The following is a 230,686-nucleotide window of genomic DNA, read 5'->3' on the forward strand; positions in this document are numbered from 1 at the left end:
AAGCGGATATCCGCTTATATCTCCCCAAATCTTTTTAAAATCAAAATAAAATCCCAAAAGTAAAATCTGCAAAATCAGTAAAATCAGCGTAATCCTGAGAAAGACAAAATCCGCTCTAAACCTTGCATTCGTAAACAATAGAGCTGCACCGGTCCACGGTTTTCAGGCCTTTGCGATAGGAGCGGAAGCCATGGAAGAAGCCCTGCAGGAGCCGGCTTTTGCCGGTTTTGTATTTTTCGCTGAGCAGGCTTACGTAGAAGCCGTCGAATACCATCGGGTGTTTTTTGGCCAGTTTGATATGATGCTGTGCAAGTAGTTTTTCCATGGAGCCCGGCGAGAAATGATAGAGATGCCGGGGCACATCGTAGGCGGCCCAGTATTCTCTATAATAGTCGGCGTCGGAGGAGGTGTAGTTGGGAACGGCGATCAGCAGCGCGCCTCCGGGTTTCAGCAGGGTGCGGATGTGATCCAGGTAGCCGTGCAGGTCGTGTACGTGTTCCAGTACATGCCACATGGTAATGGCATCAAATTGCTGCGCAGGTAAAGCATACAGCTGTTCAATGGGCAGTGCCTCCACTTTGTAAATTTCTTTGGCGTTGCGGCGTGCATTTTCATCGGGTTCGAGGCCGGTGACAGTCCAGCCGCCGGTTTGCATATAATGCAGGAATGCCCCGGTGCCGCTGCCTATATCCAGCAGGGTGCCTGTTTTTATACCGCAGGCATTGCGCACCCAGTTTTGTTTGGAGCGCAGCGTAATTTTCCTGACACTGTGATATAAACGGTTAATGAGTCCCTGCTTTGTTTCAGAGTGGGAAATATATTCCTGCGACTGATAGTAGCGGCCTATGTGGGCGCTATCGGGCACCTTTTGTGTAAAGCGGCCGCCACAGCCTCCGCAATGGAAGATGTTGAATGTTTCTTTCGATACGGTGTAATCTTTGGCGGTAAGCGCTTCATGTATCTGTGACGAACCACAAAGCGGACAGTTGTTGTAATAGATTAAACTCATTGGACTATTGAATACGCTTATATAATTATTTATACTCTCCCCAAACTTCCCGCAGTACATCTGCAATTTCTCCGAGGGTACATAAGTGTTCCACTGCGGTTACTACAAGGGGCATCAGGTTTTCATCGGTGCCGGCAGCCAGCCGGATCTGTGCCAGCGCGTTTTGCACGGCTGCATTATCGCGGCGTTCCCGTAAGGATTTCAGGCGTTCCGACTGTAAGGTACGGATGCTGTCGTCGATGCGGAATACTTCCGGTGTTACCTGGTCTGATGCTGTAAATTTATTGACACCGATGATTATTTTCTCATTATTTTCAATTTCCTGCTGGTACCTGTATGCGCTCTTTGCTATTTCATCCTGGATGAAACCCTGTTCTATGGCGCTTACAGCCCCACCCATCGCATCAATTTTATGAATCAGTTCCCAGGCTTTGGCTTCTACTTCGTTGGTAAGTGCTTCCACATAAAAAGAACCTGCCAGCGGATCTACGGTATCTGCCACGCCGCTTTCGTAGCCAACGATCTGTTGGGTGCGGAGCGCGATGCGTGCCGCTGCTTCGGTGGGTAACGACAAGGCCTCGTCGTAGCCGTTGGTGTGCAGCGACTGTGTACCGCCCATTGTAGCGGCCAGCGTTTGAATGGCTACACGTACAATATTATTCTGTGGCTGTTGTGCGGTGAGGGTGCTGCCGCCTGTTTGCGTATGGAACCGCAGCATCTGTGCTTTCGGATCGGTAGCGCCCAGCGATTGGGTGATATGCGCCCACATGCGGCGTGCTGCGCGGAATTTGGCTACTTCTTCAAAGAGATGATTATGTGCATTAAAAAAGAAAGACAACCGCTTGGCAAATACATTGATATCCAGTCCTGTGTCCAGTGCTGCTTTCAGATAGGCCTTCCCGTTAGCCAGCGTGAAAGCCAGTTCCTGCACAGCGTTGGCGCCGGCTTCCCGGATATGATAACCGGAAATAGAAATGGTATTCCACTTGGGCACTTCTTTGCTGCAATAGGCAAAAATATCGGTAATGAGCCGCATGGAGGGCTTTGGCGGATAAATGAAAGTGCCCCTGGCAGCGTATTCTTTCAGGATATCGTTCTGGATGGTGCCGGAAATCTTTTTCAGGTCGGCGCCCTGCCGCTTGGCGAGCGCGATATAAAAAGCCAGCAGGATAAACCCGGTGGCGTTGATGGTCATAGAGGTGGAGATCTGCTCCAGTGAAATATCTTTGAACAGTATTTCCATATCTTCCAGGGAATCTATGGCTACGCCTACTTTTCCCACTTCACCTTCCGACATCGGATGATCCGAATCGTAACCAATTTGTGTAGGCAGGTCGAAAGCCACGCTCAGTCCCATAACGCCCTGTCCCAGCAGGTAGTGATACCTTTTATTCGATTCTTCCGCCGTGCTGAAGCCCGCGTATTGCCGCATGGTCCACAGTTTATCGCGGTACATGGTGGCGTGTATGCCACGGGTGTAAGGAAAATCGCCGGGCTGCTCGTCCATAGGCACCGGCTGTGTGTATACCGGTGCTATTACAATGCCTGAATCGGTTTGAATGGTTTTTTCCATAGTATCTAAAACTAGCGTTGCAATGTTACATAATTATTATGGTACTTCGCCGCTGAGAAAAATATTGATATTTTGTGTGAAAGTTTGGCAGGATACTATGATCATTTACTGTTTATTAGGCGCAACGATCGCGCTGGCGTTGTATAGTTTATATCTTGTCTGGAAAGCAGGAAGCCGCCGGCTGGCAGCCACCTACAGCTATTTGCTGCTGGGGCTTTCGCTGGGCTGGTTCCTGTATTTATATGGTACCTGGGTGTACCTTTCTATTTATGCCAAGTATGTTTTTGGCGGACTTTTATTGCTGAACATGGCCGCTTATGCAGTGCGTAAGCACGATCATGCGGCTAAACCTACGCCGCGGTGGAAACAGGTCAGCAATGGCATTCTTACCTTTATTTTTGTCGTAATGTCTGTGCTGTACTTTACCGGTACTACCGGTAAACCAGCGCGGGTAGCGCTGGCATTTCCGTTTAAGCCGGGTAAATACTTTGTGTTGCAGGGCGGTAAAGGGTTACCTACCAACGTGTTCCACTTTAGTCTGCGGGGGGCTGTTTATGCGATGGATATCGTGAAACTGAACAACTATGGCGGGCGCGCAGGGAAAATATTTTCCCGTAAGCTGGAAGACTATGTGATTTTCGGCGACACGGTATATGCGCCTTGCGACGGGCTGGTGATGAGGGCGTACAGCAATAACCCGGATAATATACCACCTGCCATGAACCGCGGGCCTAAAAACACCAACCAGGTATTACTGGAAACGCCCGGGTATTACGTGTTTATGGCGCACCTGAAAATGGGAAGCGTGGTGGTACGGGAAGGGCAGTATGTAAAGCGGGGCGACCCGCTTGGCTGCGTCGGCAATTCAGGCTTTAGCTCAGAACCTCACCTGCATATCCAGGTGCATGCTAAAAAGGCCGGCATTCCCTGGTACCAGGGAATGCCGTTGTATATCTTATTTAATGGAAAAAGTTACCTGTTGAATGAGGTGATTAACGCGAAGTGATTACCGCATCAATCTTTTTGCTTCCGCATTAATGATCTGGGAAGTGAGTTCGGCAGGAGATTCGCCGGCCTGTAAAAATACCTCCAATATCTGTTTGTTCAGTTCCATAGCGGGTGCATCCGGAGGCAGTTGCACGGCTACCTGGTTGATCACGGAGATGGTTTGTTCCTTTAATGTTTTCACCGCTTCCCATGTCATGGCCGACACATAGATCTGCTGGGTAACGTTATGTTCGTATTCTGCCTTGATTTGCTGTACCATCGCGATCTGCATATCCACGGCGGTTAAGCCCGGCTGATAAGTGCGTCCTATCAGGCTTTGCGGCGTGATGCGGTCTACATAAAGCGCCATTCTCTCGTAGGCCTGCAGCTGTAAGGGAAGCACGGCAGCATTTACCGGCTGTTCTTTGCTGTCGGTTGTGGTATCTGCTGTTTTATTCTTCTTAAAAAGATCTCTTACCGTTGGGTATACGATTGTCACTGCTCCAACTGCGAGTGCGATGTATAATAGTGTATTCAAGTCAAGACTGCCCATCATATTACTTTATGTGCACAAATATATATAAAGATATTTATATATTGTAGGATACCGGTTTAAAATAAAAAGGATTACCGGGAGATGTGTACTTTATAACATCCGCCGGTAATCATATTCATCACAAAGATGATCGTTTTGTTAAGCGAGTTTCCCCAGCCAGGTTTTCATTCTTTCCACTCCTTTCTCCAGTTTGTCCATGCCGGTGGCATAAGACAGGCGGATGCAGTTGGGTTGCTGGAAAGCGCCACCGGTAACAGTAGACACGTGGGCTTTATGCAGGAGGTACATGCAAAGGTCGTCTGCGTTTTTAATGTGCGCGTCTTCAAATGATTTGTTGAAGAATGCGCTTACATCCGGGAACATATAAAATGCGCCTTCCGGGTCATTTACCTTTAAACCGGGGATGGTTTTCAGGGCTTCATGAATGTAGGCGCGGCGTTTTTTGAATTCAGCAACCATTTCCACGGCGGTGGTCAGTTCGCCGGTGAGGGCTGTGATGGCGGCGCGCTGGGTGATAGAGCAGGTGGCCGACGTGAACTGGCTCTGGATCTTATCACAGGCTTTGGCAATATCCAGCGGTGCGGCGAGGTAGCCCAAACGCCAGCCGGTCATGGCAAAGCCTTTACTCAGGCCGTTGATGATGACCGTGCGGTTGATCAGATCTCCGAACTGCGCAATGCTTTCATGTTTGCCTTCGTAGTTGATGTATTCATATATTTCATCGGAGATGATGAAGATCTGCGGGTGTTTGGCGAATACGGCAGCCAGTCCTTCCAGTTCTTTTTTGGAATATACGGAACCGGTAGGATTACAGGGAGAGGAGAACATGAACAGCTTTGTTTTTGGTGTGATAGCTGCTTCGAGTTGCTCCGGTGTAATTTTATAATTGCTTTCGATACTGCAGGGAACAAATACCACTTCACCCTGGCAGAGGCTCACCTGTTCTGAATAGGTAACCCAGTAAGGGGTGGGGATGATCACTTCATCGCCGGGGTTTACAATGCTGAGCACTGCATTGGCCAGGCATTGCTTGGCGCCTGTGGATACTACAATTTGCTCCGGCGTATAGTCAAGACCGTTATCTCTCTTTAATTTGTGTACTACTGCCTGTCTTACGTCTGCATAGCCAGCCACGGGTGTATAGTGTGTAAACCCTTCATCAATTGCTTTTTTGGCGGCTTCGCGGATGTGTGCCGGGGTGTCAAAGTCCGGTTCTCCGATGCTGAGGTCCACAATATCTATCCCCTGGGCTTTCAACTCGCGGCCGAGTTTAGCCATTTTAATTGTTTGCGGCTCCGAAATCCGTGACAGCCTGTCTGCTAGTTGATTCATATCATTACATTGAATTGACCGGAACAAACGTACAGAAAAAAACCAGATAATACATGGAAAGATCATTCCCGGCTGCTGTACAAACGCAGAACGGGCCGGATAACCGGCCCGTTCTGCGTTTTATGTTACTGCTTTTTACAGCAATGTAATATTGTTAGTATAAACTGAACATAGCGTTGGTAACCAGTTTGTCGGTACCGGTGCTGCCTTTAACGCCTACGATGTAAATGGTATAGAAGTTACCTGCGTTGAAACTGCCGACACGAAGATCAGTGCTGCTTGCCGTGGCAAGTACGGTACCAGTGCCAGCTTCCTTGATGGTGATGGCATTGTTTACACTGAAGCTGTTGAACAGTTTGAAAGCGCTGGCAGAAGATACATCGCCGTTAAAGTAAACGCGGTTGCTGTCGATTTTTTCAGTACCGATGAATACATCTACCGGGCCTGCGTTTGCGCTCAGGTTCAGGAAACGGATACCGATTTTATCGCGGCTGTAGTTGGATTGATCTGTTTTGATAATAGCAGATCTCATGGGGCTTTTATCCCAGATCAGGTAAGTATAGTACTGTGTGGAGTCGAAATTGTAAGTAGTGGTGACCAGCAAGCTGTCGCCTCCTTTCTTCTTCAGGTCAAATTTGTGCAGGCCTCCGTAAACGGCGTACCGGGCGTAGAAATTATAAGTGAAATCAGTTTCTGTTACTTTCTGATCATTATCGAAGAAAGTACCTGCGATCATACTGGTGGAACTGTTCAGAATTGAAATCTGTGCCTGTGGTCTTGGTGGTGTGTAATTGTTATCGTTCTTCAGGCAGGAAGATAATCCGATGATTCCTGTCAACAGGGCCACAACTGCCCATACGCGATTTTTCTTGGTTAGCATTTTGCTCTCAGTTTTTAAATTGTGTTATTGATCGGTTGTTTTTTTATCGTTTGGTTCAAAACGGGACAGGTCCGGTAAAATGCTCTTTTTACGTTGGACTTCCGATTCATAAATTATTTCTCCCAGTGCTTTGAGAAAAGGTTTGCCTGTTTTTTCAAAAGCCGGTTGATCATCTCCCAATACACCAGTGGTATTTACAAAAACACTGGCAGACAGCAGAAATTCTGTTTTACTGGTAAAATCAACAATATATGCTGTATCGCTCAGAAATCCGTATGCCCATCCTGGTTTGTTGAAAATCCTGATGTGTTCAGGTATCCGGCTGTTCCGGTCACCTCCAAAAAGCAAAAACCTGGTATATGCCTGATAGTATTGTTCCGGATCATACACCGGATCTGTTGATTCTTCCGGGTGCTGGGACATACATCTGTACAAAAAAAGGTAATCTTTCCCTGTTAAACGGAAACGTTGACGATTTGTTACAGCTTCCGGAAAAATTATGCTGCGCAGGATATTATGCAGGTCGGAGAGGGGCAGTTTATTCCGGTGAGAGAAGTTCATGGGTTGGTGCTCGAGGTGGTCGAGGTGATTGTACCAGGCGTTCCCGGCAAAGTCTTCCCGCGGGGAAAACTCCAGGCTGCTGCAGCATGCGGGTTGCTGGTAAAGGATCCTGTTCCCTTCGCGGAAGCTGACGGCGTTGGTATGCCGGTTGGCTTCCTCGTAGAGGGGAAGTCCCACCCGGTGGCGGATCTGGGCCTGGGAATATCCCATTTCCCATAACCGGCGGTTAAAAGGTTCCTGCCCTATAAACTCGTAAAGGCGGTTATAGGCGTCGTTGTCGCTGATAAGGAATATTTTTTTTATATAATGGGCTACAGACGGGAGGCCGGAAGCCGCGGAATGGTCGTGGCGCACGCCGGTATTCACATCCGGGAGCGGCGCTGTAAAAAAAGGCGTATTGCGATCGAGGCCGGGGACCTGCAGATCGTTCAGCTTTTCCAGTGCCAGTGCCACTGCCGGCAGTTTTACCGTGGAGGCGGGATAGAAGTAGGTATCCGGCGACACACCATAATAATAGTCTGTGAAGTGAGGCCGCTGCTGCCCGTCCCGGTCTATGCGGGTAAAAATCACCTGTAAACGGTAAGTGGAAGGATCGCTGAACACAGCGCCTAACCGGCTTTTTTGACTTTTCAGCAAAGCTTCCAGAAAATTATCTGTTGCCGGATAATGTTGGGTTTGCATATATTTGTCGTTGTTATGGATTGTAAAGCAAAGGAATATATTTAAAAAGACCAGAATCCGGGAGCTGCAGATTTAAAAAAAGTGTGCCAACCAACCTGCAAAGGCAAGCGCATATTGATTTTGCGTGTCTTTTAACAAGGACTTTAATATATCGATTTAAATTCTATCTTTGCAACTCTTAAAATTTTTTTTTATAAACCCGAAACAAACAGTATGCAACTTAAAGGACTGGTAAGATTTTTTGCCATCGCACTGATCCTTATCTCTTTGTACCAATTGTCCTTCACGTTTTTGGTGCGGAACTATGAGAAGAAGATAGAGCAGCAGGCCGAGAACGATGTGGCCAAGCAATACCCTACACCTGAAAAGAAATATCCAGGCAGTTCGGAACTGCAGGGCTTCTACTCAGATACCCTCAAAGGGTTTATTAAACAGAGGAGACAAGAGATTGTGGACAGTACCAGCAGCACAAAAATTGCAGGCTTTCCATGGAATGTCACCTATACCAAGGCCAAAGAGAAAGAACTGAATCTCGGTCTGGACCTGGTAGGTGGTATGAACGTAGTACTGGAAGTAAGCGTGGAAGATGTTATCCGCGCATTATCCGGTCAATCCAAGGATGCTGCTTTTAACAAAGCGCTGGAAAGGGCAAATGAGCTGAAGAAAACTAACCAGGCCGATTTTGTTACTTTATTCGGACAAGCATACGCCGAGGTAGCACCACAGGGTAAACTGGCTTCTATTTTTGCAAATGCCTACCAGAAGGACATCACCTTCAATTCCTCCAATCGGCAGGTGCTGGACATGATCCGCAAGGAATCACGTGTTGCCATTAAGAATACCTATATCGTACTGCAAAAACGTATTGATAAATTTGGTGTGGCACAACCTAATATCAGCCTGGATGAAAATAAAGGACTGATCTCCGTGGAACTCGCCGGTGTTGATAACGCCGCCCGTGTACACAAATACCTGCAGGCAACTGCCAACCTGGAATTCAGGGAAGTATACAAGAACTCTCCGGAGTTTATCCAGAATGTATTATCCCCGGTGAACGATGCTGTAAGAAATGCTAAGGCCGCAGTTACCGCTGCTCCTGCCGCTACACCGGATTCAGCTGCTGCTGCTACCACCGCTGCTGCGAAGGATACCGGTAAAGATGCCAGCCTGACAGATTATCTGTCTAAAAAAGATACCAGCAAAAATGCCAGCAAAGAACTGCAGCTGAAAGAACAACAGGCGCAGAACCCGCTGTTCATGGTATTATTCCCTAACGTAGACCCACAATCCGGCTCAGTTTATCCGGGTCCGTCTATTGGAAGGATTTTACCAAAAGATACCGCTACTTTCAACCGTTACATGGAACTGCCGGCTGTAAAGTCGATCCTGCCGAAAGACCTGGTATTTGCGTTTGGTGCTGAAAATAAAGAAGATAAACACGGACCTTTAGCGGTATATGCGCTGAAAGTGAACCCGGCCAGCCCTGAACCCCGTGTTGGTGGCGCAAGCATCGTTGATGCCCGTCAGGACATGGACCAGAACAACCAGCCGGAAATCAGCATGACCATGGATAATGAAGGCGCCCACCAGTGGAAAAAACTGACCGGTGAACTGGCTCCTACCAATCCAAAAGATCCCGCTACCTTTAATTATGTAGCAGTAGTGCTCGATAACATCGTTTACTCTGCTCCTTCTATACAGGGTGAAATTGCCGGTGGCCGTTCCTCTATCAGTGGTAGCTTTACCATTGAAGAAGCGAATGACCTCGCCAACATCCTGAAATCCGGTAAGATGCCGGCTCCTGCACAAATTGTACAGGAACAGATCGTAGGACCAACCCTAGGCGCTGAATCTATTGCCGCCGGTGCGAAGTCCTTTATGATCTCCTTCGGAATCATCTTCGTACTCATGCTGGTGTACTACAACTCAGCCGGCTGGGTAGCTAACATTGCACTGGTACTGAACCTGCTGTTTACCTTTGGTATCCTGGCTTCTATGGGTGCTACGTTAACAATGGCCGGTATTGCCGGTATGGTACTCACCATCGGTATGGCGGTAGATACCAACGTAATCATCTTTGAAAGGATCAAGGACGAGCTGACGCATGGTAAATCTTACCACGATGCCGTGGCGGAGGGCTACAAACGCTCTTATGCACCTGTACTCGATGGTCACGTTACCTCCTTGCTCACCGCCTTCATCCTGTTCTACTTCGGTTTAGGTCCGGTACTGGGCTTCGCCACCACACAGATCATAGGATTGTTCCTGTCCCTGTTCTGCGGTATCCTGGTTTCCCGTATGGTAACTGATTTCTGGATGAAGAGAAAAAGACATTTTGAATACTTCACACCTATTTCCCGTAAGGTATTCAAACATGCCGCTTTTGATTTCGTAGGCAAACGTAAATATGCTTATATCATCTCCGCCTTTGTAATGGTGGCAGGTGTTTCTTCCTTCTTCCATGGCTTCGACCACGGTATCGATTTCTCCGGCGGCCGCAGCTATACTGTTCGCTTTGAGCACCCGATGAACCGCGAAGAAGTGGCAGATGTGCTGAAGAAAGAATTTGACTCAGAAGTATTCGTTAAAACTATCGGCAGCACCAACCAGCTGAGCATCACTACTGCTTACAAAATTGAGCAGCAGAGCCTGGCGGTGGATAAAGAAGTGGCTGATAAGTTATATAATGGCCTGAAGAAGTTCTATGACGCTTCCGTAACGCCTGACGTATTTACCTCCCGTTACATTGTAGGTTCGCAAACAGTATCGCCTACCATTTCCGATGACCTGCGTGCAGGTGCGGTGAAGGCAACGATCCTGTCTATTGTGGTGATCTTCCTGTACATCCTGTTACGTTTCAGCAAGTGGCAGTACTCTATCGGTACTATCTTCTCTTTGCTGCACGACGTACTGGTTACGCTGGCAGTATTCTCCTGGTGCAGATCCTTTGTACCGTTTACACTGGAAATTGACCAGCATTTTATTGCTGCGATCCTGACGGTGATTGGTTTCTCCATGAACGATACCGTGATTGTGTTTGATCGTATCCGTGAGTACTTCAGGACCGGCGCTCATGGCCGCGACAGGGATACCGTGATCAATAAAGCGATCAACGATACCCTGAGCCGTACCATTATGACGTCGCTGACCGTATTCCTGACCATCCTGATCCTGTTTGTATTTGGTGGTGAAGTTACCCGTGGTTTCGCTTTCGCGATGCTGATTGGTGTGATCACCGGTACTTACTCTTCTATCTTCGTTGCGGCACCGGTACTGGTTGACTTCGACAAGAAGAATCAGCTGGCTAACGAAGGTGAGTCAGTGGAAGTGGTGGCCAAGAAAACGGCTCCTGCTGCCAAATAACTAAGATCTAACTGAAATAATGTTTGATAAATAAAAACCTCCTGGCTTGCCAGGAGGTTTTTTTATGCAGTATCTTTTTGGGAGATATTTATCAGCTGGCCGGCTGCCTGAATACAAACCCGGCGGCTTCGCTTCCCTGCTGGTAGTCTATTTCCATGCCCATGAGGTACATGCCATGTGCTTTTTTCATGATCACAGGGATGCCGGATATCTCAAAGAGGTCGTCGTCTTCCATGCGGGCATCGAAGCCGAGCATATAGGCAACACCGGAACAACCTCCGCCTTTTACGCCTACCCGCAGGTAGGGGGCTTCTGTATTCCCCTGTAACAATTGTTTCACTACTTCAGCAGCACTGGCCGTAAGTTGAATGGGAGACCTGTTCACGTTATCCATTATCCGTATTTTTTTCAAAGTTAGAGAAAACCAGGGGCGGTTTTGCCTGCTGGTATACCCGAGGTAAGTGGTGGGTGTAGTTAACGCAAAAACGCTTTAAACACGGCCTAAACCGTGGTCATGTACAGCTTTGAGGTGGACTTGAAGCGCAATTACTTTGCTGTGGCCAGTTCCAGGAACTTTTTATGGAGGTCGAGTACCTGCGGAATCACCATATGCTGCTCATCGTTATAGATCACGTGGTCGCTGAGGCGCATTTTAATGGTTTCGTCAATTTGCTTGTACATACGTGCCAGTACTTCATTGCGGGTTACGTTGTCGCGTTTCATGACGCGGTGTACGCGCAGTGGCTGGGGGGCGAAAACGGCGATTACCTGATCGAGGTGGTGGAAGGATTCTGTTTCAAAGAGGAGAGCGGCCTCTTTCAGTACGTAGGGAGTGTGTTGTTGTTGGGCCCAGTTGTCGGAATCCCGTATGGTGGCCGGGTGTACGAGGGAGTTGAGGAGAGCGAGTTTGTCTTTGTCGTTGAAAACGATATTTCCGAGGAGTTTGCGGTTTAAGGCGCCGTGGGCATCGTACATTTCTTCGCCGAAGTGGTGTTTTACCTGTGCAGCCAGTTCGGGGTCGCGGACCATAATATCTTTGGCCCGGTCGTCCGCGTAGTATACGGGAACGCCCAATAATTCGAATATTCTACTAACGGTGCTTTTGCCGGAGCCAATGCCTCCGGTGATTCCAATCTTTAACATAGCCCCCAATTTATAAAAAAATACGAATTACCCATATGAATTACGGAGTTACGGGCAGATGCCGTGGAATAGATCCGCGAAAATCATCTGCCTGTAACTCCGTAAACAGTAATTACTCTGATTCGTAATGCTTATTTAGTTTCAGCTGCTTTTTGCTGAGCAGTGGTGTATTCCATGCTGATAGCAGAGCGTTCGATAGTGAAGCTGGTGCCTGGGCTAACTTCCATCAGAACGGTGTTGTTGTCGTTCATTTTCTTCACTTTACCGTGGATACCGGCGATAGTGACGATTTTATCACCTTCTTTCAGGTTATCGATAAATTGTTTCTGCAGTTTTGCTTTTTTAGTTTGAGGCCTAATCATGAAAAGCCACATAACGACAATCATACCGCCAAAAAACAGGAAAGAAACCCAGGAGTTACCACCGCCTTGGGCACCGCCCTGAGGCGCCATTAATAAAATGTTCAGGATGTTCATCTCTATAATTGATTTAATAGTTTAGTCGGACTATTTGGTAATGATATTGCATTGGATCTTAGGTCCTACCACATAACCGTCTTTATTGTTGATTTTAACAGAAATTTCTTTCTCGGTATAGCCTGATTTTCCGTGGCTGTCGAAAATAACCTTCATGTAACCGGACTGACCGGGTTTGATGGGTTCTTTTGGCCATTCCGGTACGGTACAACCGCAGCTGGAGATGGCATCTTCGATGAGCAGCGGGCTGGTGCCTGTATTGGTGAATTTAAAGGAGTACTCTACTTTTTCACCTGCTACAATTTCTCCAAAGTTATGCACCTTTTCTTCAAAGGTGAGTGCGGAGGATTGACCAGTTTCGATTTTTTGTCCGTTACCGGCTGCCTCAGCAGCGGTATTATTTTTTGCACTATTGTTACAAGCCGCCATCAGCAGGCTTCCACAGGCGAGTAAACAGAACAGTTTTTTCATGGCATTGCTATTTTACGGTAAAAATAACTTTTCCCACTTACTTTTTCGGACGGTCCTGTTTCTGTACCAGCTGTTCTTTTTCCAGGTCTTTCAGAATGTTATCCAGGATACCGTTGATAAACTGGCCGCTCTGAGGTGTGCTATAGGCTTTCGCCAGGTCTATATATTCGTTGATAGTTACTTTGGTAGGAATGGTGGGGAAGTAGAGAAACTCGCATACACCCATTTCCATCAGTAACATATCTACTGCAGCGATACGTTCAGAATCCCAGTTTTGTAATTTGGGCTTGATCAGTTCGAGGCAGTATTCCTTTTTGTCGATTACTGTGAGCAGAAGTTCCTTTGCATAATCCAGTTTTTCTTTACTGATCAGCTGCAGGAAATTGAAGAGATGCGGCTTATTGAAATAATTATTGATCAGAATGCCCATCATTTCTTCGTCGTCGCCCCAGTGGAGGAAGGTATCTTCCATGTGTTGAAGGAACGGCTCGCTTTTCGCCAGTATTTCTTTATAGATGAATTCCAGTATTTCCTTTTCACCGGCTTTAGTGCGGCTACCTTCCGCCGCGTAGGCTTTGTAGGTATCTGTGGCTACCAATTGATTATAAAGCTTTCTGAGCAGATCATCATCTGTTTGCAGCTTCATTTTCCATTGGTCCAGGTTTACCTGGAAGCCTTTGTCGCTGGTTATCTGGTAAATAAACTCATTTCCTGCAATTTTGGTGTTCACCTGCAGGTCCTCGGCAGAGGGTAAGTGTTTGGAAGCACGGGCGTGCGCATCAATTTCGGCGTATTGTGCTACCTGTACCACTGAGTTAAGTAAGTAGGTAAAGATCTGACAGGTTTGGTCCAGCTTTTCGTTTAAAAGTCTGGTGGCCGTGCCTGGCTTAATACTGCTTTGCTCCATCGTTTCCAGGGCATAAAGTGTTTGCATTACTTTTACCCGGATATTTCTTCTACTGATCATCTTATAAAAAAGAACTGGTATAAGGGCGCAAAAGTAGAGAAAAATTTCCATATTCGAAGCGGAGTTTGTCGCGGAGCTTGCCGCGGAGGTTGTCTTTCTCACTGATTCCCCTGATTATACTGATTAATTGTTTTTTTGATTTTTTTTAATGATTTTTAGAAAGATGTATTTATGCGCCTTATTATTCCTGGAAAAATACCCTGGTTGGTTAATAATAAATCAAGAGAATCAGGGCAAAAGACAATCTTCGCAAAAAAATAATATCCTTTTAATCAGCATAATCAGGGGAATCAGTGAGAAAGACAAAATCCGCGAAATCCGCCTAGCTGTCATTTTTTCGGGTTGTTTGTCATGATTTGTCAGTATGGAAGCAAGTCGATACCTTCGTGACCTGTAAATTTGACCCGAAAACCGCCTTGGCACAATTCTCGTGGACGGAAGGAACAATCACAAACATCTTTTTTAAATAAAAACTACTATGGCTAAACAATTAAGTATTAAACCTTTAGCTGACAGGGTAATCGTGAAACCTGCAGCAGCAGAAGAGAAGACAGCTGGTGGTATCATTATCCCCGATACTGCAAAAGAAAAACCTGTGAGAGGCACCGTGGTGGCTGCCGGTCCTGGTAAAAAAGATGAACCGATCACTGTAAAGGTAGGTGATACTGTACTCTATGGTAAATACTCTGGTCAGGAACTCCCTATCGAAGGCGAAGATTACTTAATCATGCGTGAATCTGATATCCTGGCGATCGTTTAAGAGCTGTCTGCGATATGAATTAATTCCTAAAAGAAAAATCTCAAAGTATTATGGCAAAACAAATTTTCTTCAATATAGACGCCCGCAACAAGATGAAGAAAGGCGTTGACACCCTGGCTGATGCTGTTAAAGTAACCCTGGGCCCTAAAGGCCGTAACGTAGTGATCGAGAAAAAATTCGGCGCTCCGGGTGTAACTAAAGATGGTGTTACCGTTGCAAAAGAAATTGAACTCGAAGACGCAATCGAAAATATGGGTGCGCAGATGGTGAAGGAAGTAGCTTCCAAAACTGCTGACCTGGCAGGTGATGGTACTACTACTGCTACCGTTCTGGCACAGGCTATCATCGGCGACGGTTTGAAAAACGTAGCTGCCGGTGCTAACCCAATGGATCTGAAACGTGGTATCGACAAAGCTGTGAAAGCGGTTGTTGAAAACCTGAAAAAACAGTCCGAAAAAGTTGGTAACGATACACAGAAGATCGAGCAGGTTGCTTCCATCTCTGCCAACAACGACAGCGAAATTGGTAAACTGATTGCCCAGGCAATGCAGAAAGTAACCAAAGACGGTGTTATCACTGTAGAAGAAGCAAAAGGTACCGACACTACTGTTGAAGTAGTAGAAGGTATGCAGTTCGACCGTGGTTACCTGTCTCCTTACTTCATTACCAACAGCGAAAAAATGCAGGCTGAACTGGCTAACCCTTATATCCTGATCTACGATAAAAAGATCAGCACTATGAAGGATATCCTGCACATCCTGGAAAAAGTTGCTCAGCAGGGCGCTCCGCTGGTAATCATTTCCGAAGATCTGGAAGGTGAAGCACTGGCTACCCTGGTGGTAAACAAACTGCGTGGTACCCTGAAAGTTGCTGCTGTTAAAGCTCCTGGCTTTGGCGACAGAAGAAAGGATATGCTGCAGGATATCGCTACCCTCACCGGTGGTATCGTTATCAGCGAAGAACAAGGTTACAAACTGGAAAATGCTGACCTGACTTACCTCGGTAAAGCAGAATCTATCACTATCGATAAAGACAATACTACTGTTGTAGGTGGTAAAGGCGAAAAAGAAGCGATCCAGTCCCGTATCGGACAGATCAAAGCGCAGATCGAAGTAACTACTTCTGACTACGACCGCGAAAAATTACAGGAACGCCTGGCTAAATTAAGTGGTGGTGTGGCTGTACTGTACGTTGGTGCTGCTACTGAAGTAGAAATGAAAGAAAAGAAAGATCGCGTAGACGACGCATTACACGCTACCCGCGCTGCCGTTGAAGAAGGTATCGTTCCTGGTGGTGGTGTTGCTTACATCCGCGCTATCGAAGCCCTGGATTCACTGAAAGGTGCTAACAACGACGAGCAGACCGGTATTGCCATCGTTAAACGTGCTATCGAAGAACCATTACGTCAGATCACTGCCAACGCAGGTATCGAAGGTTCTATCGTAGTACAGAAAGTGAAAGAAGGTAAAGCTGATTTCGGTTTCAACGCCCGTACAGAAGTTTTCGAAAACTTACTGGCTGCCGGTGTTATCGATCCAACTAAAGTTACCCGTATTGCACTGGAAAACGCTGCGTCTATCGCTTCTATGTTGCTGACTACCGAATGTGTAATCGCAGACAAACCGGAACCTAAATCTGCTGCTCCTGCTATGGGCGGTGGTGGCCACGGTATGGGCATGGACTACTAATATCAAGAATAATCATAAAAACTCCTGCAGGCAAGGTCTTGCAGGAGTTTTTTTATGCGGATCACCTTTCCGCTGTAACTTTATCATAAGATTTCCGTTTAATAACGAGATAGTAAACAGCAGCGGATGAATACAGTTGTAAAAATAATTTGCGCAAGCCTGCTTTTGATACTGGGCGCCTGTTCAAAGAACAGCAGCTCGGAGGAACTCAGGATGGGTGGAGTCACAGAAAATGCCATCCAGCAGTACCTGCACGAGCATAATGAAACCGCGATCCGGGACGTTTCGGGACTTTATTACCGGGTAGACGCTCCGGGAGACAGTACCCATTTCGTGAAAGCAACCTCCATCCCCACCGTTATTTATACCAATTATTTAATTACGGGCGAAGTAGTAGGTACCTCCGTAGGGCCCACCGATTTCGATCACAGGATGCTTAAAAACCACATTCCTGGCTGGCAGATAGGATTGCAGAAGATTTCACAGGGAGGAAAGATCAGGTTGTATATCCCATCCGCCCTCGCCTATGGCTCTGTGGGCGTTAACGGTGTTATCCCGCCCAACGCCATCCTTATTTCTGACCTGGAACTGGTAAGTATCCGGTAGATGTATTATCTTATACCAATTGTATTTTCACCTTTTAATTATACTAAAACTGAAACCGTAACTGTATGAAGAAAGTTTTTCTGTTGGGAGGATTATTCCTGTTAGTGCTTGCCGCCTGTTCAAAAAAAGATGATGCACCTGCCTATAACGCTATTGCACAATATGATGCTGACTCCGCAAAAATTGTAGCGTATATCGCCGCCAATAATCTCACCAATGTGCAACATGATCCCCGTGGCCTTTTTTACCAGATTATAACAAAAGGAACCGGCGATTCTGTTAATGCCGCTGCAAATGTATGGGTATCCTACAAAGGCCAGTTGCTGGATAAAACGGTTTTTGACAGCAGCGACAGCGCCAGGTTTGACCTTGATAAAGTGATCACCGGATGGACGATCGGTATTCCTAAAATCCGGAAGGGTGGAGAAATCAACCTGATTATTCCTTCTATTTATGCTTACGGCCCGACTGCCTATTCTAAAATCCCGGCGAATTCAGTACTGGTATTCAACGTGAAGCTGAAAGATTATGTGAATAAATAATGGAGAAAGAAATAACGTGAAGCGGTACCGGTTCTGCCGGTACCGCTTTTGCATTTGTATTATTCCCCCGCTTTCCGTTAATTTTACAGATAAATAAAAAATTAGTGGCACACGAATGTATTTCCGTATTTGACATTTTTAAGATAGGCGTTGGCCCTTCCAGTTCCCATACTTTAGGCCCGTGGCGCGCAGCATTGCGTTTCCTGGATCAGTTGGAGCAGGCTGGCAAACTGGCGGCCGTTAATAAAGTACAGGTATTATTATATGGCTCTCTTGCCAAAACAGGTCACGGGCATGGCACCGACATTGCGGTACAGCTGGGCCTCTGCGGGGATGATCCGGTAACTTTTGACGTGAACCAGATCAATCCTAAAATGGATGATATCCGCCGCAGCCGCCGGATGAAGATAGCGGGTAAGTATGAAATAGATTTTGATCCCGTTGAAGATATTGACTTCCTCTTTGAAGAATCCCTGCCGTTTCACCCCAATGCCCTTACTTTCCTGGTTACCCTGATGGATGGTGAACAGCTGGCTTCCACCTGGTATTCCATTGGTGGCGGTTTTGTAGTGCAGGAGGGGGATGCAGGCGGTGGCGCCCAGCAGGTGGATCTGCCCTTCCCGATAGATACTGCCCGCCAGCTGCTGCAGTGGTGCATTAAAACCGGGTACAGCATTTCTGAACTGGTGATGGAAAATGAACACGCCTGGCGTTCGGAAGAACAAACCCGGCAAGGGCTGTTGAACATCTGGCGCGTGATGCAGGAATGTACCTTCCGTGGTTGTCATACCGGTGGGGAGTTACCCGGCGGACTGAAAGTTGGCCGCCGTGCGGCAGTACTCAACAAAAAATTATTAAAGGGCCGTACCTATACTGACTATGCCTCCTGGATTGACGCCATCCGGGCGGGTGGAGAGCATTTCAGCTATACGCTCGACTGGGTTAGCTGTTTTGCGCTGGCCGTAAACGAAGAAAATGCATCGTTCGGAAGAGTAGTAACGGCGCCTACCAATGGCGCTGCAGGCGTTATTCCGGCAGTTTTACAATATTTCATTGCTTTCTGTGATGGTTTCCAGGAAGAAAAGATCCAGCAGTTCCTGCTTACGGCTTCTGAAATAGGCAGCATCTTTAAAAAGCGCTCCACCATTTCGGCAGCCATGGGCGGATGCCAGGCAGAGATAGGTGTATCTTCTGCCATGGCGGCGGCAGCGCTTACCGAGTGTATGGGAGGTTCCCAGCGCCAGGTACTGATGGCGGCGGAGATAGCGATGGAACATCACCTGGGCCTCACCTGCGATCCTATTGGCGGATTGGTACAGATACCTTGTATAGAACGGAATACAATGGGCGCCATCAAAGCAATTACGGCATCTCAACTGGCGCTGCAAAGCAATCCTGAGCTGGCAAAGGTTTCCCTTGACGCGGTAGTAAAAACCATGTGGGAAACAGCACAGGATATGAATTCAAAATATAAGGAAACTTCCGACGGAGGACTGGCTGTAAATATTCCTATCAGCCTGCCGGAGTGTTAAAAGATACCAGGTAACGAATTACAGATTTAAAAGCAGATTACGGCGAATATCGGTTATAATATAAGGAAAGAACCATATTTTCGTTTATACGTTATCATCATCTGCTTAGATCCGTAATTCGTTATTTTTTATGCGTGTTATCCTTGCCATTACTCTTCTTTCCTTTTCCCTTTCTTTATCGGCGCAGCAATTCGGAGGTAATCCGCCTTCGCTGAAATGGCAACAGATCAACACAGATACGGTGCGGGTGATTTTCCCTCATGGTATGACCGGGCAGGGTGAGCGGGTCGCCAACCTGGTTCACTATCTTAACCGTTATACCCGGTCTTCTATTGGCAGTCTTCAAAAAAAAGTAAGTATTGTATTGCAGAATCAAACGCTGCAATCTAACGGATATGTACAACTCGGCCCTTTTCGCTCTGAATTTTACCTGACACCACCTCCTAACTCGCTCGACCTGGGCTCTCTTAACTGGGTAGACCAGCTGGCTGTGCACGAGTACCGGCACGTATTGCAGAACATGAACTTCCGGCAGGGGGTATCCAAAGTGTTTTCTATTCTTGGCGGGCAGCTGGGGCAAGCAGCGGTAACCAATATCGCAGTACCCAACTGGTTCTGGGAAGGTGATGCCGTGGTAATGGAAACTGCGTTAACGCCGCAGGGCAGGGGACGGCTCCCGGGTTTCTTTGACGGCTTCCGTGGCCTTTCGCTGGCGGGTAAACATTACGCCTATATGAAAATCCGTAATGGTTCCTATGTAGATTATGTACCGGATCATTACCCGCTGGGATATATGATGACCAGTTATGGCCGGGAGCATTACGGACACACGTTCTGGAGAGACGTTACCAGTGACGCCGTTCGTTTCCGCGGTGTGTTTTACCCATTGTCGCACAGCCTGAAGAAGAGAACAGGTATGAATGTAACCGGCTTTTATAATGCCGTGCTGAAAGAATACCAGCCGCTCTGGAATAATTATGCCGCCCGGCCGGATACCACGCCGGCGCAGCCTTTGCTGCCGGTTGCCAAACCAGTTACCAACTATAACTATGTATACAGTGCAGGTAATAATGAATGGGTGATATTAAAGAATGCCTGGAATAAAGTGCCCGGTATTTACCGGTTGAATGCTTCCGGTGAAGAACGTTTGCTGGTGCGTCCCGGTATTTTATACGATGACTTTTTCAGTTACCGCAATGGCCGCGTGGTATGGGCTGCTGCCCGTTTCGATGCGCGGTGGGGCTGGAAGGATTTTTCCGTGATCCGGGTGTGGGATAACGCTACCGGGCATACGAAAACTGTTTCTCCGAAGGGGAAATTCTTCTCCCCGGATATCAGTGAAAATGGAGAAAAGGTAATAGCAGTGGCTACCACCACTGAAATGAAATACAGCCTGCAGTTGATCAATGCGCGTACAGCATTGGTGGAGAAGCAGTTGCCCAACCCGGAAAACTGGTATTATACCTATCCGCGTTTTGCTGCCGGTGAACAGGCTGTGATCAGTGCGGTAAGAAATAATAAGGGAGAGATGGCGTTGGTTGAGCAGTCGCTCGCTACGGGCGAAAGCACCATGCTTACGCCTTTCAGTTATACTGTAATGGGTATACCGGTTGTGAGCGGGGATACGGTTTATTTCACCAGTGGCCTGAAAGATGTGAACAACGTATATGCGATTACGTTGGCAGATAGAAAAACGTATGAAGTCACCGACAGGGGGAACAGTGCGCTGCATATGGCAGTAGATCCGGCAGGCGACAGTCTCGTTTTCAGTGAATTCACCGTGAAAGGATACAAGCTGTATCACGCTGCGTTGAACAAAGCCGCCTGGGAACCCGCCGACGTAAGTAAAGACGGGCGCAGCGCCTGGCTGCAGCCTCATTTTAAAGAAGGTGGTAATATCCTGGAGCTGGCGCCGCATGATTCCCTGCCGGTGAAGAAGTATCCGCAGTTCACCCGTCCATTTAACTTCCACAGCTGGGTACCATCTTTTAATGACCCGGATTACAGTATTTCACTGATCGGTGAAAATATATTGAGCACTACGTCTACCAGTATCGGCTATACGTACAACCGGAATGAGGGCAGCTCGGATTTCGCGGCAGGCTTTACTTTCGGGGGCTGGTTCCCGGTATTATCAGTAGGAGCCGACTATACCATTAACCGTAATGGACTGGATCAGAACCGGCAGCGGGTATACTGGAATGAGGCCACTGCGCATGTGGGCTTCAGTATCCCGTTGAACCTGTCGTCGGGACTTTACAGCCGCAGTGTATCTTTCGGTAGTAATTACAATATCCGTCACCGTTACCTGGACAGCAAGTACAAGGGAAACGATCTGCAGTTCCTGACCAACACCATCATCTTTAACAACCAGCGGATCAAGGCAGTACAAAACATTTACACACATTTCGGGCAGTATCTCGCGGTGCAGTATAACAGTTCTGTGTCGGGCTTGTATGCCGAACAGCTGTATGCGCGGCTGGATCAGTATTTGCCGGGATTATGGCAGAATCATAACCTGGTATTGCAGGCCGCTTATCAGCAACGCGATAATGCGTTCAATTATACTTTCACGGATAATTTCGTATATGCGAGAGGGTATAATACGCCGTCGTATACGCATATTTATAAGCTGGGAGCAAACTATCATCTGCCATTGGTATATCCCGACTGGGGCTTTGCGCAGATCCTGTATTTCAACCGTATCCGGGCTAATTTGTTTTACGATTACAGCATGGCTAATTTTTCCCGTAACAATGTGGATATCAATACCCGTTATACTTCCGCCGGTACCGAGTTATTCTTTGACACGCGCATAGGTAATGCACTGCCTTTTACGTTTGGCGTGCGTTTCAGTCACCTGTTTGACCAGGACCCCGTAGACAATGCGCGGAACCGGTTTGATTTTATTATACCGATCCAGCAGTTGTTTAATTATTAAGAAGATGGATTATTTAACGTTGATCTGAAGGGAAGGAGCTTTGTAGAATTTTTCTTCTGCATATTTGATGATGATGTCGTCGAAGTACAAGACATCACCGGTTTGCAGGGTTTCCTTCAGGTTTTTGCTCCACGCGGCGGGGAGGGAAGCTGCTTTGAAATTATCTCCTGTAAAATCTTTGTATATAGCGGGTTGCCCGGTAGTATCGTTCAGATAAGGCTCATGTTTTTCAAAAGTAAAAGCAAATGAGAGCACCGGGTATTTGATATTCTTTTCGTCCCGCACAATTAACGCGGAGTCCAGTAATTTAATGACTTCACTTTTTGGTAGCGTGTCGCTCAGGTAGATGCCCCAGCTGCTGCGGAGTTTCATGGGTCTTTTGCTGGTTACGGCAGTCGCCGGTTTTTTTGCGGATTGTGCAATGACCGGTGTAACAGCAGTGGCTAATAAGAAACTAAGTAACAGATGTTTTTGCATGATAGTACCGGGATATAAAAAAATCGCCCGGTATAGTAACGACCGGGCGATCCTAAAAATTATAAGGACTTTAAACTTTCCTCTATGACTGCAATTTTTGCTTCGGCATCTGCTTTCTTCTGACGTTCTGCGTCTACGGCTTCTGCTTTTGCGTTTTGTACGAAGCGCTCATTGCTGAGTTTCTTTTCAACAGATACCAGGAATCCTTTCAGGTATTCGAGGTCTTTTGTGAGCGCTGCTTTTTGTGCGGTGGTATCCAGTGCAGTTTCTGTACCGAGGTAGAATTTATCTTTCTGGATCACGAGGGTAATGCAGCCTGGCACGGGTTCCTGTACATAGTGAATGGCTTTTGCGTTCACCTGTTTGGCGAGCATGCCTTCAATTTGTTTGAATGCGTTATCGTGTTTGGTTTCTATGTGCAGTACGATCGGATCTTTTGGTTTTATCTGATGTTTGTTACGTGCATCGCGGATGCTGCTGATCACTTCTTTTGCCAGCGAACCTTCCAGCAGGGTAGCGTGTACCGGTGCCTGTGGGGTGATAAACTGTTTTATCATCAGGGAATCATCCGCTGCACGTGCCGTGAGTTGCTGGTATATTTCTTCTGTAATAAAAGGCATATACGGGTGCAGCAGTTGCATCAGTTGTTCGAAGAAGTAAACTGTTTTATGGTAGATGGAAGCAGGGATCGGTTGTTCGAAACCCGGTTTTGCCCATTCGAGGTACCAGCTGCAGAAATCGTCCCATACCAGGCTGTAGATGGCTTTGAGGCCTTCGCTGAGGCGGAAGTCCTTATGCAGGGCGGCTACTTCCAGTTGTACTTCATTCAGCCTGCTTTCAAACCATTTCACGGCGAAGTTATCTGCTGCGGCGTTGGTGGCGCTGTCATCTTCCTGGCGTTGTTCCCACATTTTCACCAGTTTAAGGGCATTCCATATTTTATTACAGAAGTTACGGCCCTGTTCACAGCTGGAGTCATCGTACAGGAGATCGTTACCAGCGGGTGAAGAAATCATGATACCAAAGCGAACGGCATCGGCGCCAAAGGCATGGATGAGTTCCAGCAGATCGGGGGAGTTGCCCAGTTGCTTACTCATTTTACGGCCTTGTTTGTCGCGTACCATTCCGGTGAAGTATACGTCGCTGAAGGGTTTCACTTCTTTGAACTCCAGTCCGGCCATGATCATACGGGCTACCCAGAAGAAGATGATATCCTGTCCGGTTACCAATACCGAAGTAGGGTAATAGTAATTGATATCCTCGTTATCCGGTTGGGAGATGCCGTTGAATACTTCCATGGGCCAGAGCCAGGAGCTGAACCAGGTATCCAGGCAATCCTGGTCCTGTGTGAGTTCGGCTGCTTTGACGGTGATACTGCGGGCGGCAAACTGCTGCACTGCTTCAGCAGCGGTGGCGGCTACCTCAAAGGAACCGTCCGGCGCGTACCAGGCAGGGATTTGCTGTCCCCACCAGAGTTGGCGGGAGATGCACCAGTCCTTAACATTTTCCATCCAGTATTTGTAAGTCGCCAGGAACCGGTCGCCGGGATGGATTTTTACATCACCGTTCACTACCGCGTCCAGGGCGGGTTTGGCCATTTCTGCCATTTTCACAAACCACTGGGTGGAGATGCGGGGTTCCACTACCGTATCGGGGTTACGCTGACTGTAACCGAGGCGGGTGGTATATTCCTGCTCTTTTACGAGCAGGCCTTCTTCTGCGAGGGCGGCTACTACTTTTTTACGGGCAACGAAGCGGTCTTCTCCTACAAAAACAACGGCGGCGGCGCTGAGTGTGCCATCGTCGTTGAGGGTATCAATGATTTCGAGGTTATGTTTCAGGCCCAGGTTATAATCGTTGATATCGTGTGCGGGCGTTACTTTCAGGGCGCCGGTACCGAATTCTTTATCTACGTAGGTATCAAATATTACCGGAACACGACGGTTGACCAGTGGTACGGTAGCAAAGTGACCTTTCAGGTGGGCGTATCTTTCATCTTCCGGGTTTACGCAGATGGCGGTATCGCCCATGATGGTTTCCGGGCGCTGTGTGGCGATGGTGATATATTCGCCGGTTGGCGTGCCGGTGGCGTCCGTGATGGCGTATTTCACATGATAGAGCTTACCCTGGAGGTCTTTGTATTCAACTTCCTCGTCGCTCAGTGCTGTTTTAGCTTTTGGATCCCAGTTGATCATGCGGGCGCCGCGATAGATCACTCCTTTTTTATAGAGGTCAATGAAAACGGTGATCACTGCTTTGTAGTAGTGGTCGTCCATTGTAAAGGTTACGCGATCCCAGTCGCAGCTGCAGCCGAGTTTTTTTATCTGGTGGTAGATGATATCTCCATATTTATCTTTCCATTCGAATGCATATTTGAGAAATTCTTCGCGGGTGAGCTGGGATTTTTCGATGCCTTTCTCCTGTTTGAGCATATTTACCACTTTTGCTTCCGTGGCGATGGAGGCGTGGTCGGAGCCTGGAACCCAGCAGGCGTTGAAGCCGCTCATACGAGCCCGGCGTACCAGGATATCCTGTACGGTTTCGTTGAGGGTATGGCCAAGATGGAGGACCCCAGTGACGTTTGGAGGGGGGATGACGACAGTAAAGGGTTGGCGGCCATCCGGTTTAGAGCGGAAGTAGCCTTTATCCATCCATTGTTGGTACCATTTTTCTTCAACCGTTGCAGGCAGGTAATTTTTCGAAAGTTCCATGCTATTCATAATATAAGGTTGCAAAAATAACGGAGATTAAGGAGAGATGGAAATTTAAAGGGCAGTAATAGTTGCCCTTTCCGTTATGCCATCTCTGCGATGATTTCGCAGGTTTGTGCAATCATTTCCGGTGTAACATCGAGGTGGGTGACTATTCTTACCTGCGTTGGTGAGATGGCCATTACGAGGATACCCTGTTTTTTGAGGTAATCGGCGAAGAGCTGCGGAGTCCAGTCGCCTGTTACTTCAAAGATGAGGATATTGGTTTCCACGGGGAGCATGTGGCCGGTGAAGGATTTTTCCAGCAGGGCCTGCGCCAGTTGTTTGGCGTGGTGGTGGTCTTCTGCCAGCCGGGCGATATTATTTTCCATGGCATAGATGCCGGTAGCTGCCATAAATCCGGCTTGCCGGAGGCCGCCGCCGAGTTTTTTGCGGATACGCCTGGCGGCTTTGATAAATGTTTCGCTGCCGAGCAGTACGGAGCCCATGGGGCATCCCATTCCTTTATTAAGACAAACGGAAATGCTGTCGAATAGTTGACCGTATGTTTTTGGGTCCTGGCCGGTGGCCACGAGTGCGTTGAAGAGGCGGGCGCCGTCGAGGTGCAGTGCGAGGCCATGTTTTTTACACACGTCGCCTATTTTCACCATCTCTTCCCAGTCGTAGCAGCATCCGCCGCCGCGGTTGGAGGTGTTTTCGAGGCAAACGAGGCTGGTGCGGGCTTTATGCACATCGTCGGGGTTGATGGCTGCTTCCACCTGGGTAGCGCGGATCATGCCACGGTCGCCGATGAGGGCATGTACCTGGGCGCCGGAGTTGAAGGCGATGCCGCCTCCTTCATAAATATATACGTGAGCAAGATTACTGCAAACCACTTCATCCCCGGGCAACGTATGTACTTTAATGGCGACCTGGTTACTCATAGTGCCGGAAGGGCAGTACAAGGCTGCCGGTTTGCCAAAATATTCTGCCATCATGGCTTCCAGTTTGTTGATGCTGGGATCTTCACCGAAAACGTCATCACCGGTTTCTGCCTGCAGCATAGCCTGTAACATGCCAGGGCCGGGACGTGTAAAAGTGTCGCTTCTAAAGTCAATCATTTTATTGAAAAATTTGCAACGGCTTAACGAATAAATTAGTTAAGATGTTAATTTAAATATGATTCTTTATCAATTGTTAAAATTTGTATAAACCAACGCTGTACAGGGACTAAAGCACTATAAAATTCCGTTATAAAACTGTACTTTGTTATATGGCTGGCAAATATAAGAAGGATTTGGTAGAGTGGTTGGTTAGCACGATCTTTGCAGACTTATTTTGAAACAAAACAATAAAGCGCGGGAAACTTTGTAAGTTAATAATTTTAAAAGTTTCGAACAAAAAATTTCTTTCGCTGTTATTTATTTATAAACCAATACAATTTTTCATATGAGGCAACTTAAAATTGCCACCCAGATCACCAATCGTGATTCGCAGGCGGTAGAAAAGTACCTGCAGGAAATCTCGAAGATCCCTTTGTTAACACCTGAGGAAGAGACCGTTTTGGCGCAACGCATTAAAATGGGCGATCAAAAGGCTCTTGAAAGATTGACTACAGGAAACTTACGTTTCGTTGTTTCTGTTGCGAAGCAGTATCAGCACCAGGGCCTTAGCCTGAGTGACCTGATTAATGAAGGTAATCTCGGCTTGATCAAGGCGGCACAACGTTTCGATGAAACGAAAGGTTTCAAATTCATCTCTTATGCAGTATGGTGGATTCGCCAATCCATTCTGCAGGCGCTGGCTGAACAGGGTCGTCTTGTTCGTCTTCCGCAAAACAAAATTGGCACCTATAATAAAGCTAACAAAGCTTACATGGCATTTGAGCAGGAAAACGAGCGTGAGCCTTCTACCGAGGAGCTCGCAGAAATCCTGGAGATGTCTGAATCAGAAATTAACAATATCTTCCAAAGCAACACCCGTCACATGTCTCTGGATGCACCCGTGCACGAAGCAGAAGACGTAGCAATGGGCGACCTGCTGGAAGGTGGAGATATTACTGATGACGACGTGATGAGAGATTCACTCCGCGAGGAAATACGCCGGGTATTAAAATCCCTGAGCCCACGCGAAGCTGAAATTGTGAATGCTTATTTTGGTCTGGATGGTGAAAATGGCGCAACAATCGAACAAATCGGTCAGAAATACGATCTGACTAAAGAAAGAATCAGGCAGATTAAAGAACGTGCTATCAAAAGGCTGCAGAAAGCCCGCTATAGTGGCGCCCTGAAATCATACCTGGGATAAAATACCTTTATTCATTAGTTAGTTAACATTAACGAAAGGATAAATCTACTAATCCTCTTTATTCTATAAGAACACCGGCCTTGTAAATACATGGCCGGTGTTCTTATTTAGTGAACACCCCTTATTTTTGCACTCATGCGTATGCCGCTTTTCTTACTCCTGGTTATACTGATCTTTGCCGCCTGCGAGAAAGATATCAGCGTTAACCTGCCACAACAGGAACCACAACTGGTGGTGGAAGGCAGATTTGAAAGCGGCTCCTACCCGTTGGTAATTCTCACACACAGCCTTAACTATTTTTCACAGATAGATCCGGCAGTATTAACGAATGCATTTGTTCATAACGCCACTGTCACCGTTTCCAATGGCAGCAAAACCATGACACTAAAGGAGCGGACAATAGATACCGGCAACATGAAGTTCTTTGTATACCTGCCGGATCTTACGCAGCCTGCAAACAACTTCACCGGAAATGTGCCGGGCACCTATACTTTACGTATTAACGCTGACAATAAGGCATATGAATCTGTGACAACTATACCGCAGCGCGGCATGAAACTGGACTCGGTCTGGTGGACATTAGTGACGGTGGACGACTCCACGAAAGCCCGCCTTTGGGTGAAGATCACGGATGCTCCTGCGTTTGGGAACTATGCAAGGTACTTTACCAGGCGAAACAGTGAGCCCTATTTACCCGGACTGAATTCTGTGCTGGATGACCAGCTGGTGAACGGCACAACATTTGAAATTCCTGTGGACGCCGGCGTTAATAAGAACCTGGATCCTGATGACAGGCCCGATGAGTTCTTTGAACCGGGGGATACTGTTACCCTGAAGTTTTGTAATATTGACAAAGCAACCTGGGATTTCTGGCGAACGCTTGATTTTGCCTATAGCAGTAATGGCAATCCATTTTCATCGCCCACGAAGATACTTGGAAATGTACCCGGCGCATTAGGCTACTGGGGCGGGTATACAGTAACCTATAAAACAATTATTATTAGCAGGTAATTATACATACAGCAAACAAAATGGAAAACAAGCAACAAGAGCATGTACACTTATTGATCATCGGTTCCGGCCCTGCCGGTTATACCGCTGCAATTTATGCTGCAAGAGCCAACCTTAAACCAGTATTATACCAGGGCATTCAGCCCGGCGGACAATTAACCATCACCACTGAAGTTGAAAACTATCCTGGTTATCCGGAAGGTATTCAAGGACCCGAAATGATGGTGGATTTTGAAAAACAGGCAGCCCGCATGGGTGCCGACATCCGTTATGGTTTGGCTACTTCCGTGGATTTCAGTAAACAACCTTATAAAGTAACGATCGACGAAGAGAAGGAAATCACTGCCGATGCGATCATTATCGCCACCGGCGCCTCTGCCAAATGGCTGGGGCTTCCTTCCGAGCAACGTTTGAACGGCAGCGGCGTAAGCGCCTGCGCTGTTTGCGACGGATTCTTCTTCCGTGGTAAAGAAGTGGCTATTGTAGGCGCCGGTGATACCGCTGCTGAAGAAGCGCTTTATCTTTCTAAAATGTGCAGTACAGTGCATATGCTGGTGCGCCGTCATGAAATGCGCGCTTCCAAAGTAATGCAGGACCGCGTACTGAAAACTTCCAATATCATTGTATACTGGAATTCTGAAACAGACGAAGTACTGGGAGATAAGAAAGTAGAAGGACTGCGCATCCTGAATAACAAAACCGGCGAAAAGAAAGAAATACCGGTAAGCGCATTCTTCGTAGCTATTGGTCACCAGCCAAACTCCGGTATCTTCAAAGACTACCTGACACTGGACGACCAGGAATATATTGTTACAGAACCAGGCACCAGCCGTACCAGCGTGGAAGGGGTGTTTGCCTGCGGTGATGTACAGGATAAAATTTACCGCCAGGCGGTAACTGCCGCCGGCAGCGGATGTATGGCCGCCCTGGATGCAGAAAGATATTTATCAGCAAAAGAACACCACCAATAATAAACAGGATAATGAATAATGGATTTACAGGGAGAACATTCCTGTAAATCCGTTATTTGTTGTCCGTAATTTCCGCTTATGCTTACCATCGCCCTCGAACAGGCTACTTTCTACGCTTACCACGGCTTGTACCCGGAAGAAACCATCATCGGTAATCATTTTGTACTGGATGTGGCAGTTCGTATACCCGGCACCGTGCCCGTAGATGATTTGTCTGAAACGGTTAACTACCAGGGCATCTATGAAATAGCAAAGGCCGTGATGGCCGTTCCACGGCCATTACTGGAAGAAGTGGTGTATGAATTAACCGATGCACTCAAGCAGCGGTATCCCGGTATCCAGCACAGCACCGTTACCCTCCGCAAAATGAATCCGCCCATGGGCGCTACTGTCCGCAACTCCCTGGTTTCCCTGGAGAAGGATTACTAGTTACTATTTTTTGGGATATATATGATGTTTCCGTAAATTTATAGCTATAAGTCAATCAACAAATTCTTACGCTGTAAAAACCTGTCCTATGTTGAAACGGATCATGGCAGTTTGCTTTTTATTATCAGCGGTACTGTTTGTACAGGCCCAGAGTGTCAGTGAAATGGTAGAAGAAGCCAGGCAGCTGGAGAAACAGATGAAAGAAAGCGAAGCATTTGAAAAAGATAAGGACATCCTCAAAATACAACCGTCGGAACTGGACGCATTGAACCAGGCCAGCCAGTTATGTTCCCGCATTGGCAACCGGCAGAAAAGCAAAGACGATAAGATCAGTTATTTTAATCTCGCTAAAAGCTATGCCGAGCAAGCGCTTAAGGTAAATCCCAATAGTCCCGAATCCAATTTATCGATGGCTATTGCAATGGGACGTATGGCGCTGATCTCCGGTGCAAAAGATAAAGTAGCCGCCTCCAAAGAAGTAAAGAAATATGCGGAACTGTCGGTTAAGTTTAACCCTTCACTGGCGCAGGGCTATCACGTTTTAGGTAAATGGAATTATGAAGTAGCCAACCTGAATGCCTTTGAAAGAGGCGCAGCAAAAATGCTTTTTGGCGGATTGCCGGATGGCTCACTGGCCAACGCCATTAGCAACTATGAAAAGTGCCGGCAGCTGGACCCCGCTTTTATCCTCAACTATTATGAACTGGCCCGCGCCTATAAAGCAGATGACCAGCAGGAAAAAGCCATTGAAGTGCTGAAGAAAGCGCTGACCCTGCGCAATATCACCCAGGATGATGCCGGGATCAAAGCGGATTGCAGGAAAATGCTGGATGATTTGCAGTAAGCGAAGGTTGTCTTTCCCAGGATTAACGGTGATTTTATTGATTTCGTTGATTGATGTTGTTATGATTTTTAGATTATAGAAGCGACTTTTAGATTTCTTTTCCTTTCCATTTGCCACTGCGCAGATACCAGTAACTTATTCCGAAGATAATGATCCAGTAAATAAAGTCTGCTCCCCAGGCCCAGTGCAGCTCGCTGCGCATTCTTTCAATTACAATATTGCAGTACACCAGGTAGCCGATAACGGCGATAATTTCCGTTACGAGATTAATTCTTGTATTGCCGGTACCCACCACGCCGCTCATTACCACCGCTGCTATCGCCATCAGGATGGTGCTTAGCGTGATAATCCGGATGGAAGGGATGGCCATGGTGATCAGGTCGGCGCTATTGGTATAAATGTGCAGCAACGTATAGGGGAAGAGGTTAACCACCACGCACATGGCAATAGCGCATCCTGCGCTGAGCGCCACAATTTTCCGGATGATGGGGAAAACCTGTTCCGGCCGTCCCTGCCCAATGATGTTGCTTACCATTGTATTACAGGCCGCCGCCAGCGCCCAGGTGAAGATGCCAAAGAAGCCAAAAATACTGCGGAGCATATTGGATACAGCGAGCGGGCGTTCGCCCAGGTGCTCGATGAAAATAAAGAATACGAACCATCCGCCAATGCTGAAAAGGAACTGCACAATCAGTGGTGCGGATACATTGAGGATGTTGCGGACAATGCTCCAGTTGAGCCGCAAATAGCTGAACAGGCTGTATTGCAGGTGATAACGCTTCCCGAAGAGGATGCTGAAAGCGACCCCGCAACCGGTAACTTCCGCAATCACGGAGGCCGTGGCGGCGCCGTTGAGCCCCATCGCCGGGAATCCCAGTTTACCGAAGATGAGCGTATAATCGAAGAAAATGTTCATCATTTCCTGGAAAAGCGAGGTAACCGCCAGCACCCTCGAGTGGCCGCTGCCGATATAAAATGCATTGGCCATATTCAGCAGCATGAGAAAAGGAAGGCCCCATATACGGATACGGATAAACGAAACGGCTGCAGCGATGATATGGTGATCGTGCAGGCTTTTGGAAAAGAACCAGGGCGCCGCCAGGAGGGTGAGTAAAATAGCGATTCCAGAGAAAAAGAGTCCAACCTGTATGCCATTGGAGAACAGTTGCCCGATGCCGGAAAACTGCTGCTGGCCCGCTCTGCGGGCAATGAGTACCTGCATGCCGTTGTTAAGGCCATAGGCAATCATGTACATCACCAGGTAGTAGATACCGGCGATCCCGTTGGCCGCCAGTTCAAATTCGCCCAGGCGCCCTACGAAGGCGGTATTAGTGATGTGATTAATCTGCGGAATAATGAGCGCCAGGCAGATGGGTCCTGCTATTTTGATAATTTGCCGGGTGGTGACTTCCAGTTGCATGGATCTTTAGCCGATTATGGGTATAGCAACAAAGATATGGCTATCTGTTGATCATCTCCCTTATATAAAACAACAAAACGCCCTCACCAATTAACTAAAAAGAGTATTATTGTAATTCATTTGAAAGGTTAAATATGCCCGTGGCTTATAACATCCATCCTGCATTTACAGTAGACGATGAAATCCTGCTGGAAACTGATCTCACTGCCTGTAATTTACTGGTACTGGTAGGAAGCGGAACATTCAGCTATGTAGTGTTTGATCCGGTTGCAAAGAAATTCCTGGCGTTGAAGTCCTATCATTTTACCCCCCGGAAGCTGGCCCTGGCCGATCTGGAGATGATAGAACAGGTGTTTGATACCGACAAACTGTTGTTTACTGCCTTTAAATCTATTTTGCTGGCTTTTAATACCGGCGGAGGTGTGCTGGTACCGCATACGTACTATTCGCCCTCGCTGAAGAAGGATTTTCTGCACCTGGGCGCGCCGGAGAAAATACAGGAAGCCATCCTGTCGGATTTGCTGCCGGCCCTGCCAATGGTAAATGTTTACAGCGTGGATAAAGACCTGCTTGGGTTTTTACGCAAGGAGTTTTCTACAGACCTGGTGATACATGCCCATTCGGCCCTGTTGCAATCTTACCCGACGGACCTGGATTTCCAGGCAAAGGACGGCGTGGCTTTTATCGAGGTGGATCAGCACCGCTTTACGATGACTGTTTATGCCGGCGGTAAGCTCCTGATTCAACAGGAAAGCGATTACCAAACCGGGTTGGATGTGGTGTATAGTCTGGTGAACGTGCTTCGTCAGCTGGAGCTGAATGAGCAGCTGGTGAAAGTAAAGCTGGGAGGAGTGGTGGCTACGGATGCCGGCGTATACCAGGAGATGTATAAGTTTATACCACACCTGGAATGGATACAACGAATCCCGGGTTTCAGTTACATTACAAAAATGCAGGAAATCCCGGGCTATTATTTTCATAACTTATATGCGTTAGCGTTATGCGTATAATCGGAGGAACGAGTGGGGGACGAAAGATACAACCGCCTGCAAAAATGCCGCATACCCGGCCAACTACAGATATTGCAAAAGGCGGATTGTTTAATATTATCGAAAACAACCTGGATATTCCATCTTTAAAAACACTGGATATTTTTGGCGGCACCGGCAGTATCAGCTTTGAGCTGGCTTCCAGGGGAGCCACTGATATGACTGTGGTGGAGAAAGACCCGGCAATGGCTGCTTTTATCAGTAAAACAGCTTTGTCGTTGGGGATTGAAAACCTGAAAACGGTAAAAATGGACGTTTTCAAATACCTGCAGCAATGCACGGAGAAATTTGATTTCATTTTTGCTGATCCGCCGTATATGATGGCAACACTGGATCAGTTACCGGGACTGATATTTGAAAAGGAGTTACTGAACCCGGAAGGCTGGCTGGTGGTGGAACATACCCAGCATAAGAAGTTCCAGGATTATTCCTGGTACCGTTCTGAAAGGAACTATGGCGCAACGGTGTTCTCCATTTTTATTAACCGGGAGGAATTAAAACGCTGACCGTTTATCTATCAATCAATCGCACCCTTATGAGAACTTGTTTATTCCCAGGTACATTTGACCCTATAACGCTGGGACATACGGACGTCATTAACCGTGGGCTTGATCTGTTTGACCGCCTCGTGATCGGGATCGGGGTAAACAGCAGTAAAACCCCTATGTTTGCACTGGAAGAGCGGATGAGCTGGATCAGGGAGATCTATAAAGATGATCCGCGGGTGGAAGTGGCTTCGTATTCGGGACTCACCATCGACTTCTGTAAGCAACTGGACGCCCGTTTTATTTTGCGCGGTATCCGTTACGTAAGTGATTTTGAATATGAAAAGGCGATCGCTGATGTAAACCGTACTGTGGCGCCGGGTATTGAAACGATCTTTTTAACGACTGTTCCGCAGTACTCCAGTATTGCATCTACCCTGGTGAGGGATATTTATAAATACGGTGGAGATGTGTCGCCTTTTCTGCCGGCCGCTGTGCTGGAAGGCATCAAACGCACGAAGAAATAATTTTATAAAGCAGATAATATGAAAACGATCTGGCATAATACTAAGATCTCACTGGACCAGTTGAACGAGATGGGTGGCACTACCATGGCTACCTGTTTAGGGATGGAGTTTACGGAAATAGGTCCGGATTATCTTAAAATGATGATGCCGGTAGATCACAGAACCATACAACCCTATGGGTTACTGCATGGCGGCGCATCTGCGGCGCTGGCAGAAACGGTAGGCAGTATGGCGTCCGGATTGATCATAGACCCGGAGAAGCAGATCTGTGTGGGCATGGAAATCAATGCCAACCATATAAGAGGAGTGAAAGAAGGTTATGTGCATGCCTGCGCCCGGCCCTTGCATATCGGGAGCACCAGCCATGTATGGGACATCCGTATTACCGACGATCATCACAAGCTGGTATGCGTAAGCCGCCTTACGGTGGCGATACTGGCAAAAAGATAGTTCCGCTTAACCGGGATGCGGAACTAAACGTTATCAGATATTCGCAGCCCTGAATACTTCCCTGATATTTTCGTAGGAGTATTTCAGGTATTTTTCCACGTTGCCAGGTTTGATCCATTGCAGGTCCTGGATGTCTTCTTCTATTTGTGGTACCGTTAATTCTGTGCCGGTAAACAACATCCGGTACCAGTAGGTATGTTTTAATACTTTTTTATTTTTCATGGGATAGTAGTGAAACGTTTCTGTGATTTTATGTTCCAGTGAAACGTTGTGCAGGCCGGTTTCTTCCGCTACTTCCCGTAGCGCGCAGGTTTCGAGGTCTTCCCCCGGGTCCTGTTTGCCTTTAGGCAGGTCCCATTTGCCGCGGCGGAACATCATGAGCACTTCACCGTCGGGATTGGTGATTAATCCCCCGGCAGCTACGAGGGTAGTAAAATGCAGCGATACTTTCTTGAAAAGTTGTTTTACATCCGGTGCAATAAACACTGCTGCGTCTTTTTTCCCATCTTCCAGTTTCTGCAATACATTTTCCATCTTTTTTGTATCCGGGTTATCGTATACTTTGGCGCCGTTAAAGTGGGCCGGGATGGTAGTGGTATCGGCACTCAGCAGGAGTGGACGCTCGTTGAGATAGATCGTAATATTTGCTTGCATGCCGCAAATGTAATTATCAATTATGAAATACAAATTGAGAATTTAGGAAGATGGAAACCTATTCCCGGCGCTCTCTGCAAATTCGTTTATTGTAATTCGTAAATTGAATAAAATGATAGTACTTTTGGCGGTTGTATGAATAAAGTAAGCGAAAAACAAGTTGCAGAAAAGTTACTGCAGGTGCAGGCCGTGAAGTTAAGCCCTGCACAGCCTTTTACATGGGCTTCCGGCTGGAAATCGCCGATCTATTGCGATAACAGGAAGATCTTATCTTTCCCTTATGTGCGTGACTATATTAAATCAGAGTTGTGCAACCTGGTGTTTGAAACCTTCCCTGATGCAGCCGTGATTGCGGGAGTGGCTACTGCTGGTATTCCACATGGCGCGCTGGTAGCGGATCAGCTGAAGCTGCCGTTTATTTATGTAAGATCCAAGCCGAAAGAGCATGGTATGGGGAACCAGATTGAAGGGGTATTGCAACCCGGACAGCCGGTGGTGGTGATTGAAGACCTGATTTCTACGGGCAAAAGCAGCCTGGAAGCCGTGCAGGCCATTCGTGCAGCTGGTGGGGAAGTGATCGGGATGGTATCTATCTTCAACTATGGTTTTGATATAGCAGTGAAAGCTTTTGAAGCAGCGGGTGTGCCGTTTTATTCATTGAGCAATTATTCCGCTATGATTGCCCTGGCCGAGGAAAAAGGCATTGTATCTGCTGACGAAATAGCTACGCTGCAGGCCTGGAGAAGTGCGCCGGACCAGTGGGGTAAGTAGCTGAAAATTGTATATCACTTATTTTGTATATTCGGGTATTAATATTACAACTATGCGTATCCTAAAATTAGTAGTGTTGTTCCTGTTTGCCGGCGTTGGCGTGGCAATGGCACAGCAAAAGCAGAAAGCTGTGGAAACAGCGAAGATCAGCACGCCAACCGTGCAGTGTGAGTCGTGCAAAAACCGTATTGAGCGGTATATGTCACATGAAGAGGGCGTACAATCCGTAAAAGTGGATTTCAAAAAACATATTACAACGGTGAAGTACTATACCGACCGTACCAACATTGAGAATATCAAAACGGGTATTGCCAATGCGGGGTATGATGCTGATAACGTAACAGCGAACCCGGAATCTTACGCCAAATTGCCTACCTGCTGCAAGAAGCCGGAAGATGGCGGTGGTATGGACCCGAAAAAACATTAATCAACCTGTTTCAGCCTTTGGTGTCCGGCGATTGCCGGTTTACTGAAGGCTGAGTTGTTTTTTGGCGTGGGCTTTCTGTCAGCCGTATCCGCGTTACCCTGAAATGCTCCATCCTTTAAAGCTTACCGTTATTCCGATACTGTTTAATCCGCTGAAGCATCATTTTTCTGCATTCCAGCAAACGCTTTCCAATCTGATCCTGCTGAAATAAATATGCGCCTGCTTTCCCTGGGAGGTTCACAGCTTACGGCTGTTTCCGCTCAGAAGCACTGCTGAAAACGGGCATATTCTGGAAATTATTGCCTTATTGGAACCCCGTTTATAGCCGGGTTAAAAGAAATTCAGCGCTTGTTTGGTTTCGCATTTTATCGGGAAAGGAAGAAAAATACCCGCCTTGCCTACTTTACAATTTCCGGTGGCTTTGATGGTTACTTCTTTATTGGCGAAAGCGCTTAATGCATTTTTGAATACGTTGGCCATGTTCACTTCCAATTTCACGGGGAAGTAAAAAGTGTCCCTTGCCGGAATAGAAATGGTGGTATCCTGGAGGGAGTGACCTACCTGGGTGTCATCAAAAAACAGGTCGAAGTTGGCATCTTTTAGCTGGAGGCGATAGTTGTTCGGATTGTAATATGCCAGGGTCATCCGTACAATACTTTTGGACATACCTAGCTCATCCATACTGATACCGGCTACTCTCACAAATTGAATATCCTTGTTTTTTTCGCAGGAGCTTGCTACTCCCCAGATCAGAAAAACAGCGGCTAATAATCGGAACACTTTCATCAGTTGACCAGGTATTTTAGTTTATGTAAACCTACTGCAAAGCTTTTAGTTATCAAAAAATCGGGTGGGATTTGGGAAACTTTTAACGGGGTAGGTTTTAAAAACGGGGGAGGCTGCTTAGATAATTAATGCATAAAACACATATAAATAAAAGGTTGTTTTAAAGAAATATGCTATCTTCGTGATCCTTCCTGAGTTCGCTAAAATTGAACAAAAAAGCCACTAATTTCTTTAGTATTTTTGCGTTTCGGTAATCATTTGCTGAAAGTAGGTTGTGCTAATTTATTTAGCATATGATTAATAATTCTATGAATTGTTTATCATTTACTTAAAGTTAATTGTTAAGTATTTAGGTATAAGTGATTGTCAGGTGAAACGAACGGAATTCCAACACCTGCATACAAAATTTTGACATTATGACAGAGAATGCAAAAGAGAAGGTATTGTTAATTGAATCTCAATATTTTCCGCCAATTGATTCATATAAGACTTTAATAAAGCATGACATATTAAAGATTGAGAAATATGAGCACTATCAAAAGCTCAGTTACAGGAACCGTTGTTATGTTGCCGGGCCAAATGGCCGGATGATTTTAAGTGTGCCGTTGGCGCGGGGGAAGAATCAGCGGACCGTGATGAAGGACGTAAGGATCAGTAATGAGGAGAAATGGCAGGGTTTGCATTGGAAAACGCTGGTGTCTGCTTACAGGCGGTCGCCCTGGTTTGAATATTACGAGGCGGACCTGCAGGTTTTATTTGAAAAGCCTTTTCAATTTTTAATGGATTGGAACCTGGCATGTTTTGAATGGGTGAATAGCAAGCTCGGCATTGAGGTGCCCATTACCTATACCGAAAGTTATGAAAAGGAAGTGCCCGGTGTAACGGATGCGCGCGAAAGCATACTGCCGGGCCCGGTTACAGAAAGCGAGCCCGGCTATACACAGGTGTTCCAGGAGCGTACCGGCTTCATACCCGGACTGAGTATCCTGGACCTTCTTTTTTGTGAGGGAAAGCAATCATTGAAGATTCTGAAAAAGGGCTGAATGGAATAGCAAATAATATTATTTAACTTGTTGGCTTGTAATTGTTTGTATATTTGCCCGGGTATTTGGGCTTTTCCGAGGAATACCTCCCGAAAAAAATTAAGGTGGCAATCAACAAAATCTTTAGATTTGCAACCTATTTTGCTGGGGTTCGAACTGACGTAGGTGTGTAAACCAGGAGTTTCCCAGTGAGGGAAAAAAGGATTGTTATCCTGTTATTTTTTTCTATTACTAATTCCTAAAATTCATTTGCAGTACTAAATGAACAACACCTACACAGACCTGGTAAAACAGACCTTTGAATTTCCCCAGGAGGGCTTTGAAGTAAAAGATAACTACCTGGAATTTAATGGTTTGGATATAAAGGCATTGATAGACAAATATGGAACACCCTTTAAACTGACCTTCCTGCCTAAAATCGGGATGCAGATTAATAAGGCGAAGAAAATGTTCCATGACGCCATTAAGAAGAACAGGTACGAAGGTGAGTATTTTTACTGCTATTGTACTAAAAGTTCGCATTTCTCCTTTATTATGGAGGAGACCCTGAAGCATGGGGTACATATTGAAACTTCTTTTGCATATGATATTGATATCGTCAATAAATTATATGAGCGCAAGAAGATAAATAAGGAGACCTATGTGATTTGTAATGGTTTTAAGACCAAAGCATATACCAGGGCCATAGCGCGACTGATCAACAGCGGGTTTAAAAATGTGCTGCCAATCCTGGATAATAAGGAAGAGCTGGAAGATTATAAGCGGAATATCAGGAGTAAGGATAAGGTGAAACTGGGATTGAGGGTAGCAGCAGAAGAGGAGCCAAGTTTCGACTTTTATACCTCCCGGCTGGGCATTCCTCCGCGTGATATCCTTGAATATTATGTAGATAAAATAAAAGGTAATGAGAAGTTTGAGCTGAAAATGCTGCACTTCTTCATGAATAAAGGGATTAAAGACGATATTTATTACTGGAGCCAGTTTAACCGTGTAATAAATCTCTATTGCCAGCTGAAGAAGATCTGCCCTGAACTGGACAGTATCAATATTGGAGGCGGATTCCCGATCAAGCACTCTTTGGGCTTCGATTATGATTACAACTATATCGTAAACGAGATTGTGGCCAACATTAAGAGTATGTGTAAAAAGAATAAGGTGCCTGTACCGAATATTTACACAGAGTTTGGTTCCTTTACCGTAGGCGAAAGCGGCGCGGTAATCTATAGTGTGATAGGTGAAAAAATGCAGAATGACAGGGAATCCTGGTACATGATCGATAGTTCTTTCATTACTACGTTACCTGATACATGGGGCATTGGAGAAAAGTTCCTGATGTTACCTATTAATAAATGGGACCAGGAATACCAGGAGGTGCATCTCGGTGGACTTACCTGTGACGGCTACGATTTTTATACATCTGAAGAACATATTAACGCCGTATTCCTGCCAAAGCAACAGGCATCCGGAGAGCCGCTGTACATTGGATTTTTCCATACCGGGGCCTACCAGGACCAGCTGAGCGGATACGGAGGCATCAAGCATTGTCTTATTCCTTCACCCAAACATGTGATTGTAGGATATGACAAGAACGGGCAGTTGAAAGATTGGTTATATGCCAAGGAGCAAACCGCCCAGAGCATGCTGAAGATTTTGGGTTATTAAAAAAATGGGTTAGTAATCCTACTGAAAGCCCCCCGATTATTCGGGGGGCTTATTTTTTTCATTTTTTTTCTCTCAGTTTGATAAAAAAAGGCTTTCATTTTACTGAAAGCCCTATCATGGCATAGGTTAGATGATATTCATCCGGCATAAGGAAAATAGGAGATGAATATTTGATCTTACAAAGATAGCGTTATCGGCAGGTATCAGTAAGCCCTAAAAGTTGTAATTTTTTCTAATCTGTTTTTACCCCGAATACAGTAAGAATGATGAATTTATTATCATAATGTTCGAAAACGCTGCAAACGGTAATATTTACATATTAGTATAGCAGGAATAATATTAATATGGAAGCATTCTTTTATAACACAGATGTGTAGGTATCATTTCGCCTGAGAATCATTGAGGTAGTCGACAGCGGAGCCGCAATGTTTTTCAATTTCTTCAAAACAACTTTCCAGTAACTCTGTTTCCCCCTTCAAAACGGCTGTTTTCCCTGAGGCCGAAAATCCTTTTACCAGTAAAAACTGCTTGGTCAGGTGTTGATTGATCAGCGATAAATGTTGTTTTTGCTTTTCGGCGGTTCTCATTTGTTCCATGGAAATCAGGTTGCGGTAGTATTGCCCCAGTGCCCTGATGAAGAACAATACATACATGCCTACCGTAAACGGGTTAGCCAGGTATTGGAAAGCGGATGAATAACCAGGTGAAACGAATATCATCACGTTATTGATCTTGATCCAGGCAACGGCTATCAGGTAGGTGCAAAGGATCAGGCTCCAGATGAGGGCGGTGAACAGGTTAACGGTAATATAGCAAACGAGGATACTCATTACCCATATCAGCGTGTATTTGGGGCCGAGGTCCTGGTTGTTCAGCAGGGACGAAAAAATAGGAAGGATGAGTGTGGATAAAGAGGCAAACAGGCCGACTGTTTTAGCGCTTATTCCTTTTTTCAGCAGTAAAAGGCAAACGGCCAGATCGAGAATGATCACAGGAATGATGATGATATTTACCGTATTCTGGCTGAGCATATTTACAAAGAGGAAGCTCAGGAGCAGCATAATATAGAAGAAAGCATAATCAAAGATCAGTTTGATCTTCGCTTGTTCGTATGAATTTTCTGTATGAAGAAGCATGCTGCCTATCACTGCTTTTTCAGTGTTCAGGTAAATGCTTTTTATGAGTAACCAGCCTTTCGGGAAGAGCTTTGCCATGAGTGCTTGCTTAGAGAGGCAAATTATTGCATAATAAACAATAGCAGATTCAACGTTCGTGTGAATTATACACAAAAAAGGGACGCCTTTACAGGCATCCCTTTTAAACCCTCATGTTACTACAGCGGGCCTCCTTTTTACAGGAAGCCCTGCTTCCCTTATTCCACTACTATTTCTTTAGGGGCATCCTGTTTGTTTTCCTTTTTGCCCAAGGTTACTTTCAGGACTCCGTTATCATATTTCGCATTAATCTTACCTGCATCTACCAGTTCGCTGATGGTGAAGGAGCGTTTGAAAGATTTGAAGGTGAACTCACGGCGTACCTGTTTGTCGCCTTCATTCTTTGTTTCTGCTTTCTTTTCTGCGCTGATGGTAATTGCTTTATCATCTGCACTGATTTTGAAATCTTCTTTGGAGAAACCGGGAGCTACTACGTCGAGCAGGAAGGCTTCCGGCGTTTCCACGATGTTTACCGGAGGATGCGTGGTAAAGTAATCGTTGGTCAGAAAATCATCTTTTACATACTTATTTAATCCTCCATTGAGAATGTCTTCTACTAATCCACCAAATGATTTGGGAAGCGGGCTGTGGTTAAATTTAATGTGTGTCATAGTTCCTATAAATTTTTTTAGTGTGAAATCAATTTTTATTGTTTGATAGCTGGTACAGATCAAATGGGATACCATGCCATAAAAACTGCTATTTTGTTAGTAAAAAGGTTACAGATTATGACACTATGTCATTATGATTGTATGTTCTGTGTCAAAAAGTCTATATTGCTATCCATTTTTTTACTTTCTGGGTACATATAACTAACTTTGTAAAAAATATAAACAGAAAAAACTCTTATTATATGTATCCAGCGGAACTAGTAATGCCCATGAAGGCGGAATTAACAGATAACGGATTTGAAGAATTGCTGACACCAGAGAGCGTGGATAATACTTTACAGAAAGAAGGAACTACCCTGGTGGTAATCAATTCTGTATGTGGTTGCTCTGCAGGTACCGCCCGTCCGGGTGTATTGCTGGCAGTAGCGCACAGCGAAAAGAAGCCAGACAGGCTGACTACCAGCTTTGCAGGTTTTGATGGTGAAGCGGTAAGACAAATCCGTTCGCACCTGATGCCTTATCCTCCTTCTTCCCCGGCGATAGCGCTGTTTAAAAATGGTGAGTTGGTGCACTTTATTGAGCGCCACATGATCGAAGGCCGTTCTGCGCAAATGATTGCTGCGAACCTCGCTGACGCATTTGAACAGTATTGCTAAATATTCGATTTTTTCTAAATTCCAATTTAGAAATTCGAAATTGCATCGTACTTTGGTGGTTTGATTTTCCTTTTGATTAAATTCGGCTTTGTTCATAGGAAGATTCAGATCACCAATTTTTTTACGGCTATGTATCCTAATTTATATTACGCGTTCAGAGATCTGCTTGGCTTAGAGATTCCGTTTTTAAAGATTTTCCAGACGTTTGGTTTTTTTGTGGCAATAGCCTTTCTGGCCGGCGCCTATATCTTAACACGTGAACTGAAACGCTATGAAGCACTCGGGTTGCTGAAAGGTATTCCTGAAAAAGTAGTAACCGGGCTTCCGGCTTCGCAGGGTGAATTGATTGGAAATGCCGTAGTAGGATTTATTATAGGATACAAGATCCTGGGGATCTTTTTTCAGTGGGACACCGCTTCACAGGATTTACAGTCGTTTGTATTTTCGGGACAAGGCAGTCTTTTTGCCGGTATCCTGGTAGCCGCAGCCATGGCGGGATATAAATATTACACCAAAAAGAAACAGGCACTCCCTAAGCCAAAAGAAGAAACGGTGCTGGTGATGCCACACCACCGCGTACCGGATATTATTGTAATGGCGGCTATTGCCGGATTACTCGGCGCTAAAATATTTCACAATCTTGAAAACTGGAACGACTTTGTGCAGGACCCCATCGGGGCGCTGTTGTCTTTCAGCGGACTTACCTTTTACGGCGGCCTGATTGTAGCTGCGATTGTGATCATCAGTTATGCCCGTAAAAAACAATTCAATATCCGTGCGTTAATCGACAGCGCTGCACCTGCGTTGATGCTGGCCTATGCTATCGGGAGAATGGGTTGTCATTTTTCCGGAGATGGCGACTGGGGTATTTACAACAGCGCTTATGGAGTGGATACCAATACCGGTCATGCTGTAAAAATGGCGCCCGCCACATTCCAGGACATTGTTCAGAAAAATGCAGGTTTCTTTCAGCAGCAATATTCATCAGTAGAAAAAATACCGCATGCTGCTTTTGAAAAACCGGCGGCACTGGGCTTTTTACCGGATTGGTTGTTTGCCTACGGTTACCCGCACAACGTTATTAAAGAAGGAGTACAGATCGCTGGTTGTGATGGTCCTTATTGTAAAGTATTACCTATTGCCGTATATCCCACACCGTTATATGAAATTATTGTTTGCCTGGTTTTGTTCGGCATCCTCTGGGCGATCCGCAAAAGAATAAAGATCCCGGGTGTAATTTTCGGCATCTACCTGATATTAAATGGGGTGGAAAGATTTTTTATAGAGAAGATCAGGGTAGATACGAGATATGATATTTTTGGCTTTCATCCCACCCAGGCAGAAATCATTTCCACGCTCCTGGTAATTGGTGGTATTATACTGATTGGCATCTATCGTAAAAATAATACTGCTGCAAATAAGCTTTCCTGATTATAGTATATGCAACGTCACTCTTCATTAGTGCCCTTGTCGCACGAGCACAAGCGCCTTTTATTTGTATGCCGCTACCTGAAAAAAGATGCCGCGCCGTACGAGGGTTTCCCATTGGAAACACAGGCAAGATTTGAGTATATCATAAAAATATTCCAGGAGCTGATGGTACCGCATATTCAAAAGGAAGAATATCTTTTTGAGAAATGTGCAGGCCAGCATGAAGCGATTGACAAAATGATCCGGGAGTTGCAGGAAGAACACCTGATCATTTCCCGTATGTATAGCACTCTCACAGACAGCAAGGATATGGATGCCGCAATGGATGTGCTGGCGTGCAGCCTGGAAGCGCATATCCGCAGGGAAGAGCGGGAATTCTTTGAGCTGCTGCAATTGGAACTTCCACATATCCTCGATAACCTCAAACTGGAAAATCCATAAATGTATTTAACGTGTTATTGCCAGGTTTTGATTTAAATATTAATTTTTCACTGGAGTTATAGCAACATTATGTATCTGTAATATTGCCTCAATAATTATCTGTATATCTTATAGCAATTTATCCTTGTTTGTTAGGCTGGTAAATTTTACCCGGGCTATTCAATTAGAGTTATGCGTGCGTTTTTTTACAGTGTAGTTGTGTTTAGTTGCTTAACTGTCAGCCTCAATGTCCTTGGCCTATCCAGGGAAGACAGTCTTAGCAGGTACGACAAGCTGGATTCTTCTGAAATGGTGGCTGCTTCCTTTTATTATAAAGCAGGTGAACAATCGTTAGGTGAGGGTACAATATTAAATGTACCGGAAGGGTACCGCCTGCTCGATGGTGCGCAGAGCCGTGTGCTGGTGGAGCATTTATGGGGCAACCCGGAAAATCCGAATACACTGGGCGTGCTGTTGCCGGCGAGGATGGGACCTATGGATAAAGATTTCCATGGTTTTGTGATTTCTTTTGAGCCTTCGGGTTATATGGAGGAATCAGCGATCCGGCAGATTGATTACACGAAATTGCTGACGGAGATGAAAGAGGAGTTGAAAAATGATAACCTGCTACGCAGCGGCAAAGGGGTGGGGCAGATCTCCGGTATGGACTGGGCCTTTACTCCTTATTACAATAAAAACAATCATTCCCTGCATTGGGCCCGCGTTTTACATTTTGGTAAAAATGAGCCTTCCATGCTGAATTACGAGTTAAGATTATTAGGAAGAAAGGGGGCACTCTGTTTTACGGCTATCGGTAAAGTAACGGAACTGGAGCAGATTAAGCAGCAATTAGCCATTGTAGCTGCTGCTGCGCGTTTTGCTCCGGGAAACGGTTACGCCGATTATAATCCGCGTACAGATCAGTCTTCCCGTTGGGTGCCTGCCTCCGAATCCGTAGCTGGCAGAATGCTATCGATTGATAATCTTTTACTCGGAATCAGAAGTACGCTTTCCATGTTGCTGGTAATACTTTGTATGGTATTGTTTGTTTATGGTATGAACTATTATCACCACCGCCGCAAGTCCGGTTACCGGAAAATCATGAAGGTGGATGAGCGTCTGAATTGAGAAGGGGACCATGCCGTTTTTCCATCTCCCTAACATATAACTATTTACTGTTAACCCTGGTTACAAGGCCATGGCCTTATTCCCTGTTTGTAAAAAACAGCCACCGTCCTTATATAATACCGGTCATCCTCCATTAACACCGCTATTTTAAATAGCTGTAACCTATCTGCAACTTTCCTTTGCGCCAGTCGTCTTTTTAATCGTTCTCTGTTTTTTTACCATTCGTCACTGTCTATATGCCGTTTGTGTAATGCTATGTACTGTGTAATACATAATACCTACTTTTACATCGTAGTAGTTAATCTACTGTAGTGGTTTAACTACTGTAGTATACAAACCAAGGAACTAAAAGAAATCTAAATCGTCAACGTTTAAACTCTAAATCACCTCATATGAAAGCAAGTTTTAAAGCTATAACATTAACAATGAGTATGTTAGTGACTGCTTTGACCTCGTTTGCGCAGAATGCCCCCAAAGTAGCCGGACAAGTAATCCAGGCAGGTAACCAGCCTGTAGCGTTCGCTACTGTAACCTTATTAAAAGCAAAAGACTCCTCTTTGGTGAAAGGAGCCATTGCAGATATAGATGGTAAATATGAATTTGAGCAGGTAAAACAGGGTAAATACCTGGTTGCCGCGGTTTCAGTTGGCATGACCAAACGTTACAGCCCCGCTTTTGAAGTAGCCGCCAGCTCCATAAAAGCGCCGGCTGTAACACTGGAAGCCGCCTCCAAAACCTTAAAGGGTGTAGACGTAACTGCCCGCCGGCCATTTGTAGAGCAGAAAGCTGATAAGATGATAGTGAATGTGGAAAGCAGCATCACTGCATCGGGTGGTTCTGCTATGGAAGTTTTGGAAAAATCGCCTACAGTAACCGTAGACAAGGACGGTAATATTTCCATGAAAGGCAAGAGCGGTGTACAAATCATGATAGATGGCAAACCAACCAATATGACTTCCCAGGATGTTGCCGAGCTGCTGAAAAGCATGCCAGCCACCAATGTAGATCAGATTGAGCTGATCGCTAATCCTTCCGCCAAATATGACGCAGCCGGCAACGCGGGAATCATTAACCTTAAACTGAAGAAGAACACCAGCTATGGTACGAATGGTAATATAACCGTGGGTGGTGGCTATGGCTTCTGGCCCCGCTGGAACGGCGCACTAAACCTTAACCACCGCAACGAAAAATTCAATATATATGGTTCCGGTAATTACAGTCACCGTGAACAACAGCAGGACCTGGGTTTATACCGCTCCCTCACAGAAAATAACCAGCTGAGTGTGTACGACCAGGTAAACAACATGCACACAAAATCCAATTACAAAGCCGGTAAAATAGGAGCAGATTACTTTATCAGTAAAGGACATACAATTGGTGTAATGGCAGATTTATCCGGCGGCGACCGCAAAATTCCCAGCTATGCCACCACCCGTATTGGTAATGGCAGACAGGTGGACTCTATCCTGAAAACCAATACCAACGACGCTAAAACCTGGACCCGGAATGCCTTCAATTTAAACTACCGCGGCATCCTGGATACTACCGGTAAGGAATTGAATATTGACCTGGATTACGCAAAAAACAAAGATGCGCAGCATGCTACTATATATGCGGTATCCCGCGATGGGGCTGAAAAAGGTTTCCTGGGCAGCGATACTTCCCGGAACAATCAGCCTTCCAGCATCGACATCAAAACTGCAAAAATTGATTACATACATCCGCTGAAGAACCAGGCAAAATTTGAAGCCGGCGTAAAGGTGAGCTTTGTGAAAACCGATAATGATGCGCGTTTCGACTCCCTGAGAATGGGCAACTGGGTGCTGGATGAAAACCGTTCCAACCACTTTATCTATAAGGAAAATGTAAACGCGGCGTATATCAATTTCAACAAACAATTTAAGAAAGTGAATGTGCAGGTAGGATTACGCGGTGAGCAAACGCATATCACGGGTACATCAGTGTCGATGAAGAACCAGCAGCAGATGGAAGTGAAGAACGATTCTACTTACTTTAACCTGTTTCCCAGCATGGCATTGACATATAAACTGAATAAGGATAATACGCTAGGACTGACCTATAGCCGCCGTATCCAGCGTCCGAGCTATGAGGATCTGAATCCGTTTGAATTTTACCTGGACAGGTATACAAAGGAGTCTGGTAATCCTAACCTGAAGCCACAGTATTCCAACAACTTTGAGATCACGCATACCTTTAAGGATTTCCTGATCACCTCCGTAGGATACGCGCATACAAAGGACCTGATGACCCAGATACTGGAATCTGATGTGGATAAGGCGACCGGGGATACTTCCATTCTGCGGTACAAATACCTGAACGTGGCTAAGGCCGACAACTTTAACCTGAACGTAACGGTACCGATGCCCATTACCAAGTGGTGGATGAGCCTTACCACGGTGTCAGTATCTTATGCGATGTTTGAAACCGTGGTAAATGATCACCAGGTGAAACTGTCGTCTGCCGGGTTCTTCGGACGCACGCAGCAAACATTCACGCTGAGCAAGGACTTGTCTGCAGAAGCAGTGTTCTTTTACGTATCTCCGCAGGTGACCGAAGATGGCCTGTTCAAGATGAAATCTATGTGCTCCCTGGATCTGGGTGTTTCCCAGAAAGTACTGAAAGGAAAAGGATCTGTGAAACTCAATGTAACGGATGTGTTTAAAACTAATTATTTCCGCGGGGACTTTGATAATGCGGGCAGATATACTGCTGTTTCCAGCAAATGGGATGCGCAGCAGTTTCGCCTGACCTTCAACTACCGTTTTGGGAATACTAATGTAAAAGCAGCCCGCAGCCGTCAAACCGGACTGGAAGCGGAACAAAATCGTGTAAAACAGGGCGGCAACTAGGCCAGCCTGTTTGGGAAGATGGTTTTTTAGGTATATAAGGATGGAAAAACGTGGCCCTTTACCGGGCTGCGTTTTCCTTACCAATTTCTCCGGTATACAGATGTGCCGGTTTCATCACAGGAAACGGCAGTTTGGTATAATTTGACATAGAAGAGAGGGTGTTTGCAATAATTTTGAAGAAATTTTTTACCGGATATCACTTTCATCCATTCTCTATAAATAATTAATAATTAATCAGATAACAAATTTTTGCTGGTAATTAAACGGACAAAGTCTCACCAAACCGGAAATTTCCCCGTCAGCATCATGCAACCTTTTTTACAATTACTGTCTTTATAATGAAAGCATCAGCCACTAACTTGAATCAGACGCCACTCGCAGCATATATAGTAGAACGCTGCAAAAAAGGAGATGTCCGTGCATTTCGTGAATTGTACGAAGCCTATTCGGCTGCGATGTACAACATTTGCCTGCGTATGACCAATAATGTGAGTGATGCGGAAGACACTTTGCAGGAGGCTTTTATCCAGGTGCATAAAAGCATTCATAAGCTGGAGCGTGAGGCCAGTATCAGTGCCTGGATCAAGCGGATTGTGGTAAATCATTGTTTGAATACACTGCGTAAAAAGAAGGTGTATTTTGAAGACGTGGATGAAGTGGAAGTATTGACTGAAGAGGGGATTGATGAGGCCCAGTTTACCTGGACCGTAGCCGCAGTAAAGTCTGCCATTCATAGTTTACCACAGGGTTACCGTACCGTATTGAATCTCTATCTTTTTGAAGAGTATTCGCACCGGGAAATAGCAGAGATGCTGGGTATCACCGAATCCACTGTGAAAACGCAGTATATGCGTGCAAAGGAGAAAGTAAGACAAATTGTAAAACAGCAAAATGTAACTCGTTAATGCCAGACAATTTTGAAGGTTTTATCCGCCAGCACCGGGACGAATTTGAGGAACAGGGCCCTTCACCGAGGGTTTGGAGCGCACTGGAGCAGGAGCTGACGGGCAGGCGCAAAGGAAAGGTGATTTCCCTTTTACAGAAAAACTGGTTTAAAGCAGCCGTGATCGCAGTTTTGCTGGCCAATGCCGGCGCGCTGTTTTACTTCACCAAAAACCGTCAGCCGCAGCAGCAGGAACTTGCCGTGTTAGCGCCTGACATCCAGGAAGCGGGCGTTTACTATACGTCGCGCATAAACGAAAAACTGCAGTTGATTGATGCCTATCCCGATTCAGCGCTGGGGCTGGATAGCGCTGCCCGTAAGGAACTGGAACTTCGCAACGATACTTATAAAGCACTGGAGAAAGAATTAAAAAATAATCCGGGCAATGAAAGAATCCGCGCTGCTATGGTCCGCTATTACCAGCTGAAGCTGGATCTGTTGGATAAAATTTTGGAAGAGTTGCACAATAAACATGTAGCTCCCGGTCAAACAAAAAAACATTATGAAGCTGAAATTTAAATGCTTGTTATTCCTGCTGCTGCCATTACTGGCGCAGGCCCACAATGGAGCTACGGCTTATAAAAGAACTATTGTAAAGGAGTTTACTGTAAATGATAACGCCACGTTGAACCTTTCCAATAAGTACGGCAAAATCATTTTTCACACATCGAACAAAAATGAAATCAAAGCCACCATCACTGTTACCGGTTTCGGTAAGAATGATGAACAGGCCAAAGCCATTGCAGAAATGGTGGAAGTGAACACCAACCAGAGTAATAACGGCGTGTCGCTGAACACTTATTACAGCCCGTCGAAAAACAATTCCGGTTGGTTTTCATGGGGAGGGAAAATGGATTCCAAAGACTACGTGAATATTGACTACGATATTTATATTCCGCAAAGCCTGCAGAATTTACTGGTGAAGAACCAGTTTGGCGATGTGATTGCGGATAAATTTAGTTTTCCTGTGACGCTGGAAATGAACTATTGCACCTTTGATATCCGCGAGGCGCAGGACCTTCTCTTCAAAATAAATTATTGTGATAAGGGCAAGGTGGGCAAAGCGGGTAATGTAACGGTGAAGGGGAATTATTCTGCCCTCCGGGGCGGGCAACTGGAATCACTGAATGCCAATTCCAATTACAGTGAGTATGTGTTTAGCCGGGTGGGCAACCTGAAAATTTCTTCCAACTACGATGATTATAAAATAGATGCAGTGGGTACAGTGTCTGGCCGGGGTACTTATTCAGATGTGCGGTTAAAGGAACTGCAGCAGTCTATTGATTTGAACATGACGTATGGGGATGTGAAGATAGAGAAAGTGGGCAGTGGATTCAAGCAGGCAGATTTTCAACTCACCTATTCAGATCTGGATATCCGTTTTGGAGCGAGGCAGCCATTGTCGATAGAAGCAAACCTGGTAAACGGGGATCTGGATACCGGCGGGCTGGAGCTGAAGAATGTAGTGTCCAATAAAACGAATTCGACCCTGCGTTATTCTGCACATGCGGGGGGAGGAAATGATTCATCTCCCTATATAAAAATACGCGGTGTAAACACCGATGTAAACCTGGGTACATATTAAACAGATCAGAACGCCATTCTAAAATCTTTTTAAAATAATACTACACTATGAAACGAATTGCTGCTTACTTCCTGGTTGCTTTGCCATTGTTGCTTACTGCCAGTGTACTTGTTTCCTTTTCGCATCAGAGCGATCAAAGAATAACGGGAAACGGGAATGTGAAAGAAGAATCCCGGAATGCGTCTGCGTTTACAGATATCAGCACTTCCGGTGTGTATAAGGTGATTATAGAACAGGGAAATACCCACAGTATCCGGGTAGAGGCAGAAGATAACCTGCTGCCTTATATCCAGACAGATATCGCCGGCGACGAGTTAACGATCCATACCAAGAAGGGGTATAACATTCAGCCTACCAAAGAAATCAAAGTATACATCACGCTGCAGAAGGTAGATAAGTTGTCGGCCAGCGGCGCCGGTGGTTTTACGAGCAAGGGAAAGCTTACCAGCGACCGCATCCAGCTGAGGTTCAGTGGCGCGGCTGGTGCTGATCTGGACATCCGTACCCATGAACTGAAGGTAGGTGTTTCCGGGGCCAGTAATATTGTCCTGAAGGGCAATACAGACAAGGCTGATTATGGTATTTCAGGTTCCGCTGATATTTCAGCGCTGGATCTGGCTACTGATGATGCAAAGATTGGTATTTCCGGTACCGGTAAGGCAGATGTATTTGTGCAGAAGAAACTGGAGATAGGTATTTCCGGGATGGGAAAGGTAAAATATAAAGGAGAACCGAATGTTACCCAGTCTGTATCCGGAATGGGTAAGATCAGCAAGATATAATAACAAGTTAGATTTAGAGTATATAACGAGCAGGTAGTTCTCTACCTGCTTTTTCTTTTTTATATTTGTTGTTCGAATATAAAATTTTAAGTTATGCCATCCTTTGATATTGTTAGCAAAGTAGATTTACAGACACTGGATAATGCTATTAACACGGTGAAGAAAGAGATCACCAACAGGTTTGATTTCAAGGGTTCACATGTGGAGATTGAGCTGAATAAGAAAGAACTGGTGCTGAATATAGAGGTAGAAAGCGATATGAAGCTGGGCCAGGTACTGGATGTGCTGGTAAGCAGGACCATGCGCCAGGGGCTGGACGCCAGTATTTACGACCTGAGCAAGGAGCCTTACCAGAGCGGGAAGGTATTTAAGAAAGAAATACCTGTACGTAATGGTATTAAGCAGGAAGATGCCAAGAAGATAGTGAAGATGATCAAGGATGCTGGTTTAAAGGTGCAGGCAGCCATTATGGATGATATTATACGGGTAACAGGGAAGAAGATTGATGACTTACAGGAGGTTATACAAAAGGCGAAGGAATCCAACCTGGGTATACCTTTGCAGTATATTAACATGAAATCCTGATTTTTTTACGAATAATCTTTGGGTGTTAAAGAAAATTAGTTAACTTTGCACCCTGTATTTACAATAATTTTGATATGAAACAGGGAATCCATCCAGAAAGTTACAGATTTGTGATATTTAAAGATATGTCAAACGGCGAGAGCTTTTTAAGCCGCTCTACCGCTCCTTCCAAAGAAACTGCAAAGTGGGAAGATGGTAATGAGTATCCGTTGATTAAGTTGGAAATTTCCAATACTTCTCACCCTTTTTATACTGGTAAGAATGTGTTGGTGGATACTGCAGGACGTATTGACAAATTCAACAAACGCTACGCTAAGAAAGCATAGTTTCTAAGTAAAATATTTTTTTAGAAGAATCCCATCGGCTTATCGATGGGATTTTCTATTTTAGCCCCCTATGGAGCGTAACTATATTCTTTTTGACACGCCCGTACGTGAACTGTTATACCCCTTTACGCATACAAGACCCATTGCAGCCTGCAGAGTAGGGATACTCACTATACAGGAGAAGTGGGAGCACTGGCTGGGTACGGGTACTAGTCATTTCACCGTACCGCATCTGCAGGACAAATTCTCCCTGTTGTACAAAGACAACCAAACCGTTAACATCTTACTGAGTGGACATATACTGCCGGACGCCGGGCTGGTAGCTGCTATTCTTGAGTTACAACCGGAAGAGGAGTTGTATAAAGACAACCAGTTACTGGCTAAAGTGGTACAAGGGGATGGCGCTTCTTTGCTGGCTCCGGGCGCCAGGAAAAATTATCCGGGGGAAGTAATGGGAATTTATAAGCCTTGGGATATCTTTGCGCTCAACGATAAAGCAATCAGGGCAGATTATCAGCTGCTTACAGCAGGCAGGAAATCTGTTATCTTATCACACACCAATCAACAGATCAATCATACGGACATTTTCGTGGAACCAGGCGCGAAGGTAGAGTACAGTATACTGAACGCTGCTACCGGCCCGATTTATATAGGGAAGGATGCGGAAGTGATGGAAGGCTGTATGATCAGGGGGCCCTTTGCAATGGGAGAGGGAGCTGTATTGAAAATGGGGAGTAAAATATATGGCGCTACAACATTAGGCCCGTATTGTACAGGTGGGGGTGAGATCAAGAACAGTGTGATGTTTGGTTATTCCAACAAAGGCCATGACGGTTACCTGGGCGATGCGGTGATAGGGGAATGGTGTAACCTGGGAGCCAATACTTCCGGTTCCAACCTGAAGAATAATGTGTCTGAGGTGAAAGTATGGATGGAGACGCAGGGTGAGGCGGTATCTGCAGGTATAAAATGTGGATTGCTGATGGGAGATTACAGCAGGTGCGGTATTAATACCATGCTGAATACCGGTACTGTGATCGGGGTGTCGTGCAACGTGTTTGGCGGGCATTTTCCGCCCAAATTTGTGGGTTCATTCAGTTGGGGGGACCAGGGCGCCTACCGTTTGGCGGAGGCTGTGAAGGATGCCGGTAACTGGATGGCTTTGAAGGGGAAGGAGCTTACGGAAAAGGATAAGCAGGTATTGGAAGCATTATATGCACAAATAAATCAGAAAGACCTTAAAACTTAATATCACAGTATGAGAAAGAAAATTGTTGCAGGTAACTGGAAAATGAACCTTACGCTGGCACAGGGTGAGCAGCTGATCAACGATATCCTGCAGGCAGGACTGAAGCTGAAAGAGGGACAGGAAGTAATTGTGGCTACCCCGTTTCCTTATTTGCAGAAAGCGAAATCGTTACTGAAAAGCTATCCTGGTTTTTATGTGGCGGCACAGAACTGTTACAGTGAAAAATCCGGTGCTTATACCGGTGAGGTATCTGCGGAAATGCTGCAATCAATAGGTGTTGATTATGTTATTCTGGGTCACTCTGAAAGAAGGGAATATTTCCAGGAAAGCAATGCTATGCTGGCTAAGAAGATAGACCAGGTGCTGGCTAACGGTTTAAAGCCTATTTTCTGCTGTGGCGAACCGCTGGAAATAAGACAGGCAGAAACGCAGAATGCCTATGTGGCCAAGCAGCTGGAAGAAAGTTTGTTTCATCTTACAGAGGAGCAGCTGAAGAATGTGGTGATTGCTTACGAGCCTATCTGGGCCATCGGTACCGGTTTAACAGCCAGTTCTGGACAGGCGCAGGACATGCATGCTTTTATCCGTTCGCAGATTGCTAATAAATTTGGCCGTGAGGCAGCCTTGCATACTTCTATTTTATATGGTGGTAGCGCGAAGCCGGGAAATGCGGCAGAACTGTTTGCCAGCCCGGATGTAGACGGTGGTTTGATTGGCGGCGCTTCCCTGGTGGCAGCCGACTTTGTGGCGATTATTGAAAAGTTATCTTAAGTAATTGAGAAATACGCAGTTATAAAGGCTGCGTATTTTTTTAGTAAATAATGCTAAAAATATTAGTATTTCTGAAAAAAGGTTGTATATTCGTATTGTCATTCTAACAGGGAGAATTAAAATATCAGGTTATGAATACGAATTATGAAATTTCGGAAGAGGTATTTGATTATTTAGTGGTAGTGAATCCGGATGCATTGGTTGCGAAAGATGTGACCCGTATCCGTCAGTTTGTAGCAACTGAGTTAAGCGATACGATGATGTCTGCCGCACCGGTTCATGTGGCCTTGTTCAGGTCTGCTTTTCCTGAACGTTTCCAGGACGACTTTGTCGATATGCTGGAAGAGGTAGCGCGTAAACAGGCTGGTTTTGCCATCTATACGGCAAAGATTGATGCCCTGAGGCATGCGGACGGGCACAACAGTGTTTTCATTAATGTCGCTAACCCCAAGCCATTGATCGATTTGCACCGCAGTATTATGCAAACTTTTGAGTTGAAGCCACAAACATTCAAGCCGCATATTATGCTGGCGAGAGGCTTGCAGGATGCGGAGGTAAATATGATTATGCCATTGCTGGCGCAGCAGATTTTTGTACGTAGCTTTAACTGTCATTGTTTTAGCCTGCTGAAAAGGCCAGCGTCCGGTGGTAAGTATGAGCGGGTGAAAGACTTTGTCTTTGGAGATATTGAGCACATGGTAGGTTCATTGTTTAATTATGCTGCTGCGTAAGTAGTACACTATAATCTGATGCAGGAATTACCGGATGGTAGATTTGCAGGATTGGTGAAGATGTTACGGATAAAATAATTTGTTATCCCCTATATCAATTTTCATCAATGTTTGTTACCCTCAAGTTAACCATCCTTTCGTACTGTTGCTATTGCAGTTTTTCGCCTGCTGTCACAGGTTGGCTGTGGAATTGCGGTAGTTATTTGATCCGTAGGCACACATTTTCATAGGTTGCTGCGTATCCATAAATCCGGTAAATCCTGGTTCAGATAGTTGTTTGTATAACCAATTCTTCTTTTTCTGGTATGCCCTGAAGGTCCCTGCCTGTAATTAGTTTTCCGGTTGTTTGTATCTTTGACGAATATTTAGTATGTTTTGAGTGGGAGCTGTATTCATGTGATATAACCCCATCCGAAGAAGACCATTACAGGGTAAATCGTTATAAATTTATGGCAACCAGAACAGTTGTACACAAAGAAATTATTGTGAAGGGCCGTGTGCAGGGAGTAGGATTCAGAGCTAATGCAAAGCGTGTAGCCGATTCAATGCATATACACGGGCAAGTTAAAAATCTGCTGGACGGAAGTGTGTGGATACTGGCAGAGGGAACGGCGGAAGAAATGGAAGACTTTATTGCATGGTGCAGGTCTGGGCCTGCTATGGCTGCAGTGAAGGAACTGGAAATCACCGATGGTGATGTACAACATATCAAAGGGTTTACTATCCTTTATTCATAAATCCCTGGTCCGGTAACAGCAGGTGCTTCGTTACCTATGCCAATCAATCGCAGATAAAGCTATCCGTGACCGGCAGACAACAGGCGCAAAGAAATTTTACGGGGCAACGCAACTGAATACAACCGTGAAAATTTCTTTGCGCTTTTGTCATGCATATTTAGTTGGTACTGGTGTATTTCTTTTGGAAAGATTTATCCAGTGCGGCTTTTGGAACAACGATGGTGATGGTATTTACAGCGAAGTAAGCCTCGGATACATTTACATAGCCACCAAACGGACTGGAGTTTTTACCCCATGAATTTTTTACCAGGAAGAACGTTTTACCCTTTGGCGATTTTTCGATCCCCGTAATGTGCATCAGGTGATCATCCTGTGTAATCAGCTCTTCATATAGCTTTTGACGTGAGTCCTGTGTATAAGCGGGTTCAGTCATATCAGGATCGATACTATCTTTTTTCAGCGTGATTTCCGGTGAGGTGAGCAGCGCAAAGCCTTTGCTACTGGCGAACCCGCGGTTACTTACATCTGCATCCCATAACACGGTGTAGCCTTTTTGAAGGGCAGCCTCGGTAATACCGGTCAGTTCTTTTACGGGCACATTATAATAGGCGCCATTGGAGAAGTTGTCTGGTACTTCAATGATGAAAGGTTTGTAAAAAGGATGGTGTGTAAAGGAAGTCAGGAAAACATAGTCGTCTTCATTAAATTTTACCACTTCCTTCGCAAAGCTTTGCGGGGTATATGTTTTACCATTATAGTCAAAGGTGGCCGGCGGCGCTCCCATATACTGATCGAGGATACCGGTGAATTGTGATATCCAGTTATCCGGCACAGGGGATACTTTGATGATACTGTCGAGGTATTTTTTCATGGCTACCACCATTTCTGAGTGGTTGTGAACGGTGGCATTGCCTTTTAACCCGCTGTAAACGCTTTCCGGTTCTATGCCGTAAGCGGCAATGGAATGGATTACATCGTGGGCCAGGCCGCCTTCATCGAAACGGGCGAAGCCCTGTCGGCGCACATAGTTTTTGGCTTTTTCGATATAAATATTGCGGGCGGTAAACATTTCAGAGAGATCCAGTTCAGGCAGTCCTTTGCGTAAACACTCCGATTCTACCATGGAAGTAGAGGAGAATGACCAGCAGGTGCCAGTCATGCCCTGATTTTTAACCGGGGTGGCTGCATTGATTTTACCATTTTCCAGATTGCTGATTACAACGCCCTTTTCCTGTGCACCCGCTGCGAAGGCGGTGAACAGGGCAAGGGTTAAACAAAATGCTTTCATATACGATCTCATTAAATTATTAACCTAAAGATAAGTGAACCCGTATAATAAAAAATACCATTACCGTATGAACGGTAATGGTACGGATGCAATCTGCAATAGAATGGCAGTAAATCAGTTTTGTATATCGGAATGATATGAGTTTGCAGAACCTTTTATGGTAAGCCGTTTTGTTTGCAGGTATTTCTGGTATTTGGCGGCCACATTGTCGGGTTGTTTAACATCATTGATGAATAGCCCGTTTTCATTTTTTTCAATCTTGTAGCCTTTTTGGGCATCGAGCAGCTTGTCAGCCTCCATTTGGGAGATCATTTCTTTATAAAAGGCGGCTCTTTTTTCTCCTTCCTTCGCTCTTTTTTCTCCTTCCTTCGCTCTTTCTGCACCTTCTTTTGCTCTTCTTTCACCTTCTCTGGCTCTTTCAGCGCCTTCTTTCGCTCTCATTTCCCCTTCCAGGGTTCTTTTGGCATTTTCTCTGTCACGGGCGATATTTTCCCGCACCCTGGCAGCATTAGCGAGCGCTTCTGCCCTGTTTCTGCGGACTTCTTCCAGAGAGGAGGTAGCATTTTGTGTTGCCAGGCTGGCTGCTTTAAGACCAGCCTTTGTTTCCTTGCTTATCTTATCATAAAATTCCTTTGTGTTTACGCTGGCGTATGCAGCTTGCAGATTTTTGTTGAGTGCTGCAAAATCAATGCTGTTCAGGGCTTCAGCGGCTTCTTTCTGGGCCGCGCTGATTTTGCTCCAATCGATATTTTTCAGGGCTTTTACGCTTTCTTCCTGGGCTTTACGGGCTTCAGCAGATACTTCGTCCCATTTGATATTTTTGGTGGCTTCGGCTATATCTGCCTGTACTTTTTTCATATCCACCTGGTTCAGCTGCTGCATGGCCTGCTGGACGCTTTTTTGCGCTTCTTTAATTTGCTGGCGCACTTCGTCTTTGTTGAACTGGTAGTCGAATTTATAATTGTAATTAAATGCCTGCGCTTTGTTGGTTGTTGCAGTGTGTTTATTATTCTTATTTACGTTTACCTGTGTATTTACATTGGTGGAAACGTTGCTCTGGTCTGTTACCTGGATATCTGAAACATCTACCGACAGATCGCCTTTTAATGGCGCCAGTGGTGCTACCGGTGGTAGTGGCGCCGGCACAGGAGCAGTTACTGGTTCAGGGGCAGGAGCAGGTGTTGGTGGTGGGGGCGCCGGCAGAACGGTGTCGGTGGTAGCAGATTCCAGTTGTTCACGGAATTTGCGGGTCGTTTCATCCGGTTCAAGGGCAGCCAGTTTTTTCTGCGGGGTGCTGTCTTTTACGGTCTTTACTTTTGCCGGTTGTTGCTGGTCGTTCTGATCTTTTCCTTTAGCAGGGTTGAGCCATGCGATGGATATAAGACCGGTAGCGATGATGAGTACGGCTAAAAATTTCTGGCTATAATTAAGATGTTTAGTTTTCATTTCCATGATGCGTTTAATGCGGTGAAACAGATGTTGTTTACTGTCTGCAGCAGCCATGGTAAGCCGGTTGGCGGTAAGGCGGTATTCCTCCAACGCTACCAGTGCGTGCGCATATTGCAGTGGTTGGGCGGTGCTGGCTATTACCAGGTCATCGCAGCAATGTTCCCTTTCCATACGGATGATTTTTGAAATCAGCCATACAAAAGGATTAAAGAAGAGAATTGTTTCAACAATTGATTGGAAGATATTCAACAGATAATCATTGCGTTTGATATGGGCCAGTTCGTGCAGCAGCACTGCTTCCAGCTGGGCTTCCGTTAGGTTATTCACCATTGCCACCGGTAAGAGGATGAGGGGCTTTATAAATCCCAGCATCACAGGCACCTGTACATGCCTGGAGATAAGCAGTTTCACCTTACGGGGAATCTGCAATCTTGCAGCGAGTTTATCCAGGTGTTTATCCCATGCGTCGCCCATTGGCTCTATGCGGGTTGTGCGGATTTTACGGAGTTGAAACAGATCGGACAGCAGTTTAATGATCATGCCGGTCATGCCCGCAATATATAGTGTTACCACGAAAGGAAAACAAAGCTCAAGGTTGGGAAACAGCCATATCAGCGGGTCCTGGCTCGGATACACGGCGGTAAGATGAACCGGCTCCTGTAAGGTAAGGGTGCCACTGAAGTGTTGTACTGCTTCTCTTGCTTCCTGCAGCCGTTGTACATGCATATACAGCGTTGCGAGAAACCAGGTAAAAATGCCCGAGAGGGAGAGCAGCGACAGGTTGTATTTTATCCGTGCGCCGGCCTGGGGCCAGAGTTTTAATACTATCCGTAAACATGCGTAAATGAAGAACGCCTGCCACATGGAATGAAGGATTGTCCAACCCAGGGCGCGTACAAAGTCGCCCGTAATAGGTAATACATTCATAGTACTAGATTTACCTGTTTTCCTTTTGTTGTTTTTCTATTGTAGTAAGATATTGCCGGATCTTTTCCAGTTCTTCTCCAGACGACTGATGGTGGCCGAGGGCCTGCATTACCAGTTGTGAAGCGGAACCGCCAAAAACGGTATCTATCATTTTGTCCAGTAATTGTTGCTGTGTTTTCTGCTGTGAAATGGCGGCAGTGTATACATGAGTTTTGCTGCTGGTATCGCGCTGCAACAGCTCTTTTTCATGCATAATCTGCATCAGTTTGAGGGTAGTGGTGTAGCCGGCATCTTTCGTTTGAGATAAGATCTCATGTATCTCACGAACGGTGCTGGGGCCTTTTTCCCAAAGAACGCCCAAAATTTCCAATTCACTTTCTGTAGGCCGGATCTGTTTCAAAGCAATGATTTATGGATGATGATGATTGTTGTACGAATATCTTCGTAAACAAATGTACGATAGTTTTCGTAATTGCAAAATATCGGGCGGAATTTTTTTTCGCGGAGGTTGTCGCGGAGGTTGTCTTTTTCGCTGATTACGCTGATTATACTGATTTTAAGGATTTGATCACTTTTTGATTTTAAAGGATTTGGGAAGAGATCAGCGAATATATCCGCTTTTATCTCCCTAAATCCTTTAAAAAATCCTAAAAGCAAAATCAAGCAAATCAGTATAATCAGCGTAATCAGCGAAAAAGACAACCTCCGCTCAGGTCTCCCCACGTCGCAGCTGCCGCGTGGTTTTCCGGCTGCCATCCGCGCTCCAGCCAGGTGCGTCAAAAATATAATGCACTGCTTCGCGTAAGGAGTGGGCATACCGCACATCCCGCCAGATATCCAGCCATTCATGGGTGGCAATACGGAAGGGATTATAGGTGTGTATATTTTTGGTGAGGCCATATACCGGTCGCCGCTTTTCCGGGGTGAAGGTACCAAACATGCGATCCCAGATAATGAGGATGCCTGCATGGTTCCGGTCCAGGTAATCGACGTCGGAGCCATGATGCACGCGGTGATGAGAGGGGGTATTGAATATATACTCTATAGGCGCCGGTAATTTATGGATCACCTCTGTATGAATCCAGAACTGGTAGATCAGGCTGATCGCCTGCATACTCATTATCATTACCGGATGGAACCCAAGGAGCGGCATCCAGAGCCAGAAAGTAAAGGTGCCGGTTAAGTTGCCGGTCCATGTTTGGCGCACGGCCGTGGCGAGGTTGTATTTTTCAGACGAATGATGGATGACATGTGAGGCCCAGAAAAAACGGATATTATGACTGCTCCGATGAAACCAGTAGTAACTGAAATCATCTGCAAAAAAACATAATACCCATGCCCACCAGGTAAAGCCCAGGGTAAACAGCCGGAACTGGTAAAGAAAAAGATAGATGCCGAAAATAACGGCTTTGGTGAAGATCCCGATGAACACATTACCGAGGCCCATCGCAATGCTGCTGAGCGCATCTTTCGGTTCGTACATGTTCTTTTTGTCGATCGCTGTGAAAATGATTTCCAGCAGTATCAGCAGCACAAATCCGGGAATGGCATATGTTATCAGGTCGGGAGGCATATGTGGTAACTTTCTGTTACGGAAGTTAACGAATTTTTGCGGGGCTTCCCGGTAACTAAAGCAAAAATGCAGCGGAGAAAAAGCTTCCCCGCTGCATTATAATATTTAAAAAACAGGCACTATTTAAATGTTCTCTCTGCGCGGCTTACAGCAGATGTACCAAACCAGCCCAGGATCCTCGTTTTACCGGAAGGGGTGGTGTTATGTACATTGCTTTTTACGTTTTCCAATACTTTGGCAAACAATCCGCCGGAATTTACCTGGTTATTTACCTGGGTAAGGAAATCGTAGCTGGGGTGGGTAAGGGAAAGCATTCTTACAATGGCCTTTTCATTTGCCTGGAAAGGTTTATCGTAATCTGTAATACCTTCTCTTATCGGTAAAATGAAAGTGTTGCCATCGGAAACGCCTTCATCATAGGAACCATCAATGGAGAAGTTATCTTCCAGGCGCTTCAGTGTATCATTGCGGTAAGAGCGGATCCAGTAATAGTCTGTTGCACCAGACAGGTCCCTGGCGTGGAACTTGGCATAGTAGCCTTCTTTGCCGCTGATAGATTCTTCTTTTGTTTTGAATTCATAAGAGATGGAATCTACCGTGGTAACTCTTTTGATACTGTCGAACGCTTCAAATATTTCACCTTTCAGCTCCACATGCAGCTTGTATCCATGGCCTATAATGCCGATAGCTTTGGTAGAGGCATCGTAGGTGTATTTGTTGTCTTTGAACAGGAATGGATAAGACTCGCCGCTGGTCAGGTCAAACAGGGTGATCTTTGCATCGTCGATGATGGGCGCCGGGCTGTTATCTGTATAAGGTACCGACATGGTGAACTTAATGGTTTGTATACCGGTTTCATTGGTAATCCACGCATCCAGTACCGGATAGGATTTTCCTTTCGCAATGTCCAGGTCGATCTTGTCTTCGCAGGCCGTAAAACCCGCAGCAACAGCAAACAATATGAGGAATAATGACTTTTTCATCTGATCTTGAATTTTGGACAATTAGAACTTGAAGTTATATGTGATACCAGGAATGATAGAGCCTATGATAGACATGCGTACTGCTTCCCGTTTGGTAGGATCATCGTCGTTTTGCTTAAAGTAAATGGTGTAAGCATTTCTGCGGGCATATACATTATACAGTGAGAACACCCATTCTCCTTTCCAGCGTTTCAGCTGTTTGCCTTTCAGTGTCATAGACAAATCCAGTCTGTGATACGCTGGCAGGCGGTAGTTATTGCGTTTCTCTGTACTGTTGTAAGGAATGTCCCAGTCCTGGAATTCCAACCTGTTGTCGGCGAAGGTGCCTGGTGTGCCGGAGGCGAACACCCAGTTGGCCGACAGGGAAGTACGTTTGGTGAAAGTATGCGTTAACACCAGGTTTAGGTTGTGGGTGCGGTCGTAGCGGTTCAGGAACCATTCATCCATACTGATGCCGATGGTTTTCCTTTCTGTGCGTGACAGGGTGTAGCTTACCCAACCGGTAGTTTTGCCGATATCTTTTTTCACGTAAAGTTCCAGTCCGTATGCGCGTCCCTGTGAAGGCAACAGATCTGCTTCGATGAGCGGGTTCAGCTGCAGGTTAGCATTGTCGATATAATCCAGCTGGTTGTCTGTTGTCTTATAAAACACTTCGGCAGACAGTTCGTAGGCGTCATTAGGCGCATTGTAGAAGTAGCCCGCAGTGTACTGGTCAGACACCATTGGTTTAATATTGTTGGTGCTGGGCGTCCAGATATCCAGGGGAGTAGGGGATGCGGTATTAGACAGTTGGTGCATGAACTGTGTAGTTCTGCTATAGGCCAGCTTCACAGCGTGTTGGTCTGTGAACGCGTACCGGGCGCTGATCCTGGGTTCAAAGTAATAGTAGCCTTTGATCCGGTCATTGGCGTCGAAGTCTTTGCTGCTGATCAATCTTTTGCGTATGCCAGGTGTTGTATCTGCAAAATAATAAGCAGTTCCTTTACCGATGAATTGATAGGCTGATAAGCGGCCACCGTACTGGATACCAAATTTCTTTGTGGGTTTAAACTCGTGATCCAGGTATACGGCTGATTCCAGTGCGTGCTGATCGTTGATTTGTTTAACGTGTTGCAGTGCACCTTCTGTGCTGGTACCTGTGCCTGGTTTAAAGGTATAATAGATCCCCTGTACCCCGAAGTGCAGGCTGTTAGCGGCATTGATGTAGTAGGTAAAGGAAGGTTTTACGCCGTAGTTAATGATGTTGGATGTCCAGTCGTAACCCTGTGATTCTTCCCCGTTTGCTTTCTTTGAGTCGTTGCTGAACTTCAGGCTATAATCATACTTACTATAATAAGTAGTAAAGTTCATGAACAGGCGGTTGGTGAATACATGGTTCCATCTTACGGTGGCGGTACTGTTGCCCCAGTTCATGTTGATGTCTTTTCCAAAACCAAAAACGTCCCTGCCGAAATAACCGCTTACAAACAGGGAGTTATTTTTATTGAACTTGTAGTTGGCTTTAGCGGTGAGATCGTAGAAATTGAGCTTGGTATCTTTCATATCACCTTTTACAAAAGGTTTCATCAGGATATCTATATAAGATCTTCTGGCAGCCACTATAAAGGAAGATTTATCCTTTACCAGCGGGCCTTCTACCGACAAACGGCTGAAAATGTTACCAATACCGCCGTTTACGTTGAAGTCCTGGTTGTTACCGTCTTTCATACGGATATCCAGTACAGAAGAGGTTCTGCCACCGTATTCAGCGGGAAAACCGCCTTTGATCAGGTTGAGACTTTTAACGGCGTCGGGGTTGAATACAGAGAAGAAGCCGAGCATGTGGGTGGAGTTGTATACAGGTGCTTCATCCAGGAGAATGAGGTTTTCGTCGCTGTTACCACCGCGTACGTTAAAGCCGGAAGCGCCTTCACCCACGGTGTTCACACCGGGGAGGGTTTGAATGGCCCGCAGCACATCTACCTCACCCATGAAGGTGGGCATCTTTTTCATTTGCTGTATATCCAGTTTATTGATGCTGGTATTCAGGGTATTGACGGTCCTTTCCTGTTTCTGGCCGTTAACGGTAACTACGTTCAGCTGGCTGCTGGTGGCTTCCATGCTTACGTCGAGCGTTACGTTCTTTTTCAGGTTAACAGTTGTTTTATAGGTACCGTAGCCCATGTAGGAGAACTGCAGTTCATGTTCTCCGGCCGGAAGCGTGAGGGAGTAAAATCCGTATTGGTTGCTCACCGTACCCAGACTGGTGCCGCTTTTACCAATAGAGATGCCTACCAGGCTTTCCCCGTTCTTCTTATCTTTTACATAGCCGCTCACGGTATATCGTTGCTGCTGTGCGGTTGTTGATTGTCCTGCGAGGATTAAAATGAGCAGAGACAGCAACATGGTTACCTTAGTTTTCATAAAAGTCAGATGCAGTTTTATATAATGTCTGTTGCATTTTTGTAGCATGCATATAAGACGTCGCAAAAATATGATACCCCTACGGCGATAAATTATTTTTTTAAATCATAATTGTGTTACAACATGATTTAACGAAAAAAGGAAGGCCCCGGCCTTCCTTTTTCAATAAAATACGAAGCCCTGTCAGTCCAGGATGGCACAGTTAAACCCGAGCCGGGTTACAAAATCTATAATTGTTTGTTCTGCTAGTGATTGAGGGCTTACAATACGTAATACTTTGTCACAGTCTTCCAGGTCTACGCTACAGGCATTTACGGTAAATTGTGCTGAAATGGCGTCAATAACATTGTTTCTATCCTGAACAGTTGTAATATTGGTACGGAATATTCCCAACATAGATGATAATTTTTTTTGATTCGGAATATTTTTATGCAAATTTGCTACTGTTATCCCATATAGCTGTTACACGAGACGGATTATCAATTATACGAAACGGATTTTTTTATGGGCGTAGTTATTACAGATGATGCCAACCAGGTATTGCTAGTGGAAGAAATTCCTTACGATTACCATAAGATCCGTTCCAGGGGAATGATTGAAGAAACCCAGGAACTGCATAAGGATTTTGGCTCCGCAACTGTGCACGAATATAATTTCGAGGGCACCAGTATTGCCTGTTGCAAGGCGGAGGTGTATGAAAATATCCATGTTTCTTCAGATTTTATGGAGCCCCGTGTCATGATGTTATTCATGGAGCAGGGAGACATTACTACTACCCTTGGGGGGATTTCGGACAATTTCAGGTTTTCCACACAGGAACATAATCTCATGTTTAGTCCCGAGCAACTGGAGACTGTGGGCGTAAAGAAGCAGCGGGACATTCTCTTTTTGGGTATGAGCTTTACGCCGGCGCGGTTCCTGGAGTTGGCGGAAAACAATGGGCGCGTGCTGGATCAGCTGGCCAATAATGTGGCAGGGAATAAATCCGTGACGCTGGCCGATAAGTATAATCCCCGGATTACCCCGCGTATGCGTATGGCGATGGAGGAAGTGCGGCAGTGCAAATTCCAGGGAGGCTTGAAAAAGCTGTTCTTGCAGTCGAAAGCCATGGAGCTGCTTGCCCTGCAATGTGAGCAGATGGAAGTGGCGCAATCGTCCGGTACGCCTTTGCGTAATAAAATCACTCCACAGGATGTAGAGAAGCTGTATTATGCGAGGGACCTGGTATTGCAGCATATCCAGGAGCCGTTGAGCCTGGAGGAGTTATCGCGCAAAGCAGGGTTGAATGAGTTTAAGTTGAAATCAGGCTTTAAAGCCATTTTTGATAATACGGTATTTGGTTATTTGAACGACCACCGCCTGGAGCTGGCCAGGAAGCTGATATTGGGCGGAGATTTGCCCATGGCGCTCATCGCAGAGCAGGCCGGATATTCGTCTCCCCAGCACTTCAGTACTGCTTTCCGTAAGAAATTCGGGGTGAGTCCCGGGAAAGTCAGGGGTTAAATAAAAAAGGACAGGAGCAACCAACGGTTGCTCCTGTCCTTTTTTATTTAATACGCCAGTGTAAAGCGTTGTTTGATATGTTTTGGTTGTTCCAGTTCATCCAGTAAGGCTACTGCGTAGTCGGCTGAAGAAATTTTACTCTCTCCTTTGTCGTTGAACACTACCTGGTTGGTACCCAAACGGAATTTACCGGTACGTTCACCTGGTTCTATCATCATAGCCGGGCTTATTACGGTCCAGTCGAGGTCTGTGGACTGTTTAATCACATTGAATGCGTCGCGGGTGGCAGTGGCGCCGCCTTTCCACTCTGCGGGGAATTCGGGGGTATCCAGCAATTGTATGCCAGGGGCTATTTCCAGGCTGCCTGCACCACTAACAGCGATCAGTCTTTTGATACCGGATTTTTTGGTAGCATTAATAATGGCATTGATAGCCTTTATGTAAGTAGCGGAGTCGTGGGCGCTGTAAGCGCTGATCACAGCTTCATTGCCGGCCAGCAGCGGAGTGATTTCTGCTTCGTTGGTGGCGTCTCCTTTCTTTACAGTAAGATGTGCGTTGGTAACGGTTATCTTTTCCGGGTGACGAACGATGGCCGTTACTTCATGTCCTCTGTTCAGCGCTTCATTTAAAATGGCTGATCCTATAAATCCGGATGCTCCGATGATGGCAACTTTCATGATGTTAATTTTTTTGTAGTGACTAAATAATACAGCCTGCCCGTGCTGATTGTTCTAATTGTTAGAAAAAATATTACAGTTTAGAGGATAAAAAAACAGATCCTCTGATCTGTAATAAAAATAATTACAGTACAAAGATAGGGAAGATATTTTAATTACCAAGCGGATTTTGTCTTTCTCAGGATTACGCTGATTATACTGATTCAGGGGATTTGATCACGTTGGATTTTAAAGGATTTGGGGAGATGTAAGCGGATTTTGTCCTTCTCAGGATTACGCTGATTTTACTGATTTAGGCGATTTGATCATGTTGGATTTTAAAGGATTTGGGGAGATGTAAGCGGATTTTGTCTTTCTCAGGATTAGGCTGATTTTACTGATTTCTTTGATTTTATTTTCAGATAATTTTATAAATAATTTAGGGAGATACAAGCGAAAAATATCCGCTTACATCTCCCCAAATCCTTTATAAAATCCAAAAAGTAAAATCCTTTAAATCAGTAAAATCAGCGTAATCCTGAGAAAGACAACCTCCGCTATCTCTTTTCCAAGAGGTAGGCCGTTGCCTTACTGCTCACCTTTTTGGCCGCCGGCTGTACGGTTTCTGTTTTAACAGTAGGGGGAACCGGTGGCTGCTTGGTATGAAACATTTCGGCCAGCGTGGGCGCAATCACCAATGATACAATAGACATCAGTTTGATGAGGATGTTCATACTTGGGCCGGAAGTATCTTTGAACGGATCACCTACGGTATCACCGGTTACGGATGCTTTATGTGGCTCAGACTTTTTGTAATAGGTTTCGCCATTGATTTCAACGCCTTTCTCGAAAGATTTTTTTGCATTGTCCCAGGCGCCACCGGCGTTGTTCTGGAAAATTCCCATCAGCACGCCGCTAACTGTAGCGCCGGCGAGGAATCCGCCCAATACTTCCGGACCGGCTATAAAGCCTACCAGTAAAGGTGAAATCAGAGCGATCGCGCCAGGCAGCATCATTTCACGGATGGATGCCTGCGTGGAAATAGCCACACATTTATCGTATTCCGGTTTGCCGGTACCTTCCATGATGCCGGGGATTTCGCGGAACTGGCGGCGTACTTCTTCTACCATCGCCATAGCTGCACGACCTACCGCCGCAATAGCCAGGGAGGAGAAGATGAACGGGATCATCCCACCCACAAACAAACCTGCCAATACATTCGCTTTATAAATGTCGATACCCTGGATACCGGCTACACCAACAAAGGCTGCAAACAGCGCCAGTGCGGTTAAGGCAGCAGAGGCGATGGCAAAACCCTTACCGGTAGCGGCGGTGGTGTTACCTACTGCATCGAGGATATCTGTTTTTTCTCTTACTTCTTTTGGAAGCTCGCTCATTTCAGCAATACCACCGGCATTATCGGCAATAGGGCCGAAAGCGTCGATAGCCAGCTGCATGGCGGTGGTAGCCATCATACCGGCTGCGGCAATGGCCACACCGTATAATCCCGCCAGGTGGAAGGAACCGGCAATACCGGCAGCCAGCACCAGGATGGGCAGGGTAGTGGATTCCATGCCAACAGACAAACCACCGATAATATTGGTGGCGGCGCCGGTAGCAGATTGACGGATAATTGATTTTACCGGACGTTTACCCATCGCGGTATAATATTCTGTGATGATGCTGATCAGTGTACCTACGGCCAGTCCTACCATGATGGCGCCAAATACCTGTCCGCGGGTGAATTCATGACCGCGTAAGGTCATGGCACTTTCCGGAAGGATCCAGTTTACCAGGAAGTAGGAAACAATGGCTGTTAATATAATAGAACCCCAGTTTCCCATGTTCAGCGCTTTTTGCACCACGCCGGTATTCAGGCCGGAGCCTTCGCCGATGCGTACAAACAGGGTACCGATCATGGAGAAAATGATACCTGCACCGGCTATGATCATTGGCAGCAGGATAGGAGCGATGCCGCCGAATGCATCATGGGAAACGGTTTCAGAACCCAGTACCATGGTGGCTAATACGGTGGCTACATAAGAACCGAACAGGTCGGCGCCCATACCGGCTACGTCGCCTACGTTGTCGCCTACGTTATCCGCAATGGTGGCGGGGTTCCGGGGATCGTCTTCCGGGATGCCGGCTTCCACTTTACCTACCAGGTCGGCGCCCACATCGGCTGCTTTGGTGTAAATACCGCCACCCACACGGGCAAACAGGGCAATACTTTCTGCGCCTAATGAAAAACCAGTGAGCACTTCAATGGTTTTGATCATTTCAGCAGTATTCGCTTCCGCCCCGAAATATGATTTCAGTATAATAAATAAGGAGCCCAATCCGAGAACAGCCAAACCGGCAACACCCATTCCCATTACCGAACCGCCGGTAAAAGACACCTGCAGCGCTTTAGCAAGACTGGTACGTGCCGCATGCGCAGTGCGCACATTGGCTTTGGTGGCTATCTTCATACCTATGAACCCTGCGGTAGCAGAGAACACTGCGCCAATCACGAAAGCCAGCGCGATGGACCAGTGGGAGTTTTCATGTGTAGCTCCCATGTATCCCAATAGCAGGGCGGCAATAATCACAAAATAAATAAGGACTTTATACTCAGCTTTCAGAAATGCCATAGCGCCTTCAGCGATATGCTGGGCTATCTCTTTCATTTTGTCGTTTCCTGCATCCTGGCGTGTCACCCAGGAGCTTTTAACAGCCGTATACAACAAAGCCAATAATCCAAAACATGGAACGAGGTAAACTATATTCATGTAAGCGAAATTTACAATTACGTGGTTGACAAAAAAGTTTAGTAATTAAAAAAAATAGGATTCCAAAAAAAAATATTCAAATGAATATAAAACATAAATTATTAATTGTGTACCCGGTAAATAAAATTATTGTACACATGGGCCATGGGTAAGTATTTCAGGCGAAAAAAAATAAAGCGCTCAGATGCCTTCCCGGAAGGCATTGCCCAGTGAGGCGATAATATCGGAGGCGGTCATGGCTTCCTGCGAGAGCTGCGCCGCTGCCAGATCGCCGGCATAACCGTGCAGCCACACGCCCAGCAGCATAGCGGCTTTGGGGGTATAGTCCTGCGCCAGCAAACCGGTTAAGATCCCCGTGAGCACATCCCCGCTGCCACCGGTAGCCATACCGGGGTTGCCGGTGTGGTTAAAATATACGGCGCCATCAGGACAGGCAATCGCGGTATACCGTCCTTTCAATAAAATATACAGCTGCAGGTCCACCGCTTTTTTTGATAATAATTCCAGCCGCGCCACATCATTGGCAGTTTTGCCGAATAACCGCTCAAATTCTTTCGGATGTGGGGTGAGCAGGGATCCTTTGGGCACTTTGTATAACAGGTAGGAATATACGGAAAGCAGGTTGAGGGCGTCAGCGTCTATCACCATCGGGCGTTGCCAGGCATCCATCAGCGCTTCGAGCGATTTGGCGGTTCCGGGCTGTTTATCGATACCCGGACCAATACCGATGGCTTTGTAACCGGCGGAACTGATTCCTTTATGAAAATGGGTGCTGTAGTGGGCGTCTTCATCAGTGATGCACATAGCCGCCGGTTCGCTGATCTGCATGATCTGGGTGCCGCACTGGGGAACATGACAGGTAAGCAGCCCCACTCCGGCGCGTAAACAGGCGCGGGCACTTAATACTGCTGCGCCCATTTTCCCATAGCTGCCGGCAATGAGTAATGCGTGGCCGTAGGTGCCTTTATGTGCGAAGGGATCACGCGGCCGGTAAATAGTGCGCATCATTTCGCGATCGGACAGGTGATATCGTGCAGGCGTTTGCGTTATATACTCCGGGTGCAGCCCGATCGGCAGAATATGTACATCTCCTGCGTAGGGTGCATTTTCGGGTAACAGGAAAGCCAGTTTATAAAATTCGAAGCTCAGGGTGGTATGCGCCTGTACAACGGGATTATGCACACTGCTTTCGTCGGCCATCAGCCCGGAGGGCATATCTATGGCTATAATGGGATGTTTGTGGCGCTGGTCGTTGATAAGGTGTATAATACCTGCTACCCATCCGTCTACCGGCCGGCTCATACCGGTACCAAAAATAGCGTCAATGATAATAGCGTTGGGAGGAAGTTCCGGGAAGTCGGATATATCGCCGATGGTATAAGTTCCGGCAGGGTATTGTTGTTGCAGGATATGCAGCTGATGTTCGTGGTCGGGGCTTGCCTTGCTGCTATGCTGCAATATGCCGGTATGTACTTCGTAGCCATGCCCGAGCATTAAACGGGCAATGACCAGTCCATCTCCCCCGTTATTTCCTTTTCCGCAAAAAATATAAACAGGATGGGAGGGAGAATAATGATCTTCCAACCAGGCTGCACATTGTCCGGCCGCCCTTTCCGTCAGGTGTGTACTGCTGATGGGTTCATGAGCGATGGTGAAGGCATCTGCCTCCCTGATCTGTGCAGCGGAGAAGATTTTCATGTCGGAAAGTTGAACATTAAAATTACTCCAAAATAAGGAACATAAAAAAACGGACCATGCTTGCCTCATGATCCGTTTGTAATGAAGTGGTCGCCGGGATTAAAAAGTATATCGGGCAGACACACCGCCGATCTCCTCACCAAGATAGTTGGTGGGTCCAACAAACTGTACGTAAGGTTTCAGATCAGCACTGATGTTCAAAGGAATTTTCTTGAAAGTATATTCGATACCAATGATGGCATCCAGACCGGGAGACACATAAGTACCCTTGCCTTTTTCCACATAACGGTCCCAGTCGTAATCGCGACGGTCGTAGAAACCTACGTGCGCGCCACCACCGGCATACATGTTCAGTTCAGGCATACCTATGTTCCAGTTGTATTCATACAATCCGGTAAAAGTAACATTTGTTTTGTGTGAGTGATTGGTGGTTACCAGTCCTTCGATGGCATGCGGACCTGTAATAAAGTGCTTAATGGTAAAGCCCACTACCCACGGATTGAGGCGGATACCCAGTGCAGTTTCGTAGTTGGATGGATCGCTGCTCTGATAGCTTTTTTTCTTCTGCGCGTTTGCCTGGATCGCAATTACAGCAATAAGGCTGAAAAGTAACACGACTTTTTTCATAGATGTGTTGTTTGAATGAAACTTAAAAATATACGTTCAGAAACGTTGGCTTGTTCTCTAAAGTATATACACGACGAAATTAATTCACGGTTGCTTTGCAAGAACAGTGCCAACCGGTTTGATCAGGCGTAGAAAAATGAATCCTGCGATACCTGCTGCAAGAGAGGCAACAATCACTGACATGATGGCTATAATCTGCATTTCCCTCTCTTGATAAGCCAGTGAAGAAATGAAAATAGACATGGTAAAACCAATACCGGCAATAAGTCCGACGCCGGCAAGCTGTAACCAGCCCGATTTTGAAGGCAGGGAAGCCAGTTTGAGTTTTACGGCAGCAAAGGAAAGTGTAAATATACCCAGTGGTTTCCCCAATATCAGCCCGGCAATGATGCCATAACTGATGTTATTATGGAGCGCGGCGCTGATATCTATTGGTAACAGGATCGCGGTATTGGCAAGCGCAAATACAGGCATGATAATAAAATTCACCGGGTCATGTAAACTATGCACCAGTCCGGCTATACGCTCCTGCGGAATACAAAATGCCAGCAATACGCCTGCAATAGTGGCATGCACGCCTGAATTGAAAAGGCAATACCAGAGCACAATACCAGGAATGTAATAAAAGATCAGGCGTTGTACTTTCAGGAAGTTCAGCAACAGTGGTATGAGTAAAACGCCGCCACCGATCAGTAAATATTTTACATCGAGGTGCGGAGTGTAGAAGATGGCAATGGTTAATATGGCGCCCAGGTCATCGATGATGGCCAGCGCCATCAGGAAGATCTTGAGTGCTACCGGTACGCGTCTGCCCAGCAGGGATAAAATGCCCAGTGAAAAAGCAATGTCGGTGGCCATCGGAATACCCCAGCCATGCGCATAGGCGGTATTTTTATTAAAGAGGACGAAGATCAGTGCGGGAAACAGCATTCCGCCGATGGCAGCCAGTACGGGCAAAATGGATTTGCGTACAGAAGATAATTCTCCTACGGTGAGTTCTCTTTTTATTTCCATGCCTACCAGGAAAAAGAACAGCACCATCATGCCGTCGTTTATCCATAACAGCCAGGAATTGGGCAGGTGCAACGACCCGTATTGATAATGGTGGCCGCCTGCGGGATCAAATAATGTATTCCAGAATCCTATATAATCTTCATGGGCGCCAGTGTTAGCCAGTACCATTGATATGATGGTGCATACAATGAGTACAATTCCTACCGCGCGACTATCTTTCAGGAAAGTGTGGATAGGGGATATCAGTGTTTTCCGGATGATGTTAATAGAGTTCTTAATCACAGCATTCTTTTTAGTGAAAAATATTTCCGGGAGATGTGATATTGGAAATGGCTGCGGTGAAGCAGCCATTTCCAGGTATTGTTCTAACGAAAATTATTATTGCATTAGCTCGTACTTCGTTTTCGGCTGCCGTTTGATATCCCACTTAAAGTTTTCCAGCAGGAGCTGTTCTTTAGGACGTTGTGTAAACGGATACACAGTTCCTTCCGGATCTTTGATCAGTACCACTTTATCTACTTCTCCTTTCTTGAAAAAGATATTGATAATGGCGCACTGGGCTTTGTTGACGCTCATATAGGCGCCGGCCTTGTCTTTAATATAATTGATCGTTTCCGCGTTCCCTTCCACATGCATCCAGTCGAGGGTTTCACCCAGTACATAACCGGTAATCACATTGCCTTTAATCTGGTTAAACATGCCCGGTCCGGCTTCATTAATAATAAAGCCGTTGTTTTTGAGCAGCATTTTATCTGCTGTCTGGTTTTTGGTGAACATGAGGATGGTATCGCCGCTCAGCTGGGTGGTATTATTAGACCAGAGCACCGGGGTGCCATAGAAGCGGAAGATAGAATCCTTCGAGGAATAGTATACGCTGTCTGCTACGCCCTGGAGGGAGTCGGAGAATATTTTCACGTGATGGTAGGCGAGGATATAACGTTGCTCGCTGGTGTCTTTAGGTGCGGTGAGCGCCATACTGTCTGCATGGTGCTTGATACCCGGCAGGGAATCGTGCAGGACCACGTCCGGTATGGGCGCCACCTTGATGTTTGTCACGGCCGAATCCAGTTTCTGCCTGGTTTTGGCGAGGGTACTGTCGGCGATGAACATCATAACGTTTGCGGCTACACTATCCTGTTGTCGCCGGGCGATGGAATCGCCCCGGGTGATGGGGGATATGGTAGCGGTAAATTTCTCCGGCGGTCGAATATTCCGGATGCTTTTCAGGTTTTTGGTGGGAGAATCCGGGATGCGTTTCAGGCCGGCTACAGAGGGAATAGATAAGCTGTCGTCTGGTCTGATCACGCCTGAAAACAGGGTATCAGCGGCCATATACAGGGTATCTTTATTTTTTTCCATGATGAGCAGCGGCTTCTGGGTGGCGAGGATTGTTTTTTCGCGTTGGTTTACGATACCCCTGTTGGCCAACAGCGACATTTTGCGGGCAGTATCCTTATATACCATGTTACCGGTGGCATAGGCCATACCGGAAAGTTTATCCATTTCTATGTTATCGGCGGTGATGGTGCCGGTACTGTCTTCGATGGTAGGCCGGTTCCCAAAATTACCATAGCCTTTTTCCGTGTCATAATAACCGCTGGTGGCGTACATCACGCTTTTGTCGTTATTGTTGATGGTGGTAGGCGCAACGATGGTGGCTATTTTGGTACCGGTATTATACAGCAGTTCATCTGTGCTGAGGGTGTATTCCGGATCTACCAGTAATACATTCCGCATGAAGTGCATTTCTTTGGTGTCGGTGTAATAGTATCCTTCATCGCTGGTGAGTACGCTTTTACCATTTACGAGTTTACCGGTTTTGACATAGGAGCCTATTTTGGCGTTCATGTCATATTGTAGTTCGGGGCCGGTGATGGTTACTTTACCGTCTGTCAGTTTTGCATCTTCCCTGAGGAGAGCAAGGCGGGTATTGGCATCGTAGTTCAGGTAATTACCGTAGATATGAACGCTGTCGGCCTGGTTAATATGTATATGGCCATATGCGTCGATGATATTGGTTTTATTATCTTTCACGGCACTGTCGCAGTTAAACAGGGTGGTACCTTGTTTAAAGAGGGCGTTGCCGATGAAGCGGGTAACGCTGACAGAATCTTTGTCATTCATGATCAGTGAGTCCGCGTGAATAATTTCAATTACCGACCCGGCTTTCGGCGCTTGTTGGGCCGGAAACTGGGCGTTGGCCGTAGCTGCCAGCAGGCAGATGACGGCCAGAAAAATCCCTGATTTTATGTATCGATGCATTGATTCTTTTTATTGTACCGCTATTGTGTCAGAAGGTAACGGTTTCGTTTTATCTTTTTTGCCAAACAGGGAGAAGTGTACATAGCGTTTTGGATTGACGCGGAGGTCTTCCAGCAGCTTATTCAGGTTACCCAATGAGTACTGAAGGTTGTTGTACACTTTTTTATCGTTCAGCAGCATGCCTGCAGTGCCATCGGTGGTATTCAGTTTATTGATGGTCTGGTTAAGGCTGGTCACGGTTTGTTGTAATTGCGCCAGTGTTTTATCGATGTTGCCGTTAGCCAGTGCACCGGTGGCTTTCTGGGCATTATCGAGGATACCGGTAATTTTACTGTTATTCTCTTTCAGGTTACCGGTAACGGCGGCCAGGTTATCGAATGTTTTCTGGATGTTACCGTTGTTGGGATCCAGCATACTGTTAAGGGATGCGGAGGTATGCGTAAAGTTACGCATGGTGGTATTGAGGTTGCGGATGGCGTCCTGGAGGTTACCTTTTGCGGTGGTATCGAGAATGGCATTTACCGACATCAGTACGGAATCGATATTAGACAGGGTGCCTTCCAGTTTTTTTACCAGCGGGTTAAGCTGTTCTTTCAGGGCGTCTGTCATGGAGCCGTCTACGGCTGCGTAGATGGTATCGCCGCTTTTCAGATATTCGCCGGCGTTACCCAGGTCGAGCTGTACTGTTTTGGTACCCAGCAGATCGCTGCTGATACGGGCCACAGAGTTACGGGGGATTTCAATTTTTTTGGTAATGGTGATGGCTACCAGGATACGGGAGGCATCTTTATCCATTACTTCCAGGTTAGCTACATTACCGACTACCAGGCCATTTACCTGTACCGCGTTGGCTGGTTGTAAACCGTTTACCTGGTGGTACACGGCATAAATGGTTTTATTATGAGAAAACAGGCTTTTTCCTTTCAGCAGATTAAAGCCCAGCACAAGTAAGGTTATACCCAGCACAGTTAATACACCTACTTTGGTTTCGTTAGATAATTTGAGCATGAGATTCGTATACGTTCACGCAAAAATAATCAAAAAGCATGCACGGAAGTGGTCGTACGAAAATGTTAGTAATAAAAAAGAGGAAAGCGGGGTAATAAGAAGGGGGAGGGAGGAGGCAGTGTGATTAGCAGGAAGTTACGAAAGCATCTTTGAAACCCAGTTTGCGGGCTTTGCGCATCTCGCCGGAGGCTTGTTCATCGGTCCTGAACCGGCCCAGGATATATTTGTTCAGTTTTTTTTTATTCATCACGATGCGTTGGCGGTTCACGTCACCGTGGAGCTTCCTGAAAATGGAAGCTCCCGGTTTATAAAATTTGTCGGTGATCATGAGTTGTACGCAGTAGCTGTCGCCGGGTACGGGGGCAGACTTATTGTTGCTGCTCCTGTTGCTGGTGTTTAGCGATGCGGTAGTGTTATTGCTTTTAGCCGATACTTTGGTGGTAGCTGGCTGGGTGTTGCGGTTATTGGTAAACCTGTCGAGTTCCTCACGGTAACGCTTAATGGCTTTATAAATGCAATTGGCCAGTTCCTGTTGTCCGTTGTTGGAGTTGAGATAGTCTTCTTCTTCCGGGTTGCTGATAAAGCCCAGTTCCACCAGCACGCTTGGCATGGCGGTGGCAGACAGTACCCAGATGCCTTTTTCATTTCTTTGCCTGGCGCCGCGGCTGATACGTCCTACCCGGGTAAATTCATCCTCGATGAGGGTAGAGAGGCGGAGGCTCTGGTCGAAATAGGCATTTCTCAGGGTGTTGAGCAGGATGAAGGTTTCAGGATCGTCGCTCATCAGCTGCTGGGTTTCTTCTGAGTTGGCATCGAGTACGATAACGGAGTTTTGTTTCAGGGACTCCATTTTAGCGTTGTTTTTGCTGGTCGCCCATATATACGTTTCTGTGCCCTTGGCATTGCTCGGGTAGTAAGCGTATACGGGTTGTTTAACGGCAATTTTCTTTTTCCCTTTTTTACGGTAAACGGTTTTATAGTCCACCACCTTGCGGATCTTCCCGGTAGAATTGCAGTGGATGGATACAAAAAGTTCCCCTTTGTTGTCGTTGGCAATCTGGGCTTTTTTGCGGGGATCGTCGAAGCGGTCACTTTTTCGTGTATACACTACCTTTACATCGGGCATGTTTTCTTCCAGGATCTTTCCCAGTTTCAGTGCCACTTCCAGAGTTACCTGTTTCTCCGTGGAATAGCTGCCTTTTGCGCCGGGATCTTCACCGCCGTGGCCGGCATCAATAACAATAGTTCGTATAGGCTTGTCCTGTTTATCGGAAACGGGATTTGTTTTGGCCTGAATAAATAGGGTACAGGTGAGTAGTGTTCCCAGTCCTAAAATCCAAAATCGGTTCCAGCGCATGATTCTCATTTTAATGGGTGCTGTTTTTCACAAAAAATAAAAAAATAAGTTTATCTGTTAAATTAATAATCTGCTTGTTCCACGCGAGTTTCCGCTACCTTTCGTTATATTACCTTACAAACATTACAAGTTACCATTTGTAATAAATTGTATAAAATCTTGTAGGTTTGCCGCCATAACACATGAACGCTAGCTACAAAAATAATTATAAAAAGTTTTTTCGGCATACATACCTGGTTTTTGCCGGTATGTTCGTCGCCATTCCCTTTATTATAGATGCAGTTGCGGGTGAAAGGCCACAAGTTGTTACTTATTTTAACAAAAGTTTGGCAGATACTACTCCGCTGATACGGAAAGATACCGGCAAATTACCAAAACCGGTACCTGTTTCCCCTGTCACAGCCGATTCCACCCAATTAACCAAGGGTGTGGACACCAGCGGTGAAACGACCGTAGATACCTTGTTCGTACCAAAGATATCAAAAGACACGCTGGATGCGCCGGTAAATTATAAAGCAAAGGATTCAATCATCCTGATGGTACCCGATAAACGCTTCTATTTATATGGTACCGCCAACACAAAGTACAAAACGATTGACCTTTCTGCCGAAAAAATGAATTTCGACCAGGAAACCGGCATCCTGGAGGCTACCAACGCCAAAGATACGGCCGGTAAGCTGTTTGGCGGCCCGGTGATGAACGACGGCGGACAAAGCTTTGAATCGGATACCCTCAAATATAACTTTACCTCCCAGAAAGCGAAGATTTATAATACCCGCTCCCAGTACGGGGAAGGCTACATTCACAGCCAGCAAACCAAAAAGGCGGCGGATAATACCATTTTCGGCTTTAAAAACGGGTACACTACCTGTAACCTGGATACACCGCACTTTAGCTTCCGGGCCCGTAAAATAAAGGTGATCCCCGATAAACTGGTGATCTCCGGCCCGGCTAACCTGGAAATAGAAGGCATTCCCACACCGCTGTATATACCTTTTGCCATTTTCCCCATCACCCAGGGCCAGCGCTCCGGGATACTGCCGCCACAGTACGTGGTGAACCAGCAGAAAGGGATAGGCCTGGAAAACGGCGGGTACTATATCGGTTTAGGGGACCATTTCGACCTGACCATGCGCGGGGACGTGTATTCCTATGGCAGCTGGAGCCTCACGGCCAGTCCTACCTACCGGAAACGCTATAAGTACAACGGCGGGCTTAACCTGAGCTTTGCCAATACCCGCTTCGGGGATCCGGCCGTGAAATCAGAGTTCAGCACCTCAAAGGATTTCAGGGTCACCTGGAACCATAGCATGGACAGCAAGGCGCGCCCCGGCGTGAACTTTGGCGCTGCCGTGAACTTTGGAACCTCTTCCTATAACAAGTACAACGTGTATGACTACAATACACGTGTAAATAATAATATCGGATCGTCTATCACGTTCTCCAAAACCTGGCAGGGGAAGCCCTACAACCTCACCATGGGGTTGAACCACTCCCAGAACCTGAGCACCCGTGATGTGTCTATCTCCTTCCCGGACGCCACTTTCACGGTAAATACGATCTATCCTTTCCAGCCAAAGGAAATGGTGGGCACGCCAAAATGGTACGAAAAGATTGGGGTTTCCTACAATACTATCCTGCGCAACCAGGCTAACTTCAAGGATTCCCTGTTTGGTAAACAGGCGATGTTTGACGCCATGCAAACCGGCATGCAGCATAATATCCCGATCTCGTTTTCTATCCCGGTGTTTAAAACCTTTACGTTATCCCCAGGGATCAACTATACCGAATACTGGTATACGAAGAAATTTGCCCGTAAATGGGATCCTAACAAATGGAACCCGGGGCTGGATACGCTTGGTGCCATCGATACCACCTACATTCCCGGATTTTACAGTGCCCGCGACATCAGCGCCAGCATGTCGTTGTCTACCGCCATATACGGTATGTACACGTTTAAAAAAGATTCAAAGATCAAAGCCATCCGCCATGTGATGCGCCCCACGCTGAGTGCCAGTTACCGCCCCGATCTGTCCAGCAAATATTACCATGAGCTGCAATACAACAAGGAGGGCGATAAACAAATGGTATCCGACTTTGACGGAGCCATCATCGGCGTGCCTTCCCCTGGCGCGTTTGGAGGCCTGAACTTCGGGCTGGACAATAACCTGGAGATGAAGGTGTTTTCTAAAAAGGATACCACGGGCAATCACGAAAAGAAAATAAAGTTGCTGGATGGTTTTGGGATCAACGGCAGCTACAACCTGGTGGCCGACTCCTTTAAGTTGTCGACTTTCAGCTTATACGCCCGTACCAACCTGTTCGATAAACTGAACATCTCCGCCAGCGGTAACATCGACCCCTACCAGGTAGATGCGCGCGGCCACCGCCTTGATAAATACGTATGGCAGCAGGGAAAAATCAGCCTGGGTCGTTTAACCAACGCCAGCATTTCCATGAGTACCTCGTTCCAGTCGAAAGATAAAAAGAGCCAGGAGAAAGAACAGAAGATCGATTCCATGGAGAATGTACAGGGCGCTGACGCCGCTTTTGCCGCGCAGCAGCGGCAGCTGCAGATGGTGCGTAATAATCCTGGTGAGTACGTGGATTTCGATATTCCGTGGCGTGTGGATCTTTCCTATAGCTTATCTTATACCAATACCGTTATTCCCGATTCCGGGGGCGTAGTGAAACGTATTACCCAATATGTAAGTTTTAACGGCGACTTCAGTCTCACGCCAAAATGGAAGATTGGTTTGAACAGTGGTTTTGACTTTACCAATATGCAGGTGGCCTATACGAATATGTATATCTCGCGCGACCTGCACTGCTGGCAGATGTCGATCAACCTGATTCCGTTTGGTACGTTCCGGCAGTTTAGTATTACCATTAATCCGAAAGCCGGTATTTTGCGTGATTTGCGGATAAACCGATCGAGACAGTTCCAGGATTTATAACGAAAGCGGGGATTGCCATTGGCAATCCCCGCTTTCGTTATATTACTTTGTGTTGTTGGCCAGGTAATAATCCCACATCAGGCGGAATACTTTTTCTTTAAAAGCGGGGAGGTCATCTCTTGTTAGTCCTGTAGTAGGCAGGGGAGGCAGGAAATGATAATCGATGCGATGCGGCCATGCGAAGAATTTCTTTCCTACCGGTAATATTTTTTTGGTGTGAAACAGTAACGACGGCATCAATGGCACCTGGGTGTCTATCGCTAATGCAAAGGCGCCGTCATAAAAATCCTTTAAAGGCTGATCTGTGCGGTTGCGTGTGCCTTCTGGGTAAAGCAGGATGTGTATGCCTAAACTGAGGGCATGTTTCATTTCAACGATGCTTTGTTTGCGGCTTGCTTCACTGCTGCGGTCTACCAGGATACCACCTATACGGTACAGCACACCAAACAGCGGCACTTTGCCGAGAGATGCTTTTGCGAGTGTTTTATTGATGCCGGGAATTTCTGCAGATGTTACCGGCACATCGATCAGCGAGTTGTGATTACATACTACGACATAGGTTTGTCCGGGTGCAAAATATTCCAGTCCTTTTTTGCGTACAGGGCAGCCAATCAGTGGCTGATACACTTTCATCCATATCCTGCCAAAGAACAGAAATCCTTTTGTTCTACGTGGTTCCGGCAGGTAAGAAATGATCCATACCGGGATGAATATTACCAGCATTGTTAGTGCGAACATCACTAACATCCATGCTGCGAATATTCTGCCGAAGATATTTTTAAACATAAGGTTGTTTTTTACAGTCTCCAGTCTACCGGTGCTATTCCTGCCTTTCCGAGTATTTCATTTGTTCTTGAAAAATGCCTGCATCCAAAAAATCCTTTATCAGCGCTGAAAGGAGAGGGGTGTGCGGCCTGCAATATATGATGTCTGGTAGCGTCTATCAGGTATTGTTTATCCTGTGCAAAGCGGCCCCAGAGCAGGAATACCACATCGCTCCGCTGATCGGAAATTTTGCGGATCACGGCATCAGTAAAATCGCCCCAACCTATTTTACTATGGGACGCGGGTTCACCGGCTCTTACAGTAAGAAAGGCGTTTAATAACAGTACACCGTGTTCCGCCCATTTGGTAAGATTGCCGCTGGTAGGTATTTCCAGCCCGAGATCTGTTTTCATTTCCTTGTAAATATTCACAAGCGAAGGAGGAGGTTTTACGCCATCCGGTACGGAGAAGCTGAGTCCATGCGCCTGTCCTGCACCGTGATAAGGATCCTGACCAAGAATCACTACTTTTACTTTATCTATCGGTGTTTTATCAAAGGCATTAAAGATCAGGTTTCCGGCAGGATAAATTACTTTACCCAATGCCTTTTCATGTTTAAGAAACATGACGATCTGATCGAAATAAGACTTATGAAATTCATCTTTCAGCGCTTCCTTCCAGCTTGATTCTATTTGTACATCCATAGTGTTCACGTCGATATTTAAAGAAAAATAAATTAAATTTGATTTATTGGGAGAAATTTACATAAATTTGCACTCCCAAAATGCGAGTTAAATATAGTAATTTATTTCACATTTCAAGGGAAAACAAACACATAAGTCTTGGTAGCTCAGCTGGATAGAGCAACTGCCTTCTAAGCAGTAGGCCATTGGTTCGAATCCAATCCAGGACACAGAAAGAGGAAAATTGCTTTTGCAATTTTCCTCTTTTTAGTTTTAGTATAATTGCGTACAAGCATGTTTGTGCCATAGCGTAAACAATAGTGCCGGTAACACGCACGAATGCTGTCTTCCATTTTGCTTCGTATAACCGTTAGCGATATATTACCTGGCGGTATCCTTCAGCCAGGGCCGGCGACCAGCTTCCAGTATAGGCAGGTTGGCCTCCGTAGGCACATAAATCACCGCCTGCGGATTTTTCTCAATGTTATCGATCCACAGCCAGTGGAGATAGGCTTCATTGTTACGCAGCGACTCACCAATGATCTGGTTGGAGCGGGCCACGCCATGCGCCCGGATGGTATCTGCGGCTGCCAGCATGGCGGCGCTTTCCATTTTGGCGCGGGCTTCAGCCACGGCTACTTCTTTGGATGCCTGTGCATGTGCCAGCAGTGCTTCCCCTTCCATGCGCTGGGAGTATACTTTGTATTGCGGACAACCCCACAATCCAAGTATAATCAGGCCGGCAAATACTAAAAGAGCAAAAGTAGTGAGTGAAATAATGGATTTTGTATTCATAGAGGTAATGTCCTGTACCGCAGGACGGGGTTTGGTTTGGGGTTCAAATATAGTTATATATTGTATATGGATGGGCGGCTTTCACGGTAAGGCCTATCCGGTAACGCAGGATTTTCTCTTTTTGTATACTTCTTCTCCTTCTTCACCGTTTATTAAAATTATATTTGTAGCGTTTTATTTTGCCATTATGATCGCATCCATATTAACCAGGCTTGAATCTTCCCGGAAAGAGTTACTGGATTTAGGTCTCAGAAATCCATTGTTGAATTACAAGTTGCCAGCCGGCAAAGGTTTACATATTGTAGAAGAACAATCTGCTGCCATTTATGATATACTGGTGCGGGAAGGTAAAACCATGTCGTTCCTCGGCAGGCCCGAAAAAAAGCAGGAAGAAGAAGCCGTGCAGTATAATGAACCGGTATCGAAAGATGCGTTAACCGATACCCGTTTACAAACCAATGAAAACCAGGTAACCCTGCACTCCCGGCTGCTCAATACCTACTATGCCGCCCGGATGAGCATGGAAGAGCAGGGGGTGAACATTCTTTATATTTCCCTGGGGATGTTGCAGTGGTATGAGGCCGCTGGCAGCGAAGAAGCGCGGTTTGCACCGCTGATCATGGTGCCGGTGCTGCTGGACAGGTCCAGCGCGCGAGAACGTTTCCGGTTGAAATACTCCCTTGAGGAAGTAGGCGCCAACATTTCCCTGCAGGCAAAAATGAAGGCCGACTTTAATATACATATCCCTGATTTGCCGGATGCGGAAGACTTTGATGTAAATGCCTACCTGGCGGAAGTGGCCGCGGCAGTGGAGCCCATGCAGGGATGGAAAGTGGCCGCCGATACAGTGGAGCTGGGCTTTTTCTCCTTTGGCAAATTCCTGATCTATAACGACCTGGATGCTTCCAAATGGCAGCAGGAGGATGATATTATAACGCACCCGGTGATTCAAAGTCTTTTTGGCGGCGGATTTTCAGATACTGCTCCACAACTGCCGGATGATGTGTTCATCGACAACGATACCAATGCGCATGAACTGTTCCAGGTAGTGGATGCCGACAGCTCCCAGATCATGGCCATGCTGAGCGTGCAGGAAGGCCGTAACCTGGTGATACAGGGCCCGCCGGGAACCGGTAAATCACAAACGATTACCAACATCATTGCAGACGCTATTGGCCGCGGCAAAAAAGTGTTATTTGTGGCAGAGAAAATGGCAGCGCTGGAAGTGGTGAAACGCCGGTTGGATAATATCCAGCTGGGAGAAGCCTGCCTGGAATTGCACAGTCATAAAGCCAATAAAAAAGAACTGCACCAGGAACTGAGAAAGGTGCTGGAACTGGGGCGCCCGTCTATCCAGAAGTTACAGGAAGAAGTGTTGCTCCTGGATAATTACAAGAAAGAATTGAATGATTACTGTCTTGCAGTGAATGGCGCTATCGAAAGAAGCGGTTTAACTGCCCACCAGGTAATAGGTTACCTGCTACGGCTAAACGAAGAAACTGCAGGTATCACATTACCGCATATACAATTGCCGGATATCGCCCGCTGGGATGCTGCTGCAATGAACAAGGCTACCGCAATGGCGTTGCGGATACAGGCCTGTTTGCAGGAAACAGGTGTGCCGGCCAATCTCGCTTTCCGCGGCAGCCGGCTCACGGTATTGCTGCCGCATGAACAAACTGCTCTTGCCCGGCTGTTGGCAGATGCATTGGCCGCCCAGGAAGCACTGGTGCAAACGACTTCCGCGATCGCAGGAAAAATGAGTATCCCATCTCCCAAAGATATTAACGCGGTACATACGCTTATTGATATTTGCGCGCTGCTGGCGCGTCAACCGGATCTGAAGGAAATAGACGTTGCCAATAAAGCGTGGGTATTGCAAAAGCAGGATATCGTGGAATGGCTGACCGCAGGTGTAGCTGCTACTGCCGTTCAGCAGCAGTACCAGGAAATCTTTATTCCCGAGGCATGGGAGCAAAACGTAATGGAGATCCGGGAAAACCTGCTGGCACATGGCCACAAATGGTACAAGTTCCTGATTGGCGCGTACAAAAAAAGTAACCGGCAACTGGCGGCCTTATGCAAACACGCGTTGCCGGACGACAAGGAAGAAAAATTGCAGTATGTGGATGCGATCATGGAATTCCGCCGGCAGGATACACTGCTGAAAGAACATGCTGCTTTAGCCGGCACCTTGTTCGGCAGCCGCTGGCAGAAATCACATACCGATTGGCCAGCGCTGGAAGAAGCAACGGCCTATTTAACGGAATTGCATACACGTATTTCAGCGGGCAGCTGTCCTGCGCAGGTAGCTCAATGGTTACACACTCACCGCAACGCCGCCGATGCCCTTGCAGATCAGCAGCAGCTTACGCAATTGCTGGCAGCGCAGCAGCAACGCAACACTGCGGTGCTGGAGAAGCTGGAAATGCCGCCGGGACAATTTCCTGTGCTGCTGGATGTACAGCAATGGCAGTTACAAACATGGACAGATAAACTACCCGAAATACACCACCTCATTGCGTGGAACAATATAACGGAAACGGCTATACAGGAACAGCTGGGATGCCTGCTCACACCGGTGCAGGAATGGGAAGGCGGTGCAAGATTACTGAGAACAGCGCTGGAAAAAACATGGTATGAATACCTGGTAGAAACAGCCGTAAAATCGCAGCCTGCATTGCGTAAATTTGAGCGTGCAGGTCATGAAGAAATGGTACAGCAGTTTCGTAAGCTGGACGTATTGAATCTTCAGTATAACCGCGCCCGTGCTGCGTTACAGCACTGGGAACAAATGCCTCGCGCAGATGCCGGCGGACAGGTAAACATCCTCCGCACGGAGTTTAACAAAAAGGCGCGGCATATGCCTATCCGGAAACTGATGCAGGAAGCGGGTTTGGCGATACAGGCTATTAAGCCGGTATTTATGATGAGCCCATTGTCTATCGCTAATTTTTTACCGCCGGCCACATTGGAATTTGACCTCGTTATTTTCGATGAAGCCAGCCAGGTGAAGCCGGTAGAAGCGCTGGGCGCTATTTTGCGCGGTAAACAACTGGTGGTAGTAGGAGATAATAAACAATTGCCACCTACCAGCTTCTTTGATTCCCTTACCCGGGAAACCGATGATGAAGAAAATGTTACCGCAGATATGCAGAGCATCCTCGGTTTGTGCGATGCACAGGGTGCGCCACAACGTATGTTGCGCTGGCATTACAGGAGCCGGCATGAATCGCTGATCACGTTGTCGAATCATGAATTTTATGAGAATAAACTGGTGATATTTCCGAGTCCCGGTGATAAAGAAAGAAAAGGACTGGTATTTCATCACCTGAAAGATACGGCATACGACCGTGGTAAAACCCGCACCAACCCTAAGGAAGCGGAAATTGTAGCAGATGCGGTAATGGAACATGCCCGTAAAAATCCCGGAATGAGTTTAGGGGTGGTAGCGTTTAGTACCTCGCAGCGGCAGGCGATCAGTGATGCGCTGGAATTGCGGCGCCGTAAATCACCTGAGCTGGAATCATATTTCATGGCGCACCAGGACGAACCTTTCTTTGTGAAGAACCTGGAAAACGTGCAGGGAGATGAAAGGGATGTAATATTTATTTCTATCGGTTACGGACGTACGGAGGAAGGATATGTGGCCATGTCTTTTGGGCCGCTGAATAACGAAGGCGGGGAAAGAAGGCTCAATGTACTGATCACGCGGGCGAAAACGCGTTGCGAAGTATTTACCAATATTACCGCCGATGATATTGATGTGAACAGGACCAAGAGCTATGGTATACAATCGCTGAAAAATTTCCTGTATTTCGCACAGCATGGCAAGCTGTACATGACCGCCGAAACAGGGCTTCCGGCAGATAGTCCGTTTGAAGAAAATGTGGCGTTTAAACTGGAATCGCTGGGATATATTGTACGCAAGCAGGTAGGGTCAAAAGGATTTTATATTGACCTGGCTATTGTAGATGCAGAAAATCCGGGCCGTTATATATTGGGGATCGAGTGCGACGGTGCCGCTTATCATTCTGCCCGTTCCGCCCGTGACCGTGACCGCTTGCGGCAGCAGGTACTGGAAGCCGTTGGCTGGAAGATCCACCGGGTGTGGAGCACCGATTGGTTCCGTAATCCGGAGCGGGAGCTGAACCGCCTGGTGGCTGCTATTGAAAAAGCAAAAGCCGCTGTTGCGATCGACGACCAGGTAGCCGAAGATGCGAAGAAAGAATCCCCGCAAGTACTGACCCGGGAAGCAGTGGAAGCAACCGAAGAAGAAGTGCCGGCATATGAAACCGCAGTATTACCGGATGAAATCCGGGCGCAGGAATTTCATCTGTCTCCCATTGGTAAACTATGTAACTGGATAGAACAGGTAGTAACAGTGGAAAGCCCGGTTCATTTTGATGAGTTAGCCCGGCGGATGGTAGAAGCAGCAGGTATTACCAGGGTGGGACCCCGTATCCGGGAAATACTGCGTCATGCGGTACGCCATTCCGATGCCGGCAAACGCATAAAAATTAAAGGACAATTCCTTTGGCATACTTCATTGCCTACGCCCGTGGTGCGCAACCGCAGCCAACTGCCGGCCGCCGCCAGGAAAATCAACTACATAGCAGCAGAAGAAATAGGCGTAGCCCTGGAAAAAGTGGTGAAGGATGCGGTGGCCATACAACGCGAAGATGCCGTGCCTTTCATTGCCAGGATGTTCGGCTACAGCCGTGTAACCGAAGAAATGAAAGAAGAGATCCTGAAAGCGATTGATCTCAGCATTGAAAATAACCAGGTACAACGGGAAGGCGAACTGCTGAAGGCATGATACCGTACAGGCGCTGTACTGAAACCGGACAAATTTAAATTAATAATATCTGTTTAGCGTTGGTATTTAGGATACATCCGGGATGGCATGTTTTTGCTTTTCAGGTGTGGAGAAGAGAATAATGTGAGATAGTTATCAACTTTAAATTTCTCCCGATGTTTCAAAATCATCTCCTGATAGCATGGCGTAACCTGGTCCGGTTTAAATATTATTCCCTGATCAATATTGCCGGGTTGTCTATTGGCTTGGCCGCCTGCTGGTTATTGTTGCTGTATGTACACCGGGAAACCAGTTATGATAATTTTTATCCGCAGGCGGATCGTATTTACCGGGCTGTTAATCATGCTACGTGGACAGGCGGTAATTTGCACCTGGCTACTACTTCCGCCCCATTTGCCGCGGTATTGAAGAAAGACTACCCCGAAATAGAACAGATAACAAGAGTAGAAGCCGATGGCGGCGCCGCATTGAAATATGGCGAAAAGAAACTGGAAGTAGGGGATATGTTTTTTGTGGACAGCACCTTTTTTAGCGTGTTCAGTTTCCCGATAGCCGCAGGGGATGCTTCTTCCGCCCTGGCCCAACCCAATTCGCTGGTGCTGACCCGGAGTCTTGCTCAAAAACTCATCGGCAGCCCTGAGGAGGCGATAGGAAAAACCATCCTCACGGATGACAGCACTGCTTATACTGTGAGCGCAGTAATGGAAGATGTGCCCTCCAATTCCCATCTCTCTTTCAGCGCATTGCGCGTAATGCCGCCGGACTATAACGCTAACGGTTGGCAGAACTTCGACGTATATACTTACCTGTTATTGCAGAAAGATGCGGATGCAAAATCGCTGGAAAGTAAGCTGCCGGCGTTTTTTGAGCGGTATTTAAAACCGCGTATGGGAGAAGTAACGTATAAAATGGAACTGCAGCCGGTGACAGATATCCACCTGCATTCCCACCTCGATTATGAAATATCGCCAAACGGCAACATGCTGTACATCTATATTTTTCTTTGTATTGGTTTGCTGACGTTGCTGATTGCCTGTATTAACTATATGAACCTGGCTACGGCCCGCGCCAGCGCGCGCATAAAAGAAGTAGGGGTGCGTAAAAGTATGGGATCGGGCAGGGAAGAAATTGCGCGCCTGTTCCTGACAGAATCCATGTTGCTTACTTTCTTTGCCGCCCTGGTTGCTGTGGGAATGGTAGCGGTATTGCTGCCCTGGTTTAATGCTTTCACCGGTTCGCAGGTACAGTTATGGCAGTTCGGACTGGCAAAAACCATCGTTGTTATTATAATGCTGGCTTTACTCACCGGTCTGTTGGCAGGTATTTACCCGGCGGTGTTTATGTCTGGTTTTAAAGTGATCAATTCGCTGAAAGGGAAGCTGGGAAACAGCGGCCACGCTGGTTTCCGGAAGGGGCTTGTTACCTTCCAGTTTATCATTGCGATTATTTTAACAGGAAGCACCATGGTGGCGTATGACCAGCTGCAGTATATGATGCATAAGAACCTGGGTTTCGACAAAGACCAGGTGTTGTCTTTTCATATACCTGATCAGCAGATGCGGAGTAAAATGGCGGTGCTGAAAGACCAGCTGTTGCGGAATCCGCTGGTGCAGCATGTAGCTGCGGCCAGTAATCCGATAGGCAGGAATAATATTGGTGGTCACGGCTTTTTCTTTGAGCAGAACGGCAGTATTTCCGAGGCGTCTGTAGTTGCGCAGAATTATATGGTGGACGCGGATTACCTGAAAACAATGGGCATCAAGCTGCAAAGCGGGCGTAATTTTTCAGATACCGGTGAATCGGATATGCATCATTCGGTGCTGATCAATGAAACGCTTGTGAAAATGCTCAACTGGGATCAGCCACTGGGCAAGCGGGTGCAGTTTAAGATTGACGCCGAAGGGAATCGTACCGAGCGTGTAGTGGTGGGCGTGGTAAAAGATTTTCACATCTATTCCCTGCAGCATAAAATAGCGCCGCTGGTGCTGGAGATGCCGCCGTTCCCGGGTGCGCAGGACAACGTATACGTGAAGGTGAGCAGGTCCAATGTACCGGCTGCAGTTGCCTATATTGAAAAAGTGTTTCATTCCTTTGATCCCGGGCATCAGTTCGATTATAGTTTTATAGATCAGAATTTCGCCAGGCAGTATGCCGGTGAGCAGAAGCAGGAAACGATATTTATGTTGTTTGCAATGCTGGCATTATTTATTGCCTGCCTGGGACTCTTTGGGCTGGCGGCTTTCACGGCGGTACAGCGAACAAAGGAAATAGGCGTACGCAAAACGCTGGGGGCTTCCACCGCGAATATTGTAAAATTATTATCGAAAGATTTCCTGCAATTGTTACTTATTGCCGCTGCGGTAGCATTCCCGGTTACCTGGTGGATTATGGACCGGTGGCTGAATAATTTCGCTTATCATGCGGGCATCAGCATCTGGGTGTTTGTGATTACAGGCAGCGCGGTGGTAGTGATTGCGTTGGCGACGGTGAGTTTTCATGCGGTGAAAGCTGCGATGGCCAATCCTGTTAAGAGTTTGCGGGCTGATTAAAAGAAGGCGCCGGGTAAGTAATTGCCCGGCGCTGCATTACATTAAGCGGTTTTAAAACACCGCATACTGATACTTCCGTTCTGTATTTCTTCGTACGTGAATTTTATTTCCTCATTTTTATTTACCAGTCCCAGTGTATAGATCATTGGGAGATAGTGATCGTTGGTTGGGATGGACAATTGCGCTTCCCGGCCGAGCGTATGATAATTTACCAGGTCGGCGAAGGCGCCCTGTTCCAGTTTCTGTTTCACCGTTTCATCGAAGGAAAGGGCCCAGTCGAACGGTTTGGCATTGTCTGTAAACACTACCTGCCGGAGATTGTGCACAATGTTGCCGCTGCCCATGATGAGTACTCCTTTATCCCGTAGTGCTTTCAGTTCTGCCGCCAGTTTGAAGTGGTATTCCGGTGGCTGGTGATAATCGATGCTCAGCTGGAATACAGGGATATCGGCCATAGGATACATATGTTTCAGTACCGTCCATGAGCCGTGATCGAGGCCCCAGTGGTCATCTTCTATAACATTAGTGGAAGTGATGAGCTGTTTGGTTTCCCGGGCCAGTTCCGGTGCGCCGGGTGCGGGGTATTGTACCGCGTAAAGTGCTTCCGGGAATCCGCCGAAATCGTGGATGGTTTCCGGTTGCGGGGCTACCAGCACGTGGGTGCCTTTGGTGAGCCAGTGGGCGGATATTACCAGGATGGCGCTAGGTTTTTGAGGCAAGTCCTTTCCCATGCTGCTGAGGGCGCGTGTAAAGGGATTGTCCATGATACCGTTCATGGGGTTTCCGTGCCCGATAAACATAACGGGCATGCGGACGCTGTTTTTAAATTCGCCGGTAATATTCCTGAGATCGTTGAGTTGCATGCTATTCCTCCTGATGGCAGCAATGCCGTTGATGATAAAATTTATGCGAACTGGCGTAAGAAGTCCGCCAGGCTTGTTTTGTCCAGTTTAAGCAGCAGTGCGCCTTCAATTTCCTGGTAAAGGTTGTCCAGATGCTGGTTGATCTGTTTCCCTACGAGGCAGTCGGGGTTGGGCTTATTTTTGCTATTTCCCAGCAGGGAAGCCTGTTGTACGGCGTGGTATACTTCTGAGAGCCGGATCTTATCGGCTGGTTTTGCCAGGGTGGCGCCTCCGTTTTTACCTTCCTTACTTTCTATGAGCCCGTGGTTGCGGAGGTTGCTGATTTCCTTTCGAACCAGTACCGGGTTGATGTTAATGCTGCCGGCAATATAGTCGGACGACAACAGTTCCCCTTCCGCGCTGGCCATCAGCGTGAGTATATGCAGTGATATGGGAAATCTTCCGTTGTTCATTCTGTAATCGACTTTATTACAGTACAAAAGTACGATAATAGGGGAGAATGGAAAAATTTATCTGTGGGTATAGAAGTAAACTACGCTGGCAATGATGAGAACCAGTACGATAAGGGCAATTACGCAGCCATTCCGGCTGGGTTGCTTCACTGCACTGGCTACCCCACGGGCGCCAATAAGCGCCTCCACGGCCTCTTTAGCTTCCAGCAGGCCAATATTGGTGCCGGGGAGCTTGTTCATTTCTGTCAGGTAGTATTTAACGGCATGCAATTTTCCGGAATGCAGGCTCAGTTGTATCGCTTTTTCCTCGATGGTACGTTTAGTAATGATGTTTTTCCGGTTTTCCGGGGTTGTTTGGTCGTTCACTACCTTTTGACAGCTTTGGCAGATAAACAGTACGTGAAATGGGTCTTTTTCCGGTATGGTACGGATAAGATCCGTGCTCCCACACCAGGGACATACTTGTACAGTGCTCATTAATGGTGGAACTTTTTATTAACTGCTGCATAAGTTAATAAAAGTTTTTTAGGATTCAGCAATAAATGCGGTAGAGGGGAGGTCGACGATGTTTGTCTGTTACTTCACCAATACTTCTCAGATGCCTGATGCATGGGTAAGCATTGCCTAACCCATGCACTATGAATACTGTTCTCATGCACTTCTGATGCACTTCCAATGCACTATCAATGCACTCCCCATGCACTATCTCCCCTTAGGGTTGCTTTTTCAGGTGTCCGGCAAATGCTTTTTTGAACTTCTCCAGTTTGGGTTTGATCACAAAAGTGCAATATGGCTGTGATCCGTTCTGGTTATAATAGTTCTGGTGATAATCTTCCGCCTCATAAAAGGTAGTAAGCGGCGCAATTTCCGTTACAATAGGTTTGTCGTACGCGCCGGATTCCTGCAGTTTCTTCTTATAAAACGCTGCTTTCTCTTTCTGGTCCTCGTTATTGTAGAAGATCACGCTGCGGTACTGGGTACCTACGTCGTTGCCCTGCCTGTTCAGCTGGGTGGGGTCGTGACTCAGCCAGAAAGCCTGCAGCAGTTCTTCGTAGCTGATCTTTGACGTATCGTAGGTAACGCGGATCACTTCCGCATGGCCGGTAGTACCGGTACATACCTGCTCGTAGGTAGGGTTGGGTACATCACCGCCGGCATAGCCGGATTCTACTTTAGTTACACCGTCCAGGTATTGAAACTGAGCTTCTGTACACCAGAAGCAGCCGCCTCCGAAGGTAGCGGTAGCCGTTTTTCCATTGTTGGTTACTTCCATATCTCCGGGCACTTTGTCTTTTTTTTGCTGGGCACAGGCAGAAAACGCCATTGCAATCAGGCAAATGAATATTGAATATTTTCTCATAAAAATAAAAATTTCAAAGATGCAGCTTTTTTTATATGTCCGGAATGTAATGCTGTTAAGGGATTGCAGCTATTCCTGGCATCTTTAAAGAGCCTTTCCTTTTTATAATTTACGTAATATATGATGGAGGAGAGCGACAAGTTAAGTAACTTTAACATTCTTTTGCAGTTTCCAGGAACCCAGGAGCGCCCTGAAAACCGCCCAAAAGCATACGTCAGCAGCAGCAGGAACCGATAGTATAAGCCGGAATTGCCGGATAACGTTTGATAGCATAATGACAACAAAGATGAACAAGAATTAATAATTTTCCCGGATCAGCTTTCTCCGCCACCATGTTGGCAGCGCTTTTACGCGCACATGAACGTAAACCTTTTACGCAGACACGAACAATACCTGATTGTTGGTGCCTTCTTACTTTAAATAAATAACACTTGAAATATTTTCCTGAATCTGCGTTGATGCAGTTGGAATTCGACAAAGTACAGGCATTGCTGCAAGAGCATTGCAAAACAGAGCTCGGCAAGGAAATGGCCGCAGCGCTCCGCCTGCACACGCATATAGATTACGTAAAAACCGCCCTGCAACAGGCACATGAATATAAACAACTCACCCTGTTACAGGAAAATTTTCCGAACGATTTCATCCTGAACCTTAAAAGAGAACTCCGCCTGCTTTCTATTGAAGGCGCTGTACTAACCGGGGAACAGGCCATGCTGCTGCGTAAACTGGCAGAAAGCATGCATAGCATTGTCCGTTTCTTTGATCACGACCGCCGTACCCAGTACTCCGCGTTGTATGAAGTGATCAAAGAAACCCATTACGAGAAAAAGATCACCGCTACCATTGATGAAGTGCTGGATGAACTGGGACAGGTAAGGGATAACGCTTCCCCGGAACTGGCCCGCATCCGTATTTCGCTGTACCGCAAACGTACAGAGCTGCGCCGCGTGTTTGACCGTATCCTGCAGAAGCTGCAAAAGCTCAATTACCTGGCCGACCAGGAAGAGGCTTTCCTCAACGGACGCAGGGTTGTGGCTATTTACGCCGAAAATAAGCGCATGGTAAAGGGTATTATTCATGGCGAATCCGATACGCGGAAGACTTCCTTCCTGGAACCGGAAGAAACCATTGAGCTGAATAATGATATCCAGTCGCTCGAAAGGGAAGAAGGACGCGAGGTATACCGTATTCTCAAAGCGATGACGGCCGCATTAAGTGGTTTTTCGTTTTTGCTGAACGGCTACCACGAAATCCTGGGTACTTTCGATTTTATCCGGGCAAAAGCCAGGCTGGCGCTGGATATGGACGCAAACTATCCCATGCTGCTGCCGCATGCACAGCTTAATCTTATACAGGCTTATCACCCGCTGTTGCTGCTTTATAACAGGAAAAACCAGAAGCCTACCATCCCGGTAAGCATCAACCTGGATAAAGATGCGCATATCCTGGTGATCAGCGGACCCAATGCCGGTGGTAAAACGGTGACCCTGAAAACCATCGGGCTTATTCAGCTGATGCTGCAATCGGGACTGCTGGTGCCGGTACATCCATCGTCCCAGATCGGGATCTTCAAACAACTGATGATCCATATCGGGGATACCCAGTCGCTGGAGTTTGAGCTGAGCACGTACAGTTCCCATCTCAAAAACATGAAATATTTCATGGAAAACGCCAACGGCAGAACGCTTTTCTTTATAGATGAACTGGGAAGCGGGTCGGATCCCAACCTGGGCGGCGCTTTTGCGGAAGTGATCATGGAGGAACTGGCTAAGAAACATGCGTACGGTATCGTTACCACGCACTATCTGAACCTGAAAGTGATGGCCAACAAGGTAAAGGGGATCGTTAACGGGGCCATGGGCTTCGATGAACAAACCCTGATGCCTATGTATAAGCTGATGGTGGGTAAGCCCGGCAGTTCGTATACCTTCTCTATTGCTGAAAGGATCGGGTTGCATCCGTCGCTGATTGCGCGCGCTAAGAAACTGGTGGATGAGGGGCATTTCCAGCTGGATAAGCTGCTGAACAAAGCCGAACAGGATCTGCAGAAAGTAGAAAGCAAAGAAAAGGAACTGCAGAAGTTATTGAAGGAAAACGAGCGCCTGAAGAAGGAATATGAAGTGCTGGCCGACAAAGAGCGTAAGCAGCAGCAATATGCTTTACTGAAGTTACAGAACCAGATCAAGGAAGATGACCTGCAGTATCTGAAGGATATGGAGCGGAAGCTGAAGCAGATCGTGATAGAGTGGAAACGTGCCGATGATAAGGAGAAAGTAATGAAGCAGGCAGAAATCCTGTTGTTCCGCCGGCGTGAAAAGCAGCATACTGAACAACTCAACAAAAAAGTACAGGACAAATTTGAGGAGATCAAAGGCCAGATAGAGGTAGGCACCCAGGTGAAAATTGTTACCAACAGGCAGGTGGGCAAGGTATTGGAGATCCGTGATAAACGTGCTATTGTCAAAATTGGTAATATTCCTATCAATGTGAAGCTGAGCGATCTTGTGCTGGTGCAGGAAAAACCTGCTGAAAAGGTAGAGGAAGGGAAATGATATAACGGATACCCTGAGGTGGTATAGAGATTATCTATAGGCCGTATAGTTGGAGCAAGATTATTTAATAACCTATCTTTACCGCGTCAAAATTTAAATGGTGGTTACCGTAAAATATTAAACCAATGGAAGTATTAGAACGTGTTGTAACACGCAATTCGGATGTACAGGTTTATAACTGTGATTACGCAGAAGGGGCCAACTTTTTCATGGGGGAGTGGAATGGTTATGAGTGCGCAGGTGATCTGAACATTCCGCATCGTCACAATGGATATAGTATAGATATATTGATCAAGGGCCGCATAACGCAGGTGATTGATTTTAAAAAATACGAGATGGAAGCGCCGGCGCTCATGCTGATGGAACCTAACCAGGTGCATCAGCATGAGATGGATCCTGATGCGGAGCTCATTAATCTTTACTTCACCAACGACTTCCTGGTGCCCGAAATGCAGGGAGTGGTGAGCTGCTGGCGCTGTGTATTCAGCTCCGGTATGGTTCCGCTGAACGAAGAGCAGCTGGAGGAAGTATTGTCTTATGCAGATTTGATCAGGAAAGAGTATAACAGCAACAAATTACGCAAGGATGCCATCATCCGTAACCTGTTGAACGCTTTTATTATAGCGTGCGGGCGTATTTCTGAACCTTCCGGTAACTGGATGAATGCAGAGAGTTCGCAATATAATATGGCGCGGCAGTTTAAGATGCTGGTAGATCAGCATTTTCATGAGAAAGCGCAGGTATCGGATTATGCAGAAATGTTGTACGTTTCACCGGGACATTTAAATGACACGGTGAAGGCGTTGCTGGGAAGGAATGCTAAATTCATCATTGACGAGAAACGGATCATGGAGGCAAAACGCCTGCTGTACTGGGGTGAGCACTCTATTAAGCAGATTGCTGCGCAGTTGAATTTTGAAGATGATGCCTATTTTAACCGTTTCTTTAAGAAGCATTCCGGATTCACGCCTGCATCATTTCAAAAGAGTATCCGTGAAAAGTACAATTAAACCCGTAATAATTTAAACGTGCGTTAACTTTAAATATCTATTTTTGCATTGTGTTTAAAATAATGATGTCGCCCGTGCATCATTCTAAATTTTGAAAACCGATGAGAATTTTTTAGCGGCCGACCGCAAACCTTCAATTTTCTTTTTTACAGTAGTAACAAATTGCTGTGCTCAAACGTATAATGTGCTGTAACATTATAGGTGTCTGAGTGTTGCGGGGCTACCTACCTGTATTTCACAACCCGATTGCTGTCACTGATATTGATTGCTGCGAAGCAAGGCTGCCTTTTATTGGCCTTGATCGTACCGGGGAATTTTATTGTTAGTCGTTTAAAACAAAGTAGTATGAAACCATTTAAATCAACGTTTACAAATTTGCCGGCAGGCTTACTTTATAGTTTTTTTGTTCTTTCCGTATTGTCTGCCTGCAGCACATCGCAGGCAAAGAATGAGGCTCCGCCACCAGCATCTTTACCTGTAATTAAAGCAGTTACATTACCTGCTACAACCTTTCAGGATTTCCCTGCTTCGGTAGAAGGAACCCGTGATGTGGAAATAAGACCACAGGTAGATGGCTATCTAACGAATATTTCAGTAGATGAAGGTGCTTACGTTAGAAAAGGTCAAACACTTTTCACGATCGACAGCAGACCTTATGCAGAGCAACTCAACAATGCCACTGCAAATTTACAAGCTGCAAAAGCGGCATTAGAGAATGCACAAATCAATGTTGATAAATTGAAACCGCTACTTAGTAATAATGTGGTATCGGATGTTCAATTAAAATCGGCCGAAGCAAGTTACAATTCAGCGAAAGCTAATGTTGCCCAGGCACAGGCCCAGGTAGAAGCCGCCCGTATCAATCTTGGGTTCACAAATATCAGCGCACCCAGCGATGGTTATGTAGGTAGTATTCCCTTTAAAACGGGAAGCCTTATTAGCAGGGGAATGACAGGCGCATTGACTACTATTTCTGAAGTAAAGGATATGCGTGTTTATTTTTCTTTGAGTGAAACCGATTTCCTCAAATTCAAGGAAAAATATCCAGGTAATAGTGTTGCTGAAAAAGTAAAAGGAATGCCACCGGTAGAATTAATCCTGGCAGATGGAAGTGTTTATCCTGAAAAAGGAAAAGTTGAAATAGTGGAAGGGCAGTTTGACAAAACTATTGGTGCAATTAGTTTACGTGCCAGCTTTCCTAATGCACAAGGAGTACTTAGAAGTGGTAGTACCGGTAAAGTCAGAGTACCTACTTTACATGCTTCTGCATTGGTAATTCCTCAGGAAGCTACGTTTGAATTGCAGGACAAAGTGTTTGTTTATACAGTGGCCGATAGTAATAAAATCGTTACAAAACCACTAACCATTTCTGGCAAAACGTCTAATTATTATTTTGTTACTGATGGCGTTAAGGTGGGAGATAAGATTGTATTATCTTCTCAATCTACCATGATGATGGGTGGTTTAAAAGATGGTGTTGTTATTCAGCCACAGATGGTATCTATAGATAGCCTGTTGAAAGCAAAGCCGCTGCTTTAAAATAGTTAAGCGTGAAAGCACGCCAGTGTTAAGAACGTTTACACAAAACATTATTCAAATTGTGACGCAGGCAGTGTTGTTACACACATGCACTGTTTGTGTTCGTGCGGACATACCGCAACCCATAATTGTTATTTATGTTAAAACGATTTATTGAAAGGCCGGTGTTATCAACGGTTATTTCTATCATATTGGTTATACTGGGAGCGTTGTCTTTATTCTCCCTGCCTACGGCCTTATTCCCTGAGATTGCGCCGCCATCTGTACAGGTTATCGCCAATTACCCTGGCGCCAACGGGGAGGTGATAGCCCGTACAGTTGCTACCCCCATAGAAGAATCGGTAAATGGTGTGGAGAACATGACGTACATGACCTCCAATTCCAACAACGATGGTAGCTACACCTTGACAGTTTATTTTAAACAAGGAACGGATCCTGATATTGCGGCGGTAAACGTACAAAACCGCGTATCTAAAGCTAATAGCCAGCTGCCTCCCGAAGTATTACAGGCTGGGCTTTCTACACAGAAAGTGCAGAGCAGCTTCCTGATGTTTGTGGCGATATATAGCGAGGATAGCGTTAAGTATAACGAACTGTTCTTAAATAACTATGCAAGAATTAATATCATCCCTCAGTTACAACGTATACCAGGGGTGGCACAGGTACAGCCATTTGGTTCAAAAGATTATTCGATGCGTGTTTGGTTGAAACCCGACAGGCTTGTTGCTAATAATCTTTCTACAACAGAAGTGATGAATGCGATCAAAGATCAGAACGTAGAAGCTGCACCAGGGCGTTTGGGACAAAGTAGTAAAGAATCTTTCGAGTATATTATTAAGTACAAGGGAAAGTTGAACAAGCCTGAAGAGTATGAAAACATGGTGATTAAGGCAAATAACGATGGTTCTGTTCTTCGCCTTAAAGATTTGGCCCGGGTTGAACTTGGTGGTTATACTTATACTGCCTCGAATTTGCTCGATGGCAAACCGGCTACTGGTTTTGGTATTTTGCAAACACCGGGTTCCAATGCCAATGAAATTCTTACCGAACTGGAACGCCAGATTGGAGAATTTGATAAGGCGTTACCCGATGGTATGAAGTTTAAGATCATGTACAACTCGAAGGAGTTTTTGGATGCATCTATCGACCAGGTAAAAGAAACACTGATCATTGCATTCATCCTGGTGGCCATTGTGGTTTTCATTTTCCTGCAAGATCTGCGCTCTACATTGATCCCGGTAATTGCTGTTCCTGTTTCGATTATAGGTACCTTCTTCTTCTTACAATTATTTGGCTTTAGTATTAACCTGCTTACATTGTTCGCACTGGTACTGGCTATTGGTATTGTGGTGGATGATGCGATTGTGGTTGTGGAGGCCGTACACTCAACGATGGAACGTGAGCATTTACCGGCAAGAGAGGCAACAGTTAAAACGATGAGTGAGATATCCGGTGCGATTGTTTCGATCACATTGGTAATGGCAGCAGTGTTTGTACCAGTGAGCTTTGTGCAAGGTCCTGCAGGCGTATTCTATAAACAATTCGCCTTTACACTGGCCATTGCTATCGTTATTTCTGCGGTGAATGCGTTAACGCTAAGTCCGGCGTTGTGTGCATTATTCTTAAAGAACCAGCATATAGGCGAAGGTGGAGAGAAAAAAGGTTTTGGTGCCCGCTTCTTCGATGCGTTTAATACCGCTTTTAATGCAATGACGGCAAGATATATACGGAGCATCAAATTCCTGCTGAGGAACAGATGGGTGGCCATTACCGGATTATTGCTTGTGGTGGTTGCTACAGTTTTGCTGATTAAAACAACACCTACCGGGTTTATTCCGGATGAGGATCAGGGGTTTGTAGTTGGTATTACCCAAACACCTCCCGGTAGTTCACTTAGCAGAACGGAGAATGCAACGAGCCAGATCAGTAAAATTACGATGCAAGATGCGGGTGTGAGCGATGTATGGGCTGCAAATGGGATGAACTTCGTAACAAATGCGAACGCTTCCCCTAATGCTGCGATATTTGTACGGTTAAAAGATCGTAAGGAGAGAGGTGCTGTAAAAGACCCGACTGCTATTGCTGGCGGTTTGTTAGGCAAATCAATGCAAGTACATGATGCCCTGACTTTCTTTGTTGGTTTTCCAACAATACAGGGTTTTGGTAATGTGAGCGGGGTAGAAATGATGTTGCAGGACAGAACAAACGGATCGCTGGAGAAATTAGCAGGAACGGCATGGGGTTTTATTGGTGCATTAAGTCAGCGGCCGGAAGTGGCAAGTGCGTTCACTACTTTTAATACGGGGAATCCACAATACACCATTGATATAGATGATATAAAAGTGAAACAATTGGGTGTATCTGTTGGTGATTTGTTGAATACGCTGCAAACGTATTATGGAAGTAGCTTCGTTTCAGACTTTAACCGTTTCGGGAAATATAGCCGCGTAATGGCGCAGGCCGATGTTTCATACCGGATGGATAAAAGTTCGTTGGATGCTATTTATGTAAAGAACAACCTGGGTACGATGGTACCGGTAAGTACAGTGGCCAAATTCACACGTGTATATGGCCCGGAAACAGTTACACGAAACAACCTGTATAGTGCTGTTACCATTAATGCTACACCCAAACCAGGTTATAGTACCGGTGATGTAATTAAAGCCATTGGAGAAGTATCGAAAAAGGCATTGCCACAAGGATATGCCTATGAGTTTACGGGTATTACGAGGGAAGAGATAAGAGCCGGGAACCAAACTGCGTTCGTGTTTTTATTGAGTGTATTGTTCGTATTCTTCCTGCTGGCTGCACAGTATGAAAGCTATATCCTGCCACTGGCAGTAATCCTTACTGTACCTACGGGTATATTAGGTGTATATAGTTTCATTGGCTTTAGCGGCATAGAGGGCAATATCTACGTACAAATAGGTATGATCATGCTGATTGGATTATTGGCAAAAAATGCGATCCTGATTGTGGAGTTTGCCCTACAACGGCGAAGGGCGGGCTATGAGCTTGTTGAGGCGGCGTTGGAAGCAGCACAGCTTCGTCTTCGTCCAATATTGATGACTTCCTTTGCCTTTATTGTTGGTATGTTGCCATTAATCTTTACGCAAGGTGCATCTGCCAAAGGCAATCATTCGATCGGTTGGAGTACTGTAGGTGGCATGCTTACCGGGGTGGTCCTGGGGGTATTCATCATACCTGTGCTGTTTGTAATTTTCCAGTTCCTGCAAGAGAAAATCAGCCGTAAGCCGATAGTGGCAGTGGAAGCAGAACATCAGGCAAAGCTGGTTCATTAATAGCGGCAGAAAAATATATTATCAGATTCAGAAAAAAGACAAATGAAAACAAGATATAGCTCATTTTACTTTTTGTTGTTCTCCTTAGTTGTAGGGTTAGCAGCATGCCGGGTAGGCCGCAATTACGAGCGGCCCCCGGTGGCGCTGCCGCAGCAGTTCAATAATGACACTGCGCCTTCAGACACCAGCAGCATAGCAGAAATAGAATGGAAGAAGTTTTTTACAGATGCCACCTTACAGCAGTTGATCAGCCAGGCCCTCACCGGCAACTACGATCTGCAGCTGGCAGTGAAAAGAGTGGAAACGGCGCAGGCTTACCTGAAACAGGCTAAAGTGGCCTGGTTGCCGGCTTTTACAGCTACCGCATCGGGCAGTACCAACTTCCCTTCCAAGAATAGTTTTAATGGATTGAACCTTGCTGTTAATAACCTCGGCGACCATATCGAAGATTTTAATATCGGTGTGGGCATGTCGTGGGAAATTGATATCTGGGGTAAGATAAAACGTCAGAAAGAAGCCGCACTGGCTACCTATCTGCAGTCGTACGAAGGCGAGCACGCCGTGCAAACCGGGCTGGTGGCAGCTATTGCCAACAGTTACTTCAACCTGCTGATGCTGGACAACCAGCTCAGTGTGGCCCGCAGAAACCTGGCGCTCAGCGACACCATCGTAAAGATGATCCGCCTGCAGAAAGCCGCCGGTGATGTAACAGAGCTGGGTGTGCAACAGGCTATTTCGCAGCAACAAACTGCGGAACTGCTGATCCCGCAACTGGAACAAGGTATTGCCATCCAGGAAAATGCGTTACGCATTTTAACCGGTGAGCTACCGTCGACGATTACACGTAGCAGCAAACTGAGCGACTTCCAGGTATTGGACTCATTGCCGGCAGGTATTCCTGCGGCCATGATCAGCCGCCGCCCGGATGTACGCGCCAGCGAAATGGGACTGGTAGCTGCTAATGCACAGGTAGGCGTGGCGCAGGGTAGTATGTATCCTACGCTCACTATTACCGGCAGTGGCGGATTAAATGCCTTCAAAGCCAGCACCTGGTTTAATCTTCCTGCTTCCCTGTTTGGTACAGTGGCCGGAAGTGTGGCACAGCCTATCTTCCAGCGCCGCCAGTTAAAAACACAACTGGAAGTAGCTAAAATTCAACGTGAACAAGCGGTGATCCAGTTTAAGCAGTCTGCTCTTACAGCAGTAGGAGAGGTTAGTGATGCGTTGGTAAAGCTGGACAAAGTAAAGGTGCAGCAGGAAATTGCTGTCCGCCAGGTAAATACTGCGCAACTGGCAGTACAACAGGCTCAGCTGCTGTTCCGCAGCGGTATGGCTAACTACCTCGAAGTAATTACTGCCCAATCACGTTCCCTGCAGGCTGAACTGGCCCAGGCCGATATAGACCGCCAGCGCCTCAATGCGATGGTAGACCTGTACCGTTCTTTGGGCGGCGGTTGGAAATAGCCACTGCAAATGACGGATCAAAGCGAAAGACCATCAGCTGAGTTTTTGAATCACTATACGAAACAGATCGCTTAGGTCCGTCATTTTTATCATACCATCCCGGTTTACGCGTTGTAAACCGGGATTTTTATTTCCGGAAGGCTTGCTGCTGGCGGGTTTAAAAAATAATAGCCGAATTTTTTTTTATTTTCAATTTCTTTTATACTTTTGCGTCCCTGGAGAGTTGGCAGAGCGGTCGATTGCGGCAGTCTTGAAAACTGTTGACTGTAACAGGTCCCGGGGTTCGAATCCCTGACTCTCCGCAACCACATTGTTAAAATGGTTAAAGCCTGTAGATGCAAAATCTACAGGCTTTTTGTATTTAGAAAAATGCCGGATAAATGCCACTGATTTCGGTTAAATGAAAGCCTGAAGGAAAACAAAAATGTTACAGCTACTATTCTGCAAACCGTTGGTATTAAAGAACATGATGGGATGGTAATTGCAGTTGTTAACAGGTAAATGAATAAATAGAGATATCCGTTAGTTATGATGAGGTACATTGCTATCCTACTTATTTCTTACAATTCTCACAGCAATATATGGTTTTCCCGGTAACCCGATTAAGCTGTGTCCTGAAAATTTCTTTTCCAATGGTGTGATGGTCATATTCCATGTGTCAATCACTTCAACATTGTAGGATGCGTCTGTAGGAAGATCAATAACAATGCTCCGCGGTTGTGCATCATTCAAATACCCCAAATAGTATTCATGTTCAATGCCGACGCATGAAAATGGTGCCCACGTAAATAAAGGAACAGGTTTTAATTCCCCGGGCGCCGCTTCAATAATCTGGCGGAGGAGCTTGATCCGATCGGGGCTTTTTCCTATCATCACACCGCCTTTCGACCACCATAAAATATCGGATGATTTACCAGGAAGCCGGATAGGATCTTCAGTAACATAAGTTTCTCCATGTCCTACAAATCCTCCATTGGTAAAACCTCTCCAAAACTTTTCAGTCATGGATTGAGCAGTTAAATTACCCCACGACCACGGTATGTTTCCTTCATATCTGCATTCATCAAAAATAACAGGCTTTTTATATTTCGCCCTGTACTCTTTTGCCTTATAAGTGTTTTCTTCCTGAATGCTTACATGCGTAATGTAGGGATTGGTATGATCATAGAACCGAACACCATTATGAATACTAAGGAGGTGGTGAAACTTATCTTTAGTAGCGAATTGCTCAATATAATAGTCCCAGTCACTCATTTTCTTATTCTGCATAAAATCATACTCGTTGGCCATGCTCCACCAAACATTCTTGAAAGCTGCGAATCGTGCAATGATGTAATTGATATAAAGGTCGTCGGTAGCTCTGTCGAGCGAACTAAATCCCCAACGGTCGTAAGGATGGAAAACAATAAGGTCTGCTTGAATGCCTAGTGAATCGAGCTGCTTTATTCTTTCTTCGATGTTCCTGAAAAAGGCAGGGTTTAATTTGTTATAGTTCCAGTTTTTTAGCGGTGATCCCTCAAAAGGATAATACACAGGTTCATTATTGTTCCAGTCATAGCTCTTTGGAAAAATGCACATGCGCATTTTATTAAAATAACCCTTCGATAATGTTTGGAGCGTTACTTCGGCCAAACTATCACCCTGGTGTACCCAGCTATAGCAGGTGGTTCCAAACGAATAATGTGGGGTACCGTCGGCATATGCAAAATAAAAACTGTCTTTTACTGCTACAGGACCATGATTATCTTTTTGCGCGGGAGTACATACAAAGCTTCCTTTTTTATTAGTAAGGTTTTTGACATTGCTTAAAGTTACATAGTTCCATTTTCCTTCGTTTGGAGGCATAAACCTGATTTTATAAATGCCATTGCCGTCGTAAAAACCAGGAACAGAAATAGTATCCTTGTTCTTAATAAATCTGCCTGTTAGGTTCACATCTGTAAATGGATTTCCTTCAGTTGACCCATTAAGTATTAATTCAAAGACTTTCCATTTTTCAGTAGTATGCTGCGCATAAAGTGAGCAATTGCAAATAAGCAGCAAGAAAAAAATACTTTGAATTTTCATACGTGTAATTTTAGTATCATTGAAAAAGGTACCCTACCCGGTGCCAGTTTGATAAGTGCCGATATTTCAATTAAAAATGTAAATTTAGCATCGACATACTATCAAAACTAGCCTTATATCCTAATAAACATGTCAAATACCGGGAAGTTATATACATTTGATGAAGGACGAAGCGAATTTAAACCGTACGGTTTAACGTGCGAATTATGGACACCGGCTTTGATGAGAAAGCCGGACAGACACAATGAAGTCGAAATAAACTATCTTATAAGCGGGGGTATAACTTACCTTTTTCAGGGAGCTAAAATAACTATTCCTGAAAAAAGCCTGTGTGTGTTCTGGGGGCTCATTCCACATCAAATTGTTGACGCTACATGTTCTGCTCCGTATTATGTATGTACTATTCCGTTAACACTGTTTCTGGAATGGAAGCTACCTGCCCTTTTTATTGACAGCATACTTAAAGGGGATGTTATTATAGAAGACCCGGGAGAGCATTCGTTGTTTGATACCTTTCTTTTTAAAAACTGGTTGAAAGATCTTTCTGAAAATAATGATAGAGAAGCGACTTTGTATGAAATGCGTGCCAGATTAATAAGACTTGCCACCAGGGTCTTACCTTTAAAACAGCATGAACGATTGCAAGTACAAGCCGGTGAAATTGGGAAGGTTGAACAAATGGCTTTATATATTGCGCAAAATTATATGAATCCGCTTAAGATCGCTGATATCGGAAGAGCAATTGGGTTACACCAGGATTATGCAAATGTGATATTCAAAAAAGCTTTTGATACGACCATTAATGATTATGTAATCCAGGAAAGGATATTGCATGCGCAACGGAAATTAATTACCACGGATAAAAAAATCACCGAAATAGCTTTTGAATGTGGCTTTAACTCCATAAACCGTTTTAACGCAGCTTTTCGGAAAATCAACAAATGTACGCCGCGGGAATTCAAAAAAAAGAATACCATTAACAACGCAAACCAGGATGGAAATGCCGCTGAACGCGCGTGAGCAATTGTTAATAGTTCCCCCTTCGATATTACGATATCAGAAAATGCTTCTATGGTGGTTGAAATCATGTTATCAATGTTTACCCGACAGCATTTTTACAAAAAAAGCTTAAATGAATAATTTTAAGATAAAAATCAACTATCTGACACTAAGCGCATGCCTGTCCATAATAATTGGACAGACATGCGCGCAGTCGTCCGTTCAGCCACTTCCATACATCCTCGACATGGTGCATAATAACCCCGGAGAAGCACCTTATGTAACAAAGTATAATGATCCGGTTTACATGAAATCGCAAGGGTTTAATGGAATGGTAACCCATTGGTTTGTTAATTGCGCCATCACTTACGATAACTATGAAAAGGGCATTATCCCTGAAAACAGTAAAGAGCGCGAATGGATTATGGCGAAAGCAACGGATATCGATAAAAAGCTGATGGCCTGTAAGAAGGCCGGTATGCGTGTTTATCCATTTACCGATTTCATTGTTTTTCCAAAGTCTTTATGGGGAAAATATGGCAATGAAATAACAGGTAAAGGCAAGGTAGCCGGTACCGGAGGCATGGACGAACGATCGAGAAAGCCCGATATGCAAAGCAAAAGGACACAGGATATGCTTCGTGCACAAATAGCCGGCATATTTGAGCGGTTTGCTCAACTGGACGGTTTGACGCTTCGCTTTGGCGAAACATATTTGCAGGACGCCCCCTACCATATGGGAGGAGGACCCATACGTGATGGTAAGAGCGGTATAGAAGATCAGGTGACGCTGATAAACCTTTTACGGGAGGAGATATGTGTAAAGCGAAACAAGAAGCTGTTTTATCGTACCTGGGATTTTGGATATAATTTCCATAACAACCCCGATTATTATCTGGCGGTTACCAATCAAATAAAACCACATCCAAATTTAATTTTCGTCATTAAATATCAGCAAGACGATTTTCACCGTATGACACCATTTAATCCCACCCTCGCTATCGGTAAACATGCGCAAATAGTGGAGGCGCAATCAAGGATGGAAGCTTACGGAAAAGGTGCGCATCCCTATTATACGGCCCAAGGTGTCATAGATGGCTGGCCGGAGACGAAATATGAAATTATTTTTGGGCGACATGAATTCAACGGAAAACTGAACGATCCTGACAACCCGCGGGGAGTAAAAGATATTTTAAGTAAAGGATTATTAAAAGGAGTTATGACATGGTCAAATGGAGGCGGGTGGGACGGACCGTATATCATTAATGAATTATGGGCAGATTTGAATACATACGTCCTTTCGCAATACGCACAGCATCCCGATAAGTCCGAAGAAAGAATTTTTTATGAGTTTGCCCGCAAGCTTGGATTAACTGGTTATGAGGCCGATCTGTTCAGGCAATTAAATCTATTGACTATAGAGGGAGTGCGGAAAGGACAATTGAACAGTTATACCGCTAACGCCGTTTGGTGGAGTCGTGATCAATATTTTTCAGCGGCAGAAAACAAAAATATAGTTAATGAAATCATTAACAAAGGAAAAGAAAGAGAAGTGTTGGCTGAAAAAGCGGAAGCTTCAGCCATATGGAGGCAGATCGAAGCGTTATCGAAACAAATTCATGTAAACAATGCAGCAGATCAGGAATCTATTGAAGTGTCGTGCACTTATGGCCGGATAAAATATGAATTGATTGAGCAAATGTGGATATTGATGATTGAAAACGGCATAGCAAAACGGAACGGCAGTTTCAATATAACGGCGATTAAGCAGGCCATTAACCGTTACGATCTTTTATGGTCGGAATGGAAGGCTTTAAAATTATCCAGTAAATATTGTACTACTCTTTATACTGATTTGGCTTTTAGAAATCAACGAAACGGAAGCATAGGAGAGCTGGTCGACAGTTTAAGAAAGATTTTATGACGATCGTTATATCTATGATCTAGATCCTTTGGTTGCTGGATTCCTGAAACTTTTAGAGGATTTGAGGTATCACACATAATTATTCGAGTGTAATGGGTTTGTCTTTCCTTTTAAAATCAAACCACATTACCTTATCCTGCGCAGCTGATTTCAGGTATAAAATATTCTTATAAAAGGCAACCCCGCTTCCAGAGTATATTCCAGCATCGAAATCCTTATCTTTCTTTAAACGGTTGTGAACCGCATTAAAGAAGGACTTAATCGTGGGCATTGGATTTTTACTAATTAAACGCAGCGCAAGCAATTCTACATCCGTATCTGTTTGGCGGCCCCCTTTGCCTTCAATGCAATAATCAAATACGTCATCTGCATAAAAATTCGTGTCATCATTCAGTGTAACTTCCTGAGCGCTGAAGAAAAACTGACTATAGTCCCTATCCGGCTGGTCAGCAAAAACATCCAGTTTAACATACTCCGCCTGCAATGCTGCATCTCTTTTTTCCAGATAAAGATGCACCTGGTATTTCTCCATCAAATCTTTCACCCATCCACAAATACATCAAACGGAACAATCACATTTATTAAAGAAGCCATAAATTCTATAAAAATTTATATTTAAAATATCTTACACCTTAACTAAAGTTAAATATTTCTATTGTTAATCATCCTACGGATAGCAGAAGTAAACTCAATTAGGGATTCAGGCTACACATTTGACGGTTTAGGCTAAGCTATGACCGATGCCTTTGTCGACCTTTGTACAATGGAAAACAAAATTAAAGGAAAAGTAGTCGCTATAACAGGCGCCAGCAGTGGAATTGGTGAGGCTACGGCAATTATGCTGGCAGCGCAGGGTGCAAAAGTAGTTTTAGGCGCCCGTCGTAAAGATCGATTAGAAGATTTGGTTGGCCGGATCAAAGCGGCAGGTGGCGAAGCAGTTTATTTAGTGACGGATATCAAAAACCACGGTGATTTAGTGCAATTGGTTCATTTAGCCTGTGAAACTTTCGGGCGTTTGGATGTGATAGTAAATAACGCTGGAATTGCCCGTTTGTCGAGGGTCGACGCTGTTCAGGTCAGCGATTGGGAAGAGATGATTGATGTCAATCTCAAAGGAACCCTGTATGGTATCGCAGCTGCCTTACCAATTTTTTTGAAACAGGGTTTTGGTCACATCATCAATATCATATCAACTTCCGGTATAAAAATTGTGCCCCTGCAGGGTGTGTACGCCGGTACCAAGAATGCAGTGCGTACCATCACCGAGGCCATGCGCCAGGAGTCAGGCGGGCTATACCGTGTAACCGGAATCTCACCTGGTTTGGTTAATACAGAACTGATAGATCATATCAAAGACGAAGCAGCCAGAATAGCTGTTAAGGAAAAGGCAGCACAAATCGCGATCACTCCTGATGCAATAGCAGCTGCGGTGACCTATGCTATTAGCCAGCCGGATCATGTGGAGGTGGGAGATATTGTTGTCCGGCCAAGTGTACAGGATTAAACTTAATTTAGCATGAATCATGAAACCTGCACAGCAACCCATTATATTTAAAACCATTTCTGAATTGATGAGGGGAATGGGTATGCCCAAACCCCTGCATCCTTTGGTGGCTGTAGTAAATTACGATGCTACCAGGATCAGCCGGGAAAACGCAGGACGAAGTTTTTTGATCGACTTTTATAAGATCTCCTTTAAACAAAATTTCAGGGGTCAGGTTAAATACGGGCAGGGCTATTATGACTTTGAAGAAGGGGGCCTGGCTTTTTTAGCGCCCAATCAACTGGTTACTATGAGTGGTGATGAAAGCAGTTATGAGGGCTATACGCTGTATTTTCATGCCGATCTTATTCGCAATTATCCATTAGGCAAAAACATGGATCGATATGGTTTCTTCGCCTACGCAGTAAATGAAGCCTTGTTTCTTTCTGAAAAAGAGAAGAAAGTAATTGGTACCCTGTTTGAAAGTATTGCTGCCGAACTGGATAATAATACTGACGCTTTTAGCCAGGACGTGTTGGTTTCGCAGATTGAATTGCTGCTTAATTACAGTAACCGGTTTTATAACCGTCAGTTCCTTACCCGGAAAGCTGTCAATAATGACCTGATCAGTCAAATGAATAGCTTCCTGGCTATCCGCTTCACAGATCACATAGATGGAATACCTACTGTTCAGGAGGTTGCCCGGCATCTCAATGTTTCACCCAGATATCTGACGGATATGCTCAAAACACTAACTGGGCAAAGCACACAGCAGCATATTCATGACCGGTTAATAGAAAGGGCTAAGGTAATGCTAACAACTACCCGTATGAATATTGCCGAAATCGCCTACCAATTGGGATTTGAACACCCACAATCCTTCAATAAATTATTTAAGCGAAATACTGCTCTTTCACCAAACAAGTTCAGGCAATCTTTTAATTAGCAAAAAAATCCCTGCTTCATCCGGAAGCAGGGATTTGAAAGCAACTTAAAAACCATACATACCACCCGAAACGGAAATCTGTTCTCCCGTAATCCAGGCCGCATCATCTGACGCAAGAAATACGGCGGCTTTCGCAATATCTTCGGGCTGGCCTCTGCGACCAAGCGGCGTATTGGCAATAAACATTGTTTCATACTCACTGCCAGCAGTGACGCCGGCACTACGTGCTCCTTCTGTTTCCGTAGCGCCCGGCAAAATGGAATTGATACGGATGTTTTTTGCACCCAGTTCTTTCGACAAGGAAATCGTTATGGCGTCTAAGGCTGCTTTAGTTGCAGAGTACAACGAGGCGGCAGGAAGCGGCATTTTGCTTGCGCCCGAACTAATGTTGATAATATTGCCGCCTTTACCGCTGAACAGTTTCAAAGATGCCTGGATAGCAAGTATAGCCCCCAAAACGTTGGTGTTGAAATGCTGGTGAAAGCTTTCTGCTGATACCAGTTCAATAGGCGTGTATCCCTGAAAGGCCGCGTTGTTTACCAAAATATCCAACGTGCCGAAAGCCTTTTTTGTTTCTTCAAACAGCCTGGTTACATCCGCTTCCTTCGATACATCGCCCTGTACCGGAATGGCGATGCCTCCATTGTCAGTTATCTCCTTAACCACGCTATCTGCGCCTTCTTTACTTGTAGCATAATTCACAACTACCTTTGCGCCTTCCGCCTCAAAATATTTGGCGATAGATGCGCCTATTCCTTTTGATGCACCTGTAACCACCGCTACTTTGTTCTTTAATCTACTCATTGTTTCTTTTTTTAATGCTTGAGCGACAAAGGTAGGATTGGTAAGTTATTATTAGTAACTTCGTGCTGAAAAGTAACAGTAACATAGGTGTAACAAAGTAACATTATGGGGTGTAAAATAGAAGAGTTTCAACAGGAACAAAAGAAAAGAATGAAAGCTGTTCAGGATTCAATGGACGTGCTGAATGGGAAATGGAAGATTTCTATCATCTCATCTATTTGCTGTTATGGCAAAAGGCGGTTTTCAGATATTTTGAATGATGTAGAAGGAATTTCCAACAGGATGTTGAGTAAAGAATTAAAGGAATTAGAAATAAACCAGTTGGTAAAGCGAACCGTTTTAGATACACAACCCATAACGGTTCAATATGAACTTACGGAACACGGTGATACACTACAAACCATCATCAGCAATCTGACAGATTGGGGCATTGTACACCGGAAGAAAATTGTCGGGAAATAATATAGGCTTCATGAACCGCCGCCGGGAACGAGGGTAAAAAATGGCGTGCGTGAAAGAATTAAAAAGGAGAACAGGGAAAGAAGGAAAAACAGCAGCATTGGTAGTATGCAGCTGTTTGAGAACTGATCTTAAATCCCTGTCCTTTAAGGCACATCATTCTGCCAATCAGAGTTTGGCCTTCGCATCATTCAATAGTGACAGCAATTGAATGATATCCCCATCCTTCATAAACACATAGGACTTCTCATCAAATCGCTCTATTTTTAAAAAGGTGGACCATTGCTTTTTTGAATAAAAGCAGCCTGCCTGCAAGCCGCGGCTTTTATATTCAACTTCAGTATATACTTCTGGTGTGGTCGGCATTATCTTGTCTTTTATAATGTTTAAAGATTTAATTAGCGCGTCAACCTCATCTATATCAAGCAGTCCTATTTTTGTATCGGATGAATATGCTCCGGAATACGCATATTCAAAACGTACTGCCTTGGTAGTTTCTCCGCCAATCAGGTCTGTAAATTGGGCAACTTGAATCTGGCAGCCCCTCAGCGATCCAACGTCCGTAAATTGTCTTTGTATTAGAGACCCGGATTTGTTTGAGAAAAGCTCTGCCTTGCTTTTTTGTTCTTTTAGATCTGTATTGGGTTTCGCCGTTTGAGAAAAAGCCGAATAGAATGGGGTTATAATTGCCAAAATTAAGATTACTTTTTTCATAGTTGATGGAGGTTTATTTAAAAGATTTTTTGAACGACATCATAACAGTTGCTGCTATATACTTAGCACGTTTAAGCCTGAACTTTTTCTGAATCATACCAATCAACCGTCTTATGCAGTATTTCTTCGAACTTAAAAAGGTCATCGATAGTTAAAATCTCCGTCCTCGTTTCTTTTTTTTGCTCGTCAAAAGTGCCAATATATTTTCGCACACCGTTAAAATACAGTCTGCATATCGTTTTTCGATTATTATCATCCAACAGTATGGCGAAATAGGATTGAGCATCGCGATATGCTATCCTGGCCGGTTTTATCTTTTGACGGAGCATCGTCTTTACAATCATGTAACCTTCCTTTTCCTCTTCGGTGGTTTCAATCACCGGGGCCTTTTCTTCTACATTTGTTGTTGCTAATTCTTTTTCAGCATCAGATGGCGCAGCCTCATTTTCCTTTTTCAACGCAGATTTAAGCCTTTCAGTTATCAGGTCATTAATGTATTGTTGTATTGACCTTTTGGTAAGCGTACCCAGTTGCTCAACAATTTTTGACGTTAACATCCCCTTATATATCTGCTTGGCAAAGAGCTTGATCAACCCTTCAGAAGGATTTTGAAATTCAATATTTATCAGCGTTTTGAGCTCATTCATATATTTTAGCTCGCTTGCAGTAGTTTGAATGCTTTCTATGTTGAAATATGACTTGTGAAATTTCTTTAGTTCTTCAATCTGGTTATCTTTTATATCTGTAACATTAAATTCAAAGAATGGCTTTTCATCCATTTTATTCTGCTCTGCCAGATCTGTATAAAACCGGTAAATTATTCCATTGGACAATAGTCCGAACTTAGCGGCTGTAGTGTGAAAGTACCGGAAAAGCTGGGAGTTGTGCGGATCCAGGCTTTCTCCCCAATGCTTACATTCGATAAGTATAGAAGGCTTGCCTTCTTTCAGGATTGCATAATCGACTTTTTCGCCTTTCTTGATCCCGATATCTGCAATGAATTCCGGCATTACTTCAAATGGGTCAAATACATCGTAGCCCAGTACTTTAATGAAAGGCATAATAAAAGCATTTTTAGTAGCCTCTTCTGTTTGAATCTGGTTTTTAAGCTTTTCGACTTTGTCGCCGAAGAGTTTAATTTCATCTTTGAAATCCATCTTTTTTATATTAATGTTGTTGGAAATCTATTACTGAACTGCTTTCCCGAGGGCATCGAGCCGTCGTATCTGTAAGTTCATGTGGTGCAGCACCACCTTTTCGTAATCATTGGATTTGTCGCTCGCCTTACTGAAAAGCACCAGCATCTCTATAAACAGGAAAAACAGGATCCACAGGCACCAGAAAGCTAATGCAACGGACGATGCGGATAACATATGCATCATGATCGTTAACTCATCCAGGAATCCGGTATTCGCTTTCATTTCTTTTTCAAGTGCAGGCTTAATGTGGAGTAAATCGTTTTCCTTTTGGGCTCTTTGTTGCCGCATGGCGCCAATGGTGGAGTCAAGGGACGGTAGCAATGCTATTTTGGGATTTGGCACCAGCGTAGTTCCAACAGTAATGTCACTTATCGTTTTCCAGGTGGTGGTATCCCTGCCTGAAGATGTAACTGTTGCCACGGGTACCCGTCTTGTTGCTGTTTGCGTAGTTGTGGCAGTTGTGGTGGTATGTTTACTGATATCTGCGATGTAATTATCTTTTTCCTGTTCTTTTTTATTAATCGTCGTATCCAGCGCTGCAATCTGCTTTCTTAATTCTTCGGTTTTCGAGGGTAGTATACTGTCAACCTTGTTCGAAACGTAGGAAATTTTCTCTATCTCAATATCTTTTTCGAATATTATCTGATCGATGATCACCGCGCCCAGAACAGACATAATTAGCGCCAGGCAGCATCTGAAAAATCGTAGTAGCCAGCTCGGATGGATGGATAAGATGATTTGCTTTTCAACCTGTACAATGATGACGATGGAGAGAAGCCCGGCCAGTATGCAACCCGGTAAACTGAGTGACAGGTAACGGTGGGCAAAAGTAAAACCAATGAAGAACCAGAGAATGCAAACGATCAGCATGGCTGCGGTGTACTTTTTCACGGATTTGAATGCGGCTTCGCTGCAGTTCCGCAGGATATTATAATTGTATCCGGTGAGGAAGCAGCCGAAACGGATCCAGAGATGTTTCATAGCGCAGGGTTTTAAAGGTTTTTGTTCAGAATCATGTGACTGGAAATTGCCGCAAGGCCATTCCTGAATCCGCGGGTATAGCTGATAATGATGCCATGTCCGACTCCCTCGTTAAGCTTTGCCTGTTCTTCGATTTCTTTGACCTGCCTGATGTGGCTTTCGGCAATTTCCTTTTTTACGGTAAGCTCTTCCACCGTATCTATCATTCCGCTTCTGCTCCTGCTGGAGATGTGGAAGTTTATTTGCCGGATAAAGTCGTCGTAAAACGTTTTTACCTTCCGGATTGATCTTTCCAGGTCATTCTTCAACGCGATCACATTTTGATCCAAATGAGTGATGTCCGGATTTATCAAAGCATCATTGTACCCTTTAGACTCATAATTCTTGTCGAGGAAATCGTATAGAAGATGTAGTCCACCATTGAGCGGTGTAGCAGCTTTCCCGTCAGGCTGGTCTCCCGGTGCATCCTTCTCAATGAAAGTAGTTTCCGGGATATCGGGTATTGCGTTTTCAATTGCCAGATGGTGGTTGTGACCATTTTGACGTTGCCGGTTGAAAATATTGAAGAGGCTCATATGTTTTATTAAATAGTGATTGTCGGCACCTTATATTTATTATGCCCTTTATTATGACAGGATTCGCAAAGCGTGATGAGCAAGCGATCGGGGTACTCCCAGGGAAGGCGGAACTTCTGCTCGCTTGCTATAAACTGGTATTGCCGGTGATGTACCTGCAAGTCTTTGTCGCTACGGCAATGCACACAACGATGCATATCGCGGTGTAGTATTTCTTTTCGTCTTGCCTTCCAGTTGGGGTGAAATAGAAGGGCGCCATAACTGCCATGCGATTTAACGTTCAGGAGGTCCTGCTTTTTAGGTGTTACCGGAGGCGACTTGGCAGGAATATCTTCCTCGATATATCTGCGATAACATTGGTCTCCCTTAAACTGCAAATATTTATACGGCGCGTCGTTTGGAGTTGTCATAATAGTACAGGTTGGAGTTTATTGAAATATAATTTATTGCTCCCACTTACAAAGGGTTCTGGTTGTCATTGCTTTTTCAAGGGAAATGCTGATGATTCGGTGCTTACAATTACTTAGCCCACGGCAATCCGATTTATAATGATACTTTGTAGCACTTTTGCTGTCACAGACATACACCGTTATTGGGTTGCAGTGAGTATAGCTTATAAGCAGCCAGGTATACAGGAGTTTCATGGTTCGATCGGTTCTGAAGACAAGGGGCACATAGAACTGGCATTATTGATTAAGTCGTATGACAAAGCCTGCAACAATGAATACAGCCATTCGACTTTTTGTAGCGTTTTGTTGCTTCGCGAACCGCCTCCTGGCAGGTTTCAAATCCTCCCAGATAGGTCCGGTTATACATCATGGGAAAGTATTCGCAGGTGCTGACGTGAACTTCATGATCGCCGTTGAGCTGGGGGTTGTTGTTTACATAATAGTTCTGTTTCATAGTGTTGTTTTTAATTTATGAAACAAAAGTATATTTCATCAACCTCCTTTTTTTATGGGAAACCGTAATCAGTTATTTTCTTTCGAAATTTCTTTTGAGATGCTTATATAGCACCTAAATCCTTGCAGTGGGCCACCAGTTGTTCATTTTTGGTAAAGCCAAGTGCATCTTTCATCTGATTGAGTTTCTTTTCTACGCTGCTTAGGCCGGATGGTTTTATCCCGTTGCGTTGAAGGTGCGCGGGTATGTCTTTCTGCAGCATTCCCTGCGCAAGCAACGTTATGATCAGGATATCAAATTCTGAAAATGAGTAGGCGTTCTTTTTGTCGATCGACTGCCTGATATGATATGGCAAATAACGCCGGTGCTGGGCTATTTCATTGATGGCTTCTTTAAGCGACCGGATGTCGTTTCGGCCTTTGGCGACAAAACCGTCTATGTCGTACTTGTTGTAAAGTTGTTCAATAACAGCCGGCTTGTTTTCCAATGAGAAGACCAGGATATTCAGATCGGGCTGTACTTCCCGGGCAGCGGCAATCAGCTCTATACCACCAGATAATACCTGCTTATGATCATCCTGAATGAATGATAAATCTGTAATCAGGAGATCGAAGGAGTTTCCGGCTTTAACTGCCTGTGTGATCTTATACAAAGCATCATCGCAATAATAGGCATGTGCTATATCTGTGATAGCCAAATCTTCCAGTGTTTTCTGCAGAGAAATATTGGCGCTTTCGATATCTTCAGCAATAAGTACCTTTTTAATCATAAGGATTGAGCTATTGGAATGGAAATGTGAATTTTTAATCCTTTAGCAGGATGCTCAAATGTATATTGCCCGTCAATTCTTTTAATACGGTTTCCCGTATTCTGCAGTCCGTTTCCATACTTAACTTGCGGAGAAATACCGATGCCATCATCGGTATAGAGAATCTGAAGCTGGTTGTTTTGACATTCGAATTTTATCATCACGGAGTTGGCCTGGCTATGTTTTTTCATATTGATCATTAATTCCTGGAGAATATATTCAACTTCATGCTGAGCCTGCGCACTGATCCGGCTCCAGAGCATAGGACCGTTGCCGAAGATCAGGACCTTGATTTGTTCAGATCCAAAAGATTCCAGCAGGTTGTCAATTTTAACGTGAAAAGGGATCTTTGAGATAGTGGGGTTTTCGTAGGAGATATCGCGGGACTGCTCATACAGCACCTCGATCTTATCTATTAATTCCTCCTGATCTACAGACGCTTTATGCTCAAGTTCTGTCATGATGCGGTACAAGCCATTTGCTACCACGTCATGTACTTTCTGGGAGGTTTTAAGCTGATATTCCTGTATTGCCTGCCGGGATGCAAATTCAATTTGTTGCCGGCGCCGGCGGTACCGAAGGATTAAAGCGATTCCGGCGATAATGAAGAGCAGGATGGTTAGCGCCAGTATGAACCGCTGTACTACCAGCTGGGTTTTCTTTTGTGCATTATCTTTTTGCAGCTGAAGATTGTCGGCTTTGTTTTTTGCGGCTTCATACCGGATTAATGCAAATTGGTTCTTCGCGGCGTTCTTGGCCGTTTGGATACTATCCGTCAGGTGTTGGTAGCGGATAAAATATGGTTTCAGCAGGTTAGTGGGGCTGAGGGTAATAAGTTTTGAAAGTGCTTCGACTTCGTCGTCCGGACTGTTCATTTCCCTGGCAATTTCGTACCTTCTTACCGCATAATGAAGCGCCGAATCGGGGAGGGAGAGCGAATAATAGTCTGATAGATGCGCGTAACTGGCATTGAGTCCCCTGATATCGTTAGAATCCTTACGGATTTGTAATGCACGTTGCAGCTCAGGGCCGGCGGAATATGCAGCGTTTTTCAGCCATTTAGTTTTGGCATAGTTGGAAAGTACCCGGGCATATTCTTTTTTGTTCTTACTCTCGGCCAGCAGGGATTTGTATAAATCGATAGCCTGGTCATAGTCGCCTTTTTTCTGGTAAGTAAGGGCTATGCTGTTAAGGGCAATGGTCCTGGCCTTCGGATGTTTTATATATTTGAGTGCCTTGCGATAGTAGTCGATAGCTGCGTCATAGTTTTTAAGGTTAAGGCAGATATTGCCCAACTCATGGTAAATTGAGCTGAGGCATTCCTGGTCTTCTTTTTTGTGTTCATCAAGATAAGTAAGGGATTTCAACAGGCTTTCCTGTCCTCCGTAATGGTCTCCCTCATATGCCTGGATGATACCCATATAAGTATAGGCCATTGCAATTTCCAAACTATCTGTGGCCCCGGTGGCAACGAGATTAAAATAATAAAAGGCAGAATCGTTGTTGTTGTTATTGAAAAATGATTCCCCTTTTTCCAGCGTGGGTGCAGAAATCGGTTGCGGGGGTTCCTGGTTGGAAGTACAGGCTAAAAAACCGCTGAGGAGTAGGGGCAGGATAATGTTTGAGGGGCGCACTAAGAATTATTTCTCTTAAAAGTATCGAATTTCTCAATTTTGAGGAATTATTATTGGTTGGCGCTAAAAAAGTGAGGCAAGAACTTCTTGCCTCACGGAGATGATACATCAGGGTTTCCTTGGAGGAATTGTTCCGGTTTCGCCGCCGGTATCGTCCAAAGTGGTGACCTGTTCGCCATTGTTATGATTGTTGTTATTGGGATGGCATGGGCTCAGGAATGCCAGGAAGAAGCCTAATATGATGTGAAACATTGTTTTAGTTTTTAAAATGTTTAAGCAATAGGCTGCCGGTTGCCGGGCATCCGGCAGCGGAGTTTCGAGTGGTTGAAGAAGCGCTTCTTCTTTTTTGGGAAGTGTGGGCGTGGATCACGGAAGCTGATTGTCGCTTCCCAAGCCGGTAACCGGCCTCCGCTTTCTTTGCCCGGGTGTGAATAGGTTCTGTACAGAGTGCCTCTTAGCTAAGGAGGCATTTACCCGATTGCAAAACGAAGATATGTCGATCTAAAAGGTTGATTTACAAACAATTCCAATAATTCCGCTAATTCCTGGTATTCCACTTATAGTTCCGGGAATGCGGGTTTAATTCCGATTATTCAGTTCTATAATTTTATTTATGGCGACATCTTTTCCTGACTACCAACAACTGGTCATACAGGCGTATGAACGAAAGAAGACAAACAATACGCTACCACATGGCTTGATGCACCTCACACCCGCGAAGCTCAAAGAGGAATGCTTGAAAAGATGCACAATAGATGTAAATGGGCGGGATGAAAAGGTTATCAGGGACTTCTGTGGGGATTTGAATGTATCAAGAAGCTGTCTTGCGATCATTCAGCGATGCGACACGGATAAGTTCCGGCCGTTGGTGAATTATCTGAAAGGGAAGTCTGAAAAAACAGATGAGAAGAATATCGAACTCCTTGCCTGGCTGATTGACTTTCCTGGCAGGCCCTGGGAATTGGGGAAAACGTACTCCGGTGATGATGAAAATGGAGCTCCTGTGTTAAATGAGGCTACCCCGGCAACAGTAGATCAGGAAACGGCACCGGGTTGCCCAGCCACCCCGCCCGTAGCTGGAAGGGATGAATCAACCGGAAATCCGATAATTCCGGAAAATCCGGCAATTCCATTCCTGATGTATAGCTCAAAGGAAAAGGAAGGCGCGGGTGTTAAAGTCGCAGAAACCAGTAATCAAAAAAAATTAAGAGGGAGATCCACGAGAACATTGGCCGCCGCGGTTATATTATCGCTGGCACTGGGAACAGGTGGTATGTGGTGGTGGAAAGATAATCCGCGGCCCGGCGGTAACTGCATGTATTGGCAGGAAGATCATTACGAGCCTGTAGCCTGTAATCAGAAAATAGCTAATGGGAGGGTCATAGCGGCAGATACAATGAAGTTGAAAAATTTCAGGAAGATAACCAGGCCGGACACCATCACCTACCAGGCTATAGGAAAGGTTTGGTATTCTAAAATTAACGACAAGATAGAATACTATACAGCGGGAGGAGAGCACCCGGTGGTCTTTGGCCGTCAGCTGAAGCCAATTACTGTCTATATTATCGATAAGTATATCCGTGGAATGAATGAGTGAAAGGTTGCCCTTCTTCAAATCCCCCAAAATGCTTATCTTAATTTCTACTACTTAGCAATTAACACTAAAGAACCCTAAAGCCGTGTTTGATACATTTTTTGAAAAATATCCAGACTACCGTATTATCCAAAAACCGAAGAGCGATAACGTGGATGAGTATATTGGCAAGCTGCCGGTTCAGCTCATCCAATTTTTGAACGCTTACGGATTTGGAACGTTTATGAATGGTTACCTGAAATTGGTTGACCCATCGGAGTATCAATCGGTTTTTGATGAAGCCTATAATAATAAGGACAAGGAAATTGTTTTTGCGGTTACCGGTCTTGGCGATTTCCTGACCTGGACGGGAGATGCGATACGCGCAGTTTACTTCAAAAATGGTGGCGATTCCATTATCGAAAGCGGGGATGACATGGAATGGTTTTTTAATATGGATTTAGCGGACAAGGGTTTCTTAAGAGATAACTTAAATGATACCAATTATCTCATCGCAAAGGAAAGGTTGGGTGAACCAGAATATGATGAATGCTATGGATTTGTCCCCCTGTTAGGATTAGGAGGGAAAGAAAAAGTGGATAATCTTCAGAAAGTAAAAATAAAGGAACATATTTCCTTAATTGCCCAAACAATGGGTAAGATTGAATAGTGAAAACAGTGGGTGAGGCAAAATTGCTTTTTCCCTTTCCCCGAATGGCCTAAATGCCCCTTCTTTTGTCGCAGATGGCCTTTACGGTGATAACTATAGTATTTATTTTTGGACTGTATCTGAAACCAGCATAAAAAATTAAATACTAAAACCGATCAGATGAGAAAGATAATCTACGGAATCAATCTGACTGCAGATGGTTGCTGTGATCATACCCAGTTAAGTGGCGGCCCGGAAATCCATGAGTATTTCACGGACCTCATGCGGGATGCTGACCTGATCATCTACGGACGTAAAACCTACGAGTTGATGGTTCCTTACTGGCCTGACGTCGCAAAAAAACAATCCGGGACGAAATCGGAGATCGAATTTGCGAAAACATTTGACGCCATTGATAAAATTGTTTGTTCCCGGTCGTTAGACAAGGTTGAAGGTAATACGAGAATTATTCGTGAGAACCTCGCAGAAGAAATCTTAAAACTGAAACAGGAATCCGGCAAAAATATTTCAATCGGAGGTATAAGCCTGCCTGGGGAATTAATCAGACTTGGCCTGGTGGATGAATATTATTTTCTCGTTCATCCCATCATTGCGGGTGAGGGAAGAAGGTTGCTGGATGGTACCGGTCCGGCTCAGCGGGATTTAAAACTGGCAGACTCGAGAACGCTTCCATCAGGAGCTATAGCGCTTCATTACGTGAAACAATGATAATGCGGGTATTCAGGTGAAAGTACTGGTACAGGTCTCAAACCATTTAACCAATAATTTAATTAAAAGACTGACGGAACGCCATCGGCGACAGGTTGGTTTTGGTCTTGAACAATTTACTGAAGGATTGCAGGTGTTCAAAACCCAACTCGTAGGCGATCTCGCTGACGGAGAGATTGGTGGTCGATAGTTTTTCTTTAGCCACTTCTATGAGCTTATTGTGCAGATGCTGCTGGGTATTCTGGCCGGTAAGGGATTTCAGTAACCCGCTCAGGTAACCCGGTGAGATATTTAAGTTTTCGGCAATGTAGGCAACGGTGGGCAGGCCTTTTTGAGCAAGCATGCCGCTGTTAAAATAATTGGTGAGCAGATCTTCCAGTTTGGTGAGTATCTCATGGCTGGCGATCTTGCGGGTTATGAACTGGCGCTGGTAGAACCGCTCTGAATAAGTCAGTAATAGTTCCAGCTGGGCAATGATCACGCTTTGACTGAACCGGTCGATATTAGCATTGTACTCCTGCTCTATATTTTGCGCAATAGATGCGAGCATCGTTTCTTCTTTGTCTGATAAATAAAGCGCCTCGTATACGGAGTAGTTGAAGAATTCGTATTGCTTGATGGTTTTAGCCAGCGGCGTGTTCCATAAAAAATCCGGATGGATCAGGATCATCCAGCCCTCCGGACGGTGCATCATACCACCATTTTCAATTTCCACTCCAAAGACCTGGCCGGGTGCCATAAAGAAGAGTACACCTTCATCAAAATCGCTGGCCTGCTGGCCGTATTTGAATTTGGCATTCTTTACCCTTTTCATGGATATTGTATAAAAATCATAGATCAAACTGAACTTGCCTTCGGCAAGGGGCCTGGTCAGGTCGTCCATCCGCACCAGGCTGATCAGCGGGTGCGCGGGCTTTGGCAGGCCCGCAGCCCGGTGATATTCGGTAATTGTGTGAAAATGAAAAATCTGCTTATTCATAGCTTTGATAAAGTTCGTTATTTTTTATGGTAAGCCCGGGCAAACTCCTGAGCGAAATCAGCAAGTTTAACCTTCCCCATTTTTGGCTGGTTCCGGTGAAAGTTCTCCAGGGTTTTACCACTGTGCATAGCCGCCTGCATTTCCACCAGGGTCTCCGCCAACTTTTCCGGCACTTTAGCCATCTTCAATCCCTGCAGCATTTGCTTTTCCGAGAGCAATACCCATTTTAACCAGGGCTTGCCTACCGCGCTTCCGATGATCTTTGCCGCTTCATTGCAGGTCATTTCCTCGCTGCCTACATAACGGATGGTTTTTTCTTTGGGTAATAATAGCAGTTCCTCCGCAACGGCATCCGCAATATCTTTTGGCGATACGAAAACGATCCGGTCGTCTCCTCCATAATTGCCCATGAGCAGGCCGGTTTTGCCAGTCAGTAGCGCCCCAAGGCCGTAATAACGCAGCGCCAGCATTTTGCCCATAAGGCCCTTGCCTCTGATCAGGTCGATGGACTGATAGAAGTTGGTATAAAAGGCCGCGGGCCGCATGATGGTAATGGAGGCGTTAAGTCCGTCAAATACATGCTCTGCGTTTTCGGCTTTCACCAGGTCTGCTGCCCAACCGCTCAGGAGTACAACCCGTTTGGTGCCGGCTTCTTTAAGTGCCTGAACATAGTTTTGCGATATCCGGCGCAGGTAAGCTCCCATATCAGGTTCCGTAAAACTCAGGGGAATCATTGCATAAACGGCATCTGCCCCGTTGAAAGTATCAGTCAGAAACCGGACATCGGAGATCGAGCCAATAGCAGGGGTAGCGCCTGTTTTTTGGATAGCTGCCCGCTTTTGGGCATCGCTGCTGACAACGGTTACCGCATGTCCCTGGGCGATCAATATTTCTGTCAGCGGCAGGCTGATGTTCCCTAAGGAACCTGTAACAATAATTTTCATCGCTGGTTATTTGGTATAAATACTGTTCTCAATATCGGTAAGCAAGGGTGCGTGCGTTGGGCGCCATTTTATATGCTCCTGTGTCCAAACGCTCGATGCGGGACAGTCGATGGCGGCCATCTGTGAGAACCAGCCAAAATGTTCAGCGGCTGCTTCCGGCATTACCGGAACTACCGGGAAATTCAGTTGTTTACCTATGGCTTCCGCTATCGTTTTAACTGTAATCGCTTCTTCGGCTGAAGCATGATAACGGGCTCCCGGTTCGGCGTTTTCCAAAGCCAATCTGTACAAATGGGCAGCATCCAGCCGGTGTACGGCGTTCCAGCGATTTTGTCCGTCGCCGATATAAGCAGATATTCCTTTTTCTCTGGCGATATTGACCAGAATGGGTACGAAACCATGTTTATCATCGTCGCCATGTACCGATGGAGATAAACGGATCACTGCTGTACGCACACCCAGCGCGGCTACTTTATCTGCGGCTTGTTCAGAAGCCCTGGGCCAGGCCGGGTTGAACAGAGGAATGATATCTTCGGTAGCCAGCTTGCCGGGACTGACCAGGGCTGTGCCGGAAGTAACGATCAAAGGACGGTCAGAACCGGCCAGCACATCGCCGATGGTTTCAATGGCTGTTTTATCCACTTCGCATACTTCCTTAAACCGGGTAAAGTCGTGGATAAAGCCGGCATGGATCACGCCATCTGACTGAGCGGCGCCGCTGCGAAGGCTTTCCAGGTCTTCGAGGTCGCCACGATGAACTTCTGCACCTGCTTCGATAAGCTTTTGAGCTGAAGCATCTGAACGGGCCAGCCCTAATACCTGGTGGCCGGCAGCTAATAATTCCTGCACAATGGCAGTACCGACGAAGCCTGTAGCTCCTGTAACGAATACACGCATGATTGTTTTTTCTTTTGTTGACACAAAGATGAGTTGCTTTAGTGAGGTTGATTTATCCAAAACTGCGTTTGATTTAGCTAAAACAGGGAAAGAATTGTGTAATTAACTAATTTTGATATCCGGTTGTAAAATCCCGGGTTTTGTACGCACAGATTACAAACAACCAATTTAGTTTTAGCAATGAAACATAACGAGGTTAAACCTTGCTTAGCATTAGCCACCTATATTCATTCTTTCTGGGAATTGAAAGGAGATGACAGCGACCACCAATGGGAACGGATATTTCCTGATGGCTGCCCCGGGATCGTTATAAATTTAGGAGGATCCTGCAAAACCGACAACGGCCTGGCTACTATGGATCACGGGAAAACATACGTGGTAGGAGCAATGACTTCCTTTAAAGATAGTTTTATCGACAGCAACACCCATCTAATGGGAGTGTGCCTGAAACCAGCCATGTTTTCGTCTTTTTATAACTATGCGCCACAAAATGAATTGACGGATCATACCGTTGAATTTGACTTAGCACATTCATTTGATGTTGATAAGATAAATAATGATCCCCATGTTTATCTCAACAGATATTTTTTGGACAGGAAAAGAAATATCAACCAGTTGCTTCAGCCTGTTTTAAACGATATCCATATTTCTAAAGGAATGTTAAGCATCTCTGAAATGGCAAAAAATAATTTTATAACTGTCAGGCAATTGGAGCGGATTTTTAAAGCCCATATTGGATTAACCCCCAAGGAGTATGTAAAGATCATTCGCTTCCAGTCGGCTTTTTCTATGATGAGTGACAACAGCCCAAAGAAAAGCTTGTCAGATATAGCGTTTGAATGCGGCTTCTATGACCACGCACATCTTACCAATGAAATAAAACAACACACGGGACTTACGCCTTCCCAATTTTAATTTTGTCGCTTTTTTCCAAAAGATAAACCAGGCCAGGTACTTAATTTTGCGTAAAAGGATTTTAAATGAAAAAAGTAATTTTGAATTTAGCGGTCAGCTTAGACGGGTTTATTGAAGGGCCAAATGGTGAAATTGATTGGTGCATTATGGACGACGATATGGACTTTGGAAGTTTTATAGCAAGCGTCGACACCATATTTTACGGAAGAGTGAGCTATGATGCCTGGGGGAATTTCCAACCTGATGCAACTACCAGTCCTGCAGAAAAAGAGATGTGGGAGGGAATACACTCAAAAAATAAATTTGTTTTCTCAAGCCAGAGCAGGCAAGATAGCAAAGCTACCTTCATAGGCTCCGACATAGCAAACCGGGTTGCTGAAATCAAGCGACAAGATGGTAAAGATATCTGGCTATACGGTGGGGCAAGTCTTATTAAAACATTTATAAATACAGGTCTTATTGACGTCTATAAAGTATCAGTGCACCCGGTAGTTTTGGGAGCTGGCAAACCATTGTTTGAAGATTTGAAAGAACGAATAGGTTTAAGGTTGATTGAAACCAATGTTTTCAAGTCGGGTGTAGTGCAACTTACCTATGAGCCGGGGAAATAGATACCGGAGGATTTACTTGTTACAAAAGACAGTATAAATTGAAACGCCTTCAAGTTATCGAAGGCGTTTTTTATCAGTTGTCTAACCCAAGTTGTTTTCTCATGTCGAGGTTAAAATCATATTGTTCCTCAATCGAAATGGCTCTCCGGGAGTTTTCATTAATGTCTTTTCCTTCCTTTGTCCAAAGAAAAGGATAAAAGTTAAAGACTTTATCGCCGTTTAACTTTGAAACTTCGTCCCGCCAATTTGTCCACCTGCTGCCCTCATAAAATTTATCCAAGTCATTGTTGAAACAGAAGTCCAGGAATTGGGTATAAGTAAGGTCCATTTGTTCATACTCTAAATTATCTGGCGAAAAATAATAGACGTTTCCTAAGTCCTTGCCAAGCCCTCCGCCATTTAGAAGATAAAAGCCTCCAATAGCATCATCGGCAATTAACAGAAATGATGGACTTTCACCAAATTCTTTAAAAGATTTCCCTTTATTCCAATCAGGAAGTGTCCGATTAATTTTTGAGCTACCTGAACCAAGAATCCTAATCCAGCCATCATCAATTAAAAGTCCGCCTGTCATATAAATAATTGCACCCATTGGGGAACGCGTTGTCACCTAGGTTTTGTACAACGCATCTTTTGCTTTTGAGGTGTCAACCGGTAAGATCTCAACTTTGTTTTTTGCGGATTTAATCCACTCATCTACAAATATCCATCCCGGATCAGTTTTGTTGATTAGTTCTTCAACTTGTCTCATTTTATTTTGGGCTGTCATTGGTAAGGCATACAAGGTCAGCAAGACTATTGTTAAATATCGCATCATAACCTTTGTGTAGTTTTCGCAAGCTATTATTTTTTCGGCTATCTAACAAAAAAGCGCAGTGACTGGCCGGATAACGCAGAAATTATTCCATAACTCATATCGGGAAAACTTGCCTATCCGTAAAATATAAAATGAGCTAAAAATATCCGACCAGATATCTTTTAGCTCATTTTAATAATTGAACCAATCAACTCAAGGTTCTGTGTGATCGTGTTCCAATGCCTTCTTGAATTTATTATACAGTGTCCAATCGGGATTCGGCTGGTTATCCATCCAGCCATAAGTAAGGCCCTCAAATCTTGCGCGGTAGAAAGTGTCATTTTCCGGGTACATTCTTATTCCGTCGTAATATCTTCTGAGGAAATATTCAAAATTAGCACGGTCCTTTCTGCCGGCAAATTTTTCACCTTCGGCGTAACCGTAATTGTATTCGCGCTCGTACTCAGAAAGTACAGGCCCTGACGGATTAGACCGGGGAGGAGGAAGCGTTTGGGCATGAACCGATAATGATCCTGCCAGTGCAATTAAAAGTACCGCAACTGTTTTAGCCGCTGCATTCCATTTTAAACATCGTTTTCTTTTATTTTCCATAAAATAGTATTTAGGCAATGAAATTAGCCTTCCTTACTATTAAAGGATAGTACAAAGACGACAAGTTTGATTCCCTGCATAAAGTCGCTGGTACCTGATAAAAAAAAGCTGCTGGCCCGTATCAGCAGCTTCCGCAGATCCATTTTCTATACGGAGGATCTTATCCGATTTCAATTGTCCTGGGTGCTTTTTGCTTTGCTTCTTCTTTCTTCGGAATAGTAAGCAACAGCAGACCGTTTTCGTAACGGGCATTTATTTTTTCTTCATCCACTACGTCCTTCTGAAGTTCGAAGCTGCGCTGAAATGATTGATAGCTGAACTCCCTGCGGCTGTAATTTTTTTCCTTGGTTTCTTCTGTATGTTGTTTAGCAGAAGAAATAGTGAGCAGGTTGCCATCAAGTGTGATCTTAAAATCTTTTTTATCCATGCCGGGAGCGGCTACTTCTACTTCAAAGTTATCGTCCGTTTCCCGGATATTTACTGCGGGAACGGTAGTGCTGGTGGATGAATAGTTATTGTTTCCCCAATTAAAAAGTTCGCGGCCAAAGAAGTCATCGAACAAAGCCGGGAATGCGGGGAACTGATTCCCGTTCCTTTTAATAAGTGACATATTAACCTCCATTTTTAAATAAGTGAGCAATAAATAATGATCTCATTTTAATTGGCTGGCCAGCCTCAAAAAATTTCACAATCGATATGCCATGGCCCAAAAACTGATTTTTTTTCATGAAAACTGACATTATTTACCCTCTTATTAAGAGGGTAAAGGTTATCTTGTCAGCCCGCCCTTTAACTTCATGAAGAAGGCTGATATCTTAAAGAATCATGTTAAGTTTGAGTATGGAAAATTTATTGAAGTATATCCATTCTCTCACCAACTTTACACCAGACAACTGGTGTGCGCTTACCCCGGCCTTAACAACGGTGGTGTTCTCCAAAGATGAATACCTGTTACAGGCCGGTAAAGTTTGTGAGGCCTTGTTTTTTGTGAGCAGCGGATACTGCAGGGCCTTCTATAACAAGGATGGACAGGATATTAATACCGCTTTCTTTTTTGAGAATGATATCGCTACCAATATCAACAGCCTGGCTACCGGTGAAAAGTCGGCTTTCTCCATCCAGGCATTGGGGCCGGTAACGGCTATCCGCTTTGATGTAAAGAAGCTGCGCGAGGTATCCCTGCTGGACCCTGCTATAGAAGCGTTGGGCCGGAAATGCCTTCAGCAGATTGCGGCAAAACAGGAAAAGCATGCCGCCATGTTTAAATTAATGAGTCCGCAGGAACGTTACGAATTCCTGGAGGAGCATGACCCCGGCTTATTGCAACGGGTGTCGCTTACCCAGCTGTCTTCCTACCTTGGCGTAGCCAGGGAAACATTAAGCCGTATCCGCAGCAGGAGATAGGCACCTTGTTTGTGACGATTGTCACAGGTTAAAATGGTTGGATCTGTGGATCTTTACACCATTAATTTTAAACCATTTAACAACAGAAAGTATGAATGCAACACAATCAACAGAAACCGTACTTCGCTTCATTAATTCATTGAATGAAGAAGATTTTACCACGGCACGCAACTGTGTGACCGATGATCTTACGTTTAACGGTGTAATGGGAACCCGTAATGGCGCTGATGCCTATTTCAAGGATATGGAACGGATGAAGCTGAAATATAACATCCGGAAGGTGTTTGCTGACGACAGCGATGTGTGCCTCTGGTACGATGTAATTATGGATGACAAACCCATACTAAGCTGCGGCTGGTATCAGTTGCAGGACAACTGTATCCGTTCGTTCCAGGTGGTATTTGACCCGCGGCCATTATTGGAAACGGCGAAATAGTTTCGTCACGACAGCAGCCCATGTTTAAAAAAAGCCATTCCTTTACGAATGGCTTTTACTTTTTCAAACATTCACACTAGTTATGGGAAATATCTCTTTTGTTGATTAGTTTACGCATATTTTCCAGGATGGTATTTGCTTCCTCGAAATGCGTATTTAACTTCGGTACCATATCCCTGGCATAGGTACTGATGGCGGTATCCTTAGAGGCTACTGCATTATTAAAGTCAAACAGCGTTTTTTTATGATCCTCGATCATCTGTTTAATATAGGCCCTGTCAAAATCTTCTTTCTTAATATCTGTCAGCGTTTGTTCTGTCGCTTTTGCATCGTCTGTAAGATCTGCAGGCATGGTAACGCCTGTTTTATTGGCAATGGCCTGTAATTGTTCATTGGCGGCAGTGTGATCTTTTTCCATCATCGCACCATACTGCCTCACCCGTTCATCCCGGGCTTTACTTTTTGCAAGTTGTCCAAGCCTTATTTCTTTAAGGTTAGCGGCAGCCGCAGTAGTGATAAAGTTAACGGTAGCCTTTTCCGTTTGCTGGTCCGGTTTCTTTTGCTGCCCGCAGGAGAGAAGGGCAGCCACAGCCAATGTTAGAACAGGATATGTTTTCATCGTTCCAGTTTTTGAAAGGATATCAAAAAAAGCGCCATGCCTCGAACCGGGGATTTTATCAATAAGATATGACACTTAAACATTAAACCTAGCCTTAGTCCGCTTGCGGGTATACCAGATACCAGCGGCAGCTAATGCTACAGCGCCTGCCAGCAGCCACCAACGGGTATTCCCGGCAGGCGGAATGTATTCCACGCCGTTCACCCCGGCAACAGCCGCTTCATTTACATACCTGCCGGAATGCGGCCGGGCAGATGCTTTGAAATTATCTGCCAGCGATTGCAACTGTCGCTGCATTTCCTGGCCGGTTAACGGCTTCCCATGGCCGGTAGCTACCGTTTGGGGTTGCAGGGCCGCCAGTTTTTTCACACTGCTCTCCGCAGAGATCCAGTCAGGTGTGAAATATTTAGGAGGACCGGATACTTTTTTCGATTGGGTGATCACGTGAGACAGCGACTCTGCCTGGGTGGTTACAAACGCATCTCCCGCCAGCAGTACACCGTCGTATTCGCGGTAAAGACTGATATGTCCCGGTGTATGCCCAGGCGTATGAATATATCGCCATCCTTCCAGTCCGGGTACGGATCCGTCTTCCGGAAGCATGAGCAAATGGCCGTTCAGATTAATCCCCTGTTTGGGGAATGTCCACGACAGTAATGTCATCATACCGCCGCCGGCAGATGGGTCGGGAGGTGGGTAGGCAGACCTGCCGGTAAGATAAGGGGCTTCCAGGTAGTGCGCATACACCGGCACATCCCATTCCGACAACAGCGCAGGAAGTGCGCCTGTATGATCAAAGTGACCGTGGGTGAGAATAATAGCCGATGGTGTTGCCTGCGGCCAGAAGAGATGTTTGGCCACCTGCATAATTTTATGGGCGGAGGTCTGCAGTCCGGCATCTACCAGTACCCAGGAATTATTGGCTGGCTCATGAATGAGGTACATATTCACAAATACGTCGTGTATACCCCACACGCCGGGCGCCACCGCAAACCATTTCTTATAAAGTTTCTCCTCGATTAACGTAATGTTTTCCATACCGGTTGTTTTCCTTCCATACAGCAATTACTGTTCCCTCCGAATGCCCCTGTCTCCCGAAAAATAAAAACAGTTATCTCAAACGGGTTATTTATTTTGCGGCAGAAGTGGACAAAAAATAGCGAACAATGAAAATCAACCTGCTCTTCCGCCGCGGGAGAAAAGCATACCTGACAGGCATCTTCCTGCTCGCAGGTAGCCTTACCTCATATGCACAAAAGACTAACCAGGCGCTCCTGCTGGATGGCAATGATAACAACCCCAGTATTGGTATGGGTATCATCCGGAAGCATTGGACCGTGGAAGCCTGGATCAAAGGAAACGATAACGTCTGGAAGGAGCGCGAAGCTATTATTGGCGGCGGTGAATACACAGCCTATCCCCACATCGACAATCTCCCTTTGATGATCAAAAACGGTCATTTACACAGCAAAAAAGCGAATATAACCGCACGCGGGATACTGGATAGCAACTGGCATCACGTAGCCGCCACCTGCAACGGCGTAGAAACCAAACTTTACCTGGATGGAAAAGAAGTGGGCCGCGCAAAAGGCGCGGTGGATATCTTGCCCGGCGCCATAGGCACCAATGATATGGACTCCAGTACCTTTGGCGGTTGTATCGATGAAGTACGGATATGGACCACCGCACTGGCTCCCGCCACCCTCCGCCGGTGGATGTATCAGCCGTTGGCCCCTTCGCACCCTGACTTTCAGGCGCTGAAAGGCTATTATACCTTCGATGATATGCAGGACGATGTATGTCTTAACCTGGTGGGGAAAGGCCACCAGGCATATCATATGCGGAATACACGGAAAAAGTATAAAGGAACATCGCCGTTGGCGGCGCTGGTGAAAAATAACAACCCTTTATTTGTAACACCGCATCCGAAGCAACAACTGTTTAATGCGGTAACTATCCAAAGCGAATGGGATGCGGATCCGGGCAGCGCTAACGACGCGGTACTTAAACTACGTATAGTGGCTAACGGTAGTAAGGAGCCGCTGAAACTGACTGCTTTGCAGCTGGATTTATCGCGCAATACCCGGTTATCCGATATTACGGCAGTGCATGTATATGCTGCCGGTCAAACGCCGCGCTCCAACAGCAGGAAGGAGTTGTTTGGAACAGGTAATACCCCGGGGAAAAAAATGAAATTAGTTTTGCCTCCGGCAGATGGATATGCCTTGCAAGACGGGGTAAATTATTTCCTGGTAACCTTCGATGTAAAAAAGAACGCGGTGCCAGGAGATACTTTGTATGCAGATGTTGCTTCATTTGCTTTAAACGGCACCGCCTATACGCCGGAAGCAGCACCCACCAACATTATGAAAACCGTTGTACCCTCTTCTGCAACCAATGCAAATACGGTGAAGCTGCTGCAATGGAATATCTGGCATGGTGGCGTGCACCTAGGAAATAATGGTCCCGGCCGGGTAAAGGAATTGCTGTTGCAGACCCATGCCGATATTATCAGTATGCAGGAAGCATATGGCACACAACAGTTCCTGAATGATACGCTGGGGTTTCACCTGCAAACACCCGCTCCGGGCGCCAATCTCGCACTGTTCAGCCGTTACCCTTTGGAGCAGCATGCATCCGGTGATAATTTTAAATCCAATACCGCAACGGTGCTGCTGCCGGGCCGCCGGAAAGTATTGGTCGGCAACTGGTGGCTGAGGTATGCCAGTAAACATGAGTACACCGATTTTTATCCCATTCCGGGATTGGATACTAACGACTGGATCAGGGAAGACAGTGAACTGGCGGTAACAGATGCCCGGAAAAACCTGGATCAGGACATAGACCCGGTTGCAGCGGCTGATACCTCATTGCCGGTGATTTTGGCGGGGGATTTTAATTCGGGTAGCCACCTCGACTGGACCGCCAGGGCAGCGTTTTTACACTATGGATATGGTCCGGTATTATTACCGGCTTCCAGGTTTATGCTGGAACGGGGTTACCGCGATAGTTACCGGGAGCTGCAACCAGATGAAGTGACACATCCGGCAGGCACATTTGCGGTGATTTACGGGCACCTGCAAACTTCACGGATCGACTTTATTTATTACAAGGGTTCAGGCATTAGTGCAATCGCTTCTAAAATTATCCGGACATCACCGGAGATAGACGACGTGTGGCCTTCCGATCATGCTGCGGTACTTACTACATTTGATATACGATAACAAGGCGAAATCGGTCACTGCCGCACGTTTGAGGAGAACCGTCTCAGTAATGTGTAATCATTTTCTCATAGTAACCCCATCCTGGGAAACTTACATGAATGACTGCGACCAGTCATGTTGACAGAAAACAACACAGGAGCGAGGTTCGCTGTATCAGGCTGCTTTACGTGTAAGATGGCATTGGTATGGATTCACATTTGCGAATGAAATACGAAAGTATTGTTCACTCAAAAATGATGAAGTATGTTCTATCATGTAAAAGACCTGCAGTTTAATGCCCGGGTATCAAAACCGGATCCTGCATTTGCTACTTTATTACTGGAGCAGTTCGGCGGTGCAAACGGCGAATTGGCCGCTGCGCTCAGGTACTTCGGACAGGCATTTGGCGCCAGGAATCCATTTCCTGACAAGTACGACCTGCTGATGGATATAGCCACAGAAGAATTCAGCCACCTCGAAATAGTGGGCGCCACTATCCAGATGTTATTGCAGGGCATCAACGGAGATTTGAAAAAAGCGGCAGAAGAATCGGAGATCATGCAATTGCTGGATGGGAAAAAGGCGAAGGAAGAGTTTATTCATAAAGCGATTGTAGCGCCACAACTCCTGGTATCTTCCGGAGGCGGCCCTGCATATACCAACAGCCAGGGCGTTCCATGGTCGGCTTCCTATATCAATGGCGATTGTAACGGTGATCTTACAGTAGATCTCCGCTCTGATATGGCAGCGGAATCACGCGCAAAAATCACTTACGAATACCTGCTCCAATTTACTGACGATCCATATGTAAAGGAAACCCTTAACTTCCTGATGACACGTGAAGTGGCACATTTCCAGATGTTTGAAGCAGCGCTGGATTCCATACAGCCTAATTTCCCTCCAGGCGTATTGCAGTCGGATCCGCGCTACAGCAACCTCTATTTTAATATGTCCAGCGGCGCGGATATCCGTGGAACATGGAATGAGGGCGAGTCTTCCCAACTCGGGGAAACCTGGCAGTTTATTCAAGATCCTGTTAGCTACGTACTGCAAACAAACGGATTACTGGATGTGGAACCAACCGGCACCAGCAGAACCCTGCAGGGTGTAGATGAAATAGACAAGAGTTTAAGCCTGCAGCGAAGCGAGGAAATAAACATGGCAGTACCGATTGGAGAACAGTCATGGAGTGAACATGCCGACAGCGTACAAAAAAAGAGCAATGGAAAGACAAGCCACACTAAAAAGAAATAAAAAAGGTAAGGCGACAGATGCCGGGTACCATCTTGAAGTGGTTTATTATACCGATCCGCTTTGTTGCTGGAGTTGGGCGTTTGAACCGGTAATTCAACGGCTTGTTAATGAGTATGGGAAACGGTTGTCGATCCGCTATTGCATGGGTGGCATGTTATCGGGGTGGAACAACTATCACGATACGCTGCATGCAGTTAGCCGGCCCATACAAATGGGGCCGGTGTGGTTGCAGGCAAAACAACTGACCGGCGTAGCGTTGAACGATACCATCTGGTTCACAGATCCGCCGGCATCTTCTTATCCGGCCTGCGTAGCGGTAAAGTGTGCTGCCCTGCAATCGGAGCAGTTAGCTGCGCAATATCTTTTTAAGTTGCGGACTGCAGTGATGCTGAAAGCCAAAAATATTGCGCGAAAGGAAGTGTTGATCTCCACGGCGGAAGAGCTGGCGCAAGAGAACCCCTTGTTTGATGCGGGGAAATTTACAACGCAGTTAACAAGCCAGCAAGCTATCGATGCGTTCCGGGCGGATATGCAGGAAACAAAGTATAGGGGCATCCATCGTTTCCCTTCATTATTGCTGCAGGTAAGGGATACGAGAAAAAGTTTACTGCTCACAGGAAACAGGCCTTTTGAGGCTATTACATCGTGTATTGACCAATTAGTTGCTGAGTAAAATAAAATATCCGGATTATTTATCCGGATATTTTATTTTCCATTGTTCCAGTAGTTCATCCGCCTTACCTGGTTCCAGGTGTTTAATAATAAAATCAAGTTTTTCTTCCCGGCGGTCGTCACCTTCTTTTGATTGGGGAGATCCGCAGTACCACAGGAAGGATAATCCTACTACCTGCCAGATAAGCTGAAGGAATTCCGACTGCCAGTTTTCCATTGTTTCCCGCATCATCTGTACGGCATATTCCGGAACTTCGGCAGGTTGCGAATGCGCCATCTGCTCGTTCAGATAATCTTTCCATCCAAAGTACCAATGTAATGCTATGGAAGCAAGGAATAGCAAAAGCGTTACCCAGAAGTAGGCTTTTCGCTTCAGGTAAGAGGGGCTTTTTTGATTTGTTTTCATAACCTGTAGTGTAAACAGTGAATAAGAATTTTACAGGTAAATGAGTAACAAAATCGAGCCAGACCTTATACCAGCTGCATATTAGCTTTCAGCGCAATTTCTGAGGAAATAGTGAAACAGTTTGTCTGAATGATGTGGTTACTTATTACCGGTTGAAGTGCCTGTTGTTGCTGCGTTTTCTGGTATTGGGGGTATGATTTTGTAAGCGTATCTAAGGAAGAAATAAACCATATTACTCATTCTTAAATCAGGTTATTATGGAAAACATACTGAACCAGCAACGTGATGAAGGAAAGGTAGCAAGGCGATAGAAAATCAAACGGCCAAACTGCCGTCCGATACTTTTTTGCGGGCATCTAAAGGTGCGATGGGATGGTCGCTGGCGCTGCAATGCTTAGGCAAGAAACATATCAGCCTTTTCATTGGTCAGTGGGCAGCCCTTCCTGCTTTTCGGTGTTTATAATAAGATAGTTAAGGTAGAGGGTAACGATTAGTTACATGGTGAATGAAGAGATGAAAACAGCAGGTGCCTTTGTGGCGCCTGCTGTTTTTTTAGATGGATTGCTGAACTGGAAGTAAACTGCTGGTCATTAAATTGCAGCGCCAGGGTTGCCGCAGCAGGAACAGCACCAGCGAGGCGATATCTTCCGGGATGAGCATTTCTTCTTTCTGCTGCATTTCCAGTTTCTTTTCTGCGGGCATATCCAGCAGGTCGGTGCCCACCAACCCAGGTTCAATAAGCGACACCTTGATGTTTGATGACTGTACCTCTTTTCGCAGGGCTTCTGAAAAGGCCTGGATACCGGCTTTAGTGGCAGTATACACGGAGCTGTTGGCCGATCTTACATCTGCGCTGAGAGAGCCGATGAACACAATCTGCCCCCCACCTTTTTCTTTCATACGCTTCACTGCCTCATGTGAGCAGGCCAGGTAGGATAGCAGGTTGGTGTTGAGTACATATTGCCAATCATCGTAGGTGCCTTCCTGTATGCCCTTGAATGGCACCGCGGCGTTGTTGATCAGGATGTCGAGACGATCAAAGTGTTCATCTACCTGTTTAAATGTTTCTTCAATTCCTTTTTTCTCTGCAATATCCGCAGTAAACCCATGCACCTTTCCTTCCATACCAGCGTTTTTAAATGCCTGAATGGTATCGTTCAACTCCGGCTGATGTCTGCCGAAAACCATCACCTTTGCGCCGTACGAGGCCAGCAGGAGGGCGGTAGATCTGCCAATTCCGGTGGTGCCACCAGTGATCAGGATTTTTTTTCCTGTGAGTTCTTCCGGTTCATATTTACCGATTGATGAAAAATTTGTTTGCTGCATAAGAATACTTTTTAAATGGTTTATTTCCAGGAGACAGTAATCTGCTGGTTTCCTTTGAGTTTAAATTCAAGATGTCCATTGTCACACGGAGTGCCGTTTATTTCCGTTTTCTCATCTGTTACTTTGATCCGGGGTAGGGCAGTACGTTTCTTTATAGCTATAATACGCATATGACAGACTCCTTTTTTATGTCCCAATACGCGGAAGGTGACCGTTTTGCCTTTTATGGTAAAGCCGCTTGTAGGATAGTCGATGAAAATGAGCAGCGATTCGCCGGGAACCGTGTAATAGTGGCGGGGAATCAAAGCAAAAGCAAGTCCGGAACCATATACTTCCTGGCCTACAGTCCCCGACTTGTTCCAGCCCTCCTGCAGATCTTCCACGGGTATCCACAACTGTTTCGCCACTTCCCCGGTTTTGGTGTCTTCCGACAGGCAATCTTCCGGTAACATGGGCGGATAATAATAGGCTGCGCGATAAATATAGTAGCGTGTAAATTCACTGAGCAGTAACCTGACTGATTCAGGTATGGGGATGTTTTCCGACATCAAAAGATAATCCCCGAAGGAAGAAAAACATTCGGTTTCCTCGTAAACGGCTGTATATGGCGCTTCCGGTAGAGGAAAAAGCGCGAAAAAAGTAGGGTAATTTTTTGCATAACCATAATTGCAGTCCCACAGCCATACATTTTTAAACATATTAGCGAGACAGAGATAGCTGATATTCAGGAATACTTCTTCCTTTGTAAGGGTATATAACTTCAATGCGGTAAAAGCAGAGAAAGCCGTATTGTTAGCCTGGTAGAAAACCTGGAATCCTTCTCCCTGTAGCGAAAGACAAGCTGCTTTTGCTTCCTGCAGATATATTTCTTTTTGTGTAAGCTCCCATGCCAGCAACATCACTTTTGCATAAATACCGGCTACATCTTTTTCTCCGCCTTTGCCCGGTGCAGTTTCCGCTTTTATCACTTCCAATGTTTCCATGTTATAAAACACCGGCCATTTATAATTGAAATGATGGGCTACTCTTATCGCAAAATCCAGCGAAGCGAAAAGCATTTCCCTGATACTTTCATGCCCCTGTTTCATCAACCTTACCAGGTTCATTAACGGATGATGAAGGTACCAGCTATCCATGACCAGCGGACGTTTATGTTCTTCCGATTTATCCAGCCTGTCCTGTGCTGCGGGGAGCCACCGGACCAATGTTTTAAGTTTTTTATCATAGAAATCCGGTATTACCGTTACAAGATCCCTTATCATCTGCATATCCCGCCTGCTCCATTGCTGGTAATCCACCAGGGGAAGCAAAACACTCAGCTGTACCATCAGTTCCGGAGGTGTTTTATAATCGCATACATAGGCGTTCAGAAAAGCATGACCATTTACCTGGCACCAGCTGCCGGCGCTATGTTCCAGGTCGTACCATGTTTTATCCAGTATTTCCGGCCAGTGGTGATATTGGGTTGCTGGTTTTGGGAGATGGAGATATATTTCTGCCAGCAGGTCCATAAATTGCTTTGACATGGCTATTTCATCAGCAGGCGTTTTGTCGTCCATTACTACAAATGTGTCGCTGATGGTGTAAGTTTTGCCTGCCTTTAAAGAATGTTCATCTGATACAGGCAGCATAAAGCCTATATCGGGCCATGTGCCGCCCACGGAATTACTGACGGATGTTTTTGTTTGTTCACAGTATTTGTCCAGCGAGGTAAGGTTCTGAAGATAAAGTACAGATCCCGAACCAGGTTCCTTTATACTGAAATAGATCATTCCTGTACGCGCGCCATTTTGTGAAAGATGTATGTCACCTTCCGGGATACCCTTGTAACCACTTCGTTTCAGTGGCATAATATCACGTGGCCAGTAGTGAAAGATGAGCGGAGCAATTGGTGTAACGGTTGTTTTACAACGAATCGCCGGGTGTCCGTTATTATAAAGGTCCAGCGTTACCACATAGGAAGCCGCCAGCGTTTGCAGATGAAAAACAGCCTGGTTCTTTTTCCTGACAGTACGTTTGATCACGATCTTGTCGTGCGGGGCATATACCGCCCTGAAAGTAATACGGGCGCCTTCCGGCCACTCGGCCAGCACCCATAAGGCATCTCCTGTACAGTATACGTAGTAATGACAGTCGCCGGATTGCTGGTAAAAGATCTCTTTTAATTCAGGGTTATTGAATATTTCATTAATGGCCGTTGCGTGAGGTGAAATTCCTTCCATAAATCATGTATTTAAGCATGCTCCAGGGTTAAAATATGTACGCACCACGAGGTGACGAGCAAGAGTTGTATACAGGCATCCAACAGGTATATTTTTGATATCACTGCTTTGGATACATATATCACATCTACCAGTAGTAATACAAGCGCTGTGCCTGCGCCAATAATCAATGTTCCTATGGTAGCAGCCCCTGGGTGCGTTAATTATTAAACACCGCATAAAAATCCGTACCAGTCAGGAGGTTAGACCGGAAGACAACAAAAAGCCTGTTACATAGCACACGCAGGCATTATAAACGTGGATGAAAAGCCACGGACTGATATTTAGAAGAGGGACAGATTGTACAATGTTTTACAGGGCTTCCATATTAATGGAGCCAGTGGTTCTGAATGGCTTCCATCGATTGACCTTTGGTTTCCGGCACCAGTTTATATACCGTTATAAAAGCGAATACACAGCATAGCGCAAAGCACCAGAATGTTTGTGGTGTTCCCACAGATGCCAGCATAACAGGCGTTAACTGCCCCATGATGGCGTCGGCGGTCCACATCACCATGATGCTGAGTGACAGCGCCTTCGCGCGTATGCTGTCAGGGAATATCTCGGCTGCAATCACAAATTTCAATGGGCCGATGGAGAAGGCGAAGCAAGCCAGGAAAGCCAATACACAAAGCAAGAGACAGATGCCATTAACGGCGCCAACGTAGAAACAGATGCCGGTCAGCAGCAGGCTCACTGCCGCGCCGGCTGTTCCCCATAGATACAAGGGGCGCCTGCCAAGACTGTCGACTTTCCAGATCGCAATAAACGTAAAGAGCACGTTTGCTGCGCCAAAAAACAGCTGGCTGATGAGGGAGCTGTCCAGCGTAAGCCCGGATTGGTGCAGGATAGTAGGGCCATAGTAAATAATGGCGTTGATCCCGCTGAACTGTGAGAATAATGGCAGCAGGATGGCGATCAGCAAAGCACGGCGGTAGCGCGGCGCCAGCAATTGCGTATAACCGGCGGGGTTAGCTTTTGTTGTAGCATGCCTGAGCTTCAGCCAACGCGGACTTTCCGGAATAAAAGCGATACCCAGTAAAAAAAGCAGTGCCGGAAAAATGCCTACACCAAACATTTTGCGCCATACCTCCAGGCCGGTGATCAGCAGCCATCCGCTTTGGGCTGGTGTGGCGGCATATTTCAGGAGCAGCGCATTGCTGCCATAGGCGCTGAAAATACCGATGGTAACAGCCAGCTGGTAATAGGTAACCAGCCGGCCACGCAGGTGGTCCGGGGCAATTTCGGAGAGATAGAGCGGCACTACGCTGGAGGCGATACCTACCGCCATGCCGCCTAGTATGCGTGCTGCAATAAGCCAGGAAAATACCGGGATAAAAGTGCAGCCCAGCGCAGTGAGTACAAACAGGGCTGCTGACAGGAACAACAACTTTTTTCTGCCAAGCCGGTCACTGATATCACCGGCAAAAATGACCCCGGCAATACAGCCTGCCAGCGCCGACGAAACAAACCAGCCCAGTTGTGCGGGCGACAAAGAAAACCGGTGCTCCACAAAAGGCAGGATGCCGGATACCACGGCCATGTCAAAACCAAAGAGGAAGCCGCCCAGGGAGGCTACCAGCGTAATAAAGGTGAGATGTTGACCGCGTTGCTGCATGTTCAGGTGGATGCTATTTGTTGATAAACCGGATGCGATGGTTTTAAAAAAGCTTTGATCAGTTTCACCGGTTCCCCGTTATTGCTGGTAATCCGGCAGTCTATCGCCGCTGCCGGTATCACAAAAGTTTCAGCATAGTGATATATATTCGTATGTCCGTTGGAGGTAGTAACCGTTACTGCACTACCTTCTACGAGCATCATCACCAGGCAGTTGCCATCGGTAGTTATATTAACGCTGTTGCTGAATTCCAGCCGGTGCACATCGTAAAAATGTGCTGCATGTGTTGGCAGGTGCACCAGCCGGTAGTCTGCCCTTTGCTCTATTGTCACGGGGGCAGCAATGAGCTGCTCTTTTACAGCCTTGCCCTGCCTGTTGAAATCCAGGTTATGAAATGCATGATCTATATTGATGGCCCTTGGTTTTCCATCCAGGCCGGGCCGCAGCCAATCGTACATTTTAAACGTAAAAATGTACGGGGTGGCGCTGATTTCCAGTACAAGATTATTGGCGCCGGCGCTATGTACAGTTCCGTTGGGCACCAGGAACAAGGTATGTTTATCTGCTGTATGTTGCTGTACAAAATCCGTTATTTCTACCGGAATACCAAGATCCCGGCTGTTTTCCAGTTTGGTTCTGAATATTCCGGGATCAATCCCATCCTGGAAACCCAGGTACACAGTGGCGCCGGCTTTGCAATCCAGGATGTAGTAAGTTTCATCCTGTGTAAACGTTTCACCGAAATGTGTGCGGATATAATCCATGGAAGGATGGCATTGAATGGATAAGTTGCCGCCGTCGAAGGTATCGAGGAAGTCGAACCGGATGGGGAATTCATATTTGAAGATCGGGGCATGATTGCCGAGGATAGCCCTGTGCTGCGCATACATCAGCCATTCGAAGGGAATTTCCATCAGGTAGCCATCGCTTTCAAAGAGCACCCCGTTTTCCGGAACAATCAATTCAAAAGACCATGCGTAATTTACTTCTTCGGTGTTGATACCATTGATATGTGTTTTTAGCCACTGCCCGCCCCAGGCGCCGGCTTCAAACCAGGGCCGCACCCTGAACGTGGAATGAACCAACTGGTCAATGCCCGCCTGCAGATCTTCATTAAATGCCCAGGCAATATGATCCGGCCACTGCGTATCTGCCATGATGTGGATACGTGGCGCCAGGGTTTGCTTATAATGATTGAGCACTACCCAATCCACAAAGTAAAACCGTTTATACATTTGAGTACTGCCGCCGGCAGTATCACAGCCCAGGTTGGTAATAGTGCCTGCGCGCATGCGGTACTGCAATTCATTTTTGGGTATGTCCAGGTATATCAGCGGCGCAGCAGCATCGGTGAGCGCAGCGCCCACGCCTGATACAATGTGAAGGTCATAAGGGCCATCGAATGACAATGCCCCCAGTTTCTCCTCATCAAAGAAATCGGTGATCTGTAAAGAAGTCTTTTTGCCCCATACATCACCTTCGCTGCCAATAAAGGGATCGACCAGCTCCTGAATGTTATCACTGTTTTTTAGCAGGCAATGCGTATCATGCCATTTAACGTTTACGCCTATACGTGTAAATTCCGCTTGCAGGGCAGCGCTGATCTTATCCCAGAAAATACCAGCATAGCCGTCTATCAGCACCAGCGGGTGCTGTACCATCCATTTGGCCAGTGATTCGTATCCTGTCTGTATCTTACCATTGCCGAGCGGATGGGCCGGGTATCTGTTATAGGTACCTGGTAGTGGGGTGGCTGCATGTTCCGGCAGCAAGGGCTGTGCTGATTCTCGCCAGATCATAATCTTATTTTTTTTCCACACGGATCATTATTACTCCTTTGCCAGAAATGGAGAAACTTTCCCGAAGTGTGTGCTTGTTTGTTTCCAGTATATCGCTTTCAGAAATATTTAAAGCAGTGGATTTATTCTTTGATGTTAGTGTAGCCGTGGCCGTATGAGGGGAGGTATTTACCAGTTGCAGCAATACGCCATTGCCGTCTGCCGCAGGATAGAGGTTTTCCACAAATACATTTTCCCCGCTGATGTTAAAGAACAGGCTTTCCGAAGGAGCGCCGTTTGCGGCGGCAACAACCGGTGGCTGGTGATTTTCCAACCCGCTTTTGTTAGCCGCGGCAGCATTAAACTGGCCATGCACCCGCAGGTAGTAATGAAAGACAGTGATCCCTTCCTGGTCCCTCCGGAAATTGGTATGCCACAGGTTATTCATCACCCAGGAAGAAATGAGGGGCTGTTGTTCCATAAAGGAAATCCAGCGGGGAGAGTTGTGCAGTCCGCCGAGTAGCCCTGCAGTAGGGTATTGGCCTATTTCAAAGAGCGGCGCATCGGGAGCCGACCAGGTAACGCCTGTATTTTTCCCGGAAATATCTACCCAACGTTGCTGCGTATACCAGTTCCTGTTAGTATGGGGTAACTGATCTGCTTCAGCGGTTATATTTCCCCAGGGGATGCTGTAACGTACCTGTGCACCGGGGACACGGAAGGGAAATACAAAGTGTACGCTTTCCTTGTCGCCAACGGCGGTTTTATCAATCGTGTTAGTCAGCATCACCTGGTCGGTGCCTGCGGCAAGTTGTATTTCACGGGTGAGGGAGCGCGCGCGGGGTGCGGGTGTGGTGATCAGCAGGCTAACCACCAGCGGGCCTTTTTCCTTTACCTCGATGTTTGCCTGTCCGCTGTATTGTATTCTTTCAGCAGCGTCACCAGGCATATAGGTGTATTGGTTCAATCCTGCGGAATCGGCAAAGTTGCCGCTATAGCCTTTTTTAAGCAGCTGGATGATGTTGCCTGTCTTTGGGTCTACCCGCACGGAATAAATGCTGTTATCGAGACTGTAATTTGTAACTGTCGCTTTTTTAAACGGCGCTCCGGCGCCGGGATGAATCGTGAAGCGTTGTTTAGAGAAAGGAGGCAGCGCGGTTGCCAGGAAGGCGAGTTCGCCGGTGCTGAGCCGCTGGGAGGGCAATTTCCTGCCGTTAAGATCTTTTACAACGTCGCCGGAGGTGCTGAGGGCGGCGGGTATGCGCACCAATGCGGTGCGGGAATGTCCCAGGGTATTGTAAACGTCTATAGCGGATGTGATGGTGTTGCTGGTATATCCGTTGCCGTTAGTGCTGCTGCGCAGCAGCGCTTCGGACTGGTCCCGGGCATTCAATGCAAAGCCCTGTTTAAACTGCCATTGGGCAATGGCTTTAGGGTCCTTCGGATCGGACACGCTATTGAAAGCGCCCCAGGTGTGTTCGTTGAACATGACGAGGTCCGTCCAGGTGTTGCGGAAGGAGTCGGCCGGGTAACCGGTTTTTCCCCTGATAGCCCAGATAGCGCCGGCCTGTTGCAGCCGGTCAGATGCGTTCCGGTTAATGGCGGTTTCTTTTGCAGCAGAGGCGATGCCATCTGTCCAGTATTCAGTGTAATCGCCGGTGAACACAGGAATTTTGTCTTTCCACCCGGCTTCAAAGTCGTGGAAAAATTGCTTTACCGAGGTAATAATCAGTTTGGGAGATGTATACCGCTCGTTCCATGCCTTTACTGCGTCCGGCAGCTCAGGGTCTATAGGCGCATTATCGCTCATGGCCCAGGTGAGGAGCGTCATGTTATAGGGAAAGTGGTTGTGCTCCAGCTGGGAGAGATAATCAAAAAGATAGGGGTTGAGGAAATTTTCAGTGGGTTTGCCGGTGTAATAAGGCTTGGGGTCTTCTACGGTAAAGAAGTTGGGTATTTTACTTCCTTTCAGCGTATAGCCGATAGAGTAGGGCGACGACTGCCAGAAGAGCACCTGTTGTTTCCCGGAGGCATCCCGCCAGTAGAAGGGTTTATCACGCCATTGCCCCGAACTGCCGATGCGGTCGTTGGCATTGGGTGCGCTGAGGAAGTACTTCATGCCGGTGATGGCCGATTGACTGATCAGTCCCCACGAGGCGCCTGGAACATCCCCCTGGAACATGGTGTTGATGGTAATGCCGTAATCTTTTGCGAGCCGGGCCCCCAAAGAAAACAGTTGCAGCAATTGGGCGGAAGAAGTGGCGCTGGTATTGGTGTTGGCGTAAGTCCCGTCGAGGTTGATCCAGCCTTTTTTCACCGCTTCGCGGAATGTTTGTTTCTTTTCATCGCTGGCGGCGGCGAGGTATTTATCTACCACCCAAAGCGCTTCCGTGTTCCATTTGAACCGGGCTTCCGGCGGATAGCCTGCCGTACGGGCGGCTATTTTAATGGCTTCATCGATGTTGTTCATATGAATGGCCAGCACCTTTGCCTGTACGTTGGTATATCCTACATCTACATGCGAGTGGGGCATGAGGTATACGTTCCATTGCCGGGTGGGTGAAACAATGCAGTGGGCGGTATAGGTTTGCCCGGCACTGAGCAGGCGAACAAACAGCTCGGTGTCTTTGTCTACTGCTTCGCCGGGCAGCGGCAGCTCATAGTCAACGATGCCATCGGGGCTGGCGGCCAGCGAGAGACTGTCTTCATGGCCATTGAAGTACATATACACCATTGCGGGCTGATAGCTTTTTCCCCCATGAAAGCGCATTCTTACCATCCGGGCGGGAGTGCCGTGATGGTTCAGGTAAGCGATAGTGGGTTGCAGTTCAATGCTGGTAAAGGATGCTGCCTGCTGTGATATTTCAGCGCCGGCAGGAGAAAGGGCTAAATCCCCGCTATGTGAACCGGGAAATTCCAGACCCAGTGCACTAGCATGGGCGGCCGGAAAGCAGCTACATAACAGGAGTTTTGCTACTATATGCTTCATATGTACAAACATACGGACATATTTCAATATTCGGAAAGGATACAGGGTTAAAAAAAGGGCTGACCAAAAGTATGGTCAGCCCCTGAAAACGTAATGTTATCTGCTAGAAACCCGGGTTATTTGGCAATAATTTCGGGTTTACGTCGCTTTCCTGTTTAGGAACAGGGAATAGCAGTTGTTTCGCGGCGAACGTAGCACCGAATACAGTTTTATGTCCTACAAAGTCGTCCCAGTTACCGGTTACATCGTTGTGAACTTTCCGGGTCCGTATCATATCGAACCACATTTTATTTTCGAAGCACAGTTCAAAGTACCGTTGAAGCCATACTTCGCGCTCAAAAGCAACTTGTGACAGCGCGCCCAGCGGCGCCAGCTTAGCACGGGCACGGATGGCGTTTACATAACGAAGAGCATCTGCATTAGGTCCGCCTTCTGCGCGGTTAGAGGCTTCTGCATACATCAGGTACACATCTGCCAGGCGATAAAGCGTATAGTTAAGATCTGATTTGGCCGTGCTTACCACCGCTAAAGAATCAAACCATTTGTAGATATACCGGCCTTTAAAAGTAATGGTATCGGAGCTGGGCGATTTCTTCTTATACTTAGTGTAGAAGAATTGTCTTTCCTGCACCCTTTTATCACCCGCAGGGAATGATGCAATAAACTGTGGAGTAGGATATACGGATCCATACTCATCAGAATATTGTGAAATACCCGCGTAGTTTGGAATGGTAAGCGGCGTAAGCGGATTGATGCTTGGTACTGAAGCGGCATACTGCACCTGGAAAATGAACTCCCCAAGATTTTTATTGGCGGGGTTGATCATATTCGTGTATTCCGGGAACAGGAAATAGCCACCGTTTGCAATCACCGACTTGGAGGCAGCTGCCGACAATGCGTAGTATTGATTGCCACCATTGATGGCCGCACCGGCGTAAGTCAGGTACACATCAGCGAGAAGTGATTGAACAAGCCCCATTGATACTTTGCCTGTTTTATCTGACCAGGGCAGTGTGGACTTTGCCGCGGTGAGCAGATCCGGAATAATGATCTCATCATAAATCGCTTTCGCTTCTGTACGGGGCAGGTTCAGGTTGAGATCTTTGGGCACTTCGGTTACTTTGGGAACGGCGCCGTATAATCTTACCAGGTGAAAATAATAAAGCGCACGCAGCGTATGCGCTTCTGCCAGCATGTTGGTTTTATCTGCATCCGACACGGCGGCTTGTGGCAATTTTTCAATGGCCAGGTTACAGGCGCCAACGCCCATGTATAAACGTTGCCACCAGGTATCCACATAAAAGGAAGTAGCGTTATAACTGAGGTTCTGAAAGGTGGCAAACCCGGTTTGTCCGAGATCACTGTTAGCCTTACCTGTCATGAATTCCATCAGGTTGTAAGTGTTACCCCCATAAGAAGATGCCTGTCCCTGTAAGAAACCCTGCAGGTATTGGTACGATCCGTTTGCCAGCGCGCGTGCTACTTTTGGATCAGAGAGGTCAGCATCCGGCGGAAGAAAATTCGTGGGCTTTTGTTCCAGGAATTTTTTGCAGGAGCAACTGAGCAACACCAGCAACGCGAGTATGATATGTTTAGTCGTTTTCATTTTCATATTTTTTTAATCACAAAAAAGGTTATCACATCAACAGGTACACGATTTCATCAGAAATCAAGGTTCACACCCAGGTTCCACACGCGCGGGCGGGGATAAGGGAAGAAGTCGATGTTCTGTGAGAAGCCGGTGTTGGCGCCATAACCAAAATTAAAGGTGTCTACTTCAGGGTCATAACCGGTGTATTTGGTAATGAGGAAAAGATTTTGCACGCTGCCATAGATGCGGAACCTGCGGATATGGCTTCTTTGCATCCAGGATTCAGGGAAGGTGTAACCCAGAGTGAAGTTCTGTCCCCGGATATAGGAACCGTCTTCTACCCACCAGGTATCAAAGTGGGAATCCTGTGTAAATTTATAGCTGCGCACCTGGGCAATATGTGTGTTCTGATTTTCCGGTGTCCATGCATTCAATACGGTAGCCAGGCTGTTAGCCAGCGTCTGACGGTCTTCCACAGAGTGCTTGAACGCAGCCGCTGTATTCACGCCCTGTACAAAACGGATATCAAAAGTAAAATCCCATCCTTTGTATTTGATGGTGCTGCTGAAGGTACCGGTCCATCTTGGATAGGCGCGGCCTATAATATCATACACCGCATTGCCGGCAGAATCATATTCGTATTTTCTGTCGCCCGGCAAGAGGGAGTGTTTGGCTGCTTCTGCCGCTTCATCCGTACCATAGGTACCTAACCTTTTCATTCCGTAAAAAGAACCGATAGGCTCACCTACACGCAGGATATTAGTTTGTCCCAGGAAATTGGGACCAGGGAAGATATCTGCATTACCATCGTTGAGGGTGAGAATTCTGTTTTTATTGGTAGCAAAAACGAAAGTAGTGGACCAGGTAAAGTTTGGTTTCTGGATGTTTACCGTGTTCAGGTTTACTTCCAGACCGGTGTTTCTTACTTCACCTATATTTTTATACACATTGGGTGTGTACATACCGGCAGACCACGGAATAGGTGTTGCCAGGAGGAGGTCCGATGTTTTACGGTTATAGTAATCCACGTTCAGGTTAATGCGGTTGTCCCACATCCCCAGTTCCACACCGGCGTCTATCTGGTTGGAACGTTCCCATTTGAGATCGGAGTTACCTATATACCCGGGTACAAGCGTTGGCTGGTTGGCGCCGCCTATTACGGTTTGATCAGGACGGTACTGTGGAGAGTACTGGAACTGACCAATTTCTTGGTTACCGGAAGTACCGTAGCTGGCGCGGATCTTCAGGTTATTGATGGTTTTACTGCCTTTCAGGAAGTCTTCCTCAGAAACACGCCATGCGGCCGCTACAGAAGGGAAGAAGGCGAACTGGTTGTCTTTACTGAATTTGGAAGATCCGTCATACCTCGCAGTAGCGGTAAAAAGATACTTGTTTTTCAGGTTGTAATTAACACGGCCATAGTAGGAGTTCATTGACCAGGGCTGTGTTTCTGAAGTGATGTTGTTACGTACTGATCCTGCCGCCAGTGAATTCCACTGGAAGTAATCGGACAGGAAGTTTTGTGTTTCCGCCAGGGCATTTTCATTACTGAATTGCAGGAAGGAAATACCCACTACTGCATTTAAGCTGTTATTATTTTTGAACTGTTTGTTATAAGTAAGATAGTTTTCTGATTGCCAGTATTTTTGGTAATTGGTAGTGATCCTGGCTATACCGCCCTGATCCTGCGACAGGTGAGGAAGATTGCCGGCGGAATAGAAATTGGCTTTGTTGCTGATCTGATCGTAACCAAAGTCTGTTTTAAAATTCAGGTCTTTGGTGATCTGGAACTGCATGTAAAAATTGCCGAGGGTATGTACCTGGTTATTAAGGGTATACCTGTTCTGCGCAATCTGTACAGGATTCGGACCACCTTCCAGCCCGGGAATATCGTAGTTTCCCGCCCATTTACCGTCGGGATATCTTACCGGTACAATAGGTACTTCTTCCGTTACCATTCTCGGTACGTTTAAGGAACCGTTACCATCAGACACCACTCTCTGCGTGCTGGATACGAGATTCAGACTACCGCCGATTTTCAGCCAGTCTTTTACCTGGTCATCGAAAGTGGCCCTGGCAGAATATCTTCTGAACCATGATTCTATCATTAAACCATTCTGATCCAGGTAACCAAGGGACGCGCTATAGAGCAGTTTGTCATTACCTCCCTGGAAGTTCACCTGGTGGCTGGTAGACACGGCCGGTTTATAGGTTTCTTTTTCCCAGTTGGTGTTGTACAGCGGTTTGTCGTTCTCGTCAAACAGCAGCGGGAAATGCTCATGATCCAGGATAGCGGTGGGTGTCCAGGTGCCGTGGTCCGGATCGAACTTGGTGGCATTGGCAAATGATTCGTTATATACTTTTACAAATTGCTCTGAATTTAAGGTGGGAAGATGACTGGCCAGTGTACTTACGTTTACGTCGCCCTGGTAGCTTACCTGGGTGGGACCGGCCTTACCACGTTTGGTAGTGATCATAATTACACCGTTGGCGCCTCTCGCACCATAAATAGCAGTGGAGGAAGCATCTTTCAATACTTCGATGGAAGCGATATCATTCGGGTTGAGCGCATTTGCATCAACACCCGCCACTCCATCTACTACATACAAAGGATCCACAAAAGAGTTGATAGAACCGATACCGCGGATACGCACCTTAGCTGCCTGGCCGGGGGCGCTGCTGTTGATGTTTACGTCCACGCCGGCTACCTTGCCCTGCAGTGCCTGTGAAATGTTGGGAACAGGCTTATCCATTACCTGCTCGCCTTTAAGGGACGCCACCGCGCCCGTGAGGTCAGATTTTTTTACCGATCCGTAACCAATTACCACAAGGTCGCTTAAGGTACTTACCTGTACTTCCAATGCTACATTGATGGTGGTTTGATTACCAACCCTGACCTCCTTGGTGCCGAATCCGGTGAAGGAGAACACCAGCACGGCGTTTTCGTTGGGCACCGACAGGGAGTATACGCCGTCTACATTGGCGATGGTTCCGCTGGAAGTGCCTTTAATGGCCACCGTAGTGTTTGGAATGACGGTCCCGTCAGCGGCGCTGGTAACTTTACCGCTTATTTTGATCTGGGCCATTGCATGCATGGAAAATAGGAGGCATGCAAGCACATAAAATAGTTTTGCTTTCATAACAAGTCTTTAGTGATGAGGTAATATTAGCCGGTGTTTCAGTTGATAGTAGTCACAGGAGCTGTACGTGGAAGTCCCTGTGATAACAAGTGAGATTAGGTTTTAAGATTATGGTAATACTATGTTTTTTAATAAGATCCGGTTGACGAATAAATAATAACTGAGCAGGCCCAATTGTTTATTCTACTGCTGATTAATTGCCCACTTTTTTAAAAGTGTAATGGCATCTGATAAAACACCTGCTTCTCCACGAAAATTTCCCGATCCTTTTGGCGTGCCAGTCTGAACGTCGTACCATTCAAAGAAGCCATTCTGAGCAATGACGCGATCGGTCATGGGTTTAAGCTCTGCTACGGCTTCCTGTATAAATCCGTTTATAATAAGCGCCTGGATCATGCGTCCGCCGAACCAGGTCCAGTCGCCGGCATTCTGATACACATAAGGATGCATATTCGGGAACTCCTTTGCCGGGTAAGGAGGATACACCGTGATCCCTATGGTTGCGAACTTTTCTTTGGCGGCGGCCTGAGTCATTTGCCGGTTAATGGCCGCTATTTCTTTTGGTGTATGAAATCCTGCCAGTATTGCGCAGGCAGTGCCCCCGGTGTAGAGGATCTCTTTTTCGTTGAATGAGGGGGAAAACGGGCTTCCGTTCAAATAAAGATGTGGTATGTATTTCTGTGCCCTGTTATCCCATAAATGTTTGCGTACATTTTTCCGGATATCTGTTGCTATTTTGCTCCAATCCTTTTGTGCCCGGTAGTTTGCTGGTTTGATTGCCAGGAAATCCTGTATCGCCATCACAAACATGGCATTATCATAAATATCGACCGCCCATTTTGTTTTTTCATTGATCGCCACGCCCCAGCCGGTTTCGGGTTGCACGTCGCCCCAGTCGATGGTCGTAGCGCCTTTAATCAATCCGTATTTTTCTGACCAGCGCTCTTTCAGCAGATAGGCCATAGAGGCTTCCATCCGTTGCAAAATCGTTTTATCATTTATGGCCAAAAAAAGGAAGGCTTTATCGCCGGTAACAGCCACATATTTTCTAACCGCCTGTATCAGGGAAGATTCCTGGTCGGTTTCCACGGTATTCTTATGAGCGGCCCATTGGGGAGCCAGATCGGAGTACCGGTACTGGTAGCCCACAGTTGCCTTTTCGCGTGGAATAACGCCGTCGGGTATATTTCCATCTGTGCCTTGCATACGGAAAAACAGCAATAGCATTTCTTTTACCTGATCATGAGGTAATACCTGCAGCGAGCCATTAATGAAAGTATTGAAATCCCTGATCCATACTTCGCCGTAGGAAGTGCCGGCAGAGAAACCGGTGAGTAGTCTTAATGCGCGGGCCTGTACAGTATCCAGCCGGCTATCTGCTAATACAGCTGCCGCCAGGGTCCTGGTGTTATCCTGGGCAGTCGCGTTTCCCGAAAGGAATACAGGAGCAGTGATGCCAGCAATAAACGGAATTATAGAAAAGACTTTTTTCATAATGTGGCCCCGGATATTATGTACAAACATATAAACATAATTTAATTATTGCAAGAAAAGTTTTTAATATAGCTATAACAGGCAACTTGCTTTATAAGCCGTTGATTATCTGGATGCTATATCATGATGGACGGCAGGACAACAATCCTCCGCAGGGATCCTGTTTTTTTCTCCGGAACATACATACGTTCAAAATAAGGGGGGCTAAAATTGTTTTTCTTGTTTATTTCCAGTTGCTTTGCAGGCATGAATTTGAGTATAGATCATAAAAATCCTTTACCACTTCATATACAGGCGGAAAACCTGTTGAGGAATATGATAAAAGATCCACAGTACGCAGGTGGAAAGTTTTTACCCAACGAAGTCCAGTTAGCAAAACAGCTGGCTATCTCCCGATCTACTTTACGTCATGCTTTAAACAAACTTGTATACGAAGGATTGCTGACCCGGAAAAAAGGAGTAGGCACCAAAGTGGCGGAAGCTGCCATCAGCTCTAAATCCAAGAACTGGCTGAGCTTTACACAGGAAATGACTGCGCGCGGCATCATCATCAAAAATTTTGAGCTGCATGTCACCTGGGTATTACCGGATGAAACCATCGCCAATTTTTTTGAGATCAGTCCAACTAAGAAAGTACTTAAACTGGAACGCCTGAGAGGGAAGGCAGAAGGCCCTTTCGTATATTTCATTTCCTATTTCCATCCACGGGTAGGGTTAACCGGAGAAGAGGATTTCAAACGTCCTTTGTATGACATCCTGGAGAAGGATTACATGACGGTAGCTACTTTATCCAAAGAGGAAATCAGCGCCAGATCAGCGGACAAATTTATTGCGGCTAAACTGGAACTGGAACCTGGCCACCCCATCCTTGTAAGGAAACGGTTTGTATACGACCAGGGCGAACGTCCGATTGAATATAACCTGGGTTATTACCGGGCAGACAGCTTCGTGTATACCGTGGAAAGCAGAAGAGAATAGTTTAATCTTTCATCAAAATACAACGGCTCAGCATTAATACACAGGTATTAATACTGAGCCGTTCTGTTTTACGGTTACGGGCACTGTTTATAGCTTAGGAGCGGCTGCCACGTTTTTTGTAACTACCGGCCATACACCTGGTGCAGGGAAGCTTACGCCTTTGTTAGCGCCTCTTACGCCCGCATCCTGTCCGAAGTAATACAGCGGCCAGCCTTTGTAGGTTAATTGTTTTTTGCCAGCAACGGTAATGCTGCCAAATAGTGTTTTATCGAGAGTAGACGGTACTACGATCTGGTCTGTTTCATAAATAGGCCATACCGCATTGTTGGAAAAATCAGGTTTGGTGAACTTGTTGATATTAAAACTGTCTTTAACGAAAGAGTAAAGTGTAAGACCCTTACCATCACTGAAATACAACGTTTTACCGGTACCCTCGGTGTGGTTTTCCAGGTAGTTTTTACCATCGGCGCCTACCAGCTGGGCATTGATCAACTGTATGGTATAGTCAGGTTTGGCTACATACCAGATATTGCCAACGCCTTCCCCATCTGTTTTACCGGGCGCTTCACGCACATTTACGCCACCCACAGCAGGCGCAAAGTAATACAGGGGCCATCCTTTGTAAGCAGTTTGTTTTTTGCCATCGATAGTAGTGATGGTGGTGAAGTCTTTGATGTCCAGACCAGTGCCAAGTGCAGTCTGGGAAAGGTTATCGCCGGCATAATAAAGAGGCCATACTGCTGCGCATCCACCGGCGCAGTTATTTTTGCCATCAAAGTCGTTGGAGAAATAATAAAGGGAATTACCGTCCACATCTGTCAGGTGATTCCCCAAAGTGGCGCTGGCACTGAGTTGTACCAAGGGCTTAGGCGCAGGAGTGTCGGGATTGTCATCGTTTCCGCCGCAGGCGCTGAAGAAAACGATACCAGACAAGGCTATCAATGAAAGCAGGGTGTTTTTTACGGAGTTCATGCTGTTAAAATTTTTTTTGAAATTTGAAATAATCAATACGCTATTGCGGGTTGTTGGTCAGTAACAACCTGTTTCGGTAATCCGTACCTATGCGTATTCGATAAAAACAGTAAAAAGGTTGTCTCCCCCGCAAAATATTTTCAGCTATTTTTGTTGCTATGGTCAATGAGCGTTTCTATTCAGAGCAATATGAATCACAGGAAAAGGATACCCGGCTTGTAATGGACGTCATGTCTGTGTACCTGTATCCCCTGGAAACATTTACCATTACAGACGCTGTGAACCGTGTGGGAGAAATGAAAGGCACCAGGGTCAGCGAAATATTGAAGCACCTGGTTGCAGCCGGACTGGCCATTAAAAATGTAACGGGCAATTATTCCCTGGTACCGGAAATGAATTTTCTGCTGTTCCCGGTAAATATAAAGCAACCTGCTTATTCGGTGCTGCTCCAAAGAACGCAACACGCAGTGCATGCGTTTTACAGCATGAGCGCCCGGTTGCAGGACCTGCAGCAATTGCTTACCGCTTATTTTACAGGCGACCGCTTTTTATTATCACCTCCTGTAAGGAAACTGGAAATGGAGCTGGATGAGTATCAACCTTATTTATCCTACCTGCTGTACTTCCCGGCCTATGCAGAACTGTTACCTTTTTTCAGCCAGGAAAGCCTTGACCGGATGGTATCTTTTGCCTTAAAATATAACCTGCTGAAAATGCCGCCGGTGGAAGAACTGGAGCGTTTTCGCCGGCAGTATGGTGCGGATTTTCCTGAGTTGTCACTATTACAGGGGCATCTTGATTTGCCTCCGGCAGATAAAACAGCAGATGACCTTTATGCACAGGCGGTGACATTACTGTACAGCGGGCAACCGGCAAAAGCACTGACATCCTTTGAAAAAGGAATCAAACGTCAACGGCAGTACGATAAAAAGAACAGCCTGCCGCTATCGCCGTTGTTTGCTTTTTATTATGCATTCACACTGGCGGTGTTGCCCGGTGAGCAAACGAATCCACTGATCGCTAAAATTGTAGCGGCTTATGAACGCAAGCTGTTCCCGGCTATTACCCCGGCCGTTTGTTTGCTGCATTTTCATGCAGGCCGGAAGGAGAAAGGCGAGCAGTTGTTATTGCTGATACTGGAAGGAGGGGAGGGCAACCTGCTCAGCTACCTGTCTGTATTGTGTTTGCAGCTGCTGCATCCCAAAAGTAAATTGTTGCGCACTTTTAGTACCACCGTTGCAAGATTGCTGGCATTAGGCATGGAGCGTCACTACCGGTTACTGACCTACGAATATTTATATTTATTTAAGGGAGATGATTACCAGGGATATGAAAGTATGTTCATGGAAGCCGGCGCCATTGCCGTGCACCCACCGGTATTTTCCCAGATGGAACAAACGCCCGACTGGGAGCGGCTATTAAATACACTGCTCGGCGCAGATACACATCTTACAAAAAAAGAAAAAAATGTAGTGACCTCCCGGTTAATTTACCTGATAGATTTTGACCGGTACAAAATCCAGCCGGTGCTGCAAACTTCCCAGGGCAATAACACCTGGAGCAGCGGCCGTAACGTAGCATTAAAGAAACTGAAGGAAGGGAAGGCGGAAGCCATGACAGAACAGGACTTCAGGATAGGCGCCACCGTACAGAAAGATCATTATTATAACTACGACGGGGAATCTTATTCCTTTGCTGAAACGGTATGGGAAGAAATTGCCGGCCATCCGTTATTATTTTCTGCAGATGATATCACTGTTTCCGTGGAAATAGTAAAAGCCCAACCGGAGCTGAGCGTTAACAGGTCGGGGCAAGGCTATACTTTCAGCGCCAACGTGGATGATTATATCAGTGAAACGGTGTTTGTAAAGGAAACCAACACCCGCCTGAAGATCATCCATCTCACCGCGCAGCAGCGGCGGCTGCTGCAAACATTGCAGCAGATCCCCGTGGTGCCGGCAGCCGGGAAAGACAAGCTGATCCAGGTGCTGAAGAGCATTGGTGCGCACCTGACCATCCATGCGGATGTGGGCGATATGGCCGCTAATATCAGCCGGCGGCCTGGCGACAGCCGCATTGTAATACAGCTGCTGCCTCTGGGCGATGGATTGAAAGCCGGTATTTATGTAAAACCATTTACCAGTGACCCGCCGTATTGCAAGCCGGGCATTGGTGCGCATAATATTATCGGTATCAGCAACGGGGAACGCTGGCAGGCGATCCGGGACTTGGCAAAAGAAAAGAGTAATGTAACTGCCCTGCTGAACCTCATCCAGGGAGCAATAGAACAGGACCTTTCTGATGATACCATCATTTTTGAAGATCCGCTCGACTGTCTGCAATTGCTGGAAATTATCCACCAGCATCCTGAACTGGTGAGGGCAGAGTGGCCGGAAGGGGAGCGTTACAAAGTGAAGCAACAGGCAGGCTTTGCGCACCTGAGCATTTCATTGAAGGAAAAGGACCACTGGTTTATGTGTACCGGTGAATTAAAAGTGGATGAAACCACGGTACTCGCATTAAAGGACCTGTTGGATACTACGCGTACCGTAAAGAAGCGGTTTATTGCCTTACAGAATGGAGAGTACCTGGCACTGACAAGCGACCTACGCCGCCGGCTAAACGAAATGGCCAGCGTGGCAAATATTGACCGTAACAATGTAAGCATTCAGCCCTATGCCGCGCCGGTACTGGACGAATTATTGGAACAGGCGGGCAGCGTTACTACTGATGCAGCGTGGAAAGCTTTCTCACGTAAACGTACCAACGCGATGGAACTGGCAGTAACGGTGCCGGTTACACTCCAAACCACCTTACGCCCGTACCAGGAAGAAGGTTTCCGCTGGATGACGCACCTGGCGGCCTGGGGAGCTGGCGCCTGCCTCGCAGATGACATGGGCCTGGGTAAAACCATCCAGGCGATTGCCTTGTTGCTGCATCGCGCCCCGGATGGCCCTGCGCTGGTTATTTGCCCGGCTTCCGTGGTAAATAACTGGAGCAATGAAATCAGCCGCTTTGCGCCTTCCCTGAACGTGGTGTTCCTGCATAACGGTCACCGTGCCAGCCTGATAAAAGCCGCCGGCGCTTTTGACGTGGTAGTGACCACTTATGGTTTACTCCAATCAGAAGAAACACTGCTGGCCGCCGTGAAATGGCCTACGCTGGTACTCGACGAGGCGCATACAATCAAAAATTTCCAGACAAAAACTTCCAAAGCGGCCATGTCGCTGCAGGCCGGATTTAAACTTATGCTAACAGGAACGCCTATACAAAATCACATGGGCGAGATCTGGAACTTGTTTAACTTCCTTAATCCAGGATTGCTGGGTACACTGGATCATTTCAATAAGCAATTTGTTTTCCCGTCTCTAAGGAACCCGGAGAGCACGGTGAAGCAACACCTGAAAAAACTGATTACGCCTTTTATATTGCGACGTACCAAAACAGGCGTGCTGGATGAATTGCCGCCCAAAACCGAGATTGTAAAGCTGGTGAGCTTATCACAGGAGGAAGCGTCGTTTTATGAAGCATTGCGAAGAAAAGCGCTGGAAAATATCAGGGCGCAGGAAGGTAGTATGGCACAGCAACACATCCGGGCACTGGCGGAAATCAGCCGGCTGAGGATGGCGGCTTGTAACCCGCAGCTGGTAGATGCTGAAGCCGATATCCCATCTTCCAAATTAATGGTATTCCGGGAAATAGTGGAGGAACTGGTGTCCAACAACCACCGGGCATTGGTGTTCAGCCAGTTTGTAAAGCATCTCGACCTGGTAAGGGAAGCCCTGCATCAACTGGGAATTACCTATCTCTATCTCGACGGAAGTACGCCGATATCGCAACGGGATAAGCTGGTAAAAGATTTCCAGGCAGGCACAGGGCAGTTATTCCTCATCAGCCTGAAAGCTGGCGGATTGGGACTTAATTTAACCGCCGCTGATTACGTGATCCATATGGATCCGTGGTGGAATCCGGCAATTGAAGAACAGGCGTCCGACCGGGCGCACCGGATCGGGCAAACCAGGCCGGTAACTATTTACCGGCTGGTAGCGCAACATACTATTGAAGAAAAGATTATTGCATTGCATAACAGCAAGCGGGATCTGGCCGATCAGCTGCTGGAAGGCAGTGACCAGGCCGGTAAGCTCAACGCCCGGGAATTACTGGACCTGATCGCAGAAAGGTAGCTCAGAACGGCGAGGGACTGATACTGGTCCACCCGCCATCGATGATAAGGCTTTGGCCTGTAATATGCCTCGCCTGATCGGAAACCAGGAACAGCGCAGCATCGGCGATATCCTGCGTATAAGCGGGTCGTCCCATCGGCGTGAGGCTGGACCAGATCTGTTCATAGGAAGGATCGTCCAGCGTACGTTCCGTGAGGGTGGCGCCGGGAGCAATGGTGTTGACCGTAATTTTAAAAGGAGATAATTCAATCACTAAATTTTTTGCCAGCATTTCCAGCGCTGCTTTACTCATGCCGTAGGCAGCAAGATCTTTATGCGCCTGGTGGCCGGTTACAGAGGAGGTAAACAGGATAGCGCCGCCCTGTGGCTGTTGCTTCATTTGATTGGCGGCAGTTTGCGCCAGGAAAAAAGTACCGCCCAGATTCACCTGCATAACGCGGTTAAATGCTTCCGGTGTGTAAGTGAAGAAGTTGCCAAACAAAGTAATACCGGCGTTGGCAATCACAATGTCCAGCCGGCCAAATTGTGTCACCGCCGTGTTCACCATTTGCTGAATAAAGGCAATATCGCCCGAGTCGCCGGGCAGGGCTATGCATTGCCCCTTTGCCGCAGTGATAGCGCCGGCAGCCTGTTGCGCCAGCTGTGCATCAATATCATTCAGTATAACCGTAGCGCCTTTCAGCGCCAGTTGTTTGCTTATCTCAAAACCGATGCCCTGGCCGGCGCCGGTAACAATCGCTACTTTCTTTTCAAATGTCATGAGTCGTTTTTTAGTGTGAGTCCCTGGTTACTTCGCTGCCGGAGCTGCCTTTCAGAAAGCCGAGGTCCGCGCCAAGATGCGCCTGCTCTACATGTTGCTGGTACAGTTGTACATAGCCCCGTGTGGACTGTGGATACACCGGTTTCCACGCGGCTTTTCTGCGCGCAATTTCTTCAGGGGAAATAGCTGCCTCCAGCCGGCGCTGGTGTACATCCAGCGTAATTACATCGCCATCGCGGAGAATGGCGAGATTGCCGCCGGCAGCGGCTTCGGGCGATATGTGCAGCACTACGGTACCGAATCCGGTACCGCTCATCCGGCCGTCGGAAATGCGTACCATATCTGTAATTCCTTTAGCCAGCAGTTTTGCGGGCAAGCCGAGATTACCTACTTCAGGCATCCCCGGATAGCCTTTAGGTCCTACATTTTTAAGCACCAGCACACTGTTTTCATCCACATCAAGCGCAGGGTCATCAATCCGTTTTTTATAATCGTCGATATCCTCAAATACCACTGCCTTGCCTGTATGCTGCATCAGGTGAGCACTTGCGGCAGATGGCTTGATCACCGCGCCCTCCTCGCAAATATTTCCTTTTAATACCACGATGCCTGATACCGTATTAAAGGGAGCTGCTATTGATGAAATTACGTCTTTATTGTAGCTGACAGCGTTAGCGTAATTGGCGCCGATCGTTTTGCCATTGGCCGTAATACAATCGGTGTGAAGATGCTCCAGCAGGGCGTTGATCACAGCTGGCAATCCGCCGGCATAATAAAGATCTTCCATGAAATAACTGCCGGAGGGCTGCAGATTGGCAATCAGCGGGATATTGGCAGAAAAGGTATCCATGTCCTGCAGGTTCAGTTCTACGCCTATGCGGCCTGCAATGGCCAGCAAATGGATGACAAAATTGGTGGAGCCGCCAATGGCAGCGTTCACCCGGATGGCATTTTCAAAGGCTTCTCTTGTCAGGATATCCGTTAAGCGCCTGTTTTCCCGGACCATTTTCACGATCTCGTTGCCAGACAATTGTGCCAGTATTTTGCGGGCGGCATCCGGCGCGGGAATAGCGGCATTCTGCGGAAGGGAAAGTCCGAGGGATTCCACCATACAGGCCATGGTAGAGGCGGTGCCCATTACGGCGCAGTGGCCATCACTGCGGCACATGCCGGCTTCTGCCATAGCGAGTTCTTCGTTGGTCATCCTGCCGGCCCTTACATCTTCACTAAACCGCCAGATATCACTGGTGCCGATACTGTTGCCCCGGTGCCTGCCGGTGAGCATAGCGCCGCCCGATACCACAATGGTGGGAATGTTTACACTGCAGGCGCCCATTACCAATGCCGGGGTGGTTTTATCACAACCGCATAGCAGCACTACCCCGTCGATAGGGTTGGCGCGGATAGATTCTTCCACGTCCATGCTGACCAGGTTGCGGTATAACATAGCAGTAGGCTTGATAAGTGTTTCGCCCAATGACATTACCGGGAATTCCAACGGGTAACCACCGGCTTCCAGTACCCCGCGTTTCACGGCTTCTGCCAGTTCCCGGAAATGGGAATTGCACGGGGTGAGCTCCGACCAGGTGTTGCAAATACCTATTATTGGCTTGCCTTCCAGCTCATGTGAGGGGATACCCTGCTTCTTTAGCCAGGCACGGTAAATAAAACCATCTTTGCCTCCGCGGGCAAACCAATTAGCGCTTCTCAGTGAATTTTCTTGCTTCATAACGGGAGTGGATATTTTAAAAGATACAATAAATTATGGATTTCAAAAATGAACAGGGACAGATTTTGTTATCATATGGCCGGTTATCTTTTTATTAATCTTCTTTCTCTACATGATAAGTAGGTTATCCATTTAACAGATGTTTATCACTCATGGCAACAAAAGTTCAATTTTTATTATGGAATTTTAATTTCATAGCATCTGTACGATAACCTGTATAATCCACAAATGAAGAAACTATCCGGATTGATCCTCGGCATGGTCCTTACCCACTGCTGCCTGGCACAACAAGCCACGGTGAAGGGTATTGTATCAGACACACTTAATCATGTACAGTTATCCAATACCGTAGTGGCACTGCTTCAGGCGAAAGATTCTATCTTATATAAATTCACGCGGAGTGATGAAAAAGGACACTTTGAATTAAAGCACCTGCAATCCGGGAAGTACCTCTTGCTGATAAGTTATCCTGCCTTTGCAGATTACGTAGAGCCTTTAACGTTATCAGATACTTCTGCTGTGCAACTCGATAATATTATGCTGACGCTTAAATCGCGATTGCTGCAGGAAGTCGTGATACAGCAAAAAGTAGCTGCTATAAAGATGAAAGGAGATACCACGGAATTCAATGCCGGCAGCTATGAAACCGCGGCAAATGCTTCTGTGGAAGAGTTGTTGAAAAAGCTACCGGGTATACAGGTAAACGGCAAAGGACAGATTACCGCGCAGGGCGAAACAGTAAAGAAAGTGTTGGTAGATGGCGAAGAGTTTTTTGGAGATGATCCCACCCTGGTCACCAAAAATCTGCGTGCAGATATGGTGGATAAAGTACAGTTATACGATAAGAAAAGTGATCAGGCGGCCTTTACGGGTATCGATGATGGAGAAAGATCAAAAACGATTAACATACAGCTGAAGGAAGATAAGAAGCGGGGCTACTTTGGCAAAGTGGCCGTAGGCGCCGGCGACAACGGTTTTCACGATAGCCAGGCTATGTTGAATGTATTCCGCGGAAAGAAGAAACTGGCTGCCTTTGGCATTGTGTCCAACACCGGCAAGGTAGGCCTCGACTGGGGCGAACGGGAGAAGTTCGGCTCCGGCAGCGGTGAACTCTCTTTTAACGATGATGGTGATGTGGAACTTAATTTCCGGGGTGATGATCTTGACAGCTGGGATGGCCGCTACGGCGGCGATGGTTATCCACTGGTACAAACCGGGGGATTACATTATTCGGATAAGTGGGACCGGGACCGGCAGAACCTGAATGCCAACTATAAACTGATGAAATTGTATATCGACGGGAACAGTGAAAGCATGTCGCAGAACATCTTACCAGATACTATTTACTATAATCATTCTAAAGAGCATTTCAATAACAATATTCTCCGGAACCGTGTTAGTGGCAGCTATGAGCGACAGCTCGACTCCAGTTCATCCGTCAAATTACAAATAGATGGCGGTCTCGATCATAAAATAGCCAATCGGCTCAGCAGCAGCGGGATGGAACTGAATGATATAACCGTGAACCAGGGAGAGCGTAAAACCTCCAATGTATCGGACATTGGCAGTATGAATGCAAACTTCTTATGGCGTAAAAAATTGAAGAAAAAAGGGCGTACCATATCACTGAACCTCGCGGAGAATTATTCCCGCACTAACGGCGAAGGAATGCTGGATGCCTATACGGAGTACTACAAGCAGGGTAAGCTGGATTCGGTGCAAAATACGGATCAGCTTAAAACCACCAATAATGAAAGCATTAGTATCGTAAGTAATTTTACTTACACAGAACCATTGTCTGTGGCCTCTTCGCTGCTGTTTAACTATGGCATTAATATCGATAATAATCATTCCAACAGGAATTCCTATAACCAACAGACCGATGGTAAGTATACTGCCCTGGATTCGTTGTACAGCAATGACTACGCCTTTAATGTGCTGACACATAAAGGTGGTATCCAATACGGCTATACGAAAAAGAAGATCCGCATTAACATAGGCGGCAATGTGGGTCTTACCAGCTTCAGCCAGAAAGATATGTTCCGCAACAGTAAGGTAGAACGGGACTTTGTTAACTGGTATCCGCGGGCAATGTTCCGGTATAGTTTTTCGCAGCAACGGCGCCTTACTGTTGAGTATAATGGGTATACCAGTCAGCCTGGCATCGACGACCTGCAGCCTATCCGCCTGAATGATGATCCGCTCCACCTGCAGGTTGGAAACCCTGCACTGAAGCCATCTTTTAATAATAACTTCAGTATTAATTTTAATGATTTCAAAGTAATGACCAATCGAAGCATCTGGGCGTCTTTGAGGTATGGATCCACTACGAATGCCATCAGCGACCGGACCGTGATAGATACTTCAGGAGTAAGTACCAGCCAGGCTGTAAATGTAAATGGAAACCGGAGCGCACAGTTCAATTTATATATAGGCTGGAAGATCAATCCATGGGACCTGAGAGTGGGAGGAAGGGCAAATGGTGGCTTGAACAGGAATGTAAATTATGTGAATGGTTTATTGAATACTACGAATTCTTCCAATACGGGGCTGGGAATCAACCTGGGTAAGTACAAAGACAAAAAGTATGAATATTCCCTGGAGGGAGAGGCGAATTTTAACAACAGCGTATCTTCTGTGGATAAATCTTTACGGACGCAATACTGGACGTATAATATTTCACCTAACGTGAGTTTTTTCCTGCCGCTTAAATTTGTATTGCATGCGGATCTGAACTATAATATCCGGCAGAAAACAGCGGTGTTTGCTACCAACAACAATGCTGCTATCCTGAATGCTTATGTGGCAAAGAAGTTTGGTAAGAAAGAGCTGGTACAGATCAATTTGTCCATGAGTGATATCCTGAATCAGAATATTGGCTTCAACAGGTCGGTGTCTACCAATACGATCAGTCAGCGGACTTACAGTACCATTGGGCGTTATGGCTTGTTGTCTTTTATCTGGAACTTTAACAAACTGGGTGCGGCGGCTCCAAAAGAATAGTGTTATGAAAAGTATCATTACGAGAATCCGTATAATCCTGACCGTTATATTGGTGGTGGTGGCTGTTTTCCCGGCACGGGCGCAGCACACTGCTTTTTTGCAGCAGGGAAGGATAGAATTTGAGAAGCGGGTGAACCTGTTTGCCCGCATGGATGAACAGAGTAAGGGGCAGGATAATTCATGGACGGATATGTTGAAAAAAGGGATGTCGCAATACCAGGTCACTTATTTCGATTATTCATTCTCCCGTCAAACGTCCCTGTATAAACCGGGAAGGGATAATCCTGATAATAAAAAGCCCATATGGGAATCCGCACCGGCCGAGGTGAATGTGGTATATTCCCGGCTCGATAGTATGCAAAGTATTTCGCAGAAGCAGGTATTTGAGCAGATGTACCTGGTGAAGGACACGGTGCGCCGGATCCGCTGGAAAATCACGGATGAAACCCGTAAGATCGCCGGGTTTGATTGCCGGCGGGCGAATGCTATTATTATGGACTCCATTTACGTGGTGGCTTTTTATACTGATGCCATTGTTACTCCTGGTGGGCCCGAGTCGTTTAGCGGTTTGCCTGGTATGATTCTCGGTGTGGCCCTGCCGCACGAGCATGTTACCTGGTTTGCCACTAAAGTGTTGATAGATGATATAAAAGAAGATGCGCTGAAGCCTCCTGTAAAAGGAAAACCGGTAGACAATAAAGGCATCTTCGAATCCGTTTCAAAAATACTAGGTAAGTGGGGGAATTATGGGAGTGCCTATATCAGGGCAATTATGTTATAATTGCAGAACGATCCGGACGTATGATGAAAAGTAATTCTCACATATACACGCCTGTACAGCCGTTTGTAAAGCAGCCGGAGGAGGCGGTGGTATACCGGGAGTTTTTGCCGGACCTGCCCTTACAGGAATACATTTATTGTTACTGGCAGCTTAAAACCACCCGCCCGCTTACCGCGCCTTTTCATTACCGGGTGGTGGCCGATGGCTGCATGGATATTTTTTTTGAGCTGCATGATCCCAGGCAGAGTTTTGTCATGGGATTCAGCGATGCCTATACCAGTTTTCCGCTGGAAGGAAGCTTTAATTATGTGGGCATCCGTTTTTTGCCGGGCATGTTTCCCCGGTTGTTCCGGTTAAATGCTGCGGAAATAAGTAAGCAGGTGATCTCATTAGAGGATGTGGCGCCGGCGGTTACCCGTTTTTTGCAGGATTGCTTTCATGCAGAAATGAGCGAACAGCAGTTGAAATCCCTGCTGGATGGTTTTTTACGCGATCACATTGCCCAAAAGATGTCACCGGCAGATAACCGCCTGCTCGAAGCGGTGGATCTGATTGTCCGGCATTCGGGTGTTATCAGTCTTGAAAAAGAGCTCCCTCCCGGGATTAGCTCCCGTCAGTTGAGGCGCCTGTTTGAATTTTATATTGGTGACACGCCTAAGGTATTCAGTAAGGTGGTGCGTTTCCAGAAGATATTACAATCTACTCATTCTCCGGAACACATCCGCAGGAACAAATCTTACCTCGATGCCGGGTACTACGACCAGGCCCATTTTATCAGGGAGTTTAAAACGCTTTATGGCCTTACCCCGGCTAAAGTGTTTGGTAAATAAGTTGTCCGTTTTTTACAATTTTTCTTCTCCCGGCTATCCTAGTTTTGCTGTTATAAAACTTAGCAGTATATGAAAAGATGGTTATTACTGATTATTTTCTTTTTTTCTGTATCTAATATTTATTCACAGGTAAAACCAGGTAAAATGAAACTGAACGCAGGAATTATTACGGCTAAAATAGCGGAGAGTAAAAAATTTTATACAGAGATATTAGGATTCGGGGTGTCTTTTGAAAACGAATTTTACCTGTTGCTGCATACACCGGATAAGCAGGCGGAGATTAGTTTTTTATTACCGGAGCATGCATCGCAGCAACCATTGTTTAAAACTGCTTTTAATGGAAAGGGCGTGTATTTGACCATCGAGGTCGCCGATGTGGACAAGGTATATGAGGCTATTAAAGCGAAGGGGGTGGACATTAAAATAGCGATCCGCAATGAGCCGTGGGGCGACCGGCATTTCGCCATACAAGACCCGAATGGCGTGGGTATTGACCTGGTGACTTATTCCCATCCCTGATGCCATTAACATAATTTTAAGTTAATATAATCTTAAAAGGGCGCTGATTGGTATCATACAGGAACCATTTTTGTTTTACAGGGGTTAACCAAAAAATTTTAACCATGGCAAAGCAAAGCAAGGACACAGTAAAACAAGAAATCCAGGTATTGGCAATTGGCAACTACAAAAGTTATCCTGATGATTACGAAGTAGCACCTGCCACGGTTTCCCAGAATATTCAGTCATTGGCGAAAGGTTATTGGGACAGCCGGGAATATAAAGAAGTAGAGCGGGATGAGCGACTGGGCATCAACCTGGAAGATTATCAGCATTGGACAAAAGAAGCATATGACGCCTTTATGAAATCCAATCAGCAGTCCATGAACTAGCCCCATTCACCATTTTTCGATAGCTGCAGCCTGAAAGTAACCGCTTTCAGGCTGCTTTGTTATTATTTGATACTGTTTGCAACCATTTCTCCCCGACTATTGTTTTAATAAGACGGTGGATTCACTGCCATAATGTAGTGGGCACTACACCTGCTTCTTATTTTACTACACCATACCAAGCTGGTGTTCGTTACCCCCTGAATACATAGGCTTGTGGCTGAACCTGCCATTAATCCTAAATTTTCAGTGCATGAAAAAGCTTATCTGTCTGTTCATGATCCTGGGCGCCGGCTGGCAATTAACTGCTCAAATTACGCCAGCTGCAGTCGTTTTGCCAACTGAGGATCTTGTAACGCAAATCTTTGGCAAAAACAAAGAGTCATTGTTGAATGACTTTCTAAGAATTTCGCCTTTGGAAGAAAGGGCGTTTCAATCTGCATTTCTTGAGTACGAAACGGAAAAGAGTCCATGGTTAACGGAGCGTATTGCCTTGTTGAAGATGTACAACGAGGAGTTTTCCTCTATTGATGAAAAGAAGATGAATTCGCTTACCAGGCAGTTTATTAACAACGATCTGGAGTTCGGGCGTTTGCAGATGCGTTATTTCCGGAAGTTTAACAAGCTGCTGGGCGCTACCAGGGCGGCCAAGTTCTTTCAGCTGGACAATTACCTGGAACAATCGACGAGGGCGTACCTTCAGAACCAGTTGCCTTTTATAAAAGAGCTGGAATCTGATAAATTGGCGAAACCGCTGACGGCGAGATAGATGCGGATTTTGTCTTACTCAGGATTACGCTGATTATGCTGATTAATTTTTTGAGATTTTTTTCAAGATTATTATATTGATTAATCTTGAAAAATTAATCAATATAATCAGCGTAATCCTGAGTAAGACAACCTACGCTTCTTCCACGAAATCCTCACTCCGTGGTATGGCTTTGAACTTCTCCATGAGTTCAGGGGGAAGTCCTGTGAGTTTGCGTTTACGGGTATCTATCCAGGCGCCGTCTACTAATACGGTGGCGGATTTGGTGCCGTCGCCCCGGAAAATTTCGTGCTTAATGGACCAGCGGGAGCCATCTGCCCGGCATTTGGTCATTTCACAGCTTACGCGCACTTTGTCGTTAGGGCTGATTTCCCGGTGGTAGAACAGCTCTTCCCGGAAAAGGATGGGGCCCAGCTGTTGCTGTATAAAATGAACTGCGGTAAGCCCTACCTGTTCAAGGAGACTAAGCCTGGCCTGTGCGGCAAAGTCGGCATAGGCCGAGTGGCGCAGGTGCATATTAGCGTCTATCTGTGACCATAATACTGGTCCTTCAAAGAATATGTTCATACTTAAATTTACGGAAAAGTGGTGTAAAAAGCCCGTGTCCAACAGGCGGGTATTATACCCGTGACGGCTATACGTAAATTATCCCGGTAGCCTGATGTCTGCCAGGGGATTGCTTCCTAACGAAATTTTTCTAATAAAAAAAGTAAAACAAATTTTTTTAGAATGAATTCCTTTTATACTTTCGCAGCCTGGAGAGTTGGCAGAGCGGTCGATTGCGGCAGTCTTGAAAACTGTTGACTGTAACAGGTCCCGGGGTTCGAATCCCTGACTCTCCGCTGTGAGGGATAGCTGAAAAGCTATCCCTTTTTTCTTCATCATCAGCACCTTCTTTTCTCCACTATGAGAAGACATTTCAAGCACTGCAGGGTGCTATAATCCCATCCAAATAGTAAAAATTGCTGTCGGACACCAGTTTACAAGTTCCCGCTTTCATATCGGTAAGAAGGTGAAAATGTTTATTCAGGATTTTCATTTTTTTTGTCAAAAGTAAATAAATACTTACTTTTAATCATGCGGCTAAGAGATCAGCATAAGGAAGCTTTGGTTAAGCAGAAGACAATGGAACTTCTTGTCAGGGAGGGCCTTGAGGGTTTCAGTGTGAATAAGATCGCCCGGGAATGCCATATTTCCGTCAGGACACTTTATATCTATTATAAAGACAGTGATGATCTCATCGTTCGTATTGCAAAGGAAGAGGCTAAGAAAATGGAGGAAATGCTGTTGGATGGATTCGATGCGTCCTGGTCTATTGAGAAAGGGCTGGAATGGATGTGGAAAGCGAGAGCAGACTATATGCTCGATAACGAAACAAGCGTTCGTTTCCTGGATCTACTGCGGCATTCCACCTATCGCAAAATAATTTTCGGGGGCACTATTCAAAAGTTTCAGAAAACCATGGAAGCGTTTCTTCAAAATGCCATCCGGAACAAAGAAATTGACGCGTTACCCCTGGAGGTGTTTTGGTCGCTTGCTTTTTCACCCTTACATAGCCTCATTCAATTACATAATGAAAGCCAGTCGACCGATAAAAAATTTAAGCTGACGAATAAACTGTTGGATCAGACGTTCAAAAAAATGCTTAAAGGACTTTTGCACTGATTTTTTTTCACCAAATAGTAAGTAATTACTTACTATTAACTACTATTTAAAATAGCTTTTATGAACACAACAACTTCTTATTTTTTGGAGGTCCCCGGAGCCAGGCTACACTATGAAATAACTGGAAAGGGCCCTTGGTTACTCTTGCTTCAGGGAGGCGATGGAGATGCGGACGGCACAAAAGGAATCGCCGGTAGTCTGAAAGAGCATTTTACAATCATCTCTTATGACCGTCGTGGCCTGTCACAAAGCAGTCTGACAAGCCCTTCTGAGGAGCTTACATTACGGGTACATACAGATGACATTCATCATTTACTTCTCCATCTTACCACGGAACCGGTATATATTTTTGGCACCAGCATCGGGGCGTTGCTTGGAATAGACTTTCTCGTTCGTTATCCGCAACAGGTACGCTTACTGGTAGCACATGAACCCCCGCTCACGCAATTCCTGGATAAAACGGCGGCTATTAAAGCGGCGGAACAGCAGGAGGAAATCGAAAATGCTTTTCAACAGGGGAGCATTGCTGAGGCCATGCAAAAATTTGTTGCGCTGGCGGGTCTCAATTTTAAAGACAAGGAACCCGATGCAGAGTTCCCGATGCCAACACCTCAACGAACTGCCAATCTTGCTTTCTTTCTTCAGAATGATGCACCTTCTGTCCGGAAATACCGGCTTAACCCCGTTGAATTACAACAAGTGGCAGATAAGATTTTTTTAGCGGCCGGTGCTACGTCCGGAGAAAATTTAGCCCATCAATGTACTATAAGTATCGCTGAATTTTTAAAGAAAGAAATAACAATATTTCCGGGAGGGCACAATGGCTTCATAACACATCCAAAGGCTTTTGCGATGTTGCTGGCAACCTTTCTCCTGTCCAAACCACTAGGTATTGATACAAATGCAAATGGTTAAAAAACACCCTCATATTGTCGCAATTGCACCTCACCTGTGTACCTTGTCCTCGTTAACTTTGGACAACAATCAAACTAAAACAAATAAAATGAGAAAGATCAGAATTTTCGAACATATCTCGCTGGATGGCGTGATAGAACATGATGGAGACTACACCTATGGCGCCTGGACTACACCCTATCGAAGCCCTGCCGGGGCGGCGATGCTCTTTGAGGCATACGGGCCGAATTTTGACCTGATACTTGGCCGCCACACCTATGATATATTTAGTGGCTTTTGGCCTAATGCCGGAGATTTCCCTATGGCAAATGCTATAAACGCTGCAACGAAATACATCGCCACGCACAGGCCCGATAGCCTGGAATGGGGACCGGTGCAGCATTTGGGTGAGGACATTACAGCGGCGATTCGCGATCTCAAGTCAACGGAAGGCCGCGACCTGATCGTTGTGGGAAGTTCGACGTTAACCTCCTTGCTGCTCGACCAGGGACTGGCTGACGAAGTTGTGCTCATTACCTACCCGGTTTTGCTCGGCCGGGGTAAACGCTTATTGGCTGACAGTATTGACGCCCGGGAACTTGCTTTTGTTGACTCGAAAGCCACACCCACCGGTTTGCTTGTCAACACTTATAAGCACGTTGGATCGCTGAAGAAATAATCTTTGCCGGGATGGCACGGCTAATTCATTCATATCCGTATGATGGATGAGTATATGAGGCTATTAAGATCGCCTTATCTCAGACTTATTCTTTGATCACTGTTTGCCAGCGCACATACGCCGTTCGATATTGAACAATAATTTATACAAAAATTTACAGGTTTTGCTCACAATCAATAGTTTATAAATTTGGCGCACAAATAGCAATTGTTGATCAACCAGTTAGCAATAATCTAATGAGATATCTTATCGTCCTGACATTTTGCACTATCATATTTGCCGGCAAGGCCTCAGGTCAGGCCACTGAAGTTTCGCCGGCGAATGCTGCCATTACCAATAGCATCGACAGTCTCGTACAAACGCTGATCACCAATAAACAAACAGCGGGCTTTATGCTGGGCATAGAAAATGATCACCAGCAGCCTTTTGTAAAAGCATACGGCATTGCGGATCTTACCACCGGAAAACCAGTGAACGTGGCAAGTGAATTCCGCATTGCATCGATCACTAAACCGTTTACGGCCGTTGCATTGATGACCCTTGTCGAGCAAGGTAAAGTAGGTTTGTACGATAAGCTCTCAAAGTATTTCAAAGATTACCCGAAAGGTGATAGTATCACCATTTACCAGCTACTGTCGCATACATCCGGTATTCCGAACTGGTGGGAAGGCGAAACGCCCGCCAATACGCCAGGTAACTTTCCTATGTGTAAAAATCCACACTTGTACCTGCAGGCTATGAAGAAACCATTTCTTTTCGAGCCTGGCACAAAACATTCCTATTCCAATTCAGGATATGTGCTACTTGGAGAAATCATTGAGCAGGTGAGCGGGCTTCCCTATATGGACTATCTAAAGGCACATGTATTAAGCAAAGCAGGAATGCACCAGACCTTATGGGACGAGGGCCATGACCTGGACGATACCTGGGCAAAGGGTTATCAGAAAATAAATGATACCACCTTTAAGGAACCGACCAACTATACAATGCCATATACGGCAGGCTCACTCCGAAGTACTGCTGCTGATCTGATCAAATTCCTGGATGCGCTTTATAGCGGGAAGATCATCAAAAAGAGCAGCCTTCAGAAAATGACAACGTATGCCCTTACAAGTAGTGGCAAACCTGTTGATGAGGCCATGTTCTTTCCCAATAACTTTGTGCCGCCGCCACCGCCTGCTTACCTGAAACGATATGGTTACGGCCTTGGATTTACATTGACCGAGATATATGGTACGCCTATCGTTTGGCATACCGGCGGTATTGCAGGTTTTAATTCGATTATGTTGTATATCCCGAAAAGCAAAACGAAAATCATCCTGTTGGCAAATACTGAAAATGGCGTAATCCCAATATGGGAACAGTTGCAGCAATTGATGGTAAGGTATCAGTAAATAAACGAGGGTATCGTTTTGTCGCATGGAGCCGGTCTATACTCATGACTGTTTCCGCATGCTTTGCCTGATTTTTTCCCTGTGTTGTCCTCCCCAGGCACTTAGTTCGCCTATCAGGTTTTTTAAAGTCCGGCTATAGTCAGTCGCTTCATAAACAATGCTAACCGGCGTGGTGGGGTATACATTACGTCTGACAAAGTCGTTCAATTCCAGATCTTTTAGCTCTTTAGCCAGTATCCTGGAAGAAATACCCGTGATTTCATGCTGAATTTCATTAAAGCGCTTTGATGATTGCACCAGGCAAAGGATCAAAGCCAGCTTCCATTTCCCATTAATAACAGATAGGGCATCAAGGACGTTTTTGAGCGATCCTGCACATGCGTCGTTGTCCGGAAGGGGTTCATTTATAATCATCTCCATGGATACAAATGTAATTACATTACCTAAATGTAACCGCTTCCCTTTGGGTAAGTAGTGCCATTTGACCACCTGGTAAACATAATTTTGCCTTTGATAATCCGAACGAAAGAATTGTTTCACCGTTAACATAAAAAGATGTCGGTGATTAATGAATTTAAAGTTGATAATTATTAAACAGGTAAATTTTTATGAAACGTATCCTTCATTTAATATCAAGTCTGCAAGAGAATGGATCGCACAGCATTCAGCTGGGTCGCGCTATCGTCGAAAAAATTCAGGAAAAGTATCCTGGCAGTATACCTGAAGAAGTAAACCTGGTCGATATCGAAATTCCACATCTTACCCCTGCTGTCCTTCGTACATTCTTTATTCCCGGAGAGCAGCTGACAGAACAAGAAAAAGAATCCGTCCGTTTTTCTGATGAGATGGTTAAACAATTATTGGCTGCAGACATCATTGTGATTGGTGCACCGCTTTATAACTTCACTATTCATACCGCGTTAAAGGCCTGGATTGATCATATAACGAGGGCAGGAATCACTTTTGGGTATGGTGAAAATGGTCCTGTTGGAAAGGTTGCAGGAAAAAAAGTGTATGTCGCAATGTCTTCCGGAGGCATTTATTCAGAAGGGCCTGGCAAAGCCAACGACTTTGTAGCTCCTTATCTGAGTGCTTTTCTTGGCTTTTTAGGCATGACAGATCTGACGGTATTCCGGGCTGAAGGATTAAAAGTACCGGGAGTGAAGGAGCAAGCCATGCAGAAAGCAATTGACAGTATAGCAATTGATTAAAATCTTCTTTTAATAACAGGTAGTTAATTTATTGTCCTCTGGAAAAATAAGCCGTATCACATCTTCCAAAACGATATTTGCATTTTGAAAATAATAGCAGGAAAGAAATTGTTTGATAATAATGGCTTATTTTTCAGGACGAAAAAGAATTTATGAAGAAGATAGGATTTTTATCGTTTGGGCATTGGTCTAACCACCCAGCCTATAAGACCCGTACAGCGAGCGACACGTTACTTCAATCTATTGATTTGGCTGTTGCTGCAGAGGAAATTGGTTTAGATGGCGCCTATTTTCGTGTGCATCATTTTGCAGCGCAGTTAGCCTCCCCATTTCCGTTGCTTTCGGCTATCGGCTCCAAAACCAGCAAAATAGAGATTGGAACGGGTGTAATTGATATGCGGTATGAAAATCCACTGTATATGGTGGAAGATGCCGGCGCGGCCGATTTGATCTCGGAGGGGCGATTGCAACTGGGTATCAGCCGGGGTTCGCCGGAACAGGTAATAGATGGGTGGCGCTATTTTGGATATGAACTGGCCCAAGGAGAAACTGACGCGGATATGGGGCGCCGTAAAGCGTTGGAATTCCTGGATAAATTAAAAGGTGTTGGATTTGCGCGGCCTAATCCGAACCCGATGTTTCCGAATCCGCCGGGCCTGCTGCGCCTGGAGCCACACTCGGAAGGATTGCGGGAACGTATTTGGTGGGGAGCCGCTTCTAATGCTACAGCCATTTGGGCCGCCGAGAACGGCATGTACCTTCAAAGTTCTACTTTGAAGTACGATGAAAGCGGCAAGCCTTTCCACATACAACAGGCCGAGCAGATCAGGCTGTACAAAGATGCCTGGAAAAAAGCCGGGCACCAGCGCGAACCGAGGGTTTCGGTGAGCCGGTCTATTTTCGCATTGGTGAACGATCAGGATCGCTATTTCTTTGGGCAGGAAACCAACCGGGTCGATAAAATAGGAATGATTGAACCAGAGAAGCGCGCCATTTTCGGAAGAAGTTATGCGGCGGAGCCGGATCAACTCATAAAGGAGTTAGCGGAGGATGAGGCAATTCAGGAGGCAGATACGATTCTGTTGACAATACCCAATACATTGGGAGTTGATTACAATGTACATGTACTGTCCTCTATTTTAAAGCATGTGGCTCCCGGATTGGGGTGGCGTTAAATTTTAATCGACGGAGAATACCGGGAGTGTCTGTCAGATACTCCCGGTATATATCACCCTTCGGCATCCAGTAACTCGCTTTGCCTGTCTTTTACAAGCTGTGAGTGCTTCAGTCCCCATTCATCCATCACTACTAAAACAGGAAGAATACTTTCGCCGAAAGCCGTCAATTTATATTCCGATTTTTTAGGATAAACTTTTTCCGAACACTTTTCAACAACACCATAAAAAAGCAATTCGGCTATTTGCATTTCGATAACCCGTAGTGATGCTTCCCCTATATACCTGTTGATGTCAGCTGGCCGGTTGATGCCCTTACTGATCGCATCTAAAATGCAACATTTCCATTTACCACCAAACACCTTACCCGCAATCCGTAATCCGCAGTCCAAATCTTCCTCTATCTTTTTTGTATACATAAGTATTGTGTTTCGAGTTACAAATTTACGCCCTTAATTACTTAAAAAGGAGATCATGTATACCGAATCTTTTTTCGGTTATTGTTTAGAAAACGTTTGTCGGGGAAATTTGCCATGAAGATAAAACGTTTAAAATGAATAAGAATAAAAATACATCCACAGCAGACAGGACTTTTCAACTCAATAAAACAGATTTTTTACCGGTACTGATTTTCGCTGCTATATTTTTTATGACCTGGTTGTTTATGCATGGAGTTAACCATTTTTTAGCATTAACCCCCGAAGCATTAGGAAAATATTATGATTTCAAATGGATAATCATTGCGCATATTACCGCAGGTGGAGGTACATTGATTTTTGGGATAATACAATTTTGGAAAAAACTCAGAACATTCAGTTGGCAACTGCACCGTATTGTCGGTTTCATATACCTGTTGGCAGTATTAGTGAGCAGTACCTGTGCCCTAATATTAGCATTTACTACAACGTACGAGGTAAGTTGGGCAGTTGCATTTACCTTACAAATTTGGGCAGGTGTCTGGTTATCCGCTACCATCATAGCTTATTACATGGCAGTAAAAAAACGGTTTAAGCTACATCACGAGTGGATGGTAAGAAGCTATATCATTACCTTGGGGTTTCTGATATCAGGATTTGCCTTGAAAATCCATTTCATACAAGAGCTCGGAAAAACAGAAGACATACAAAGTCCCCTATTTTGGATGGGCTGGTCGGTACCTTTATTCATTTATGAAATTATAAAAAGCTGCAAAACAAGCCATTAATAATCCATTTTTTAAGACCCGATTTTTGCCACTTCTGAGCCCACGAAATTTTCTTTTTATCTGAATAATTTATTAGTTTAGCGTATAAAGCCCTGATAACTCATTGCAATGACTAAGTACCCATCATTGCAAGCGCCGGCTATTCCATTGGCTGTGCGATCACAGATCAGCGACCCTGAATTGAACTGAAACCTCATATAACCATTTAAACATTTCCCTCTTATGCAACCCGGAAACAACGACGCCCTTTCGACCTCTCTTTTTTTTGAACAGCTGCGGCAGCTGACCCGGCATGAGGTTAAAAGTTTCGATCCATTATCAGAAGACCATGTTGAGGTAGTTTTGACTGAATATTTTAGGATAAACCCCTATCACATGCCTTTAAGATGCCGGTTTTTGAAGTGGTTCAAACAGTATGAAAAAACGAGCCCCAGATGCCACGAAGATCTGGCATATGTCCCGATTTATTTTTTCCCGACGAGCAGGAATTATGATAAATTATTTTTAAATTTCGTGTTAACCGTAACACTGATTGATATAGACGATACATCCCAGGGTGACAGGACTTTCATGACAGATTTCGCCATCAATTGTCTTGAGACACTAAACCCTGATCCCAGCCTGCCCGTAAGTGTTCTCGAATTTATAAAGACGATGATCCGGTTTCTATCCGGGGTAGATGATTACGTAAAGGACCGTTACCTGGAGATCATGGTTGATTTCTTCAAAGGATGCCAGGTGGAGCATGCGATCGACCGGTGGTCATTACCCTACGATCAATATCTCGAGAACAGAAGGAACGTGATTCTTTTGAGAATGTATACGTATGCACTATGGATAGTGGAGGACAGGTTTGGGCGTAAGGAATTCGATTTGACATTCGATATATTGCGTGATATTGATGAATGGGGCGTATTAATGAATGATCACCTTTCTGTCTGGAAAGAAATAGAAGACGAAGATCCGGGAAACTGGATTATTATAAGATGCCGGAAAACCGGGGAAGCATTCAGAGATGTTTATGCAGTGCAATTTGAGCAGACGCTGGACAAAACATATGATTTAATCAATAAGCTTCATACAATCGACCTGGTACATCGCACGGATATCGGGAAAAACCTGCTCCATTTCGTTGCCGGGATATATATTTGGAACAAGTACAGCAAACGGTATCAGGTCAGATACAGTTAAGCTTATTCAATAAAAGAACCTAAGTATGAACCACAAAGAAAGAATGCTGGCCGGCCTGCCTTACAAGGCATGGATGGACGGACTGGCAGAAGAGCAGCTGGAGAATAAAATGAAGATCTATCACTTCAATCAATGCCCGCCGCATGAAACCAAAAAAATAGAACAATACATCAGAAGTATTCTTGGAAAGGCTGGTAAAAACATATTGGTGCTGGCTCCATTTCACTGCGACTATGGTAAGCATATTGAGGTAGGGGATAACTTTGTAGCCAACTATAACTGCGTGATCCTGGATGTGGCAAAAGTGCGTATTGGCGATAACGTTATGTTTGGTCCCAATGTTTCCCTGTTCACTGCAGGGCATCCTGTACATCCCGATTCAAGAAACTCCGGTTATGAATATGGAATCGGTATCACGATTGGCAACAACGTGTGGATTGGCGGGCATACCGTCGTGAATCCCGGTGTTAATATCGGCAACAATGCGGTAATAGGATCGGGTAGTGTTGTTACCAAAGATATTCCCGATAACGTTGTTGCAGTGGGAAACCCCTGCCGGGTGGTACGCACCATTACAGAAGAAGACAGGCACTTTTATTATAAAGACAGGAAATTTGATGTGGCGGATTATTGACTGAAACCTGCCGGCCGCCTGGAAAAAACAGGTGGCCGGCAGGAATATGATCAATAGCTTACTTTGTAATGATTTCTATCTTCCCTCCTTGTTTAAACAGGTCGTGCGGCACAAAGTATCCTTTGTGCTCTCTGCCATTTACTTTAATGGCAGTTAAGTTCCGGCCTTTGCCCGGTTTGGATATAGTCAGCAACTTGCCGTTGCTGGTTCTCCACTTTACTTCATCAAACAGCGGAACGGTAACAAGGTATTCCGGATCGGTAGCGGAAAAGGTGTAGAGCCCTAATGCACTGAATACATACCACGACGACATTTCACCGGCATCATCCATTCCACAAAGCGCAAGCCCCTCATCGCCGATGCCGTATAAAGTATTTAAAATAGTGTCGATGATCTTTTGCGATTTTTCCGGTTTCCCGATAAAATAGTATGCAAACGGCGCTTCATGATCGGGCTGATTGCCATGGCAATACTGGCCTATCATCGTTTCTACATTTCTTGCAATGTAACTGGGGTTCCAGGGCACAGTAAACAGGGAATCCAGTTTGGATTCAAATCCTTTGGCGCCGCCATACAGGGCTATCAGGCCGGGCATATCATGCGGTGCAAAGAAAGACACCTGCCATGCGTTGGCCTCGCGGTACATGTATTCATAATAAGGGTACTGTGGATTGAAATTTTTAATCCATTCTCCATTTTCCAGTTTCCCCCTCATAAAGCGGGTAGACGGATCAAACATGTTTTTGTAGTTCTTTGACCTTGCCATCAGCATGTTGTAGTTAGCCGTGTCGCCGAGTTTTTTGGCAATCTGCGCTACTGAGTAGTCGTCGTAGGAGTATTCCAGCGTTTTGGATACGCCTGCTTTTCCTTTCGTTTCTACGTGCGGGTTAGTTACATCAGGATCGCTGATGAATCCCTTTTCCATATATTCTTTGATGAATGGCCGCGCCCCGCCTTCAACGGTGGCGTTTTTCAGCAGTATCTGGTAGGCGCCTTTGATATCGAAATCATCGATGCCTCTCAGGTAAGCCCCTGCAATAGAGGAGGAGCCGTGATCGCCGTGAAAAAAGGTAGGTATAAACCCGGTTTTATCTCCCACATCTTTCATAGATTTAATAACATCCAGCGTTACCTGCGGGGAGATCAATCCCAGCAGCACATCTTTATTCCGGTAAGTATCCCACAACGAAGGCTCGGTATAATAGTTGAAATCAGCTTTGGCCACCTGGTGTTTTGCATCGGTATACTGCCCGTTTACATCGCTGCGCAGGGCGGGCCACAGAAAGGAGCGGTACAGGCAGGAGTACAACATTTCCTTTTGTTTGGCAGTGCCGCCTTTTACCTGGATAGACGATAGGAGCGTTTCCCACTTTTGGGTAGCTTCTTTCCGGATATCATTATAAGATTTGTGGCCGATTTCTTTCTCCAGGTTTTCCCTGGCGTTTTCCGTACTTACAAACGATATTCCTATTTTCAGTTCCACCGGACCTGTGCTGCCGTTGGCTAAATGAACCATGGCAAAGCCATTGCTTTTGCCTTCTTCCTTCTTTTCCAGTTGCTCAATATTGGTGTTGAGGACCGCATAGAAGTAGATCCTGCCGCCTGCCTGCTGGTAGCCCTGCAACGCGGAAGCCCCTACCTGCTCAATGTTCCAGCCGTTTACCTTATTATTGGCCCTGGCAAGGTCAAAAAGGATTTGCCGGTTCGTGTTATTTTTATATTCATACCGGTGGTATCCGCATCTTAGGGTGGAAGTAAGACTTACGTTCACATCATAATCATCCAGGTACACCTGATAGAATCCGGGTGCAGCACTTTCCTTTTTATGGGAGAAGTGAGAGCCGAATTTCTCACCGGGATTTGAAACCGGCAGCACGGGTATATTACAGAGGTTCCAGTGACCTTTATTGGTATGGGTAAAGCCGTAAATCACGGAGTCTTCATACTCATAGCCCGCGCCGGAGCCATATTCTGTCATAGGACTTAACTGCACCATTGCGTTGGGCAAAGAGCTGCCGGGGAAGGTGAGTCCGGCCCATGATCTCCAGCCGTCCGGCAATTTATAGCCAAGGATTTTAGGGTCCGTCATGGGCGCAGTGCCGATGAAAGTATTTACATATTTTGTATAGGTTTGACTGCTACCTGTAAAGGAAGTAAAAAGTATTAACAGTAAGCTGCTTAAATGATAGATCGTGTGTTTTCTCATTCGGATGTGTTTATTATTATTGTTCGCCGGTGTACCTGATATCAAAGAAGCTGAATGCAGCATTTTCATCCGGGGTGCCCTGGAAGTTCAGTCCCGGCCGCGGGCTGCGGTCCCACGGTGGGAGAAACCCTATAGGGTATGCTGTTTTACCCGGCGTAAGCTCTTTCCAGTTTGCCTGTTGTTTCCAATAAACCTTACAGGTAAAATCAGGTAGCATCGCCATTTTCAGGTATACCGGCTTACCGGTATCCGTGATTTTTTGTTCGCCCAGCACATTTCTTTTTCCATCCTTCACTACCCAGAACTCCACTTTATCCTGGCGAACAGCAATGCCAACAGCGGCAGATACATCTCCATAAATAATTAATCCTTTGCTGGCCTTATTACTATTCAATACGGCGGTACTGATTTCATAAGCGGCTGCATAAGGCCTGAGGGTGAGCGCTATGCCGGCCGTATGGTGGCTGTTGTATAACCCCGACACCTGCAATTGCGCCCCTGTTTGCCGGAATACCGGCTTCATATTTCTAAAATCCCACTGCCAGAAAATTTTCCCTGTTGGTTTGGCAAAGTTATAATGAAGATGAATGTTCTCTTTGCTTTTCGGTTCTACCGGAACGGGCTTCAGCTCCGGCCATTGGTTTGGTTTCCACGACAATGCTGAAATTAATGCTTCCCTGCCGGTAAACACATTGCTCGCTTTGTTATAGGCATGGTAGATATAGAAGTCGTTGCCGGCGGTGTCCTTTACAAAGGTGCCATGTCCGGGGCATTTCCAGGCGCCATTGTCAGACAGCACAGGATTGTTGGTATCTTCTTCATATGGTCCGGTGATAGCGGTTGCGCGGGCTACATTCACCAGGTAGCTGCAGGATACGCCACAACAGTTACCTGCGGAGTAAAAGAGGTAATAGTAGTTACCTTTTTTTATAATGCTTTGTCCTTCCATGCCTGAACGGGCATCATCTTTCAACAGGCTGAAGGGATTGCCCGTCAGCGAAAGCCCGTCGTCGGAGAGTTTACTTCCGAGGATCTCAATCGGTCTGTCATCCAGGCCGTAGGCTTTCCAGGTGATGTATAATTGGCCGTTGTCGTTGTACACAAATGCATCAATCGCCTCTTTGCCGTATTCGATGATGATACCGTGATCTTTGAAGCCATGATCGGGGTATGCGGAGGTGGCCACGCCTATGCAGGAAACGCCATCCGTTTTTCTTTTAGCCGTATAATAAACGTAATAGGTATTGTGGTGATAGAAGTATTCGGGCGCCCAGAAGGACGAGGAGGTCCAGGAGGGAGCTTTATCAAATAAGAAACCTGTTTGTTCCCATTGCTGCAGGTTATTTGACCGGAAGATCGGAAAATGCGGTCCCCATTCGCTGGAGGTGCCGATAGCATAAAAGCTGTTGCCCTTCCGGATAATGGAAGGATCTGCAAAGTCGCCCGGGATGTTTGCCCGCACCTGCTGGGCCATTGAAGGACGAACACCCCCCAGAAGGATGGAAATAGCCAGTGCAAGAAGTTTAAATCTCATCTGTATGATCATTTATGGATAGCCGGGTAAGGTGGATTGGAAACCCGGTGGGAACAAAAATAGAAGGTTATGTGGATGTTTTTTCGTTAAAACATCTCATTCCTTCCTTGTAAAGTCTCATTGTAGGGTTAAAACTTATCCTGGGTATGCCTGAAAACGGTCGGACAGTTAAAAAAAACGTGTGAGTATTTCAAACCAGGCGGCAGTGGTTAAAAAGCCCACCAGGATGCTGATACCGATAATTAAGTTTATCACCCTCGTGTTCAGCCTGAACTGTTCGGCTATTACGCCGGAGGTGACCAATGTAGGCATCGCCGCCTCAAAAATACTGATCCGGGCGATGTCGCTGCGTTCATTAAACAACAGGGCTGCTACCAGGACCAACGCAGGGGCCAGCAAAAGCTTGTACAACAGCACCACCGATACCTGGGAAATCTCTTTTCTCCAGCCATTAAATTTTAACTGGAGGCCGATGGAAAATAATGCCAGCGGCGCTACGGTGGCCGCCAGTTTGTCGAAGAATGGCTCCGATATAGAAAGGTCGGTTAACCTGCTGAGTATAAGCGCCAGCACGCAACCAAGGAACGGAGGAAAGGTCAGGAGCTTTTTAAGGAGAAAGCGGGCGCTCACGAAAGTGTTATTGGCGCCGCCTTTCAGGGCAGTAATAATACCGAAGGTAGATAAGATCAGGAACGTCATCTGGTCACAGATGATAGCGATGCTTATATATTGCTCGCCAAAATAGGCGATAATCAACGGAAAGCCAATGAAGGAGGTATTACTGTACCCACCTGCCAGTTCCAGGGTAGCACGGGTGCGTTTTGAGTATTGTTTGTGACGGCAGTAGATATGCATGAAGCACCAGCTCCCCGCCACCACCACTACGGCGCTTACCACCGGCAGGATCATGGCGGGCGACCAGACTACCTTGGGCAGGTATTTGAAAGATACCGCGGGTAAGGCGATGTATAATATCCAGGTGTTGATTCCTTTGTGCGCATCCGGATGAATGATGCGGGCAGCCTTCATGATCATACCAGCCGTGATACAGACTGCTATCATTATAAAATTCATCATAATACCAGCAAAGCTAGTAATCAGAAAGAAGGGTTAATTGTACTTTCTGGTAGTACCATAGTACTTTTTTGCAGCCGGATTAAACGCCTTTTGCTCTGAAGGCAGCGGGGGTAACATGGGTGTTCTTTTTAAAAAAGCGGTTAAAATAGGAAGGATCTGTAAAACCAAGACTATAACTGATCTCTTTAATAGTAAGCGGGGAAGATGCCAGCAGGATTTTACTTTCCGTGAGAAGTCTTTCCTGCAGCAGGTCGTGGACGGTATAGCCTAATTTGGTTTTCACTATCCGGTTGAGATTCCTGGATTGCAGGTTCAGCGCATCTGCATAAAATGAAACCGGCTTTGCTTTTTTAAAGTGTTGCTCAATCAGCAGGGTGAGGTTACGTATCAACTGTTTGGAGCTGTTTTTATTTTTTAGTTCCAGCGTATGCTTTTGTTCGTGCAGTTTATTTCCTGCCAGCAGCAACAGGGCTACAAAGTGAATAAGCATATTAAAGTTTTTCGGCGACTTTAACAGCTCTTTTTGAATCATTGCGGTGATATGTTCATAAAGTACCGCGGTGTCCTCATCCAGGTCCACAAAGGGTTCGTGGCCGCCTTGCTGCATCATGCCGTTTAATTCTTCCTGCGGATGAAAACGGGTGAACAGTTTATAGATTGGTTCATCAAAGATGAGCATCCAGCCGTCGCGCTCAAAATCATTCATTTTATGCACCTGCCCGGGATGAAAGAAAAACACCCTGTTGGTCAGCATCTGGTGTTCCTGTCCGTCGATCATTTGGGTGCCATGCCCTTTAGTGATCCACATGATCATGTAATGATCGTGCCGGTGCGCTACCGTAGATAGCTCATGTACATATTGGTTCATGCTGATCAGGTGAACCGGATTGGTTTCCAGCAATTCCTGCCGCGGAATAAAATCTTTCATAGTCCGGTTCAAATTTACAATATACCCGCATTTTTATTTGCGGTAATGATAAAAGATGCCGGTATCGAAGATGGTCCACCTGCAGGCTTTTTGCCCGCAGCTTTTCAGGCCGTTATTGGCCCAGGTATTACAGGTATAGAAGAGATGATAGCTGCCTTTGGCTTCATAAAAGGCATCGTTTCTGTCGTAGTTGGCATTGGTGGCAATGTACACCGGCATTTCGCCGGCAGGGGTGCGGAAGCTGTTGCTGATGTACTGAACCAGCCGTGCATACTGCTCTTTGTTCACCATGATCCTGCGGCAGCTTTCATCTTCGCTGATGTTGCGGTAGTAGGTGGCATGGATCGCGGCGGTGCTAAGACTAAATGCTGCCTTAAAAGCGGTGCTGGCTTTGAGGTCAGCCCAGGTAGGGGTTTCCAGGTAAAAGCCTTTGTCGCCCCAGCCAAAGGCCAGCCATTGTGCGGTGGTGTCTTTGCCGGTGGTATTACTGAAGGGAATGCGGGTGCTCCAGTCTATTTGTCCGGTGCGTACCGGTAATACCAGGTCGGTGTGTACTCCGTTGGTGAGGATATAAATAGCGATATCCGCATCGGACACTATTTCCCTGCTGGTGCTCATGCGTGAAAGCGTATAGGCGGCCAACAGGTAAATGCTGATCAGCAGCACCAGGGCCAACAGGGAATAACCGGTAATTTTTAACATCTTCTTCAATAATATCCATTTAGTTCAGGGTTACAAATTAGCTTATTTTATTATTTTTGCCGGGAATCAGTTTTCTTAACCCTGGTTGTTGATATTGCTATGTTCCCATTTTGGAGTGACTATTATTATCTAGTTATTATTCTGCAGATTATATGTGTGGTGCACGTGCTGAAATCGGGGAGAAGCAGGGAGTGGTTATTTTTTATCCTGTTTATCCCGGTGATAGGCGTGGTGGTTTATTTTATCCGCGAAATATTGCCGGATATTACCAACGGCAGTTTCGGTGAGAACCTGTTACGTACTTTATGGCCAAACGGACGTATCCGGGAGTGGGAGAAAAGGGTACGTATATCCGATACAGTTACCAACAAAATGCAGCTGGCAGATGCTTATGCACAGCAAAAGCAATACGACAAAGCCATTGCGCTGACACAGGAGTGTGCCAACACTTTTACCAAAGATCCGGGTATTATCCTGCAACTGGCGCGGCTTCAATTTCTGAACGGGCAGTATGCAGCAAGTATTGTGAGCTTTGATAAAATGAATACTTTTAAAGGCGTGCGGATGAGCAAGGCAGAAGATGAGCTGATGTATGCGCGTGCGCTGGAGCAAACCATGGAAACCGCCAGGGCGGAAGAGGAGTACCAGAAAATAATCCGGGTGCATCATTCACTGGAGGCGATGTATTATTATGGGTTACTGCTAAAAAAACAGGGCCGGACAAGCGAAGCACGGGCACAATTTCAAAAAACGGGACAGGAAATTGATCTGCACCCCCGCTATGTGAGGCGAACGATCCGCAAATGGGTATGGTTATCAAAAAAAGAATTGGCTACATTATAAAGAAAAGGCTCCGGTGGATACCGGAGCCTTTGTCTTAACGCTATAAATTACGGCCCATTAGGAGAGGGCACCTTAAACACAAATCAGTTTTAAAGTACATAGTAAGCGGGTGTTTCCTCCTGCTCTTCCGGCACGTTGTCCTGTTCGTGCAACATTTGCCGGAGATCTTTTTCAATTTTCCTGGCAATGGTAGTTACCGGTGTATCTGTAGGTTTATTTTCAAACGGATCCTGCAGGTTGATAGCCATTTTTTCGATCAGCAGGAACGATGACGCAATGGCTACCACGAGTGGTATTTCCATAAAGCCGAGGACATCTATTAAGGCAAACGGCAATAACAGTATAAAGAAGATCACGGTGAAATGGGTGTAAAGACTATAAGTAGCCGGGAACACGGTATTTTTAATACGTTCACATTTACCCATTGCGTCGCAGAGCCTGGTCAGCGTCTGGTCCAGGGCAATTTGCTGGTATTGGTTTATCCAACCCTGTTCCATTGCATGTTTCAGGTCTTTTGCATGTAAAAGCAACAAGGCAGCCGGCACATTATCATATCTCATCACATAGTTTAATTCCCTTCTTGATAATAATCTGTCTACACCTTTGAGCGGATCAGTCTTACGTAACGATTGTCCCAAACTATAGCACCATGCTGCCTGTCGCTTTACAAAGCGCTCCTGGAAAAGCGTGAGGTCGTCCGATTGATACGTAGTATCCATCAGGCTTAGTACCTGTCTTGTCAGTGAGCGTGAATCATTTACAATCGCGCCCCATATGGTTCTGGCTTCCCACCAGCGGTCGTAAGCCTGGTTAGAGCGGAATGCGAGTAATAATGACAACACCGTTCCCAGCACCATTGGTACAGCTATAGGAATAACCAGGTTGGTGAAATCATATTGGTAGTAAAGAATATTAATAGCCAGCGAATAAACGGTTACCAGCAGGATCTCTATCCTTATCTTACCAAAAACATAATTTAAGGGGATATTATTTTTCAGTAACATAACCTTGCTTTTTTATTCTGTTGCCAGCAATAGTGCTGAGATGGTAGACTTGTCTGCCACATATTTCCGTTTCTGGAGTTGAATTTTCATCTTTGGATAATTGCATTTGCTGATCAGTTTCTGCGGATCATAGCTTCTTTTGGAAGGCGCATTAAATTCATGATCGGCGGGTTGAATGATCAGGTCGATGTTTTGTGCCAGCAGGAAATTGCGTAACGCCGCACGGGTGTTGCCATGGAAGAATTCAATCTTCAGCTGGTTAATGGCAGATGAATATTTGTTACGGATTATTTCACACCCATCCTGGAAGTCGGACGAGATGAGTTCCAGGTGCCTGCTGTTGCGGGTGTAAGTCATCAGGTCAAATAAAGAGTCGGGCATTTCCAGTGCGTGCATTAATATGATGTTTACCTGCTCGCCTGGGTGTTGCGCTACAATGTTATGGACATAACTGAGTGAGCGGATAGAGAAATCTGTGGGTATGAGTATATTTTTCATATCTGGTAGCTTTTATAACAACAAAATTATTGTTGTGAAATAAGTAACCAGTAAGAGCAGCGTTAAAAGATAGTAAGAATGTGGTAAGAATTTGGTAAGAAAAGCAGTCGCTACAGTGGGAGTTCAACCCTGATCTCGGTTCCGTGATTTACACGGCTGTTTACAATGATGTCTCCCTTATGCATCCGGATAATATTCATGGCCAATGGCAGGCCGATACCATATCCTTTGAAACGGCCGGTATTAGAGGCGCGGAAGAAGGGAGAGAAGATATATGGCAGATCCTCCGGGGGAATGCCGATGCCCTGGTCTTTCACGATAATAATATTTTTCTTTTCTGTGGCGGCGAGTGCAATGGACACCGGTTCGTTGTTGGAATATTTCACAGCATTCATCACAATGTTGCTGAGTGCCAGTTCCAGCAGTTGTTCGTTGCCGGGGATGATTAATTTTTCTTCTTCTTCGGGGAACAGGCTGTAATCTATTTCCACTTTATTACCGGGGTGCAGTTTATCGATCGTGTTTTTTACGGTGAACAACAGTTCATCGCTGCGGATCTGTCCCCATTCCTGTTTCTTGCCATCAAAGCCGGTTTGGGCGAGGTGCAGCAGGCTTTTGGTGATGTGTTCCAGTCGCCCTGCTTCATGAAGGATATTTTTCAGGGAGTACACATATTTATCCTGGGTACGGTCCTTATTAAGCGCCAGTTCTGCCTCACCGATAATCGCGGTGAGCGGGGTGCTCAGTTCATGAGAAGCGTTGCTGACAAAGTTATTTTGTGTTTCAAAGGCAGTTTCCAGCCGGTCCAGCATATTGTTAAAGGTATTGGCCAGATCGTTGATTTCATCGCCACTGTCGTCTACATTTAGCCGCAGGTGCAGGTTACGGGAACTGATGCTTTTTACCTGCAGCATCATGTGCCGGATGGGTTTTAGAATATACCTGGAGAAGAAAATTCCGGCGCCTACCAGGATGACGCTGGAGGCCACGGCGCAGATGATGAGGATTTTGCGCAGCCAGCCCAGGTATTCCACGCTGTATTGATTAATAGCGGATACGATCACGATATACAATCCCTGTTTGCTTTTATACAGCACCCCTTCATAGAAGCGGTCGCCTTCTCGGTAGGTGGCTTTGCTTTCGCGGTGTACCTGTTCGTAGAAGGAGTTGGGGAGGGTGAGTTGTTCATCTTTATGAACGGTACCATCGCTGGCTACCTGCAGGAAATATTCTTTTTCAGCAGGCAGTTTTTCGAGGTGTTCTTCCCGGATTTCGTTGTAGATCACCGAGTCGGATTCGTAATAGGGCAGGGTAGCTTTTGCAGTAAGATAGGCGCGTATTTCCAGGCGTTTGTAGAAGTCTTCGAACGAGTGCTGGTTGGCAAAATAATACACCAGTCCGGTCATCACGAGGATGGTAGAAATCGTTAATCCGGCAAACAACAGCAATATCTTAGTGCGTATCTTCATCGGCCTTATTTTCTTTGATCATATAACCCAGTCCCACTACGGTATGTATCAGTTCTGTAGGGTTATATTTATTAATTTTTTTCCGGAGATAGTTGATATAAACATCCACCACTTTGGTGTTCATATTAAAGTCGATGCCCCATACCTGTTCCAGTATTTCCAGCCTGGACAGTACTTTCCTCGGATTTTTCAGTAAATATTCCAGCAGCCGGTATTCTGTGGCGGTGAGCTGGATATTTCTTCCGTTCCTGCTGGCGGATTTGGTGTCGGTATCCAGTTCCAGGTCGGCCATGCTGAGTACAGCTGCGGAGGTAACGGGAACGGGTGTATCTACGGGCGCTTTTCTCCGCATAAGGCTGCGGATGCGGGCTTCCAGTTCCTGTAGTTTAAATGGTTTCACCAGGTAATCGTCGGCGCCGCTGTCGAGGCCCATTACAATATTTTCTGTTGTCCCCAGGGCGGTGAGCATGAGTATGGGCACTTCCAGCTTTGCGTTGCGGAGGGAGCGGCATACTTCTATGCCGTTCATACCGGGCAGCATTACATCCAGTATAATCAGCCGGAATGATGGGTTATTGAGCGCCATTTGTAGTCCGCTGGTACCATCGGGGGCCACGCTTACTTCGTAGCCTGCTTCCGAGAGGCCGCGGGTAATAACAGATACTACAGCAGGTTCATCTTCTATCAGTAATAGTTTCATGAACAACAAATATAATTCTATTCGAGGTGGCTCACGCAATTAAACAGTTCGCAGTTCCAGTTTTCATCGGAGAACTGGAGCCTTGTGATGGAAGTATTTTTCATGGCGGGGGTAGGATGCATTTGTGGCAGGAGGGCATCCAGCATTTGCCGGATAAAGCTGCCATGACTTACCAGCAGTATTTTTTTACCGGTATTTTCCGAGAGGAGGTCCTGCATAAAGGAAAGGCCTCTAGTTACTACAGACTCATTGCTTTCCATGCCGAGGTCCATCAGTTTCCAGCTTGGACCCCACCGGAGGATGCGTTCTTCCTCGGTAGTACCTTCAATGAGGCCGCCGCCGGCTTCCCCTATACGTTTATCTTCAATTACACTATCCAGGTTAAGCTCTTGTGCAATGATGGCCGCTGTTTGCCGGGCACGGAGCAGGTGACTGGAATAAATGAGGTCCCAGGTTTCGCCGGTGAGCCGTTGTCCCAGTTTCAGGGCCTGCGTGATGCCTTCTTCATCCAGCGGGATGTCTGAATGGCCTTGCAGTTTGCCTGCTTTATTCCAGGAAGTGGTACCGTGACGGATAATAGCGATCTGGGTCATATTGGGTCTTTTAATCATTCCGGGGGACAAATATATATAAAAGGCCGCGGGGTTAATAGTTAAAATTCCCGGCGCAGATAGAATTCAGCGGGTTTTTGTATATTAAAAGTATAATATATTTGTTCGGAGTGTCGCCCAATACTACTTTCATCCCTGGCTGTTTATTCCTGTGATATCAACATGCCCTATAACCGGATCCAATTAATACAGTTTCCTTATTTCTTACTCAAAAATTAACATTTATGAAACACAATGTTCAGATGCTGGCTCATGCCAGTATGCAAAAAATGCAAAAAGAATATGCTGTTATGATGAGGGAGGGTGTAGCACCTTTTTCTTTATTTCAATTATTTAACCAGGAGGAATTCAGATTGGATGAATTTTGCCAGTCATTCAGGCCTCACCCTTATTCCCGTCAGCTTAAACGGGGAGCCCAGGAATTTTGTGAGCGGTATGGTATCTGGCTCGAAAATGCGGAGCATTATGTCACTTGCGCCATATACCTGTTCCCTACCGCCAATTTGTACCGCATGAATAATATTCTTAAGAACTGTACTGTAGATTTTTTTCTGAATGATACAATGGGGCGCGAGGTTTTCACCCACCTGAGTGCCAATGAACAGGAACACAGCAATGCGGTCAGGCAACGTATCGGAAGCATGGATTATCCTTTTGAAAACGCACCGGAGGCTCATGGCGTGGAAATGGCGAACGCAGAAATGCTGCTGGATATTTACCATACTTCGCCGGCTCATTGGTTCAGGGAATTTAAAAAAATGTACAACTATCATATTGATGTAACGCACCTGGATTGCAACACCCATTCCCTTGGGCATATTCCTACCGTGGAAGAATATATTGACATGAGGGGGCATATTTCCGGGATGCATCATACCATCCAGCTGATAGAGTATAGCGACGGACAGTTTCTTGACTGGAAATGGATGGAAGCAGCAGGTCTTAAAACTGATATGCAGCGCCTGCAGTATGTTACGGCTGCTATTGGCTGTTTGATGAATGATCTTTTTTCTTTTGAGAAAGAGGTGATCGACAATAGTTCAGATTCGAATCTGCTGATGATCCTGGCATTAAATGACCCCGGTCTTCCACTGGAGGAAATTATTATCAAGGCTGCCGCCATTGTACAACAACTGCTATTGGAATTTGGATTGCTGGTGAACAGGGTGAGGAACAGGAGTTATCAGCAATTACCTGCCAACTCAGAAATGGTAGATAAGTTGGATGCACATATTGCAGGTTTGGAACGATGTGTACAAGCCAGTTGGGTGTGGCAGATTTATACCAAACGTTATAAACGGCCAAATTCTATCTGGAAGGAAACGCAATTAGTGCCAGCTATTGCTGAGGCAGTTTAAACGCATTAAATTATTATTGTAATTCGCCACTGAGTGGATGCAGTTGCTGACTAAGTACTTTTATCAGAAATTTATAATCAATTGGTTTTTCAATAAAGGCACTGGCGCCAGCTGCCATCATTAGCTCGCGCGACTCTAAAAAGGCATCCCCGGTGGCGATAATAACAGGTATATGTTTCAATATTGGATCCTTTTTCAGGCTGACTAAGGTATCTTTCCCATCCATTATGTCCATATGGTAATCCATGATGATGATATCCGGTATACGTTTCCTGCTTTCCTCCAATACTTCAGCCCCATTGGCCGTCAGGCAAATAGAGCAGCCGGTTTGGGTAAGAAACCTGGATATCAGCAGGGCACTCATTTCATTATCCTCGGCAACTACTACATGAATGTCACTCAGGTCCGTCATCTCTTCTTCATCATTGTTGTCTGGTCTGATATCATCAGATTGGCCCGGTACCAGCGGAAGCACTACTTTGAAACTGTTTATTCCGGTAGGGCTGCTTTCTGCAGTAATAATGCCGTTCATGGAATTAACCTTATTCTGTACAATATAAAGCCCCAGGCCCGCACCTTCTGTATACTTTCTTTTATCGGTAATAAATGGATCAAATATCGTTTTCAATTTATCATCCGTGATGTGGTCGCCCATATTAACAATATGGATAGACCAGGTATTTTTGCTGGCAGCAATGTAACAGTTAATGGTAGTTCCCTTGTTAGAGTATTTAATGGCATTCCCTAACAAATTTGTTATAACCTGATTGAGTTTCAAGGTGTCCGCAATAATCACAGGAGATATTTCACCGATACTGAGTTTAATCTTGATATTCCTGGTTTTTGCTATTATCCTGTTGATGTCCACTAATTTTTCAATAAATGGTTTTATTTCAAAAGCTTCGCTGTTCAGTACGTCTGAATTTCCTGATTCTATCTGCGCCATATCCAGCACATCATTTACAATGTTACGGGTATGGTTGCTTGCCAGTAATAATTGATCAACCAATGGCTCTATCCCCCTGAGCTGATCATTTAATTTTATCTCCCGCTTTAATAACTGTCCCACACCAAAGATTGCATTCAGCGGCGTTCTCAGCTCATGTGATACCTGGTATACAAATATCTTTTTAAAGTGATTACTCCTCTTTAACTGTTTATTGACATCATTACTGTGAACATAAGGTTTGCTTACCACAATGATAAGTGTTAAAACGCCTGCCATCGCCGAGATGCGGAAAATAAATGCTACGTCTTTCTGAAGGTGTATCGCTTCTGTAAAATGATAATGGTAATAGGTTTCCAGCAGCAGAAGAATGCCTACGGCCACCACCAGTGATATTCTTCTCGATGTTCTGTCAGGAAATATCAGGTATATAATGGAGATCAGGAAGATGATCATTGCCTGCAGTTCAATAATATTACTGAGCAATATTCCAAAGTAGATGGAGGCAAAACATTGTACCAGAAAAGTGCTGGCACCTGCCATTCTGTGATATCCCCTGTGGTTCAGATAGATCGCTGAAATCGTAAGGATAAATTCTATGGAAGCAGGTATAAGAATAGATAATTCTCTTGTAAATACTATAAATATGGATCCTACAACCAGGATTAAGGAGGCAAGCACCAGGCTTAGTGTATTAACAAGTATCATCCTGGATATTAATTCATCATCTGTTTGCCCCTGTGTACCTGCTCTTGTAATTGATTTTACTACTTGTTGAATCCGTTTAATAATTTTAATAGTCATGTTAAGCATCGTAGGGTTTAAGTAAAGTTAAGCTCGGGATGACCCTAAACAACAGGGCGATAACAGTTTGTGTTGCAGGCAAAAAATCTTTTCATAGAAACCTAATGATCTTCTGAGGGTATTATCCTATTGATAATTCTTCCGGTGTCCTCTTTATGGGGTATGAACGCCGGCAACCAAAGTTATAGTATTTATTCCTAAACTTAAATTCATTTCATTTTTTTCATGCCATACTCAAATAACGATTTATAAGTAATCAGTACATTTGTTATTATGGAAATGAGTATCAATCCCAACGAAGAAAAACCAGTCAAAAAGGAAGACGAAGTAAAGCCGGAACCCGTTATTCACGATGGTTCCGGAGGCGCATTTGAAGGCACAGAGATGGTAACCGAAGAGCGGGAAGAGCAACCCCGCCCGAATGGGCCAACTCCTTACTGAATAATGCCGCATGCCGGTGCGGTATTAAATCCTTAAATTAGGTGTATCAAAAAAGTCATGCTTATGTTATCCTTGGAAAAAATCAGCGAATTATTAGGCAAAGAAAGCGATACCCTGTTGCAGCACGAAAGCAAAACTATCAGTAAAGACCTGCTGCATCTGCCCGGACCGGATACCGTCAATAAAATTTACCAGCCTTCCAGCCGTAACCCGCAGGTATTGCGCAGTTTGGGCCAGTTATTTCAGCACGGGCGTCTTGGAGGCACGGGCTACATGTCCATACTCCCGGTAGATCAGGGCGTGGAACACAGTGCCGGTGCTTCTTTCGCCAAATACCCGGCTTATTTTGATCCTGAAAATATTGTGAAGCTGGCTATTGAAGGCGGCTGTAATGCCGTCGCTTCTACTTTTGGCGTATTGTCGTCGGTATCGCGCAGTTATGCACACCGTATTCCTTTTATTGTCAAGCTTAATCATAACGAACTGCTTACTTATCCCAACAGGGCGGACCAGGTGATGTATGGTACCGTGGAAGAAGCCTGGAACCTCGGAGCAGTGGCCGTTGGAGCCACCATCTACTTTGGCTCTGAGCAGTCCGACCGGCAAATTGTGGAAGTGTCGCGTGCCTTTGCAAGGGCGCATGAACTGGGCATGGCTACTATTCTCTGGTGCTACCTGCGGAACGATGCGTTTAAGAAAGATGTGGATTACCACCTCTCAGCGGATCTTACCGGGCAGGCTAATCACCTCGGGGTAACTATCCAGGCGGATATTATCAAGCAGAAATTACCGGTCGTGAACGGCGGTTATAAGGCTTTGAATACAGGAGCGTCTTCCTATGGTAAACTGGATGAACGTATTTATACTACACTCACGTCTGATAATCCCATTGACCTGTGCCGCTACCAGGTAGCTAATTGTTATATGGGGCGCATGGGACTAATCAATTCCGGTGGCGCTTCTGAAGGAGAAGCTGATCTGGCAGAAGCAGTACGCACGGCGGTTATTAATAAAAGGGCCGGCGGCGTAGGACTGATCTCCGGGCGCAAAGCCTTTCAGCGCCCGATGGTGGAAGGAGCGGCGTTACTGAATGCGATCCAGGATGTATACCTGAACGAACAGATAACGATAGCGTAGCAGTGGGAGCGGAGGAATGTTCCTCTGCTCACCTCACCTGGCCATTGCCACGTACAAACCATTTTTCCGTTACCAGTTTTTCCAATGCAAAGGGGCCGCGTGCATGCAGTTTCTGCGTGGAGATCCCTATTTCCGCACCCAGGCCAAATACGCCTCCGTCTGTGAACCGCGTAGAGGCGTTCACGTATACAGCTGCGGCGTCTACCTCATTGAGGAAACGCTCGCTGATGGTGGTATCGCCTGAAATGATGGCTTCTGAGTGGCGCGAAGAATATTTTTGAATATGCGACAATGCAGCGTTCGTGTCGGGCACTACTTTAACGGAACACTTGAGCGAAAGGAATTCCCTGCCGAAATCTTCCGGCTGCGCCGCGAAGAGATGCGGATAATTGTTCTTTTGCAGGATATCGAAGGCTAACGGGTCCGCATATATGTCGACTGCATAATGCTGCAGCTGCGGCGCCAGTAATGCCAGGAAACCGGCAGCTACGGCTTCGTCCACCAGCACGGTGTCCAATGAATTGCATACCGACGGACGGGAGACTTTCGCATTGGTAACAATGGCGGCGGCCTGTTGCAGATCGGCAGTTTTTTCCACGTAGGTGTGACATACACCGGCGCCGGTTTCAATTACCGGTACCCTGGAGTTGGTGCGGACAAATTCGATCAGTTGTTCGGAGCCACGCGGGATGATGATATCGATATACTTTACGGCAGTAAGCATTTCCATCACGAAGCTGCGGTCAACAGGCAGTAGTTGCACTGCATGTTCATCTACCTCAAACTGCTTTAATACATCCTGGATCAGCGCCACGAGAATAGTGTTGGTATAAAAGGCATCGGTGCCGCCACGCAGCACGCATACGTTGCCAGAGCGGATACAGAGGGCGGCTACATCCACGGTTACATTTGGTCTTGATTCATAGATCACGCCCACTACGCCGAGCGGCACGGTTTTCTTTTGCACGAGCAGGCCATTGTCGAGGGTTCTTTCGAGCACCAGTACATTGGCGGGATCGGGCAAGCCGGCAATATCTTCCAGGCTGGAGGCGAGATCGCGGATGCGCGCATCCGTCAGCAGCAGCCGGTCCTTTTTGGGGTCGTCGTCCGGCATGCGGTCGAGGTCTTTCTTATTTTCTGTGATAATGTCTTCCGACCGGATCAGGATCACGGATGCCAGTTTGAGCAGCAATGCCTGTTTCTGTGCATCAGGGAGGGTACGTATAGAAACGCCCGCCTGCTGCGCTTTTTCCAGTAATGGTTGTATCGTTTGCATGATTGTTTTTCTTTATAACAGCACGATGTCATCGGCATGGGCCACTTCTATGTTTTGTGCTTTGTGTTGGGTATCGAGTGTGTCTGAAGCAATTTTAGCCCTGCCCACGGCAATGGCGATATTGTCTTCGTTCACAATTTCAATGACTTCCCCGCATTCAAACTTCTCCAGTACGGCCTGCACGCCTACGGCGAGGAGGCTGTGACGCTTTTCCAGTGCTTGTTGTGCGCCGGCGTCAATCCGGATCCTGCCGGTAACCAGGCTGCCGCTGGCCAGCCATTTCTTGCGGGCAGGCATGCTGCAGGGCTGTGGCAGGCACAAGGTACCTGTTTTGCCGGCAATAGCATTGAGAATGCCATCTTCTGTCCGGATCCCAAAAATAACGACCCTGATGCCCATCCGGGTGGCGAGGCGGGCGAAAGTGAGCTTGGATACCATACCACCTAAGCCGAGACTGGATTTTTCTTTATCGGCCAGCCCCAGGGCTGCCTTGTCAATAACATCTATTTGTGGTACTACCTGCCCGGACCTGTCCAATACGCCGGCTACAGAGGTGCTGAACAACAGCAGCGATGCGCCAAAACCTACGGCTATCAGCGTGGCCAGCTCGTCGTTATCAGAAAATTTCAGTTCCAGGCTGCTCACCACATCGTTTTCATTGGCAATGGGGATGATGTTGCTCGCCCATAGTTCCTCATAGGTACGCTTTAACTGGAGGAACTGGTCCCTGTCGGAAAAATGCTGGCGTTCACAAAGGCTCTGCGCTACCGCAATACTATAAGGGGCAAAATAACGGCTGTATTTATTCAATAATAACGGATTCCCCACGGCTGCCGCGGCTTTGCGCTCACTGATGGTGCCGTTGTAATGACGTAAGAACTGTTTGCCCGCGGCCACGGCCCCGGATGAAACCAGTACAATATGATAATCTGCATGTAACTCTGCTACCTGCCGCGCTATACCGGCAATTACGGTTTCGTCGAGGTCACCATTCTGATGGGTGATCGACGCTGTTCCAAATTTTATAACTAATATCGGTTTACTCAATTTCTGCTCTATTTGGAGCCTAAAATAATATTAAGGTGGCGAAATTCTAAATGCATAATTTATTCCGGATACCGGAAAAGCCTTAATTTGACTCCTTACATTGATTTAACTCGCTATATGATAAAGTTTGTCGCCATGTTTATAACAGCCACTATGGCTGTTTCTGTTATTTATCTCCCAGCGGCCAACGGCCAGCAAACACTCCGTCAGCAAATTGCCGGTATCGCTGGAAATATCTCTGGAAAAGTTGGCGTATATGCGGAAATCCTGGAAACCGGGGACACTGTTTCCTTTAACCGCGATCAGCATTTCCCTATGCAGAGTGTGTATAAATTTCCGATCGCCATGGCGATGCTCCACCAGGTTGACCAGCACAAATTCCGCTTGGATCAGCCTATACACGTAACAAAAGACGACCTGATTGGGCCGAGAGGAGTAAGTCCGGTGCGGGATCAGCATCCGGAAGGGAATTTTGATATGCCGCTGGCAGAACTGATCGATTATAATATCCGCGCCAGCGACGGCAGCGCCTGTGATGTGCTGCTGCGCTTATTGGGCGGCACCGGCAAAGCAAATGCATATGTACACAACCTTGGCGTAAAACAGATCGCGATTGCCACCACGGAAAAAGTGCAGGTGCCCAGTGAAATGATCCAGTATAAGAACTGGTCCACACCCATGGCCATGACACAGTTGCTGAAAATATTTTACCGGGATCCTGTGTTGTCCGACAGCAGCAGGAACTACCTGATGCACCTGATGGTGACCTCCAGACCCGGTGCTAAAAGATTAAAAGGGCTGCTGCCGGCGGGCACGGTGGTGGCGCATAAAACCGGTACTTCGTGGACTACAAACGGGTTAACCCGCGCCACTAATGATGCAGGTATTATTACCCTGCCAAACGGGCATCATCTGGCTATTACAGTATTTGTGTCTGATGCAAAAGCCAGCGAAGAAGAGCGGGAGGGCACCATTGCTAAAATTGCAAAGGCGGCATACGATCATTGGAACAAATAAAAGGAAACAGGCAGTTTCAAAAACGAAACTGCCTGCCGGAAATTATTTCATGTATTTCTTGTATTCGTTTTCAATATCCATGACATCTATTTTGTGGAGTTGATTGCCATCAAATAACCACATTTCCCAATTGTATTTAACATCACTTAAATTGAGCGTAGCCGGATTTCCTTTGGCAGAATGAAAACTGATTTTGCCGCCGGCAGGTTCAATAATTTTTACACCTTTTCCTTCCAGGAAAGCGCGTGCATCGGTCATGTAATTCTGGTAATCTTCATTGATGGTATAAAATGCTTCTTCCCCGTTATCTTTTTTCAGATGTTCCAGTTGAATGCTATCTGGCGTATGAAGTATAGCGCAGGGGCGTGTAATCTGACTGTCACTTTCTGTTACGGTTTGCACGGGTGGCGCCGCATCTGTTGAAACTTTTTCTTCCGGTATTTTACTTTCCTGGCAGGCATAAAAAATAAAAAGCGCTGCAGGCAAGATAAAGTAGTTTTTCATGGTTTTCATAGCAATAGTTGTTTGGCATATTTGTTACACCTTACAGCAGTGTAATGGCATAAAGATAGTATAAAATATACCCCGTGCAACTACTGCGATATGTTCATACATGGATAATCTATCAGTCCTTCTGCTCCACCTTGATAGAAAGTGCTTTTATCGCCTGGCGCCAGTGGATGCTGATGTTTGAAACGTTCTGGCAGATCGGGATTAGAGATAAATGGCCGTCCGAATGCAATAAGATCTGCTTCATTTCGCTGCAGTGCTTTTTCTGCACTGTCTGCTGTAAAACCACCTGCCAGGATCAGCCAGTTTTTAAACTGCTGGCGTAGTAAACCGATATAATTTGAAGGTATTGGTAAACTACCGTTGGTAGATTGATCAGAGAGATGAATATAGCGTATATCCATCTGGTTTAGTTTCGGGATCAGGTACAAATGAGTAGCTGTTTCTTCATCGTATAATGGTAAGTTATTGTGTGCCGCAAAAGGAGAGAAGCGGATACCTACCCGGTGTGCTCCGGCAATATCAATGGTACCTTGAACGATCTCCAGTAAAAAGCGATTTCTGTTTTCAATGCTGCCGCCATATTTATCCGTGCGTCTGTTGGTATGTGGATGCATAAATTGCTCAATGAGATAACCATGTGCAGCATGCACTTCTATTCCGTCGAAGCCTGCAGCGATGGTATTTTCTGCTGCTTTGAGGTGCAACCTGATCATTTCTTCTACCGCTGTAGTGCTCATGGCTTCAGGAACGGGCATGGGCATGGGGCCTTGTACGGTGGTTATACTGCCATTGGCAGCTATTGCTGATGGCGCCAGCAAAGGCCCGCCACCCGGGAGATTCAGCGGATGACCAATTCTTCCGCTATGTACAAGCTGGAGGAATATGGTACCGCCTTTTTCATGAACGGCATCCGTTACTTTTTTCCATGCAGCTATTTGCTCGTTGTTGTAAATGCCAGGCAAGCGGTAGTAGCCCACCCCATTGGGGCTTATAGCGGTGCTTTCTGCTATGATAAGTCCTGCGCCTGCACGCTGACTGTAATACGTGGCCACCATATCATCGGGTACGCTGTTGGTAGCTCTTCTTCTGCTCATGGGCGCCATCACGATTCTGTTATTTAATGTGAATGTGTTTGAGGTAACCGGTTCCAGTAATTTCATTGCTATCTTTTTTATAGCACAAAATTAAGTGTGCGTGTAAACATGGAACAGGTAGAATCCGGGGTGATTATTGTAATTTTGCAGGTTATGGGAGAAAGAAATTTATATACGCCGTTTGAATTGTTCCAGGCAGATATGTCGGACTGGGATCCGCAGCCGAAGGTGTATTTCTTTTTTGAGCTCATTCATATCCGCGAAGGCAGCGGGTTTCGTACGGTGAACGACAACCGGTTCCCTTATCATAAAGGCAGCCTGTTTTTATTTACCCCGCGTGATTGCCGCGGATTCGAGGAAGAAACGCCAACGAAGTTTGTATCGGTCCGCTTTTCCGAGATGTTTGTAGGCATGTCTCATTCCGCGCCTGAAAAAGCACGGCTGGGAGAATGGCTCCGGCAACTGGAGTACCTGTTTTTTTATCACAACCGGCAGGAGCAGTTATTGATCAGCCAGGAGAATGATTGCAAAATGATCATGGCGCTCATCTGTAATATGATGGACGAATATGAGAAGAAGCCGCCTTATTACCAGCAAAACCTGCAGCATTATGTAAGTTTGTTGTTGAACATAGTAGCACGGAATGTGGCGGAAGATATAAATATAGATGGTACTGACAACGCTACTCCTTTGATCAGCCGGATGATAGGGTATATCCGGCAGCATATTTATTACCCTGATATGCTGAAGCAGGAGCACCTGGCGAAACAATTCAATCTTTCCCCACACTATATCGGAGAGTTTTTCCGGAAGCAAACGGGGGAGAGCCTGCAACAATTCATTATTCATCACAAACTCAACCTGGTGCAGCTGCGGGTGAGCTATAGCGACCTCACCATTGCGGAAATCGCTGATGAGCTGGGCTTTACAGACGAAAGCCATATGAGCCGGCTCTTTAAAAAGTATTACGGGGTTACCCCCGCAGCCTACCGGAAAGAGCAAATCCAGGCCAAAAATGAAGGGGCGGAAAAAAATATTCATCGAAATATTTCGATATTTCAAAAATAGTCTTACTTTTGTGTCATGGATTTAGCAGTTATAGAAAAAGCAGCAAATGCCATCGCCGACAAACATCGATTATCTATTATAATGGAGGTTGTTAAGAAGGGAAAGCTGGTTTGTGGTGATGTGTGTGGGTTTACGTGTTTGTCGCAGCCTACGGTGTCGCATCACGTTAAGATCCTGGTTGATAGTGGCGTACTGCATTCTGTGAAAAATGGGAGATCACTGGAGCTCACGCTCAATAAAGAGATGATGAAACAGTTGTCTATGTTCTTTTTACAATTAAGTTAGGTACAAAACGGGCTGAGGTGCTACCGGGCGGGTAACCAGCAGCTTTTTTTATACTTATATATATTGATACTTTTAAATTAATGGATTGATAGAGAAAGATTTTCTCTTTTTTTTGGAAATTAAACATTGATAAACTTAAATAAATCGATAGAATGGATCAGTTACGAAATAAAACAGCTGTCATCACGGGCGGTAACAGCGGTATAGGATATGCTACAGCAGCAGATTTTTTGGCGAAAGGAGCAAAGGTATTAATAACAGGACGCAAACCGGAGGCCGTACAGCAGGCCGCCACAGCGTTAGGAGGAGAGATAGATAGTTTTATCGCGGACCAGGGCATCACCGCCGATTCACAAAAATTAGCGGAGTATGTGCGTGACCGTTATGGCAAAATAGACGTCTTATTTGTAAATGCGGGCGTAGCGGCGTTCGAGTCAGTTGCCGATGTATCGGAAGCTTCTTTCGACACGATCATGAACATTAACCTGAAGGGCGCCTTCTTCACTGTGCAGCATTTGCTGCCGCTGATCAACGACGGTGGCACCATCATTTTATTGTCTTCCGTAAATGCTTACTCCGGTATGCCGGGAGCATCCGTGTACAGCGCCAGCAAGGCAGGTTTAAACTCATTGGGACGCACCTTATCAAGAGAACTGGCTTCCAGGAAGATCCGGGTAAATATTGTAAACCCCGGCCCCGTGGCTACGCCTATCTTTGAAAAATCAGGTATTCCAAAAGAAGCGGTCAATGAAGAACAAATGGCCAAATCATTACCGATAGGCAGAATAGGACAACCGGAAGAAATTGCAAAACTGGTTTCCTTCCTCGCATCAGACGACGCATCATTTATCACAGGTGCAGAGTACAATATCGACGGAGGTATCAGTGTTCATCCATTAATTGGTTAACCTCAAACAAACATCATTCATGTCATCTCTGAAGGATAAAATAGTTGTTATCACAGGCGGTAACAGCGGCATAGGATACGCAACAGCAAAGGCATTTTTAGCAAAAGGAGCAAAGGTTTTGATAACAGGTCGTCAGCCTGGTGCGGTACAAAAGGCCGTACACGCATTGGGCCACCCTGCAGAAGGTTTTAAAGCAGATCAGTCAGACATGAATGATATACGGCGCCTGTATGATTACCTGCAGGGCCGTTTCGGGAAAATAGATTCCTTATTTGTAAATGCTGGCGTGGCGAAATTAGCACCGTTTGAAACGGTAACAGAGGCACTATACGATGAATTAATGAACATAAACTTCAAAGGTGCTTATTTCACCATCCAGCAATTACTTCCCCTCATCAGCGATGGTGGCTCTATCACGCTGCTGTCGGCCCTGAATGCATATTCAGGAACACCCAATGCCACCGTACTATCTGCCAGTAAAGCAGCACTGAACTCATTGGGCAGAACATTATCGAGGGAGTTGGCGACAAGGAAAATACGGGTTAACACGGTGAACCCCGGTATTATCAGCACGCCGCTATTGGAAAAAGCAGGATTACCGGATGAAGCCAGAACACACCTGAGCAGTATCACGCCGCTGGGCAGACTGGGGCAACCGGAAGATATTGCCAGCCTGGTTACTTTCCTGGCATCCGACAATGCTTCGTTTATTACAGGTGCAGAATACAATGTAGACGGCGGCCTTATGGTGCACCCGTTGATCGCTTAATAAATGATCCTGGCGTTGCAGTGTGCAGCATTGTGTAAATGCTGCACCGGCAGCAAGGACCAACGGATGTTGTCTTTCTGCCTGATTACACAGATTATAAGGATTATACTGATTTATCTTTTTTGATTTTTATAATGATAAAAGAAGATTGGTGTAGTTAGTGATTTTAAAATCAGAATAAAATCAAAGAAAATAAATCAGTATAATCCTTATAATCTGTGTAATCAGGCAGAAAGACAAAATTCTTGTTGATTTACAGTTAACGGTTGTTTAGGATGTTTGCGAACCCCATTGGTTGCCTGCCGGATACCGCTTGCTATACGGGTATCTGGCAGCAACTTTAAAAACTTTAAGTTGTAGGTTTAACAGCGGCCGGAATAATCTTATTCCGGTCTTCGCTTTTTTAGCTCATCTTCCGGATCAGTTTCCCCAGCGTTTTCAATCCGTCATCCACCTGCTTGCTCCATACCGGACCAAAACTGATACGTAAACAGTTGTTGTATTTATTCTGTAAAGAAAAGATCCTGCCGGGGCAGAAGCTGATCTTATGTTTCAGCGCCTGTTGAAATAATTCAAATGTATTAATGGATTCGTCCAGTTCTACCCATAGCACACAGCCACCCTGTGGCCGGGATATACGGGTACTTTCCGGGAAGTATTCGCTGATTGCCTGGGAATACCGTAAACACTGGGTGTGCAGCACCTTCCGCAAATTGCGGAGGTGGAATTCGTACCGGCCTATCTCCAGGAAATGCCCCACCGCGGCTTGTGGCAGCGATGCGCAGGCGATAGAGTGGTTCTGTTTCATCAGCAGCACCTTTTCCTTGTATTTTCCGGGCAAGGTCCAGCCAACGCGGTAGCCTGGCGCCAGCGATTTGGAAAAGGAATTGCACAGCAATACATGACCGTATTTATCAAACGTTTTGCAATTTGCAGGACGCTGTTTCGTAAAATACAGGTCGCCGTAAATATCATCTTCTATCAACGCTATATCATACTTCACCATCATGTCTACCAGCGCCTTCTTATTTTTATCCGGCATACAGGAACCAAGGGGGTTGTTGTAGTTGGTTACAAACAGGCAGGCTTTGATTTTATGACGCGGAATGGCTTTGTCGAGATAATCCAGATCAATGCCGGAAACCGGGTGGGTAGGTACTTCCAGCACTTTTAACCCAAGGCTTTCCGCCAGCTGCATAGACCCATAATAGGCAGGGCTTTCAATGGCAATGGTATCGCCGGGGCGTGTTACGGCCGACAGGCACAAAGTCAGTGCATCCATACAGCCACTCGTAGTGATAATATCATCTTCCGTATAGGCGCCACCCCATGCAAGCGACATCCGGGCTATTTGTCCGCGCAGCAGCTTATTGCCCTGTAACTCCTCGTACCCGATCCCGTTGTTGGGAAGGTTCCGCAGCGCATGCACCACTGCCTTCGCCATTTTGGCGGCCGGCATCAATCCCGGCGGAGGCGTAGCCACCGAAAAGTTCAGGATGTTCGGGTTCCGCATATGACTGAACACTTCCATCACCATATCACTCACAGTGGCTTCGCTGGCTTTTTTTACCGGCAAACAGGTACCCGGCATAGCAGGCATGCGCCTCGAATTAAAGCGGATATAGTAACCGGATTTTGGCCTGGACTCAATCAGCCCCTTCGCCTCCAGGTGATAGTACGCCTGGAAAGCCGTGGTTAAACTGATTCCCTGCTGCTTGCTGAGCATCCGCACAGACGGGAGTTTTTCCCCGATTTTCATCACATCTTTTTCTATCAGCTGTTCGATATTATCAGCTACCTGCAGGTACAGGTGATCGGCAGTTTTTATCATGGCAATGTTGATCTGATCTGGTCAAAAGTACAAAAATTAAATCTGTGCGGATTTTGTCTTGGCTCAGGCGGATTTTGTCTTGGCTCAGGATTACGCTGATTATACTGATTACCTGGATTTTTACTTTTGGATTTTTTGGGATTATTTGATTTAATAATAATTAAGGGAGATAGCGGCGGATATATTCGCTGCCATCTCCCTTAATCCTTTATAAAATCCAAAAGTAAAAATCCAGGTAATCAGTATAATCAGCGTAATCCTGAGCCAAGACAAAATCCGCGGCGATCCTACCTCCGCATCAGCCGGCCCAATGTTTGGATAGCCCACTCCTGGTCGTCGCTCCAGGGGTTGGAGTTGGTAAGACGGAGGCAGTTCTGGTAGCGGTCCTGGCTTGAAAAGAGGGCGCCGGGCGTAAATGTGATCCCTTGCTCCACGGCCTCTTCGTGTAGCTTCCATGTGTTGATTTTGGGGGAAAGTACCACCCATAAACTGATGCCGCCGTTGGGGCGCGTCAGTTGTGTATCTTCCGGGAAATATTCCTGTATTGCTTTCGTGATCTGCATGGTTTGCATGTTCAGCGATTGCCGCAGGGATTTCAGGTGAAGGTCCAGTCGCTGCTGGTCCAGGAATTTGCTCAGTACTAATTGCGGCAACATGCTGGTGCCGCCGGAAGCAATGAACTTCAGCTGTGCGATTTTTTCCTGGTAACGGCCGCCAATCACCCAGCCTATGCGGAGGCCTGCAGCAATGGATTTTGAAAAGGATGAACAGTAAAGCACCAGCCCTTCTTCATCATAGGATTTTACGGTTCTTGGCCGCTCCGGTGCAAAATGCAGATCGCCGTACACATCATCTTCTATCAGTGGCACCTGGTATTTTTTCAGGAGTTTCGCCAGTTGTTCCTTGCTGTTGTCGGGGATACAACAGCCCATGGGGTTGTTGTAGTTGCTTACAAAAAGACAGGCCTGTACCTTCTTTTGTTTGAAAGCGTCTTCCAGTTTATTGAGGCTTACACCGGTTACCGGGTCGGTGGGTATTTCCAACGCTTTCATGCCCAGGCTTTCAATGGCCATCAGCAACCCGAAGAATGTAGGCGATTCAATGGCAATAGTGTCGCCGGCTTTGGCTACAGCGCGCAGGCAAAGACTGGCGGCTTCCATAGCGCCGTTGGTAACAATAATATCCTGCGGTGATACGGCCCGGCCCCAGTTGAGGCAATGCCTGGCAATGTGTTTCCGGAAAGGTTCATGACCATAAACATCACCGTACGGAATGTAGGAAGGATCCAATTCCCGCGCTACCAGCTGCAGCGCTTTCTTTAGCTTTACATCCGGCAGCAGCGATACATCCGGCAGGGCGCCTATCAGCGAAATGGTTTTATGCGATTCACTGGTTTTCCGGAACATGGCCAGCTTTTCATTGATCTCCACTTTCAGCGCAGTAGGTACTGGATCTGTTACCGGCGGCAGTTCAGGACGCAGTTTTTTTGAATAGTGTACAAAGTATCCTGATTTTTCCCGGGAGGCCACCCAGCCCTTTTTCTCCAGGTGGTTGTATACCTGCAGGGCAGTACTGATGCTGATGCCATGCTCCTGGTGCAGGGATCTTACAGATGGGAGTTTGTCGCCTACCGCATATACGCCTTCACTGATCATATGCTGGATCTTTTCAGCCAGCTGAAGATATATAAACCCGTTGTTCTTTTTCATCTTTCCAAAGTTAATCTGTTATGGTTTAATATCGATAATTCTGTATCTGTTTTGGTGGTGTTTTTTGCCGTTAATTTGTAACCTTAAACTGATACGCATGACTGTTGTTAAACAAATTGCACAAACGCTGGTACAACTCTGCAGGGCATGGCAGTTTCCGGAAGCGCAGGCCACCCTGTTTCATGAAAACGCGGTGAACCTGGAGCCGGATGGCCGCACCACCACCGGGTTACCGGCTATCATGGCAAAGGAACAGGCGTTCCTCGACAGCATCACGGAAAGGCACCTGCTGGAAATCTCCGATCCGGTTGTGGCAGATGATTATTTCGCCATACAGTTACTGATGGATGTAACAGTCAATGGCGTTGGCCGCCGCATGAGAAATGAACTTTGTATCTATAAAGTATGCGACGGTAAAATTATCAGCGAGCAGTTCTTCTACTAAATCATCTTAAAAAAATATAATTATGGAAGCGAGAATGGACGTGTACAAACTCCTGCCCGGCGCATTTAACGCCATGATGGGATTACAGACATTTGTTAATGAAAGCGGTCTTGATAAAACCCTCACAGAACTGATTAAAATCCGCGCCTCACAGATCAATGGCTGCGCTTTCTGCCTGAATATGCACACCAGGGAAGCCCGGCAGATGGGAGAAACGGAGCAACGCATTTACGCGCTTCCCGCCTGGGCGGAATCGCCTTACTATACGGAGAAGGAGCGTGCAGCCCTCGCACTTACCGAAGCGGTTACGCTGATAAGTACTTCCCGTGTACCGGACGAAGTATACAAAGCTGCGCAGGCGGTTTTTACACAACAGGAAATTGCCACGATCACGATGGCTATTGTGGCCATTAATTCCTGGAACCGCATTGCGATCACTTCCAGGACATTGCCACAGGACTGATTGTACCCGCCATTACCGGGGCGCCTCCGGCTGAAGCATTAGTTGGAGGCGCCTTCGTGAATATATATTATCTTCCTGGCGGGTAATTTTATATTGGATATGTTTAATAAGATAGCGCCTGATAAGTGGAAGCATTTTTTCGTTGGTATCCCCATGGGGGCTGTGCTTGAAGTGGCTTCGGCAATGATGTTCCCGGGCAGCCCGCTACTGGCAGCCCTTGTGGCCCTGGCAGTGGTCATCGTTATCAGCTACGGCTTTGAGTTGTTTTCATTAATTACCGGCAAGGGGCACTACGACGTAATGGACGCGGTGGCCAGCATTATTGGCGGTATGATAGGTATGTTGCCGGGGGCGCTGGTGTATCTGGCTTAGTCCCACCAAATCCGCAAGAATCCGTAAATCAAAGATGCCCGCTTTCCGTATTTTCGCGACATGGCTTTGCAGAAAATAATGATCCCCATCAATGACCCGGCGCATTTCTCCTTTGAAGAATGCCTGCGTTTCCTGGGAAGATCGGATAAAGAATGTTTGCATTATATACACCAGGGAAAGGTGCGGCGTATGCTGTTGTCGGAAGGGGAGCCTGTAGTAGTGGAAATTGCGCCTGGTTCAAAGAAAGACTTCCTGGAAGCCACCATACTGGCGCCTGCCGGCGAAGCAGTGGCAGAAGCGCCCATTATCAGGTATATCACGCATTGGTGGCACCTGGATGCCAATCTTCAACCGTTTTACCAGTATACACAAACAGACCCGCTCTTAAAAGGGCTCGCAGAAAAATACAATGGCCTGCGCCTCATAGGTATGCCCGACCTTTTTGAAGCCATCACCTGGCCGGTAATAGGTCAGCAGATTAACCTCGCCTTCGCCTATACGCTGCGGCAGCGGTTTATCCGGCAGTTTGGCTATCATGTGGTAGTAGACAATACCGATTTTTATTTATACCCGCATCCAAAGGTGATAGCTGCATTAACTCCTGACCAGCTTACACCCATGCAGTTTTCGCGTAGCAAAGCATTATACCTGGTGGAAACCGCCAGGCAAATGGCCAGCGGCGCGCTCAGCGAGGCCAGGCTGGATACCATGAGCTATGAAGCCGCGCGTGAAAGCCTGGTAGCGATGAAGGGAATCGGTAACTGGTCGGCCAACTATGCGTTGATGAAGTACCGCCGTTTTCCGCAATCTGTTTTATTGGAAGATGTTGGATTGCAGAATGCAATAAAAAATAGATTAAATTTGGAAGCTAAGCCTTCTATGCCAGCGTTACAGGAGTATACAAAACCGTGGAAGGAGCATGCAGCGTATGCCACTTTTTATTTGTGGAGATCATTATTACCCCAATAGATTAATTTCATGGAAGACGGATTGTATCATCTACGTATAGACTCCCCCGTTGGACCGCTGCTGATCAGTGGTACCGTACACGTTATAACTGCTGTTTCTTTTACAGATCAACCCGCGGTGGATTTTCCCCAGGCGCCCGCACTACTGCTGGATTGCGCGCAACAGCTGTATGAGTATTTCGCGGGCGACCGCAAAGTTTTTGACCTGCCTATCGCCCAGGAAGGAACCGCGTTTCAACAAACGGTGTGGCAACAACTAATTGCTATTCCATTCGGACAAACCATTTCTTACCAGCAACTCGCCCGCAGGATACATAATCCCAAAAGCATCCGCGCAGTGGGCACTACCAACGGTAAAAACAAACTGGCCATCATTGTGCCCTGTCACCGTGTAATTGGCAGCAATGGCACACTCACGGGTTATGCCGGTGGCCTCTGGCGCAAACGCTGGCTCCTGGAGCATGAGCGCACTGATTTATTTACCGGCTTGTTCTGATAAATCTGATATGGTCAATATTTCTAAAACTGGATCTGTTTTCAGATAATAATTTATCTCAATTTTGTTCCTGCATTACCACCCGAAAATTCTCATCAACAACGAGTAATCATGGAATTGAAATTGCAGGAAGACCTTAAACATACAGATCAGTTATTGCAGTTAACCAAAGATTTCAGCAGCAGGTTTTTATCCGCAATAGATAAACTGGCAGCCGATAAAAAGGTGGACATCAACAGCCGTGTATCCGTTCCCGGTACAGGGTTAGGTGGGGCGGCTGCGTTGGAAGCTTTCCGGCAACAATATGGCAACAGCATTACCGCAGCCGCAGGGCCGCGCTACTGGGGCTTTGTAACCGGCGGCGTTACGCCTGCCGCACTGATGGGCGATTGGCTGGCCGCTGCGATGGATCTTAATTCTTCTGACAAAAGTTCAGTTGCCTATTATATTGAAACGGAAACCATTGCTTTACTGAAAGAATTATTCGGATTGCCGGAAGCGTTTTTGGGATGCTTTGTTTCCGGCGCTACCATGTCCAACTTCACCGGCCTGGCTACCGGCCGGCAATGGGTGGGATTGCAGCATGGGGTAGACATTGCCGCGGATGGCGTAGCCGCGCTCCCCGGATTAAAAGTGGTATCTGCCGTGCCACATTCCAGTATCGGTAAAGCCATCTCCATGATGGGCATAGGACGCAATCACCTGGTGCGTGTTCCCGCATTGCCTGGTCGTGAAAGTGCAGACATTGCGGCGCTGAAAGAATATCTCGAAGCGCATAAAGGAACTCCTATTATTTACGTGGCCAACGCAGGCACCGTGAATACCGTCGATTTTGATGATATCGCCGCACTGGTGCAACTGAAAAAGGAATATGGCTTCTGGCTGCATGTGGATGCCGCTTTCGGCGGATTCGCTGCCTGCAGCGATCAGTGGAAACACCTGCTGAATGGATGGGAAGAGGCAGACAGTATCACCATCGACGCGCATAAATGGCTGAATGTACCATATGATGCCGCGATGATATTTTGCAGGCACCCGCAGTTGCAATCGGCTGTGTTTCAGAACGCGGGCGCCGCTTACTTAGGCGATCCGGCAACCCAATTTAATTTCATTAATCATATTCCTGAAAACTCGCGCCGCCAGCGCGCTTTACCGGCCTGGTTTTCTTTGATGGCCTACGGAAAGGAAGGCTACCGCTGGATCGTTGAAAATAATATTTCACTGGCCAAACAATTGGGCAGCCTGCTGGAGACAGACCCGAATTTTGTGTTGTTGTCGCCGGTAAGGCTTTGCGTGGTTTGCTTCACGCTGGAAGTTGCGCCGGAAGTGGAAGCAGAAGCGGTACAGGAATTCCTGGATGCGCTGAACGACAGCGGGGTGGTATGTATGACGGCCACGTCGTATGCCGGCAGGCAGGCCATCCGCGCGGCATTGGTGAACTGGCGTACCAGCGGAAAAGATGTATTGATGGCCTATGACACCATGAAAGTACTGGCGGAGAAAATAGTGAATAAATATACTTATGCGTAAATCAAATACAAATGCTTACATCGCGCTTGCCATTGTAAGTATTTTCTGGGGAACCACTTACCTGGCATCCAGCGTGGGCGTAAGACACATGCATGGGGTGATGCTGGCAGGCATAAGACAGGCGGCAGCCGGATTCCTGATCACCGGATTTTTTTTACTGAAGGGATATAAGTTACCGGGAAAAATAGTGTTGTCGAAATTATTTGTCATTGGTACACTCATGTTATGCGGTGGTAACGGTTTGCTTACCTGGGCGCTGAGGTACATTCCCAGCGGACTGGGAGCGATCATTGCGGCTACCATTCCTATCTGGATCACCATTGCCAGCTATTTCCTGGTACAACGTACCCGGCTTAGTTTGCAGTTGATCATTGGTATGATCCTCGGCTTTGGCGGTGTGGCGGGCATCTTTTATAATTATTTATCAAGCCTTATGAACCCGGACTTCCAGTTCGGAATCATCATTGGTTTCATTTCCTGTATATTCTGGGCATTGGGATCTGTACTCACTGCCAAGTGGTCGCTGGGCGTGAATTACCTGTATGGCGCAGGATTCCAGATGTTTTTCAGCGGAATCATCATGTTGCTGGTAGCAACTTTTTTCCTGGGACAGCACGTGGAAGTAGAAAGTTTTACGACTGAATTGTGGGAAAGCCTGTTGTACCTGGTACTGGTAGGTTCGGTGTTTTCGTATTCTGCTTATGTGTTTGCGTTGAATAATCTTCCGCCTGCACAGGTATCTATTTATGCTTACATCAATCCCGTGGTAGCGGTGTTGCTGGGATGGCTCATCCTGCATGAAAGCCTTACCTGGTTAACGGGTGTATGTTCCCTGATCACTATTGGCGGCGTGTACCTGGTAAACAGTGCGGTGAATAAAAGTAAGAAAAGTCTTGCAGCGACTGCAAAATAGTAATAGCTATAATTTTTTAAGGTAGAAGTTAATAGACAGATGCTCACCCCGGTGTTTACCGGACGGAGCATCTTTTCTTTTGTTATGGAAATGAATTAAATTGAGATGGATTTTTAAATCTGTTATTTTATGGATGTTATTCAGGCAACGGAGTTACATACGAATGAAGTGGCGGTATTGTTTGATGCCTACCGCAGTTATTATGATCAGGCGCCCGACTTCAAAGGGGCACTTGGTTTTATTACTGAAAGGATTGCGCAAAAAGACAGTGTAATATTTGTGGTGATGCTGGATGCCGAAATAATTGGTTTCACACAGCTGTATCCCATCTTCACTTCCCTGGGCATGAAAAGAGGCTGGCTGCTCAACGACCTATACGTATTGGAAGAACACCGGGGCATGGGCGCCGGCAAAGCCTTGCTGGATAAAGCAGCGGAATACGGTAAGTCCACCAACGCGGCGTGGCTGATGCTGCAAACTTACATCGCCAACACCGGGGCGCAGAAACTCTACGAAAAAGAAGGGTTCAGGAAAGACACGAACTCCTACTACTATTATAAAGCACTTTAAAAAACGCGGGGATCGCGGATTTTGTCTTGGCTCAGGATTACGCTGATTATACTGATTTGCTTGATTTTGTCTTTTTTGATTTTTCTTCTGATTTTTTTGATTTTTATACTTAATTAAGGAAGCAACTATACTAGCTTACATTTTACTTCTAACTAATGAATATGTCAATAAAAAAATAAAAGAAATCAGAAGAAAATCAAAAAAACAAAATCAAGCAAATCAGTATAATCAGCGTAATCCTGAGCCAAGACAATTTCCACCGCCGAAGGCGGTCGATCCCCGCACCACAAAGCGATGGATACAACCAAAAACCCCTGGACCATTCACTCCAGGGAAATGAGATATGACAATAACTGGATCAGCATTTGGCATCACGAGGGGTTGAACCCCGCCGGTGGCGCCGGTATTTATGGCGTGGTTCATTTTAAGAACCTCGCTGTAGGGGTGGTGGCGCTGGATGATGAGATGAATATTTACCTCGTCGGACAATACCGTTTCCCGTTAAAGCGGTTTTGCTGGGAAATCCCCGAAGGAGGTGCTCCGCTGGGAAAGGAAACGGCGCTGGACACCGCCAAAAGGGAATTGCTGGAAGAAACCGGCCTGGTGGCATCCCATTGGGAAGTGATTACGCGTATGGCGCTCTCCAATTCTGTTTCTGATGAAGAAGGGGTGGTGTTCCTGGCCCGGGGGCTGGAGCAGCGGGTGGCTGAGCCGGAAGAAACGGAGCAGCTGATCGTTAAAAAAGTGCCTTTTGAAGAAGCCTACCAGATGGTAAATAACTTTGAAATCACGGATTCCTTATCGGTAGCGGCTATACAAAAAGTAAAGCTAATGGGCTATGAAGGCTTATTAAACAAATAAACCCGTTACCTTTGCAGCAAATGGAAAGGAAATTTAACGCTTTCAAAGGTGAAAGAAAAGACGGGCAACGTGGTCCGAAAAAATATGCAACGCAGCGGCCAAAGCAATCTACTATGATTATTGGCCGTCAGCCGTTATTGGAAGCCCTGAGCACGGGGAAGTCGATTGAGCGCATCTTTATGCTGCGCACCGCTACCGGCGATATCATACCTCAAATAAGGGAGCTGGCCCAAACCAACAATATTCCCGTTAATTATGTTCCGGTGGAGAAGCTCAACGGGCTTACCCAGGCCAATCACCAGGGAGTGGTAGCCATTGCCGGCAACGTTACCTACCTGGATCTGCAGGATGTGATTTCGCATGTTACGGAAAAGGGAGAAACCCCGTTGTTCCTGATACTGGATGGTATTACAGATGTGCGCAATATAGGCGCCATTGCCCGCAGTGCGGTGTGTTGCGGCGCACAGGCCATCATTATTCCTGATAAAGGTATTGCTGCGCTGAATGAAGAAGCTGTGAAATCTTCTGCCGGTGCATTGGAAAGTATCGCGGTTTGCCGGGTCAACAGCCTGAACAAAGCCATTGATACCCTGCATCTCAATGGTATCAAGGTGATGGCCAGTGAAATGGAAACAGAAATAAAATTGTACGATTGCGATCTCAGGGAGCCGGTGGCAGTGATCATGGGTTCGGAAGATAAAGGCGTGTATCCTGCGCTGATAAAGGCTTCCGATGTATTGTTCCGTATTCCGATGGCTGGCAACTTCGAATCTTTTAATGTATCTGTGGCGGCCGGCATCATTTTGTATGAAGCACTGAAACAAAGAACGGTAAATATTTAAGCGGACCCGCGGGAACCCGCAAAGAAAATGGTTTACTATGCTAAAACTAGTTGAATGCCCTCGTGATGCCATGCAGGGCTGGCACAGAATGATCAGTACGGATGAAAAAGTGCAGTACCTGAATTCCCTGTTAAAAGTAGGTTTTGATACCATCGATTTTGGCAGCTTTGTATCTCCCAAAGCCATCCCACAGATGGCAGACACGAAAGATGTGATTCCCCGGTTGCAGCTGTCTGGTTCCAAAAGTAAGCTGCTGGCCATTGTGGCTAACCTGCGGGGAGCAGAAGAAGCGGTGGTATTTGATGAAATCAATTACCTGGGCTTTCCCTTCTCTATATCAGAAACTTTCCAGCTAAGAAATACCAATAAAACCATTGCGGAATCCCTGGAGCAGGTACATTCCATGCAGGAGCTGTGCATTAAAAACAGGAAAGAGCTCGTGATCTATATTTCTATGGGCTTTGGTAATCCTTATGGAGACCCTTACAGCCCGGAAATTGTATTACAGTGGGTAGAAGAAATGGTGAAGATGGAAATCGGCATTATATCCCTCGCAGACACGGTAGGTGTTGCAGATCCTGCTACTATTACCGGTCTGTTCAAACACCTCATACCGGCCTACTCCGACGTGGAATTCGGCGCACATTTTCACGCGGCGCCGCACAACTGGGAAGATAAGGTGCTGGCCGCCTATGAGCAGGGTTGCAAACGGTTCGACAGCTCCATTAAAGGAATCGGCGGTTGCCCTATGGCTAAAGATGAGCTGGTAGGCAACCTGGCAACGGAGAACCTCATCGCTTTCTGTCATCAGCGGAAAGAGCCGCTCACACTGGACATGACGGCATTGAGGGGCACACAGCGACTGGCAGATGCTGTTTTTAAAGATTAACTGTATTACATGCAATTTCATTTAAGCTTTCCGGTAGCGCCATTGTCTTCAGCCATTCAGTACGATCATGAGCTATTGCTGATGGGGTCCTGTTTTGCGGAAGAAATAGGCGAAAAGCTGCAGGAACACCGCTTTAATACCGTGGTGAACCCTCACGGCATTTTATATAATCCACTTAGCATTACAAAAGCCCTGACTTCCTATCTCGACGGGAAAGTATATACTGCCGGAGATCTTTTCCAGCACAATGATCTGTGGAACAGCTGGGATCATCACAGCCGTTTCTCCGGCCTTACGGCGGAAGCCACGCTGGAAAACATTCACCGGACGCAGGCGGCCGCCACGCATGCTATTGACAACGCCGATTGGCTCATCATTACGCTGGGGTCTGCGCATGCTTATATTTTGAAAGAAAATAACCGCCTGGTGGGTAACTGTCATAAGGTGCCGGCCGGAAACTTTTACAAACGCCTGCTCACAGTAGATGAAATAGTAACCGCGCTGGATAATGTAATGCATCGCTTGTTTTTCCGCAATAAGAAAATTAATATACTCTTCACCGTTAGCCCGGTGCGTTACATCCGTGATGGGGTGGTGGAAAATAATCTCAGCAAAGCCATACTACTACAGGCGGTTCATCACCTGGTGAACAAGTTTAACCGGCTGTTTTATTTCCCGGCATATGAGCTGGTAATAGATGATTTGCGCGATTATCGTTTTTATAAAGAAGATATGGTGCATCCCAATGAACTGGCGGTTAACTATGTTTGGGAGCAGGTGGTGAAGGCGGGTATCAGTCCTGGCAGCCAGGAATTGCTGCATAGCATTGCCGAAATAAACCGGGCGGCCAATCACCGGCCTTTTAACCCCGAAAGCGCCCAGCACCGTCAGTTCCTGGCGCATTATGCCGCAAAGGTACAGCAACTGATGGCGGCTCATCCGCAACTGAAGCTGGATGATCTGCTGCAGCGTTTTCAATAGCAAAGCGGAGGGAATGTCCCTCCGCTTTACCCCGTTTACAACGGAATGCCTCTTTTATCTTTCAGATAAATAATACCTACTACAAAACAGATGACGGCAATACCGATCGGGTAAATCAATCCTGCCAGGTGGTTGCCGGTATTGGTTACCAGGATGGTGGAAATGGTGGGTAACAGTCCGCCGAAAACACCGTTACCGATATGGTAGGGCAGCGACATAGAGGTGTACCGGATGCGCGTTGGGAACAGTTCCACCAGGAAAGCCGCAATAGGCGCATATACCATGGTTACAAACAGTACCTGGATGAATATGAGGATCACCAGCCACATGATATTCATACGGCTTACGGTCAGTTCCTTTTTGTCAGCTGTTTCCTTCAGGATGCTGCCATCGGTATAGCTATGCACGCGGGTGGTTTTAAGTACCAGTTCCCCGGATTCACTTTTGGAAGAATTACTTTCTATCCTGAACAGCTCTGTTTGTTCCTGTTTCAGCTGCACATTGCCGATATTATCCATCGCTTTATAGATGGGATAGTAGGCAAGAGCGGCCAGCAGCATGCCTGTGAGCATGATCTTTTTACGGCCGATGCGGTCGGACAGGGAGCCGAAGTAAATAAAGAACGGTGTAGCCAGGAGCAGTGCAATGGCAATGATGATATTGGATTGCACAAATTCTATGTTCATGGTTTTCTGGAGAAAGGAAAGCGCATAGAACTGTCCGGTGTACCAAACCACGCCCTGACCCATTGCGGCGCCAAACAGCGCTATCATGACCAGTTTCAGGTTTTCCTTATTGGCAAAGCTTTCCTTGATGGGGTTGGAAGAGGTTTTCCCTTCTTTCTTCATCTGGGCAAACAGGGGGGATTCGTGCAGGCGTATCCGTATGTAATAGGACATAATGACCAGCAGCACTGACAGGAGGAAAGGTATCCGCCAGCCGTAGTTGTTGAAATCATCGGGTGTCATGAGCATACGGGTAACCAGGATTACGCCCAGCGATACAAACAGGCCCAGTGTGGCGGTGGTTTGTATGAAGCTGGTGTAGTAGCCGCGGCGGTTGTCGGGCGAATGCTCTGCCACATAAGTAGCGGCGCCGCCATATTCACCACCCAGGGCCAGGCCCTGCGCGAGGCGGAGTATCAGTACCAGTATGGGCGCCAGTATACCAATGGTATGGTAGCTGGGAATGAGGCCGATAGCGAAGGTAGAGCCGCCCATGATGAGCAGCGTGAGCAGGAACGTGTATTTACGTCCTACCATATCGCCGAGACGGCCAAATACAATGGCACCAAAGGGACGCACAATAAAGCCCACCGCGAAGGTAGCCAGCGTGGCGATGTAGGCCAGCTGCGGATTACTGGGCGGGAAAAACTTTTCAGCAATGATGGCGGATAAGCTGCCAAAGATGTAAAAGTCGTACCATTCAATGAGCGTACCAGCCGACGAGGCCATGATAACCTGCCAGATGTTTTGCGAGGGGAGCGAGTTCTTCATACGTGTTAATTGTAAACGCCAGCTTTTTGTACTGAGCTTTTTGCGGGGAATAAGATAATGAATATTTACAATGAGAGCAAATGTCCAACTAAAAATCTCTTGTGCTTAACATCCGGGAATGTTTATAAAGCCTTATCTTTAATAAGGGCCAATTATTTACAATGAAGCAGGGATCAAAAGCTCACATCACCCGGGTTCTCAGTTTATTGTTGTTAGCTTTTATTACGTGTCACTATACCGTGAAGGCTCAGCAAACGATCAGTAACAGACCTAAAATAGGATTAACGCTCAGCGGCGGCGGCGCCCGTGGCCTGGCGCATATTGGTATCCTGGAGGCAATAGACAGCGCAGGGCTGAAGGTTGATATTGTAACGGGTACCAGCATGGGAAGTATCGTAGGATCGTTGTATGCGATGGGTTATTCCGGGAACAAAATAGAAGAGGCCGCCCGTAAGCTGAACTGGAACAGCCTGTTCTCCAATCAACCCGTTCTTACTGATATTTCCTATGAAGAAAAACGGGAGTACAACAAATACATCATTGAAATTCCTTTCGAATATGGTAAGCCTAAGCTGGCTTCCGGTGTAATTTCCGGTGAAGCGCTGTGGCTGGAACTGGCAAAGCTCTGCTGGCCGGTGAAGGACATCAAGAACTTTGAAGACTTTAATATCCCTTTTAAATGTATTGCTACTGATGTATCTACTGGTGATATTGTAACACTCGACAGCGGGGAAATAGTGACCTGTTTGCGTGCCAGTATGGCCATTCCTTCTATTTTCACGGCTGTAAAAATCGGCGACCGTAAGCTGGTGGATGGAGGGGTAGTCCGTAACTTCCCCGTTATCACCGCCAAGGAAATGGGCGCAGATATTGTGATTGGCGCCAATGTAAGCGGTGGTTTGCGTAGAGCAGACCAACTGGTGACTCCTTTTGATATCCTTTACCAGCTGGGATTTTATAAAGATGCAGACGATTTCACCAAAGCCATTAAACAATGTGATATTTATGTGCCGATGAACAAGGAGCTGGAGAACTATTCCGCCGCGAGCTTCGGCAGCGTGGACTCTATTATTGAAGCAGGCCGCAGGAAAGGAAGGGAGATGTATCCTGTTTTCAAACACCTCGCAGATTCACTGAATGCTTTATATCCCCAGCCTCCTTTTGTAGCCGACCGGCTCCCGTTTGCCACGGATATAGAACTGAGCGGCGTTCAGGTGAACGGCCTCGTTCACTCAGATCAGAAATTTTTTTTACAACGGCTGCATCTCAAGCCCGGTGGCTGTTATACGCCTGCACAGCTACGAAATGCCATCCTGAATGTTTACGGCACCCGCTTTTATAAACTGATTACGTATAACCTCGTGCCGGAAGGATATGGCAAAAGCCGGATGGATATACAGGTGGAGGAAAATCCGCTTACCTACGTGAAATTTGCGCTGAACTATAACACTTTTACCGGCGCCAATGCTATTATTAATTTAACCCAGCGGAATTTCATTGTGCCTAACTCCCGGTCGTTTGTGACAGCGGTGATCAGTGAAAATCCCCGGCTGGAGGCGGAATATTTCAAATACCTGGGCCGCAGCCGGAATTTCGGTTTTGGGCTCAGCACCTATTACGAGAATAACGGTCTTACCTTTTACGATATTGATTTTAATAAGCTACAACCTTATCGCAGCAAGTATGCGAACGTGAATGTGGATATGCAGTATACCTTCAACCGGAATATGTCGGTGGGGGCAGGAACACGCTGGGAGTACATTAAATACAAGCCGCAGCTGTCCAATTTTATGGAGGTGCGGGGCAGTACCAACCAGCTGAATACCTATATTAATTTCGGTATCAATTCCCTCAACCAGAAAATATATCCTACCAGGGGATTGTTGCTGGACCTGGAAGCGGGACATATCTATAACCAGCATCCGGGCATTAAAGTGAGCTCGCAAGGGGTGGAACAGGACTATGATACGCTTGGTGTAAGCTTCCACGATTATCAGCGCCTGGCGCTGAACCTGAAATACTATATCCCGCTGGGCCGTAAATCGGCCATAGAGCTGGATGGTAATATCGGGTATAATCTTAATTATAAAGAATCAGTGGTTAATGCATTTGTCGTTGGCGGTATGACCAATATCACCCGGAACCAGGTGCCTTTCGTGGGGATATACGAGGGGGAGGTAATTACGTCAAAAGTCAGTGCGGTGCAGGTAGCCTGGCAATACGAAGTGCTGCGCAATATCTTTGCTATTCCAAGGGTTGGCGCAGCCGTATATGACGGGGAAATTTCCGGTGGTGGAAAATACCAATACCTCGCCGGTTATGGCCTGGGCGGAGGCTACAGCAGCCGTTTGGGACCCGTAGAGGCCACGGTGATGTACAATGATCAGTCGGGCCGGCTGAAGTTTTATGTGAACCTCGGGTTTAATTTTTAACGCGGATTTTGTCTTGGCTCAGGATTACGCTGATTTTATTGATTAGCTGGATTTTTACTTTTGGATTTTTTTTAGATTTTTAGATTTTCTTAAAATAATAATTAAGGGAGATAAAAGCGAATATATCCGCTGCTATCTCCCTTAATCTTTTATAAAGTCTAAAAGTAAAAATCCAGCTAATCAATAAAATCAGCGTAATCCTGAGCCAAGACAAAATCCGCGCTAGTGCATCCGGTCGCCGCGGACATCGATGTTTTGCAGTATTTCCGCTTCCATTTTCAGCCACTCCTGCCAGCGGTTGCGCACTTTTTCTTCCGGGAAATATTCGTTGGCCAGGTCAATAAAGAGGCGGTAGTGTCCTGCTTCGGAGATCATGAATTTGCGGTAGAATTCGCGCATATATTCATCTTCCAGCCCTTCGCTCAGCAGGCGGAAACGCTCGCAGCTGCGGGCTTCGATCAGTGCAAAGATCAACAGGGCGTCGAGGAAGCTGTCGTCTGCATGACCACCTTTCACCCGGTTATCCATCAGGGCATTTACATAATCATCTTTCCGTTGCCGTCCTAAAGAGAGGCCGCGTTTTTTCATTTCAGCAAGCACCTGCCGGAAGTGTCCCCATTCTTCTGTAACAATAGGCGCCAGTTCCTCTACCATCCTTGTTCTTTCAGGGTTGCGCTGGATCAGCGAAATAGCGGAAGATGCCGCTTTTTGTTCGCAATAGGCGTGATCCGTAAGAATGTCCTGTAATGAAATGGCAGCCAGATTCACCCATCGTGGATCGGTAGGCAGTTTTAGTCCGAGTATTGATACTTTGCTCATATGAAAATAGCGGTTAGCCTGCGGCTTTTTTGCGAAGATAACGGCAAAGTTTAAATTGTGCATCGATAAACACAGATCATGAGTAAAGACAGTACTTCTTTTTTAGCGCAGTTGCTGGATGAGCGCAGGGAACAGCAGTCGTTCCGCGAATTACGGCTGCCGGGGGATAAAGTGGATTTTTGTTCCAATGATTACCTCGGACTGGCCAGGAATGCAACAGTAAGGGAGTATATACATACGTTGATGGAGGAAAGGCACCCGGCGCATGGCAGCACCGGATCAAGGCTGCTGGCGGGTAATTATGAGTGGATTGTTTCTGTGGAACGCGACCTGGCAGATTTTCATGGGGCAGCAGCAGGTCTGATCTATAACTCAGGATATGATGCCAACCTGGGCGTGTTTTCCTGTCTGGGCCGCAAGGGAGATACCATCATTTACGATCAGCTGATACATGCGTCTATCCGTGATGGTGTGCGTTTATCGGCGGCGCAGTCGTTTTCATTTGTACACAACGATGTTGCTGACCTGGAAAAGAAACTGAAACATGCCACGGGGAATATTTTTGTTGCGGTAGAGTCGGTGTATTCCATGGATGGTGATCTGGCGCCATTGGCCGCTATTGCAGCCATTTGCGGGCAATATAACGCACACCTGATAGTGGATGAAGCGCATGCTACCGGCATTATCGGCAACAGGGGAGAAGGGCTGGTGCAGCATCTCGGATTAACGGCCGCCTGCTTTGCGCGTATTCATACTTTTGGAAAAGCAGTTGGCTGTCATGGCGCCGTGGTGCTGGGTTCGGAGATATTACGCGATTACCTGATCAACTTCTCCCGGTCCTTTATCTATACTACATCCCTACCACCCGCTGCACTGGCTGCCATAGAGGCGGGTTATGCCGCATTTCCGTACATGCAGGCAGAAAGAGAAAAGCTGTCGCAGTTGATTGCGCAATTCCGCGCCGGTATTGTCAATGCGGAATTGCTGCCGGGCACCACACCCATACAGGCGGTGCTGACACGCGGTAATGAACATACCCGCGGCATTGCAGAGCGATTACAGTCGGCCGGACTGGATGTGCGGCCCATCCTGCATCCTACGGTTCCCAGGGGAGCGGAGCGCCTTCGCATTGTATTGCATAGTTTTAATACGCCGGAAGAGGTGGACCATCTTATAAAAGTATTACAGGCATAAGCGGTTATGAATCAAATTTGATGTATTTTACATATTACATCCGATATGTAATATGAGAATCATCCCCGCAGTTATCACCGCAGCCATTACCTTATCGCTTACATACGCTTTCAGTCATAAACTGGGACAGATACCCCCACTGGGAAAGCTGTTAAGTCCGCAAACGGGCTTCTGGCAGAATGCTGAACCTATTGGTGAATTTCCACGTGAACAACTGGTATTACCGGGATTGTCCGGCAAAACGGAGGTTTGGTATGACGATCGTATGGTGCCGCATATTTTTGCGGAAAATGAAGAGGATGCTTATTATGTGCAGGGATATGTAACAGCGCGGGACCGTCTCTGGCAGATGGAATTGCAGACCTACGCCGCTGCCGGCCGCTTATCGGAAATACTGGGTCCTAAGCTGGTGCAGTACGACCGGAAGCAACGCCGCCTTGGGATGGTATACGCTGCGGAAGGAACGGTAAAGGAAATGCTGGCAGATCCGGCTACCAAAGTGGCCGTAACCTCTTATGCTGCCGGTGTGAATGCTTTTATTGCCACCCTTACGCCTGCCACTTACCCGGTAGAATATAAAATACTGGATTATAAGCCTGAGAGATGGGATATCATCAAATCGGCCCTGTTACTGAAGTATATGGCGCATGACCTCGCGGGATTCGCCAATGACCTCGAGTTCACCAATGCGCGCCGTTTATTTTCTTTGCAGGACTTTGACCTGATGTATCCTGATTTCCACGAAGCTACGGACCCCATCATCCCGAAAGGTACCGCCTATCCGGCCGCCACCATAAAACCCGCCGCCCCGCCAGACAGTGTGCTGGCCACCGCAGCAGCATATATGAAGTTTAAAACGGATAAACCAGATCCGGATAATGGTAGCAACAACTGGGCAGTAGGCGGCAGCAAAACCCGCTCCGGCGCGCCAATCCTTTGCAGTGACCCGCATCTTGGCCTGTCGCTGCCTTCACTCTGGTACGAAGTACAGATCCATACACCTGGCATGAATGTGTATGGCGCTTCCCTTCCCGGCGCACCCGGAGTGATCATCGGTTTCAACGACCACATCGCCTGGGGCGTCACCAACGGAGAAGAGGATGTGAAAGATTATTACAGCATGCAGTTCCGTAACGGCCGCAGCGAATACCTGTACAATGGCGGCTATCGTAAAGCAGACCTGCGCATAGAAGAAATTAAGGTGAGAGGCGGCGCCACCGTTCGCGATACCGTTGCCTACACGGTATTTGGCCCGGTTATCTTTGATAATACTTTCCCTGATAAAACAGCCGGGCAAACCTTCCTGGCCATGCGCTGGAAAGCGCTGGACCCATCTAATGAACTGGCTACTTTCAACAAGCTCAATAAAGCCCGTAATTACGACGAATACCTGGATGCACTGAACAAGTATACCTGTCCTGCGCAAAACTTTGTATTTGCCGATAAAGCCGGCGATATCGCCATCTGGCATAATGGTCAGTATCCACTCCGGTGGAAGGATCAGGGCAAATGGATCATGCCCGGCAGCGACAGCACCTATGCCTGGCAGGGATTTATTCCTCATGAGGAATTGCCGCATATAAAAAATCCGGAAAGAGGATTTGTGAGTTCTGCCAATCAACGTCCAACCGACAGCACCTATCCATATGCCCTGTATGGAGAATATGACCTTTTCCGTGGCAAGCGTATCAATGAAAGATTATCAGCCATGAGCGCCATTACCACACAGGATATGATGCAGTTGCAAAATGATGATAAGAACCTGTTCGCCGCTGCAGCCATGCCTATGATCCGGAAACATATCGATACCAGTTCACTTACTGCGCAACAGCAGCCCTACTGGCAGCTCTTAACTTCCTGGGATTTTATGGCCACGCCCGACAGCAAAGCAGCCAGCATCTTCAATACGCTGTGGGCGCATCTTGAAGATACCATCTGGCAGGATGAACTGCATCCCAAAGATACTACCATCCTGACCTATCCGCAGTCTATCACCACATTGCAATTGCTGCTGCGCGACACCGCTTTCCATTTTATCGATAACATCAATACACCACAAAAAGAAACGCTATCCCAGCTGTTGCAAGGTGCATTTGCACAAACCGTCACTGAACTTTCTGAGTTGAATAAAGCGGGTAAGCTCGAGCTGGGAAAGGCGCGTGGTACAGATATCAATCACCTTTCCCGCGGCATTCCTGCTTTCAGCGCCTTACACCTGAATACAGGTGGTGGGCAGCATATTGTGAATGCCACCAAGCAAACACATGGTCCTTCCTGGCGCATGGTAGTGCAGCTATCAGACAAAACAGAAGCATATGGTATTTACCCCGGCGGACAAAGCGGAAATCCGGGTAGTCCGTTTTATGACAACAGTGTAAATGACTGGGTATCGGGCAAATATTATATGCTGCATATTTTCAGCGCCGAGGAAAAAGATGATCCTGTAATCCGCTACAAGCTTGTGTTTACAGGGAAGTGATAAAAATAATTTCAGGAAAATTTGGCTGGAAATAAATAATTCCTATCTTTGCACTCCGTTAAACAAAAAGACGGGGTAAAAGATTCCCTAGCTCAGTTGGTAGAGCAATACACTTTTAATGTATGGGTCTTGGGTTCGAGTCCCAAGGGGATCACCATAAGGAGTAAAAGTAAGTACTCTAACGTAATTAAAACCTTGTAGAAGCTGATTCTGCAAGGTTTTTTTGTTTTTAGTGGTAAAGATGTGAAAAGATAGCGTTGTGGTTAGCAGGACTTTATTAAATAGTGTTAACCGTCACTAATGATCAAGTAATTTGCTCAATGCGTTTTCTAACTGTTTCTTATCTGGTAGGTATAATTGATATTTAGCTAATAACACATTGTTCGTTATACTACTTGTTGCATATTCAACCAGGATATGATCTTTATATGCCCCTAATAATATTCCCACAGGTTCGTTATCTCCTTCAGATGCTTCTTCCTTTTTAAAATAGTTGAGATATAGATTCATCTGACCAATATCTGTATGATCAATTTCTCCTCTTTTTAAATCAATTAAAACAAAGCACTTCAATATTCTGTGATAAAACAATAGATCAAGTCTGAAATGTTTGCCACCAATACTCATGCGGTATTGCCGGCCAATAAACGCAAATCCTTTCCCTAGTTCCAATAAGAAATGCTGAAGGTTATTAATTAGCTTTTCTTCCAATTCGTTTTCAAGATATAGGTGTTGTTCAGGAATATTCAGGAACTCCAATACAAATGGATCTTTCAGTAAATCTTCTGCTTGCTGTACTTCGTGCCCTTCATTGGCCAGTCTTAAAATTCCTTCTTTGTCGGTACTTAAAGCAAGTCTATGAATAGCATACTTTTCATTTGCCGTTTTAGTTCTCTTACGCTCCATTTTTCTTTTTCAGATTGTTTGGCGTAAAAGCTAATTTCCAGATCTGAATCTGATTTGAGGATCTCAAAATAATGGCTCCATGTCATTTGTGAGACAGTGTCTCACGTTTTGGGAAATTATTATATAATTTTCTCATGTATAGCAGGTTGGATCTGCTGAATCCTTTGCCATAGGACGCGGTGAGGTCTTTGGATAACTTGTCAAATAACTGGCTTCCATATTCGGCTTTCTCGTTCCCTTTTTGTTCATACTCTACAATATATCGCCCGATTTCCCAATAAGTATATACCAAAATGGTATTTATTTGTTGAGCTGCGCTTTCCCTTCCGGAGGCTAACAATTGTCCTATTCCAGAAACAAGCTGTTTATATTTTTGTTCCAGTAGTTCCATATGAAAAAGTTGCAGAGCAAATATACTTTAAGGCATGTTAATACAGTGTCTTAATTTGATATAAATGAGTGCTATTTGTTATTATAGTGATGTTTGAAAAGGATGGATTGAAATGATGGGATTTCTGATTCGGTTTGTCGTAGGACAATTTCTTTCCCTGGTTCCCAATAAAGCTTAATTAAAGCAATATTGAAATTGGCAACCGCTTTTAGTTGAGCTTGTCGTACTTTGTTTTTTATTTCTAATAGCCAATCTTTGTAAGCCTTTTCAGTCATAAATTTCTTTGTTATTGCCGTTAAATAATGGCCATTATACCGTTATCATTGGCTGATAAGTTAAAAGAACGGGCATGTAGAGGTGAATCAATCAACAGAATGAAAGAGGATTAACGACCTGATAACATTTTGGCGTATTTGAATGGTATTTTTTTATTGGATTAGGAATAGGTGTGCTTCGATGTATCAGCGCTGAGGATTTAATGACTTAGAGACGGTAATGCTTGCATACAGTGAAGGAGAAAGTTCGATTTCTGTACCATAGGAATCACGAAAAATGCAAAAGCCTTCAAGTCGCAAGATTTGAAGGCTTTTTGCTTTCGATATTTTTCCTGATTTTTCACCTATATTGTTAGTCCCTTATTGTCAGATATATACAAGTTCAAGTGCCCATGGGCCTGACTGTTCAAAACCATCCACCATCTTCATGAAAGAGAACAATTGAACGGAAGAACATCATAGCCCATGAAACAGCCAGGAGAACGGTCAGTTATCCCATCAAATCGTACAATTTAATAAAAGGGCTGCTCCATGAGCTGCAAGATTCAAGGGTACCTTTTAAATCCCGTTTTCAGGCAGGAGGTAGGTACAATGGAAAGCCCCGGAGGATAGGTATAATTCGATTCCACCCGTTTTTCTCACTTTACCGGCAACATATTATTAATATCCACGGGGAAGCTGTCGTACTTATTATACAGTCTCAGATATTTGGCAGGATCAATGGGTTGTTCGCTGAGTATATCCACCAGCCCTCGGAAGAAGCCTTCTCTTTTCTCTGCCGGGTTGAAAATGAGTGTGAGCACTACCTGTTCATCCGTATCATTGGCGAAGCCATGTGGCGTGAAACGTGGTACATACACAACAGATCCGGGCAATAGGTGATGTGTCTCTTCACCAGCATATACAGTGAGCGTACCTTTGCCTACAATAAAAGTTTCATCCATAAAACGGTGGTAATGCAACCTGGCACCGATGGTATGTGGTGGCAGTGTGATTTCATATACACCCAGGTGGCTGTTCGACATTTCGCTGGTTACTTTGAAAACAATGGATGCTCCTCCCACTTCCAAACGCTCTCCTTCCCCGGGATGATGTATGGTAGCCTTGTTGGCGAGCTGATCTTCCAGATAGTCTATCTTCTTCATAAATTTCATTTTTATGAAGACAAAATTCCGACATGCCAACCTAAAAAACATTTACAAATGTTGATACTTCAAATAAAATTATAACTCGGCACGTATGCGGCTCAGTTGAGTAGGCGTAATACCAAGATAGGAAGCGACTTCATGCTGTTTCAGGCGGCGTTCTAACGTCGGGAATTGTTGCAGGAAGGCAGTATAACGGCTTTTGGCAGTGTCATAGCGTAGTGATATTTCCTGTGGCTCTTTTTCCACAACCCAATGTATCTCCAGGTAACGGATATACGACGCGGCCATATCAGGACAAAGCATTGTCAGCTTTTTAAATTCATCGAAATCATATTCTAATACCGTGGTGTTTTCCAACGCGCGGATCGTAAACTGGCTGGGACTTTGGGTTAACATCGCACTCAGTGAGGCTGCCAGAAATGTTTCCGGAAAAAAACGTTTGATAACCACATCTCCATTCGGCGCTGTATAGTACTGCGAGAGCAGTCCTTTCACGACATAGGCCACCAGCCGTGGAACCTGGCCTTCCATTACAAATGTTTCATGGCGTTTGTAGGTACGCCTTTTAATGATATTCGCCCAAGCCTGTTGGCTTTCATCTGACAGCGGATGATACATGGTCACTTTTTTCCAAAAGTTGTTCATGAGTGTAAATTTAGAAACAAAAAATTATCAAGTCATAGATTTGAAGACTTTTTTCATCCACCGGCCTTAATATTCGATTATTTAAACCACATTTAATGCTGATAACTCACTTAGAAACTTCAGATCCGGTAAAAAATAGTTCGATTTCCGTACCATAGGGATCACGAAAGCGCGATACAATTCGAAAAAAATGGTATCACGCTTTTTTCTTAAGAGATTTTGTATTTCCATATTAAAGGAGCGTACGGATAAATTTAAATTCCGGTGATACTAAAACCTAACTTATTTTTACTATGGAAAAATAATCATGATATTTCAACCGGATTACTGGTAAGATCAAGGTGTCGGTAAACACCATCCAATACTTTGGCGCCTGTTGGCAGGTTAGTAAAAGATAGCCGGCATGGCTGATCGTAATTGCTCCACTGAGGGTTATTTTATAGATACCTCCACTGAAAATGCCTGTAAGACTTGAGATATTTCCAGCTACAGGAAAACTATATCCCAGGGAAATAGTATTTTGGAGCCCATTGCAAACGATCACCGATGAGATTACAGGTCTTCGCTGTTGACGCATATGAATTAGAATAATTACCCGTTATTTCAATGGCGGTATTACTGCCGTTGCCAGTTATATAAAGACCATTAATTTCTATTCTTTCGGAAGATGATTGGATAGCAAGATAGGATTGGGAGTAGAAGAAATAATTGCCCCCTTACCGCTTAGTTGCTTGTTTGATGGAATGACTACAGTATTGAAGGTTGTAAATGTTCTATCTTCTAATATTGCAATGTCAGAAAGTGAAAGTGCCGTTGTTAGAAGAGACGAACAGTCTATTGCATCTTTAGTCCCAAACCACCTTACATCAATAAATGTAATATAAATCCTTTTCCATCTGGTGGGAGTACTTCCAGTTTTTACCCCAATTACAACTTATACTTTGTTGTTTGGGCTTATAAGATGAAGGAGCAACAGCTACCTGTTAAATTTGTTATATTAGTTATTAATGATTTTTGAGGACGTTTTTATCACTTCGTAACTTAATTTAAATACAGCCATTTTATTTTTCTTACTTATTAATAGCTTAGAATGCAACAATACCTTGTTATTATTGTTGTTTAAGGATATTATAGTTTACATTACACTTTTTATGGATTCCGATTATTCACCGATTGATGCTGATCATTGCCGGGAGGCATTGACAGGAGGGAATAAAGCAAAGATATCCTGGCCCCGGACCTATAGCATAACACCCATCAGTATTAACAGGAATATAGATATGAATTCGGTAACATTGCTGTGCGGGCCTCCTCAGGTGGTACAGCAACGTTAACACCTGTTGGCGTTCGTTCAGCAACAGGTGGTGCAATGTTGCAGGTAGTTATGATACTGTATCTGCTGCTTCCTTCACCGTTACAGGCCCTGGCAAATATACCTACAGCATTACATTGCTTTCATCTGCACTCACTATTCCCAATGGAATTAGTTACTTCATAAGTAGTACATCAGCGATCGGGACGGTACGTCAAGGCTTACTGTCAGTGCTATGTCAATGTAGCGGCAGCGCAGCCATCAGGTATTTCATGTCAGCACCCTCGTTTGATGTAACAGTAAATCATAACTAATTATTTCTTCCAGGCAAGGAGCATATTGAATCGTGTCCGGAAAAATACAGTCAGCCATATTTCACGGCAAGGCATAGTAAGGGCGGTAGGTGTAATATATGGCATCGCCGTTTATACATCTTTACCCGCTGAAGGATCAATATAATACTTAACAATGCAGCGGATGTAGACTATAAAACAGGAAAACCACATGGAGTATATACCTCTTCTTAAGAAAAATGATGCCAAAGCAGTAGAAATAGCTACAGCTGATATGGATCTGTTTTAAGTGAAGAATTAGAGGTAGCGATTTTTACGGTAGCTATATAAATGCTGAATGACATGAGAAGATTGCCCATATCCATTTTACACTGTAGAAATATATTGATTGGTTTTTTGCTTTTTTGTCTAAGCCCTCAGATAACCGCTCAAACAATCACCAATTATATCTTTAACGCCTCAACTGGCACTTTTACTGCTTTGGTAACCCCCACTGCTACCACCTGGACCGGCAACGTTGGTGAAGGTATTTCCAACCTGATACCTATAGGATTTGATTTTTGGTATATGGGTACCCGTTATACCAATTTATCTGCAAGTACAAATGGCTGGCTGACACTTGGCTCCGTGGCCACTGCTGCTACACCCGTCAATAATTTGCTGTCGGGAGGCGCTCCCAGGCCCGTAATAGCACCGTTATGGGATGATCTTAGCATTGGAGTCACTTCAAATGTTACGTATAAAACAACCGGCACAACAGGCAGCCGTGTATTCACCCTGCAATACCTGAATATAAAATGGCCCGACCTGGCATTGGCAGGCGTGATATCTTTACAGGTAAAATTGTATGAAAGCACCGGGAAGATAGAGTTTAAGTACAGAGAGGAATTAGTGCTGGCGTTATTGACGTCCGCATCAGTAGGTATAACGGCAATGGCTACAGGAACAGGGAATTTTCTGTCCATCAATGACGCCGGCAGCAGCGCCAGTTCCGCTGCGGAATCAAGTGTAACGGGCAAGCCCGCATCCGGCACAACGTATGGCTTCACACCACCAGTGGCAATCTCTCCCGGTACGCTAACATTTTCCGGCGTAACAAATAGTGCAATGACGCTGAATTGGACAGATCTTTCTTCCAATGAAAATGGGTTTGTTATTTACCGTTCAACGGATGGTGTAAACTACAACTTTGTTTCCCAAACACCAGCTAACACCAACTCTTCTTCTCAAACTGGTTTATCTGTCAACACTACTTATTACTGGAAAGTATATGCTGTTACGGAAGGTGCATTAAGTACGGCCTTGGGTGGCAGTAGATCAACCGTAAATTATCCACCGCTACCTAACATAGGCACTGCGGTTAATTTTACCCTTTTTACAGTGAGTGGCGCAATAGGTAATACAGGCATCTCCAATATTACAGGTAACATTGGTACCAATGTGGGCGATATCACGGGACTGGAAACTTCCTCTGTGATTGGATCCTTATATATTGCCAATACTACTACGGCACAGGGAGCGGTAGACGTGTTGTCTGCCTACACCCAACTGAATGCGATTCCCGTCACTTCCAGCCATGCTGCGGTGCTGGGCAATGGAGAAATCCTTACACCTGGGGTGTATAATATACCTGCAGCAGGATCTATTGCAGGTGTGCTCACATTAGACGCACAGGGAGACCCAAATGCAGTATTTGTTATTAAAATAGGTGCTGCATTAACCACCGGGGCTGGCACAACGGTCAGCCTGGTTAACGGAGCCTCCGCCTGTAATGTATTCTGGAAGGCAGAAGGTGCGGTCACTATGGCGGCCGGCACCACCATGAGGGGAACGTTGATCGCAAACAACGGCGCCGCTTCTATGGGGGCCGGAGGTTTACTTGAAGGGCGACTGTTTTCCACATTGGGAGCAGTTACTTTGGGTCCGGGGACGGCATCGTTACCGGTATGTCCCTGTACGCCTGCAGCACCTGCTGTTGTCAGCCCATTAACTTATTGTCAGAATAGCATCGCCGTTCCCTTAACGGCTACCGGAACCACCCTGCTGTGGGAACGGGGCGCTGCCACGGCGCCTACACCAGCTACCACTACAATTGGCGCTACCAGTTACGCAGTGACGCAAACCGTTGGCGGCTGTCTTAGTCAGCCAGCTATTATTACGGTGAATATTACGGCGGGGCCATCTGCGGTAATTTCATATATAAACTCTCCCTATCGCTCGGATGCAGGCACCGCAGCAGTAGCCCGCACAGGAACAGTGGGAGGCACTTATGCTTCAACAGCAGGTTTGTCAATTAATAGCTCAACTGGTTTGATAGACCTCGCCACAAGTACGCTGGGTACTTATACTGTTATCTACACCATTGCGGCAGCGGCAGGATGTAATCAATACCAGACTACGACCAGCATCAGTATCATCGCTCCACCCAGCGTCAATTTAGGTACAGCCGCCAATTTTGCGCTTTTTGCTGTTAGCGGAGGAGTGGGTAATACTGGCATATCACAGGTTACAGGTGATATAGGTACTAACTTGGGCGCTATTACCGGTTTTGAAACGGCTATTGTGGCTGGATCTATGCATACGGCAAATGCAGTAACCTCGCAGGGCGCAGCAGATGTGCTGTCAGCCTATAACCAATTAAACGCATTTTTTCCCACTGCCAGTCACGTGGCCGTACTTGGAAACGGGGAAACATTATTTCCCGGCATTTATAATTTAGCCGCTGCGGGGTCAGTGGCTGCCACCTTAACACTGGATGCCCAGGGAAATTCCAATGAACTGTTTATTTTTCAAATAGGAGGCGCATTCACTACCGGGGCAGGTACTACAGTAAACCTGGTCAATGGTGCATCTGCCTGTAACGTATACTGGAAAGTAGAAGGAGCCATTGCCATGGCAGCCTCCACTACTATGGTGGGCACGTTGATCGCAAACAATGGCGCCGCTTCCATGGCTGCCGGTGGCATATTGAACGGAAGAATGTTTTCTACTTTAGGCGCTCTTACGATGGGACCTGGTGCTGTAACCATTCCTGTTTGTGTCATGGGGGGCACATGGACGGGCGCCGTCAGTACCGACTGGAATAATGCCGGTAACTGGTTTAATAACGCTGTTCCAACTTCCGCTACTAATGCAACTATCCCATCCGGCGCTCCCAGGTACCCGCTGTTAAATGCAGGTACCGGCGTGGTAAAAAATTTAACCATACTAAGCAGCGCTTCCGTAACCGTGACGGACGGGTCTCTGCAAATAGCAGGAGTAATCAATAATGGCGGAACATTGGATGTATCTGCCGGCACTCTAAGAATGACCGGTACAGCCGTGCAGACCATACCGGCCAATGTTTTTGCAGGAAATCAGATCAGGCACCTTACCATCAATAACAATGCAGGTGTAATACTGAACGGAACTTTACAGCTCAGCGGAGTACTGCTGGTGTCAAATGGTTCACTGAATACAGGTGGAAATCTTACGCTGATGTCAACCGTCACACAAACCGCATTGATTGAGGGTAGCGGAACAGGAGAGGTGGTGGGAAATGTTACTATGCAACGATACCTGGCTTCTGGTTTCGGATATAGGTATGTCAGCTCGCCATTCCAGGCAGCCACAATCGGAGGTTTCTCCAATGAAGTAAACCTGAATGCTGCTTTCCCTAATTTTTACCGATATGATGAGAACCAGGCCGCTTCCGGATGGATAACGGATACAACAGCCACTCATCCATTGGTACCCATGCAGGGATATGCCGCCAATACAGGCGCCTCTTCTGCTGCAATGACAGCCGATCTTACAGGAGTAGTTAATAACCATAATATTTCGACACCCACACTCTATAATCACCATCAGGCTTATACGCTGGGCTTTAACCTGGTAGGTAATCCATATCCCTCGCCCATCGACTGGAATGCAACTACAGGATGGAGCCGTACCAACATTGATAATGCCGTGTATTACTTTAATGCTGGTACGGCTGATCAGTATACGGGCACCTATAGCTCTTATATTAATGGTATTTCCAGCGATAATGTGGCGGGCCCTGTCATTGCTGCGATGCAGGGATTTTTTATTCATGTAACGGATGGCACTTACCCGGTGGCAGCCTCCCTCACTATTAATA

At 46.1% G+C, this 230,686-nt stretch carries 200 protein-coding genes, 4 tRNA genes and 2 pseudogenes (1 of these 206 cut by a window edge); 106 read left to right on the top strand and 100 right to left on the bottom strand.

Annotated features, from left to right (window positions below):
- Nucleotides 1-115 precede the first annotated feature (115 nt).
- Together ACLHR0_RS19470 and ACLHR0_RS19475 are read right to left on the bottom strand one after the other, a co-directional pair.
- The gene (locus tag ACLHR0_RS19470; protein ID WP_436488861.1) at nt 116-1,009 is read right to left on the bottom strand and encodes a class I SAM-dependent methyltransferase; all 894 of its coding nucleotides are present in this window, start codon (nt 1,007-1,009) and stop codon (nt 116-118) included.
- A gap of 25 nt (nt 1,010-1,034) precedes the next feature.
- Complete coding sequence (locus ACLHR0_RS19475; protein WP_429050405.1) at nt 1,035-2,582, bottom strand: acyl-CoA mutase large subunit family protein; 1,548 nt, start codon at nt 2,580-2,582, stop codon at nt 1,035-1,037.
- A 22-nt stretch (nt 2,583-2,604) separates the two neighbouring features.
- Between ACLHR0_RS19475 and ACLHR0_RS19480 the strand changes: the two genes are divergently transcribed.
- On the top strand, nt 2,605-3,588 hold the full coding sequence (locus ACLHR0_RS19480; protein ID WP_436488863.1) for a M23 family metallopeptidase: 984 nt from the start codon (nt 2,605-2,607) through the stop codon (nt 3,586-3,588).
- On the opposite strand, the gene ACLHR0_RS19485 is transcribed toward ACLHR0_RS19480, so the two are convergent.
- From ACLHR0_RS19485 to ACLHR0_RS19500, 4 genes are all read right to left on the bottom strand, one after another.
- Entirely contained in the window at nt 3,589-4,122 is a 534-nt protein-coding gene (locus ACLHR0_RS19485) for a hypothetical protein (RefSeq protein ID WP_436488865.1), read from the bottom strand.
- Nucleotides 4,123-4,263: 141 nt separating this feature from the next.
- A complete protein-coding gene (locus tag ACLHR0_RS19490) occupies nt 4,264-5,457 on the bottom strand; it encodes a pyridoxal phosphate-dependent aminotransferase (RefSeq protein WP_436488867.1) in 1,194 nt (397 codons plus the stop codon).
- 154 nt (nt 5,458-5,611) lie between these two features.
- The gene (locus ACLHR0_RS19495) at nt 5,612-6,337 is read right to left on the bottom strand and encodes a DUF4397 domain-containing protein (RefSeq protein WP_429050401.1); all 726 of its coding nucleotides are present in this window, start codon (nt 6,335-6,337) and stop codon (nt 5,612-5,614) included.
- A gap of 24 nt (nt 6,338-6,361) precedes the next feature.
- Nucleotides 6,362-7,579, bottom strand: a complete 1,218-nt coding sequence (locus ACLHR0_RS19500) for a serine hydrolase (protein ID WP_436488869.1) — start codon at nt 7,577-7,579, stop codon at nt 6,362-6,364.
- Nucleotides 7,580-7,792: 213 nt separating this feature from the next.
- Here ACLHR0_RS19500 and secDF point away from each other — a divergent pair, with 213 nt between their 5' ends.
- Nucleotides 7,793-10,942, top strand: coding sequence for a protein translocase subunit SecDF (gene secDF / locus ACLHR0_RS19505; RefSeq protein WP_436488871.1), 3,150 nt, complete (start codon nt 7,793-7,795; stop codon nt 10,940-10,942).
- Between the two features lie 91 nt (nt 10,943-11,033).
- Here the strand turns inward: secDF and ACLHR0_RS19510 are convergent, their stop codons facing one another.
- The 5 genes from ACLHR0_RS19510 to nusB all read right to left on the bottom strand — a co-directional run bounded on the left by ACLHR0_RS19510 (nt 11,034) and on the right by nusB (nt 13,999).
- Nucleotides 11,034-11,336 (bottom strand): HesB/IscA family protein, encoded by a 303-nt coding sequence (locus ACLHR0_RS19510; RefSeq protein WP_429050398.1) that lies wholly within the window; start codon nt 11,334-11,336, stop codon nt 11,034-11,036.
- Nucleotides 11,337-11,488: 152 nt separating this feature from the next.
- Nucleotides 11,489-12,085 (bottom strand): dephospho-CoA kinase, encoded by a 597-nt coding sequence (gene coaE / locus ACLHR0_RS19515; RefSeq protein WP_436488874.1) that lies wholly within the window; start codon nt 12,083-12,085, stop codon nt 11,489-11,491.
- 131 nt (nt 12,086-12,216) lie between these two features.
- The gene (gene yajC / locus ACLHR0_RS19520) at nt 12,217-12,561 is read right to left on the bottom strand and encodes a preprotein translocase subunit YajC (protein ID WP_079473333.1); all 345 of its coding nucleotides are present in this window, start codon (nt 12,559-12,561) and stop codon (nt 12,217-12,219) included.
- Nucleotides 12,562-12,591: 30 nt separating this feature from the next.
- Nucleotides 12,592-13,032, bottom strand: coding sequence for a DUF1573 domain-containing protein (locus ACLHR0_RS19525; protein ID WP_370907954.1), 441 nt, complete (start codon nt 13,030-13,032; stop codon nt 12,592-12,594).
- Nucleotides 13,033-13,069: 37 nt separating this feature from the next.
- Nucleotides 13,070-13,999, bottom strand: coding sequence for a transcription antitermination factor NusB (gene nusB, locus ACLHR0_RS19530; protein WP_370907953.1), 930 nt, complete (start codon nt 13,997-13,999; stop codon nt 13,070-13,072).
- A gap of 478 nt (nt 14,000-14,477) precedes the next feature.
- On the opposite strand from nusB, the gene ACLHR0_RS19535 reads away from it, so the two are divergent.
- The 6 genes from ACLHR0_RS19535 (at nt 14,478) to ACLHR0_RS19560 (ending at nt 22,068) form a co-directional block, all read left to right on the top strand.
- Entirely contained in the window at nt 14,478-14,759 is a 282-nt protein-coding gene (locus tag ACLHR0_RS19535) for a co-chaperone GroES (RefSeq protein WP_079473337.1), read from the top strand.
- A 50-nt stretch (nt 14,760-14,809) separates the two neighbouring features.
- The gene (gene groL, locus ACLHR0_RS19540) at nt 14,810-16,447 is read left to right on the top strand and encodes a chaperonin GroEL (protein ID WP_370907952.1); all 1,638 of its coding nucleotides are present in this window, start codon (nt 14,810-14,812) and stop codon (nt 16,445-16,447) included.
- Between the two features lie 126 nt (nt 16,448-16,573).
- Entirely contained in the window at nt 16,574-17,053 is a 480-nt protein-coding gene (locus ACLHR0_RS19545) for an FKBP-type peptidyl-prolyl cis-trans isomerase (RefSeq protein ID WP_429050395.1), read from the top strand.
- 65 nt (nt 17,054-17,118) lie between these two features.
- The gene (locus ACLHR0_RS19550) at nt 17,119-17,595 is read left to right on the top strand and encodes an FKBP-type peptidyl-prolyl cis-trans isomerase (protein WP_370907950.1); all 477 of its coding nucleotides are present in this window, start codon (nt 17,119-17,121) and stop codon (nt 17,593-17,595) included.
- Nucleotides 17,596-17,699: 104 nt separating this feature from the next.
- Nucleotides 17,700-19,127 carry an L-serine ammonia-lyase gene (locus ACLHR0_RS19555; RefSeq protein ID WP_429050394.1) on the top strand — a complete coding sequence of 476 codons (1,428 nt, stop codon included), beginning with the start codon at nt 17,700-17,702 and terminating at the stop codon, nt 19,125-19,127.
- 130 nt (nt 19,128-19,257) lie between these two features.
- Nucleotides 19,258-22,068, top strand: a complete 2,811-nt coding sequence (locus ACLHR0_RS19560) for a hypothetical protein (RefSeq protein ID WP_436488879.1) — start codon at nt 19,258-19,260, stop codon at nt 22,066-22,068.
- Nucleotides 22,069-22,077: 9 nt separating this feature from the next.
- Here the strand turns inward: ACLHR0_RS19560 and ACLHR0_RS19565 are convergent, their stop codons facing one another.
- The 3 genes from ACLHR0_RS19565 to ACLHR0_RS19575 all read right to left on the bottom strand — a co-directional run bounded on the left by ACLHR0_RS19565 (nt 22,078) and on the right by ACLHR0_RS19575 (nt 26,356).
- Nucleotides 22,078-22,545 carry a hypothetical protein gene (locus tag ACLHR0_RS19565; protein WP_429063316.1) on the bottom strand — a complete coding sequence of 156 codons (468 nt, stop codon included), beginning with the start codon at nt 22,543-22,545 and terminating at the stop codon, nt 22,078-22,080.
- 59 nt (nt 22,546-22,604) lie between these two features.
- Nucleotides 22,605-25,256 carry a valine--tRNA ligase gene (locus ACLHR0_RS19570; RefSeq protein ID WP_436488881.1) on the bottom strand — a complete coding sequence of 884 codons (2,652 nt, stop codon included), beginning with the start codon at nt 25,254-25,256 and terminating at the stop codon, nt 22,605-22,607.
- Between the two features lie 83 nt (nt 25,257-25,339).
- Nucleotides 25,340-26,356 carry a threonine aldolase family protein gene (locus ACLHR0_RS19575; RefSeq protein WP_370907945.1) on the bottom strand — a complete coding sequence of 339 codons (1,017 nt, stop codon included), beginning with the start codon at nt 26,354-26,356 and terminating at the stop codon, nt 25,340-25,342.
- 328 nt (nt 26,357-26,684) lie between these two features.
- On the opposite strand from ACLHR0_RS19575, the gene ACLHR0_RS19580 reads away from it, so the two are divergent.
- The 5 genes from ACLHR0_RS19580 to ACLHR0_RS19600 all read left to right on the top strand — a co-directional run bounded on the left by ACLHR0_RS19580 (nt 26,685) and on the right by ACLHR0_RS19600 (nt 30,797).
- Nucleotides 26,685-27,542: a sigma-70 family RNA polymerase sigma factor gene (locus ACLHR0_RS19580; protein WP_012793808.1), complete on the top strand. Its 858-nt coding sequence runs from the start codon at nt 26,685-26,687 to the stop codon at nt 27,540-27,542.
- Nucleotides 27,543-27,677: 135 nt separating this feature from the next.
- Entirely contained in the window at nt 27,678-28,553 is an 876-nt protein-coding gene (locus tag ACLHR0_RS19585) for a DUF4249 domain-containing protein (RefSeq protein WP_436488885.1), read from the top strand.
- A gap of 20 nt (nt 28,554-28,573) precedes the next feature.
- Nucleotides 28,574-29,524 (top strand): thioredoxin-disulfide reductase, encoded by a 951-nt coding sequence (trxB, locus tag ACLHR0_RS19590; RefSeq protein ID WP_370907943.1) that lies wholly within the window; start codon nt 28,574-28,576, stop codon nt 29,522-29,524.
- A 78-nt stretch (nt 29,525-29,602) separates the two neighbouring features.
- Nucleotides 29,603-29,953, top strand: coding sequence for a dihydroneopterin aldolase (gene folB, locus ACLHR0_RS19595; RefSeq protein WP_079473347.1), 351 nt, complete (start codon nt 29,603-29,605; stop codon nt 29,951-29,953).
- Nucleotides 29,954-30,041: 88 nt separating this feature from the next.
- On the top strand, nt 30,042-30,797 hold the full coding sequence (locus ACLHR0_RS19600) for a hypothetical protein (RefSeq protein ID WP_429050388.1): 756 nt from the start codon (nt 30,042-30,044) through the stop codon (nt 30,795-30,797).
- Nucleotides 30,798-30,885: 88 nt separating this feature from the next.
- Here the strand turns inward: ACLHR0_RS19600 and ACLHR0_RS19605 are convergent, their stop codons facing one another.
- Nucleotides 30,886-32,217: an MATE family efflux transporter gene (locus ACLHR0_RS19605; protein WP_436488888.1), complete on the bottom strand. Its 1,332-nt coding sequence runs from the start codon at nt 32,215-32,217 to the stop codon at nt 30,886-30,888.
- 140 nt (nt 32,218-32,357) lie between these two features.
- Between ACLHR0_RS19605 and ACLHR0_RS19610 the strand changes: the two genes are divergently transcribed.
- The 4 genes from ACLHR0_RS19610 to ACLHR0_RS19625 are packed head-to-tail and all read left to right on the top strand — an operon-like array spanning nt 32,358 to nt 34,728.
- On the top strand, nt 32,358-33,227 hold the full coding sequence (locus ACLHR0_RS19610) for a DUF3822 family protein (RefSeq protein ID WP_436488890.1): 870 nt from the start codon (nt 32,358-32,360) through the stop codon (nt 33,225-33,227).
- Nucleotides 33,218-33,772, top strand: a complete 555-nt coding sequence (locus ACLHR0_RS19615; protein ID WP_370907939.1) for an RsmD family RNA methyltransferase — start codon at nt 33,218-33,220, stop codon at nt 33,770-33,772. Before ACLHR0_RS19610 ends, ACLHR0_RS19615 begins: the two co-directional genes overlap by 10 nt.
- 29 nt (nt 33,773-33,801) lie before the next feature.
- Nucleotides 33,802-34,278 carry a pantetheine-phosphate adenylyltransferase gene (gene coaD / locus ACLHR0_RS19620; protein ID WP_079473352.1) on the top strand — a complete coding sequence of 159 codons (477 nt, stop codon included), beginning with the start codon at nt 33,802-33,804 and terminating at the stop codon, nt 34,276-34,278.
- Between the two features lie 18 nt (nt 34,279-34,296).
- Nucleotides 34,297-34,728, top strand: a complete 432-nt coding sequence (locus ACLHR0_RS19625; RefSeq protein ID WP_370907937.1) for a hotdog fold thioesterase — start codon at nt 34,297-34,299, stop codon at nt 34,726-34,728.
- 33 nt (nt 34,729-34,761) lie between these two features.
- Here the strand turns inward: ACLHR0_RS19625 and ACLHR0_RS19630 are convergent, their stop codons facing one another.
- Nucleotides 34,762-35,382, bottom strand: coding sequence for an NUDIX hydrolase (locus ACLHR0_RS19630; RefSeq protein ID WP_429050385.1), 621 nt, complete (start codon nt 35,380-35,382; stop codon nt 34,762-34,764).
- Between the two features lie 135 nt (nt 35,383-35,517).
- Between ACLHR0_RS19630 and pyrE the strand changes: the two genes are divergently transcribed.
- Nucleotides 35,518-36,153 (top strand): orotate phosphoribosyltransferase, encoded by a 636-nt coding sequence (gene pyrE / locus ACLHR0_RS19635; protein WP_429050384.1) that lies wholly within the window; start codon nt 35,518-35,520, stop codon nt 36,151-36,153.
- 52 nt (nt 36,154-36,205) lie between these two features.
- Complete coding sequence (locus tag ACLHR0_RS19640) at nt 36,206-36,580, top strand: heavy-metal-associated domain-containing protein (RefSeq protein WP_429050383.1); 375 nt, start codon at nt 36,206-36,208, stop codon at nt 36,578-36,580.
- Between the two features lie 330 nt (nt 36,581-36,910).
- On the opposite strand, the gene ACLHR0_RS19645 is transcribed toward ACLHR0_RS19640, so the two are convergent.
- Nucleotides 36,911-37,366 (bottom strand): LEA type 2 family protein, encoded by a 456-nt coding sequence (locus ACLHR0_RS19645; RefSeq protein WP_079473358.1) that lies wholly within the window; start codon nt 37,364-37,366, stop codon nt 36,911-36,913.
- Nucleotides 37,367-37,782: 416 nt separating this feature from the next.
- Between ACLHR0_RS19645 and ACLHR0_RS19650 the strand changes: the two genes are divergently transcribed.
- Entirely contained in the window at nt 37,783-38,409 is a 627-nt protein-coding gene (locus tag ACLHR0_RS19650; RefSeq protein WP_436488893.1) for a WbqC family protein, read from the top strand.
- A 261-nt stretch (nt 38,410-38,670) separates the two neighbouring features.
- Entirely contained in the window at nt 38,671-40,071 is a 1,401-nt protein-coding gene (locus tag ACLHR0_RS19655) for an arginine decarboxylase (RefSeq protein WP_370907932.1), read from the top strand.
- Nucleotides 40,072-40,451: 380 nt separating this feature from the next.
- Here ACLHR0_RS19655 and ACLHR0_RS19660 read toward each other — a convergent pair whose 3' ends face one another.
- Entirely contained in the window at nt 40,452-41,285 is an 834-nt protein-coding gene (locus ACLHR0_RS19660) for a hypothetical protein (RefSeq protein ID WP_436488895.1), read from the bottom strand.
- Between the two features lie 158 nt (nt 41,286-41,443).
- Nucleotides 41,444-41,896: an Hsp20/alpha crystallin family protein gene (locus ACLHR0_RS19665; RefSeq protein ID WP_370907930.1), complete on the bottom strand. Its 453-nt coding sequence runs from the start codon at nt 41,894-41,896 to the stop codon at nt 41,444-41,446.
- Nucleotides 41,897-42,138: 242 nt separating this feature from the next.
- On the opposite strand from ACLHR0_RS19665, the gene ACLHR0_RS19670 reads away from it, so the two are divergent.
- The 15 genes from ACLHR0_RS19670 (at nt 42,139) to ACLHR0_RS19740 (ending at nt 56,110) form a co-directional block, all read left to right on the top strand.
- Nucleotides 42,139-42,552 carry a BrxA/BrxB family bacilliredoxin gene (locus tag ACLHR0_RS19670; RefSeq protein WP_370907929.1) on the top strand — a complete coding sequence of 138 codons (414 nt, stop codon included), beginning with the start codon at nt 42,139-42,141 and terminating at the stop codon, nt 42,550-42,552.
- A gap of 216 nt (nt 42,553-42,768) precedes the next feature.
- Nucleotides 42,769-43,983 carry a prolipoprotein diacylglyceryl transferase family protein gene (locus tag ACLHR0_RS19675; protein ID WP_370907928.1) on the top strand — a complete coding sequence of 405 codons (1,215 nt, stop codon included), beginning with the start codon at nt 42,769-42,771 and terminating at the stop codon, nt 43,981-43,983.
- A gap of 9 nt (nt 43,984-43,992) precedes the next feature.
- Nucleotides 43,993-44,424 carry a hemerythrin domain-containing protein gene (locus ACLHR0_RS19680; RefSeq protein WP_436488898.1) on the top strand — a complete coding sequence of 144 codons (432 nt, stop codon included), beginning with the start codon at nt 43,993-43,995 and terminating at the stop codon, nt 44,422-44,424.
- A 171-nt stretch (nt 44,425-44,595) separates the two neighbouring features.
- Nucleotides 44,596-45,531: a DUF2167 domain-containing protein gene (locus ACLHR0_RS19685; RefSeq protein ID WP_429050378.1), complete on the top strand. Its 936-nt coding sequence runs from the start codon at nt 44,596-44,598 to the stop codon at nt 45,529-45,531.
- Between the two features lie 425 nt (nt 45,532-45,956).
- A complete protein-coding gene (locus tag ACLHR0_RS19690) occupies nt 45,957-48,401 on the top strand; it encodes a TonB-dependent receptor domain-containing protein (RefSeq protein WP_436488900.1) in 2,445 nt (814 codons plus the stop codon).
- Nucleotides 48,402-48,739: 338 nt separating this feature from the next.
- On the top strand, nt 48,740-49,306 hold the full coding sequence (locus ACLHR0_RS19695) for an RNA polymerase sigma factor (RefSeq protein WP_370907924.1): 567 nt from the start codon (nt 48,740-48,742) through the stop codon (nt 49,304-49,306).
- A complete protein-coding gene (locus ACLHR0_RS19700) occupies nt 49,306-49,863 on the top strand; it encodes a hypothetical protein (RefSeq protein WP_370907923.1) in 558 nt (185 codons plus the stop codon). The genes ACLHR0_RS19695 and ACLHR0_RS19700 overlap by 1 nt, the downstream gene beginning before the upstream one ends.
- Complete coding sequence (locus ACLHR0_RS19705; protein ID WP_436488902.1) at nt 49,847-50,929, top strand: hypothetical protein; 1,083 nt, start codon at nt 49,847-49,849, stop codon at nt 50,927-50,929. Before ACLHR0_RS19700 ends, ACLHR0_RS19705 begins: the two co-directional genes overlap by 17 nt.
- A 47-nt stretch (nt 50,930-50,976) precedes the next feature.
- On the top strand, nt 50,977-51,711 hold the full coding sequence (locus ACLHR0_RS19710; RefSeq protein ID WP_429050374.1) for a head GIN domain-containing protein: 735 nt from the start codon (nt 50,977-50,979) through the stop codon (nt 51,709-51,711).
- 93 nt (nt 51,712-51,804) lie between these two features.
- Nucleotides 51,805-52,296 (top strand): YajQ family cyclic di-GMP-binding protein, encoded by a 492-nt coding sequence (locus ACLHR0_RS19715; protein ID WP_370907920.1) that lies wholly within the window; start codon nt 51,805-51,807, stop codon nt 52,294-52,296.
- Between the two features lie 74 nt (nt 52,297-52,370).
- On the top strand, nt 52,371-52,622 hold the full coding sequence (locus ACLHR0_RS19720) for a type B 50S ribosomal protein L31 (RefSeq protein ID WP_079473370.1): 252 nt from the start codon (nt 52,371-52,373) through the stop codon (nt 52,620-52,622).
- A gap of 70 nt (nt 52,623-52,692) precedes the next feature.
- The gene (locus tag ACLHR0_RS19725; protein WP_436488905.1) at nt 52,693-53,871 is read left to right on the top strand and encodes a putative sugar nucleotidyl transferase; all 1,179 of its coding nucleotides are present in this window, start codon (nt 52,693-52,695) and stop codon (nt 53,869-53,871) included.
- A gap of 9 nt (nt 53,872-53,880) precedes the next feature.
- Nucleotides 53,881-54,642, top strand: coding sequence for a triose-phosphate isomerase (tpiA, locus tag ACLHR0_RS19730; protein ID WP_436488907.1), 762 nt, complete (start codon nt 53,881-53,883; stop codon nt 54,640-54,642).
- 131 nt (nt 54,643-54,773) lie between these two features.
- The gene (locus ACLHR0_RS19735) at nt 54,774-55,373 is read left to right on the top strand and encodes a 2'-5' RNA ligase family protein (RefSeq protein WP_079473373.1); all 600 of its coding nucleotides are present in this window, start codon (nt 54,774-54,776) and stop codon (nt 55,371-55,373) included.
- Nucleotides 55,374-55,822: 449 nt separating this feature from the next.
- The gene (locus ACLHR0_RS19740) at nt 55,823-56,110 is read left to right on the top strand and encodes an acylphosphatase (protein ID WP_370907917.1); all 288 of its coding nucleotides are present in this window, start codon (nt 55,823-55,825) and stop codon (nt 56,108-56,110) included.
- Between the two features lie 157 nt (nt 56,111-56,267).
- On the opposite strand, the gene ACLHR0_RS19745 is transcribed toward ACLHR0_RS19740, so the two are convergent.
- From ACLHR0_RS19745 to ACLHR0_RS19775, 7 genes are all read right to left on the bottom strand, one after another.
- Nucleotides 56,268-57,398: a C1 family peptidase gene (locus ACLHR0_RS19745; RefSeq protein ID WP_436488909.1), complete on the bottom strand. Its 1,131-nt coding sequence runs from the start codon at nt 57,396-57,398 to the stop codon at nt 56,268-56,270.
- Between the two features lie 114 nt (nt 57,399-57,512).
- Nucleotides 57,513-59,774 (bottom strand): M56 family metallopeptidase, encoded by a 2,262-nt coding sequence (locus ACLHR0_RS19750; protein WP_436488911.1) that lies wholly within the window; start codon nt 59,772-59,774, stop codon nt 57,513-57,515.
- A 10-nt stretch (nt 59,775-59,784) separates the two neighbouring features.
- On the bottom strand, nt 59,785-60,174 hold the full coding sequence (locus tag ACLHR0_RS19755; RefSeq protein ID WP_370907914.1) for a BlaI/MecI/CopY family transcriptional regulator: 390 nt from the start codon (nt 60,172-60,174) through the stop codon (nt 59,785-59,787).
- Nucleotides 60,175-60,483: 309 nt separating this feature from the next.
- Entirely contained in the window at nt 60,484-61,347 is an 864-nt protein-coding gene (locus ACLHR0_RS19760; RefSeq protein ID WP_436488913.1) for a sterol desaturase family protein, read from the bottom strand.
- Between the two features lie 119 nt (nt 61,348-61,466).
- The gene (locus ACLHR0_RS19765; RefSeq protein WP_429050369.1) at nt 61,467-62,330 is read right to left on the bottom strand and encodes a DUF4249 domain-containing protein; all 864 of its coding nucleotides are present in this window, start codon (nt 62,328-62,330) and stop codon (nt 61,467-61,469) included.
- A 21-nt stretch (nt 62,331-62,351) separates the two neighbouring features.
- A complete protein-coding gene (locus ACLHR0_RS19770) occupies nt 62,352-64,733 on the bottom strand; it encodes a TonB-dependent receptor (RefSeq protein WP_370907911.1) in 2,382 nt (793 codons plus the stop codon).
- Between the two features lie 183 nt (nt 64,734-64,916).
- A complete protein-coding gene (locus ACLHR0_RS19775) occupies nt 64,917-65,129 on the bottom strand; it encodes a hypothetical protein (protein WP_079473379.1) in 213 nt (70 codons plus the stop codon).
- 108 nt (nt 65,130-65,237) lie between these two features.
- Between ACLHR0_RS19775 and ACLHR0_RS19780 the strand changes: the two genes are divergently transcribed.
- Entirely contained in the window at nt 65,238-66,236 is a 999-nt protein-coding gene (locus ACLHR0_RS19780) for a helix-turn-helix transcriptional regulator (protein WP_436488915.1), read from the top strand.
- Between the two features lie 47 nt (nt 66,237-66,283).
- Here the strand turns inward: ACLHR0_RS19780 and ACLHR0_RS19785 are convergent, their stop codons facing one another.
- The 8 genes from ACLHR0_RS19785 to ACLHR0_RS19820 all read right to left on the bottom strand — a co-directional run bounded on the left by ACLHR0_RS19785 (nt 66,284) and on the right by ACLHR0_RS19820 (nt 77,629).
- Nucleotides 66,284-66,913: an NAD(P)-dependent oxidoreductase gene (locus ACLHR0_RS19785; RefSeq protein ID WP_436488917.1), complete on the bottom strand. Its 630-nt coding sequence runs from the start codon at nt 66,911-66,913 to the stop codon at nt 66,284-66,286.
- Nucleotides 66,914-67,449: 536 nt separating this feature from the next.
- Complete coding sequence (locus tag ACLHR0_RS19790) at nt 67,450-69,663, bottom strand: sodium-translocating pyrophosphatase (RefSeq protein WP_370907908.1); 2,214 nt, start codon at nt 69,661-69,663, stop codon at nt 67,450-67,452.
- 180 nt (nt 69,664-69,843) lie between these two features.
- Nucleotides 69,844-71,361 carry an NAD(P)H-hydrate dehydratase gene (locus ACLHR0_RS19795; protein ID WP_436488919.1) on the bottom strand — a complete coding sequence of 506 codons (1,518 nt, stop codon included), beginning with the start codon at nt 71,359-71,361 and terminating at the stop codon, nt 69,844-69,846.
- Between the two features lie 99 nt (nt 71,362-71,460).
- On the bottom strand, nt 71,461-71,988 hold the full coding sequence (locus ACLHR0_RS19800) for a hypothetical protein (protein WP_370907906.1): 528 nt from the start codon (nt 71,986-71,988) through the stop codon (nt 71,461-71,463).
- A gap of 84 nt (nt 71,989-72,072) precedes the next feature.
- The gene (gene nhaA / locus ACLHR0_RS19805) at nt 72,073-73,284 is read right to left on the bottom strand and encodes a Na+/H+ antiporter NhaA (protein ID WP_436488922.1); all 1,212 of its coding nucleotides are present in this window, start codon (nt 73,282-73,284) and stop codon (nt 72,073-72,075) included.
- Nucleotides 73,285-73,380: 96 nt separating this feature from the next.
- Complete coding sequence (locus tag ACLHR0_RS19810) at nt 73,381-75,264, bottom strand: OstA-like protein (RefSeq protein ID WP_370907904.1); 1,884 nt, start codon at nt 75,262-75,264, stop codon at nt 73,381-73,383.
- A 9-nt stretch (nt 75,265-75,273) separates the two neighbouring features.
- The gene (locus tag ACLHR0_RS19815) at nt 75,274-76,272 is read right to left on the bottom strand and encodes an MlaD family protein (protein WP_429050361.1); all 999 of its coding nucleotides are present in this window, start codon (nt 76,270-76,272) and stop codon (nt 75,274-75,276) included.
- A gap of 124 nt (nt 76,273-76,396) precedes the next feature.
- On the bottom strand, nt 76,397-77,629 hold the full coding sequence (locus tag ACLHR0_RS19820) for an N-acetylmuramoyl-L-alanine amidase family protein (RefSeq protein ID WP_436488924.1): 1,233 nt from the start codon (nt 77,627-77,629) through the stop codon (nt 76,397-76,399).
- 248 nt (nt 77,630-77,877) lie between these two features.
- Here ACLHR0_RS19820 and ACLHR0_RS19825 point away from each other — a divergent pair, with 248 nt between their 5' ends.
- Nucleotides 77,878-80,586: a putative LPS assembly protein LptD gene (locus tag ACLHR0_RS19825; protein WP_370907901.1), complete on the top strand. Its 2,709-nt coding sequence runs from the start codon at nt 77,878-77,880 to the stop codon at nt 80,584-80,586.
- Nucleotides 80,587-80,628: 42 nt separating this feature from the next.
- Here the strand turns inward: ACLHR0_RS19825 and ACLHR0_RS19830 are convergent, their stop codons facing one another.
- Both ACLHR0_RS19830 and ung read right to left on the bottom strand, forming a co-directional pair.
- Complete coding sequence (locus ACLHR0_RS19830) at nt 80,629-81,372, bottom strand: lysophospholipid acyltransferase family protein (protein ID WP_429063334.1); 744 nt, start codon at nt 81,370-81,372, stop codon at nt 80,629-80,631.
- An 11-nt stretch (nt 81,373-81,383) separates the two neighbouring features.
- Complete coding sequence (gene ung / locus ACLHR0_RS19835) at nt 81,384-82,055, bottom strand: uracil-DNA glycosylase (protein ID WP_370907899.1); 672 nt, start codon at nt 82,053-82,055, stop codon at nt 81,384-81,386.
- A gap of 135 nt (nt 82,056-82,190) precedes the next feature.
- On the opposite strand from ung, the gene ACLHR0_RS19840 reads away from it, so the two are divergent.
- A tRNA-Arg gene (locus tag ACLHR0_RS19840) sits at nt 82,191-82,264 on the top strand.
- Nucleotides 82,265-82,415: 151 nt separating this feature from the next.
- Here ACLHR0_RS19840 and ACLHR0_RS19845 read toward each other — a convergent pair.
- Nucleotides 82,416-82,829, bottom strand: a complete 414-nt coding sequence (locus tag ACLHR0_RS19845) for a hypothetical protein (RefSeq protein WP_436488927.1) — start codon at nt 82,827-82,829, stop codon at nt 82,416-82,418.
- A 187-nt stretch (nt 82,830-83,016) separates the two neighbouring features.
- Between ACLHR0_RS19845 and ACLHR0_RS19850 the strand changes: the two genes are divergently transcribed.
- Both ACLHR0_RS19850 and ACLHR0_RS19855 read left to right on the top strand, forming a co-directional pair.
- Entirely contained in the window at nt 83,017-87,648 is a 4,632-nt protein-coding gene (locus tag ACLHR0_RS19850) for a DUF3320 domain-containing protein (protein ID WP_436488929.1), read from the top strand.
- Nucleotides 87,649-87,803: 155 nt separating this feature from the next.
- A complete protein-coding gene (locus ACLHR0_RS19855) occupies nt 87,804-90,197 on the top strand; it encodes an ABC transporter permease (protein WP_436488931.1) in 2,394 nt (797 codons plus the stop codon).
- Between the two features lie 41 nt (nt 90,198-90,238).
- Here the strand turns inward: ACLHR0_RS19855 and ygiD are convergent, their stop codons facing one another.
- The 4 genes from ygiD to msrA form a co-directional block, all read right to left on the bottom strand.
- The gene (gene ygiD, locus ACLHR0_RS19860; RefSeq protein WP_436488933.1) at nt 90,239-91,060 is read right to left on the bottom strand and encodes a 4,5-DOPA dioxygenase extradiol; all 822 of its coding nucleotides are present in this window, start codon (nt 91,058-91,060) and stop codon (nt 90,239-90,241) included.
- Nucleotides 91,061-91,101: 41 nt separating this feature from the next.
- Nucleotides 91,102-91,512 (bottom strand): Rrf2 family transcriptional regulator, encoded by a 411-nt coding sequence (locus ACLHR0_RS19865; RefSeq protein WP_429050347.1) that lies wholly within the window; start codon nt 91,510-91,512, stop codon nt 91,102-91,104.
- A 57-nt stretch (nt 91,513-91,569) separates the two neighbouring features.
- Nucleotides 91,570-91,989, bottom strand: a complete 420-nt coding sequence (locus ACLHR0_RS19870) for a hypothetical protein (protein ID WP_436488936.1) — start codon at nt 91,987-91,989, stop codon at nt 91,570-91,572.
- A gap of 235 nt (nt 91,990-92,224) precedes the next feature.
- A complete protein-coding gene (msrA, locus tag ACLHR0_RS19875; RefSeq protein WP_370907890.1) occupies nt 92,225-92,872 on the bottom strand; it encodes a peptide-methionine (S)-S-oxide reductase MsrA in 648 nt (215 codons plus the stop codon).
- 431 nt (nt 92,873-93,303) lie between these two features.
- Between msrA and ACLHR0_RS19880 the strand changes: the two genes are divergently transcribed.
- From ACLHR0_RS19880 to ACLHR0_RS19905, 6 genes are all read left to right on the top strand, one after another.
- Nucleotides 93,304-95,424: an endonuclease MutS2 gene (locus ACLHR0_RS19880; RefSeq protein ID WP_429050344.1), complete on the top strand. Its 2,121-nt coding sequence runs from the start codon at nt 93,304-93,306 to the stop codon at nt 95,422-95,424.
- 125 nt (nt 95,425-95,549) lie between these two features.
- A complete protein-coding gene (locus ACLHR0_RS19885; RefSeq protein ID WP_370907888.1) occupies nt 95,550-96,434 on the top strand; it encodes a helix-turn-helix domain-containing protein in 885 nt (294 codons plus the stop codon).
- 345 nt (nt 96,435-96,779) lie between these two features.
- Nucleotides 96,780-97,973, top strand: a complete 1,194-nt coding sequence (locus ACLHR0_RS19890; RefSeq protein ID WP_370907887.1) for an efflux RND transporter periplasmic adaptor subunit — start codon at nt 96,780-96,782, stop codon at nt 97,971-97,973.
- Between the two features lie 137 nt (nt 97,974-98,110).
- The gene (locus ACLHR0_RS19895; RefSeq protein WP_370907886.1) at nt 98,111-101,275 is read left to right on the top strand and encodes an efflux RND transporter permease subunit; all 3,165 of its coding nucleotides are present in this window, start codon (nt 98,111-98,113) and stop codon (nt 101,273-101,275) included.
- A 42-nt stretch (nt 101,276-101,317) separates the two neighbouring features.
- Nucleotides 101,318-102,739: an efflux transporter outer membrane subunit gene (locus ACLHR0_RS19900; protein WP_429050336.1), complete on the top strand. Its 1,422-nt coding sequence runs from the start codon at nt 101,318-101,320 to the stop codon at nt 102,737-102,739.
- A gap of 217 nt (nt 102,740-102,956) precedes the next feature.
- Nucleotides 102,957-103,041: transfer RNA gene (locus tag ACLHR0_RS19905), tRNA-Ser, on the top strand.
- Nucleotides 103,042-103,288: 247 nt separating this feature from the next.
- Here ACLHR0_RS19905 and ACLHR0_RS19910 read toward each other — a convergent pair.
- The gene (locus tag ACLHR0_RS19910) at nt 103,289-104,806 is read right to left on the bottom strand and encodes a DUF5060 domain-containing protein (protein WP_436488940.1); all 1,518 of its coding nucleotides are present in this window, start codon (nt 104,804-104,806) and stop codon (nt 103,289-103,291) included.
- A gap of 129 nt (nt 104,807-104,935) precedes the next feature.
- Between ACLHR0_RS19910 and ACLHR0_RS19915 the strand changes: the two genes are divergently transcribed.
- Complete coding sequence (locus tag ACLHR0_RS19915) at nt 104,936-105,826, top strand: helix-turn-helix domain-containing protein (RefSeq protein WP_436488941.1); 891 nt, start codon at nt 104,936-104,938, stop codon at nt 105,824-105,826.
- Nucleotides 105,827-106,052: 226 nt separating this feature from the next.
- The gene (locus ACLHR0_RS19920; protein WP_436488943.1) at nt 106,053-107,729 is read left to right on the top strand and encodes a hypothetical protein; all 1,677 of its coding nucleotides are present in this window, start codon (nt 106,053-106,055) and stop codon (nt 107,727-107,729) included.
- A gap of 79 nt (nt 107,730-107,808) precedes the next feature.
- Here the strand turns inward: ACLHR0_RS19920 and ACLHR0_RS19925 are convergent, their stop codons facing one another.
- A complete protein-coding gene (locus tag ACLHR0_RS19925; protein WP_436488945.1) occupies nt 107,809-108,273 on the bottom strand; it encodes a hypothetical protein in 465 nt (154 codons plus the stop codon).
- A 189-nt stretch (nt 108,274-108,462) separates the two neighbouring features.
- Between ACLHR0_RS19925 and ACLHR0_RS19930 the strand changes: the two genes are divergently transcribed.
- Both ACLHR0_RS19930 and ACLHR0_RS19935 read left to right on the top strand, forming a co-directional pair.
- The gene (locus ACLHR0_RS19930) at nt 108,463-109,233 is read left to right on the top strand and encodes an SDR family oxidoreductase (protein ID WP_436488947.1); all 771 of its coding nucleotides are present in this window, start codon (nt 108,463-108,465) and stop codon (nt 109,231-109,233) included.
- A gap of 19 nt (nt 109,234-109,252) precedes the next feature.
- Nucleotides 109,253-110,158 (top strand): helix-turn-helix domain-containing protein, encoded by a 906-nt coding sequence (locus tag ACLHR0_RS19935; RefSeq protein ID WP_436488949.1) that lies wholly within the window; start codon nt 109,253-109,255, stop codon nt 110,156-110,158.
- Between the two features lie 45 nt (nt 110,159-110,203).
- Here ACLHR0_RS19935 and ACLHR0_RS19940 read toward each other — a convergent pair whose 3' ends face one another.
- Nucleotides 110,204-110,962 carry an SDR family NAD(P)-dependent oxidoreductase gene (locus ACLHR0_RS19940; RefSeq protein ID WP_436488951.1) on the bottom strand — a complete coding sequence of 253 codons (759 nt, stop codon included), beginning with the start codon at nt 110,960-110,962 and terminating at the stop codon, nt 110,204-110,206.
- A 105-nt stretch (nt 110,963-111,067) separates the two neighbouring features.
- Between ACLHR0_RS19940 and ACLHR0_RS19945 the strand changes: the two genes are divergently transcribed.
- The gene (locus tag ACLHR0_RS19945) at nt 111,068-111,424 is read left to right on the top strand and encodes a winged helix-turn-helix transcriptional regulator (protein ID WP_429050329.1); all 357 of its coding nucleotides are present in this window, start codon (nt 111,068-111,070) and stop codon (nt 111,422-111,424) included.
- Between the two features lie 165 nt (nt 111,425-111,589).
- Here ACLHR0_RS19945 and ACLHR0_RS19950 read toward each other — a convergent pair whose 3' ends face one another.
- The 9 genes from ACLHR0_RS19950 to ACLHR0_RS19990 all read right to left on the bottom strand — a co-directional run bounded on the left by ACLHR0_RS19950 (nt 111,590) and on the right by ACLHR0_RS19990 (nt 118,487).
- On the bottom strand, nt 111,590-112,135 hold the full coding sequence (locus tag ACLHR0_RS19950; RefSeq protein ID WP_436488953.1) for a hypothetical protein: 546 nt from the start codon (nt 112,133-112,135) through the stop codon (nt 111,590-111,592).
- A gap of 71 nt (nt 112,136-112,206) precedes the next feature.
- Nucleotides 112,207-113,292: a type I restriction endonuclease gene (locus ACLHR0_RS19955; RefSeq protein WP_429050325.1), complete on the bottom strand. Its 1,086-nt coding sequence runs from the start codon at nt 113,290-113,292 to the stop codon at nt 112,207-112,209.
- A 30-nt stretch (nt 113,293-113,322) separates the two neighbouring features.
- Nucleotides 113,323-114,315, bottom strand: a complete 993-nt coding sequence (locus tag ACLHR0_RS19960; RefSeq protein WP_429050323.1) for a DUF4407 domain-containing protein — start codon at nt 114,313-114,315, stop codon at nt 113,323-113,325.
- An 11-nt stretch (nt 114,316-114,326) separates the two neighbouring features.
- Entirely contained in the window at nt 114,327-114,890 is a 564-nt protein-coding gene (locus tag ACLHR0_RS19965; RefSeq protein WP_429050321.1) for a hypothetical protein, read from the bottom strand.
- An 8-nt stretch (nt 114,891-114,898) separates the two neighbouring features.
- Complete coding sequence (locus ACLHR0_RS19970) at nt 114,899-115,300, bottom strand: HNH endonuclease (RefSeq protein ID WP_429050320.1); 402 nt, start codon at nt 115,298-115,300, stop codon at nt 114,899-114,901.
- Nucleotides 115,301-115,583: 283 nt separating this feature from the next.
- A complete protein-coding gene (locus tag ACLHR0_RS19975; protein WP_436488956.1) occupies nt 115,584-115,793 on the bottom strand; it encodes a hypothetical protein in 210 nt (69 codons plus the stop codon).
- A gap of 103 nt (nt 115,794-115,896) precedes the next feature.
- A complete protein-coding gene (locus tag ACLHR0_RS19980; RefSeq protein WP_436488958.1) occupies nt 115,897-116,562 on the bottom strand; it encodes a response regulator in 666 nt (221 codons plus the stop codon).
- Nucleotides 116,559-118,235 carry a tetratricopeptide repeat protein gene (locus ACLHR0_RS19985; RefSeq protein ID WP_436488960.1) on the bottom strand — a complete coding sequence of 559 codons (1,677 nt, stop codon included), beginning with the start codon at nt 118,233-118,235 and terminating at the stop codon, nt 116,559-116,561. Before ACLHR0_RS19985 ends, ACLHR0_RS19980 begins: the two co-directional genes overlap by 4 nt.
- 108 nt (nt 118,236-118,343) lie before the next feature.
- Nucleotides 118,344-118,487, bottom strand: coding sequence for a hypothetical protein (locus ACLHR0_RS19990; RefSeq protein WP_436488961.1), 144 nt, complete (start codon nt 118,485-118,487; stop codon nt 118,344-118,346).
- A gap of 361 nt (nt 118,488-118,848) precedes the next feature.
- Here ACLHR0_RS19990 and ACLHR0_RS19995 point away from each other — a divergent pair, with 361 nt between their 5' ends.
- The 3 genes from ACLHR0_RS19995 to ACLHR0_RS20005 all read left to right on the top strand — a co-directional run bounded on the left by ACLHR0_RS19995 (nt 118,849) and on the right by ACLHR0_RS20005 (nt 121,186).
- Entirely contained in the window at nt 118,849-119,832 is a 984-nt protein-coding gene (locus tag ACLHR0_RS19995) for a hypothetical protein (protein WP_436488963.1), read from the top strand.
- Between the two features lie 82 nt (nt 119,833-119,914).
- Entirely contained in the window at nt 119,915-120,478 is a 564-nt protein-coding gene (locus ACLHR0_RS20000) for a T6SS immunity protein Tdi1 domain-containing protein (RefSeq protein ID WP_436488965.1), read from the top strand.
- Between the two features lie 159 nt (nt 120,479-120,637).
- Complete coding sequence (locus ACLHR0_RS20005; RefSeq protein WP_429050310.1) at nt 120,638-121,186, top strand: dihydrofolate reductase family protein; 549 nt, start codon at nt 120,638-120,640, stop codon at nt 121,184-121,186.
- A 58-nt stretch (nt 121,187-121,244) separates the two neighbouring features.
- On the opposite strand, the gene ACLHR0_RS20010 is transcribed toward ACLHR0_RS20005, so the two are convergent.
- From ACLHR0_RS20010 to ACLHR0_RS20020, 3 genes are read right to left on the bottom strand one after another with little or no spacing between them, the layout of a single operon-like run.
- A complete protein-coding gene (locus ACLHR0_RS20010; RefSeq protein WP_429050308.1) occupies nt 121,245-122,165 on the bottom strand; it encodes a helix-turn-helix domain-containing protein in 921 nt (306 codons plus the stop codon).
- A gap of 17 nt (nt 122,166-122,182) precedes the next feature.
- Complete coding sequence (locus tag ACLHR0_RS20015; RefSeq protein ID WP_436488968.1) at nt 122,183-123,109, bottom strand: NAD(P)H-binding protein; 927 nt, start codon at nt 123,107-123,109, stop codon at nt 122,183-122,185.
- Between the two features lie 6 nt (nt 123,110-123,115).
- Nucleotides 123,116-124,066 (bottom strand): SDR family oxidoreductase, encoded by a 951-nt coding sequence (locus ACLHR0_RS20020; protein WP_436488970.1) that lies wholly within the window; start codon nt 124,064-124,066, stop codon nt 123,116-123,118.
- A gap of 120 nt (nt 124,067-124,186) precedes the next feature.
- Between ACLHR0_RS20020 and ACLHR0_RS20025 the strand changes: the two genes are divergently transcribed.
- The gene (locus ACLHR0_RS20025; protein ID WP_429050303.1) at nt 124,187-124,921 is read left to right on the top strand and encodes a DUF6597 domain-containing transcriptional factor; all 735 of its coding nucleotides are present in this window, start codon (nt 124,187-124,189) and stop codon (nt 124,919-124,921) included.
- Nucleotides 124,922-124,986: 65 nt separating this feature from the next.
- Entirely contained in the window at nt 124,987-125,532 is a 546-nt protein-coding gene (locus ACLHR0_RS20030) for a dihydrofolate reductase family protein (protein ID WP_429050302.1), read from the top strand.
- A 73-nt stretch (nt 125,533-125,605) separates the two neighbouring features.
- Here ACLHR0_RS20030 and ACLHR0_RS20035 read toward each other — a convergent pair.
- From ACLHR0_RS20035 to ACLHR0_RS20045, 3 genes and pseudogenes are all read right to left on the bottom strand, one after another.
- Nucleotides 125,606-126,349 (bottom strand): annotated as a pseudogene (locus ACLHR0_RS20035) (DUF2625 domain-containing protein).
- A 192-nt stretch (nt 126,350-126,541) separates the two neighbouring features.
- On the bottom strand, nt 126,542-126,940 hold the full coding sequence (locus tag ACLHR0_RS20040) for a hypothetical protein (protein ID WP_436488972.1): 399 nt from the start codon (nt 126,938-126,940) through the stop codon (nt 126,542-126,544).
- Between the two features lie 160 nt (nt 126,941-127,100).
- Nucleotides 127,101-127,550, bottom strand: a complete 450-nt coding sequence (locus ACLHR0_RS20045; protein WP_370907851.1) for an Hsp20/alpha crystallin family protein — start codon at nt 127,548-127,550, stop codon at nt 127,101-127,103.
- A gap of 230 nt (nt 127,551-127,780) precedes the next feature.
- Here ACLHR0_RS20045 and ACLHR0_RS20050 point away from each other — a divergent pair, with 230 nt between their 5' ends.
- Both ACLHR0_RS20050 and ACLHR0_RS20055 read left to right on the top strand, forming a co-directional pair.
- On the top strand, nt 127,781-128,344 hold the full coding sequence (locus tag ACLHR0_RS20050; protein WP_436488974.1) for a Crp/Fnr family transcriptional regulator: 564 nt from the start codon (nt 127,781-127,783) through the stop codon (nt 128,342-128,344).
- 91 nt (nt 128,345-128,435) lie between these two features.
- Nucleotides 128,436-128,780, top strand: a complete 345-nt coding sequence (locus tag ACLHR0_RS20055) for a nuclear transport factor 2 family protein (RefSeq protein ID WP_436488976.1) — start codon at nt 128,436-128,438, stop codon at nt 128,778-128,780.
- Between the two features lie 76 nt (nt 128,781-128,856).
- On the opposite strand, the gene ACLHR0_RS20060 is transcribed toward ACLHR0_RS20055, so the two are convergent.
- The gene (locus ACLHR0_RS20060; RefSeq protein WP_436488978.1) at nt 128,857-129,399 is read right to left on the bottom strand and encodes a DUF4142 domain-containing protein; all 543 of its coding nucleotides are present in this window, start codon (nt 129,397-129,399) and stop codon (nt 128,857-128,859) included.
- 75 nt (nt 129,400-129,474) lie between these two features.
- Nucleotides 129,475-130,437, bottom strand: a complete 963-nt coding sequence (locus ACLHR0_RS20065) for an MBL fold metallo-hydrolase (protein WP_436488979.1) — start codon at nt 130,435-130,437, stop codon at nt 129,475-129,477.
- A gap of 128 nt (nt 130,438-130,565) precedes the next feature.
- On the opposite strand from ACLHR0_RS20065, the gene ACLHR0_RS20070 reads away from it, so the two are divergent.
- From ACLHR0_RS20070 to ACLHR0_RS20080, 3 genes are all read left to right on the top strand, one after another.
- Entirely contained in the window at nt 130,566-132,623 is a 2,058-nt protein-coding gene (locus tag ACLHR0_RS20070) for an endonuclease/exonuclease/phosphatase family protein (protein WP_436488981.1), read from the top strand.
- A gap of 243 nt (nt 132,624-132,866) precedes the next feature.
- Nucleotides 132,867-133,856: a manganese catalase family protein gene (locus ACLHR0_RS20075; RefSeq protein WP_436488983.1), complete on the top strand. Its 990-nt coding sequence runs from the start codon at nt 132,867-132,869 to the stop codon at nt 133,854-133,856.
- Entirely contained in the window at nt 133,825-134,529 is a 705-nt protein-coding gene (locus tag ACLHR0_RS20080; RefSeq protein ID WP_436488985.1) for a DsbA family protein, read from the top strand. Before ACLHR0_RS20075 ends, ACLHR0_RS20080 begins: the two co-directional genes overlap by 32 nt.
- A gap of 15 nt (nt 134,530-134,544) precedes the next feature.
- Here ACLHR0_RS20080 and ACLHR0_RS20085 read toward each other — a convergent pair whose 3' ends face one another.
- The 9 genes from ACLHR0_RS20085 to ACLHR0_RS20125 all read right to left on the bottom strand — a co-directional run bounded on the left by ACLHR0_RS20085 (nt 134,545) and on the right by ACLHR0_RS20125 (nt 151,131).
- Nucleotides 134,545-134,934 carry a DUF6766 family protein gene (locus tag ACLHR0_RS20085; RefSeq protein ID WP_436488987.1) on the bottom strand — a complete coding sequence of 130 codons (390 nt, stop codon included), beginning with the start codon at nt 134,932-134,934 and terminating at the stop codon, nt 134,545-134,547.
- Nucleotides 134,935-135,486: 552 nt separating this feature from the next.
- The gene (locus tag ACLHR0_RS20090) at nt 135,487-136,260 is read right to left on the bottom strand and encodes an SDR family oxidoreductase (protein WP_436488989.1); all 774 of its coding nucleotides are present in this window, start codon (nt 136,258-136,260) and stop codon (nt 135,487-135,489) included.
- A 20-nt stretch (nt 136,261-136,280) separates the two neighbouring features.
- Nucleotides 136,281-138,482, bottom strand: a complete 2,202-nt coding sequence (locus ACLHR0_RS20095) for a hypothetical protein (RefSeq protein WP_436488991.1) — start codon at nt 138,480-138,482, stop codon at nt 136,281-136,283.
- 367 nt (nt 138,483-138,849) lie between these two features.
- Complete coding sequence (locus ACLHR0_RS20100; protein WP_436488992.1) at nt 138,850-140,139, bottom strand: MFS transporter; 1,290 nt, start codon at nt 140,137-140,139, stop codon at nt 138,850-138,852.
- A 2-nt stretch (nt 140,140-140,141) separates the two neighbouring features.
- The gene (locus ACLHR0_RS20105; RefSeq protein WP_436488994.1) at nt 140,142-141,938 is read right to left on the bottom strand and encodes a class I mannose-6-phosphate isomerase; all 1,797 of its coding nucleotides are present in this window, start codon (nt 141,936-141,938) and stop codon (nt 140,142-140,144) included.
- A 4-nt stretch (nt 141,939-141,942) separates the two neighbouring features.
- Nucleotides 141,943-144,906 (bottom strand): glycoside hydrolase family 38 C-terminal domain-containing protein, encoded by a 2,964-nt coding sequence (locus tag ACLHR0_RS20110; RefSeq protein ID WP_436488996.1) that lies wholly within the window; start codon nt 144,904-144,906, stop codon nt 141,943-141,945.
- A 103-nt stretch (nt 144,907-145,009) separates the two neighbouring features.
- Entirely contained in the window at nt 145,010-146,512 is a 1,503-nt protein-coding gene (locus ACLHR0_RS20115; protein ID WP_436488997.1) for a RagB/SusD family nutrient uptake outer membrane protein, read from the bottom strand.
- Nucleotides 146,513-146,568: 56 nt separating this feature from the next.
- Nucleotides 146,569-149,637, bottom strand: coding sequence for a SusC/RagA family TonB-linked outer membrane protein (locus ACLHR0_RS20120; protein ID WP_436488999.1), 3,069 nt, complete (start codon nt 149,635-149,637; stop codon nt 146,569-146,571).
- 183 nt (nt 149,638-149,820) lie between these two features.
- Complete coding sequence (locus ACLHR0_RS20125; protein WP_429050272.1) at nt 149,821-151,131, bottom strand: hypothetical protein; 1,311 nt, start codon at nt 151,129-151,131, stop codon at nt 149,821-149,823.
- A 246-nt stretch (nt 151,132-151,377) separates the two neighbouring features.
- Here ACLHR0_RS20125 and ACLHR0_RS20130 point away from each other — a divergent pair, with 246 nt between their 5' ends.
- A complete protein-coding gene (locus ACLHR0_RS20130) occupies nt 151,378-152,109 on the top strand; it encodes a GntR family transcriptional regulator (RefSeq protein ID WP_079473525.1) in 732 nt (243 codons plus the stop codon).
- 87 nt (nt 152,110-152,196) lie between these two features.
- On the opposite strand, the gene ACLHR0_RS20135 is transcribed toward ACLHR0_RS20130, so the two are convergent.
- Nucleotides 152,197-153,081, bottom strand: coding sequence for a COG4315 family predicted lipoprotein (locus tag ACLHR0_RS20135; protein WP_429050270.1), 885 nt, complete (start codon nt 153,079-153,081; stop codon nt 152,197-152,199).
- A 158-nt stretch (nt 153,082-153,239) separates the two neighbouring features.
- Here ACLHR0_RS20135 and ACLHR0_RS20140 point away from each other — a divergent pair, with 158 nt between their 5' ends.
- Nucleotides 153,240-157,265 carry a DEAD/DEAH box helicase gene (locus ACLHR0_RS20140; RefSeq protein WP_436489002.1) on the top strand — a complete coding sequence of 1,342 codons (4,026 nt, stop codon included), beginning with the start codon at nt 153,240-153,242 and terminating at the stop codon, nt 157,263-157,265.
- Between the two features lies 1 nt (nt 157,266).
- Here the strand turns inward: ACLHR0_RS20140 and ACLHR0_RS20145 are convergent, their stop codons facing one another.
- Together ACLHR0_RS20145 and ACLHR0_RS20150 are read right to left on the bottom strand one after the other, a co-directional pair.
- On the bottom strand, nt 157,267-158,025 hold the full coding sequence (locus ACLHR0_RS20145) for an SDR family NAD(P)-dependent oxidoreductase (RefSeq protein WP_429050266.1): 759 nt from the start codon (nt 158,023-158,025) through the stop codon (nt 157,267-157,269).
- Between the two features lie 10 nt (nt 158,026-158,035).
- Entirely contained in the window at nt 158,036-159,754 is a 1,719-nt protein-coding gene (locus ACLHR0_RS20150) for an IlvD/Edd family dehydratase (RefSeq protein ID WP_429050264.1), read from the bottom strand.
- A gap of 228 nt (nt 159,755-159,982) precedes the next feature.
- Between ACLHR0_RS20150 and ACLHR0_RS20155 the strand changes: the two genes are divergently transcribed.
- From ACLHR0_RS20155 to ACLHR0_RS20180, 6 genes are all read left to right on the top strand, one after another.
- Nucleotides 159,983-162,757, top strand: coding sequence for an outer membrane beta-barrel protein (locus tag ACLHR0_RS20155; RefSeq protein WP_436489005.1), 2,775 nt, complete (start codon nt 159,983-159,985; stop codon nt 162,755-162,757).
- A gap of 4 nt (nt 162,758-162,761) precedes the next feature.
- Nucleotides 162,762-163,538 (top strand): GLPGLI family protein, encoded by a 777-nt coding sequence (locus tag ACLHR0_RS20160; RefSeq protein WP_436489007.1) that lies wholly within the window; start codon nt 162,762-162,764, stop codon nt 163,536-163,538.
- Nucleotides 163,539-163,558: 20 nt separating this feature from the next.
- Nucleotides 163,559-164,368: an AraC family transcriptional regulator gene (locus tag ACLHR0_RS20165; RefSeq protein ID WP_436489008.1), complete on the top strand. Its 810-nt coding sequence runs from the start codon at nt 163,559-163,561 to the stop codon at nt 164,366-164,368.
- Between the two features lie 69 nt (nt 164,369-164,437).
- Nucleotides 164,438-164,887 (top strand): VOC family protein, encoded by a 450-nt coding sequence (locus tag ACLHR0_RS20170; RefSeq protein ID WP_436489010.1) that lies wholly within the window; start codon nt 164,438-164,440, stop codon nt 164,885-164,887.
- Nucleotides 164,888-164,991: 104 nt separating this feature from the next.
- A complete protein-coding gene (locus ACLHR0_RS20175) occupies nt 164,992-165,258 on the top strand; it encodes a hypothetical protein (RefSeq protein WP_370907821.1) in 267 nt (88 codons plus the stop codon).
- 250 nt (nt 165,259-165,508) lie between these two features.
- Nucleotides 165,509-166,024, top strand: coding sequence for a hypothetical protein (locus tag ACLHR0_RS20180; protein ID WP_370907820.1), 516 nt, complete (start codon nt 165,509-165,511; stop codon nt 166,022-166,024).
- A gap of 132 nt (nt 166,025-166,156) precedes the next feature.
- Here the strand turns inward: ACLHR0_RS20180 and ACLHR0_RS20185 are convergent, their stop codons facing one another.
- Nucleotides 166,157-166,591, bottom strand: coding sequence for an acyl-CoA thioesterase (locus ACLHR0_RS20185; RefSeq protein WP_111579096.1), 435 nt, complete (start codon nt 166,589-166,591; stop codon nt 166,157-166,159).
- Nucleotides 166,592-166,781: 190 nt separating this feature from the next.
- Between ACLHR0_RS20185 and ACLHR0_RS20190 the strand changes: the two genes are divergently transcribed.
- The 5 genes from ACLHR0_RS20190 to ACLHR0_RS20210 all read left to right on the top strand — a co-directional run bounded on the left by ACLHR0_RS20190 (nt 166,782) and on the right by ACLHR0_RS20210 (nt 170,656).
- Nucleotides 166,782-166,866 (top strand) — tRNA-Ser (locus ACLHR0_RS20190).
- A gap of 283 nt (nt 166,867-167,149) precedes the next feature.
- On the top strand, nt 167,150-167,689 hold the full coding sequence (locus ACLHR0_RS20195) for a TetR/AcrR family transcriptional regulator (RefSeq protein ID WP_436489012.1): 540 nt from the start codon (nt 167,150-167,152) through the stop codon (nt 167,687-167,689).
- A gap of 60 nt (nt 167,690-167,749) precedes the next feature.
- Complete coding sequence (locus ACLHR0_RS20200) at nt 167,750-168,604, top strand: alpha/beta fold hydrolase (RefSeq protein WP_436489014.1); 855 nt, start codon at nt 167,750-167,752, stop codon at nt 168,602-168,604.
- An 88-nt stretch (nt 168,605-168,692) separates the two neighbouring features.
- Nucleotides 168,693-169,262, top strand: a complete 570-nt coding sequence (locus ACLHR0_RS20205; RefSeq protein WP_429050248.1) for a dihydrofolate reductase family protein — start codon at nt 168,693-168,695, stop codon at nt 169,260-169,262.
- Nucleotides 169,263-169,498: 236 nt separating this feature from the next.
- Complete coding sequence (locus tag ACLHR0_RS20210; protein WP_436489016.1) at nt 169,499-170,656, top strand: serine hydrolase domain-containing protein; 1,158 nt, start codon at nt 169,499-169,501, stop codon at nt 170,654-170,656.
- Between the two features lie 42 nt (nt 170,657-170,698).
- Here the strand turns inward: ACLHR0_RS20210 and ACLHR0_RS20215 are convergent, their stop codons facing one another.
- A complete protein-coding gene (locus ACLHR0_RS20215; protein ID WP_436489018.1) occupies nt 170,699-171,076 on the bottom strand; it encodes a winged helix-turn-helix transcriptional regulator in 378 nt (125 codons plus the stop codon).
- A gap of 188 nt (nt 171,077-171,264) precedes the next feature.
- On the opposite strand from ACLHR0_RS20215, the gene ACLHR0_RS20220 reads away from it, so the two are divergent.
- Complete coding sequence (locus ACLHR0_RS20220) at nt 171,265-171,867, top strand: FMN-dependent NADH-azoreductase (protein ID WP_436489020.1); 603 nt, start codon at nt 171,265-171,267, stop codon at nt 171,865-171,867.
- Between the two features lie 152 nt (nt 171,868-172,019).
- Complete coding sequence (locus tag ACLHR0_RS20225) at nt 172,020-173,042, top strand: LLM class flavin-dependent oxidoreductase (protein ID WP_436489022.1); 1,023 nt, start codon at nt 172,020-172,022, stop codon at nt 173,040-173,042.
- 53 nt (nt 173,043-173,095) lie between these two features.
- On the opposite strand, the gene ACLHR0_RS20230 is transcribed toward ACLHR0_RS20225, so the two are convergent.
- Nucleotides 173,096-173,461 (bottom strand): winged helix-turn-helix transcriptional regulator, encoded by a 366-nt coding sequence (locus tag ACLHR0_RS20230; RefSeq protein WP_370907812.1) that lies wholly within the window; start codon nt 173,459-173,461, stop codon nt 173,096-173,098.
- A 134-nt stretch (nt 173,462-173,595) separates the two neighbouring features.
- On the opposite strand from ACLHR0_RS20230, the gene ACLHR0_RS20235 reads away from it, so the two are divergent.
- From ACLHR0_RS20235 to ACLHR0_RS20245, 3 genes are all read left to right on the top strand, one after another.
- Nucleotides 173,596-174,246 (top strand): DUF2306 domain-containing protein, encoded by a 651-nt coding sequence (locus tag ACLHR0_RS20235; RefSeq protein ID WP_436489025.1) that lies wholly within the window; start codon nt 173,596-173,598, stop codon nt 174,244-174,246.
- A gap of 222 nt (nt 174,247-174,468) precedes the next feature.
- A complete protein-coding gene (locus ACLHR0_RS20240) occupies nt 174,469-175,437 on the top strand; it encodes a hypothetical protein (RefSeq protein WP_436489027.1) in 969 nt (322 codons plus the stop codon).
- Between the two features lie 25 nt (nt 175,438-175,462).
- A complete protein-coding gene (locus tag ACLHR0_RS20245) occupies nt 175,463-176,071 on the top strand; it encodes a sugar O-acetyltransferase (protein WP_429050243.1) in 609 nt (202 codons plus the stop codon).
- Nucleotides 176,072-176,129: 58 nt separating this feature from the next.
- Here the strand turns inward: ACLHR0_RS20245 and ACLHR0_RS20250 are convergent, their stop codons facing one another.
- The 5 genes from ACLHR0_RS20250 to ACLHR0_RS20270 all read right to left on the bottom strand — a co-directional run bounded on the left by ACLHR0_RS20250 (nt 176,130) and on the right by ACLHR0_RS20270 (nt 182,518).
- Complete coding sequence (locus ACLHR0_RS20250; protein ID WP_436489028.1) at nt 176,130-178,277, bottom strand: GH92 family glycosyl hydrolase; 2,148 nt, start codon at nt 178,275-178,277, stop codon at nt 176,130-176,132.
- A 16-nt stretch (nt 178,278-178,293) separates the two neighbouring features.
- Nucleotides 178,294-179,811: a glycoside hydrolase family 43 protein gene (locus ACLHR0_RS20255; RefSeq protein ID WP_436489030.1), complete on the bottom strand. Its 1,518-nt coding sequence runs from the start codon at nt 179,809-179,811 to the stop codon at nt 178,294-178,296.
- A 168-nt stretch (nt 179,812-179,979) separates the two neighbouring features.
- A complete protein-coding gene (locus tag ACLHR0_RS20260) occupies nt 179,980-180,888 on the bottom strand; it encodes an AEC family transporter (protein ID WP_436489032.1) in 909 nt (302 codons plus the stop codon).
- A gap of 79 nt (nt 180,889-180,967) precedes the next feature.
- Nucleotides 180,968-181,816, bottom strand: a complete 849-nt coding sequence (locus ACLHR0_RS20265) for a helix-turn-helix domain-containing protein (RefSeq protein WP_436489034.1) — start codon at nt 181,814-181,816, stop codon at nt 180,968-180,970.
- A gap of 33 nt (nt 181,817-181,849) precedes the next feature.
- Nucleotides 181,850-182,518 carry a TIGR02117 family protein gene (locus ACLHR0_RS20270; RefSeq protein ID WP_436489318.1) on the bottom strand — a complete coding sequence of 223 codons (669 nt, stop codon included), beginning with the start codon at nt 182,516-182,518 and terminating at the stop codon, nt 181,850-181,852.
- Nucleotides 182,519-182,674: 156 nt separating this feature from the next.
- On the opposite strand from ACLHR0_RS20270, the gene ACLHR0_RS20275 reads away from it, so the two are divergent.
- Entirely contained in the window at nt 182,675-183,361 is a 687-nt protein-coding gene (locus tag ACLHR0_RS20275; protein ID WP_429063392.1) for a tetratricopeptide repeat protein, read from the top strand.
- An 89-nt stretch (nt 183,362-183,450) separates the two neighbouring features.
- Here ACLHR0_RS20275 and ACLHR0_RS20280 read toward each other — a convergent pair whose 3' ends face one another.
- The 5 genes from ACLHR0_RS20280 to ACLHR0_RS20300 form a co-directional block, all read right to left on the bottom strand.
- Nucleotides 183,451-184,365, bottom strand: a complete 915-nt coding sequence (locus ACLHR0_RS20280; RefSeq protein ID WP_436489037.1) for a bestrophin family protein — start codon at nt 184,363-184,365, stop codon at nt 183,451-183,453.
- A 12-nt stretch (nt 184,366-184,377) separates the two neighbouring features.
- A complete protein-coding gene (locus ACLHR0_RS20285; RefSeq protein WP_370907803.1) occupies nt 184,378-184,863 on the bottom strand; it encodes a hypothetical protein in 486 nt (161 codons plus the stop codon).
- A gap of 110 nt (nt 184,864-184,973) precedes the next feature.
- Nucleotides 184,974-186,332 carry a sensor histidine kinase gene (locus ACLHR0_RS20290; RefSeq protein WP_429050233.1) on the bottom strand — a complete coding sequence of 453 codons (1,359 nt, stop codon included), beginning with the start codon at nt 186,330-186,332 and terminating at the stop codon, nt 184,974-184,976.
- Nucleotides 186,316-187,032, bottom strand: coding sequence for a response regulator transcription factor (locus ACLHR0_RS20295; RefSeq protein ID WP_436489040.1), 717 nt, complete (start codon nt 187,030-187,032; stop codon nt 186,316-186,318). Before ACLHR0_RS20295 ends, ACLHR0_RS20290 begins: the two co-directional genes overlap by 17 nt.
- 17 nt (nt 187,033-187,049) lie before the next feature.
- Nucleotides 187,050-187,625, bottom strand: coding sequence for a histidine phosphatase family protein (locus ACLHR0_RS20300; RefSeq protein WP_429050231.1), 576 nt, complete (start codon nt 187,623-187,625; stop codon nt 187,050-187,052).
- A 242-nt stretch (nt 187,626-187,867) separates the two neighbouring features.
- Between ACLHR0_RS20300 and ACLHR0_RS20305 the strand changes: the two genes are divergently transcribed.
- Complete coding sequence (locus tag ACLHR0_RS20305) at nt 187,868-189,001, top strand: terpene synthase family protein (protein ID WP_436489042.1); 1,134 nt, start codon at nt 187,868-187,870, stop codon at nt 188,999-189,001.
- Between the two features lie 13 nt (nt 189,002-189,014).
- Here the strand turns inward: ACLHR0_RS20305 and ACLHR0_RS20310 are convergent, their stop codons facing one another.
- Nucleotides 189,015-190,751 (bottom strand): hybrid sensor histidine kinase/response regulator, encoded by a 1,737-nt coding sequence (locus tag ACLHR0_RS20310; protein ID WP_436489044.1) that lies wholly within the window; start codon nt 190,749-190,751, stop codon nt 189,015-189,017.
- A 273-nt stretch (nt 190,752-191,024) separates the two neighbouring features.
- Here ACLHR0_RS20310 and ACLHR0_RS20315 point away from each other — a divergent pair, with 273 nt between their 5' ends.
- A complete protein-coding gene (locus ACLHR0_RS20315) occupies nt 191,025-191,192 on the top strand; it encodes a hypothetical protein (protein WP_429050228.1) in 168 nt (55 codons plus the stop codon).
- A gap of 63 nt (nt 191,193-191,255) precedes the next feature.
- On the top strand, nt 191,256-192,329 hold the full coding sequence (locus ACLHR0_RS20320; RefSeq protein WP_429050227.1) for a class I fructose-bisphosphate aldolase: 1,074 nt from the start codon (nt 191,256-191,258) through the stop codon (nt 192,327-192,329).
- Nucleotides 192,330-192,357: 28 nt separating this feature from the next.
- Here the strand turns inward: ACLHR0_RS20320 and ACLHR0_RS20325 are convergent, their stop codons facing one another.
- Together ACLHR0_RS20325 and proB are read right to left on the bottom strand one after the other, a co-directional pair.
- The gene (locus tag ACLHR0_RS20325; RefSeq protein WP_436489046.1) at nt 192,358-193,605 is read right to left on the bottom strand and encodes a glutamate-5-semialdehyde dehydrogenase; all 1,248 of its coding nucleotides are present in this window, start codon (nt 193,603-193,605) and stop codon (nt 192,358-192,360) included.
- A gap of 12 nt (nt 193,606-193,617) precedes the next feature.
- The gene (gene proB / locus ACLHR0_RS20330) at nt 193,618-194,652 is read right to left on the bottom strand and encodes a glutamate 5-kinase (RefSeq protein WP_436489048.1); all 1,035 of its coding nucleotides are present in this window, start codon (nt 194,650-194,652) and stop codon (nt 193,618-193,620) included.
- Nucleotides 194,653-194,769: 117 nt separating this feature from the next.
- On the opposite strand from proB, the gene bla reads away from it, so the two are divergent.
- Nucleotides 194,770-195,669, top strand: coding sequence for a class A beta-lactamase (gene bla, locus ACLHR0_RS20335; RefSeq protein WP_436489050.1), 900 nt, complete (start codon nt 194,770-194,772; stop codon nt 195,667-195,669).
- A gap of 42 nt (nt 195,670-195,711) precedes the next feature.
- Here bla and ACLHR0_RS20340 read toward each other — a convergent pair whose 3' ends face one another.
- Nucleotides 195,712-196,182 carry a hypothetical protein gene (locus ACLHR0_RS20340; RefSeq protein ID WP_436489052.1) on the bottom strand — a complete coding sequence of 157 codons (471 nt, stop codon included), beginning with the start codon at nt 196,180-196,182 and terminating at the stop codon, nt 195,712-195,714.
- 80 nt (nt 196,183-196,262) lie between these two features.
- Entirely contained in the window at nt 196,263-197,342 is a 1,080-nt protein-coding gene (locus ACLHR0_RS20345) for an alkene reductase (protein WP_429063396.1), read from the bottom strand.
- 42 nt (nt 197,343-197,384) lie between these two features.
- Here ACLHR0_RS20345 and ACLHR0_RS20350 point away from each other — a divergent pair, with 42 nt between their 5' ends.
- From ACLHR0_RS20350 to ACLHR0_RS20365, 4 genes are all read left to right on the top strand, one after another.
- Nucleotides 197,385-198,344: a helix-turn-helix domain-containing protein gene (locus tag ACLHR0_RS20350; protein ID WP_436489054.1), complete on the top strand. Its 960-nt coding sequence runs from the start codon at nt 197,385-197,387 to the stop codon at nt 198,342-198,344.
- Nucleotides 198,345-198,359: 15 nt separating this feature from the next.
- Nucleotides 198,360-198,629, top strand: coding sequence for an ArsR/SmtB family transcription factor (locus tag ACLHR0_RS20355; protein WP_079473476.1), 270 nt, complete (start codon nt 198,360-198,362; stop codon nt 198,627-198,629).
- A 152-nt stretch (nt 198,630-198,781) separates the two neighbouring features.
- A complete protein-coding gene (locus ACLHR0_RS20360; protein WP_429050217.1) occupies nt 198,782-199,537 on the top strand; it encodes a glucose 1-dehydrogenase in 756 nt (251 codons plus the stop codon).
- 19 nt (nt 199,538-199,556) lie between these two features.
- Nucleotides 199,557-200,306 carry an SDR family oxidoreductase gene (locus tag ACLHR0_RS20365; protein WP_436489057.1) on the top strand — a complete coding sequence of 250 codons (750 nt, stop codon included), beginning with the start codon at nt 199,557-199,559 and terminating at the stop codon, nt 200,304-200,306.
- A 403-nt stretch (nt 200,307-200,709) separates the two neighbouring features.
- On the opposite strand, the gene ACLHR0_RS20370 is transcribed toward ACLHR0_RS20365, so the two are convergent.
- Nucleotides 200,710-202,137 carry a PLP-dependent aminotransferase family protein gene (locus ACLHR0_RS20370; RefSeq protein WP_370907788.1) on the bottom strand — a complete coding sequence of 476 codons (1,428 nt, stop codon included), beginning with the start codon at nt 202,135-202,137 and terminating at the stop codon, nt 200,710-200,712.
- A 287-nt stretch (nt 202,138-202,424) separates the two neighbouring features.
- Entirely contained in the window at nt 202,425-203,846 is a 1,422-nt protein-coding gene (locus ACLHR0_RS20375) for a PLP-dependent aminotransferase family protein (RefSeq protein ID WP_436489059.1), read from the bottom strand.
- 97 nt (nt 203,847-203,943) lie between these two features.
- Here ACLHR0_RS20375 and ACLHR0_RS20380 point away from each other — a divergent pair, with 97 nt between their 5' ends.
- From ACLHR0_RS20380 to ACLHR0_RS20435, 12 genes are all read left to right on the top strand, one after another.
- Nucleotides 203,944-204,291: a SnoaL-like domain-containing protein gene (locus ACLHR0_RS20380; RefSeq protein WP_436489061.1), complete on the top strand. Its 348-nt coding sequence runs from the start codon at nt 203,944-203,946 to the stop codon at nt 204,289-204,291.
- 22 nt (nt 204,292-204,313) lie between these two features.
- Nucleotides 204,314-204,754 (top strand): carboxymuconolactone decarboxylase family protein, encoded by a 441-nt coding sequence (locus ACLHR0_RS20385; protein WP_436489063.1) that lies wholly within the window; start codon nt 204,314-204,316, stop codon nt 204,752-204,754.
- 99 nt (nt 204,755-204,853) lie between these two features.
- The gene (locus ACLHR0_RS20390; protein ID WP_429050209.1) at nt 204,854-205,126 is read left to right on the top strand and encodes a hypothetical protein; all 273 of its coding nucleotides are present in this window, start codon (nt 204,854-204,856) and stop codon (nt 205,124-205,126) included.
- Between the two features lie 60 nt (nt 205,127-205,186).
- Nucleotides 205,187-206,095, top strand: a complete 909-nt coding sequence (locus ACLHR0_RS20395) for a DNA-3-methyladenine glycosylase family protein (protein WP_429063402.1) — start codon at nt 205,187-205,189, stop codon at nt 206,093-206,095.
- 9 nt (nt 206,096-206,104) lie between these two features.
- On the top strand, nt 206,105-206,590 hold the full coding sequence (locus ACLHR0_RS20400) for a methylated-DNA--[protein]-cysteine S-methyltransferase (protein WP_436489066.1): 486 nt from the start codon (nt 206,105-206,107) through the stop codon (nt 206,588-206,590).
- A 111-nt stretch (nt 206,591-206,701) separates the two neighbouring features.
- On the top strand, nt 206,702-208,120 hold the full coding sequence (locus ACLHR0_RS20405) for a pyridoxal phosphate-dependent decarboxylase family protein (protein WP_436489068.1): 1,419 nt from the start codon (nt 206,702-206,704) through the stop codon (nt 208,118-208,120).
- Nucleotides 208,113-209,033 carry an EamA family transporter gene (locus ACLHR0_RS20410; RefSeq protein ID WP_429050202.1) on the top strand — a complete coding sequence of 307 codons (921 nt, stop codon included), beginning with the start codon at nt 208,113-208,115 and terminating at the stop codon, nt 209,031-209,033. Before ACLHR0_RS20405 ends, ACLHR0_RS20410 begins: the two co-directional genes overlap by 8 nt.
- Nucleotides 209,034-209,162: 129 nt before the next feature.
- A complete protein-coding gene (locus tag ACLHR0_RS20415; RefSeq protein WP_370907779.1) occupies nt 209,163-209,603 on the top strand; it encodes a GNAT family N-acetyltransferase in 441 nt (146 codons plus the stop codon).
- Nucleotides 209,604-209,897: 294 nt separating this feature from the next.
- Complete coding sequence (locus ACLHR0_RS20420; RefSeq protein ID WP_429050200.1) at nt 209,898-210,464, top strand: NUDIX domain-containing protein; 567 nt, start codon at nt 209,898-209,900, stop codon at nt 210,462-210,464.
- A gap of 20 nt (nt 210,465-210,484) precedes the next feature.
- Complete coding sequence (rlmB, locus tag ACLHR0_RS20425; protein ID WP_370907777.1) at nt 210,485-211,306, top strand: 23S rRNA (guanosine(2251)-2'-O)-methyltransferase RlmB; 822 nt, start codon at nt 210,485-210,487, stop codon at nt 211,304-211,306.
- 37 nt (nt 211,307-211,343) lie between these two features.
- Entirely contained in the window at nt 211,344-212,195 is an 852-nt protein-coding gene (locus tag ACLHR0_RS20430) for a hydroxymethylglutaryl-CoA lyase (RefSeq protein ID WP_429063404.1), read from the top strand.
- 9 nt (nt 212,196-212,204) lie between these two features.
- The gene (locus tag ACLHR0_RS20435; protein WP_429050194.1) at nt 212,205-213,176 is read left to right on the top strand and encodes a GSCFA domain-containing protein; all 972 of its coding nucleotides are present in this window, start codon (nt 212,205-212,207) and stop codon (nt 213,174-213,176) included.
- Nucleotides 213,177-213,211: 35 nt separating this feature from the next.
- Here the strand turns inward: ACLHR0_RS20435 and ACLHR0_RS20440 are convergent, their stop codons facing one another.
- Nucleotides 213,212-214,672, bottom strand: a complete 1,461-nt coding sequence (locus ACLHR0_RS20440; RefSeq protein ID WP_429050192.1) for an MFS transporter — start codon at nt 214,670-214,672, stop codon at nt 213,212-213,214.
- A 161-nt stretch (nt 214,673-214,833) separates the two neighbouring features.
- On the opposite strand from ACLHR0_RS20440, the gene ACLHR0_RS20445 reads away from it, so the two are divergent.
- Nucleotides 214,834-217,104, top strand: a complete 2,271-nt coding sequence (locus ACLHR0_RS20445) for a patatin-like phospholipase family protein (protein WP_436489072.1) — start codon at nt 214,834-214,836, stop codon at nt 217,102-217,104.
- Between the two features lie 222 nt (nt 217,105-217,326).
- Here the strand turns inward: ACLHR0_RS20445 and ACLHR0_RS20450 are convergent, their stop codons facing one another.
- Entirely contained in the window at nt 217,327-217,923 is a 597-nt protein-coding gene (locus ACLHR0_RS20450; RefSeq protein WP_370907772.1) for a tRNA-(ms[2]io[6]A)-hydroxylase, read from the bottom strand.
- Nucleotides 217,924-218,001: 78 nt separating this feature from the next.
- On the opposite strand from ACLHR0_RS20450, the gene ACLHR0_RS20455 reads away from it, so the two are divergent.
- From ACLHR0_RS20455 to ACLHR0_RS20465, 3 genes are all read left to right on the top strand, one after another.
- Entirely contained in the window at nt 218,002-219,117 is a 1,116-nt protein-coding gene (locus ACLHR0_RS20455; protein WP_436489074.1) for an aminotransferase class I/II-fold pyridoxal phosphate-dependent enzyme, read from the top strand.
- Between the two features lie 52 nt (nt 219,118-219,169).
- Nucleotides 219,170-221,596 carry a penicillin acylase family protein gene (locus ACLHR0_RS20460; RefSeq protein ID WP_436489076.1) on the top strand — a complete coding sequence of 809 codons (2,427 nt, stop codon included), beginning with the start codon at nt 219,170-219,172 and terminating at the stop codon, nt 221,594-221,596.
- Between the two features lie 81 nt (nt 221,597-221,677).
- A tRNA-Lys gene (locus ACLHR0_RS20465) sits at nt 221,678-221,753 on the top strand.
- A gap of 140 nt (nt 221,754-221,893) precedes the next feature.
- Here ACLHR0_RS20465 and ACLHR0_RS20470 read toward each other — a convergent pair.
- The 5 genes and pseudogenes from ACLHR0_RS20470 to ACLHR0_RS20490 all read right to left on the bottom strand — a co-directional run bounded on the left by ACLHR0_RS20470 (nt 221,894) and on the right by ACLHR0_RS20490 (nt 224,961).
- On the bottom strand, nt 221,894-222,502 hold the full coding sequence (locus ACLHR0_RS20470; protein WP_436489077.1) for a PDDEXK nuclease domain-containing protein: 609 nt from the start codon (nt 222,500-222,502) through the stop codon (nt 221,894-221,896).
- A pseudogene (locus ACLHR0_RS20475) lies at nt 222,442-222,893 on the bottom strand (DUF1016 N-terminal domain-containing protein). Before ACLHR0_RS20475 ends, ACLHR0_RS20470 begins: the two are co-directional and overlap by 61 nt.
- Before the next feature lie 71 nt (nt 222,894-222,964).
- Entirely contained in the window at nt 222,965-223,168 is a 204-nt protein-coding gene (locus ACLHR0_RS20480; RefSeq protein WP_436489079.1) for a hypothetical protein, read from the bottom strand.
- A gap of 638 nt (nt 223,169-223,806) precedes the next feature.
- Nucleotides 223,807-224,313, bottom strand: a complete 507-nt coding sequence (locus ACLHR0_RS20485; RefSeq protein ID WP_436489081.1) for a cupin domain-containing protein — start codon at nt 224,311-224,313, stop codon at nt 223,807-223,809.
- Between the two features lie 78 nt (nt 224,314-224,391).
- Complete coding sequence (locus ACLHR0_RS20490; protein WP_436489083.1) at nt 224,392-224,961, bottom strand: Crp/Fnr family transcriptional regulator; 570 nt, start codon at nt 224,959-224,961, stop codon at nt 224,392-224,394.
- A gap of 2,001 nt (nt 224,962-226,962) precedes the next feature.
- Here ACLHR0_RS20490 and ACLHR0_RS20495 point away from each other — a divergent pair.
- A protein-coding gene (locus ACLHR0_RS20495) for an ice-binding family protein (RefSeq protein ID WP_436489085.1) crosses the window boundary here: on the top strand, nt 226,963-230,686 show its 5' portion. The gene runs 749 nt beyond the window's last position; only the first 3,724 of its 4,473 coding nucleotides appear in the window; its start codon is at nt 226,963-226,965; its stop codon lies off the right edge, out of view.

It is taken from the genome of Chitinophaga sp. ARDCPP14, from assembly GCF_051362515.1.
Taxonomy (GTDB): Bacteria; Bacteroidota; Bacteroidia; order Chitinophagales; family Chitinophagaceae; genus Chitinophaga.

Bases quoted from the DNA above. Each gene is read 5' to 3' on its own strand.
- ACLHR0_RS19470 (WP_436488861.1), bottom strand. From the start codon at position 1,009: ATGAGTTTAATCTATTACAACAACTGTCCGCTTTGTGGTTCGTCACAG.
- ACLHR0_RS19475 (WP_429050405.1), bottom strand. From the start codon at position 2,582: ATGGAAAAAACCATTCAAACCGATTCAGGCATTGTAATAGCACCGGTA.
- ACLHR0_RS19480 (WP_436488863.1), top strand. From the start codon at position 2,605: ATGTTACATAATTATTATGGTACTTCGCCGCTGAGAAAAATATTGATA.
- ACLHR0_RS19485 (WP_436488865.1), bottom strand. From the start codon at position 4,122: ATGGGCAGTCTTGACTTGAATACACTATTATACATCGCACTCGCAGTT.
- ACLHR0_RS19490 (WP_436488867.1), bottom strand. From the start codon at position 5,457: ATGAATCAACTAGCAGACAGGCTGTCACGGATTTCGGAGCCGCAAACA.
- ACLHR0_RS19495 (WP_429050401.1), bottom strand. From the start codon at position 6,337: ATGCTAACCAAGAAAAATCGCGTATGGGCAGTTGTGGCCCTGTTGACA.
- ACLHR0_RS19500 (WP_436488869.1), bottom strand. From the start codon at position 7,579: ATGCAAACCCAACATTATCCGGCAACAGATAATTTTCTGGAAGCTTTG.
- secDF (WP_436488871.1), top strand. From the start codon at position 7,793: ATGCAACTTAAAGGACTGGTAAGATTTTTTGCCATCGCACTGATCCTT.
- ACLHR0_RS19510 (WP_429050398.1), bottom strand. From the start codon at position 11,336: ATGGATAACGTGAACAGGTCTCCCATTCAACTTACGGCCAGTGCTGCT.
- coaE (WP_436488874.1), bottom strand. From the start codon at position 12,085: ATGTTAAAGATTGGAATCACCGGAGGCATTGGCTCCGGCAAAAGCACC.
- yajC (WP_079473333.1), bottom strand. From the start codon at position 12,561: ATGAACATCCTGAACATTTTATTAATGGCGCCTCAGGGCGGTGCCCAA.
- ACLHR0_RS19525 (WP_370907954.1), bottom strand. From the start codon at position 13,032: ATGAAAAAACTGTTCTGTTTACTCGCCTGTGGAAGCCTGCTGATGGCG.
- nusB (WP_370907953.1), bottom strand. From the start codon at position 13,999: ATGATCAGTAGAAGAAATATCCGGGTAAAAGTAATGCAAACACTTTAT.
- ACLHR0_RS19535 (WP_079473337.1), top strand. From the start codon at position 14,478: ATGGCTAAACAATTAAGTATTAAACCTTTAGCTGACAGGGTAATCGTG.
- groL (WP_370907952.1), top strand. From the start codon at position 14,810: ATGGCAAAACAAATTTTCTTCAATATAGACGCCCGCAACAAGATGAAG.
- ACLHR0_RS19545 (WP_429050395.1), top strand. From the start codon at position 16,574: ATGAATACAGTTGTAAAAATAATTTGCGCAAGCCTGCTTTTGATACTG.
- ACLHR0_RS19550 (WP_370907950.1), top strand. From the start codon at position 17,119: ATGAAGAAAGTTTTTCTGTTGGGAGGATTATTCCTGTTAGTGCTTGCC.
- ACLHR0_RS19560 (WP_436488879.1), top strand. From the start codon at position 19,258: ATGCGTGTTATCCTTGCCATTACTCTTCTTTCCTTTTCCCTTTCTTTA.
- ACLHR0_RS19565 (WP_429063316.1), bottom strand. From the start codon at position 22,545: ATGCAAAAACATCTGTTACTTAGTTTCTTATTAGCCACTGCTGTTACA.
- ACLHR0_RS19570 (WP_436488881.1), bottom strand. From the start codon at position 25,256: ATGGAACTTTCGAAAAATTACCTGCCTGCAACGGTTGAAGAAAAATGG.
- ACLHR0_RS19575 (WP_370907945.1), bottom strand. From the start codon at position 26,356: ATGATTGACTTTAGAAGCGACACTTTTACACGTCCCGGCCCTGGCATG.
- ACLHR0_RS19580 (WP_012793808.1), top strand. From the start codon at position 26,685: ATGAGGCAACTTAAAATTGCCACCCAGATCACCAATCGTGATTCGCAG.
- ACLHR0_RS19585 (WP_436488885.1), top strand. From the start codon at position 27,678: ATGCGTATGCCGCTTTTCTTACTCCTGGTTATACTGATCTTTGCCGCC.
- trxB (WP_370907943.1), top strand. From the start codon at position 28,574: ATGGAAAACAAGCAACAAGAGCATGTACACTTATTGATCATCGGTTCC.
- folB (WP_079473347.1), top strand. From the start codon at position 29,603: ATGCTTACCATCGCCCTCGAACAGGCTACTTTCTACGCTTACCACGGC.
- ACLHR0_RS19600 (WP_429050388.1), top strand. From the start codon at position 30,042: ATGTTGAAACGGATCATGGCAGTTTGCTTTTTATTATCAGCGGTACTG.
- ACLHR0_RS19605 (WP_436488888.1), bottom strand. From the start codon at position 32,217: ATGCAACTGGAAGTCACCACCCGGCAAATTATCAAAATAGCAGGACCC.
- ACLHR0_RS19615 (WP_370907939.1), top strand. From the start codon at position 33,218: ATGCGTATAATCGGAGGAACGAGTGGGGGACGAAAGATACAACCGCCT.
- coaD (WP_079473352.1), top strand. From the start codon at position 33,802: ATGAGAACTTGTTTATTCCCAGGTACATTTGACCCTATAACGCTGGGA.
- ACLHR0_RS19625 (WP_370907937.1), top strand. From the start codon at position 34,297: ATGAAAACGATCTGGCATAATACTAAGATCTCACTGGACCAGTTGAAC.
- ACLHR0_RS19630 (WP_429050385.1), bottom strand. From the start codon at position 35,382: ATGCAAGCAAATATTACGATCTATCTCAACGAGCGTCCACTCCTGCTG.
- pyrE (WP_429050384.1), top strand. From the start codon at position 35,518: ATGAATAAAGTAAGCGAAAAACAAGTTGCAGAAAAGTTACTGCAGGTG.
- ACLHR0_RS19640 (WP_429050383.1), top strand. From the start codon at position 36,206: ATGCGTATCCTAAAATTAGTAGTGTTGTTCCTGTTTGCCGGCGTTGGC.
- ACLHR0_RS19645 (WP_079473358.1), bottom strand. From the start codon at position 37,366: ATGAAAGTGTTCCGATTATTAGCCGCTGTTTTTCTGATCTGGGGAGTA.
- ACLHR0_RS19650 (WP_436488893.1), top strand. From the start codon at position 37,783: ATGACAGAGAATGCAAAAGAGAAGGTATTGTTAATTGAATCTCAATAT.
- ACLHR0_RS19655 (WP_370907932.1), top strand. From the start codon at position 38,671: ATGAACAACACCTACACAGACCTGGTAAAACAGACCTTTGAATTTCCC.
- ACLHR0_RS19660 (WP_436488895.1), bottom strand. From the start codon at position 41,285: ATGGCAAAGCTCTTCCCGAAAGGCTGGTTACTCATAAAAAGCATTTAC.
- ACLHR0_RS19665 (WP_370907930.1), bottom strand. From the start codon at position 41,896: ATGACACACATTAAATTTAACCACAGCCCGCTTCCCAAATCATTTGGT.
- ACLHR0_RS19670 (WP_370907929.1), top strand. From the start codon at position 42,139: ATGTATCCAGCGGAACTAGTAATGCCCATGAAGGCGGAATTAACAGAT.
- ACLHR0_RS19680 (WP_436488898.1), top strand. From the start codon at position 43,993: ATGCAACGTCACTCTTCATTAGTGCCCTTGTCGCACGAGCACAAGCGC.
- ACLHR0_RS19685 (WP_429050378.1), top strand. From the start codon at position 44,596: ATGCGTGCGTTTTTTTACAGTGTAGTTGTGTTTAGTTGCTTAACTGTC.
- ACLHR0_RS19690 (WP_436488900.1), top strand. From the start codon at position 45,957: ATGAGTATGTTAGTGACTGCTTTGACCTCGTTTGCGCAGAATGCCCCC.
- ACLHR0_RS19695 (WP_370907924.1), top strand. From the start codon at position 48,740: ATGAAAGCATCAGCCACTAACTTGAATCAGACGCCACTCGCAGCATAT.
- ACLHR0_RS19700 (WP_370907923.1), top strand. From the start codon at position 49,306: ATGCCAGACAATTTTGAAGGTTTTATCCGCCAGCACCGGGACGAATTT.
- ACLHR0_RS19705 (WP_436488902.1), top strand. From the start codon at position 49,847: ATGAAGCTGAAATTTAAATGCTTGTTATTCCTGCTGCTGCCATTACTG.
- ACLHR0_RS19710 (WP_429050374.1), top strand. From the start codon at position 50,977: ATGAAACGAATTGCTGCTTACTTCCTGGTTGCTTTGCCATTGTTGCTT.
- ACLHR0_RS19715 (WP_370907920.1), top strand. From the start codon at position 51,805: ATGCCATCCTTTGATATTGTTAGCAAAGTAGATTTACAGACACTGGAT.
- ACLHR0_RS19720 (WP_079473370.1), top strand. From the start codon at position 52,371: ATGAAACAGGGAATCCATCCAGAAAGTTACAGATTTGTGATATTTAAA.
- ACLHR0_RS19725 (WP_436488905.1), top strand. From the start codon at position 52,693: ATGGAGCGTAACTATATTCTTTTTGACACGCCCGTACGTGAACTGTTA.
- tpiA (WP_436488907.1), top strand. From the start codon at position 53,881: ATGAGAAAGAAAATTGTTGCAGGTAACTGGAAAATGAACCTTACGCTG.
- ACLHR0_RS19735 (WP_079473373.1), top strand. From the start codon at position 54,774: ATGAATACGAATTATGAAATTTCGGAAGAGGTATTTGATTATTTAGTG.
- ACLHR0_RS19740 (WP_370907917.1), top strand. From the start codon at position 55,823: ATGGCAACCAGAACAGTTGTACACAAAGAAATTATTGTGAAGGGCCGT.
- ACLHR0_RS19745 (WP_436488909.1), bottom strand. From the start codon at position 57,398: ATGAAAGCATTTTGTTTAACCCTTGCCCTGTTCACCGCCTTCGCAGCG.
- ACLHR0_RS19750 (WP_436488911.1), bottom strand. From the start codon at position 59,774: ATGAATGTATTACCTATTACGGGCGACTTTGTACGCGCCCTGGGTTGG.
- ACLHR0_RS19760 (WP_436488913.1), bottom strand. From the start codon at position 61,347: ATGCCTCCCGACCTGATAACATATGCCATTCCCGGATTTGTGCTGCTG.
- ACLHR0_RS19765 (WP_429050369.1), bottom strand. From the start codon at position 62,330: ATGAAAAAGTCATTATTCCTCATATTGTTTGCTGTTGCTGCGGGTTTT.
- ACLHR0_RS19770 (WP_370907911.1), bottom strand. From the start codon at position 64,733: ATGAAAACTAAGGTAACCATGTTGCTGTCTCTGCTCATTTTAATCCTC.
- ACLHR0_RS19775 (WP_079473379.1), bottom strand. From the start codon at position 65,129: ATGTTGGGAATATTCCGTACCAATATTACAACTGTTCAGGATAGAAAC.
- ACLHR0_RS19780 (WP_436488915.1), top strand. From the start codon at position 65,238: ATGGGCGTAGTTATTACAGATGATGCCAACCAGGTATTGCTAGTGGAA.
- ACLHR0_RS19785 (WP_436488917.1), bottom strand. From the start codon at position 66,913: ATGAAAGTTGCCATCATCGGAGCATCCGGATTTATAGGATCAGCCATT.
- ACLHR0_RS19790 (WP_370907908.1), bottom strand. From the start codon at position 69,663: ATGAATATAGTTTACCTCGTTCCATGTTTTGGATTATTGGCTTTGTTG.
- ACLHR0_RS19795 (WP_436488919.1), bottom strand. From the start codon at position 71,361: ATGAAAATCTTCTCCGCTGCACAGATCAGGGAGGCAGATGCCTTCACC.
- ACLHR0_RS19800 (WP_370907906.1), bottom strand. From the start codon at position 71,988: ATGAAAAAAGTCGTGTTACTTTTCAGCCTTATTGCTGTAATTGCGATC.
- ACLHR0_RS19810 (WP_370907904.1), bottom strand. From the start codon at position 75,264: ATGCATCGATACATAAAATCAGGGATTTTTCTGGCCGTCATCTGCCTG.
- ACLHR0_RS19815 (WP_429050361.1), bottom strand. From the start codon at position 76,272: ATGCTCAAATTATCTAACGAAACCAAAGTAGGTGTATTAACTGTGCTG.
- ACLHR0_RS19820 (WP_436488924.1), bottom strand. From the start codon at position 77,629: ATGCGCTGGAACCGATTTTGGATTTTAGGACTGGGAACACTACTCACC.
- ACLHR0_RS19825 (WP_370907901.1), top strand. From the start codon at position 77,878: ATGTTCGTCGCCATTCCCTTTATTATAGATGCAGTTGCGGGTGAAAGG.
- ACLHR0_RS19830 (WP_429063334.1), bottom strand. From the start codon at position 81,372: ATGTTTAAAAATATCTTCGGCAGAATATTCGCAGCATGGATGTTAGTG.
- ung (WP_370907899.1), bottom strand. From the start codon at position 82,055: ATGGATGTACAAATAGAATCAAGCTGGAAGGAAGCGCTGAAAGATGAA.
- ACLHR0_RS19845 (WP_436488927.1), bottom strand. From the start codon at position 82,829: ATGAATACAAAATCCATTATTTCACTCACTACTTTTGCTCTTTTAGTA.
- ACLHR0_RS19850 (WP_436488929.1), top strand. From the start codon at position 83,017: ATGATCGCATCCATATTAACCAGGCTTGAATCTTCCCGGAAAGAGTTA.
- ACLHR0_RS19855 (WP_436488931.1), top strand. From the start codon at position 87,804: ATGTTTCAAAATCATCTCCTGATAGCATGGCGTAACCTGGTCCGGTTT.
- ygiD (WP_436488933.1), bottom strand. From the start codon at position 91,060: ATGCAACTCAACGATCTCAGGAATATTACCGGCGAATTTAAAAACAGC.
- ACLHR0_RS19865 (WP_429050347.1), bottom strand. From the start codon at position 91,512: ATGAACAACGGAAGATTTCCCATATCACTGCATATACTCACGCTGATG.
- ACLHR0_RS19870 (WP_436488936.1), bottom strand. From the start codon at position 91,989: ATGAGCACTGTACAAGTATGTCCCTGGTGTGGGAGCACGGATCTTATC.
- msrA (WP_370907890.1), bottom strand. From the start codon at position 92,872: ATGAGAAAATATTCAATATTCATTTGCCTGATTGCAATGGCGTTTTCT.
- ACLHR0_RS19885 (WP_370907888.1), top strand. From the start codon at position 95,550: ATGGAAGTATTAGAACGTGTTGTAACACGCAATTCGGATGTACAGGTT.
- ACLHR0_RS19890 (WP_370907887.1), top strand. From the start codon at position 96,780: ATGAAACCATTTAAATCAACGTTTACAAATTTGCCGGCAGGCTTACTT.
- ACLHR0_RS19895 (WP_370907886.1), top strand. From the start codon at position 98,111: ATGTTAAAACGATTTATTGAAAGGCCGGTGTTATCAACGGTTATTTCT.
- ACLHR0_RS19900 (WP_429050336.1), top strand. From the start codon at position 101,318: ATGAAAACAAGATATAGCTCATTTTACTTTTTGTTGTTCTCCTTAGTT.
- ACLHR0_RS19910 (WP_436488940.1), bottom strand. From the start codon at position 104,806: ATGAAAATTCAAAGTATTTTTTTCTTGCTGCTTATTTGCAATTGCTCA.
- ACLHR0_RS19915 (WP_436488941.1), top strand. From the start codon at position 104,936: ATGTCAAATACCGGGAAGTTATATACATTTGATGAAGGACGAAGCGAA.
- ACLHR0_RS19920 (WP_436488943.1), top strand. From the start codon at position 106,053: ATGGTGCATAATAACCCCGGAGAAGCACCTTATGTAACAAAGTATAAT.
- ACLHR0_RS19930 (WP_436488947.1), top strand. From the start codon at position 108,463: ATGACCGATGCCTTTGTCGACCTTTGTACAATGGAAAACAAAATTAAA.
- ACLHR0_RS19935 (WP_436488949.1), top strand. From the start codon at position 109,253: ATGAAACCTGCACAGCAACCCATTATATTTAAAACCATTTCTGAATTG.
- ACLHR0_RS19940 (WP_436488951.1), bottom strand. From the start codon at position 110,962: ATGAGTAGATTAAAGAACAAAGTAGCGGTGGTTACAGGTGCATCAAAA.
- ACLHR0_RS19945 (WP_429050329.1), top strand. From the start codon at position 111,068: ATGGGGTGTAAAATAGAAGAGTTTCAACAGGAACAAAAGAAAAGAATG.
- ACLHR0_RS19950 (WP_436488953.1), bottom strand. From the start codon at position 112,135: ATGAAAAAAGTAATCTTAATTTTGGCAATTATAACCCCATTCTATTCG.
- ACLHR0_RS19955 (WP_429050325.1), bottom strand. From the start codon at position 113,292: ATGGATTTCAAAGATGAAATTAAACTCTTCGGCGACAAAGTCGAAAAG.
- ACLHR0_RS19960 (WP_429050323.1), bottom strand. From the start codon at position 114,315: ATGAAACATCTCTGGATCCGTTTCGGCTGCTTCCTCACCGGATACAAT.
- ACLHR0_RS19965 (WP_429050321.1), bottom strand. From the start codon at position 114,890: ATGAGCCTCTTCAATATTTTCAACCGGCAACGTCAAAATGGTCACAAC.
- ACLHR0_RS19970 (WP_429050320.1), bottom strand. From the start codon at position 115,300: ATGACAACTCCAAACGACGCGCCGTATAAATATTTGCAGTTTAAGGGA.
- ACLHR0_RS19975 (WP_436488956.1), bottom strand. From the start codon at position 115,793: ATGAAACAGAACTATTATGTAAACAACAACCCCCAGCTCAACGGCGAT.
- ACLHR0_RS19980 (WP_436488958.1), bottom strand. From the start codon at position 116,562: ATGATTAAAAAGGTACTTATTGCTGAAGATATCGAAAGCGCCAATATT.
- ACLHR0_RS19990 (WP_436488961.1), bottom strand. From the start codon at position 118,487: ATGTTTCACATCATATTAGGCTTCTTCCTGGCATTCCTGAGCCCATGC.
- ACLHR0_RS19995 (WP_436488963.1), top strand. From the start codon at position 118,849: ATGGCGACATCTTTTCCTGACTACCAACAACTGGTCATACAGGCGTAT.
- ACLHR0_RS20005 (WP_429050310.1), top strand. From the start codon at position 120,638: ATGAGAAAGATAATCTACGGAATCAATCTGACTGCAGATGGTTGCTGT.
- ACLHR0_RS20010 (WP_429050308.1), bottom strand. From the start codon at position 122,165: ATGAATAAGCAGATTTTTCATTTTCACACAATTACCGAATATCACCGG.
- ACLHR0_RS20015 (WP_436488968.1), bottom strand. From the start codon at position 123,109: ATGAAAATTATTGTTACAGGTTCCTTAGGGAACATCAGCCTGCCGCTG.
- ACLHR0_RS20025 (WP_429050303.1), top strand. From the start codon at position 124,187: ATGAAACATAACGAGGTTAAACCTTGCTTAGCATTAGCCACCTATATT.
- ACLHR0_RS20030 (WP_429050302.1), top strand. From the start codon at position 124,987: ATGAAAAAAGTAATTTTGAATTTAGCGGTCAGCTTAGACGGGTTTATT.
- ACLHR0_RS20040 (WP_436488972.1), bottom strand. From the start codon at position 126,940: ATGGAAAATAAAAGAAAACGATGTTTAAAATGGAATGCAGCGGCTAAA.
- ACLHR0_RS20045 (WP_370907851.1), bottom strand. From the start codon at position 127,550: ATGTCACTTATTAAAAGGAACGGGAATCAGTTCCCCGCATTCCCGGCT.
- ACLHR0_RS20050 (WP_436488974.1), top strand. From the start codon at position 127,781: ATGGAAAATTTATTGAAGTATATCCATTCTCTCACCAACTTTACACCA.
- ACLHR0_RS20055 (WP_436488976.1), top strand. From the start codon at position 128,436: ATGAATGCAACACAATCAACAGAAACCGTACTTCGCTTCATTAATTCA.
- ACLHR0_RS20060 (WP_436488978.1), bottom strand. From the start codon at position 129,399: ATGAAAACATATCCTGTTCTAACATTGGCTGTGGCTGCCCTTCTCTCC.
- ACLHR0_RS20065 (WP_436488979.1), bottom strand. From the start codon at position 130,437: ATGGAAAACATTACGTTAATCGAGGAGAAACTTTATAAGAAATGGTTT.
- ACLHR0_RS20070 (WP_436488981.1), top strand. From the start codon at position 130,566: ATGAAAATCAACCTGCTCTTCCGCCGCGGGAGAAAAGCATACCTGACA.
- ACLHR0_RS20075 (WP_436488983.1), top strand. From the start codon at position 132,867: ATGTTCTATCATGTAAAAGACCTGCAGTTTAATGCCCGGGTATCAAAA.
- ACLHR0_RS20080 (WP_436488985.1), top strand. From the start codon at position 133,825: ATGGAAAGACAAGCCACACTAAAAAGAAATAAAAAAGGTAAGGCGACA.
- ACLHR0_RS20085 (WP_436488987.1), bottom strand. From the start codon at position 134,934: ATGAAAACAAATCAAAAAAGCCCCTCTTACCTGAAGCGAAAAGCCTAC.
- ACLHR0_RS20090 (WP_436488989.1), bottom strand. From the start codon at position 136,260: ATGCAGCAAACAAATTTTTCATCAATCGGTAAATATGAACCGGAAGAA.
- ACLHR0_RS20095 (WP_436488991.1), bottom strand. From the start codon at position 138,482: ATGGAAGGAATTTCACCTCACGCAACGGCCATTAATGAAATATTCAAT.
- ACLHR0_RS20100 (WP_436488992.1), bottom strand. From the start codon at position 140,139: ATGCAGCAACGCGGTCAACATCTCACCTTTATTACGCTGGTAGCCTCC.
- ACLHR0_RS20105 (WP_436488994.1), bottom strand. From the start codon at position 141,938: ATGATCTGGCGAGAATCAGCACAGCCCTTGCTGCCGGAACATGCAGCC.
- ACLHR0_RS20110 (WP_436488996.1), bottom strand. From the start codon at position 144,906: ATGAAGCATATAGTAGCAAAACTCCTGTTATGTAGCTGCTTTCCGGCC.
- ACLHR0_RS20115 (WP_436488997.1), bottom strand. From the start codon at position 146,512: ATGAAAACGACTAAACATATCATACTCGCGTTGCTGGTGTTGCTCAGT.
- ACLHR0_RS20120 (WP_436488999.1), bottom strand. From the start codon at position 149,637: ATGAAAGCAAAACTATTTTATGTGCTTGCATGCCTCCTATTTTCCATG.
- ACLHR0_RS20125 (WP_429050272.1), bottom strand. From the start codon at position 151,131: ATGAAAAAAGTCTTTTCTATAATTCCGTTTATTGCTGGCATCACTGCT.
- ACLHR0_RS20130 (WP_079473525.1), top strand. From the start codon at position 151,378: ATGAATTTGAGTATAGATCATAAAAATCCTTTACCACTTCATATACAG.
- ACLHR0_RS20135 (WP_429050270.1), bottom strand. From the start codon at position 153,081: ATGAACTCCGTAAAAAACACCCTGCTTTCATTGATAGCCTTGTCTGGT.
- ACLHR0_RS20140 (WP_436489002.1), top strand. From the start codon at position 153,240: ATGGTCAATGAGCGTTTCTATTCAGAGCAATATGAATCACAGGAAAAG.
- ACLHR0_RS20145 (WP_429050266.1), bottom strand. From the start codon at position 158,025: ATGACATTTGAAAAGAAAGTAGCGATTGTTACCGGCGCCGGCCAGGGC.
- ACLHR0_RS20150 (WP_429050264.1), bottom strand. From the start codon at position 159,754: ATGAAGCAAGAAAATTCACTGAGAAGCGCTAATTGGTTTGCCCGCGGA.
- ACLHR0_RS20155 (WP_436489005.1), top strand. From the start codon at position 159,983: ATGAAGAAACTATCCGGATTGATCCTCGGCATGGTCCTTACCCACTGC.
- ACLHR0_RS20160 (WP_436489007.1), top strand. From the start codon at position 162,762: ATGAAAAGTATCATTACGAGAATCCGTATAATCCTGACCGTTATATTG.
- ACLHR0_RS20165 (WP_436489008.1), top strand. From the start codon at position 163,559: ATGATGAAAAGTAATTCTCACATATACACGCCTGTACAGCCGTTTGTA.
- ACLHR0_RS20170 (WP_436489010.1), top strand. From the start codon at position 164,438: ATGAAAAGATGGTTATTACTGATTATTTTCTTTTTTTCTGTATCTAAT.
- ACLHR0_RS20175 (WP_370907821.1), top strand. From the start codon at position 164,992: ATGGCAAAGCAAAGCAAGGACACAGTAAAACAAGAAATCCAGGTATTG.
- ACLHR0_RS20180 (WP_370907820.1), top strand. From the start codon at position 165,509: ATGAAAAAGCTTATCTGTCTGTTCATGATCCTGGGCGCCGGCTGGCAA.
- ACLHR0_RS20185 (WP_111579096.1), bottom strand. From the start codon at position 166,591: ATGAACATATTCTTTGAAGGACCAGTATTATGGTCACAGATAGACGCT.
- ACLHR0_RS20195 (WP_436489012.1), top strand. From the start codon at position 167,150: ATGGAACTTCTTGTCAGGGAGGGCCTTGAGGGTTTCAGTGTGAATAAG.
- ACLHR0_RS20200 (WP_436489014.1), top strand. From the start codon at position 167,750: ATGAACACAACAACTTCTTATTTTTTGGAGGTCCCCGGAGCCAGGCTA.
- ACLHR0_RS20205 (WP_429050248.1), top strand. From the start codon at position 168,693: ATGAGAAAGATCAGAATTTTCGAACATATCTCGCTGGATGGCGTGATA.
- ACLHR0_RS20210 (WP_436489016.1), top strand. From the start codon at position 169,499: ATGAGATATCTTATCGTCCTGACATTTTGCACTATCATATTTGCCGGC.
- ACLHR0_RS20215 (WP_436489018.1), bottom strand. From the start codon at position 171,076: ATGGAGATGATTATAAATGAACCCCTTCCGGACAACGACGCATGTGCA.
- ACLHR0_RS20220 (WP_436489020.1), top strand. From the start codon at position 171,265: ATGAAACGTATCCTTCATTTAATATCAAGTCTGCAAGAGAATGGATCG.
- ACLHR0_RS20225 (WP_436489022.1), top strand. From the start codon at position 172,020: ATGAAGAAGATAGGATTTTTATCGTTTGGGCATTGGTCTAACCACCCA.
- ACLHR0_RS20230 (WP_370907812.1), bottom strand. From the start codon at position 173,461: ATGTATACAAAAAAGATAGAGGAAGATTTGGACTGCGGATTACGGATT.
- ACLHR0_RS20235 (WP_436489025.1), top strand. From the start codon at position 173,596: ATGAATAAGAATAAAAATACATCCACAGCAGACAGGACTTTTCAACTC.
- ACLHR0_RS20240 (WP_436489027.1), top strand. From the start codon at position 174,469: ATGCAACCCGGAAACAACGACGCCCTTTCGACCTCTCTTTTTTTTGAA.
- ACLHR0_RS20245 (WP_429050243.1), top strand. From the start codon at position 175,463: ATGAACCACAAAGAAAGAATGCTGGCCGGCCTGCCTTACAAGGCATGG.
- ACLHR0_RS20250 (WP_436489028.1), bottom strand. From the start codon at position 178,277: ATGAGAAAACACACGATCTATCATTTAAGCAGCTTACTGTTAATACTT.
- ACLHR0_RS20255 (WP_436489030.1), bottom strand. From the start codon at position 179,811: ATGAGATTTAAACTTCTTGCACTGGCTATTTCCATCCTTCTGGGGGGT.
- ACLHR0_RS20260 (WP_436489032.1), bottom strand. From the start codon at position 180,888: ATGATGAATTTTATAATGATAGCAGTCTGTATCACGGCTGGTATGATC.
- ACLHR0_RS20265 (WP_436489034.1), bottom strand. From the start codon at position 181,816: ATGAAAGATTTTATTCCGCGGCAGGAATTGCTGGAAACCAATCCGGTT.
- ACLHR0_RS20270 (WP_436489318.1), bottom strand. From the start codon at position 182,518: ATGTTAAAAATTACCGGTTATTCCCTGTTGGCCCTGGTGCTGCTGATC.
- ACLHR0_RS20280 (WP_436489037.1), bottom strand. From the start codon at position 184,365: ATGTTACTGAAAAATAATATCCCCTTAAATTATGTTTTTGGTAAGATA.
- ACLHR0_RS20285 (WP_370907803.1), bottom strand. From the start codon at position 184,863: ATGAAAAATATACTCATACCCACAGATTTCTCTATCCGCTCACTCAGT.
- ACLHR0_RS20290 (WP_429050233.1), bottom strand. From the start codon at position 186,332: ATGAAGATACGCACTAAGATATTGCTGTTGTTTGCCGGATTAACGATT.
- ACLHR0_RS20295 (WP_436489040.1), bottom strand. From the start codon at position 187,032: ATGAAACTATTACTGATAGAAGATGAACCTGCTGTAGTATCTGTTATT.
- ACLHR0_RS20300 (WP_429050231.1), bottom strand. From the start codon at position 187,625: ATGACCCAGATCGCTATTATCCGTCACGGTACCACTTCCTGGAATAAA.
- ACLHR0_RS20305 (WP_436489042.1), top strand. From the start codon at position 187,868: ATGAAACACAATGTTCAGATGCTGGCTCATGCCAGTATGCAAAAAATG.
- ACLHR0_RS20310 (WP_436489044.1), bottom strand. From the start codon at position 190,751: ATGACTATTAAAATTATTAAACGGATTCAACAAGTAGTAAAATCAATT.
- ACLHR0_RS20315 (WP_429050228.1), top strand. From the start codon at position 191,025: ATGGAAATGAGTATCAATCCCAACGAAGAAAAACCAGTCAAAAAGGAA.
- ACLHR0_RS20320 (WP_429050227.1), top strand. From the start codon at position 191,256: ATGTTATCCTTGGAAAAAATCAGCGAATTATTAGGCAAAGAAAGCGAT.
- ACLHR0_RS20325 (WP_436489046.1), bottom strand. From the start codon at position 193,605: ATGCAAACGATACAACCATTACTGGAAAAAGCGCAGCAGGCGGGCGTT.
- bla (WP_436489050.1), top strand. From the start codon at position 194,770: ATGATAAAGTTTGTCGCCATGTTTATAACAGCCACTATGGCTGTTTCT.
- ACLHR0_RS20340 (WP_436489052.1), bottom strand. From the start codon at position 196,182: ATGAAAACCATGAAAAACTACTTTATCTTGCCTGCAGCGCTTTTTATT.
- ACLHR0_RS20345 (WP_429063396.1), bottom strand. From the start codon at position 197,342: ATGAAATTACTGGAACCGGTTACCTCAAACACATTCACATTAAATAAC.
- ACLHR0_RS20350 (WP_436489054.1), top strand. From the start codon at position 197,385: ATGGAACAGGTAGAATCCGGGGTGATTATTGTAATTTTGCAGGTTATG.
- ACLHR0_RS20355 (WP_079473476.1), top strand. From the start codon at position 198,360: ATGGATTTAGCAGTTATAGAAAAAGCAGCAAATGCCATCGCCGACAAA.
- ACLHR0_RS20360 (WP_429050217.1), top strand. From the start codon at position 198,782: ATGGATCAGTTACGAAATAAAACAGCTGTCATCACGGGCGGTAACAGC.
- ACLHR0_RS20365 (WP_436489057.1), top strand. From the start codon at position 199,557: ATGTCATCTCTGAAGGATAAAATAGTTGTTATCACAGGCGGTAACAGC.
- ACLHR0_RS20370 (WP_370907788.1), bottom strand. From the start codon at position 202,137: ATGATAAAAACTGCCGATCACCTGTACCTGCAGGTAGCTGATAATATC.
- ACLHR0_RS20375 (WP_436489059.1), bottom strand. From the start codon at position 203,846: ATGAAAAAGAACAACGGGTTTATATATCTTCAGCTGGCTGAAAAGATC.
- ACLHR0_RS20380 (WP_436489061.1), top strand. From the start codon at position 203,944: ATGACTGTTGTTAAACAAATTGCACAAACGCTGGTACAACTCTGCAGG.
- ACLHR0_RS20385 (WP_436489063.1), top strand. From the start codon at position 204,314: ATGGAAGCGAGAATGGACGTGTACAAACTCCTGCCCGGCGCATTTAAC.
- ACLHR0_RS20390 (WP_429050209.1), top strand. From the start codon at position 204,854: ATGTTTAATAAGATAGCGCCTGATAAGTGGAAGCATTTTTTCGTTGGT.
- ACLHR0_RS20395 (WP_429063402.1), top strand. From the start codon at position 205,187: ATGGCTTTGCAGAAAATAATGATCCCCATCAATGACCCGGCGCATTTC.
- ACLHR0_RS20400 (WP_436489066.1), top strand. From the start codon at position 206,105: ATGGAAGACGGATTGTATCATCTACGTATAGACTCCCCCGTTGGACCG.
- ACLHR0_RS20405 (WP_436489068.1), top strand. From the start codon at position 206,702: ATGGAATTGAAATTGCAGGAAGACCTTAAACATACAGATCAGTTATTG.
- ACLHR0_RS20410 (WP_429050202.1), top strand. From the start codon at position 208,113: ATGCGTAAATCAAATACAAATGCTTACATCGCGCTTGCCATTGTAAGT.
- ACLHR0_RS20415 (WP_370907779.1), top strand. From the start codon at position 209,163: ATGGATGTTATTCAGGCAACGGAGTTACATACGAATGAAGTGGCGGTA.
- ACLHR0_RS20420 (WP_429050200.1), top strand. From the start codon at position 209,898: ATGGATACAACCAAAAACCCCTGGACCATTCACTCCAGGGAAATGAGA.
- rlmB (WP_370907777.1), top strand. From the start codon at position 210,485: ATGGAAAGGAAATTTAACGCTTTCAAAGGTGAAAGAAAAGACGGGCAA.
- ACLHR0_RS20430 (WP_429063404.1), top strand. From the start codon at position 211,344: ATGCTAAAACTAGTTGAATGCCCTCGTGATGCCATGCAGGGCTGGCAC.
- ACLHR0_RS20435 (WP_429050194.1), top strand. From the start codon at position 212,205: ATGCAATTTCATTTAAGCTTTCCGGTAGCGCCATTGTCTTCAGCCATT.
- ACLHR0_RS20440 (WP_429050192.1), bottom strand. From the start codon at position 214,672: ATGAAGAACTCGCTCCCCTCGCAAAACATCTGGCAGGTTATCATGGCC.
- ACLHR0_RS20445 (WP_436489072.1), top strand. From the start codon at position 214,834: ATGAAGCAGGGATCAAAAGCTCACATCACCCGGGTTCTCAGTTTATTG.
- ACLHR0_RS20450 (WP_370907772.1), bottom strand. From the start codon at position 217,923: ATGAGCAAAGTATCAATACTCGGACTAAAACTGCCTACCGATCCACGA.
- ACLHR0_RS20455 (WP_436489074.1), top strand. From the start codon at position 218,002: ATGAGTAAAGACAGTACTTCTTTTTTAGCGCAGTTGCTGGATGAGCGC.
- ACLHR0_RS20460 (WP_436489076.1), top strand. From the start codon at position 219,170: ATGAGAATCATCCCCGCAGTTATCACCGCAGCCATTACCTTATCGCTT.
- ACLHR0_RS20470 (WP_436489077.1), bottom strand. From the start codon at position 222,502: ATGGAGCGTAAGAGAACTAAAACGGCAAATGAAAAGTATGCTATTCAT.
- ACLHR0_RS20480 (WP_436489079.1), bottom strand. From the start codon at position 223,168: ATGACTGAAAAGGCTTACAAAGATTGGCTATTAGAAATAAAAAACAAA.
- ACLHR0_RS20485 (WP_436489081.1), bottom strand. From the start codon at position 224,313: ATGAAGAAGATAGACTATCTGGAAGATCAGCTCGCCAACAAGGCTACC.
- ACLHR0_RS20490 (WP_436489083.1), bottom strand. From the start codon at position 224,961: ATGAACAACTTTTGGAAAAAAGTGACCATGTATCATCCGCTGTCAGAT.